The 230,686-nt window shown below is 55.3% G+C and carries 224 protein-coding genes and 3 tRNA genes (1 of these 227 only partly in view); 92 read left to right on the plus strand and 135 right to left on the minus strand.

Annotated features, from left to right (window positions below; all coding sequences use genetic code 11):
• Positions 1-36 precede the first annotated feature (36 nt).
• The 5 genes from ACOSDM_RS09220 to ACOSDM_RS09240 all read right to left on the minus strand — a co-directional run bounded on the left by ACOSDM_RS09220 (position 37) and on the right by ACOSDM_RS09240 (position 3,839).
• The gene (locus ACOSDM_RS09220) at positions 37-1,011 is read right to left on the minus strand and encodes a beta-ketoacyl-ACP synthase III (protein WP_420724219.1); all 975 of its coding nucleotides are present in this window, start codon (positions 1,009-1,011) and stop codon (positions 37-39) included.
• Positions 1,008-2,078, minus strand: a complete 1,071-nt coding sequence (gene plsX / locus ACOSDM_RS09225; protein ID WP_420724220.1) for a phosphate acyltransferase PlsX — start codon at positions 2,076-2,078, stop codon at positions 1,008-1,010. The genes ACOSDM_RS09220 and plsX overlap by 4 nt, the downstream gene beginning before the upstream one ends.
• A gap of 311 nt (positions 2,079-2,389) precedes the next feature.
• Positions 2,390-2,575 (minus strand): 50S ribosomal protein L32, encoded by a 186-nt coding sequence (gene rpmF, locus ACOSDM_RS09230; RefSeq protein ID WP_420724221.1) that lies wholly within the window; start codon positions 2,573-2,575, stop codon positions 2,390-2,392.
• Between the two features lie 86 nt (positions 2,576-2,661).
• The gene (locus ACOSDM_RS09235) at positions 2,662-3,240 is read right to left on the minus strand and encodes a YceD family protein (protein ID WP_420724222.1); all 579 of its coding nucleotides are present in this window, start codon (positions 3,238-3,240) and stop codon (positions 2,662-2,664) included.
• 2 nt (positions 3,241-3,242) lie between these two features.
• On the minus strand, positions 3,243-3,839 hold the full coding sequence (locus ACOSDM_RS09240) for a ubiquinol-cytochrome C chaperone family protein (RefSeq protein ID WP_420724600.1): 597 nt from the start codon (positions 3,837-3,839) through the stop codon (positions 3,243-3,245).
• 177 nt (positions 3,840-4,016) lie between these two features.
• Here ACOSDM_RS09240 and ACOSDM_RS09245 point away from each other — a divergent pair, with 177 nt between their 5' ends.
• The gene (locus ACOSDM_RS09245) at positions 4,017-4,481 is read left to right on the plus strand and encodes an outer membrane protein assembly factor BamE (protein WP_420724223.1); all 465 of its coding nucleotides are present in this window, start codon (positions 4,017-4,019) and stop codon (positions 4,479-4,481) included.
• A gap of 87 nt (positions 4,482-4,568) precedes the next feature.
• On the opposite strand, the gene ACOSDM_RS09250 is transcribed toward ACOSDM_RS09245, so the two are convergent.
• Positions 4,569-6,662, minus strand: a complete 2,094-nt coding sequence (locus tag ACOSDM_RS09250) for a sodium-translocating pyrophosphatase (protein WP_420724224.1) — start codon at positions 6,660-6,662, stop codon at positions 4,569-4,571.
• Positions 6,663-6,955: 293 nt separating this feature from the next.
• Here ACOSDM_RS09250 and ACOSDM_RS09255 point away from each other — a divergent pair, with 293 nt between their 5' ends.
• Both ACOSDM_RS09255 and ACOSDM_RS09260 read left to right on the plus strand, forming a co-directional pair.
• On the plus strand, positions 6,956-7,750 hold the full coding sequence (locus ACOSDM_RS09255; RefSeq protein ID WP_420724225.1) for a hypothetical protein: 795 nt from the start codon (positions 6,956-6,958) through the stop codon (positions 7,748-7,750).
• A gap of 15 nt (positions 7,751-7,765) precedes the next feature.
• On the plus strand, positions 7,766-8,509 hold the full coding sequence (locus tag ACOSDM_RS09260) for an SDR family NAD(P)-dependent oxidoreductase (protein WP_420724226.1): 744 nt from the start codon (positions 7,766-7,768) through the stop codon (positions 8,507-8,509).
• Between the two features lie 24 nt (positions 8,510-8,533).
• On the opposite strand, the gene ACOSDM_RS09265 is transcribed toward ACOSDM_RS09260, so the two are convergent.
• The 7 genes from ACOSDM_RS09265 to ACOSDM_RS09295 form a co-directional block, all read right to left on the minus strand.
• Entirely contained in the window at positions 8,534-9,877 is a 1,344-nt protein-coding gene (locus tag ACOSDM_RS09265; RefSeq protein WP_420724227.1) for an RsmB/NOP family class I SAM-dependent RNA methyltransferase, read from the minus strand.
• Positions 9,874-10,122 (minus strand): SemiSWEET transporter, encoded by a 249-nt coding sequence (locus tag ACOSDM_RS09270; RefSeq protein ID WP_420724228.1) that lies wholly within the window; start codon positions 10,120-10,122, stop codon positions 9,874-9,876. Before ACOSDM_RS09270 ends, ACOSDM_RS09265 begins: the two co-directional genes overlap by 4 nt.
• 10 nt (positions 10,123-10,132) lie before the next feature.
• Positions 10,133-11,596, minus strand: coding sequence for an IMP dehydrogenase (gene guaB / locus ACOSDM_RS09275; RefSeq protein ID WP_420724229.1), 1,464 nt, complete (start codon positions 11,594-11,596; stop codon positions 10,133-10,135).
• A 177-nt stretch (positions 11,597-11,773) separates the two neighbouring features.
• On the minus strand, positions 11,774-13,429 hold the full coding sequence (locus ACOSDM_RS09280; protein ID WP_420724230.1) for a flavin monoamine oxidase family protein: 1,656 nt from the start codon (positions 13,427-13,429) through the stop codon (positions 11,774-11,776).
• A gap of 26 nt (positions 13,430-13,455) precedes the next feature.
• Positions 13,456-14,226, minus strand: a complete 771-nt coding sequence (locus ACOSDM_RS09285) for a carbon-nitrogen hydrolase family protein (RefSeq protein WP_420724231.1) — start codon at positions 14,224-14,226, stop codon at positions 13,456-13,458.
• Between the two features lie 3 nt (positions 14,227-14,229).
• Positions 14,230-14,967, minus strand: coding sequence for a hypothetical protein (locus ACOSDM_RS09290; protein WP_420724232.1), 738 nt, complete (start codon positions 14,965-14,967; stop codon positions 14,230-14,232).
• The gene (locus ACOSDM_RS09295; protein WP_420724233.1) at positions 14,964-15,893 is read right to left on the minus strand and encodes an aminotransferase class IV; all 930 of its coding nucleotides are present in this window, start codon (positions 15,891-15,893) and stop codon (positions 14,964-14,966) included. Before ACOSDM_RS09295 ends, ACOSDM_RS09290 begins: the two co-directional genes overlap by 4 nt.
• A 90-nt stretch (positions 15,894-15,983) precedes the next feature.
• Between ACOSDM_RS09295 and ACOSDM_RS09300 the strand changes: the two genes are divergently transcribed.
• The gene (locus ACOSDM_RS09300) at positions 15,984-17,246 is read left to right on the plus strand and encodes an NAD(P)/FAD-dependent oxidoreductase (protein WP_420724234.1); all 1,263 of its coding nucleotides are present in this window, start codon (positions 15,984-15,986) and stop codon (positions 17,244-17,246) included.
• 127 nt (positions 17,247-17,373) lie between these two features.
• On the plus strand, positions 17,374-19,170 hold the full coding sequence (locus ACOSDM_RS09305) for an EAL domain-containing protein (protein ID WP_420724235.1): 1,797 nt from the start codon (positions 17,374-17,376) through the stop codon (positions 19,168-19,170).
• Here ACOSDM_RS09305 and ACOSDM_RS09310 read toward each other — a convergent pair.
• The 3 genes from ACOSDM_RS09310 to dapA form a co-directional block, all read right to left on the minus strand.
• Positions 19,167-20,030 (minus strand): DMT family transporter, encoded by an 864-nt coding sequence (locus tag ACOSDM_RS09310; protein WP_420724236.1) that lies wholly within the window; start codon positions 20,028-20,030, stop codon positions 19,167-19,169. The two genes, ACOSDM_RS09305 and ACOSDM_RS09310, sit on opposite strands and share 4 nt — an antisense overlap.
• A 62-nt stretch (positions 20,031-20,092) precedes the next feature.
• Positions 20,093-20,584 carry an SsrA-binding protein SmpB gene (gene smpB, locus ACOSDM_RS09315; RefSeq protein ID WP_420724237.1) on the minus strand — a complete coding sequence of 164 codons (492 nt, stop codon included), beginning with the start codon at positions 20,582-20,584 and terminating at the stop codon, positions 20,093-20,095.
• A 76-nt stretch (positions 20,585-20,660) separates the two neighbouring features.
• Positions 20,661-21,539 carry a 4-hydroxy-tetrahydrodipicolinate synthase gene (gene dapA, locus ACOSDM_RS09320; RefSeq protein ID WP_420724601.1) on the minus strand — a complete coding sequence of 293 codons (879 nt, stop codon included), beginning with the start codon at positions 21,537-21,539 and terminating at the stop codon, positions 20,661-20,663.
• Positions 21,540-21,828: 289 nt separating this feature from the next.
• On the opposite strand from dapA, the gene ACOSDM_RS09325 reads away from it, so the two are divergent.
• The 4 genes from ACOSDM_RS09325 (at position 21,829) to ACOSDM_RS09340 (ending at position 25,785) form a co-directional block, all read left to right on the plus strand.
• The gene (locus ACOSDM_RS09325) at positions 21,829-23,814 is read left to right on the plus strand and encodes a lytic transglycosylase domain-containing protein (RefSeq protein ID WP_420724238.1); all 1,986 of its coding nucleotides are present in this window, start codon (positions 21,829-21,831) and stop codon (positions 23,812-23,814) included.
• 5 nt (positions 23,815-23,819) lie between these two features.
• A complete protein-coding gene (locus tag ACOSDM_RS09330; protein ID WP_420724239.1) occupies positions 23,820-24,506 on the plus strand; it encodes a haloacid dehalogenase type II in 687 nt (228 codons plus the stop codon).
• 21 nt (positions 24,507-24,527) lie between these two features.
• Positions 24,528-25,520 carry a threonine ammonia-lyase gene (locus ACOSDM_RS09335; protein WP_420724240.1) on the plus strand — a complete coding sequence of 331 codons (993 nt, stop codon included), beginning with the start codon at positions 24,528-24,530 and terminating at the stop codon, positions 25,518-25,520.
• Between the two features lie 94 nt (positions 25,521-25,614).
• Entirely contained in the window at positions 25,615-25,785 is a 171-nt protein-coding gene (locus ACOSDM_RS09340) for a hypothetical protein (protein WP_420724241.1), read from the plus strand.
• A gap of 63 nt (positions 25,786-25,848) precedes the next feature.
• Here ACOSDM_RS09340 and recO read toward each other — a convergent pair whose 3' ends face one another.
• The 3 genes from recO to ACOSDM_RS09355 form a co-directional block, all read right to left on the minus strand.
• Positions 25,849-26,574, minus strand: a complete 726-nt coding sequence (gene recO, locus ACOSDM_RS09345; RefSeq protein ID WP_420724242.1) for a DNA repair protein RecO — start codon at positions 26,572-26,574, stop codon at positions 25,849-25,851.
• 63 nt (positions 26,575-26,637) lie between these two features.
• The gene (locus tag ACOSDM_RS09350; RefSeq protein ID WP_420724243.1) at positions 26,638-27,897 is read right to left on the minus strand and encodes a hypothetical protein; all 1,260 of its coding nucleotides are present in this window, start codon (positions 27,895-27,897) and stop codon (positions 26,638-26,640) included.
• Positions 27,898-27,939: 42 nt separating this feature from the next.
• Complete coding sequence (locus ACOSDM_RS09355) at positions 27,940-30,243, minus strand: molybdopterin-dependent oxidoreductase (RefSeq protein ID WP_420724244.1); 2,304 nt, start codon at positions 30,241-30,243, stop codon at positions 27,940-27,942.
• Positions 30,244-30,314: 71 nt separating this feature from the next.
• On the opposite strand from ACOSDM_RS09355, the gene ACOSDM_RS09360 reads away from it, so the two are divergent.
• Positions 30,315-31,337, plus strand: a complete 1,023-nt coding sequence (locus ACOSDM_RS09360; protein WP_420724245.1) for a lipid A deacylase LpxR family protein — start codon at positions 30,315-30,317, stop codon at positions 31,335-31,337.
• Here the strand turns inward: ACOSDM_RS09360 and ACOSDM_RS09365 are convergent.
• The 3 genes from ACOSDM_RS09365 to ACOSDM_RS09375 are packed head-to-tail and all read right to left on the minus strand — an operon-like array spanning position 31,315 to position 32,533.
• On the minus strand, positions 31,315-31,701 hold the full coding sequence (locus ACOSDM_RS09365) for a GFA family protein (protein WP_420724246.1): 387 nt from the start codon (positions 31,699-31,701) through the stop codon (positions 31,315-31,317). The two genes, ACOSDM_RS09360 and ACOSDM_RS09365, sit on opposite strands and share 23 nt — an antisense overlap.
• A 25-nt stretch (positions 31,702-31,726) precedes the next feature.
• Entirely contained in the window at positions 31,727-32,401 is a 675-nt protein-coding gene (locus tag ACOSDM_RS09370; RefSeq protein ID WP_420724602.1) for a CmcJ/NvfI family oxidoreductase, read from the minus strand.
• Positions 32,402-32,533, minus strand: a complete 132-nt coding sequence (locus tag ACOSDM_RS09375) for a hypothetical protein (RefSeq protein WP_420724247.1) — start codon at positions 32,531-32,533, stop codon at positions 32,402-32,404.
• Positions 32,534-32,682: 149 nt separating this feature from the next.
• Between ACOSDM_RS09375 and gcvA (ACOSDM_RS09380) the strand changes: the two genes are divergently transcribed.
• Positions 32,683-33,600: a transcriptional regulator GcvA gene (gcvA, locus tag ACOSDM_RS09380; RefSeq protein ID WP_420724248.1), complete on the plus strand. Its 918-nt coding sequence runs from the start codon at positions 32,683-32,685 to the stop codon at positions 33,598-33,600.
• A gap of 11 nt (positions 33,601-33,611) precedes the next feature.
• On the opposite strand, the gene ACOSDM_RS09385 is transcribed toward gcvA (ACOSDM_RS09380), so the two are convergent.
• The 4 genes from ACOSDM_RS09385 to ACOSDM_RS09400 all read right to left on the minus strand — a co-directional run bounded on the left by ACOSDM_RS09385 (position 33,612) and on the right by ACOSDM_RS09400 (position 37,988).
• Complete coding sequence (locus ACOSDM_RS09385; RefSeq protein WP_420724249.1) at positions 33,612-35,123, minus strand: CHAD domain-containing protein; 1,512 nt, start codon at positions 35,121-35,123, stop codon at positions 33,612-33,614.
• Positions 35,124-35,207: 84 nt separating this feature from the next.
• Positions 35,208-35,987, minus strand: coding sequence for an SDR family oxidoreductase (locus ACOSDM_RS09390; RefSeq protein ID WP_420724250.1), 780 nt, complete (start codon positions 35,985-35,987; stop codon positions 35,208-35,210).
• A 25-nt stretch (positions 35,988-36,012) separates the two neighbouring features.
• The gene (locus ACOSDM_RS09395; RefSeq protein ID WP_420724251.1) at positions 36,013-36,711 is read right to left on the minus strand and encodes a DNA replication protein; all 699 of its coding nucleotides are present in this window, start codon (positions 36,709-36,711) and stop codon (positions 36,013-36,015) included.
• Positions 36,708-37,988, minus strand: a complete 1,281-nt coding sequence (locus tag ACOSDM_RS09400; RefSeq protein ID WP_420724252.1) for a DUF2066 domain-containing protein — start codon at positions 37,986-37,988, stop codon at positions 36,708-36,710. The genes ACOSDM_RS09395 and ACOSDM_RS09400 overlap by 4 nt, the downstream gene beginning before the upstream one ends.
• A gap of 23 nt (positions 37,989-38,011) precedes the next feature.
• Here ACOSDM_RS09400 and purM point away from each other — a divergent pair, with 23 nt between their 5' ends.
• The 3 genes from purM (at position 38,012) to ACOSDM_RS09415 (ending at position 40,019) form a co-directional block, all read left to right on the plus strand.
• Positions 38,012-39,115 (plus strand): phosphoribosylformylglycinamidine cyclo-ligase, encoded by a 1,104-nt coding sequence (gene purM / locus ACOSDM_RS09405; RefSeq protein ID WP_420724253.1) that lies wholly within the window; start codon positions 38,012-38,014, stop codon positions 39,113-39,115.
• Positions 39,116-39,118: 3 nt separating this feature from the next.
• On the plus strand, positions 39,119-39,784 hold the full coding sequence (gene purN, locus ACOSDM_RS09410) for a phosphoribosylglycinamide formyltransferase (protein WP_420724254.1): 666 nt from the start codon (positions 39,119-39,121) through the stop codon (positions 39,782-39,784).
• 100 nt (positions 39,785-39,884) lie between these two features.
• Positions 39,885-40,019, plus strand: a complete 135-nt coding sequence (locus tag ACOSDM_RS09415; RefSeq protein WP_420724255.1) for a hypothetical protein — start codon at positions 39,885-39,887, stop codon at positions 40,017-40,019.
• Between the two features lie 89 nt (positions 40,020-40,108).
• Here ACOSDM_RS09415 and ndk read toward each other — a convergent pair whose 3' ends face one another.
• Positions 40,109-40,531 (minus strand): nucleoside-diphosphate kinase, encoded by a 423-nt coding sequence (gene ndk / locus ACOSDM_RS09420; protein WP_420724256.1) that lies wholly within the window; start codon positions 40,529-40,531, stop codon positions 40,109-40,111.
• A gap of 183 nt (positions 40,532-40,714) precedes the next feature.
• Here ndk and ACOSDM_RS09425 point away from each other — a divergent pair, with 183 nt between their 5' ends.
• Both ACOSDM_RS09425 and ACOSDM_RS09430 read left to right on the plus strand, forming a co-directional pair.
• A complete protein-coding gene (locus ACOSDM_RS09425; RefSeq protein ID WP_420724257.1) occupies positions 40,715-42,802 on the plus strand; it encodes an ABC-F family ATP-binding cassette domain-containing protein in 2,088 nt (695 codons plus the stop codon).
• Entirely contained in the window at positions 42,799-43,950 is a 1,152-nt protein-coding gene (locus ACOSDM_RS09430) for a CaiB/BaiF CoA transferase family protein (protein ID WP_420724258.1), read from the plus strand. The genes ACOSDM_RS09425 and ACOSDM_RS09430 overlap by 4 nt, the downstream gene beginning before the upstream one ends.
• Before the next feature lie 284 nt (positions 43,951-44,234).
• Here the strand turns inward: ACOSDM_RS09430 and ACOSDM_RS09435 are convergent, their stop codons facing one another.
• The 7 genes from ACOSDM_RS09435 to ACOSDM_RS09465 all read right to left on the minus strand — a co-directional run bounded on the left by ACOSDM_RS09435 (position 44,235) and on the right by ACOSDM_RS09465 (position 49,845).
• Positions 44,235-44,756: a hypothetical protein gene (locus ACOSDM_RS09435; RefSeq protein ID WP_420724259.1), complete on the minus strand. Its 522-nt coding sequence runs from the start codon at positions 44,754-44,756 to the stop codon at positions 44,235-44,237.
• Positions 44,757-44,768: 12 nt separating this feature from the next.
• Complete coding sequence (locus ACOSDM_RS09440; protein ID WP_420724260.1) at positions 44,769-45,293, minus strand: hypothetical protein; 525 nt, start codon at positions 45,291-45,293, stop codon at positions 44,769-44,771.
• Positions 45,294-45,362: 69 nt separating this feature from the next.
• Positions 45,363-46,085 carry an amino acid ABC transporter ATP-binding protein gene (locus ACOSDM_RS09445; RefSeq protein WP_420724603.1) on the minus strand — a complete coding sequence of 241 codons (723 nt, stop codon included), beginning with the start codon at positions 46,083-46,085 and terminating at the stop codon, positions 45,363-45,365.
• Positions 46,086-46,120: 35 nt separating this feature from the next.
• Positions 46,121-46,990: an amino acid ABC transporter permease gene (locus tag ACOSDM_RS09450; protein WP_420724261.1), complete on the minus strand. Its 870-nt coding sequence runs from the start codon at positions 46,988-46,990 to the stop codon at positions 46,121-46,123.
• Positions 46,987-47,733 (minus strand): amino acid ABC transporter permease, encoded by a 747-nt coding sequence (locus ACOSDM_RS09455; RefSeq protein WP_420724262.1) that lies wholly within the window; start codon positions 47,731-47,733, stop codon positions 46,987-46,989. Before ACOSDM_RS09455 ends, ACOSDM_RS09450 begins: the two co-directional genes overlap by 4 nt.
• Positions 47,734-47,817: 84 nt before the next feature.
• Positions 47,818-48,630 carry a transporter substrate-binding domain-containing protein gene (locus tag ACOSDM_RS09460; RefSeq protein ID WP_420724263.1) on the minus strand — a complete coding sequence of 271 codons (813 nt, stop codon included), beginning with the start codon at positions 48,628-48,630 and terminating at the stop codon, positions 47,818-47,820.
• A 213-nt stretch (positions 48,631-48,843) separates the two neighbouring features.
• Entirely contained in the window at positions 48,844-49,845 is a 1,002-nt protein-coding gene (locus ACOSDM_RS09465; RefSeq protein ID WP_420724264.1) for an NAD-dependent epimerase/dehydratase family protein, read from the minus strand.
• 284 nt (positions 49,846-50,129) lie between these two features.
• Between ACOSDM_RS09465 and ACOSDM_RS09470 the strand changes: the two genes are divergently transcribed.
• On the plus strand, positions 50,130-50,816 hold the full coding sequence (locus tag ACOSDM_RS09470; protein ID WP_420724265.1) for a hypothetical protein: 687 nt from the start codon (positions 50,130-50,132) through the stop codon (positions 50,814-50,816).
• A gap of 73 nt (positions 50,817-50,889) precedes the next feature.
• On the opposite strand, the gene ACOSDM_RS09475 is transcribed toward ACOSDM_RS09470, so the two are convergent.
• From ACOSDM_RS09475 to ACOSDM_RS09490, 4 genes are all read right to left on the minus strand, one after another.
• Complete coding sequence (locus ACOSDM_RS09475) at positions 50,890-53,538, minus strand: valine--tRNA ligase (RefSeq protein ID WP_420724266.1); 2,649 nt, start codon at positions 53,536-53,538, stop codon at positions 50,890-50,892.
• A gap of 138 nt (positions 53,539-53,676) precedes the next feature.
• Entirely contained in the window at positions 53,677-54,348 is a 672-nt protein-coding gene (locus ACOSDM_RS09480) for a DUF2497 domain-containing protein (protein WP_420724267.1), read from the minus strand.
• 176 nt (positions 54,349-54,524) lie between these two features.
• A complete protein-coding gene (locus tag ACOSDM_RS09485) occupies positions 54,525-55,952 on the minus strand; it encodes a TolC family outer membrane protein (protein WP_420724268.1) in 1,428 nt (475 codons plus the stop codon).
• A gap of 137 nt (positions 55,953-56,089) precedes the next feature.
• The gene (locus tag ACOSDM_RS09490) at positions 56,090-56,743 is read right to left on the minus strand and encodes a protein-L-isoaspartate O-methyltransferase family protein (RefSeq protein WP_420724269.1); all 654 of its coding nucleotides are present in this window, start codon (positions 56,741-56,743) and stop codon (positions 56,090-56,092) included.
• Positions 56,744-56,938: 195 nt separating this feature from the next.
• Here ACOSDM_RS09490 and ACOSDM_RS09495 point away from each other — a divergent pair.
• From ACOSDM_RS09495 to ACOSDM_RS09505, 3 genes are all read left to right on the plus strand, one after another.
• Positions 56,939-57,012, plus strand: a tRNA-Cys gene (locus tag ACOSDM_RS09495).
• Positions 57,013-57,104: 92 nt separating this feature from the next.
• Positions 57,105-58,334: a diaminopropionate ammonia-lyase gene (locus ACOSDM_RS09500; RefSeq protein WP_420724270.1), complete on the plus strand. Its 1,230-nt coding sequence runs from the start codon at positions 57,105-57,107 to the stop codon at positions 58,332-58,334.
• Positions 58,327-59,493 (plus strand): M24 family metallopeptidase, encoded by a 1,167-nt coding sequence (locus tag ACOSDM_RS09505; protein ID WP_420724271.1) that lies wholly within the window; start codon positions 58,327-58,329, stop codon positions 59,491-59,493. Before ACOSDM_RS09500 ends, ACOSDM_RS09505 begins: the two co-directional genes overlap by 8 nt.
• 15 nt (positions 59,494-59,508) lie before the next feature.
• On the opposite strand, the gene ACOSDM_RS09510 is transcribed toward ACOSDM_RS09505, so the two are convergent.
• Positions 59,509-60,888, minus strand: coding sequence for a hypothetical protein (locus tag ACOSDM_RS09510; RefSeq protein WP_420724272.1), 1,380 nt, complete (start codon positions 60,886-60,888; stop codon positions 59,509-59,511).
• A gap of 73 nt (positions 60,889-60,961) precedes the next feature.
• On the minus strand, positions 60,962-61,897 hold the full coding sequence (locus ACOSDM_RS09515; protein WP_420724273.1) for a LysR substrate-binding domain-containing protein: 936 nt from the start codon (positions 61,895-61,897) through the stop codon (positions 60,962-60,964).
• Between the two features lie 135 nt (positions 61,898-62,032).
• On the opposite strand from ACOSDM_RS09515, the gene ACOSDM_RS09520 reads away from it, so the two are divergent.
• The 3 genes from ACOSDM_RS09520 to ACOSDM_RS09530 all read left to right on the plus strand — a co-directional run bounded on the left by ACOSDM_RS09520 (position 62,033) and on the right by ACOSDM_RS09530 (position 65,891).
• A complete protein-coding gene (locus tag ACOSDM_RS09520; protein ID WP_420724274.1) occupies positions 62,033-63,514 on the plus strand; it encodes a catalase in 1,482 nt (493 codons plus the stop codon).
• Positions 63,515-63,777: 263 nt separating this feature from the next.
• The gene (locus ACOSDM_RS09525) at positions 63,778-64,926 is read left to right on the plus strand and encodes a DNA cytosine methyltransferase (protein ID WP_420724275.1); all 1,149 of its coding nucleotides are present in this window, start codon (positions 63,778-63,780) and stop codon (positions 64,924-64,926) included.
• 41 nt (positions 64,927-64,967) lie between these two features.
• The gene (locus ACOSDM_RS09530) at positions 64,968-65,891 is read left to right on the plus strand and encodes a NotI family restriction endonuclease (RefSeq protein WP_420724276.1); all 924 of its coding nucleotides are present in this window, start codon (positions 64,968-64,970) and stop codon (positions 65,889-65,891) included.
• A 127-nt stretch (positions 65,892-66,018) separates the two neighbouring features.
• Here ACOSDM_RS09530 and ACOSDM_RS09535 read toward each other — a convergent pair.
• The 5 genes from ACOSDM_RS09535 to ACOSDM_RS09555 all read right to left on the minus strand — a co-directional run bounded on the left by ACOSDM_RS09535 (position 66,019) and on the right by ACOSDM_RS09555 (position 69,308).
• A tRNA-Asn gene (locus ACOSDM_RS09535) sits at positions 66,019-66,093 on the minus strand.
• Between the two features lie 113 nt (positions 66,094-66,206).
• The gene (locus ACOSDM_RS09540) at positions 66,207-66,575 is read right to left on the minus strand and encodes a helix-turn-helix domain-containing protein (RefSeq protein ID WP_420724277.1); all 369 of its coding nucleotides are present in this window, start codon (positions 66,573-66,575) and stop codon (positions 66,207-66,209) included.
• Positions 66,576-66,839: 264 nt separating this feature from the next.
• Positions 66,840-67,514, minus strand: a complete 675-nt coding sequence (locus tag ACOSDM_RS09545; protein WP_420724278.1) for a hypothetical protein — start codon at positions 67,512-67,514, stop codon at positions 66,840-66,842.
• A gap of 150 nt (positions 67,515-67,664) precedes the next feature.
• Complete coding sequence (locus ACOSDM_RS09550; RefSeq protein WP_420724279.1) at positions 67,665-68,138, minus strand: DUF192 domain-containing protein; 474 nt, start codon at positions 68,136-68,138, stop codon at positions 67,665-67,667.
• Between the two features lie 57 nt (positions 68,139-68,195).
• A complete protein-coding gene (locus ACOSDM_RS09555; protein WP_420724280.1) occupies positions 68,196-69,308 on the minus strand; it encodes an acetoin utilization protein AcuC in 1,113 nt (370 codons plus the stop codon).
• A 171-nt stretch (positions 69,309-69,479) separates the two neighbouring features.
• On the opposite strand from ACOSDM_RS09555, the gene trmFO reads away from it, so the two are divergent.
• Positions 69,480-70,823: a methylenetetrahydrofolate--tRNA-(uracil(54)-C(5))-methyltransferase (FADH(2)-oxidizing) TrmFO gene (gene trmFO, locus ACOSDM_RS09560; RefSeq protein ID WP_420724281.1), complete on the plus strand. Its 1,344-nt coding sequence runs from the start codon at positions 69,480-69,482 to the stop codon at positions 70,821-70,823.
• A 98-nt stretch (positions 70,824-70,921) separates the two neighbouring features.
• Here the strand turns inward: trmFO and ACOSDM_RS09565 are convergent, their stop codons facing one another.
• Both ACOSDM_RS09565 and ACOSDM_RS09570 read right to left on the minus strand, forming a co-directional pair.
• Positions 70,922-71,800, minus strand: coding sequence for a phytoene/squalene synthase family protein (locus ACOSDM_RS09565; protein WP_420724282.1), 879 nt, complete (start codon positions 71,798-71,800; stop codon positions 70,922-70,924).
• The gene (locus tag ACOSDM_RS09570) at positions 71,800-72,774 is read right to left on the minus strand and encodes a squalene/phytoene synthase family protein (protein ID WP_420724283.1); all 975 of its coding nucleotides are present in this window, start codon (positions 72,772-72,774) and stop codon (positions 71,800-71,802) included. The genes ACOSDM_RS09565 and ACOSDM_RS09570 overlap by 1 nt, the downstream gene beginning before the upstream one ends.
• A 154-nt stretch (positions 72,775-72,928) precedes the next feature.
• On the opposite strand from ACOSDM_RS09570, the gene ACOSDM_RS09575 reads away from it, so the two are divergent.
• The gene (locus ACOSDM_RS09575) at positions 72,929-74,434 is read left to right on the plus strand and encodes a PAS domain-containing sensor histidine kinase (RefSeq protein ID WP_420724284.1); all 1,506 of its coding nucleotides are present in this window, start codon (positions 72,929-72,931) and stop codon (positions 74,432-74,434) included.
• 11 nt (positions 74,435-74,445) lie between these two features.
• On the opposite strand, the gene ACOSDM_RS09580 is transcribed toward ACOSDM_RS09575, so the two are convergent.
• The 5 genes from ACOSDM_RS09580 to ACOSDM_RS09600 all read right to left on the minus strand — a co-directional run bounded on the left by ACOSDM_RS09580 (position 74,446) and on the right by ACOSDM_RS09600 (position 80,705).
• Positions 74,446-76,695: a TRAP transporter permease gene (locus ACOSDM_RS09580; protein ID WP_420724285.1), complete on the minus strand. Its 2,250-nt coding sequence runs from the start codon at positions 76,693-76,695 to the stop codon at positions 74,446-74,448.
• A gap of 148 nt (positions 76,696-76,843) precedes the next feature.
• Complete coding sequence (locus tag ACOSDM_RS09585; protein WP_420724286.1) at positions 76,844-77,827, minus strand: TAXI family TRAP transporter solute-binding subunit; 984 nt, start codon at positions 77,825-77,827, stop codon at positions 76,844-76,846.
• A 121-nt stretch (positions 77,828-77,948) separates the two neighbouring features.
• A complete protein-coding gene (locus tag ACOSDM_RS09590) occupies positions 77,949-78,599 on the minus strand; it encodes a flavin reductase family protein (protein ID WP_420724287.1) in 651 nt (216 codons plus the stop codon).
• A 26-nt stretch (positions 78,600-78,625) separates the two neighbouring features.
• Positions 78,626-79,549 (minus strand): fumarylacetoacetate hydrolase family protein, encoded by a 924-nt coding sequence (locus tag ACOSDM_RS09595; RefSeq protein ID WP_420724288.1) that lies wholly within the window; start codon positions 79,547-79,549, stop codon positions 78,626-78,628.
• A gap of 31 nt (positions 79,550-79,580) precedes the next feature.
• The gene (locus ACOSDM_RS09600) at positions 79,581-80,705 is read right to left on the minus strand and encodes a cupin domain-containing protein (RefSeq protein ID WP_420724289.1); all 1,125 of its coding nucleotides are present in this window, start codon (positions 80,703-80,705) and stop codon (positions 79,581-79,583) included.
• A gap of 153 nt (positions 80,706-80,858) precedes the next feature.
• Here ACOSDM_RS09600 and ACOSDM_RS09605 point away from each other — a divergent pair, with 153 nt between their 5' ends.
• Positions 80,859-81,539, plus strand: a complete 681-nt coding sequence (locus tag ACOSDM_RS09605) for a GntR family transcriptional regulator (protein WP_420724290.1) — start codon at positions 80,859-80,861, stop codon at positions 81,537-81,539.
• 67 nt (positions 81,540-81,606) lie between these two features.
• On the plus strand, positions 81,607-82,485 hold the full coding sequence (locus ACOSDM_RS09610) for a DUF547 domain-containing protein (protein WP_420724291.1): 879 nt from the start codon (positions 81,607-81,609) through the stop codon (positions 82,483-82,485).
• Between the two features lie 19 nt (positions 82,486-82,504).
• Here the strand turns inward: ACOSDM_RS09610 and mscL are convergent, their stop codons facing one another.
• The gene (mscL, locus tag ACOSDM_RS09615) at positions 82,505-82,939 is read right to left on the minus strand and encodes a large conductance mechanosensitive channel protein MscL (RefSeq protein ID WP_420724604.1); all 435 of its coding nucleotides are present in this window, start codon (positions 82,937-82,939) and stop codon (positions 82,505-82,507) included.
• Between the two features lie 258 nt (positions 82,940-83,197).
• Between mscL and ACOSDM_RS09620 the strand changes: the two genes are divergently transcribed.
• Complete coding sequence (locus tag ACOSDM_RS09620; protein ID WP_420724292.1) at positions 83,198-83,731, plus strand: hypothetical protein; 534 nt, start codon at positions 83,198-83,200, stop codon at positions 83,729-83,731.
• 117 nt (positions 83,732-83,848) lie between these two features.
• Here ACOSDM_RS09620 and ACOSDM_RS09625 read toward each other — a convergent pair.
• Positions 83,849-83,924: transfer RNA gene (locus ACOSDM_RS09625), tRNA-Glu, on the minus strand.
• 218 nt (positions 83,925-84,142) lie between these two features.
• Here ACOSDM_RS09625 and ACOSDM_RS09630 point away from each other — a divergent pair.
• Positions 84,143-85,432 carry a flagellar hook protein FlgE gene (locus ACOSDM_RS09630; protein WP_420724293.1) on the plus strand — a complete coding sequence of 430 codons (1,290 nt, stop codon included), beginning with the start codon at positions 84,143-84,145 and terminating at the stop codon, positions 85,430-85,432.
• A 39-nt stretch (positions 85,433-85,471) separates the two neighbouring features.
• On the opposite strand, the gene recJ is transcribed toward ACOSDM_RS09630, so the two are convergent.
• From recJ to ACOSDM_RS09655, 5 genes are all read right to left on the minus strand, one after another.
• The gene (gene recJ / locus ACOSDM_RS09635) at positions 85,472-87,286 is read right to left on the minus strand and encodes a single-stranded-DNA-specific exonuclease RecJ (RefSeq protein ID WP_420724294.1); all 1,815 of its coding nucleotides are present in this window, start codon (positions 87,284-87,286) and stop codon (positions 85,472-85,474) included.
• 32 nt (positions 87,287-87,318) lie between these two features.
• A complete protein-coding gene (glpX, locus tag ACOSDM_RS09640; protein WP_420724605.1) occupies positions 87,319-88,281 on the minus strand; it encodes a class II fructose-bisphosphatase in 963 nt (320 codons plus the stop codon).
• A 78-nt stretch (positions 88,282-88,359) separates the two neighbouring features.
• Positions 88,360-89,649 (minus strand): homoserine dehydrogenase, encoded by a 1,290-nt coding sequence (locus tag ACOSDM_RS09645; protein WP_420724295.1) that lies wholly within the window; start codon positions 89,647-89,649, stop codon positions 88,360-88,362.
• Positions 89,650-89,696: 47 nt separating this feature from the next.
• On the minus strand, positions 89,697-90,905 hold the full coding sequence (locus ACOSDM_RS09650; RefSeq protein WP_420724296.1) for an LL-diaminopimelate aminotransferase: 1,209 nt from the start codon (positions 90,903-90,905) through the stop codon (positions 89,697-89,699).
• 93 nt (positions 90,906-90,998) lie between these two features.
• Entirely contained in the window at positions 90,999-92,048 is a 1,050-nt protein-coding gene (locus ACOSDM_RS09655; protein ID WP_420724297.1) for an OmpA family protein, read from the minus strand.
• Positions 92,049-92,320: 272 nt separating this feature from the next.
• Between ACOSDM_RS09655 and ACOSDM_RS09660 the strand changes: the two genes are divergently transcribed.
• Complete coding sequence (locus ACOSDM_RS09660) at positions 92,321-94,138, plus strand: PHA/PHB synthase family protein (RefSeq protein WP_420724298.1); 1,818 nt, start codon at positions 92,321-92,323, stop codon at positions 94,136-94,138.
• Between the two features lie 47 nt (positions 94,139-94,185).
• On the opposite strand, the gene ACOSDM_RS09665 is transcribed toward ACOSDM_RS09660, so the two are convergent.
• From ACOSDM_RS09665 to ACOSDM_RS09675, 3 genes are all read right to left on the minus strand, one after another.
• Entirely contained in the window at positions 94,186-94,644 is a 459-nt protein-coding gene (locus ACOSDM_RS09665) for a MarR family winged helix-turn-helix transcriptional regulator (protein ID WP_420724299.1), read from the minus strand.
• A gap of 150 nt (positions 94,645-94,794) precedes the next feature.
• Positions 94,795-95,673, minus strand: a complete 879-nt coding sequence (gene mmsB / locus ACOSDM_RS09670) for a 3-hydroxyisobutyrate dehydrogenase (protein ID WP_420724300.1) — start codon at positions 95,671-95,673, stop codon at positions 94,795-94,797.
• A gap of 84 nt (positions 95,674-95,757) precedes the next feature.
• Entirely contained in the window at positions 95,758-96,822 is a 1,065-nt protein-coding gene (locus ACOSDM_RS09675) for an enoyl-CoA hydratase/isomerase family protein (protein WP_420724301.1), read from the minus strand.
• A gap of 276 nt (positions 96,823-97,098) precedes the next feature.
• Between ACOSDM_RS09675 and ACOSDM_RS09680 the strand changes: the two genes are divergently transcribed.
• Complete coding sequence (locus ACOSDM_RS09680; RefSeq protein ID WP_420724302.1) at positions 97,099-97,761, plus strand: glutathione S-transferase family protein; 663 nt, start codon at positions 97,099-97,101, stop codon at positions 97,759-97,761.
• A 14-nt stretch (positions 97,762-97,775) separates the two neighbouring features.
• Positions 97,776-98,747 (plus strand): DMT family transporter, encoded by a 972-nt coding sequence (locus ACOSDM_RS09685; protein WP_420724303.1) that lies wholly within the window; start codon positions 97,776-97,778, stop codon positions 98,745-98,747.
• On the opposite strand, the gene ACOSDM_RS09690 is transcribed toward ACOSDM_RS09685, so the two are convergent.
• A complete protein-coding gene (locus ACOSDM_RS09690; RefSeq protein WP_420724304.1) occupies positions 98,734-99,717 on the minus strand; it encodes a DMT family transporter in 984 nt (327 codons plus the stop codon). The two genes, ACOSDM_RS09685 and ACOSDM_RS09690, sit on opposite strands and share 14 nt — an antisense overlap.
• A 56-nt stretch (positions 99,718-99,773) precedes the next feature.
• Here ACOSDM_RS09690 and ACOSDM_RS09695 point away from each other — a divergent pair, with 56 nt between their 5' ends.
• Complete coding sequence (locus ACOSDM_RS09695) at positions 99,774-100,664, plus strand: LysR family transcriptional regulator (protein WP_420724305.1); 891 nt, start codon at positions 99,774-99,776, stop codon at positions 100,662-100,664.
• Between the two features lie 10 nt (positions 100,665-100,674).
• Here the strand turns inward: ACOSDM_RS09695 and ACOSDM_RS09700 are convergent, their stop codons facing one another.
• From ACOSDM_RS09700 to ACOSDM_RS09710, 3 genes are all read right to left on the minus strand, one after another.
• Positions 100,675-101,130: a GNAT family N-acetyltransferase gene (locus ACOSDM_RS09700; RefSeq protein WP_420724306.1), complete on the minus strand. Its 456-nt coding sequence runs from the start codon at positions 101,128-101,130 to the stop codon at positions 100,675-100,677.
• A gap of 9 nt (positions 101,131-101,139) precedes the next feature.
• Positions 101,140-102,363 carry an NADP-dependent isocitrate dehydrogenase gene (locus tag ACOSDM_RS09705; RefSeq protein ID WP_420724307.1) on the minus strand — a complete coding sequence of 408 codons (1,224 nt, stop codon included), beginning with the start codon at positions 102,361-102,363 and terminating at the stop codon, positions 101,140-101,142.
• Positions 102,364-102,656: 293 nt separating this feature from the next.
• Positions 102,657-103,400 carry an AraC family transcriptional regulator gene (locus ACOSDM_RS09710; RefSeq protein WP_420724308.1) on the minus strand — a complete coding sequence of 248 codons (744 nt, stop codon included), beginning with the start codon at positions 103,398-103,400 and terminating at the stop codon, positions 102,657-102,659.
• Positions 103,401-103,491: 91 nt separating this feature from the next.
• Here ACOSDM_RS09710 and ACOSDM_RS09715 point away from each other — a divergent pair, with 91 nt between their 5' ends.
• Both ACOSDM_RS09715 and yghU read left to right on the plus strand, forming a co-directional pair.
• A complete protein-coding gene (locus ACOSDM_RS09715) occupies positions 103,492-104,028 on the plus strand; it encodes a peroxiredoxin-like family protein (RefSeq protein WP_420724309.1) in 537 nt (178 codons plus the stop codon).
• A gap of 18 nt (positions 104,029-104,046) precedes the next feature.
• Positions 104,047-104,925, plus strand: coding sequence for a glutathione-dependent disulfide-bond oxidoreductase (yghU, locus tag ACOSDM_RS09720; RefSeq protein WP_420724310.1), 879 nt, complete (start codon positions 104,047-104,049; stop codon positions 104,923-104,925).
• Between the two features lie 30 nt (positions 104,926-104,955).
• On the opposite strand, the gene ACOSDM_RS09725 is transcribed toward yghU, so the two are convergent.
• Positions 104,956-105,549: a TIGR00730 family Rossman fold protein gene (locus ACOSDM_RS09725; RefSeq protein WP_420724311.1), complete on the minus strand. Its 594-nt coding sequence runs from the start codon at positions 105,547-105,549 to the stop codon at positions 104,956-104,958.
• A 205-nt stretch (positions 105,550-105,754) separates the two neighbouring features.
• Between ACOSDM_RS09725 and ACOSDM_RS09730 the strand changes: the two genes are divergently transcribed.
• The 3 genes from ACOSDM_RS09730 to ACOSDM_RS09740 all read left to right on the plus strand — a co-directional run bounded on the left by ACOSDM_RS09730 (position 105,755) and on the right by ACOSDM_RS09740 (position 108,645).
• Positions 105,755-106,915 carry a LysM peptidoglycan-binding domain-containing protein gene (locus ACOSDM_RS09730; protein ID WP_420724312.1) on the plus strand — a complete coding sequence of 387 codons (1,161 nt, stop codon included), beginning with the start codon at positions 105,755-105,757 and terminating at the stop codon, positions 106,913-106,915.
• Positions 106,916-107,045: 130 nt separating this feature from the next.
• Positions 107,046-107,753: a phosphatidylserine decarboxylase gene (locus ACOSDM_RS09735; protein ID WP_420724313.1), complete on the plus strand. Its 708-nt coding sequence runs from the start codon at positions 107,046-107,048 to the stop codon at positions 107,751-107,753.
• 40 nt (positions 107,754-107,793) lie between these two features.
• Entirely contained in the window at positions 107,794-108,645 is an 852-nt protein-coding gene (locus tag ACOSDM_RS09740; RefSeq protein WP_420724314.1) for a CDP-alcohol phosphatidyltransferase family protein, read from the plus strand.
• A gap of 15 nt (positions 108,646-108,660) precedes the next feature.
• Here the strand turns inward: ACOSDM_RS09740 and ACOSDM_RS09745 are convergent, their stop codons facing one another.
• Entirely contained in the window at positions 108,661-109,014 is a 354-nt protein-coding gene (locus ACOSDM_RS09745) for a hypothetical protein (RefSeq protein ID WP_420724315.1), read from the minus strand.
• A 4-nt stretch (positions 109,015-109,018) separates the two neighbouring features.
• A complete protein-coding gene (locus ACOSDM_RS09750; RefSeq protein WP_420724316.1) occupies positions 109,019-110,194 on the minus strand; it encodes a vWA domain-containing protein in 1,176 nt (391 codons plus the stop codon).
• Between the two features lie 281 nt (positions 110,195-110,475).
• Here ACOSDM_RS09750 and ACOSDM_RS09755 point away from each other — a divergent pair, with 281 nt between their 5' ends.
• Positions 110,476-111,582, plus strand: coding sequence for a DUF2336 domain-containing protein (locus ACOSDM_RS09755; RefSeq protein WP_420724317.1), 1,107 nt, complete (start codon positions 110,476-110,478; stop codon positions 111,580-111,582).
• A 121-nt stretch (positions 111,583-111,703) separates the two neighbouring features.
• Here ACOSDM_RS09755 and ACOSDM_RS09760 read toward each other — a convergent pair whose 3' ends face one another.
• The 3 genes from ACOSDM_RS09760 to gcvA (ACOSDM_RS09770) all read right to left on the minus strand — a co-directional run bounded on the left by ACOSDM_RS09760 (position 111,704) and on the right by gcvA (ACOSDM_RS09770) (position 115,341).
• Positions 111,704-112,171 carry a bactofilin family protein gene (locus ACOSDM_RS09760; protein ID WP_420724318.1) on the minus strand — a complete coding sequence of 156 codons (468 nt, stop codon included), beginning with the start codon at positions 112,169-112,171 and terminating at the stop codon, positions 111,704-111,706.
• Positions 112,172-112,184: 13 nt separating this feature from the next.
• Complete coding sequence (locus tag ACOSDM_RS09765) at positions 112,185-114,215, minus strand: peptidoglycan DD-metalloendopeptidase family protein (protein ID WP_420724319.1); 2,031 nt, start codon at positions 114,213-114,215, stop codon at positions 112,185-112,187.
• A gap of 178 nt (positions 114,216-114,393) precedes the next feature.
• Positions 114,394-115,341 (minus strand): transcriptional regulator GcvA, encoded by a 948-nt coding sequence (gene gcvA / locus ACOSDM_RS09770; RefSeq protein WP_420724320.1) that lies wholly within the window; start codon positions 115,339-115,341, stop codon positions 114,394-114,396.
• A gap of 263 nt (positions 115,342-115,604) precedes the next feature.
• Here gcvA (ACOSDM_RS09770) and ACOSDM_RS09775 point away from each other — a divergent pair, with 263 nt between their 5' ends.
• Together ACOSDM_RS09775 and ACOSDM_RS09780 are read left to right on the plus strand one after the other, a co-directional pair.
• Complete coding sequence (locus ACOSDM_RS09775) at positions 115,605-116,078, plus strand: GNAT family N-acetyltransferase (RefSeq protein ID WP_420724321.1); 474 nt, start codon at positions 115,605-115,607, stop codon at positions 116,076-116,078.
• 10 nt (positions 116,079-116,088) lie between these two features.
• Positions 116,089-116,781 carry a DUF1045 domain-containing protein gene (locus ACOSDM_RS09780; RefSeq protein ID WP_420724322.1) on the plus strand — a complete coding sequence of 231 codons (693 nt, stop codon included), beginning with the start codon at positions 116,089-116,091 and terminating at the stop codon, positions 116,779-116,781.
• Here the strand turns inward: ACOSDM_RS09780 and phnN are convergent.
• The 8 genes from phnN to phnG are packed head-to-tail and all read right to left on the minus strand — an operon-like array spanning position 116,773 to position 123,167.
• Positions 116,773-117,330 (minus strand): phosphonate metabolism protein/1,5-bisphosphokinase (PRPP-forming) PhnN, encoded by a 558-nt coding sequence (gene phnN, locus ACOSDM_RS09785; protein WP_420724323.1) that lies wholly within the window; start codon positions 117,328-117,330, stop codon positions 116,773-116,775. The two genes, ACOSDM_RS09780 and phnN, sit on opposite strands and share 9 nt — an antisense overlap.
• A gap of 3 nt (positions 117,331-117,333) precedes the next feature.
• Complete coding sequence (locus ACOSDM_RS09790) at positions 117,334-118,539, minus strand: alpha-D-ribose 1-methylphosphonate 5-triphosphate diphosphatase (RefSeq protein ID WP_420724324.1); 1,206 nt, start codon at positions 118,537-118,539, stop codon at positions 117,334-117,336.
• 21 nt (positions 118,540-118,560) lie between these two features.
• Entirely contained in the window at positions 118,561-119,259 is a 699-nt protein-coding gene (gene phnL, locus ACOSDM_RS09795) for a phosphonate C-P lyase system protein PhnL (RefSeq protein ID WP_420724325.1), read from the minus strand.
• An 18-nt stretch (positions 119,260-119,277) separates the two neighbouring features.
• The gene (gene phnK / locus ACOSDM_RS09800) at positions 119,278-120,069 is read right to left on the minus strand and encodes a phosphonate C-P lyase system protein PhnK (RefSeq protein ID WP_420724326.1); all 792 of its coding nucleotides are present in this window, start codon (positions 120,067-120,069) and stop codon (positions 119,278-119,280) included.
• A complete protein-coding gene (locus ACOSDM_RS09805) occupies positions 120,066-120,950 on the minus strand; it encodes an alpha-D-ribose 1-methylphosphonate 5-phosphate C-P-lyase PhnJ (RefSeq protein WP_420724327.1) in 885 nt (294 codons plus the stop codon). Before ACOSDM_RS09805 ends, phnK begins: the two co-directional genes overlap by 4 nt.
• Entirely contained in the window at positions 120,947-122,050 is a 1,104-nt protein-coding gene (locus tag ACOSDM_RS09810; protein WP_420724328.1) for a carbon-phosphorus lyase complex subunit PhnI, read from the minus strand. Before ACOSDM_RS09810 ends, ACOSDM_RS09805 begins: the two co-directional genes overlap by 4 nt.
• A gap of 4 nt (positions 122,051-122,054) precedes the next feature.
• Complete coding sequence (gene phnH, locus ACOSDM_RS09815) at positions 122,055-122,657, minus strand: phosphonate C-P lyase system protein PhnH (RefSeq protein WP_420724329.1); 603 nt, start codon at positions 122,655-122,657, stop codon at positions 122,055-122,057.
• A gap of 3 nt (positions 122,658-122,660) precedes the next feature.
• Positions 122,661-123,167 carry a phosphonate C-P lyase system protein PhnG gene (gene phnG / locus ACOSDM_RS09820; protein ID WP_420724330.1) on the minus strand — a complete coding sequence of 169 codons (507 nt, stop codon included), beginning with the start codon at positions 123,165-123,167 and terminating at the stop codon, positions 122,661-122,663.
• A gap of 191 nt (positions 123,168-123,358) precedes the next feature.
• Between phnG and phnF the strand changes: the two genes are divergently transcribed.
• The 5 genes from phnF to ACOSDM_RS09845 all read left to right on the plus strand — a co-directional run bounded on the left by phnF (position 123,359) and on the right by ACOSDM_RS09845 (position 126,825).
• Positions 123,359-124,114 (plus strand): phosphonate metabolism transcriptional regulator PhnF, encoded by a 756-nt coding sequence (phnF, locus tag ACOSDM_RS09825; protein WP_420724331.1) that lies wholly within the window; start codon positions 123,359-123,361, stop codon positions 124,112-124,114.
• 66 nt (positions 124,115-124,180) lie between these two features.
• Positions 124,181-124,735 carry a hypothetical protein gene (locus ACOSDM_RS09830; RefSeq protein WP_420724332.1) on the plus strand — a complete coding sequence of 185 codons (555 nt, stop codon included), beginning with the start codon at positions 124,181-124,183 and terminating at the stop codon, positions 124,733-124,735.
• 73 nt (positions 124,736-124,808) lie between these two features.
• Positions 124,809-125,660: an AAA family ATPase gene (locus ACOSDM_RS09835; protein WP_420724333.1), complete on the plus strand. Its 852-nt coding sequence runs from the start codon at positions 124,809-124,811 to the stop codon at positions 125,658-125,660.
• A gap of 173 nt (positions 125,661-125,833) precedes the next feature.
• Positions 125,834-126,037: a hypothetical protein gene (locus ACOSDM_RS09840; RefSeq protein WP_420724334.1), complete on the plus strand. Its 204-nt coding sequence runs from the start codon at positions 125,834-125,836 to the stop codon at positions 126,035-126,037.
• A 26-nt stretch (positions 126,038-126,063) separates the two neighbouring features.
• Positions 126,064-126,825, plus strand: coding sequence for an SDR family oxidoreductase (locus tag ACOSDM_RS09845; protein ID WP_420724335.1), 762 nt, complete (start codon positions 126,064-126,066; stop codon positions 126,823-126,825).
• On the opposite strand, the gene ruvX is transcribed toward ACOSDM_RS09845, so the two are convergent.
• Positions 126,820-127,287 carry a Holliday junction resolvase RuvX gene (ruvX, locus tag ACOSDM_RS09850; protein WP_420724336.1) on the minus strand — a complete coding sequence of 156 codons (468 nt, stop codon included), beginning with the start codon at positions 127,285-127,287 and terminating at the stop codon, positions 126,820-126,822. The genes ACOSDM_RS09845 and ruvX overlap by 6 nt on opposite strands.
• Positions 127,288-127,403: 116 nt before the next feature.
• Between ruvX and gatC the strand changes: the two genes are divergently transcribed.
• Positions 127,404-127,691, plus strand: coding sequence for an Asp-tRNA(Asn)/Glu-tRNA(Gln) amidotransferase subunit GatC (gene gatC, locus ACOSDM_RS09855; protein WP_420724337.1), 288 nt, complete (start codon positions 127,404-127,406; stop codon positions 127,689-127,691).
• A gap of 12 nt (positions 127,692-127,703) precedes the next feature.
• A complete protein-coding gene (gene gatA / locus ACOSDM_RS09860; RefSeq protein ID WP_420724338.1) occupies positions 127,704-129,179 on the plus strand; it encodes an Asp-tRNA(Asn)/Glu-tRNA(Gln) amidotransferase subunit GatA in 1,476 nt (491 codons plus the stop codon).
• Positions 129,180-129,244: 65 nt separating this feature from the next.
• Here gatA and ACOSDM_RS09865 read toward each other — a convergent pair whose 3' ends face one another.
• On the minus strand, positions 129,245-130,537 hold the full coding sequence (locus tag ACOSDM_RS09865) for an MFS transporter (protein ID WP_420724339.1): 1,293 nt from the start codon (positions 130,535-130,537) through the stop codon (positions 129,245-129,247).
• 167 nt (positions 130,538-130,704) lie between these two features.
• Here ACOSDM_RS09865 and ACOSDM_RS09870 point away from each other — a divergent pair, with 167 nt between their 5' ends.
• The 3 genes from ACOSDM_RS09870 to ACOSDM_RS09880 are packed head-to-tail and all read left to right on the plus strand — an operon-like array spanning position 130,705 to position 132,238.
• Positions 130,705-131,127 carry a hypothetical protein gene (locus ACOSDM_RS09870; RefSeq protein WP_420724340.1) on the plus strand — a complete coding sequence of 141 codons (423 nt, stop codon included), beginning with the start codon at positions 130,705-130,707 and terminating at the stop codon, positions 131,125-131,127.
• A 15-nt stretch (positions 131,128-131,142) separates the two neighbouring features.
• On the plus strand, positions 131,143-131,661 hold the full coding sequence (locus ACOSDM_RS09875) for a hypothetical protein (RefSeq protein WP_420724341.1): 519 nt from the start codon (positions 131,143-131,145) through the stop codon (positions 131,659-131,661).
• Positions 131,648-132,238, plus strand: coding sequence for an SCO family protein (locus ACOSDM_RS09880; RefSeq protein ID WP_420724342.1), 591 nt, complete (start codon positions 131,648-131,650; stop codon positions 132,236-132,238). The genes ACOSDM_RS09875 and ACOSDM_RS09880 overlap by 14 nt, the downstream gene beginning before the upstream one ends.
• Before the next feature lie 31 nt (positions 132,239-132,269).
• Here the strand turns inward: ACOSDM_RS09880 and rfaE1 are convergent, their stop codons facing one another.
• The 3 genes from rfaE1 to ACOSDM_RS09895 form a co-directional block, all read right to left on the minus strand.
• Positions 132,270-133,745 carry a D-glycero-beta-D-manno-heptose-7-phosphate kinase gene (gene rfaE1 / locus ACOSDM_RS09885; protein ID WP_420724343.1) on the minus strand — a complete coding sequence of 492 codons (1,476 nt, stop codon included), beginning with the start codon at positions 133,743-133,745 and terminating at the stop codon, positions 132,270-132,272.
• On the minus strand, positions 133,742-134,455 hold the full coding sequence (locus tag ACOSDM_RS09890) for a metallophosphoesterase family protein (RefSeq protein ID WP_420724344.1): 714 nt from the start codon (positions 134,453-134,455) through the stop codon (positions 133,742-133,744). Before ACOSDM_RS09890 ends, rfaE1 begins: the two co-directional genes overlap by 4 nt.
• A gap of 63 nt (positions 134,456-134,518) precedes the next feature.
• Positions 134,519-136,651: an HD domain-containing phosphohydrolase gene (locus tag ACOSDM_RS09895; protein WP_420724345.1), complete on the minus strand. Its 2,133-nt coding sequence runs from the start codon at positions 136,649-136,651 to the stop codon at positions 134,519-134,521.
• A gap of 238 nt (positions 136,652-136,889) precedes the next feature.
• Between ACOSDM_RS09895 and ACOSDM_RS09900 the strand changes: the two genes are divergently transcribed.
• A complete protein-coding gene (locus ACOSDM_RS09900) occupies positions 136,890-137,546 on the plus strand; it encodes a transglutaminase-like cysteine peptidase (RefSeq protein ID WP_420724346.1) in 657 nt (218 codons plus the stop codon).
• A 23-nt stretch (positions 137,547-137,569) separates the two neighbouring features.
• On the opposite strand, the gene ACOSDM_RS09905 is transcribed toward ACOSDM_RS09900, so the two are convergent.
• Complete coding sequence (locus ACOSDM_RS09905; protein WP_420724347.1) at positions 137,570-138,358, minus strand: AraC family transcriptional regulator; 789 nt, start codon at positions 138,356-138,358, stop codon at positions 137,570-137,572.
• A gap of 110 nt (positions 138,359-138,468) precedes the next feature.
• On the opposite strand from ACOSDM_RS09905, the gene ACOSDM_RS09910 reads away from it, so the two are divergent.
• The 4 genes from ACOSDM_RS09910 (at position 138,469) to ACOSDM_RS09925 (ending at position 142,087) form a co-directional block, all read left to right on the plus strand.
• Positions 138,469-139,419, plus strand: coding sequence for a GNAT family N-acetyltransferase (locus ACOSDM_RS09910; protein ID WP_420724348.1), 951 nt, complete (start codon positions 138,469-138,471; stop codon positions 139,417-139,419).
• A 99-nt stretch (positions 139,420-139,518) separates the two neighbouring features.
• Positions 139,519-140,778 carry an MFS transporter gene (locus ACOSDM_RS09915; protein WP_420724349.1) on the plus strand — a complete coding sequence of 420 codons (1,260 nt, stop codon included), beginning with the start codon at positions 139,519-139,521 and terminating at the stop codon, positions 140,776-140,778.
• A 172-nt stretch (positions 140,779-140,950) separates the two neighbouring features.
• Complete coding sequence (locus ACOSDM_RS09920) at positions 140,951-141,529, plus strand: hypothetical protein (RefSeq protein ID WP_420724350.1); 579 nt, start codon at positions 140,951-140,953, stop codon at positions 141,527-141,529.
• Between the two features lie 12 nt (positions 141,530-141,541).
• A complete protein-coding gene (locus ACOSDM_RS09925; protein WP_420724351.1) occupies positions 141,542-142,087 on the plus strand; it encodes a hypothetical protein in 546 nt (181 codons plus the stop codon).
• A gap of 5 nt (positions 142,088-142,092) precedes the next feature.
• Here ACOSDM_RS09925 and ACOSDM_RS09930 read toward each other — a convergent pair whose 3' ends face one another.
• The 10 genes from ACOSDM_RS09930 to ACOSDM_RS09975 form a co-directional block, all read right to left on the minus strand.
• On the minus strand, positions 142,093-142,461 hold the full coding sequence (locus tag ACOSDM_RS09930) for a histidine triad nucleotide-binding protein (RefSeq protein WP_420724352.1): 369 nt from the start codon (positions 142,459-142,461) through the stop codon (positions 142,093-142,095).
• Positions 142,462-142,490: 29 nt separating this feature from the next.
• Positions 142,491-142,820, minus strand: coding sequence for a phosphoribosyl-ATP diphosphatase (locus tag ACOSDM_RS09935; protein ID WP_420724606.1), 330 nt, complete (start codon positions 142,818-142,820; stop codon positions 142,491-142,493).
• Between the two features lie 10 nt (positions 142,821-142,830).
• Positions 142,831-143,625 carry an imidazole glycerol phosphate synthase subunit HisF gene (gene hisF / locus ACOSDM_RS09940; protein ID WP_420724353.1) on the minus strand — a complete coding sequence of 265 codons (795 nt, stop codon included), beginning with the start codon at positions 143,623-143,625 and terminating at the stop codon, positions 142,831-142,833.
• A 5-nt stretch (positions 143,626-143,630) separates the two neighbouring features.
• Positions 143,631-144,365, minus strand: a complete 735-nt coding sequence (gene hisA / locus ACOSDM_RS09945) for a 1-(5-phosphoribosyl)-5-[(5-phosphoribosylamino)methylideneamino]imidazole-4-carboxamide isomerase (RefSeq protein ID WP_420724354.1) — start codon at positions 144,363-144,365, stop codon at positions 143,631-143,633.
• Positions 144,366-144,384: 19 nt separating this feature from the next.
• Positions 144,385-145,017 carry an imidazole glycerol phosphate synthase subunit HisH gene (hisH, locus tag ACOSDM_RS09950; RefSeq protein ID WP_420724355.1) on the minus strand — a complete coding sequence of 211 codons (633 nt, stop codon included), beginning with the start codon at positions 145,015-145,017 and terminating at the stop codon, positions 144,385-144,387.
• Positions 145,018-145,020: 3 nt separating this feature from the next.
• Positions 145,021-145,620 (minus strand): imidazoleglycerol-phosphate dehydratase HisB, encoded by a 600-nt coding sequence (hisB, locus tag ACOSDM_RS09955; protein ID WP_420724356.1) that lies wholly within the window; start codon positions 145,618-145,620, stop codon positions 145,021-145,023.
• A 156-nt stretch (positions 145,621-145,776) separates the two neighbouring features.
• Positions 145,777-147,024: a type III PLP-dependent enzyme gene (locus ACOSDM_RS09960; protein ID WP_420724357.1), complete on the minus strand. Its 1,248-nt coding sequence runs from the start codon at positions 147,022-147,024 to the stop codon at positions 145,777-145,779.
• Between the two features lie 368 nt (positions 147,025-147,392).
• Complete coding sequence (locus ACOSDM_RS09965; protein WP_420724358.1) at positions 147,393-147,710, minus strand: DMT family transporter; 318 nt, start codon at positions 147,708-147,710, stop codon at positions 147,393-147,395.
• Between the two features lie 153 nt (positions 147,711-147,863).
• Complete coding sequence (locus ACOSDM_RS09970; RefSeq protein ID WP_420724359.1) at positions 147,864-149,258, minus strand: hypothetical protein; 1,395 nt, start codon at positions 149,256-149,258, stop codon at positions 147,864-147,866.
• Positions 149,255-150,397 carry a hypothetical protein gene (locus tag ACOSDM_RS09975; RefSeq protein ID WP_420724360.1) on the minus strand — a complete coding sequence of 381 codons (1,143 nt, stop codon included), beginning with the start codon at positions 150,395-150,397 and terminating at the stop codon, positions 149,255-149,257. Before ACOSDM_RS09975 ends, ACOSDM_RS09970 begins: the two co-directional genes overlap by 4 nt.
• A gap of 218 nt (positions 150,398-150,615) precedes the next feature.
• On the opposite strand from ACOSDM_RS09975, the gene ACOSDM_RS09980 reads away from it, so the two are divergent.
• The 6 genes from ACOSDM_RS09980 (at position 150,616) to ACOSDM_RS10005 (ending at position 156,236) form a co-directional block, all read left to right on the plus strand.
• Positions 150,616-151,200, plus strand: a complete 585-nt coding sequence (locus ACOSDM_RS09980) for a GNAT family N-acetyltransferase (RefSeq protein WP_420724361.1) — start codon at positions 150,616-150,618, stop codon at positions 151,198-151,200.
• A gap of 114 nt (positions 151,201-151,314) precedes the next feature.
• Complete coding sequence (locus tag ACOSDM_RS09985) at positions 151,315-151,767, plus strand: hypothetical protein (RefSeq protein WP_420724362.1); 453 nt, start codon at positions 151,315-151,317, stop codon at positions 151,765-151,767.
• Between the two features lie 11 nt (positions 151,768-151,778).
• A complete protein-coding gene (gene meaB / locus ACOSDM_RS09990) occupies positions 151,779-152,801 on the plus strand; it encodes a methylmalonyl Co-A mutase-associated GTPase MeaB (RefSeq protein WP_420724363.1) in 1,023 nt (340 codons plus the stop codon).
• A 70-nt stretch (positions 152,802-152,871) separates the two neighbouring features.
• A complete protein-coding gene (locus ACOSDM_RS09995; RefSeq protein WP_420724364.1) occupies positions 152,872-154,029 on the plus strand; it encodes an aromatic ring-hydroxylating oxygenase subunit alpha in 1,158 nt (385 codons plus the stop codon).
• Between the two features lie 24 nt (positions 154,030-154,053).
• Positions 154,054-154,767, plus strand: coding sequence for a ribonuclease activity regulator RraA (locus ACOSDM_RS10000; protein ID WP_420724365.1), 714 nt, complete (start codon positions 154,054-154,056; stop codon positions 154,765-154,767).
• Positions 154,764-156,236 (plus strand): class I adenylate-forming enzyme family protein, encoded by a 1,473-nt coding sequence (locus tag ACOSDM_RS10005; protein WP_420724366.1) that lies wholly within the window; start codon positions 154,764-154,766, stop codon positions 156,234-156,236. The genes ACOSDM_RS10000 and ACOSDM_RS10005 overlap by 4 nt, the downstream gene beginning before the upstream one ends.
• Positions 156,237-156,245: 9 nt before the next feature.
• On the opposite strand, the gene gmk is transcribed toward ACOSDM_RS10005, so the two are convergent.
• Together gmk and ACOSDM_RS10015 are read right to left on the minus strand one after the other, a co-directional pair.
• Positions 156,246-156,896 carry a guanylate kinase gene (gmk, locus tag ACOSDM_RS10010; RefSeq protein WP_420724367.1) on the minus strand — a complete coding sequence of 217 codons (651 nt, stop codon included), beginning with the start codon at positions 156,894-156,896 and terminating at the stop codon, positions 156,246-156,248.
• Positions 156,897-156,909: 13 nt separating this feature from the next.
• Entirely contained in the window at positions 156,910-157,785 is an 876-nt protein-coding gene (locus ACOSDM_RS10015; protein ID WP_420724368.1) for a YicC/YloC family endoribonuclease, read from the minus strand.
• Between the two features lie 106 nt (positions 157,786-157,891).
• On the opposite strand from ACOSDM_RS10015, the gene ACOSDM_RS10020 reads away from it, so the two are divergent.
• Positions 157,892-158,641 carry an SDR family NAD(P)-dependent oxidoreductase gene (locus ACOSDM_RS10020; RefSeq protein WP_420724369.1) on the plus strand — a complete coding sequence of 250 codons (750 nt, stop codon included), beginning with the start codon at positions 157,892-157,894 and terminating at the stop codon, positions 158,639-158,641.
• Between the two features lie 24 nt (positions 158,642-158,665).
• Here ACOSDM_RS10020 and ACOSDM_RS10025 read toward each other — a convergent pair whose 3' ends face one another.
• The 9 genes from ACOSDM_RS10025 to ACOSDM_RS10065 form a co-directional block, all read right to left on the minus strand.
• Positions 158,666-159,361, minus strand: a complete 696-nt coding sequence (locus ACOSDM_RS10025) for a GNAT family N-acetyltransferase (RefSeq protein ID WP_420724370.1) — start codon at positions 159,359-159,361, stop codon at positions 158,666-158,668.
• The gene (locus ACOSDM_RS10030; RefSeq protein ID WP_420724371.1) at positions 159,358-160,215 is read right to left on the minus strand and encodes a class I SAM-dependent methyltransferase; all 858 of its coding nucleotides are present in this window, start codon (positions 160,213-160,215) and stop codon (positions 159,358-159,360) included. The genes ACOSDM_RS10025 and ACOSDM_RS10030 overlap by 4 nt, the downstream gene beginning before the upstream one ends.
• A complete protein-coding gene (locus ACOSDM_RS10035) occupies positions 160,212-160,940 on the minus strand; it encodes a hypothetical protein (protein ID WP_420724372.1) in 729 nt (242 codons plus the stop codon). The genes ACOSDM_RS10030 and ACOSDM_RS10035 overlap by 4 nt, the downstream gene beginning before the upstream one ends.
• A gap of 28 nt (positions 160,941-160,968) precedes the next feature.
• Complete coding sequence (locus ACOSDM_RS10040) at positions 160,969-162,087, minus strand: N-acetyl sugar amidotransferase (protein ID WP_420724373.1); 1,119 nt, start codon at positions 162,085-162,087, stop codon at positions 160,969-160,971.
• 4 nt (positions 162,088-162,091) lie between these two features.
• Complete coding sequence (asnB, locus tag ACOSDM_RS10045) at positions 162,092-163,930, minus strand: asparagine synthase (glutamine-hydrolyzing) (protein WP_420724374.1); 1,839 nt, start codon at positions 163,928-163,930, stop codon at positions 162,092-162,094.
• Between the two features lie 6 nt (positions 163,931-163,936).
• Complete coding sequence (locus tag ACOSDM_RS10050) at positions 163,937-164,953, minus strand: N-acetylneuraminate synthase family protein (protein WP_420724375.1); 1,017 nt, start codon at positions 164,951-164,953, stop codon at positions 163,937-163,939.
• A gap of 21 nt (positions 164,954-164,974) precedes the next feature.
• Entirely contained in the window at positions 164,975-166,999 is a 2,025-nt protein-coding gene (locus ACOSDM_RS10055; RefSeq protein ID WP_420724376.1) for a 6-hydroxymethylpterin diphosphokinase MptE-like protein, read from the minus strand.
• On the minus strand, positions 166,996-168,969 hold the full coding sequence (locus tag ACOSDM_RS10060) for a hypothetical protein (protein WP_420724377.1): 1,974 nt from the start codon (positions 168,967-168,969) through the stop codon (positions 166,996-166,998). Before ACOSDM_RS10060 ends, ACOSDM_RS10055 begins: the two co-directional genes overlap by 4 nt.
• 204 nt (positions 168,970-169,173) lie before the next feature.
• A complete protein-coding gene (locus ACOSDM_RS10065) occupies positions 169,174-170,133 on the minus strand; it encodes a flagellin (RefSeq protein WP_420724378.1) in 960 nt (319 codons plus the stop codon).
• Between the two features lie 270 nt (positions 170,134-170,403).
• Here ACOSDM_RS10065 and ACOSDM_RS10070 point away from each other — a divergent pair, with 270 nt between their 5' ends.
• The 3 genes from ACOSDM_RS10070 to ACOSDM_RS10080 all read left to right on the plus strand — a co-directional run bounded on the left by ACOSDM_RS10070 (position 170,404) and on the right by ACOSDM_RS10080 (position 172,780).
• Positions 170,404-171,438: a hypothetical protein gene (locus tag ACOSDM_RS10070; RefSeq protein WP_420724379.1), complete on the plus strand. Its 1,035-nt coding sequence runs from the start codon at positions 170,404-170,406 to the stop codon at positions 171,436-171,438.
• Between the two features lie 140 nt (positions 171,439-171,578).
• A complete protein-coding gene (locus ACOSDM_RS10075; RefSeq protein ID WP_420724380.1) occupies positions 171,579-172,085 on the plus strand; it encodes a flagellar biosynthesis regulator FlaF in 507 nt (168 codons plus the stop codon).
• Positions 172,082-172,780 carry a formyltransferase family protein gene (locus tag ACOSDM_RS10080; RefSeq protein WP_420724381.1) on the plus strand — a complete coding sequence of 233 codons (699 nt, stop codon included), beginning with the start codon at positions 172,082-172,084 and terminating at the stop codon, positions 172,778-172,780. Before ACOSDM_RS10075 ends, ACOSDM_RS10080 begins: the two co-directional genes overlap by 4 nt.
• A gap of 99 nt (positions 172,781-172,879) precedes the next feature.
• Here the strand turns inward: ACOSDM_RS10080 and ACOSDM_RS10085 are convergent, their stop codons facing one another.
• The 3 genes from ACOSDM_RS10085 to ACOSDM_RS10095 form a co-directional block, all read right to left on the minus strand.
• Positions 172,880-173,347, minus strand: a complete 468-nt coding sequence (locus ACOSDM_RS10085; protein WP_420724382.1) for an SRPBCC family protein — start codon at positions 173,345-173,347, stop codon at positions 172,880-172,882.
• On the minus strand, positions 173,344-173,685 hold the full coding sequence (locus ACOSDM_RS10090) for an ArsR/SmtB family transcription factor (RefSeq protein WP_420724383.1): 342 nt from the start codon (positions 173,683-173,685) through the stop codon (positions 173,344-173,346). The genes ACOSDM_RS10085 and ACOSDM_RS10090 overlap by 4 nt, the downstream gene beginning before the upstream one ends.
• A 179-nt stretch (positions 173,686-173,864) precedes the next feature.
• Positions 173,865-174,308 (minus strand): flagellar biosynthesis repressor FlbT, encoded by a 444-nt coding sequence (locus ACOSDM_RS10095; RefSeq protein ID WP_420724384.1) that lies wholly within the window; start codon positions 174,306-174,308, stop codon positions 173,865-173,867.
• Positions 174,309-174,526: 218 nt separating this feature from the next.
• Between ACOSDM_RS10095 and ACOSDM_RS10100 the strand changes: the two genes are divergently transcribed.
• From ACOSDM_RS10100 to ACOSDM_RS10175, 16 genes are all read left to right on the plus strand, one after another.
• Entirely contained in the window at positions 174,527-174,952 is a 426-nt protein-coding gene (locus ACOSDM_RS10100) for a hypothetical protein (RefSeq protein WP_420724385.1), read from the plus strand.
• Positions 174,953-175,261: 309 nt separating this feature from the next.
• Positions 175,262-176,797 (plus strand): flagellar hook-length control protein FliK, encoded by a 1,536-nt coding sequence (locus ACOSDM_RS10105; RefSeq protein WP_420724386.1) that lies wholly within the window; start codon positions 175,262-175,264, stop codon positions 176,795-176,797.
• A gap of 76 nt (positions 176,798-176,873) precedes the next feature.
• Entirely contained in the window at positions 176,874-177,560 is a 687-nt protein-coding gene (locus ACOSDM_RS10110) for a flagellar hook assembly protein FlgD (RefSeq protein ID WP_420724387.1), read from the plus strand.
• A 67-nt stretch (positions 177,561-177,627) separates the two neighbouring features.
• Positions 177,628-179,097, plus strand: a complete 1,470-nt coding sequence (locus ACOSDM_RS10115) for a flagellar hook protein FlgE (protein WP_420724388.1) — start codon at positions 177,628-177,630, stop codon at positions 179,095-179,097.
• Positions 179,098-179,288: 191 nt separating this feature from the next.
• Positions 179,289-179,543: a DUF1153 domain-containing protein gene (locus tag ACOSDM_RS10120; protein ID WP_420724389.1), complete on the plus strand. Its 255-nt coding sequence runs from the start codon at positions 179,289-179,291 to the stop codon at positions 179,541-179,543.
• A 570-nt stretch (positions 179,544-180,113) separates the two neighbouring features.
• On the plus strand, positions 180,114-181,745 hold the full coding sequence (gene fliF, locus ACOSDM_RS10125; protein ID WP_420724390.1) for a flagellar basal-body MS-ring/collar protein FliF: 1,632 nt from the start codon (positions 180,114-180,116) through the stop codon (positions 181,743-181,745).
• Positions 181,746-181,928: 183 nt separating this feature from the next.
• Entirely contained in the window at positions 181,929-182,945 is a 1,017-nt protein-coding gene (fliG, locus tag ACOSDM_RS10130; protein ID WP_420724391.1) for a flagellar motor switch protein FliG, read from the plus strand.
• A gap of 28 nt (positions 182,946-182,973) precedes the next feature.
• Positions 182,974-183,786, plus strand: a complete 813-nt coding sequence (locus ACOSDM_RS10135; protein ID WP_420724392.1) for a hypothetical protein — start codon at positions 182,974-182,976, stop codon at positions 183,784-183,786.
• 83 nt (positions 183,787-183,869) lie between these two features.
• On the plus strand, positions 183,870-184,214 hold the full coding sequence (gene fliN, locus ACOSDM_RS10140; RefSeq protein ID WP_420724607.1) for a flagellar motor switch protein FliN: 345 nt from the start codon (positions 183,870-183,872) through the stop codon (positions 184,212-184,214).
• Between the two features lie 17 nt (positions 184,215-184,231).
• The gene (locus ACOSDM_RS10145) at positions 184,232-185,068 is read left to right on the plus strand and encodes a motility protein A (protein WP_420724393.1); all 837 of its coding nucleotides are present in this window, start codon (positions 184,232-184,234) and stop codon (positions 185,066-185,068) included.
• 6 nt (positions 185,069-185,074) lie between these two features.
• On the plus strand, positions 185,075-186,514 hold the full coding sequence (locus ACOSDM_RS10150) for a sigma-54 interaction domain-containing protein (RefSeq protein ID WP_420724394.1): 1,440 nt from the start codon (positions 185,075-185,077) through the stop codon (positions 186,512-186,514).
• A gap of 147 nt (positions 186,515-186,661) precedes the next feature.
• Positions 186,662-188,710, plus strand: coding sequence for a flagellar biosynthesis protein FlhA (gene flhA / locus ACOSDM_RS10155; RefSeq protein WP_420724608.1), 2,049 nt, complete (start codon positions 186,662-186,664; stop codon positions 188,708-188,710).
• A gap of 21 nt (positions 188,711-188,731) precedes the next feature.
• Positions 188,732-189,715: a GTPase gene (locus ACOSDM_RS10160; RefSeq protein WP_420724395.1), complete on the plus strand. Its 984-nt coding sequence runs from the start codon at positions 188,732-188,734 to the stop codon at positions 189,713-189,715.
• On the plus strand, positions 189,712-190,464 hold the full coding sequence (locus ACOSDM_RS10165; RefSeq protein ID WP_420724396.1) for a MinD/ParA family protein: 753 nt from the start codon (positions 189,712-189,714) through the stop codon (positions 190,462-190,464). Before ACOSDM_RS10160 ends, ACOSDM_RS10165 begins: the two co-directional genes overlap by 4 nt.
• A gap of 156 nt (positions 190,465-190,620) precedes the next feature.
• A complete protein-coding gene (locus ACOSDM_RS10170; RefSeq protein WP_420724397.1) occupies positions 190,621-192,117 on the plus strand; it encodes a hypothetical protein in 1,497 nt (498 codons plus the stop codon).
• Positions 192,114-192,557, plus strand: a complete 444-nt coding sequence (locus ACOSDM_RS10175) for a hypothetical protein (protein ID WP_420724398.1) — start codon at positions 192,114-192,116, stop codon at positions 192,555-192,557. Before ACOSDM_RS10170 ends, ACOSDM_RS10175 begins: the two co-directional genes overlap by 4 nt.
• Here ACOSDM_RS10175 and ACOSDM_RS10180 read toward each other — a convergent pair.
• From ACOSDM_RS10180 to fliI, 3 genes are all read right to left on the minus strand, one after another.
• Entirely contained in the window at positions 192,554-192,940 is a 387-nt protein-coding gene (locus ACOSDM_RS10180; protein ID WP_420724399.1) for a hypothetical protein, read from the minus strand. The two genes, ACOSDM_RS10175 and ACOSDM_RS10180, sit on opposite strands and share 4 nt — an antisense overlap.
• 191 nt (positions 192,941-193,131) lie before the next feature.
• The gene (gene fliJ, locus ACOSDM_RS10185; protein ID WP_420724400.1) at positions 193,132-193,551 is read right to left on the minus strand and encodes a flagellar export protein FliJ; all 420 of its coding nucleotides are present in this window, start codon (positions 193,549-193,551) and stop codon (positions 193,132-193,134) included.
• A complete protein-coding gene (gene fliI, locus ACOSDM_RS10190; protein ID WP_420724401.1) occupies positions 193,551-194,891 on the minus strand; it encodes a flagellar protein export ATPase FliI in 1,341 nt (446 codons plus the stop codon). Before fliI ends, fliJ begins: the two co-directional genes overlap by 1 nt.
• A gap of 159 nt (positions 194,892-195,050) precedes the next feature.
• On the opposite strand from fliI, the gene ctrA reads away from it, so the two are divergent.
• Positions 195,051-195,749 (plus strand): response regulator transcription factor CtrA, encoded by a 699-nt coding sequence (gene ctrA / locus ACOSDM_RS10195; RefSeq protein WP_420724402.1) that lies wholly within the window; start codon positions 195,051-195,053, stop codon positions 195,747-195,749.
• A gap of 19 nt (positions 195,750-195,768) precedes the next feature.
• On the opposite strand, the gene ACOSDM_RS10200 is transcribed toward ctrA, so the two are convergent.
• Together ACOSDM_RS10200 and ACOSDM_RS10205 are read right to left on the minus strand one after the other, a co-directional pair.
• On the minus strand, positions 195,769-196,908 hold the full coding sequence (locus tag ACOSDM_RS10200; RefSeq protein ID WP_420724404.1) for a succinylglutamate desuccinylase/aspartoacylase family protein: 1,140 nt from the start codon (positions 196,906-196,908) through the stop codon (positions 195,769-195,771).
• Between the two features lie 65 nt (positions 196,909-196,973).
• Positions 196,974-197,591 carry a hypothetical protein gene (locus ACOSDM_RS10205; RefSeq protein ID WP_420724405.1) on the minus strand — a complete coding sequence of 206 codons (618 nt, stop codon included), beginning with the start codon at positions 197,589-197,591 and terminating at the stop codon, positions 196,974-196,976.
• Positions 197,592-197,713: 122 nt separating this feature from the next.
• On the opposite strand from ACOSDM_RS10205, the gene ACOSDM_RS10210 reads away from it, so the two are divergent.
• A complete protein-coding gene (locus tag ACOSDM_RS10210; protein WP_420724406.1) occupies positions 197,714-198,118 on the plus strand; it encodes a hemerythrin domain-containing protein in 405 nt (134 codons plus the stop codon).
• Positions 198,119-198,280: 162 nt separating this feature from the next.
• On the plus strand, positions 198,281-200,281 hold the full coding sequence (locus tag ACOSDM_RS10215) for a hydantoinase/oxoprolinase family protein (protein ID WP_420724407.1): 2,001 nt from the start codon (positions 198,281-198,283) through the stop codon (positions 200,279-200,281).
• Between the two features lie 15 nt (positions 200,282-200,296).
• On the opposite strand, the gene ACOSDM_RS10220 is transcribed toward ACOSDM_RS10215, so the two are convergent.
• Positions 200,297-200,908, minus strand: coding sequence for a phenylacetic acid degradation protein PaaY (locus ACOSDM_RS10220; protein WP_420724408.1), 612 nt, complete (start codon positions 200,906-200,908; stop codon positions 200,297-200,299).
• A gap of 240 nt (positions 200,909-201,148) precedes the next feature.
• Here ACOSDM_RS10220 and ACOSDM_RS10225 point away from each other — a divergent pair, with 240 nt between their 5' ends.
• Positions 201,149-202,108 carry a ribonucleotide-diphosphate reductase subunit beta gene (locus ACOSDM_RS10225; protein WP_420724409.1) on the plus strand — a complete coding sequence of 320 codons (960 nt, stop codon included), beginning with the start codon at positions 201,149-201,151 and terminating at the stop codon, positions 202,106-202,108.
• 301 nt (positions 202,109-202,409) lie between these two features.
• Here ACOSDM_RS10225 and ACOSDM_RS10230 read toward each other — a convergent pair whose 3' ends face one another.
• The gene (locus ACOSDM_RS10230) at positions 202,410-202,598 is read right to left on the minus strand and encodes a hypothetical protein (protein ID WP_420724410.1); all 189 of its coding nucleotides are present in this window, start codon (positions 202,596-202,598) and stop codon (positions 202,410-202,412) included.
• A gap of 67 nt (positions 202,599-202,665) precedes the next feature.
• A complete protein-coding gene (locus ACOSDM_RS10235) occupies positions 202,666-203,148 on the minus strand; it encodes a hypothetical protein (RefSeq protein WP_420724411.1) in 483 nt (160 codons plus the stop codon).
• An 80-nt stretch (positions 203,149-203,228) separates the two neighbouring features.
• Here ACOSDM_RS10235 and ACOSDM_RS10240 point away from each other — a divergent pair, with 80 nt between their 5' ends.
• Together ACOSDM_RS10240 and ACOSDM_RS10245 are read left to right on the plus strand one after the other, a co-directional pair.
• Entirely contained in the window at positions 203,229-204,143 is a 915-nt protein-coding gene (locus tag ACOSDM_RS10240) for an aminotransferase class IV (RefSeq protein WP_420724412.1), read from the plus strand.
• Entirely contained in the window at positions 204,133-204,582 is a 450-nt protein-coding gene (locus tag ACOSDM_RS10245; protein ID WP_420724413.1) for a GNAT family N-acetyltransferase, read from the plus strand. The genes ACOSDM_RS10240 and ACOSDM_RS10245 overlap by 11 nt, the downstream gene beginning before the upstream one ends.
• 7 nt (positions 204,583-204,589) lie before the next feature.
• On the opposite strand, the gene ACOSDM_RS10250 is transcribed toward ACOSDM_RS10245, so the two are convergent.
• The 11 genes from ACOSDM_RS10250 to ACOSDM_RS10300 all read right to left on the minus strand — a co-directional run bounded on the left by ACOSDM_RS10250 (position 204,590) and on the right by ACOSDM_RS10300 (position 220,045).
• Entirely contained in the window at positions 204,590-209,017 is a 4,428-nt protein-coding gene (locus tag ACOSDM_RS10250) for a translocation/assembly module TamB domain-containing protein (protein ID WP_420724414.1), read from the minus strand.
• Complete coding sequence (locus ACOSDM_RS10255; RefSeq protein ID WP_420724415.1) at positions 209,018-210,886, minus strand: autotransporter assembly complex protein TamA; 1,869 nt, start codon at positions 210,884-210,886, stop codon at positions 209,018-209,020.
• A 98-nt stretch (positions 210,887-210,984) separates the two neighbouring features.
• The gene (locus ACOSDM_RS10260) at positions 210,985-211,800 is read right to left on the minus strand and encodes a ferritin family protein (RefSeq protein WP_420724416.1); all 816 of its coding nucleotides are present in this window, start codon (positions 211,798-211,800) and stop codon (positions 210,985-210,987) included.
• Positions 211,801-211,953: 153 nt separating this feature from the next.
• Complete coding sequence (locus tag ACOSDM_RS10265) at positions 211,954-213,147, minus strand: ABC transporter substrate-binding protein (protein WP_420724417.1); 1,194 nt, start codon at positions 213,145-213,147, stop codon at positions 211,954-211,956.
• Between the two features lie 91 nt (positions 213,148-213,238).
• Positions 213,239-214,612, minus strand: coding sequence for a branched-chain amino acid ABC transporter permease (locus ACOSDM_RS10270; RefSeq protein WP_420724418.1), 1,374 nt, complete (start codon positions 214,610-214,612; stop codon positions 213,239-213,241).
• A complete protein-coding gene (locus tag ACOSDM_RS10275) occupies positions 214,609-215,619 on the minus strand; it encodes a branched-chain amino acid ABC transporter permease (RefSeq protein WP_420724419.1) in 1,011 nt (336 codons plus the stop codon). Before ACOSDM_RS10275 ends, ACOSDM_RS10270 begins: the two co-directional genes overlap by 4 nt.
• Before the next feature lie 5 nt (positions 215,620-215,624).
• A complete protein-coding gene (locus ACOSDM_RS10280) occupies positions 215,625-216,329 on the minus strand; it encodes an ABC transporter ATP-binding protein (protein ID WP_420724420.1) in 705 nt (234 codons plus the stop codon).
• A complete protein-coding gene (locus ACOSDM_RS10285; protein ID WP_420724421.1) occupies positions 216,326-217,111 on the minus strand; it encodes an ABC transporter ATP-binding protein in 786 nt (261 codons plus the stop codon). The genes ACOSDM_RS10280 and ACOSDM_RS10285 overlap by 4 nt, the downstream gene beginning before the upstream one ends.
• 117 nt (positions 217,112-217,228) lie before the next feature.
• The gene (locus ACOSDM_RS10290; RefSeq protein ID WP_420724422.1) at positions 217,229-219,151 is read right to left on the minus strand and encodes an LTA synthase family protein; all 1,923 of its coding nucleotides are present in this window, start codon (positions 219,149-219,151) and stop codon (positions 217,229-217,231) included.
• 39 nt (positions 219,152-219,190) lie between these two features.
• Positions 219,191-219,760, minus strand: a complete 570-nt coding sequence (locus tag ACOSDM_RS10295; protein WP_420724424.1) for a cytochrome b/b6 domain-containing protein — start codon at positions 219,758-219,760, stop codon at positions 219,191-219,193.
• Positions 219,761-219,763: 3 nt separating this feature from the next.
• Positions 219,764-220,045, minus strand: coding sequence for a PepSY domain-containing protein (locus tag ACOSDM_RS10300; protein WP_420724425.1), 282 nt, complete (start codon positions 220,043-220,045; stop codon positions 219,764-219,766).
• Positions 220,046-220,192: 147 nt separating this feature from the next.
• Here ACOSDM_RS10300 and ACOSDM_RS10305 point away from each other — a divergent pair, with 147 nt between their 5' ends.
• Both ACOSDM_RS10305 and ACOSDM_RS10310 read left to right on the plus strand, forming a co-directional pair.
• Positions 220,193-220,849 carry a response regulator gene (locus ACOSDM_RS10305; RefSeq protein ID WP_420724426.1) on the plus strand — a complete coding sequence of 219 codons (657 nt, stop codon included), beginning with the start codon at positions 220,193-220,195 and terminating at the stop codon, positions 220,847-220,849.
• Positions 220,850-220,854: 5 nt separating this feature from the next.
• On the plus strand, positions 220,855-222,234 hold the full coding sequence (locus tag ACOSDM_RS10310) for an ATP-binding protein (RefSeq protein ID WP_420724427.1): 1,380 nt from the start codon (positions 220,855-220,857) through the stop codon (positions 222,232-222,234).
• A gap of 28 nt (positions 222,235-222,262) precedes the next feature.
• Here the strand turns inward: ACOSDM_RS10310 and infC are convergent, their stop codons facing one another.
• The 4 genes from infC to ACOSDM_RS10330 all read right to left on the minus strand — a co-directional run bounded on the left by infC (position 222,263) and on the right by ACOSDM_RS10330 (position 227,176).
• Complete coding sequence (infC, locus tag ACOSDM_RS10315) at positions 222,263-222,751, minus strand: translation initiation factor IF-3 (RefSeq protein ID WP_420724428.1); 489 nt, start codon at positions 222,749-222,751, stop codon at positions 222,263-222,265.
• A gap of 141 nt (positions 222,752-222,892) precedes the next feature.
• Positions 222,893-224,845: a threonine--tRNA ligase gene (thrS, locus tag ACOSDM_RS10320; protein ID WP_420724429.1), complete on the minus strand. Its 1,953-nt coding sequence runs from the start codon at positions 224,843-224,845 to the stop codon at positions 222,893-222,895.
• Between the two features lie 188 nt (positions 224,846-225,033).
• Positions 225,034-225,993, minus strand: a complete 960-nt coding sequence (locus ACOSDM_RS10325; RefSeq protein WP_420724430.1) for a glycosyltransferase family 9 protein — start codon at positions 225,991-225,993, stop codon at positions 225,034-225,036.
• Complete coding sequence (locus ACOSDM_RS10330) at positions 225,983-227,176, minus strand: glycosyltransferase family 4 protein (RefSeq protein ID WP_420724431.1); 1,194 nt, start codon at positions 227,174-227,176, stop codon at positions 225,983-225,985. The genes ACOSDM_RS10325 and ACOSDM_RS10330 overlap by 11 nt, the downstream gene beginning before the upstream one ends.
• A 50-nt stretch (positions 227,177-227,226) precedes the next feature.
• On the opposite strand from ACOSDM_RS10330, the gene ACOSDM_RS10335 reads away from it, so the two are divergent.
• On the plus strand, positions 227,227-228,036 hold the full coding sequence (locus tag ACOSDM_RS10335; RefSeq protein ID WP_420724432.1) for an alpha/beta hydrolase: 810 nt from the start codon (positions 227,227-227,229) through the stop codon (positions 228,034-228,036).
• Here ACOSDM_RS10335 and ACOSDM_RS10340 read toward each other — a convergent pair.
• The gene (locus tag ACOSDM_RS10340; protein ID WP_420724433.1) at positions 228,020-229,021 is read right to left on the minus strand and encodes a hypothetical protein; all 1,002 of its coding nucleotides are present in this window, start codon (positions 229,019-229,021) and stop codon (positions 228,020-228,022) included. The genes ACOSDM_RS10335 and ACOSDM_RS10340 overlap by 17 nt on opposite strands.
• Before the next feature lie 82 nt (positions 229,022-229,103).
• On the minus strand, positions 229,104-229,982 hold the full coding sequence (locus ACOSDM_RS10345) for an SDR family oxidoreductase (protein ID WP_420724434.1): 879 nt from the start codon (positions 229,980-229,982) through the stop codon (positions 229,104-229,106).
• A gap of 102 nt (positions 229,983-230,084) precedes the next feature.
• On the opposite strand from ACOSDM_RS10345, the gene ACOSDM_RS10350 reads away from it, so the two are divergent.
• Positions 230,085-230,686: the 5' portion of a tetratricopeptide repeat protein gene (locus tag ACOSDM_RS10350; RefSeq protein ID WP_420724435.1), read on the plus strand. Its footprint extends 205 nt past the window's final position; 602 of the gene's 807 nt are visible here — the first part of the coding sequence; its start codon is at positions 230,085-230,087; its stop codon lies off the right edge, out of view.

Here is a 230,686-nt window from a genome sequence, read left to right on the forward strand (position 1 = left end):
ACAAACCAAGTTACAGAATCTGATTTCAGGGTCACATCACCAACGAAGCAATGCCGCCCCAAAGGTGAATCCCCCCCCCATCGCGGTCAAACCGATCAGATCACCTGGCTTAAACAACTGTCGTTCCATGGCCTGATTCATAGCCAGGGGAATCGTCGCTGCAGACGTATTGGCATGCTCTTCAAGGGAGACAATCACCTTCTCATCTGAAAGATCAAGACGTTCCCCTACTTTATTGATAATACGTATATTTGCTTGGTGCGGGACCAGCCAATCCAGATCAGATGTGGTCAATCCTTCCGCCTTTAGCAGCCCCAGCACCAGCGAGGACATATGCTCCACTGCATGCTTGAACACCTCTTTTCCCTGCATGCGGACATAACCTGCTGTGCCGGTTGTGGCCGGTCCACCATCCACATATAGGCTGTCATAAAATCGCCCGTCCGCACCCAGTTTTGTGGAAATGATACCGCGATCACGCTCCACCCCATTCGTGGTTTCCGCCCGCAGCACCACGGCACCGGCACCGTCGCCAAACAAAACACAGGTTCCCCGGTCTTCCCAATCCAGGATGCGGCTGTAAATCTCTGCCCCAATAACCAGCGCACAGGTCGCCTGGCCCAGCCGTATCATGTTATCCGCCTGGGTCAGGGCATAAACAAAACCGGTGCAGACAGCCTGAATATCAAACGCGGCGCCGGATCGAATGCCCAATTTCGCCTGAACGCGGGTTGCCGTTGCTGGGAATGTATTGTCGGGCGTGGTCGTCGCCAGGATCACCAGATCCACATCTTCCGCCGTAACGCCAGCATTCTGCATTGCCCGCCTGGCCGCCACACAGGCCAAGTCCGACGTCAGCTCACCCGGTGCTGCAATGTGGCGCCGGGCAATCCCAGTGCGCTGTTTTATCCATTCATCCGTCGTATCGATCGTCTTGGACAGATCATCGTTTGAAAGGACCTTGCTGGGCAAATAGGCCCCGACACCCCGTATTACGCTTCTAGTCTTCACGATGCTTTGACTTCGGCTTCGACTTCAACACTCACCGGAACCTCCGCCCCTTCCTGATTAAGGGTTTCAAAATCGGCCTTCATCTTATCGATGAAACCATGCGCGCACATATCCGCCGCCACACCAATCGCATTGGCAAAGCCAATCTCGTCCGTGCCACCGTGGCTTTTTACCGTGATTCCATTCAGGCCTAGCAAGACCGCGCCGTTGTAACGACGCGGATCGACCCGATAGCGCAATTTGCCCATCGCGCGTTTGGCGATCAGATATCCGATTTTGGCCAGGGTGCTGGATTGAAATGCTTCCCGAAGGAAGGCACTGATCAGACGGGATGTGCCTTCCGCTGTTTTCAGGGCGACATTCCCAGTAAACCCGTCTGTCACGACAACATCCACAGTGCCGCCTGCAATGTCGTCCCCTTCAACGAACCCAGCAAAATGCATGGGCAGGGCGCTAGCGCGCAACAGGGCTGCGGCCTGGCGAATTTCATCGCGACCTTTCAGGTCTTCCGTCCCGATATTCAACAGACCCACGCTGGGTTTGGAAATTCCCATAACAGTGCGGGCAAAGACCTCCCCCATCACGGCGAATTGTACAAGATGCTGGGCGCTGCATTCCACATTCGCGCCCAAATCCAGCATACAGGTCTCCCCCTTCTGGGTCGGGAAGAAAGAACAGATCGCAGGGCGGCTGACGCCCTTGAGAGTGCGAAGCCCAAACATCGCCAGCGCCATCAGGGCGCCGGTATTGCCCGCAGATACACAGCAATCAGCCTCCCCCGCCTGAACGGCATCAATGGCTTTGCGCATGCTTGAATCTTTGAGATGCCGCAGCGCATAGCTGGGCTTGTCCGTGCTGGCCACAACCTGTTCGGTGTGGCGAATTTCGACATAATCTTTCAGCAGGGCTTCTTTTTCGACAAGCGGTGCAAGAATGGCCTGATTGCCAAAAATCAGAAACCGCGCGTCGCCCAGGCGCTCCCGTGCAAGCGCGGCGCCGCGCACCACGATATCAGGAGCGCCATCGCCCCCCATTCCATCCAATGCGATCACCAGAGGCTTCGCCACGGGCAGTGTCCCCTTAACGCGGATAACCCGACCTTAGTACCTTTGAACACGCCGCGCCTGCGGAGCATCTAGTCGAGTATATTATTCTATACCCTGCATCGGAACACCTCCCCGGGTGTCCGACAACCCCCTGCCAGATAAATTTGCTATCTGACATTCAACATTGCCCAACAAATACAGCGTTAAACACGTCACGTGTTTAATGAACTCAGTGTCCGGCAACACCAATCGGGCCCGCAAGGGCCCGATTCTGTTTACTCTGATACCAACTGGTCACTCGACCCCTTAAAAGGATCCCAAGTGCCGTTAGTTTAGAATCCGCTTTTCGGCTCTACAACCTGGCGACCACGATACATGCCGGTCTTCAGGTCAACATGGTGCGGACGCACCATTTCGCCGGTGGTCTGATCTTCACGATAAGACGGATTGCCCAGCGCATCGTGCGACCGACGCATGCCACGGCGGGATTTGGTGATCTTGCTCTTTGGAACTGCCATTTGTTTGACCTTCGTAAGCTTGAGGTGTCTTGCAAAACGGCGGCCTACATAGCCCTTTTGTAAGGCTACGGCAACCCGGTTTGCGTCTATTCGTCATCCTTGCTGGTAGAATTTGATAATCCAGCCAGCGCGGCGAATGGATTTTTAGGTTCTGTGCGATCCAATAGCGCCTTACGCCCCTCGGGTAAAGCATCCAGTACCTGGTCCAGGTTAACGCCATCCTGGCGGGGATACGGATCCAGCGCCAATGCCAGTTGCTGGGCGACGGCTTCTCCCACATCAATCTTACCCTCCAGAATGACATCGGGCGGATCTGCGTCTTCCAGGGTCAGTTCAACATTTTCCTCCACCATCGATGCGGGGGCAAATTCCAGGCTGAAGGGAACCCTCATGGATTGTTTAAGGGGCGCTTGCGTGACGACACAGTTTTGCTGGACCACAGCCAGGATTGTGCCCTTCACCTGCACCATAGGCCCGCCGGCCAGCAGCGTCAGGCGACACTCAGCAGACAGGCTGTCCACCCTCAGAATATCAAAACGCCGCGCCAGGGCCTCACGCTGTGTCGCATCCGCCTTCAATTGCATCTGCAGGCCCTTGGAGGGGATTTCATCGACCTCTATCACAGTGCTGAATTCTGGCGCGTCCTGATCTAACTCTTTCGTCATGACTATGCCGGCTCCTCAACATCGGTACTCAATCGAACAGGAGGCAAGGCAGCAAAAACAGGATCCGGGGACGTGAATGTCACACGGCCGACCAGAATATTCTTCTCTGTCTGGGTAAACAGATGCGCCGATTGTTTGTCGAAATACTCACCCATTGCGGAAAGCCGCGCCGAATCGATATCCTGTCCTTGAAACACGCCCCATTTCAGCACCGTTTCCAGGTCGTCGGCCCCGTCCGAACCATTGATCGCACCCCAATAGGCGTCAAAACGCCCAAAGAACAATTGCGCAAGCTTCTTGACCTTTTTGCCAATCGACATGTCCCCCACGCCCATCTCTCTGAGGGAGCGATCAAAGTCGGCGACAATTTCATCAGACAAGGCACCGCCGATAACATCCCAGTCAGGACGACCCGTCATGCGGCGGAACAACAGGAAGGTGTGCAAGGCAATACTCTCCACACGCCCTTCCAATGTGTCTGGAATACCGGCCTTGGCATATAATACAGGCTGGCGCGCGGCGGTCACGATCTGCTCGTACAGCACCAGTGCGATTTTCTGCTCGCGCGTTAATCTGGTTCGAAAGAAGCTTCTAAACATATCAAACACGGTGACCAACCCCGGGTATCGTTCAGACGCATCCTTGCGCCCCTTGCCATATCTTCAGCCGGGACTTAGCGTTCCCCGGCCCATTCGGCAAGATGGCTTGAAAAAAAGCCCGGCGCGGCCCACACTAAAACAGTTGGTAAAACCCTGATAAAGAGCAAGGTTGCGTTGATGAAATTTGCCGCCTCGACCCAAAAAGCCCTGCGGCGCAGCCTGAAAACCGGCGCGTCTGTGAGTATTCTGTTGCTGGCCCTGACTGCGTGCGACCCGAAAGTCGCCCTGCGCGGAAATGCCCCGCTGGAAAGCCGGTTGGAACAGATATCCGTCGGACAATCGACCAAGCGCGATGTGGTCGCGGCCATTGGAACCCCCTCAACCATTGGCACGTTTGACGATAATGTCTGGTATTATATGAGCCAGCGTCGGGAAACCTGGGCTTTCTATCCAACGGAAGTCACCGAAAATCAGGTTCTGGCCTTTCATTTTGACGAAGGTGGTACGCTGCAGACCATCGATACCTATGACAAGGATGCGCTGACAGAGGTTAACCTGGAAGAGAAAGAGACCCCGACATCCGGTCGCACCATGTCAATTATGGAACAGTTGTTTGGTAACCTTGGGAAATTCGGGACCTAACCGACCGGTTCACAAGTCACTTTAAACAAAAAACCCCGGAGCCTGCGCCCCGGGGTTTTTCATGGTCTAGACCCGACAGATGTCAGATCAATGGGCCAAGGCCGCCAACAGCAGCAACGCCACAATATTGGTGATCTTGATCATTGGGTTCACAGCAGGACCAGCGGTATCCTTATAGGGATCCCCAACCGTGTCACCGGTCACAGCAGCCTTGTGAGCTTCCGAGCCTTTGCCACCATGATTGCCGTCTTCGATATACTTCTTCGCATTATCCCAGGCACCACCGCCGGCGGTCATGGAAATTGCAACGAAGACACCGGTCACGATCACACCCAACAACATCGCGCCAACAGCGGCGAAGGCATTGCCCTGGGTCGAAACCGCATTGATGACGAAATAGAGCACGATCGGGCTCAATACCGGCAGCAAGGACGGTACAATCATTTCACCGATTGCGCGTTTGGTCAGCATGTCGACACAGCGGCCATATTGTGGCTTGCCCGTGCCTTCCATGATGCCAGGGATTTCCTTGAACTGACGACGCACTTCAACCACAACTGCGGCCCCTGCCCGTCCAACAGCCGTCATACCCATTGCGGCAAACAGATACGGCAGCAGGCCACCGATCAACAAGCCAACAACGACATACGGGTTAGACAGCGAGAAATCGACATTGGTGGCAGAGAAGTACCGGGTCAGATCCGCCGTATAAGCCGAAAACAGAACCAGTGCGCCCAAACCGGCAGAACCAATCGCATAACCCTTGGTTACAGCCTTTGTCGTGTTCCCAACAGCATCCAGGGCATCCGTGGTTTTGCGAACGCTGTCATCCAGCTCCGCCATTTCCGCGATACCACCGGCATTATCAGTCACGGGACCATAAGCATCCAGAGCCACAACCATACCGGCCAAGGCCAGCATCGTGGTCACAGCGATGGCGATCCCGAACAGGCCTGCAATCTGGAATGTCACGATGATCGCAACACAGATTAGAATTGCTGGAATGGCGGTTGCTTCCATCGAAATCGCCAAACCCTGGATCACATTCGTGCCATGGCCGGTTTCCGATGCTTTCGCGATGGACCGCACCGGGCGATATTCTGTTGAAGTATAATATTCTGTCACCCAGACGATCAGACCGGTCAGAACCAGACCGACAATCCCGCACAGGAACAGATCCATACCGCTGAAAGTGACGCTGTTCACGGTCATTTGCAGATCCATGCCAATCACATGATCGGTCACGAAATACAGGGCCACCGCAGACAATACAGCCGATGCAATCAAGCCCTTATACAAGGCCCCCATGATGTTGGTTCCGCCGCCCAAGCGCACGAAATACGTGCCGATGATTGAGGCGACCAGGCAAACCGCACAGATCATCATCGGATACATCAGGAACTGGCTCATCTCCAGACCGGTGATGCCGTAAATCAGGGCCAGTACCATGGTGGCCCCAACCGTCACGACATAGGTTTCGAACAAGTCAGCCGCCATGCCCGCACAGTCGCCGACATTATCGCCAACGTTATCGGCAATAACAGCCGGGTTGCGGGGATCATCTTCCGGAATGCCGGCTTCGACCTTGCCAACCAAGTCAGCGCCGACATCGGCCCCCTTGGTGAAAATGCCGCCGCCGAGACGGGCGAAGATGGAAATCAGTGACGCACCAAAGGCCAGACCGACCAGGCCTGCAATGATGTTCTTGGCCTGATTGGCATCGTTCACATCATACTGACCAATCAGCACAAAATAGTAGCCAGCGATCGCCAACAGCGCCAAACCGGCAACCAGCATACCGGTCACAGCGCCGGATTTGAAGGAAACCGAAAGACCCGCGGCCAGGCTTTCGCGAGAGGCTTCAGTCGTGCGAACATTGGCGCGCACGGAGATGACCATCCCGATGTAACCAGCAGCGCCCGATAAAACGGCACCGATGACAAAGCCAATGGCGCTGGTCCAGCTCAACGCCAACCCCAGAATAATGGCAACCACAACACCGACCAATGAAATGGTCATATACTGACGGTTCAGATAGGCCGTAGCACCTTCTTGAATGGCTGCGGCGATTTCCTGCATGCGTTCATTGCCCGCACTCAGGCTCAGGATGCTTTTGGACGTGACGGCACCATACAGCACTGCCAAAATTCCGCATCCAATGATAATATATTCGTATTCCATTGGCGTTTCGTTTCCCTTCTTGGCATCCCCACCCTGATTGCTCTTTGTGCTGATGCGTTGGGAGGCCCCTGCACCGACATGGCATGTTTTTTTTAAAGCGGGGATTCTTTGTTAGATCAGTTGCAACCGCTATTGCTTCAGAATGAGTATCATCCCGAAAACCAGCGCAAAGTTAGGCGAACAGTCCCATTCTGTAAACCGATTCGACGGATCGAAGAAAATCTGCATTAAAACCTGTTTTTCATTGATCCGGGGCTTGGCATGTCGCCTTCCTGTGGCGCAATAAGGATGGCATGAACAGTTTCGACCACTATCACCAGAAGGGGTGGTGCCTCTTCCCAACCGATCCTGTGCTGCGGCACTGGTTGGACGCCACCCTGCCCGCTGTCTGGACCAGCATCGCCGCCCCGGAAAATGCCCACTGGCTGCGCTATGGCGGAACCTGGTTTGCCGGGGTGAATGTGCTGTCCAACGATGCGACTGGGGCCGTATCCGGCGGACCAGCCCTATCTGGAACCGCTGTTGACTTCATCCATGATCGCCTTAATTACAAAGACTTACCGTGGGATCGGGCGCAGGTATCGGTTTGCCATCCCGGATATCCGCAGCCAATGGCGGGAGAGACGGACGCAATGCATGCCTTTCGCCGGGATCGCGATGCCGCCCATATCGATGGATTGTTAAAAGAAGGACCCCAGCGGCGGCGGTATCTGAGGGAATATCACGGGTTTCTATTGGGTATTCCAGCGACCGACTACTCGACAGGGGCATCCCCCTTCGTGATCTGGGAGGGATCTCACAGGATTATTCAGGCCTGGTTACAGGAAACCTTTGCCGGGATCGCGCCAACGAAATGGCGGAATCTTGATATTACAGAGTCCTATCAGGCCGTGCGGCGAAAGGTATTTAAGAACTGCGCGCGCATTACACTGGCACCGCAACCGGGACAGTCATTCGTAATGCATCGGCACTGCCTGCATGGCATGGCCAAATGGCAAGCAGATGCCAGTGCCGGGCCGCAGGGTCGTGTCATCCTGTATTTCCGCCCCCCGGTCACAGACCTGACAGGATGGCTAAACAATGCGTAAGGAGAGTGTATCCCTATGATGACATCCTTTCCCGACAGATCGGAAGCCGTCGTGATCGGCGCATCTGGTGGAATTGGCGCGGCTGTGACGGCTCTGCTGGCCGCTGATCCGCATTTCGAGACCGTGCATGCCTTTGCACGCCGGGAACTGGTCGCAACGGCTGATGGCGTTCGGGTTGGACAGATCGATATCGCGGATGAAGCCTCGATCAAGGCCGCCGCCACCAGGGTCACTGCGCCACGTCTGGTATTTGTGGCAACCGGCATCCTGCATCAGCAAGATCACGGGGATCAGAAACTTGGGCCAGAAAAATCATGGCGCAATCTGGACCCCGACTGGCTGGATCAGGTCATGCGCGTCAATGCGACCGGTCCAGCGCTGGTTGCGAAACACTTCCTGCCAAAGCTGCCAAAGGAAGAAAAAGCAGTCTTTGCCGCCCTATCGGCACGGGTCGGAAGCATTTCGGACAATGCGCTGGGCGGTTGGTATGGCTATCGTGCGTCCAAGGCTGCATTGAACATGCTGTTGAAAACGCTGTCGATTGAACTGGCGCGCAGCCACAAGGATGCCATTGTCCTGGGTCTGCATCCTGGCACCGTCGCGACGAATCTGTCAGCCCCGTTTCAAAAGGGCGTCCCGGAAGGCAAGCTGTTCAGCGCCACTTATGCTGCGGAACGCCTGCTAAGCGTCATCAATGACGCAACCGCCCCCCAGACAGGCAGCCTGATCGCCTGGGATGGAAAAACCATCCTGTTCTGAAGCGACGCGCGATAATCTGGACCATCAACCGGCAGTCAGCTTGCGTCCCAAAATGGAGATGAAGAATCCATCCATACCGTGATCGGCCGGGGTCAGGCGCAGGTTTGGACTGTCCGCTGCCCCTGGATAGGCCAGGTTCGGGAAAAGTGTTGTCCAGACTTCCGCCACCGGATGCTGATAGAAATCAGGATGATCGGCCAGAAAAGCTGCGACGCGATCTTCATTTTCCTGTGGCAGGATTGAACAGGTCACATAGATCATGCGGCCCCCCGGCGCGACAAGCCTGGCGGCGCTGTCCATCACTACCGATTGCTTGTGCATCACCTCTTCCAGGCCTTCCGGTGTCAGCTTCCATTTCTGATCGGGATTGCGTCGCCAGGTGCCCGATCCCGTGCAGGGGGCATCAATCAAGACGCGGTCAAAGCCACCATCGAACCGATTGGCGCGGCGCTTCACCCATTTGTCCCGTTCCGACGACAACAGGCGACGCTCCACCATAAATGCCCCTGCCCGCTTCAACCGCTGGGCGGCGCGCTTCAGGCGGGGTTCGGAAACATCACAGGCGATGATCCGACCGGTATTCTCCATCGTGGCCGCCATAGCCAGCGTCTTACCGCCAGCGCCCGCACAGAAATCCACAACCTTCATGCCCGGCTTGGCCTCAACCAACAGCGCGGCGAATTGTGATCCCTCGTCCTGGGGTTCGACCAGGCCTTCCTTGAAGACCTTAGTCCCGCTCAACGGCTTACGGTCCGCCAGGCGCAGACCGATTGGCGACAATGGGGTCGGCTTTGTGACAATACCCTCTTCCGCCAGGGCTGCCTGGGCCGACTCCCGATCTGTCTTCAGCGTATTCACCCGAAGATCGACCGAAGCCTCGTCCAGATGCGCGGCCAATTGCCGCTTGGTATCCGAGCCATATAATTGTGCAAAAATCGGCTGTAGAAATTCCGGCATGTTTCCGGCGGTGACATCCGGCTGGCATTCCAGTTCAAACCCGCGCTGTGCGCCCAATTCGACCATCACGCGCTTTTCCATGCCACTCAGCGGGGCTGGATCAAATCGCTCCCCGGTGATGACGGTTTCCCAATCGGTCAGGCGCATGCCTTCACCCAGTTGCAGCCAGACCAGCAGACGCGAACGACCATCCGGCGGGCCGCTCTTGGCGCGATCCAACCACCAATCAATCTGGCCCCGCCGACGCAGAGTGCCATAGACCATGCCCGCAATGGCAGCCTTGTCCTTGGACCCGGCATAGCGATTACCGCGTGCCCAATCCGACATCATCTTATCCGCAGGGGGTGCGCCAGGGGTGTCCAGGCGGTCCAACAGTTCAATCGCAGCGGAAATCCGCGCACCAGGGGTCATCCAAATCGTACCTTCATCCACAGGATCGACAGTACCAGCGCCAGGGTTACCCCATTGGCCAGTATCAGCGGCAAATCTTCACGCACGATCCCATAGGCCAGCCAAAGGCAAACCCCAAGCGCAAAGATCAGAAACATCGACAGAGAGATATCTGCTGTCGACCGGGAACGCCAACATTTCAACGCCTGCGGCACAAATGCCACCGTCGTACACAAGGCGGCCATCAGGCCAATCAGGCTGATCATTTACGGATACTCACCGATCAATCTGATAATTGGGGGACTCTTTCGTCACCGTGATATCATGAACATGGCTTTCGCGCAGGCCCGCATTGGTAATCCGGCGGAAGGTTGCGCGTTCCTGCATGTCCTCGATTGAGCGGCTTCCGGTATAGCCCATTGCGGCACGCAAGCCGCCCACCAATTGGTGCACCACGCCAGAAACCGGTCCTTTATAGGGAACGCGACCTTCAACGCCTTCCGGCACGAATTTGTGACTTTCCGACACTTCTTCCTGGAAATAGCGATCGGCAGACCCGCGCGACATTGCCCCCGCAGAGCCCATGCCGCGATAGGATTTGTAAGACCGCCCCTGATACAGGAAGACTTCACCCGGCGCTTCTTCTGTCCCGGCCAGCAAGGACCCGATCATTACGGCATTCGCCCCCGCTGCAATGGCTTTTGCCAGATCGCCGGAGAATTTAATGCCACCATCGCCAATGGCTGGAACGCCCAGTTCACGACAGACTTCCGATGCTTCCAGGATCGCGGTTAATTGCGGCACACCTACGCCAGCAACAATGCGGGTGGTGCAAATCGACCCCGGCCCTATCCCGATTTTCACCGCATCGGCGCCATGATCGATCAAGGCCCGCGCGCCTTCTGCCGTGGCGACGTTGCCTGCAATCACCTGGGCATAATTTGACAGCTTCTTAACGCTGGCAACCTGATTAAGGACACCCTGGGAATGACCATGGGCGGTGTCGACGACGATAACATCCACGCCCGCATCCAATAGCTGTTCTGCCCGGGCCAGACCATCCTTGCCCGTTCCGGTCGCAGCAGCGACCCGCAGGCGCCCCCGCTCGTCCTTACAGGCATTAGGGAAGTTTTGTGCCTTTTCGATATCCTTTACGGTGATCAAGCCGACGCAATGCTTTTCCGAATCCAGAACCAGCAGCTTTTCGATGCGGTATTGGTGCAACAGGCGCTTCGCCTCTTCACGGCTGGCCCCTTCCGGCACCGTGATCAATCCCCGCTTGGTCATCAATTCCTTGACCGGCGTATCCAGATCTTCGGCAAAACGGACATCACGGTTGGTCAGGATGCCAACCAGTTTCTTGGATCGCTTGGAGACAACGGGAATCCCGCTGATCCGATTGCGCCGCATCAGTTCCAGCGCCTCGGCCAATGTGCGCTCTGGCGTGATCGTGATCGGGTTCACGACCATGCCGCTTTCAAAGCGCTTTACCATATGCACTTCATGCGCCTGTTCTTCGGCTGTCATATTCTTGTGGATAACGCCGATGCCGCCCTGCTGTGCCATGGCAATCGCCAGCGGGCCTTCGGTCACCGTATCCATGGCCGCAGAGATCAAGGGAATTCCCAAACGGATAGTCTTGGTGAGCTGCGCGCCCGTATCGGTCTGCGCCGGGAGGATTTCAGAGTGACCAGGCTGGAGAAGGACATCATCAAAAGTCAGGGCTTCAGCAAAACGCATGGTGGCACACTCCTTATCTCAGCTTTCGGTGCCGCACTATACGCAAATTCACTCTTAATCCAAGCTTCAATCAGGCAAGCGTTGCAGAAATAGGCCAAAAACACATGTTCCGTGGTGGCACGGATGCAATTTTTGCCAATTTAAGACAAAAAATCAGGGTGCCTTTGTCAAATAACCCTAATCATCCAGTCGAATCGGACCCCATTGGGGATATAAATCCCCCGGCCCTGGATTATCCGGCGCAGTTCGACCCCCCAAATGGGTCATGACACCCCAAACCGCATTTAGGGCTGTCTGCACCGCGCCTTCCGCCCAGGCTGGCGTCCAGCTGATATCATCGCCTGCCAGAAACAATCCGCGTTCCTGGGGTGGCAGGGCATCCTGCATAAAGTGGCGATACATGCGGTGGTTATAGCGATAATGCCCCGGCAGCGCGCCTTTAAATGCCCCCAGGAAATTTGGATCCGCTTCCCAACTGACAGTGATCGGGTCGCCGATGATATGGGACTGGATATTCATATCCGGATAGATCTTCTGCAAGGCAGACAATGCCAGTTCGACCCGGCGTTCCACGGGCAGCGGCAGCATCTTTAGGGCATCAGACATCCAGGAATAGGTCAGGCAGATCACACCGGGCTGATCCGGTCCATTATCGAACAGATAAGTTCCGCGCGTCAGCCTGTCGGTCAGGGTCATCGATAACGGATACCGCCCAGACTTTGGATCCCGGTCCTTCCAGAAAGGACGATCAACCATGACAAAGGTTTTTGAGGATTGCATGTAGCGGGTGCGGTCCAGGGCCATCCAAAGCTTCTGGCTGAACAGCGCCTCCTCCGTATCAATCGCGGTGGTCAGCAGCCAGCTTTGACAGGTCGCGATTACTGCATCGAATTCCTCAGTCCGTCCCCAGCGATCGGTCACTGCGATCCGCCCCCCTTCGGCGCGATGAATGCGGGTCGCGCCGGGCCGCGTCGCGCCGCTGTTCAGCGATTGCAGGCTGGTCCCTGCGGGCCAGTATCCTTTGCCATCAGCAGGACGCCGCCACAGGCCTTGCGGTAACCGTTCCACCCCCCCGACGAAAAACCGTTGGTTGCTGTCGCAATCGGTGACATTGACCCGCAGAATTTCCAGCATGGAATTCGGGAAGTCGGAATCCCATCCCCCGGTGCCAAAGCCAACCTGTCCAAAAACCTCCCGGTGGCGAAAGCTCAAGCGCTGAAAGGCGGGGGATGTGGTGATGAAGTCATAGAAGGTCCGTTCATCCCAATCACGCACCAGCGGATTCCAGATTTCCTTGATGCGCGCCCGGTCTTTGGCGCGGATTGCCGCCTTCAGGTCACTAAAGCGTGCCCCTTCCTCCAGGGCCTGGTCATAAGCGGCGGCGACTTCATGAAACAAGGGCGGCAGGTCGGCCATCGTCTCTGCATAGTGCGTTTCGCCTTCCAGATCGATTACCGTGGACCCGGCAGCGGGTGTCATCGGGTTTGGAAAGGGCTTTGTTTCCAGGCCCAGCATGTCGGCATAGTGATAGAATCCGGTGCCGGAGACCGGGAAGCGCATGCCGCCCAGTTCAGCAACAATATCGGTTGCCCCTTCAAAGGGTTGAGAGCGCAGCCGCCCGCCCAGTTGCCCGGATTCAAACAGGATGGGATGCGCGCCCAGTCGCATCAGCTCATATCCAGCGATCACGCCAGACAGTCCCGCCCCGATCACGGCAACCTTCGCACCATGACTGTCCGCAGGCAGACTGCCAAGGCGGCTGGGATGGGCCAGCCAATCATCATAGGCGAAGGGAAAATCGGGCCCAAACACGGTAATCGGTGCGTCTGTCATGGACGTGCTTTCACAGTGACGGTTCGTCAATAAAGATCGGTGCGACGATCCGATAGATGGGTGACATCCTCTTGCGTCGCCCGCAAAACCGGATGCGACAAATCGGCATACAGGGTTTCCTCCCCCTCCCCATCGGCCCGGACAACATCCGCACCGGTCGGGTCACACAGGCAGGACAGACCGCAATAATCGAAGGGCGCTTCCCGCCCGACATAATTTACATAGGCGACATAAACGCCATTTTCCTGTGCCCGCGCAGGCACAAGGCGGGTACAGACCGTATCATAGGGGCGCATATTGGCGGTTGGCACCAGGATAACCTGTGCGCCTTTCACGGTCAGGGCGCGTGTCACTTCTGGGAATTCCACATCATAGCAAATCGCGACGCCCAGGTTCCAACCGTCCAGCGTCACAATCTCCGACAGGGCCTCCCCCGTTGTGAACTGGCTGCGATCCACGTCCCCGTATAAATGAGTCTTGTGATAAGTGCTGCGCACACTACCGCCCGCATCAATCAGAAACGCCGCGTTATATATGGCACTGGAAACACGATCCGGGCCGCCAACCAGAAGGGCGATGCCATGCTGTCTGGCAATATCGCAGACGCGTTCAAGGTCCATCTCTGACACCGCCGCCTCAATCGCCGCAGCCCCAATATTATAGCCAGACAGAAACATCTCAGGCGTGACAAGCAGGTTCGCGCCATTCTGACCGGCACGATGCGCCTCTTCCGCCAGCCGTGTCAGAGCTTTTGTCATAGACGTCATTGGGCGTGACTGCATTAGGGCAAGGCGCATGATCTAATCCTGTATCAATCGATGGGCGGCCATTCGGTCATAATAGGGTCGACATTCATCCGCAATTGCCTGCAAGGCGAGCGACAGGCTGACGGGTTTGGGCTGATAGGGCAGGAAGCCTGTCGATTGTTCCACCGACTGATACCAGACGGGGGCCCAGATCCCATCACTGTCACGGCGCCCCGGCGGCCAGGATAGCATGGCGGGATCAAAAGCGATGCCAATCGCTTTACAAAGGGCGGTCAAATTTCGTTTCGGATCGGACAGGACATCCTTCGCATCCAGAACCGGTGGCACATTGCCAGATCGGCTGGATACCTGTTCGAAAAGCTGCCACAGCCGTTCAAAACCGAAATCCGCAACACTCGGTGTTTCACGCTTCTGAGTATAAGAGGCGACCATTGCGTCAGGATCGCGGATCAAAAAGCAGTGGACCATATCATCCGACCAGGACAGATCATCCCCAGGTAACATATGCAGGCTCATATGCTTCTGGTACCAGATTGCTGCGCCTCCTGGGACAGGTCCCGCCAGTGTCCGGGCGATGCGGGCGAAATCACAGTCCATATCGGCCATCACGTCTGCCGCCATGGGATGATCAATCCCCGTGCGCGACAGGTAACAGCCATAAAAGGGCTCGTCCGTGACCGTGCAATCCGCGCGGTTTTCAAAGCTGCGCATCATGGCCGTAGAGATGTTGCGCGGCCCGGACCACATGGCGATGCGCAACCCCTGGCTCATACCGAAATCTCTCCTGACGGGCATTCCCGCTCGATAAGGGCATAATAGCCCTGTCTGAGGCGCTGGGTAACCGGCCCCAAACCGCCAGACCCGATTTTCCGGCCGTCCACTTCCCGCACGGGGATCAGACCAGCAAAAGTACCGGTCACAAAGGCCTCGTCAGAGGAATAAACTTTGGTCAGAGGGAATGTCGTCTCCCGCGCTGGAATGCCCAATTCTGTTGCGACGCGCAGAACATTGCCACGTGTGATTCCCGCCAGACAATACTGGCCCGACGAAGTCCAGACCTCCCCGTCCCGCACGATAAAGAAATGCGTTGAATTGCAGGTTGCGACAAAGCCCTGGGGGTCCAGCATCAGGGCCTCGTCCGCGCCAGCCTTTTCCGCCTGAATGCAGGCCGCGATACAGTTCAGCTTGCTGAGGGAGTTCCATGACGGATCCTGCACGTCGGGCGCACCGCGATGGATATGAACCGTATGCAGCCGCAACCCGGTCTTCAGAACATCAGGGTTTGGGGATTTGTATTCTGGAATAATGACGATGGTCGCCGGACCGATATTCGCACGCGGGCTTTGAAACGGGGTGGTCTTCATGCCGCGCGAGACGACAAGGCGGATATGAACGCCGGTCACCATATCATTAACGCGGCAGGTTTCCAGAATGGCACTGTGCAAGGCATCGGGGCTCATCCCGATATCCATATCGATCGCCTTCGCACCTTCATACAAACGCGCCAGATGTCGGTCGATGAAGGCCAGGCGGCCATTATGCAGGCGTATCCCCTCCCACACTCCATCGCCCAGCAGGAACCCTGAATCAAAAACCGAAACAGTGGCTTCTGCGCGGGGCACGATCTTGCCCCTAACATAGATCTTTACCGTTTCATTTCGCGGATCCGCGCCATGGGCATGACTTCCGGTTTCCATCGATGATCTCTTTTCCAGTTGATTTTGTTTCTGCTAGGCTCCGTATTCCTACACCTAATCCTCGTACCACCCTGACAAAGCGACCGCAATATGACCGACGATCCGACAGCCCGCCCCGGTGAAAGCCTTCTGATATTAGGTGCCGGCGCGGTTGGCTGCACCTCTGCCCTGGCCTTTGCGCGGCGCGGGTTCAAGGTCACGGTGATTGATCGGACCGGTCCTGGATCCGGGGCCAGTTATGGCAATGCGGGTGGAATTGTTCCCTCCGCCTCCCCCCTTGCCCAGCCTGGCCTGCCCTGGCAGGTGCCGGGCATGCTGGTTGACCCGACCGGCCCGCTTAGTATCCACCCCGCAGAATTGATCAAGTCCCTGCCCTGGTTTCTGCGCTTTGTGATGGAATGCAGCGCCAGCCGGGCCGAGGCAAATTCCAAGGCCCTGTATGCGCTCAGCGGCTCCGCTGCCCCGGCCTGGAAAGATTTGATACGCGGCACGCCCGCCGAAACGCTGTTGCGCGATGTTGGCTGGCTGAAAGTCTATTCCAGCGAAGACGGCTTTAAGAATCACGCCCCGGAACGTGATTTTCTTCGGCGGCGCGGTGCGCCGGTGGAAATACTCAGTCAGGATGAAGTTCGCCAGTTAGAACCCAATCTGGCCCCGATCTTTGTGCGCGGCATGCTACAGCCCGACGGGCTGTTTGCTGTGAACCCCCAGCGGCTGGTTGAGGCCGTCGCGACAGAGGCGATGGCGCAAGGTGCAAAATTCCTGCGTGAAACCATCGAAGACCTGACCGTCGATCCGGATGGGCGCATTACGGTTAAAACCAATGTGACCCAACACAAGCCAGACCGGGTGATGATTTGTGCCGGGGCCTTTTCAAAACGGTTTGCACAGGCCCTGGGGGCAGCCCCCTTGCTGGTGGCGGAACGCGGCTATCACGCAATGTTCGACAGGCCGGAAAAATGCACGACCCGCCCGGCCTTCTGGGTGGAAAACAGCATGGTCCTGTGTCCCATGGAACAGGGGGTCAGACTGACAACGCAGTCTGAATTCAACGGGTTGACGGCGGAACCTAGCTATCGGCGCCTGAACCGGTTGATACCCAAGGCGATGGAAATGATGCCCCAACTGAATTCAACCGTTCGGGATCGATGGATGGGACATCGTCCCGCAACCCCGGATTCCTTACCTGTGCTGGGTGTTGCCCCGGCAACGCCGCGCGGCTTCTTCAATTTCGGTCACAACCATCTTGGCCTGACCCTATCTGCAATTTCAGCCCAGGTCGCCGTGGATTTGTGGACGCAGGCGGGTTTGTCAGAAAATATCCCCATTAGCGCCTATCGCCCACTTCGATAAAGGCGATCTTCTTCAAAACACCCATCCGCTTGTTACAGTTTTATAACACCAAGTTTTGGTAATAAATTGTTTAGACTTTCCCGATACGGTCTTGCATCAAGGATTTTTTGCGATCGGGTGCTTCAAGATGTCAGAACTGGACCTAAAAAGCCGAGAAGACGCGTTTCTAAGTGCCACGGCTCAAACTGTGACATTTGCCTTTCAGCCAATCGTCAATATTCACACCGGGCGTTGCATCGGGTTTGAGGCATTACTCAGGAACATCGACAGGCTTGGCTATAAAACCATATCCAGCTTATTTGATCATGCCTGGAACAAGGGTTTGCTGAACCGCCTTGATATCATTCTACGGCGCATGGCCATTGCCCAATTCTCGCAAACGGAAGCCTGTCACGGCAGCAAGCTGTTCTTTAACATCGATAACCGCTGTTTGGACAGCCGGGATTACCAACCGCACGAAACGTCAAAACTATTAGAACAATACAGTCTTGCGCCTGAAAACTTTGTGATGGAATTGTCAGAATCCAATGACTTTCTGGCAGTCAGGCATTTGGAGGATTCGCTGCAGCTTTGTACCGAATATGGTTTCAAGCTGGCGATTGATGATTTCGGGCGTGGCTTTTCGGAAGTGCAAATGCTGTTTGGCTATCAGCCGGATTTCATCAAAATTGATCGGTTTTTCATTTCCGGCCTGGCGGATGATTCCAAAAAGCGGCTATTTGTCTCCTCCATCGTCAATTTGGCCCATGTTCTGGGCGTCATTGTCCTGGCCGAAGGCGTTGAGACCGAACGTGAGTTCCTGGCCTGCAAGAGCATTGGATGTGATCTGGTTCAGGGATATTTTATTGCGCGGCCGACGACAGAACACGATACCCTGAAAGCCGCCTATCCGATTGTGGCAGAGACAAATGCGCGTGACCGCCGACAAAGGGGAACGGATGAATTTCTGATCCGGGATTTCATAAAACCGTTGCAGGCGCTTTCAATCCACAATGACATGACAACGGTTTTTGAAGAATTCCGGCAAAACAAAACCCAGTCCGTCTTTCCGGTATTGGGGGACGGTCAATCGCCCCTGGGAATTGTGCGCGAGGGCGACCTGAAAGACTTCATATACCTTCAATACGGGCGCGAACTTTTACAGAATCGCGCCCTTGGCCGTGGCCTGAAGGATTTTCTGACCCGCTGTCCGATTGTGGATATCAATACCGAAGTCGAAAAGATCCTGGAAATCTATGCCACGGGCGAAGACAAGGATGGGATCATCATCACTGAAGATTTCTGCTATGTCGGGTTCCTGACGGCAGATGCATTGTTGCGTATCGTTAATGAAAAAAACATGACGATGGCGAGGGATCAAAACCCACTGACCAAGCTTCCTGGAAACAATTCAGTCGTAGACTATCTGACCAAAGGACTGGACCACCCGGAATCAGACTGGGCCTTTGTTTATTTTGATTTCAATGACTTCAAACCTTTTAACGATAGCTATGGTTTCCGCCAGGGCGACCGCGCGATCACGCTGTTTGCCGATATCTTGCAGGCTGAAAGCATGACCCTTCCTGGATTTCTGGGGCATGTGGGGGGGGATGACTTTTTTGCTGGATTCAAGGATCTGCCTCAGGATGACGTCCAGAGGTTTGTTAAACATGTATTGGAAAAATTCAAAGCAGATGCTGAGGGGTTGTATCTGCCCGAACATCGCACTGCGGGTAAATTGGAAGCAAAAGACCGACACGGACAGATGCGGAGTTTTGGCCTGTTGAGCTGTGCCGCTGCGATTGTCCACTTGACCCGGGGGGCGCACCGGATTGAGCCGGATCAACTGTTTGATGTCATTGCCAAAGGAAAGAAGGCAGCAAAACAAATGGAAACCGCCATATCCCTGGATATTGTCGACCGCAGCGCCGAAGAGGACCGCTAATCCGGCAGAACATCCTCTGCACTGCGCGCGCTGGCCAGGACCAGAGAAATCAATACGGCCGCGCCACCAACATATTGAATGGTGGTCATGACGTCGCCTAACAACAGCGCCGACAGGACGATAATCGTCAGAGGCTCAAAATTATACAACATCGCCGCTTTTACCGACCCCGTCCGCGCCAGGGCCGGATAGGTCAAGGCCATGCCAATCGCGTATACGGTCGCAGCAGCCCAAAACGCCGACCATCCCCCGATCTGCTGCGGAAAGCCGCCATCCAACAGCAACATGCCTGGGATGAACAGCAGGCCAACCAGGGCATTCGACCACCCCATCAGCAATAAGGAAGAGACCCGTTTCGTCAAAGGGGGAACGACGAAGAAATACACCGCCGCCCCAACAGCTGCCAACAGGCCCAGCCCCACACCGATTGGATCAAGATCCTGCAAGGTCGGTCCGAACACCAGGGCAAGCCCTGCAAAGGCCAGTGTAAAAATACCCAAGCGACGAATTCCCGGAAGCTCCCGCGCGTGAATGGCGGCAATCACAAGCACGATCAGGGGATACAGATAGAACAGAAGAGCCGTCAAACTGGCCGGGATACGCCCCAGCGCGCCCAGATATCCATAGGAAATCGCCGTTGTAGCGCCAGCAATGGTCAATAGACCGGGCCAGGCATCTCTGGGAACCGCCAGGGATATCCCCTTCACCTTCGCCCAGATCAGGAAGGGCAGCGCCGCACCAATGCAGCGCAACATCGCCAGGGCGATGGGATCAGCCCCATCCATGTAAGATAATTTAGCAAGTGGAATCTGGATTCCCAACAGCCCTGCGGAAAGCAGGCACAGCGCGACACCCGACATAGACGCAATCACTCCCCCCAGCCACGTAACACGGCCAACTGCCTTCCCCGAAGGAGCCGTCCCTAGCCTTCATTGCGCAGGATCGTCGCCTTGCGGCGGTTCCAGTCCCGCTGTTTTATATCCTGGCGCTTATCATATTCACGCTTACCGCGCCCAAGGCCCAGCGCAATTTTCGCCAATCCCCGATTGTTGAAATACATACGCAGGGGGATCAAGGTCAGCCCTTCCCGCTGCACCGACCCCATCAATTTTGACATCTCTTTACGATGCAATAACAGGGTGCGAATGCGCTTTGGCTCATGCTGTGCGCGCATCGGGGCGTGCGAATATTCGCCAATATGCAGATTGTGCAGATAAACACCGCCGCCCTTGGGCGCGGCATAGGCATCTGACAGGTTCACAGTCCCCAACCGCAACGATTTCACTTCGGTTCCGGTCAGGACGATCCCTGCCTCATATTCTTCTTCAATGGCATAATCATGGCGTGCGCGACGGTTCACGGCGATTGTCCCCGTGGCCATCATATGCTTTTTCTTTTTATCCTTCCCAGCCATGATCTCATCATTGCACCCTCTATGGTCTTCCCTTCGGGGGATGCAATTTTCCTTTCATCCATCAAGTCAAACACGCCTAAATCAAACCAGCGCTTTTCATCGCTGCGGTCACAATCGCTTTCGTTTCCGTCGTTGCCGAAACCAGCGGCAGACGAACCGTTTCCCCCGACAGGCCCAACAGATGGGCCCCAAACTTGGCCGGTGCCGGGGACGACTGACAGAACATCGCGCCATGGATCGGCATCAGCGTGTCGCGTGCCCGTTCAAAGCTGTCCCAGTCCTTCTGCTGCCAGCTGTCATGCAACTGTGCACACAGCTTGGGGGCGACATTGGAAGACACCGAAATGCATCCATGTCCACCCTGGGCCAGGAATGCCCCAATCGTTGCGTCTTCACCAGACAATTGCGCAAAGTCAGGACCAATTGCCAGCCGCGTCGCCAGGGGGCGCGCCAAATCGTTGGACGCATCCTTAACGCCGATGATGGTGTCAAAATCCTGCGCCAGGCGGGCCATTGTCGCAACCGACATATCAATCACGCTGCGACCCGGTATATTGTAAATGATGATCGGGATATCAACCGCAGAGGCAATCGCTGCGTAATGCGCATACAGGCCGTCTTGCGTGGGCTTATTGTAATAGGGCGTTACCACCAGCGCCGCATCGGCACCAGCCTCTTTCGCATGATGCGTCAGGCTGATTGCTTCGCGCGTATTGTTTGATCCCGTCCCAGCAATCACCGGCACCTTACCGCCGGCCACTTCAATGGCGATATCGATCACGCGGCGGTGTTCTTCATGGGACAGTGTTGGCGACTCCCCGGTCGTGCCGACGGGTATCACGCCATCGGTGCCCTCATCGATCTGCCATTGCACGAATTTCGCGAAGGCGGCTTCATCAACCGACCCATCCTCGTGCATCGGCGTGATCAGCGCCGTCATCGATCCGCGAAACATCGCAGGCATGTCCCATACTCCTTGGTCTTGTAAAAACCGGTCGCCGAAGACTCCGGCGCCGAAAGTGACCGGGTTGTTACCATAAGGTTGCCCGCAGCAACAAGCCAGAAACCAGATCACATCCTGGCGAGTGTTCCAGAAAACCAAGTTTCGCCTGTTGCACGCGCGCGCGAAGCAACCGATACTCTTTCCATGGCAAGACCATGCGGGCTTTTAAGAAAGTGTGCCGCCAGTGAGGCAACAATCCGCTAACGCCAAAAACACCTGATTGACCGGAGCGCTTAACAGAATGCTCTTAATACGCCTTTCCTGCCGACTGTCGCGCCCCTTGGTTGCCGCCCTTTGTGGCACGGTAATGGTGCTGATTTCCTTATCATCGACCAGTCATGCTGACCTGTTAAACCCCAGCGATAAAAAACAATATGAAATTGCGTTCCGGGCGTTGGATGCAGGGCGCTGGGATGTCGCCCTGAACCATGCCGGGCGCGCGATGGAGAAACTGCCTGCGAAAGCCATCGAATGGCTGTATCTGCAAAGCAGCGATTCAAAGGCCGACTTTAACGAAATCACAAAATTCATTGCCGACAATCCATCCTGGCCGCGCCTGGACAGATTAAACAGTCTGGCGGAACGCGCCATGACCAACACCCTGCCCGATCCGGTTATCATCGCTTGGTTTCGGGAAAACCCACCCTCCACAGGGGATGGCTTTTTCCTGTATATCAATGCGCTGGAACGCACAGGCACTCCGGCCATGGTTCAGAATGAGGTTAAGCGCGCCTGGCGGGATCTGGATATGTCCGGCAGCGACGAGCATGAATTTCGCCAGCGATTCCGCAAACTGGTCCCCATGGAAGACGAGATTTACCGGCTGGACCGTCAGATATGGGACGGCAATTTTGGGGCCGCGGGGCGCCAGATGCGGCGAGTTCCCGATGGTTATCGCCAATTGGCAGACGCCCGGATGCGCCTGGCCCGAATGGCAGGCGGTGTGGATGCCGCTGTTGGACGGGTCCCCCCAAATTTAGCAAATGACCCCGGCCTTACTTTTGAGCGCCTGCGCTGGCGCCGCCGCAAAGGACGGGACGCCGATGCGATAGAGCTTCTGGCTTGGCCCGATATGCAGACCAGCCACCCTGAAATGTGGTGGACCGAACGCGCGATCCTATCCCGCGATATGCTGGAAGCCGGAAACGCCGAACTGGCCTATACAATCGCCAGCCAACACCGTGTCCCCGACGGAGCAGATTTTGCGGAGGCGGAATGGTTTTCGGGCTGGGTAGCGTTGCGTTTTCTGAATGATCCGGAAAAGGCCTTCCCACATTTTCGCGATATGTATAACAATGTTGGATATCCCGTCAGCCGATCCCGGGCAGCCTATTGGGCGGGCCGCGCGGCTGAAGCGGCTGGAAAAGCTGAAATATCGCAACAATGGTACAGTGTCGCGGCCCAGCACCCGACCAGTTTCTACGGCCAGGTCGCCGCGATGAAACTGCCCCCCGCAATGCAGACCGTCATTGCAACCGACCCGCATATCACGCCCGATCATCGCCGCGTCTATGAAGAAGCGGAACTGACCCGGTTGGTGCGGATGCTGGGGGAATTGGGCGCAGATGATACCGTGCGCACCTTAATCGCGCATCTGTCCCGCCAGTATAATGATCCAGCCTATTTGACCCTGACATCCGAACTGGCCGCTGATATGGACCGTCTGGACCTTGCTGTCTTTGCCTCTCGCCAGGCGATCAAGACAGAGGTTGTGACACTGGCCGGCTATCCGATCCTGCCGTTCAAAGCCAGCCAACTTTCCGACCTGACAATCGTGCATGGCCTGATCCGCCAGGAAAGCGGCTTTGATATCGATGCCGTCAGCAGTGCGGGCGCATTGGGCCTGATGCAATTAATGCCGGGCACGGCTAAGGTCGTCTCCGGATGGGAAAAATTGCGCTATGACAAAGCCGCCCTGACCGGAGATATGGATTACAATGTCCGCCTGGGCAGTGCATATCTAAAGGACCTGTTGCAAAAGTTTGATGGCATGCTGCCAATGGCCTTTGCTGGCTATAATGCCGGACCAAGCCGGGTCGTGGAATGGTCCAGACGCTTTGGCGACCCCCGCAGCATGGATTTTGAGGAAATCATCGACTGGATGGAATCCATCCCCTTCCCTGAAACCCGCAACTATGTCCAGCGGGTTTTGGAAAACATCAATGTGTATCGCCAACGGGCGGCGGGACGGTCTGTTCCCATCAGCATGACAGCCGAAACAGGATAACAGCCATGACACACTTAACCGGTATAAAAGCCTGTGTTTTTGATGCCTATGGCACACTGTTTGATGTGCACGCAGCCGCCGCGACCTTAAAGCAGGAAATTGGTCCCAAGGCAGATCAGCTTTCCGCGACATGGCGGACCAAGCAATTGGAATATACCTGGCTGCGCAGCCTGATGCCCGCGTATAAGCCGTTCTGGGAAATCACTCAAAACGGCCTGGACTATGCGATGGAGGAAACGGGACTGTCCGATCGGGCGGACCTGCGCCAGAGGCTGTTGGATCTATACTTCAATCTTGCCGCCTATCCAGAAGTGCCTGCGATGCTGGGACAGTTAAAGCAAATGGGGTTGAAAACCGCGATCCTATCCAATGGGTCTATGGATATGTTGGAGGGCGCGGTTGGGTCTGCGGGTATTGGGGACCGACTGGACGCTGTTTTATCCGTCGAAAGCGTTGGCGTTTTCAAGCCCGACCCAAGCGTTTATAAATTGGTAACAGATCATTTTCGCTTATCGGATCGATCCTCTGTTGCGTTCATGTCCTCTAATGGATGGGATGCGGCAGCGGCGGCGCATTACGGTTTTCAGGTTGTCTGGATCAACCGGTTCGGAAAGCCCTGGGAACGGCTGGAAGGCGCGCCTAAGGCCGTGCTGACAAGCCTTGAAACCTTGCCGGATTTGATTTCTCTTTGACCCCTGATTAGGAAGCCCGGAATGCCAGACATCTTTACCCCTGAATTGCCTGTCTTTGCAGATATCACAGCAGCGGTAGAGCGACTGAAGGGGCGCACCATTCGGACCCCCCTGCTGGAATCCCCCCTGTTGAACCAGCGCATGGGTCGGCGCATTCTGGTAAAGCCGGAATGCCTGCAGCGCACCGGGTCGTTCAAATTTCGCGGCGCCAGCAATAAGATTCTGGCGCTGGGTGACAGCGTAAAGACCGGTGGCGTTGTCGCCTATTCCAGCGGCAATCATGCCCAGGGCGTCGCCGCTGCTGCGCATTATGCGGGCATTCCGGCCCTGATTGTCATGCCGTCGGATGCACCCGCGATCAAACGCGCCAATACGGCGGCCTGGGGGGCAGAAATTCAACTATACGACCGGTTCACAGAAAACCGGGAAGCCTTGGCCCAATCCATCGCTAAATCTCGCGGCGCCGCGATTGTGCCCCCCTATGACGACCCTCTTGTCATCGCCGGACAAGGTACGGTGGGGGTAGAGATTGCCGAACAATTGGACGCAATTGGTGTCAAACCTTGCGCCGTGGTGCTGCCCTGTGGCGGTGGCGGCCTGATTTCCGGGGCGGCACTGGCCCTGTCAAATCTGTGTCCGGATGTTCCGGTCTACAGCGCGGAACCGTCAGATTTCGACGATACAGCGCGCTCTCTGGCCAGCGGCGAGCGACAAAGCGTGTCGCCCAATGCCCGATCCATTTGTGATGCCCTGCTGACGCCAACACCGGGTGTCATTACCTTTGCCCTGAACCAAGCCCTATTGAGCGGGGGGCTGAGTGTTACGGATGCAGAAGCCCAGGCCGCGATGCGCACCGCCTTCCTGGACCTGAAACTGGTGGTGGAACCGGGCGGGGCCGTGGCGCTGGCATCTATTCTGTCTGGCAAGCTGCCGCCGGGTGATGAACCGGTTGTGGCTGTTCTGTCCGGCGGCAATGTCGACCCCGCAACCTTCCAGGCCGCCCTGGAAGCCTAAGACGCTGGAAATAACCCTACTTTATGTCCCTTGAACCCGTTTCAATTCGGTGTACTATTTTTAACAGGTTCAATTAGCGAAAGGAGGTGATCCCGTGTCTAAAAGCATGAAAACTCTAGCGGTGGCTTCGATCCTTATGTTCGGATCGGCGATTTCGGGTGCGGCCCTGGCCGAATGCTCGACATCCCATCAGGCGAAGAAGGGTGACACGACGGTTATGGAAACCGGTGGTACCTCAACCCCCGCAACACAAGGTAAAAGCTGACCCGCAATGGGTTTCCGCTTTGGGAAAGCCGCCCTGCATCAGGGCGGCTTTTTCCATTTTAGATCAAGACTTTCCAGCCGAAAACCGGGCAAGCAAACGGGTTCTCATATCAGGGGCAGGCTTTCCCAGAACATCAAAGACATGTCTATTCAGAAAATATCCCGTTGTCTTCATGGCCGACGCCAAGGCATCCGGCCCCGCATTGCCAAGCCCGGTCATAAAACTGGGCAAGGCCAGCAGTTTATCATGATAGGGCTCCCCCGCCTGGGCAGAGACAGCGCGACCGGTTTTCGGGCTGACATAGCGCAAATCTTCTGTATCACCGGTTGCGGCACAACTGGATAAATCCAATCCAAATCCCAATTCAGACAGGAAGCCGACTTCCCACCTAATATATGTCTCCGCCCAATTGGCGCTGTCCAGGGCGACCATCAGGGCATCCAGGCTGTGAAACAGGCCCGGATGCGGCTCCCGCTCCGGCAGGGCGGATTCCACCATCGAAAGAGCCGACCCCATCGCCAGCAAGCGCCCGGAATCCTGCATCAACAGCGCGGAATAGCCGTGCACCGGCTCCACTGTCAGGGTGCCCAGATGTTCCTCAAGCCGTGCGCGCCAGGACACGGCCAGGCGATTGCCCGGCTGTAATACGCCCTTCAATTTGCGGGACTGTCCGCCCCGCACCAGGCCGGCATGGCGGCCGTGATGTTCGGTCAATACGGACAGGACAAGCGCGTTCTCCCCGTGGCGACGGGCCGAAAGTAGAATCGCCTCATCCTGCCACTCAATCATTCCCGGCGCTCACTTGTCTGTTGATCCGGCTATAGAACTATACGGAAAAGGCAGGCATGCAGCCTAATCCTTTGTGGTGGCGATTGCCTGTTTCACCGCCTGTGTAACATCTCGCGCGCCCAGACCCGCCTTCTTTCCCGATGTCACATCCGACCGCCCCTGTATCACGCGGCGATAAATTTCCTGGTCCAGCTTATCATCCATCCAGGAATGCATTTCCTTCACGACGCGTCCGCGCATCGTCATCAGATTTTCTGAGCCAAATCGGCGCTCGACAAAATCATCCAATTCCTGCGGCGGGGCGGGCATTTGACGCAGGATAAAGGTCAGCACCGCATTTCGGGCGGGAATATCATCCTCCGCCACGCTGAGCCAGCGCGTGGCATGCCCCGCCCAACCATCCAGGGCGAAGGAGATCTTGATCCGTTCTTCGCGGATCAACGCCAGCAAACTTTCGTATTTCTTATCATTCAGATAGTAATCATCGTCCAGAACAGCCGATTTGATCGCCTGGGCCCGATCCAGACTGTATTGGATGAAGGTATTCAGATTGAAATCAATAATCCGCGCCGCTTCCATAACTTCATCGGGACGCTGGGTGCTGCAATACGCAGCAACGCCTTGGTGCAACTGCTCCAGCAGGGTCATTTGACGGCTCAGAAAACCCACCGCGCGTGTCTGGTCATTGGTGACCAGGGAACAGATCGGGGCAGCATAATCGCTGAGCGTATCCAGCCGCTTCTGCAATTCCTCCCGCGAAATCGATGCACCATTGACGACCGACCCGACAATAATGCGAACCAGACGTACCATATCCTTGGGGTTATCATCACTCAGGGACATCAGAACGGGGCGGTTCACATTGCGCAAATCCGTCTGCCCGTTCGTTTCCGCATATTTCCGGCCAAACATCGCCAGAATTTCCAGAAACGCGCTTTGTGAATCAGTCCGGCTGATCGCGATTTCATTTTCCGCCAGTCGTTTGTCCCGCTCATCCCCGGCTTCCAGGTCCGCCTCCAGGCGCATATCGCGCACCGTGATCGGGTCCAAATGCCCTTCCCGCTCAAAATAAGATTGGGCCACACGTTCATGCAGCAAGGCGTCGCGCCCGACCAGATCAGTCCATCCCGGAACATCGCCGAAAGGCATCACCAGATCATTGGAAACACGCCCTAAATCAACGCCGCCGAAATTGGGAACGATGGCTTCAAAATCATCCAGCATGGGATCACGCGGGGCCCGACAGCGCAGCATCTCTATGGTGCGCCCGTGAAACCCGACATATACGCCGCGATCCTTGAAACTTTTGTACTGAACGGCCATGACCGCTTAGACCCCATCTTTGGTCAAAAATCCAACGACATATCAGCCCGAAGCGAATGCAGGTTGGTCAAAGGCCTTCATCTCAGGCGTGTCGCCCAGGACGGCCTCCACCTGTACCAAACATGTATGAGCGCTGGGGCCCTGAGACAAGCGGGATGTTCCCCGGTCCGCCGTCAGGACATTTGGATTGCCATGGCGATCCAGGCTCCCATCCCGCTCCGGCGCTTCCGGGTCATACCACGCCCCGGTCGCCAGTTGGACCACGCCTGGCATGATGGCTTCATCCAGGAATATCCCGGCCAGACAGGACCCACGGGCATTAAACACCCGCACCAAGGCACCGTCCTGCAAACCGCGCGCCTTCGCATCCCGCGGATTCATCCGCATCGGTTCCCGCCCCTGAATCTTGGTTTTAACGCTGCCCCGGCCTGGATCCAACTGGCTATGCAGGCGTGATTTTGGCTGGTTGGATATCAGATGCAGCGGGGTTTGTTCAATCGCGGCGCCCCCCAGCCATTCATACGGTTCGGTCCAGGTTGGATGCCCGGCAATCTCCGCATACCCGAAATCAGCGATTGTCTTAGAGAATATCTCAATCTTACCCGTCGGGGTCTTCAATCGATTGGCAATCGGGTCCTTGCGAAACTCCCCCAGGAAACAGCGCGTTTCGGGCCCGCCTTCCAGATGCAGATGTCCCGCCTTCCAGAAATCATCAAAGGAGGGCAATTCGCGCCCGACCCGACCGGCCTCCTGGCGGCTGCGATCCCAGATATCGCGCAACCAGTCCATTTCGCTGCGATCCTCAGTAAATTGTGCCTTAAAGCCCAGTCGATCCGCGACATCGGCCATGATGTCATGATCATTGCGCGCCTGACCAACAGGCGCCACCAGCTTCTTCATGGCAACCGCCCAGCCATCCAATTGCGCAACAGCGATGTCATTGCGCTCCATCACGGTGGTTACGGGCAAAACAATGTCGGCATGACGGGCCGCAGGTGTCCAGAAAATCTCCTGCACTACGACGGTTTCGGGCTTGGCCCAGGCTTTGCGCAGACGATTTAGGTCCTGGTGATGATGGAACGGATTGCCCCCTGCCCAATGAACCATACGGATATCAGGATAGGTCAGGCGCTTGCCATTGTAGTCGAATTCTGCCCCTGGATTCAGCAGCATGTCGGAAATGCGCGCCACGGGGATAAAACTATCGATCGGATTGCGGCCAGTAGGCACCGCAGCCCAGCGCAATTGCGGGTCAGGATTACCATTGCCATGTTCTCCCGCCAGGCCAATGGCGATGCCGCCGCCCGGTAGGCCGATCTGGCCCAACATCGCCGCTAGAACAACGCCCATCCAATAGGATTGTTCCCCATGATCCGCACGCTGTAAGGACCAGGACAGCGATATCAGGACACGCCCCCGGGTCATTCGATCCGCCAGCGCGGTAATGTCTGCTTCAGGAATACCCGTGATCTGTGCCGCCCATGCCGGGGTCTTAGGCACACCGTCGTTTTCCCCCAGCAAATAGGGGCGAAATGCGTCATATCCTGTTGTATAGCGTGCCAGAAAGGCTGTATCGACCTTACCGGCCTGATCCAGGCAATAGGCCAACGCCATCATCAATGCCGTGTCGGTATTGGGGCGAATGGGCATCCATTCAGCCTGTAATTCCGGTGTCATATCATCGCGGATCGGGCTGATGCCGATGAATTGCCCCTTCCCCGCGCCCAGTTTCGCCATCCAGTCCCGCGCGGTATGCTGGCCCAATCCACCATTTTGAATCTGGGTGTTTTTCAGGGCCAAACCACCGAAGGCCAGCATCAGATCCGTATGTTCCGCGATTTCATACCAGCTGGGCGCATCATACATAGTGCTGCGCAAATCCGTCAGAATATGCGGCAGAATGACCTCCCCCGCAGCGAAAGAATAGGCATTGACCGATTTCGTGTACCCGCCCGCCATATTATAGAATCGATGGATCTGACTTTGCGCATGGTGGAACCGCCCGGCGCTGGCCCAGCCATAAGACCCTGCATAGATCGCCTGATTGCCATGAGTGCCGCGTATCCGTGTGATTTCACCGGCCAACAGGTCCAGCGCTTGGTCCCATTCAACCTCTATAAATCGGTCTGCGCCGCGCAGATGACCGTCCGTGCCGGGCCCCCCTTTCAGCCAGCTTTCCCGAATCGCCGGTCGCCGAATGCGGGATTTTCCATCCAATGTATCCAGAATGGAGGCTGACATATCGGACACGTCATCGCCCGAAACCAACGGAGAAAGAGAGTCGACTTGACCCTGCCGCAACTCCGCCACATAGCTGCCCCAATGATTAGCTGTTGTTAGTTTCATCGTATCAATGCACTTTCTGATGTGTTGGACTTCCAATGTAGGGGCCCCTGAGGGTTTGGGAAAAGAGATTTATGCGAACTGCGCTAAAATACTGGGCTGTTGCCGGTACAATTATGGCTGTTTCCTTGTGCGACGGGCCATCGGCGGTGGCGCAGGATATGCCCGATGACAAGGGCACATTAAGCCTGATGCTGGAAAACGATCTGTTTGGCGCCGGCACGGATCGCCATTTCACCAATGGCATCAAGATCACCTATACGACCAAGGAATATGTCCCACTGGAAAATGAACCCGTGTCCTTTATGGCGCGGCTGATTCCATTTTGGCCCAATGGTGCGCGGGCGCGCGCGACCTACAGCCTGGGTCAGAACATGTATACACCAGATGATATTTCGGACCCGAATCTCAGACCCAACGACCGCCCCTATGCGGGCTGGCTGTATGTCAGCGGCGGCCTGATCGCGGTTTCCCCAAATGCAGACCGCAGCGACGCCATGGTGTTGGAACTGGGCGTGGTTGGTCCGTCCTCTGGCGCGGAATATACCCAGACCCATTGGCATGCCGCATTCGACTTTCAGGAACCGCGTGGGTGGGATAACCAAATCAAGGACGAGCCCGGATTCAGTCTGGTCTATGAACATCAACGCAAATGGTGGGAAAGCGGTGTCGGGCTGGGCATGAATGTGGATGTCGTGCCCAATGCGGGATTTGCCCTGGGTAACATCGCGACATATCTGTCCAGCGGCATCACCTTCCGCCTGGGTAAGGATCTGACAACCGACCTTGGACCGCCCAGAATCCGCCCCAGCCTGCCCGGCAGTGCCTATGTGCGGGAAGCGGACGGTTTCAACTGGTACACATTTGCCAGCATTGGCGGGCGCGCGGTCGCACGCAACATCTTCCTGGATGGAAACACATTCAAGGACAGCCCCAGGGTGGATAAGAAAATTCTGGTTGGTGATATGCAGGCCGGATTGGCGATGCAGTATGATGATTGGCGCCTGACCTACACCTATATTATCCGGTCCAAGGAGTACAAAACCCAGGAAAGTATCGACAAATTCGGTGCGATCAGCGTTTCATATCGGTTCTGATATCGTAATAATCCCCCGCATCTTCGGTAAAGATGTGATGCGTCAGGCGCAGCCCGGTTGGCATATCCAGGCTTCCGGCCGTGATCGACATGCGCTCTTCGCCCTGCGGCTGCCAGAACACATTCCCACCACAGCGGGAACAGAATCCCCGTCTGGCCTTGGGTGAGGAGTCGAACCAGGTCAGGCTTTCATCGGACAGGATCGTCAGGCTGTCATGCGAAGCCGATGTCATCGCGGCGAAATGACCGGATGTCTTACGGCATTGCGTGCAATGGCAGGCGACAACGGGCCGCAGCGGCCCGTCCACCCTGTAGCGGACGGCACCGCACAGACATCCCCCGAAATGAACCTGTTTCTCACTCATATGCATTCCCCCTGTTTAAGAGTGATCAATCGAAGCGCAGAAACGCCCGGACCTCGATACTGTGCCGCGTCGCAGATCCGTCTGGCGTCGACGGATCAACAAACGCCGTATGCGGGGTGAATCTGGCCCGGCCAGACGTGTCAGAGTCATATCCTTTAATCAGGATCGCTTCCTCTGTCGACATGTTCGGAAAATAGGTCCAACGCTGACCGGTACTGTAACTGACATGGTAAATCTGCCCGGTGCGGTCCTTAAAGATCAGCGCGGATGGCCGCAGGTCGACCGGCCCCAAAGTCTGAGAATCCAGCAAAGCCAAAGGCAGCGCCTTCACAGGGCCCACCAGAGGTCGCCACAGGTTCACCTGTGCCACACGGGTCGATAACCAGCGCTGTGCCTCTTGCGCGCCCAGCAGATCCTGTACCCGCTTTGGGGCGGATGTTTCCGTATAGTCATTATGGGCGCTTTGCACCGGAAGGCGTCCATTGGCATTGCCCGTGATGCGGATCGTATGGTCAAAGATCAGAACATCCCGCGCGCCGGTCTTCTGTTTCAGGATATCGGTCACTTCCGGATAATAGACAGATTTGATGGTCGGGTCCGCATCCTCCGTGACCGGGCCAAGCTGCGTTGGCTGATGCACCAGTTCAAAGCCGTTCTGATCCAGCGTATATCGATCTTGCTGTAAGCGGCCATTAACGATCTAAACCTCTCTCATTTCCGGTTCATAGTTTCTGACAGCTTCTCCCGTATCGCCGTGATAGGTGGCTGTTGGCGCCCGAATACCGGCGGGAACAAAACTGATTTTCGCTGTTGTAAAAGGATATTGGGTCATTTCTTACTCCTCTATGTGCCAAACCAGTCTGAGTTCTGGTACCGGCTAAATGGAACGATCCCCTTCTGTGTTTGAATATCGGATCAAATGCGCAGAGTTTAAAACGATGATTTGTTGAAAGATTATTAAGTTCAGGTTTAAGATACACTATGAGCGATATTCTACCCCCCATCGCGTCCCTGCGCGGATTTGAGGCGGCGGCCCGACATTTGAACTTTTCTCGGGCGGCAGCGGAGCTTTTCGTGACTCCGGCGGCAATCAGCCAGCAAATTCGGGGGTTGGAGGACTATTATGGAACGCCGCTATTCATCCGAACGACGCGCAGCCTGACCCTGACCAGTGCTGGTGCGGCGATCCTGCCGTCGGTGCGCGAGGGTTTTGCCGCCTTTCGGGAGGTACACCGGCGTCTGATGGCTGAGCGGGAAAGCGGCCTGCTGACGGTCAGTGTCTATCCCACAATGGCGGAGAAATGGTTAATCCCCCGGTTGGAACGCTTCGTGAAGGCGCATCCCGATATTGACCTGCGGTTCGATGCAACGGACACATTCACGGATTTTCACCGCGATGGGGTGGACATCGCCATTCGTTATGGGACCGGACATTATCCGGACCTGACGGTGATTCCCTTTCTGGATGAAAATGCTGTCCCGGTCTGCAGCCCCGCCCTTGCTAGGCATTTGACCACACCGGCGGATCTGGTCGGCCAAACCCTGCTGCATGCAGAATGGCGAATGGAACGGGAAGCGGCGGCGAACTGGCGGCTTTGGTTGAAGGCCGCCCATATCAAAACCATTGATCCCAATCGAGGGCTGCGCTTCAGTTCCGAGGCCATGCTGGTTCAGGCTGCGATTGACGGGCTGGGCGTTGCACTGACGCAATCGACCCTGGTGGAAGGAGACATCGCAGCCGGGCGATTGGTGCTGCCCTTTGGGAATGACCTGAATATGCCAACGGAATTCGGGCATTTCATCGTCTATCCAAAAAGTTCGGAGACCGTTCCGAAAGTCATCGCTTTCAGGGATTGGGCCCTGGCCGAGGCAGTCAGACCGGACTCAGCGTCTGGCTAAGCCCGTTTTCGTCAGGCCCAAAATGGTGTCAGGACCCGAAACTCTGACCACCGGGCATCAAACTCTGCCTTACCGGTCTCAATCTTTGCAGTATTGCCTTTTTCAATCGCACGACGGATGGATTTTGGAACCGGCATGTCCGGTGCTTCCATCGCATCCAACAAGGCGGCATGAACCACAGCATCATTCAGCCCGCCCAGACATTCCTGCAAAGCCTTGGACGCGCCCTTCCAGGGTTTTATCTCATTGGGATTGTAAAGACTTGCAAAAAAATCAATGGCATAACGCAGTTTCTTAACGTCAATACGCAAGGCATGAAGGGCGACATCATCCAACTGCTTTGGATCCGGCCCCGCCGCAGCCAGAACCGCAGACAATCGCTGATCCAGAAGCTCTTTCGCCACAGTTTCCGTTGATATATGCCGGGCATGCTGCGGTTCCGGTTGATAGGGAAACCGGATCAGCGCCATCTTCAACTGGTCATAGCGCGCAGAGCGCAGTGCCTTATGGGCCTTCTTATAGGCCCGTGTGCGCGCGACTTGAACCCGCTTCTGAAATGCCTTGAAAGACTTCGTACTGCCATGATCGGATTCCAGCGGCGCCAAAGTTTCCGTCAGAAAGACATCCCAGTCCCGCGCGGGACCCAGCGCCAGTTGATGCCGCCGCAACATCTTGTTCAAAGGCTTGCGCAAGTCATCCGGAATGCTGTCACGAAAGGCAGATAAGGCGGCCCTCAACCGGCGCACGGCAACCCGCGCTTGATGCACCCCCTCTATATCTGTTCCGGCAAGCACCGCGGCTTCGTTGCCCAACAGTTGCGCGGTGCCTTCCTCAATAATCCCGGTCACCGCCCGCCAGGCGGGTTCCTGCGGCTCCAGTTTCAGCTTATTTGCCTTCTGAATGGTCGGTTCGGATCGTTGAAACAGCGCGTAGCCGCGCTGGGCTTTGCTTTCGATGGCAACCGACATGCCATACCGCGCGCCCAGGTCCGCCGCGACATCCAACAGGTCCTGCGGCGTGCCCCCCTTCAGTTCCAGTTCGACCTCGCAGACCGGATCAACGCGCCCCTGGCTTTCGATCTGACCCAAATCCAGCGCCAGTTCCACAGGCCCCCCCGGCAGATCCAACAGCCATATCGTCCGTCGAATATCTGTGGTGAAGACAGGAACCAGCGGATCATCGCCGATCATCGCCATCAGCGCCTCGCGCATCACTGGATCATCGATCAGGGATGAATCCGGTTCCTGTGCCATGGTTGGGGCATTGTATTCGGTGCGATGCTGAAGCCCAGCGCCCTTGCCGGATACTTTCAGGGTCTGAATGCGATCTGCACCTTCCTGGCGGATGCGCAATGCCGCTTTATGGGCGCGCAAAGACAGGTCCGGCGTATCAAAATACACCGCCAACAGTGATCGGGATACCGCCCGTGCCCGTTTCATACGGTGCAGAGCAGTATCCCGTCGGAATCGACTGACCTCCGTTTGGGCCAAACTCAGTTTTAATTCAATCTCGCTTTCAGCCATGCTCCGTATTGAATATAACTCGACCTTTGTTTCAAACAGATATTGCTTTGTAACAAAAGTTTAACAATACGGCGCTGTAATGCGCTACAGCACACCGGGGAAATTCCCGCCATCCAACAGCAGGTTCTGACCGGTGATAAAGCCAGCCCCGGCGCTGCACAGGAAGGCACAGGCCTGGCCGAATTCGTCGGGTTCCCCGACCCGCCCAGCCGGATTGGCTTCCCCGATGCGGCGCACGGCTTCTTCAACGGAAACACCCTCCCGCTGGGCCCGGGCACTGGCTGTGCCCTTCAAACGATCCGTATTGAATGGGCCTGGCAGCAATCCATTGATCGTCACATTATGGCGCACGGTTTCGCGCGCAATCCCGGCAACAAATCCGGTCAAACCAGCCCGTGCACCATTGGACAGGCCCAGAATGGCAATTGGCGCCTTCACCGCAGAAGAGGTGATATTCACGATACGGCCGAATTTCCGTTCCATCATGCCATCCACCGTGGCCTTTATCAGGAAAATGCCGGTCAGCATGTTGCCATCGACGGCCTTGATCCAGTCATCCCGATCCCAGTCCCGAAAATCTCCAGGAGGTGGCCCCCCGGCATTGTTAATCAGAATATCAGGCTCAGGACAGGCCGCCAAAAGGGCCGCGCGGCCATCATCGGTGGTGACATCGACGGCAACAGGCGTGACAGTGACTCCGGTCGCGGCGCGAATTTCCTCAGCAGTCGCATTCAGGGCATCGGCATTCCGACCATTGATGACCAGATCCACGCCCTCTTTCGCCAAGGCCAAGGCACAGGCGCGCCCCAATCCTTTGGAAGAGGCGCATACAATCGCTTTTCGGCCTTTTAGTCCCAAATCCATCCTGAATTCTCCCTCTGGTTACCCACTATTCTTCTGGGGTGGTCTCTAGATATCCCAAGTCAATTAAAACCTTGCGCGCCAATGGCTTAGTCGGCCTCTTGCGCTCTGCAAGGCTTAGCTGATCCATACGTGTTGCAATGGCCCTGGCTGCATCAAAGGTCCTTGGCATGCGATCTGTCAAGAAACGCAGAACATCGGCATCCGGCAACAGCTGTCGATCATCGAACTGCTTCAACAGCACCGATTGCAAGACCATATCGTCCGGTGGCCCCAATTCCAGTAAAGGGGCGGCAGCCAGACGGGATCGCATATCCGCCGTGCCAAAGGTCCATCGGGCGGGCGGGTCCTGAACAGCGACCAACAGATGCCCATTGCGATCTCGAACCATATTGACCAGGTGAAACAGGCAATCGGGTTCCTTGACCAAATCCGCCGCATCAACGGCGATGGCCTGGGCGTGTCCTATGACATCATTCAGCGTTGCCACCTGTAAGTCAGGCCCCTGCACGATAAGCGCCCCCGCCGCGTGGCCCCAGACCGCCAGAAGATGGGATTTACCGCTTCCAGTCGGACCGCATAGGACTGTTACCGGTCCGGGCCAAGCGGGATAGCGGTCCAGCCAATCCACCGCGACCTGATTGCAGGACCCGACAACAAAGTCATCCCGCCCATTGGCCGGACGAAACGAAAGATCCAATGGTAATTGAGACGGTCGTTGCCTCATCGTCGCGTCAAAATCCAGGAGCCTGGCGTCTCTGAATCCTCCGACAGGCCCAAGGATACGCGCCGCAAGGCCTGATCCAGCCGTGCCTGATCCCCGATATAATCTATATCGACAATGGCATGATCCGTTGCCAGCACCGCCAGACGCCATGCTTTGATAGGGGCAACGCTGTTTAAGGCCTTCTGTACACCCAACCAATCCTGCAAACCACTGACGAGTATTCGGGTCGTCAGGCTGGTGGATTCCTGATCAAATCGCAGGATATTTGCGGTTTTCCAACGATCTTCCAGAGCGTCCAGTGTCAAAGAAGCTGCCGCTGCAAACTGGGCCATATCGGTCGACGGGTCCGCATTTTCCCCAGCACGTTCGGTTGCCCGCGCAAGCAGCGCCTCTGGGTTCAGACGCAACAGTTCCGGCGCACCAGGCCATCCGGGCCCAAAACTGGAAATCTCCACCAGGATTGAACCGTCATCCGTCTGGGTTGCGACGGGGATTATGACCGCCCCAGCGCTGTAACGGGCAGCAATGGCATTAATAGACGCCGCATCAACCTTCATCGCCCGGTCCACATCAATGGCGCTGATATCCGACAAATCCCCTAATGGCACAGTATAAGGCACCACAGTGCCAGCCCCGTCCAATTGCCACCAGCCATCCAGCCAGGGGTTGGCATCGCTCCACAACAAATCCCCTGACGCGGACTTATAGACGGGCAGGATCACGGCAAGCGGACTGCTGGATCCAAGATAAGCAACGCCGCTGCGCTGAAGAAACTGATTAATCGCATCGGCGTGGAAGCGGATGGTTAGGTTCGCCAGATATCGGCCCCCCCCAAACTTTTCATCCTGATAGGCAATATCACGGATCAGATATTCCAATCGTTCATCATCAGGCACTGTCAAAGGTCGGGCCGCACCAGATGGGTCGGAAGGCGCAATCGCAACCCCGGACGGGGACACGGGCACACCGGCTTCCGGTGCGGGGGTTTCCGGTGCGGGGGTCGCCGCATCCGGGGCCGTTCCCTGCGCCGCCGCTCCATCCAAAGTCAGCCGCTCCATCAGGGTCTCGAACGCTGCGCGCTTCGCCTGCGCGACACCGATTCGCTTGGCCTCGACTTCACTGGCAGCGCGTTCGTCCACCTTGACATTGGTAATGGCGTAAAGTTCTTGTGCGAAACCTTGGCCTGTAATGCTAAAAAAGGCTAAGATAACAGCGAAATAGGGTCCAATCACGCGGTGCGCGCGACAGGATTTGAGGGGTGTGGGCCGTTCGGCCATTGCAAAAGGCTCCCTTTCGGATAATGTCCCGCCCGTTATACCCGCCGAGACAGGAGGGCGCCATAGCCCAGGACAGCAAAAAAAACGGTCTGACCTATGCGGATGCAGGGGTCAGTATTGATGCAGGGAACTCTCTGGTCGACCGTATCAAACCCTTAGCCAAATCAACCGCCCGGATTGGATCCGATGCTGGCATCGGTGGATTCGGTGCCTTGTTCGACCTGAAAGCAGCCGGATATACTGATCCACTGCTGGTTTCCGGTACCGATGGTGTTGGTACCAAACTGAAGATCGCCATCGATTCCGGTATCCATCATACAGTTGGCATTGACCTTGTTGCCATGTGTGTAAACGATTTGGTTGTTCAAGGGGCAGAGCCGCTTTTCTTTCTGGATTACTTTGCCTGCGGTCGCTTATCCGTCGATGTCGCAGAACAGGTTATCCAGGGCATTGCAGAAGGTTGCAGACAGGCCGGATGCGCCCTGATTGGCGGCGAAACAGCCGAAATGCCTGGTATGTATGGCGAAGGCGACTATGACCTGGCCGGGTTCGCCGTTGGCGCGGTTGAGCGCGCAGACGTTCTGACCGGTGAAAATGTTGCTGAAGGCGATGTGCTGATCGGCCTGGCCTCCAGCGGTGTGCATTCCAATGGGTTCAGTCTGGTACGCAAGGTCCTGACCTTGGAAGGTCTGGGCTTTGATGCCCCCTCCCCGTGGTCGGTAAACCAGACTGTGGGCGAAGCGCTGTTGAACCCGACCCGTATTTACACAACAGCCGCGCTGGCTGCGATCAAGGCCGGGGGCGTTCATGGTATCTGCCACATTACAGGTGGCGGTTTCTATGAAAACCTGCCCCGCATCGTACCTAAATCCCTGGCGGTTCGGATTGATCCCAATTGCTGGGTTCGCCCCACAGTCTTTGATTGGATTGCTGACGCGGGCGGCATTCACCCCAGTGAAATGTACCGGACCTTCAACTGTGGTATAGGCATGGTCCTGTCCGTTGCACCGGAACAGGCCGATACCATCCTGCAAGTGCTTCAGGACAATGGCGAAGCCGCCTATCGCATCGGATCGGTTGGAACGCTGGCTGAAATTGGGCGTTCTGTGCAAGTGGAAACCCGCTAGGCGATGGTTCAGAAGACACGCCGACCGCGCACGGCCGTATTGGCCTCTGGTGGTGGTACGAATCTGCAAGCGTTGATTGATGCGGCACAAGACACTGATTTCCCAACAGAGATCTGTCTTGTCTTGAGCAACAATCCTGGTGCCTATTGCCTGCAACGCGCCGCGAAAGCCGGAATTCCTGGCGCTGTCGTAAACCATCGCGATTATCCAGACCGCCCCGCTTTCGAGGCCGCCATCCAGGCGGTATTGCAGGAGTATCACAGTGATTATGTGTGTCTGGCCGGGTTCCTGCGCATTCTGACCGCAGATTTTGTCGAATACTGGCGCGACCGCATGTTGAATGTGCACCCGTCCCTGTTGCCCGATTTCAAGGGTCTGCACACACACAGTCGTGCCCTACAGGCTGGTCACAGTAAACATGGCTGCACGGTGCATCTGGTGCGGGTAGAATTGGATGACGGCCCCCTGATTCTTCAAGCGGAAGTCCCGATCCTGCCGGATGATACTGAAGAGACATTGCAACAGCGTGTTTTAACGCGCGAACATCTGATCTATCCGCAGGCCCTGGCTTTGGTGACCAGCGGCCGGGTTCAGGTAGATGGCGCGAAAGCCATAATTGATGGCCAACCTGGTCCCCTGCGATTGACCTGGGACGCCTTGGAAAAATGACGGCAGTGTCTACTTGAGAATGGTCTTAAGATGAGTACACTGGTATCAGGAAACACTTTAGGAACCGCAGGACATGCGGGTTCGGGGAAAGGGCTTTAAAATGGAAGACTTGGATTTTGTGAAGGCACCGCGCGAAAACCTGGGCACCTGGGACGGCATGAAAAAGCTGATCGTCATTGTTGGGGGCGCGGCAATTGTCATTCTTGCCCTTATGGCGCTGACGCTGACCAGCTAATTCCACACCAAACAGTCAAAGAAAAAGGGTGCCCCGCAAGGCACCCTTTTTTTACTTTTGTCAGGCTGATCTTTCAGGAAACCCGGCGATTAGCCGACGATTTCTGTGCCTGCAAAGAAATACGCGATTTCAATCGCGGCATTTTCCGGTGAATCGGAACCATGCGCAGAATTCGCTTCGACAGATTCGCCATACAGCTTGCGAATGGTGCCTTCGTCGGCGTTGGCCGGGTTGGTGGCACCCATTACTTCGCGATTCTTCAGGACGGCATTTTCGCCTTCCAGAACCTGCACCACAACCGGGCCAGAGGTCATGAACTTAACCAGATCCGGGAAGAACGCGCGTTCCTTGTGAACGCCATAGAACTGTTCTGCCTGTTGGGTTGTCATGTGAATGCGTTTCTGTGCCACGATCCGCAGACCTGCATCTTCCAGCATCGCATTGATTTTGCCGGTCAAATTGCGACGGGTCGCATCCGGTTTGATAATCGAAAATGTTTGTTCCAGAGCCATGGTGTCTCTTTGCCCCTCTCTTGGAAACCGCGTCAGGCGGTTCCCTGTGTGTTTGAAACTCGATAAATCTCTGCTGTGCGACCGTCCGCCTTTCACTGTGGGGCTCATGTTGCACTGCGCGCGCCTTATAGACGGCATGCCATGGCCCTTCAAGCCTCGCGTTTTTTCTTCTAGCAGGCGGAAATGCGCGATGCTGTGATTTCCTATTTGTTCGGACCATGCTATGCGACTGTCGCTATGTTGAAGATCGAAGACCTTACCTACCGCGTTGGCGGTCGAACCTTGCTGGACGGGGCCTCTGCGACGGTACCCGATGGACACCGTATTGGCCTTGTCGGAGCGAATGGAACCGGCAAGACAACCCTGTTACGCCTGATCACCGGCGATATTCCAGTCGATGGTGGATCCATCGAAACTGGCAACCGGGACAGTATCGGCACCGTTGCCCAGGAAGAACCGGACGGCAGCAAGACCCCCCTGCAAACCGTCATCGCGTCCCATGTCGAACTGGCGGAATTGATGCATGCGGCGGAAAACGAACCGGACCACCCGGACATTGGCGAAATCCATGCGCGCCTGATTGACCTGGATGGCCACCGCGCAGAAGCCCGCGCGGCCCGCATTCTGGCAGGCCTTGGCTTTGACGAGGATATGCAGAACCGCACGCTGGACACATTCTCCGGCGGCTGGCGGATGCGCATCGCCCTGGCATCCGCGCTGTTTCGCGAACCCGATATCCTGCTGTTGGATGAGCCGACCAACCATTTGGATCTGGAAGCGTCGCTTTGGCTGGAAAGCTATCTGTCCCGCTATCCGCGCACCCTGGTCATCGTCAGCCATGACCGTGCCTTCCTGAACCGCATTCCGACCGCGATCCTGCATCTGAACAATGGCAAGCTGACGCTGTATAGCGGCGGCTATGATCGGTTTGAGCGCACCCGCGCGGAACAACAGGCGCACCAATCGGCCCTGTTTGCCAAACAGCAGGAGCAGCGCCGCCACATCCAGTCTTTCGTGGATCGCTTTCGCTATAAAGCTTCAAAAGCCCGCCAGGCCCAATCGCGGCTTAAAATGCTGGAGCGGATGGAGCCTATTGCCAGCGTCACCGACGATCCCAGTATCCAATTCGTGCTGCCCAAGCCTGATATCCTGCCCCCACCGATGATCACGCTGGAAGATGTCACGGCGGGCTATACACCGGAAAAACCGATCCTGCGCAAATTAAACCTGCGCATTGATATGGATGACCGCATTGGCCTGTTGGGGGCGAATGGCAACGGGAAAACCACCTTGTTGCGCTTGTTGTCAGACAGATTGAAGGTTGCATCAGGCAGTTTGCGGCGATCCTCAAAGCTGGAAGTTGGCTATTTCGCCCAGAACCAGATGGAAGAGCTGAATTCAGACCATACGCCGGTCGAGGAATTGCAGGCCCTGGAACCCATGGTCACGGATTTAAAGCTGCGCACTCATCTTGGCCGCTTCGGCTTTACCAAGACCAAGGCAGATACCAAGATCGGCAAATTATCCGGTGGCGAAAAGGCCCGTGTGGCCCTGGCGGTGATTTGTCGTCGCCGCCCGCAATTGCTGTTGCTGGATGAGCCGACCAACCATTTGGACATTGATTCCAGACAGGCCCTGATTCAGGCCTTGGCCGATTACGAAGGGGCGGTCATCGTGGTCAGCCACGATATGCACCTGATCGAAGCGACTGCGGACCGGCTGTTGCTGGTGGATGCAGGCACTGTCACTCCCTTTGATGGGGATGTCAGCGATTACCGTAAGTTCCTGCTGGACCAGCGGCGTGAAGACAGCAAGAAGCCCGCCAAGGCTGCCAAGAAGAGCCCTGATCCCATCCCTGTTGATCCGCCTGGAAATGATCTGGACGAGAATGCTGTACCGATTCAGCAGGACGCGCCAAAGCCGCTGCCCCCCGTTAAGCAGCCCCCGCCAACGAAGCAAACACAGGGCGTCGCGATGATGGAGGAACGCAAGGCAGACCGCCGCAGCAAGGCAGATGCCCGCGCAAAATTGGCCCCCCTGAAGAAGGCTGCGGAAGGTCTGGAAGCGCAGATGGAAAAGCTGACCCGGGCGCGCGCCGATATCGATATCAAATTGGCGGACCCTGCTTTGTATCATGGCAATGCCGCGAAACTGGGGGATCTGACACGCATGGCATCAGACCTGGACCGCGCCATTGCCAAGACGGAAGATGCCTGGCTGCAGGCACAAGACGCCCTGGAACAGGCGAAAGCACGGTCTGACGCGGCATGACCCACGCCACCCCAAATGCCCTGGACGGACTTCTGGTCGTCGCTATTGAACAGGCCGTCGCCGCCCCATACTGCACCTCTCGTCTGGCCGATGCCGGGGCGCGGGTGATCAAGGTAGAGCGCCCCGAAGGGGATTTCGCCCGCAACTATGATCATTTGGCCAAGGGACACAGCAGCTATTTCGTCTGGCTGAACCGGGGCAAAGAATCCGTTGCGCTGAATCTCAAGGATGACGATGACCTTGCCCTCTTGAAGGCCATGATCGCACAGGCGGATATCGTGATCCAGAATCTGGCCCCCGGCGCGACCGACCGGTTGGGGATCGGGTCCAAGACCTTGTGCGCGCAGCGCCCTGAACTGATATCTGTCGATATCTCCGGCTATGGCGAGACCGGCCCCTATCGCGACATGAAAGCATATGACCTGTTGGTACAGGCGGAAACCGGCCTGTGTTCCGTGACGGGTACGCCTGAGTCGCCCGGTCGGGTTGGCGTATCGGTCTGCGATATTGCCTGTGGCATGTATGCCTATCAGGCAATCCTGGAAGCCCTGATCCTGCGCGGACGCACAGGGGTCGGACGCAGGATTGAGGTTTCCCTGTTCGGCGGCATGGCCGATTGGATGACGGTCCCCTATCTTCAGCATGTCTATGGGGGAATAACCCCCGGCCGGGTTGGATTGAATCACCCGACCATTGCGCCCTATGGGGCCTATCCATGCGGGGATGGCATCCCAATCCTGTTCTCTATCCAAAATGAGCGCGAATGGCAGCGCCTATGCGCACAGGTCCTGCTAAAGCCTGAACTGGCTCAGGATGAACGGTTTTCTGCGAATGACGCCCGCGTTGCCAACCGAGTCGCCTTGAACGCTGAAATTGGCGCGGTTTTCACTGCCGCCCCGGCGGTTGACATTGCGCAACGCCTGACCCAGGCCGCTATTGCCTATGGCATGCTGAATGACATGGCAGGCCTGGCCGCCCACCCACAATTGCGCCATCGCCCAGTCCCCCTGCCCGATGGAAACAACCTGGACCTGATCGCACCACCCGCAGCCTGGCCGGGCCAGGCCGACCGGTTCGGCGCTGTGCCAGGGATCGGACAACATACGGACGCGCTGAAAACAGAATTCCTGACCAACCGCCAGTCCTGACGCCCCCGGCACCAATCGCGCCTGCCGCCCTGGACCCCGGATCACGTCCGGGGTGACGATGTGTCAGATAAATGCACCCTCACCCTGAGGAGCGTAGCGTCTCGAAGGGCGAGCCCACAGTAAGCACCGGTTTTACAGCGCCTCATCAGGATGAGAACGTGACATATAGTCCCGTCACACCCGCGCAAGCGGGTGTCCAGGGCAGCACGCACCAATCACGCCCGCCGCCCTGGCTCCCGGATCATGTCCAGGAGGGCGACAGGGTGGGAATGCGCAATTGACGGTTAATAGTGCCCTAGCCGAATGTCGGTATCTGCGATTTCGTCATAGTCATCGCCGTTCTTGACCACCGCATAGACGTCAGCGGTATACATATGGGACCGCCCGCCGGAACAGGGGGGCAAATAGCCTTCGGTGTACCAGTTGCCCGTGGCGCGGTTCTTCTTTTCGACCCAGACACCCTCGGGCATGTCATCTGTGCCGCCTGGAACACTGGGCAGGGTCACTTCCGCCTGCCCGGGGGTGATCATAAAGCCAATCTTGCCGTGACCACCGTCATAGGACAGCTTGTTGAAATCCTGATCATTGAATTCGACAATAATCGCATTGGCTTCCGCTGGGATACCAGACACGATCAGGGCTGGCGTGGCGCCCTTGCCACCATCCTTCGCACAGTGTTGTCCAGCCGGGATCTTGCTTCCCGTCCAGGTGGAATCCGCGAAACGCACCGATAGATCATCCGCGAAAGCCGCCCCCGCACACAGGACAAACGCAGCTGCAACCGCAACAATCTTTGGAATTTGCATCCTCTCTCTCCCTTAATAGCGGCCCAATTGAAGATAGGTTTCAGCCAGAACTTTATAGCCTTCACTATCATAGTCTACTGCAAACACCTTGGCGGAATACAAATTACCCTCGCCACCGGAACAGGGGGGCAGATATCCAACAACACCGATATCATCCCGGTTTTCCTCTTCAATCCACACGCCATTGGGCAGGGTTGTCGTGTCACCGGGGACGGACAGCAATGTGGCGCTTCCCTTGCCGACAACGATATCAAAGCCAACAATGCCATGCCCCCCATCGGTCGACAGCGGCTCATAACTTTCATCGTTAAATTCAACCAGAATCACATTGGCTCCTTCGGGAATGCCCTGCACCGTCATCAGGGGGGTGGAGCCATTGCCGCCATATTCTGCACATTGTTGGCCATCTGGAATGGTGTTTCCATCCCAGGCGGCATCTTCAAGCACCACGGTCATATCCTGCGCCTGCGCAGTGCCGATCCAAGTGCTCAATCCCAAAAAGACAGCCATTGAAAGGGCATAGGTCTTAGTCTTCACATCAAATCTCCTGATAGTAAGTCTCAGCGACAATAATCCCGCCCTCTGATACTCATTATAGGGTAAAGACTAAAGAATTTGACTCAGGAATTGCCGTGTCCGGGGATCTTTTGCATTTTCAAAGAAGGTAGCCGGTGGGCCATGTTCAACGATCAAGCCCTGATCGGTGAAATAAACCTGATCCGCCACTTCCCGGGCAAAACCCATTTCATGGGTCACCAGAATGCACGTCATGCCCTCTTCGGCCAGTTCCTTGATTGTGACCAGCACTTCGCCCACTGTTTCGGGGTCCAGGGCGGCTGTAACCTCGTCAAACAACATCACATCCGGCTTCATCGCAAGCGAACGGGCGATGGCGACACGCTGTTGCTGACCGCCGGACAGTTCACCGGGATAGGCATTCTCTTTGCCTTCCAAACGGACCTTTTTGATCAAGGCGCGGGCGCGGGTTTCAACTTCCTTTTTGTCTTCTTTTAGGACCCGGATCGGGGCCATCATGACATTTTCCAGGGCGGTCTTGTGGGGGAACAGATTGTATTGCTGAAAGACCATGCCGACCTTTTTGCGCAATTCCAATTTGTTCAGCTTGGGATCATTCACTTCCAGCCCTTCAACCAGAATAGACCCTTCATTGATGTCGTTGAGGGCATTGATACAGCGGATCAAAGTTGATTTCCCTGACCCGGACGGGCCGATGATGCAGATCACCTCCCCCTTCATCACATCGAAGGATACGCCTTTCAACACCTCAAAATCACCAAAGGATTTATGGACGTTACGCACAGAGATCATCGGCTCTTTGTCAGACCAGCTCATCACAATACCTCTTAGCCTTTCACGGCAAATTTGCTTTCCAGATACACGGTCCATCGCGCAATCGGATAGCAGTATACGAAAAACAGAAACAGGACGAAGGAATACAAAGGCGCAAGCAGATCCGTTCGCCCATCTTCCGCCGCGAGCACACGACCCGCCAGGGTCATCACTTCTGACACACCGACAATTGAGGCCAACACAGTTGCCATGGTCAAAATGGAATACAGGTTCATCCAGGGCGGCAGCATACGCTTCACACATTGTGGCAGAATGATCAGCCAGAGCGTCTGGCGACGGGTATAGGCCAGGCTTTCCGCGGCTTCCCATTGACCACTGGGCAGGGATAGAACCGCTCCCCGGACAATTTCAGAAACATTTGCCATTACCGGCAGGGACAGGCCGATAATCGCCTTGATCCAGTCAGGGAAAGGAATCGTGGCCCCCGCGATCGTGAATTCAAACGGCAGCAGGTACATGGCAAAAAACAACAAGACCAGCCAGGGGGCATTCCGGAAAAACTGGGTCACAAACCACGAACTGTGGCGGATAGGCGGCATCAACGATATCTGGGCCAGGCCCAGTATCGTGCCAACAGCTGTGCCAACCGCCATGGACAGAATGGAAATCAATATGTTGAACAGGAACCCTTCCAGCAACAGCGGCATCCATCGCAGCATGACCGTGCGAATAGAATCAACTTCAGGTGCCGTGGTCGCATAGCCGTATGAGGTCGTGAAAATGCAGACCAGGGCCAGAAACACGCCATGCCAGGGTGTCAGTTTCAGCCGGAACGGATCATGCGCTTTCCGCTTTACCGGCAACATAACCGCCATGTCCGTTTTCTTAGGTGGCGCGTCGTGGGATCGTGAGCGCTGGGTCATGAGCCAAATCCTGGAATTTTAAGGGCGCGTTCCCAACGGTTCATGCCCCACACCAATATTCCAACCAACACAAAATAGGCGATCAGCAGAAAAATCATCATTTCCGGTACATTCACATTATCCGACCATATTTGGGCTGATTCATAGAGCATTTCCGGGACGGCAATCGCATAGGCCAAAGTCGTCGTCTTCACCAGATTGACCAGATTGTTGTTCAGCGATGGCAGAACCACACGAATGGCAAGCGGCAGGGTGACATCGCGATAAATCTGGAACCGCGAAAATCCCAATGATTCCGCCGCCTCTACTGTGGACTTCGGCACGGCTTCAATGCCCGACCGAAAGATCTCGACATTAAAAGCGCCGGCGAAAAAGGATAAAGAAATCACGGCCCAGGCAAAACTGCCCAGCATCGGGGCCTGTCCACCCCAGTCGGTTTCAACACGGGGCAGCATGGACCCAATTGCGAAATAAAAGAAATAAAGCTGAACCAAAGGGGGGGTATTTCGGAACAGCTGGATATAGCCATTCACGATGCGACGGGTCCAGGTGAAGGAGGATCCCTGCAACCACGCCCCGATAATCCCAATCACGATTGAGAAAAACAGACAAATGAATGACAATTCAACCGTCGTCAGAAAACCGTCGATCAGACGGCCCCGGTCATAACTGTCGTATATAAAAGGAAGATTTATTCCAGTGGTCTGATAAAGCTCACGAAACCACTCGTAAATTATATCCATGCATCCCCCTCCGACGCCTGACTATATATGCGAAAAGGGCGGAAGATGCCATTGGCAAATCCCGCCCTTCATCACACAAGTCGCTTACTTGTACTTATCGTGCATGGCCTTCGCGAAGGGCGTATTGGCAACCCCCCACTTGGTTTCAAGTTCCAGGATTTTCCCGGTCTTGTGCCAATCGATAATGGTCTTGCTCATGAAATCCGCAAACGCTGTCTCTCCCTTTTGGACGGCCAATCCCCAGGGGGCATCGTCAATCGTCGGCAGAGGCATTTCATAATCTGCGAATTCCGGTTCATTGGTTTTCGCAACGATGGCGGAGTCATCATAGACAAACGCGACGCAATTGCCCTGCTGCAAGGCAGCATAGGCTTCCGCCGTGCCCTTAAAGGCAATAATGTCGGCACCATATTCCTGGCCGGTCTTCTTGTTATAGAAGGCGCCCTGAATCCCGCAGACAGGTTTGCCACGCAGGTCTTCCCATGTCTTCAGGCCGAATTTCTTGTTCGCAAGAACGTTCGTGCCGGAAGAATAATAGTTCGGATCAGGGATCAGAACGACTTCACGACGATCAGGACGATCGGTCATGGTGGCGATCATCAGATCAATTTTACCCTGTTCCAGGAACTGCATGCGGTTGGAACTGACGACCGGTACGAATTCCACTTTCACGCCCAGGCGGTCAGCAACATCTTGTGCCAGATCGGGTTCAAGCCCAATGATCGCACCCGAGGAATCCAAGTAGCCATAAGGCTTATAGTCAGCCTTCACGCCGACCTTAATAACACCAGCGGCCTTGATATCATCCAAAGCATCGGCTTGCGCCAATGAGGCCGTGAAAGCCATGGCGCCCAGCGCGGCCGCGCCGATTACGCCTTTAATCATCCTGTTCATCATTTGATATTCCCTCCATAGAACTCGAAAAGATCACTCAGAAAAGCCATAAAAAGGGCCCTGATCTGTGTGATCACATTACAGACGGCACCGTGCGTTCTGTCAAATCAGGATAATGTATCCGCCGTAAGGGGATCGCCGGTTTACGTCAAAAGGCGACCCATTCTCGCCATTATGACAGTTTGTGTCACATTCAGGACACACTCAGACCTGTCATTAGGTCCGCAACCAATCGCGATAGTCCGACAGAGCCTCAGATAGGGGCATTGGCTTCCACCCCGTATCCCCGGTCAATCGGGCGATATCATAAGCATTCCACCGCCCACCGGTCTTCATAGGATCTACAATGATATCGGCTTGATCTTCCGGGACCACATCAGCACCAAACCCCGGCACGATATCCGCCACGGCATCCACCAACTGCGCCATGGTCAATCGCTGTCCATAGGCAACATTATAGACGTTGTGCGACAGGTGCGGCGCATCGAACAGGGCCAGGATCGCCCGTGCGACATCTCCGGCATGGATGTAATCCCCGGCCCCGCCCCTATTGGAAATCCGCACCCGTTCCCCGGTCAGGGCCCGGCGCATCAGGACCGCAGGGGGCAGGCTAACCGCACGATGCGCGGTTTCACGGTCCATCGGTCCATAGACACTGGACAGGCGGATTGCCGCCACTGGCAAACCAAATTGCCGCGCCCATTGCCCGGCCAATTGCTCCCCAGTGTATTTGGTGATGCCATAGAAACCATCGGGATCAATATACCCGTCTTCGGGCAGCGGTTGAGACTCGTCCGGTTCCGGCCCCGTCGTGCCATAGACCGACCCGGTGGAGACATGAACCATGCGCGCCAGTTTCGGACATCCTGCGGCAAAGGCCAGTGCCCGGGCTGGCCCCATCATATTGGTCTCCAGGGCAGGCAGGCCCCCCGCCGGAGCCCCCTCAAACAAGCGATTGATTGATGTCACCGCTGCGGCATGAACGATATGGGTGATCTTGTCTTGCGGCAGCTTCGCCCATAGCGCCGGGTCACTGACCGACCCCTGCACAAAGGTCAGGCGATTTTCCAATCCCCAGAACCAGCGCCGTGCCACGGCATCCAAAGGCGCATTATCCACAACAATCGCCAGAGTATCGGGCGCCCGCTCCAACCATTGCCGCACCAAATGGCTAAGGACGAAGCCACCACCACCAGTTACAAGCAGCGTTCCAGCCATGGCATTTTATCCAACGGTTGAGGAATATCTGCATATAGTAGATACTACCATATATATTACAGCGGCGGCATCAATACACTATTGACAGGGTGGCACGAATCACAAACGATGATTCGTTGAGCGATTTTGTGGGGGAGTGCCAACCACGACTCCTCCCCCACGAGGTCCAAACCGAAACGGAGAACGTTTTTGGCAAGATTAACCTCATGGGGAATATTGTATGCCTCAGAGTCGGTTAACGCGTCAAGCGTTTCTCTGTTTCTATAGAAACGGAGATACACACCATGTTGTTAGTACGCCGACACCTAGATACCACATTTGCCGACCTAGCGGCATCGAACAAAATCCAAAAAAATAGAATGCGCCGCGAGTACAATAGACATTATGTCTATGACGGTGACTCAAAAGGTGGACAGCCGCCGACCACACTGTTGCGCCACTATTTAAATCAAGTGCTACTCAAAGGACGCGATGTAAATGAATTGCATGCCTACCTGCACAGCAAACCCAAATGGCACTCCGGCCCTTACCTAAGCCAGTACATTTATAGAACTCTTGAATTTCTGGCAAAACATGAAGCAAAAGTTCTACCATCTGAGTACATAGGGACTTTTGAGCTTCCAATTGGGCCATTTCATATACAATTTTTTCCCCATGTCACATTCCTAAAGGGTGGCGTGGTTAACCACCTGGTTCTTTACAGCACCAAAGAAGTTGAAATCCACCGCCGGTACTACGGCGCATTTAATGCTCTAGCCGAACATCTATTGATGAAAGCGGATCGCAGGAATGAACAAGTGGTAATTTTTGATGCTACGAAAAACCTTTGGATGCGCAGCGCTTCTGATGTCGTGCACTTAAACCATCTTCTGGAAGGTAGGTTTAAAACCTGGAAGAATGTTGTAGCAGACCATCAGGGCATTAAAATGCCCTTTGATGATAACGCGGAAGGTCCCATGATATCTACCTGAAGATGAGACTTCGGTACATAAAAACATTGAGAAGCCAAACTTCTCAGTGTTTTTATGGTACCGACTCCAAACTCTATCCAGCCGCCGCGATCCGCTCCAGCGCCTCTTTCAGTTTATCGCGCTGGGCCTCTTCGTCGGCCAAGCGGGCACGGTTTTCTGCGACCACGGCTTCGGGAGCATTGGCGACGAATTTCTCATTGCCCAACTTCCCGGTCAGCTTGGCGATCTCCCCGTCTGCCTTGGCAATGGCTTTTTCCAGTCGCTGGCGTTCGGCGTCCAGATCGATGACACCTGCCAACGGAATGGCAATCGTGGCCTCGTCGACGACCAGTTGAATGGCCCCTTCGGGGATGTCGGTGACATGCTCGAAAGAAGCAACGCGCGCCAGGCCGGCAATCAGGCTATCATGCTTTGCCAGCCAGGCTTTCGCCTCGTCCCGCATGCCCTGAATAGCCAGCGGCACTTTAGTCCCTGGCGGTACATTCATTTCCGACCGTGTGGAGCGGATTTCCGTAATCAGGCGCACGACCCAGCCCATTTCCGTCTCAACCGCCGCATCAACTGGCGGCGCTGCAGGCCAGGCGGCCTCGATCAGGGGCTCCGCGCCCTCCCCCTTCACATGATCCCACAATTCAGCGGTAATGAAGGGAGAGATCGGATGCATCAGGCGCAAAATACGCTCCAGCACGAAAGCCGCCGTCGCGCGGGTCTCCGCCTGGGCTGCAGCATCCTCTCCCGCAAACAAGGGCTTGGCGAATTCCAGATACCAATCGCAGAAGGTGCCCCAGACGAATTGATACAAAGCACCCGCCGCCTCATTAAAGCGATAGGTTTCAATCGCTGTGGTCACCGCATCGCGAGTCCGTCCCAATTCGCCCAGTATCCAGCGATTGACGGTTTCTTTGGCTAAAGCAGGATCATAGCTTTCATCCAGAACACATTGGTTCATTTCGCAAAACCGCGCTGCGTTCCATAGCTTGGTCATAAAGTTGCGATAGCCCTCAACCCGTGCAGGGCTGAGCTTGATATCGCGACCAGCCGCCGCCAGAGCGATCAGCGTGAAGCGCAACGAGTCCGCGCCATATTCATCAATCAACTGCAGTGGGTCGATGACATTGCCCTTGGACTTGGACATCTTCTGTCCATGTTCATCGCGCACCAGAGCATGGACATAGACCGTGTGGAACGGCTCCGTCTTCATGAAATGCAACGTCATCATCATCATCCGGGCAACCCAGAAGAAGATGATATCAAACCCGGTCACCAGCACGTCGGTTGGGTGAAAGCGGTCCAGTTCCGGCGTCTTGTCAGGCCATCCCAGGGTGGAAAATGTCCACAGTGCCGAGGAGAACCAGGTATCCAACACGTCCTCGTCGCGCTTCAGTGCGGTTGGCTTGCCATAATGGGCGTCTGCTGCGGCCTGGGCCTCTTCTTCGGACAGTTCAACGAAGATTTCACCATCCGGCCCATACCAGGCAGGGATCTGGTGGCCCCACCATAATTGGCGCGACACGCACCAGGGCTGGATATTGCGCATCCATTCGTAATAGGTCTTGGTCCAGTTTTCCGGCACGAATTTCGTGCGGCCCTGCTCTACCGACTCGATGGCGGGCTTTGCCAGGGTTTTGGCATCCACATACCATTGATCAGTAAGATAAGGCTCAATCGGTACCCCGCCCCGATCGCCATAAGGAACCATGTGATCGATTTCTTCGATCTTTTCCAACAGGCCCAGCGCATCGATATCGGCGATGACCTGCTTGCGGCACTCAAACCGATCCATCCCGCGATATTGTTCCGGCACATCATCATTCATTTTGGCTTGAGGCGTCATGACATTGATGACCTCAAGCCCGGCGCGACGACCAACTTCAAAGTCATTGAAATCATGAGCCGGTGTAATCTTCACCGCCCCGGATCCCTGTTCCGGATCGGCATAGCTGTCCGCGACAATCGGGATGCGGCGCCCAACCAGTGGCAGGATACAGAATTTCCCGATCAGATGCTGATAGCGCTCGTCATCGGGATGAACCGCAATGCCGGTATCGCCCAGCATGGTTTCCGGCCGCGTGGTGCCGACCGTCAGGGTGACGCCCTCTTCCCCCTCAACGGGATAGCGGAAGAACCACATCTTACCCTTGGTTTCGACCTGCTGCACTTCCAGGTCGGAAATCGCGGTTTCCAGCGCCGGGTCCCAGTTCACCAAGCGCTTGTCGCGATAGATCAGGCCTTCCTTGTGCAGGTCGACAAAAACCTTCAGCACGGCCTTGCTGAGGCCCTCATCCATGGTGAAGCGCTCACGGCTCCAGTCACAAGACGCGCCCAGGCGCTTCAACTGCCCCTTGATGGTGCCGCCGCTTTCCGCCTTCCAGTCCCAAACACGCTGAATGAAAGCCTCACGGCCCAATTCCCGGCGCGACTGGTTGCCCTTGGCTGCCAGTTGTCGTTCGACCACCATTTGTGTGGCGATGCCGGCATGATCCATGCCCGGCTGCCACAGGGCATCGCGCCCGGCCATGCGGTGATAGCGGATCAGCACATCCTGAATGGTGTTGTTCAGGGCATGGCCCATATGCAGGCTGCCGGTGACATTGGGCGGTGGAATGACAATGGTGAACGGATCAGCGTCGGGCCGACGCCCGCCTTCAAAATATCCGCCCTGTTCCCATTTCTGATAATGGGCCCCTTCTGCCTGTTCCGGCTGATAGGTCTTCTCCAGCATACCACACCTTCATTCTCAAAGATTTCAAACCGCGTCGGTTATACGACTTGCATCCCACAGGTCAAACCGGATGCGCATCAACCATCCAAGAAAAAGGCCCCAAAGCGGGGCCCTTTCCATGGAAGATTTATGTTTGGACTAGTTCTCATCATCCCAGCGTTTGCGGGCGCGATGGGACATGCGTTGGATTTCTTCCTGGACCAGCCGTTCGACCAGGCCCGGCAGATTTTCATCCAGCCAACCGCGCAGCATCGGCTTCAACAGGCCTTTGACCACATCTTCCAGCGTCTCACCGGCTTGTCCCATGCGAATTTTCCGCTCAAGGGACGCAAATTGTGAAATTCCATACCCTTCCACGTCGTCAGAGAGAATGCGGTCATCGTCACTCATCACCGGCGGCGCAGGCCTGGACGGTGGTGGGGGCGGAGGCACATATTCCTCCTCCTCTTCCTCTTCCGGTTCGGGCTCAGGTGGTGCTGGAGGGGGCGGCGGTGGCACATATTCCTCTTCCTCGTCGTCTTCCATATCGACGAGTTCCAGGTCGGGCAATTCCTCCTCGACCTCATCCTCAAGCTCTAAGGGTTCTTCCTCAACCTCTTCTTCCAGTTCCATAGGTTCCGGCTCAGGCTCAGGCTCCGGTTCCGGCTCGGGTTCGGGCTCTGGCTCCGGTTCTGGTTCGGGCTCCGGCTCAGGTTGTGGCTCCGGTGCGGGCTCTTCCTTCTTTGGGGGCTCATCCTCACCATCCTCGGAAATAATCTTCCGAATGGATGCCAGAATCTCTTCCATCGAAGGTTCTTGGTTATCGCTCATAGTTCCGTCACCATATCCACATGTCCTACCCTGACCCTCATTCGGGACAGCATAGGCTGATTCCCGCCGCGTCACCTTAAAATACAGGGACGCGATTTGTCACAGACTGCCTGAGTCTCTACAGATTCCGCAAGTCTTCAATGGCATAGGGGAAAGCGCAATCAAGCGAAACAGTCTTACGGTTCCACCTGCATGGCGTCAGCATCGCTGGGAATGCGTTCCACGTCCTCACCAACGCCCCAGAATGCATCCTTCACGTCATCGTAATGGCTGCTGGGGTCATAAACAGGAACATCCAGGCCCAGATCCTGCGCTGTCAGGGCGCCAATTGCTGCGATCAATTCAAAACGGGCGACCGTTTCATCACGCTGAGCCCGTTCCAGACTGACCTTCGCATCCAGAACTTCCTGCTCCGCGTCCAAAACGTCCAGCACCGTGCGCTGCCCGACCAGTTCTTCCTGTTGCACACCATCCAGGGCGATTTCCGCTGCCCGCACTTCTTCGCGAATCGCGACAATCGTGGAAACGACGGACTGATAGGTTTCCCAGGCGCTGATGGCTTGTTCCGATACGTCGCGACGGGCTTCCTCAATCTGCATAAGGGTCTGTCCTGCCGTCATCTTGGACTGACGCACCTGGCTGGTCGCGAAACCCTGCTGATAGATTGGCACCGTTAAGCGGGCGGTAAGTTGCGCTGTCGTCGCGCGGGACCCATCGGAGGCCTTGTCCCAATCCTTGCCTGCTGCACCGATGATATCAACGGATGGCAGAAGATCGGCATATTCCTGATCGATGCTGTGCAAGGCTGCGCGCCGATTATACAGCGCCGTCAATACAGCCGGATTATTTGATATCGCCATATTCTTTGCCGCATCACGCCCTTCGGGCAAATCGGGCATCAGGATCGGGCGGAACAGGTTCGTTGGGGCAATTCCGATCACTTCTTCGAAAACAGACCGGCTGACTTCCAAATCCCCCCGGGCGGCGGACAGATCAGACCGGGACCGCGCCAGACGCGATTCCGCCTGCGCTGAATCCGTCAGCGTGGCGACACCGGCATCATATCGATCCTGCGTTGCTTCCAACTGACGTTCCAACCGCGACACGTTCTGATTGTTCAACTCAACGACGGCCTCATCCCGCAAAACGTTCATATAGGCGGTAACACCTTGCAACAGAACCGATTGTTCGACCGCAAAAAGATCGGCCCGCTGGGCTAATACATCCGCCTTGGCCCCTTCGACGGCCGCCTTGGTCCCGCCACCATTATAAACGTTCTGGGTTACCTGCAATTCAATGCCCGACGTGAAACGCGAAGAATCTGTAGAGGTCACACGCGACGTGCTTTTGGTCCGCAGCGCGTTGATATCGCCAATTAATTCAACCGTGGGCCGCCATCCGGCCTTTGCCTGTGGGACCGATTCATCCGTCGCCCGCAATTGAGCACGCCGCGCCTGAAGCGTGGGATTTGATCGGTAGGCTTCCTCCAAAGCATCTTCCAGCGACTGCGCCATCGCGATTTGTGGACCTGCCAGGGTTCCAAATGTCATGACCGACGCAGCAACCGCCGACATCAAAACACGCTTCAGGGAAATCATTGTCATGCCCATGGGCCTCTCTAAAACACGTATACCTATACTTGGGGATTCGATCCGCTGGCTTAATTTAGGGTTCCTTCTAGAAAAAACACCCTAAAAAATCAGGAAAAAACACCACCACCCAAAAGTCCTACGGGAGTCGTTCAAAAAACAAAAGCGGGAGTTCGCGCAAAACCCGGTAAAGGCTTTATTGTCGCATCAAACAGCACCCGTGTGGAGGTCATGCCGTTCTTCTTGCCAAACAAGGTTGCGCGCCCGATATCGCCCGGTGCCCCGACAACCGCCATCAGACGCCCGCCTTCGTTCAACTGATCCAGCAAAATCTGGGGCGCATATTCAATCATGCCCGTCATCAGAATGATGTCATAGGGACCTTCCTTTGGATATCCATCCGCCAAAGAGGCCTCGACAGCGACAACATTATCCAACGCCAAATCCGTCAGCGCGCCGCCCATTTCTTCGACCAGATCAGGATCGTTTTCCACCGCAAAAACCGACCGGGTAAGCGCCCCATACAAGGCAGATGAATACCCCATGCCCGCACCGATCACCATGACATTGTCGGTATCCTGCGGATAGGATTCCTGGATAAGACGCGCCAGGGGCATCGGCGGCATCAGCCAGCGATTCTTTGCGACTTCGATGCTTTCATCGAAATACGACCGATGACGTTTGGCGATCGGAACAAACCGTTCCCGTGGGATTCGATGCAGCGCCTGTATAAGTTTGGTCCCGGTCACCTTGTTGGTGCGCAATTGGGATTCAACCATATTCCGGCGCGCGAGGGCGAAATCCATAGCAATTCCCCGATCCTGATAGTGCTGATGGCTTAAGCGTTCCTTATAAAAGCCAAACGCATTATTGGCAACGGCCCCAGGGGCATGAAAATGGAAGATGCGACCACTTTGCTCACCGCCGATATTGACCAGCTATCCCGGTAGGGTTATAGACCCGCTCAGATCTTGCCTGCGGATGTCGTGCAAGATCGATGAGGCGCGGTGGTAGAGTGGTGATACACCGGATTGCAAATCCGTTTACAGCGGTTCGATTCCGCTCCGCGCCTCCAAATCTTCCAAATAAATCAGCCCCTTTGCCTTGACAGGGCCGTCCTGTGCGTATCACGGTACCCACCACGCAATCAGTTGGGGTCCGAAGTGTATGCAAAATTCAGATATTGTTGTGGACCATTTTGGGCGTGAGACACAGTCAGGCCCCTACCCGGAAACCCTGAACGAGATTCTGTCACCCGCCATGGCAAAGGCGGCTTATGCCGAAATATCATCCTGGCCCGCCTATCAACCAACCCCACTGCGTAATTTAGACACTTTGGCGACATCCCTGTCCATTGGGGCGCTGTATTATAAAGACGAAAGCACGCGGCTTGGCCTGGGCAGTTTCAAGGCGCTGGGCGGGGCCTATACCGTTTTACGGTTGGCTGCGACACAGATTGAGGCGAAAACCGGGAAAAAAGTCACACTGTCTGAAATCCGCGCCGGTCAACACAGGTCCGCTCTATCAGAATTAACGGTTGTCACCGCGACAGATGGAAATCACGGGCGCTCCGTCGCATGGGGTGCCCAAATGGCCGGATGTGCCTGTCGCATCTATATCCATGCAGGCGTCAGCGAGGGACGAAAACAGGCTATGGAAGCCTTTGGCGCTGAGGTTATCCGCATTTCCGGCGATTATGACGAGTCGTTGAAGGTGTGCGCCGAAGAAGCGAAATCCAATCATTGGTTCATCGTGTCTGACACATCTTATCCCGGCTATATGAATTTACCGCGCCACGTTATGGCGGGCTACAGCGTTATGGCGACTGAAATTCTTCAGCAATTGGAGGATACGCGGCCCAGCCATGTTTTTCTGCAGGCAGGCGTTGGCGGGCTGGCCGCAGCGATCTGCGCCCGGTTCTGGCAAAGCATGGGGGCAGATAAGCCCAAAGTCATCATTGTAGAACCAACCCGCGCTGCCTGTGTCCTGGAAAGCGCGCGACAGGACAAACCCATGACCGTTGAGATCACGGAAGAAACGATCATGGCGGGATTGTCTTGCGGCGAGGTTTCGCTGTTGGCCTGGGATATCCTGTCGCAAGGGGCCAGTGATTTCATCACCATCGGAGAGGACGGCATTGGCCCGGCCATGCGCCTGTTGGCATCGGGTGCGGCAGGCGGGGGCGAAATCATTGCAGGCGAATCGGCTGTCCCCGGGCTGCTGGGCGCAATCGGCATGGCCAGCCGAAAAGATCTGCGCGACCGGCTGGCTTTAGGACCAGACAGTACTGTTCTGGTGTTTGGCTGTGAAGGTGCAACGGACCCTGCGATCTATAAAACCATTATAGACAAGCATTCCGACAGTGATAATGCCTTGATGGAGCCCTGGCATGGCTGAGGCGCCAGCGCGCGGTTTCCCGGCCCAGGAATTCGAACAGCGCACCAGACGCGCACAGGATCGCATGGCCGATGCTGGCATTGACGCGCTGTTACTGACGACGGAAGTCGAGTTGCGCTATTTCAGTGGCTATTTAACGCAATTCTGGCAAAGCCCGACCCGCCCCTGGTTCATGGTCGTTCCGGCCAGCGGGAAACCCATCGCGGTGATCCCGACCATCGGGGCGGCCTGTATGGGGCGCACCTGGATTGAAGACATCCGCACATGGTCGTCCCCACAACCCCATGATGAAGGCATCAGCCTGCTGGTGGAAACATTGCAAGACGTCCTGGGTACAGGCGGCGTATTGGGTATTTCTGAAGGGCCAGAAACATATCTGCGCATGCCGGTTTCAGACTATCGCCGCATGATGACGCTGTTGCCCGGCATCGCCACACGCGATTGCAGTGCGATTCTGCGCGACCTGCGCATGGTGAAATCGGACGCTGAGATCACCAAGATCACCCATATCTGTGATCTGGTGTCAGATGTGTTTGAAGACTTGCCCACCTTTATCCATACGGGGATGAGCGAGATTGAGGTCTTCCGTGCCTTCAAGATCAAATGCCTGGAACGGGGCGTGGATGATGTATCCTATCTGGTCGGCGGCGCAGGCCAGGGTGGTTATGGCGACATTATCTCCCCGCCGCGTGAACGGCGCATTACACAAGGCGATGTCCTGATCCTGGATACCGGCTGCCTGTTTGACGGCTATTTCTGTGACTTTGACCGAAATTATGCCTTTGGTCATGCCAGCGATGACGCAAAGCGGGCTTATGAAACCGTTTATGCCGCAACAGAAGCCGGTTTTGCCGCAGCAAAGGTCGGGGCAACCTGCGCTGATTTATTTCACGCCATGCAGGATGTGATGACAAAGGCCGGGGCCCTGGGCAACGATGTTGGACGCCTGGGCCATGGATTGGGCATGCAACTGACCGAATGGCCGTCAAACACGCCTCAGGATCAGACGGTGCTGAAACCCAATATGGTGATGACCCTGGAACCCGGCATGACCTTTGCGCCGGGATTGGTCATGGTGCATGAGGAGAACATCGTTATCCGCGACTCCGGTACGGAATTCCTGACCCGCCGCGCCAGCCCGACACTGCCAATCCTGTAGCCGTCCTCGGCCCCCTTACAGTCCCCAACCGCTATCTAGCAACACGATCATCGTCCCTGCCAGTAACAGGGTCGATGAAACGACAAAGGGCAGGTTCCAGCGCCACGCCGTGACCCAGGCACTTTGCCCCGTCACCCGCGCCATATACAGATTGGTCGCAGAGAATGGGGAAACATTCGTGCCCTGCCCCCACATCACCATCAAGGACAGTGCCAACAAGGCGGGCGGAACACCAATCACTGTTGGCGTCAGGATCGTTGTTACCAGCACCACTGTGACCACCGGATGCAGGCCGACCGCGCTGGCAACCGCATACCCCACCATAATCGCCAGCAGGATGATTTCAGAAGGAATGGCCCAATCGGCCATGACGGAACCGGCGGATCCGTCGGGTATCAAGGCCGCCACGCCGACCCCCAACAGATTGGCACCGGTAAACAGGATGGTTTCCCCGCGCAAGCCGGGCAATCCCCGAAACACATGCCGGGCCGTACCCAACAGGCCTGACCCAGTGCCGCTGCGCCCGATAAAGAAGGCCCAGATCATCGCATAAAGCGGCGCAGTAACCGCCAATGCGATGGGAATGGACCATCCCAATCCTTCAACCAATCCAATGATGCAGCCAAACAGCGTGATCAGAATCATCGCCAGTTTGAACCAAACCAGGCCGGTCATGGGATGATCCGGCGGATCCAGGGCAATCGGGGTCGGGACTAATTGCGGTTGTTTCGGGCGTGAAAACAGTCGATCCACGATCCAACTCCACACCAGCATGGCCATGGCGATTGCAAATCCAGTTGGTCCCACCTCCAGCCAGTTAACCCCAGGAACAGAAGCAATGATAACCGCCGTTCCGACATATAAGGGCGACCAGCATGTGCCTGCAGCGAAACCCTGAATCATCGCCCGGCTTAATCGCTTTTGCAGGCGCGCCGCTGCCCCTTTGGAAACCATGGGCGTCAACAGCGACAATCCGGCCAAATTAAAGGCGACACCCAGAAAATGCGCGACCACCATTACCCAGGCAAACCGCTTACCTGGACCCTGACGCATGACCATTTCGCGCACAGCCAACAGGGACGGACTTTGGGAAGACGGTTCCTGCAACCATGCAACAGAGGCGAATAACAGCAGGAAAGGCAAGGCCCGCACAATTCCCGTATAGAGCGTGCCCAGCATGTCATCGGTATATGCGGCAGTGATTAAACCGCCCAGAATCAACACGACCCCAACACTTTTCTGTATCAAGGGGATGCGTGTAAATTCCAGAATCAGAAGCAACAGCACAGATGCAACAGCCGTATCCCGGAACCAGCCAATTTCTGTCAGTTCACCCATCACCGTGAAAACGGCAATGCCTAAGAATAGAAAGGTCGATACCCGGTCTCGCATCATGCCTTAAAATTGCTGACTTTGCCGCAATGCGAAAGCCTAGAATTCGCCTTGCTTAAGAATCTGTGTCACAGGTCTATTCTTCTTTTGGCACCGCATGAACAAGGGGCGACATGTCGTCTGTGATCGCATCGGATAAGGCATGCATAAGCTGCAGGCGGGGGCTTGTGCGCCGAAACACCAGACGAACCCGGCGCGATGCCCCTTCCCCGCCTCTGGTCTTCGAAAAGGGGCGCGCCAACACACCTGTTTCTGCAAGGCGTCCCCCCTGCGTGGCCAGGGCGGGTATCAGGGTGACGCCTGCGCCAGCCGCAACAAGATTCAGGATCGTTTCCATACTTGTGGCGCGCGTATCGGCCTGCGCCGCATTCTGCGACACGGCATGCCTGCAAACGCTAAGCGCTTGATCGCGAAAACAATGCCCCTCACTTAACAACAGCAATTCCTGCGGGTCGATATCCACCGCTACCAGTTCCGACTTTTGCTCCAGGCGATGCCCTTTTGGGAAAGCCGCCCAGAATGGTTCATCATACAGCGGAATATCCACAAGCGTGGAATGCATCGGATCGGTTGCCAGAATGGCCGCATCCAATGCGCCGGACCTCAGCATATCTTCCAGGGGGTCTGTCATATCCTCCACAAAGGACAGGTGCAGTGCCGGGAATTTGCGGCCCGTCATCGCCAACAGGCTGGGGATGATCATCGGGGCAATGGTGGGAATGATCCCCAGTTTGATCTTGCCAGCCAGCGGGTCACTATGTGCCATAGCAGTCCTGCGTATATCTGCAGCCCCTTCCTGAACACGATGCGCGATCAACAGGATTTCCTGTCCAACTGCAGTTAATCGCACGGATTTGTTGCTGCGTTCAAACAATGTAACCCCCAGCTCATCCTCCAGTTTCTTGATCTGCGAGGACAATGTCGGCTGGCTGATGTGACAGTGCTCGGCGGCCCTGCCAAAATGGCGGGTCTCCGCAACGGCGCAAAAATATGTCAGGTCTCGAAGATTCATTGATTTTCCAATAATAGATTTTATCTATCGATATCATAAAAACAATCAATTTAACAGATGGTTTTATTTCCCGTATCGTCCCCATATCGGATAGAGGCAAACGCTATCCCAAACCAATAAAAGGAGACTGCGACAATGACGAACAAGGCGAGTAAAGGACAATGCCCGGTCATGACAACGACCGCTGGCAATCCGATCGCGGATAATCAGAACAGTCAGACGGCAGGGCCACGCGGACCGGTTCTGATGCAAGACTATCAGTTGATTGAAAAGCTGGCGCACCAGAACCGCGAGCGCATTCCTGAGCGGACTGTCCACGCCAAAGGCTGGGGCGCGCATGGAACCTTCACCGTGACCCATGACATCACGCGCTATACCCGCGCAAAGCTGTTTTCTGAGATCGGCAAGCAAACCGGAATTATCTCTCGCTTCTCTACCGTTGCAGGGGAAGCTGGTGCCGCGGATGCGGAACGCGATGTGCGCGGCTTCTCGCTGAAATTCTATACAGAAGAGGGCAACTGGGACATGGTCGGCAATAACACGCCGGTCTTCTTCATCCGCGACCCATACAAGTTCCCGGACTTCATCCATACGCAAAAGCGCCACCCCAAGACCAATCTGCGCTCTGCCACGGCGATGTGGGATTACTGGTCACAAAGCCCCGAATCCCTGCACCAGGTCACCATCCTGATGTCGGATCGGGGGATTCCAAAGGCACCGATGTTCATGAATGGCTATGGCAGCCATACCTATTCCATGATCAATGCTCAGGGGGAACGGTTCTGGGTGAAGTTCCACTTCAAGACCCAGCAGGGCCATAAGCATTTCACGGATGCGGAATCCACCGCTGAGATTGGTCGCAGCCGAGAGACTTATCAGGAAGCCCTGTATGGGACGATTGAAAAAGGCGACTTCCCACAGTGGAAACTGTATATTCAGGTGATGCCGGAGATGGATGCGGAAAAGACCCCGTTTAATCCGTTCGACCTGACGAAAGTCTGGCCACATGGCGACTTCCCCTTGATCGAAGTTGGCGTTCTGGAATTGAACCGCAATCCTGAAAATTACTTCCAGGAAATTGAAAACGCGGCCTATTCTCCGTCCAACATCGTTCCGGGCATCGGTTTCTCCCCCGATAAGGTTCTACAGGCACGCATCTTTTCCTATGCGGATGCGCACCGGTATCGTTTGGGAACGCACTATGAATCCCTGCCGGTGAATCGCCCGAAATGTCCGGTTCACACCTATCACAAGGATGGCACGATGAATTTCAATCCGCCCTCCCCTAACCCGGATGCTTATTACGAGCCCAACAGCTTCAACGGGCCGAAACAGGAGGAAGGATATCGTGAACCCCCTTTGAAAATATCGGGCGATGCGGATCGATTTAATCACCGCGAAGGCAATGACGACTATAGCCAGGTCCGCGCCCTGTATAATCTGTTTGATGCCGGTCAGAAGGACCGCCTGTATCAGGCAATGGGCGGATCCATGGCCGGTGTGCCAGAAGCCATCGTGCAAAGGGCCCTGGGGCATCTGGCAAAGATCGATCCCAGCTATGCCGAAGGTGTCGGTAAGGTTGCCGGTGTCGCAGTACCCCGCATGGCCGCAGAATAAGCCACCGCTAAGCCTGAAAAAGGAAAGGGCCGCTTCCGAAGAAGCGGCCCTTTTTATTGCAGTATTTATTAGAATCGAGATTATTCTTAACAGTAAATGCGATACGAGAAACAGCCTGAATAAGGCAATTTTGCTCAACCCTACGAATTTAATCAAAAGACGGTACTGCGTATGGCTCTTGCAAATAGTTCATTTTATGTTCTATTGTTTGGCATTAAGGACTACGATATCTAATTCAAAATTTCCGAGCCATGGAGAAACATATGAAAAAAACTGCCATCGACCTTTTCTGCGGTGCGGGTGGTCTTTCCGAAGGTTTTCGGCAAGCTGGTTTTCATATTCTTGCAGGCAATGACATTGATGAAAATGCTGGAAAAACTTATTCCATCACCCATTCTGATGCAAAGTTCTTGCTGGGTCCCATACAATCGATATCCGCCCAAGCTTTAATGAATGCTGCAGGTCTTTCTCCAGGGGAGCTTGATGTATTGATTGGTGGGCCGCCATGCCAGGCCTACTCAGTCTACAATCACCAAAGAGGCATGCACGATGAACGAGCAAATCTTTTCCGTGAATATCTTCGCATTGTTGAAGGCACTCAACCAAACTGGGTCGTGATGGAGAATGTTACAGGGATATCATCAATCGCCAATGGTGCCATAGTAGAAACTATAAAATCAGAATTTAATCGACTTGGTTATACCATGAACCACGCGGTCCTTAAGGCAGAAGAGTATGGGGTACCGCAAGAACGACGACGCATCTTTTTTATTGGAACTAAGACAGGAATGCCTATTAATTTTCCAATCAAAACACATGGATTAGAATTAATTCCCTTCACAAATATTTGGGATGCCATCGGGGATTTACCTTTCGTTGAGAATGGTAATATACCCGATAATGTCAATTATGCTTGCGATTCTAAATCATGGTATCAACGTTATCTTCGTGGCGATTGCTCCAAGGTATATAACCATGTTGCGCCAAAACTCGGCTCAATTAATCTAGAACGCATACGTCATATTCCCCAAGGTGGTTCATGGCGTGACATACCTTTTGAGCTCTTGCCGAATGGAATGAAAAGAGCAAAGCGTAGCGATCACACCAAGCGATACGGAAGAATGAAGACTGATGGGCTTTCATGCACCATTTTAACAAAGTGTGACATACATTGGGGTGCATATATACACCCCATTCAAAATCGCGCGATCACAGTAAGAGAAGCTGCGAGGCTCCAAAGTTTTCCTGACTGGTTTGAGTTTCAAGGTTCCAGGACAGATCAGTATGTTCAAGTTGGCAATGCCGTTCCCCCGCTCTTAGGAAGACGAGTTGCTGAAGCTTTGTTGGCGACCAACAGTGACGTTATCAAAGTTACGCGTCAGAATCATCATCTTGGTAATGCGGCAGCATAATCGGATTGAATCGTTCCTCTGTTTAAACGGTATAAGTGATAATGAAATCTAAAGTAAAGACAGGCTCTTCATATGGTATCGCAGAACTATATGGAGAAAGTTTTGTCACTGTATCAAATGAGCGCCGCAAACAATTATTAGGTCTTACTGAGCAACCCGATTGCCCACACCTTAAAAGTTACCAGGAACTTGCGCCAATACGTAAGGGGAAACCCTCAATACTATGCGGAAAAAAAGGAGGGGTTTGCTCGATAAGAAGTTTCACCCAAAAAATGGATAAACAAAGCTTTGGAGCAATTACCGCGACATGTCCGATTAGATTTTACCAAAATGGATTAGTTTTCAGGAAAATAGGTGAAGTCTTGTTGGGAAATGAAAATGCTAAAATTGCAAAAGAAATTCCATTCCTTATTCGTCCGTCAGAATCTAATAGTGACAACGAATTATCTCAAAGTGAGGACGTTGGTAGAATAGATATGGTACTTGTTGACAGTACGGATCATCATTTCAACTGGTGCGCCGTTGAGCTGCAAGCTGTGTATTTCTCTGGCGGCGCAATAAGCAAAGATTTTAAGAACATACAATCGCACCAAGGTTCTGATGTTCCAATGCCAGGGACCAATCGAAGACCAGATTTCCGGAGTTCTGGCCCCAAACGACTAATGCCACAACTTCAAATAAAAGTTCCCACTCTTCGTCGCTGGGGAAAAAAGATGGCTGTAGTGGTTGATCGCCCATTTTTTAACTCTCTGGGCGAAATGGATCATGCTCAACATGTAACAAACAGTGACATAATCTGGTTTATAGTCTCGTTCTCAGAAACGGATGGTTCCATTTATCCAAATATCGTTGTGGAAGAAGTTCGGTTCACCACACTGGAACGGGCTGTAGAGGGTTTAACTGCGGGCATCCCGACAACTCTTCCAACATTTGAAGAAAAAATACGAGAAAAGCTAGGGCGGTAGTTCTTCTGAATGGGACAACCTTTTGGCCGTTCAGATTTTTAACGGGCCGATAAAGATAGTGAATCCTGAAAATTTCTTACAGCACAAAAAAGGAAAGGGCCGCTTCCGAAGAAGCGGCCCTTTTTATTGGCTCCCGAGGTTCGATTCGAACGAACGACCGATCGGTTAACAGCCGATTGCTCTACCACTGAGCTACTCGGGATCAGCGATGCCGGTTGATAAAACCGCGCATCATATAAGTCAATTTCTTTTCACCATTTTTTTCAATCAGAATGATTTCATCTGACCGCGACGCCGCCAGATGGCGGAATTGCCTTACAGTTGATCCAGTTGCGCCTCGATATCAGAGACCAATTGAGACAATTCGTTAATTTTCATGCGAACGGATTGCAGTTGCGCCCGCGCCGCCGCAGCCGGATTTGTAGAATCGTCTGGTGCGAATTCCGCACTGCCATCCAACAGCCAATGGGCGCTGACACCCAGAATACCCGCCAATGTGATAATACGGTTGGATCGGGGATCCCGTTCTTCGGATTCCCATCCGGTGATGGTTTCAACTGTGACCCCCATGCGATGGGCCAAATCCTCCTGGGACCAGCCCAGGGAATTCCTTGCGTCCGTAATACGCCGGCCTATTCCCAAATCAGTATCATTTCCGACAGGAACAGAGTCATACGCGTTCATTATACCCTCTCAATCTCAGTTGTTTTTTTCTTGGGGCGCGAAAAGTCAGCGCCACGACCGTACGTCTGGATTATACGACAGGAACCCTATGGGTATCATTTCCCCTTGAGCTTTCTAAAAAGCCCAGTTCGCAGTGACGTCAGACAGTGAATTAAGTCTGTGTTGCCCCAAAGCAACAGATCGCCCCTGACCATACCGGGCGCAAACCGATCCGTCCAGTGCAGGGCGCAAGAAATGATTTATTTCACAGAATTGTAGGAAAAATCAGCTCATGACTTCGAAGGCGGCCTGAGAATCGGTGCGCAACATGTTAACGATGCCTTCCCGATCATTGCTGGGCGATACGACATCCCCCAGGCTTTCACAGGTATACCCCAAACGCACAACATCGCGGATATAAATTACATCCGTCCGCCGGTTCCCTTCCTGCTCAACCCGGTTCATAAAACGACGAACATACAAATCTGTCGAAACGGGGCGACCAAGATCGAGCAGGCTGTCGATATAGACCTGGATTTCTGGCGGAATGTCACCCTTGGTTGTGTCCAGGCAGAACACTTGCGCATTATAGCTGCTGCGAGACAATTTCACCAAAGTGCCCGAGGATTCCTCAAAACTGTCATCGCGCGTCAATAGATGAATGGCAAGGAACTGTTCCGGCATTTCCGCAGAGCGTTCTTCGTACCACCAGACCGGCCCTGAAAACATACCCGGCGCGTCGATATAGCTATCGCCATCCTCAGATTGGGTAAATTCGTAGGAGATGTTGATCCGTTCCGCCTCAGGCAACACAATGCCCAGCTCGTTCTGCAGTTCATACGTATTGCCTGCGATTTTTGGATAATACCGGGCCTCTTTGGGATTAACCTTGCATCCCGCCAGCCCCAGCGCGCCGACCATTATCGTCGCAAAAGTAATCGCCTTGCTGTATTTCACCATTTCATGCCCTCATGCCCAGACGCATCCCATCAAAACCGCTATCTATGTCTTATTACCCGTATTCGCGCCCAACATCTAGTGTTTCTATCGAAATCACCCTCAAATTACAGCAGTCAGACAATATGCAAGGGTCGGTGCATGAATTGACTGTCAGGGGGTGCTAAAAATGGGATGTAAAACCCGATCCCCTGGTTTTATGCCCAATCGCGATACAGTGCCGCCCGGCAGTTCCAAAACGCCCCGAACAAAACCTTTCGCGGATATCGGATCCAGGGAATGCGGTCTGGCGCGTTCTTTCAGGTTTTTCACAATGCCAGTTCGATCAATAAACAGCATATCCAGGGGAATAAGCGTGTTCTTCATCCACATGCTGGCCTGGATATCGCGTTTGTAATCAAACAGCATACCGTGATCTGCGGCCAGTTTATCGCGAAACATCAGGCCCCGGGCCCGCTGTGCATGATCTGACGCAACCTCAACCGTAAATTCATGTTTTGCGCCATCTGACGTCACAATCGTCAGGGGACTGACCGGAAACGTCATATCCTGCGCGGGGGCGACACCCGGTATCGCGCCCAAAAGGCCAAGGCTCAGCGCCGCGTATAGAAAAAATCTTCGAAACATGATGCATTTCAATTACCGCGAAATGCATCACGGGGAAAGAGCTAGATCCGCTGCGTGTCAGCCTGTCGCATTCAGAACCGCCCGAACAGTTTCCCGAATGCTGTCACGAATGGATCCTGTATTTGGCGGGTCGATCAATTGATCAAACCATCTGGCCGGTGGTGATTTAGCCAGGCTGTGCCGCCAGTGCACACCCTTCAGGACATTCCGTGCTGCTTGGGGAAGCTCCATTTCCGTCCCGTCCCGCCCATCGATTGCTGCCCAGATCAGGGTCCAGGCCCGCGCGACGGCAAAGGGATTGTAGCCACCGCCGCCCAGCACAATGTGCCGTGGGGCCAATCGCATCAATGCGGAAACCGCTACCGGATAGACATTATTGGACAATGACAATTTGGACATGGGGTCATCCGCCAACCCATCAACGCCACATTGGATAACAATCGCCGCGGGCTCAACATTCTGGACGATCGGCAGGATGGCTGTTTCCAGAATGTAATAGAATTCGTCATCCTGAAAGCCGGGTTCTACGGGAAAATTGATCACCGTTGGCCCCAGATCGTGATGCAGCCCGCCGGTGCGCGGCCAACGCCCCGCCTCGTGGATCGATAGGGTGGTGACCCTTGGATCATGCTGGAATGCGATTTCCACCCCATCACCATGATGGGCGTCCAGATCGACATAAACCACAGGCGCAATACCAGCATCCAGTAAGGTCAGGATTCCCAGAACCGGATCATTTAAGAAGCAAAAGCCGCTGGCGCGATCCCGGCGGCCATGATGGGTGCCGCCTGCCGGACTGTGGACCGTCCCCCCGTCGCGAACCATCTGCGCCGCCAGAATGGAGGATCCGGCCGCTGTTGCAGGCCTGTGAAAAACTTCCGGATAGATCGGGTTACCATTGCGCCCGATGTTCCAGCGATCCTTTTCCGCCTCCGTCAGATTCCCCTCTTCAGCCCGCAGCAACGCCGCGACATAATCCGGATCATGAAATCGATGTAACTGCTCCGGCGTTGCGATTGGCCCTTCAACAAAGCGATCCTCCGGGAACCATCCCATTGCCTTGATAAGATCAACCGCCAGTGAAACCCTTGGTATCGACAAAGGATGCTTCGCCCCATAGCGGGACGCGCGATAGATTTCGGAGGAAATGAGATGCGGGTATTGCAGCATAAAGCATGAAGCTAGTCACACGTCAGGCGACGTCAATCTTCCTGATCAGGCGGGCCCGAACAAATCGTTTCCGCAAAGACGGTTTTCGCAGGCGAAATTTTCTGACATTACAGGGGCAATCAGGCCCGTTGAGCCTATGAGACTCGAAACTCTGACATTTGGATCGCCGCTATGACGTCAACACTTCGCCCGGTTCTTGTAATTGGTGGTGGCCTTGCTGGCAGCGAGGCCGCCTGGCAATTAGCCCAACGCGGGGTCCCTGTCACGCTGCAGGAAATGCGCCCGACCGCCAAGACCGCCGCGCATCAAACCGATGGCCTGGCGGAACTGGTCTGTTCAAACTCCTTCCGCTCTGATGACCCGGAAGGCAATGCCGTCGGTCTATTGCATGAGGAAATGCGTCGGGCCGGATCTTTGATCCTGCAAATGGGCGATCTGGCAAAGGTTCCTGCCGGGGGCGCGCTGGCGGTAGACCGCGATGATTTTTCCAGACGCGTCACCCAGGCTCTGGAAAACCATCCCCTAGTCACCATCGCGCGGGGAGAGATAAATGCCCTGCCCGATTCAAGTGACTATGACAGCGTGATTGCAGCCACGGGTCCGCTGACCTCCTCTGCCCTGACGCAATCAATCCTGTCAGTCACGGGAGAGGAACAATTGGCATTTTTCGATGCGATTGCGCCCATCATTCACCGCGACAGCATCGATTTTGACAAGGCCTGGTTCCAGTCCCGCTATGACAAAGGCGACGGACAGGATTACATCAACTGTCCGATGACAGAAGATCAATACAATGACTTCATCGATAGGCTGCTGGCGGGCGACAAGACCGAGTTCAAGGAATGGGAGAAGGATACGCCGTATTTCGAGGCCTGCCTGCCCATCGAAGTGATGGCGGAACGCGGTCGTGAAACGCTGAGATTTGGCCCGATGAAACCCGTCGGGCTGACCAATCCAAAGACCGGAACCCGCGCCCATGCGGTGGTTCAGCTGCGCCAGGACAACAAGCTGGGCACGCTGTACAATATGGTCGGATTCCAGACAAAACTGAAATATGGTGCTCAGGCGGATATCTTTCGGGCTATTCCGGGGTTGGAAAATGCCGAATTCGCCAGATTGGGCGGCATTCATCGCAATACCTTCTTAAACAGCCCCAGACTGTTGGACCCGCTGTTGCGGCTAAAGGCGCGCCCGACGATCCGGTTTGCCGGTCAAATCACCGGGGTGGAAGGATATGTTGAATCCGCCAGTATTGGCCTTTTGGCCGGTCGGTTCGCGGCAGAGGAACGATTGGGCCAAACCGTAACCCCACCCCCTGTCACAACGGCACTGGGGGCATTGCTGTCGCATATTACAGGCGGCGCGCAGGCAGAGACGTTCCAGCCGATGAATGTCAATTTCGGTCTGTTCCCCGGCCTGGACGGGGACGATCACCGCAAGACACGCAAACGCGGTCGGGATCGCAAGGCCGCTATTTCCGTCCGTGCCTTACAGGATCTGGTGGGTTGGTTATAGCAAATCCCGAGCAAACCGAACCGTTTGCGACGATCTATGTGCTGAAAATAAAAGTGGTTTAGAGCATCTTGTGTGTGCTCATGCGAGCGCATGATGCTCTAAACCACCCGACCGAACAGGCTGGTGCCTAGCAAAGACCATGCGCGCCGCGCCGGGCCCAGCGTATTAATTTCCAGATGATACGGATCATATCCGCCCTTCTGCAGCCGTTTGGCATACACGGCTGCCAGTCGCGCCGGGGCCAGGGCGGCCTGGCCTGATTTATCGGTTCTGGCCGCCCCTTTACGGACAGTTGGGAATTCCGCGCGGGCCTGATTGACCAGCCATTCCGTCCAGGCCCTGGACGCCGCCCCGACTTGTGCCACCGCCACCTCTTTCGATAGGTCTGGATGGCGCGCCAGCCATGTTGCGGGAATGGTATGGCGGCCCATCACGGAATGAACATGCAGACCGCGCGCCAGACCGATCCAGGCCCAGGCCCGACCAGCGGCCCGCCCCGCCTGAAGCCCAATTGGCGTCAAATCGTCTTCGGGCACGGCACAGCGATAGGCCAATTCCCCAAGCGCGCCGCCTGATCCCTCGATATAGGCATTCAGTTTTTCCTCATCCACCGGGGGGAAGTCGTCCAGATCCCGGGCCCGTGCGTCGATCACTTCCAGAAAACAGGCTTCGGGCAGGTTACTATCCAACATTGCCGTGGCCAGTGGATGGACAACCTGATGGCGCCTTGGATTGCCTGCCCGGCATTCCGCAACAGCATCGCGCCACCATTGCAGTCGGATTTCACCAATCATCGGTTCCCGCACTGCTTCGCGGGTTTTGGAGACTTCGATGTTAAAGGCATAAAGGGCAAGCAGCCGCCACCGACCCGGCGTCGGACACAGCATCGCCGTGGCAAATCGATCAGCATCCGCATCGCGCACCAGATCCGCACAATAGGTCAAATCCGACACGCTGTCTGGTGGACCATCCTGCATCAGCCAACAATCCCCAATTTCTGTATCAATTTATCCCTAAGGCGCGCCGTCAGGCCCGTCCTGTCGACCAGGGGCGACGGATCCCGCAACAAACTGTCATGCAGATGTTCATAGATGGATAACAGCGACTCCAGAATACGGGCCTCAACACCGCCCAATGTGGTCTTCAGATTGTCAGCCATTCTGCGTGCAGCGACCCGATGTTCCTGCGCCCGAGCGGCCAAATCCTGTAACAGCGGCAGGGCAGCCATTGGATCTGCAGACACCTGCTGGCGTGTCAGATTATGGGCGACAAAGCATTCCTGGGGTATCGTGACCAATTGCCCGCCCCTGGCAAAATCCTTCGCAAAATCCCTTAAGATGTGAACCAGATAACAAAAGATCGCCATGTCTCGCGCTTGCGCAGCCAGCACATCGGCAGGGATGCCCGCCTGAATGGTATCATCAGCCCCTATCCGTGCTTGCAGGACATACAGAAAAACAGCGGCAGGCGCGACAGTCGCCCCTTCGCAATAGGTCTTAAAATCCTGCCAGGAGTCTAAGGCCCTTTCGTCCACATCGAACTGCATCGCTGCCGCCAGATTATGCCAGGGATCTGAGGGTAAATCTCCGCCTCGTGCGGCCTGTCGCAGGGCCCGGCATAGCTGTGCCTCAATTGCAGGAATGCCCGATGTTTCCGGTGCACCGGAAATCGCCGCTTCGGAGGCCGTTAACCAGGCTGCAACCCGATCCCTGGCCGCAGAGCGCGTCCGGATTCTTTCTTCTTCAGACCGCGCCAGAAAATCATCATCGACAAAATCATCAATCACCCGCATGGTCGCATAAGCAGCCTCAAACAGCATTCGCTTTTCAGAAACCAGGGCGCGCCCGACAAACCACAGATTTGACGCACTGCGGCGTGTTACAGACGCCGCCAAGACATCGGGGGCTGGCAATGCATGTTCATTATTCAGATTGGGGATATCTGTGCTCATAGCGGCACTGAACGCGATCAATGCTGGCTTGGCAAGACTGCCGATTGCCGATCATCCCATAGTCCATTAGTTTGCTACGAAAGTTTACTGGGCCTGTAACATTATGACGGATTCAGATAAAGGCGCTCTCCTGCCGCAAGGCCGGGAGTCGGTGATGTTCAAAACCCTCCGTCAGATGATTGATCTTGCGGGGGTAGGCCTGTTTGAAACCACCGTTGATGGGCAATATCGTTTTGTAAATCTGTCTTTGGCTAAAATGCTGGGCTATGAATCCGCCATCCAGTTGATGACTGGAAACCGCACTTCCGGCAGTTACTATGCAGACCCAAAAGATCGAAGCCGGTTCATGCGCCAGATTGAAAAGCATGGCGAAGTTCGGGGATTTTTGAGCGCCGCTAAACGTGTCGATGGATCTGTTATCTGGATAACGGAAAACGCGACCGCGTTACAAGACGCCAAGGGTGAAGTTACCGGTTATGTTGGGTCAATATCCGATGTGACCGAACTGGTGGAAACCCAGGCACGGTTGATCGAAACCGAGGCTGATTATCGCCGTATTTTTGAGCGTGTATCGGAAGGTATTTATCGCTCTTCCCTTGATGGCAAACAACTGCGCGCCAATCCCGCGTTGCAACGCTTGAACGGGTATGACAGCGAAGAAGAAACCTTGAAAAAGGTGCATGATATCGCGTCGGAATGGTATGTCGATCCAAACCGTCGGGAAGAATTCAAACGCCTGCTGGACGAAAATGACAGTGTTGAAAATTTCGAATCGGAAATCTATCGACACAAAACCCGCGAGCGTATCTGGATAACGGAAAATGCCTATGTGGTTCGCGACGAGGGTGGAAATCCCCTGTTCTATGAGGGGACCGTACAGGAAATAACCGCCCGCAAAGAGCATGAAAAACTACTGAAGGCCGCCAAGGAATCCGCAGAAGACGCCAATCGCGCCAAATCCCGGTTTCTGGCGAATATGAGCCATGAACTGCGCACGCCGCTGAACAGCATCATTGGATTTAGCGAACTGATCCAAATGCAGCCACATGGTCCGATCGGATCCCCAAAATATTCGGAATATCTGGGGGATGTGCAAAAAAGCGCCCTGATGCTGTTACAATTGATCGATGACATCTTGGACATCGCCAAGTTGGATGCGGGAAAGATGCAAATCCAACATGAGCTATTAAATGTCGATGATCTGGTTCAGGATGCTATCACCATTCTGGCCCCCAAGGCCCGAAGTGGCGGACTGACTCTGCAAAAAGACGTTCCTGGCGATATTCCAGACCTTCTTGGCGACAGCCGACGCATCTGTCAGGTATTGGTAAACCTATTGTCCAATTCCGTGAAATATACGGATCCGGGCGGCACGGTAACCGTGGCCGCACGGCTGGACAGACCATGGCTAAGCCTGATTGTCGAAGATACCGGTGTCGGCATTCCCAAGGAAGATTTGGCGCGGGTTTTCATTCCCTTTGAGCAGTCAAGCTATGCCATAGGCAAGGCCAAAGACGGGACCGGATTGGGCCTGCCTCTGGCGCGGGAGCTTGTGGAACAGCATGGCGGTCAGATCACGCTGGAAAGCACTGTCGATGTCGGAACGACTGTGACGGTGCGCCTTCCAATGTTGCCCCCACTGGAAGATCCCGCGCCTTAGAAAGGTGGGTCCTAATCCGATCCGCGGACCGCAATCGTTGCGCCTGGCTTTGGTCGAAAGACCCGCTGCACAAAAATGACAGCAGCGGCAATGCCAATCCCAACCAAATCAGTATACAGCCCCCCTTCGATCATCGACAAAGCTGCAATGACCAACGCGATGCGCAGGAACCAGACGGCACGGCTGCCAAAGAACCAGCCCTGCACCCCTGCCGACAGCAGATAGACCCCAACAATCGCAGTCACGGCTGCCCGCAAAATCTCCAGTGTTTCCCCCTCCATCAGAATGGCGGAGTTATAGAAGAACATGAACGGCACGATGAAGGCAGATATCCCGATCTTGAAGGACGCAACCGATGTCTCCATCGGATTGGCACCCGATATTCCCGCCGCCGCATAGGATGCCAGCGCAACCGGTGGGGTGATTGCAGAGACCACGGCAAAGTAGAAAACAAAGAAATGCGCCGTCAGCATCGGGATTCCCAATTCAACCAGACCCGGTGCCACCACGGAGGCCGCCACAGCATAGGCCGCCGTGGTTGGCATGCCCATGCCTAACAGAATGGCAATACACATGGCAAAGAACAGGGCGAGCAATTGCGATGCTTCCGCAAGACCCAGCAGAAGGTTGGAGAATCGCGCCCCAACGCCGGTCAGGGAAATCACGCCAACAATGATCCCGGCACAGGCACAGACCGCGATAATCTGAATGGACATCAGTCCGGCCAGATTAAAGGCCTTCACAATGGCCTTTGGTCCCATTCTGTAGGGTGTTAGCCAACTTACCACTGCTGCCGCCGCAATCGCCAATGTTCCGGCGCGGATCACGGAATAGCCCTGAAACAGGGCATAAATCAGAATAATGATCGGTATGAACAGGAAAACCTGCCGCATCATCTTGGCCAGCTTTGGCAATTCCTCTGAGCGCATACCGCGCATGCCCAACTTTGCGGCCTCAAAGTCGACCATGAAATAGATAGAAACGAAATACAGGATGGACGGAATAATCGCGGCAATCGCGATCTCAGTATAAGGAATACCGGTGATTTCCGCCATGATGAAGGCCCCTGCCCCCATGATCGGCGGCATGATCTGACCGCCTGTGGAGGCTGCGGCTTCGATCGCGCCGGCGGTCTTTTTGTGATACCCGACCTTCTTCATCAGGGGAATTGTCAGGGACCCTGTTGCCACAACATTACCGGCCGATGTGCCGTTGATCATCCCCATCAGGCCGGAGGCGAAGATCGCAACCTTTGCCGGTCCGCCGCGCGCACGCCCGGCCAATGCAAAAGCGAAATTGACGAAATAATCGCCGACTTTCGAGGCCTGCAAAAACGCCGCAAAGATGATGAACAGGATGATATAGGTCGATGAAACCGCCGTCGTCGGCCCCAGAATACCCGCATCCGTATAGACCTGGCTGAAGAACCGCTCCCACGCGATGGGGGGAGAATTCAGGAATCCTGGCAGATACTGACCAACGAAGACATAAATCAGGAAAATCACCGAAATCACAACCAGGGCCAATCCGGCAACCCGGCGCGTCAATTCCATGATCAACAGCACACCGGCAACTGCAGAAATGGATATCCCGATCGGCGCGAACGGTGTGCCGGTGGAATTGCGCATCAGTGTGTCATAGATCGTGATCAGATAAAATGCGACGGCAATCCCGCAGACCGTCAATACAATATCAGGCAGTGTATAGCCGCTGCGCACGCGGCGATGAAACCAGGAAATGACAATCGAGCCGACTGTCGCGATCATCAGGGGCAGTCCGAACAACCAGGTTTCATTGAACTTGATCGTTGCATCCATACCGTTCCACATGACGTCATTTGATATCTGGAAGGCGAAATACGCTACCATCCCGGTCGCCATTAAGGAAAGCGCCAGCAACAGATAAGTCACATAACCAAGCGTCTTTGTTTCCTCTGATGGATCTTCGGCAAATTTGGCCCCTGAAAACAAAAGAAATCCCAAAGCCAATGCTCCGGCGACGTGAACGATCCGGAAATTCCAGGTTTCCATAGGGAATGTCGGTAAAAACGGCAGATTGATTAGGTCCGATGTCATGCCGGATACGGAAAAACCATTTAGCGCCAGAATATGAAACAACGAGTAGAGAACCGTCAGGCTGCTCATCAACAACAGGCCGCGCCCTTCGAACAGGCGGCGATTGCCCTCAACCGGTTCCTCATCCACACCATCGGCGTGAATTGGCATGATTTCATCGGTGTCGTCGGATTTATCGTTGCTCATTATCTGCCCCTTTAGCCTTTATGGCGCAGTTCATAGCGCCATCCCTGTTTTTTTATAGTGCCATAGTCTCAGAACGATTGCACAAAATGAAGGCCGCACCCGATCAATCGGATGCGGCCAATCATCATTTCAAACCACAGGCGTCGTCTTACATGCTGCCGTGGATCATGTCTTTGGGAATGGATGCGCCATTCTCATTGAACCACTTTGCTGCACCCGGATGCCAGGGCAGGAAGGTGTTCTTGTCCCAGTTTTCAACAACGGTTGACCGGGCTGCCTTGTGAATATTGACCATGCGGGCATTGTCCGACATGACAACCTTGGTTGCCTCGTAAACAAAGGATTCCGGCAGGTCGCAATTGGCAACGGCAAAGTTCCACATGGACACCGAACGCGCCGGCTCCTTCAGCGTGGTATAGGTATCAGCCTTGATTTGGAAATTGGAAACCGGATAGGCCTCCATGATTTTGGCCTGTTCTTCTTCCGTGAACTCGATGATGTTCACTTCGGTCTGAACTTCCAACTGGCTGACCGCAGGAACAGGCACACCGGCTGCAAAGGCAATCACGTCCAACAGGCCATCCTGAAGTTGCCCGCCCAGATCAGACCAGCCCCCATTGCGGCGTTCAAATTTCACGCCCAGGGTTTCCAGCATTTTCGGGAAATAGGTATCAGAGGTCGATCCAGCCGGACCAAACCCGATTTTCGCACCCTCTGGAATATCAGCAACAGAGGTGATACCCGATGATTTCAGCGTCGTGATTGAAAACGGCGTTTGATACATGGGGAACATCGCGCAGGCATTGGTCATTTTCAGACCAGGCGCAATCGGGTTCGTGCCGTCCAGGGATTCCCGCGCCGGACCCATTGTGGTCATGCCGAAAGCGGCATCGCCGGTATGGACCAGTGCCATATTCTGCATCGGCCCACCGGTGACTTCGCCACCGCCAGAAATGCCCAGCTCATCGGCCACCAGATTTGCCCAGCCAGAGCCATAGGCAAAGTAAGTTCCACCCTGAGACGCTGTGCCTACGGTAAAGCTGTCAGGCCAGCCGGTGCGATCTTGTGCAAAGGCACCCGTTGCGGAAAGGGCAACAATGGTTGCCGCGCCGATAATCTTTGAAATTTTCATGAATGACTCTCCCTGTTTCGTTTGGTTGGGGCTAATTTTGCCATAACCCCTTTGGTTACCCAACCTCGTACATAAATCAAAACGAGAGAGATTCAAGCGATTCCGCGCATTGCAGATCAAATTACTCTTTTTTGTCCAAGCCTGATTTTTTGATCCAATCGGCATAGCTGGGACGGTCTAATTGAAAACTGTCCTGCGTTCGGGTGTACCAGCCACTGCCATGCAGCCGCCCGATCATTCCCAAGGCAGGCGTGTCGATATACCCCTTATCAGCATCCAGAATATAGGCATCATCGATGCGTATGCCCAGAACCCGCCCGATGGCAATGACCTGCCCCGGTCCAGTCACGACCGTTGTGTGGGTTACGCATTCGAATGAAACCGGCGATTCAGCAATTTGGGGGGGCGTCACATGCAGGGATGGGCGTGCTGTCAGGCCTGCTGCAGAAAGCTCGCTAACGTCACTTGGCGCATCCATTGAGGTGATGTTCATCTGTTTCGCCAAGGATTCAGGCACCAGATTGACCACGAATTCCCCCCTGCTCATTATATTCGCCGCCGTATCTTTGAACCCCTTCTTTGGGTCCCGAAGAAGCCCGACCACCACCGTTGCAGGATTGCTGCCCATGGCATTAAAGAAGCTGTAGGGGGCGGCGTTCACCACCCCCTGCTCCGACAAAGAGGTCACCCAGGCAATAGGCCTTGGCGTGATGGTCGATGTCATCAGCTTATAGGCGATCTGTGGATCGATCTGTGCGACATCGAAATCCATGCTGATTGCTCCCCTTGCCTTGAACCCTAGTCTTCCGCGCTGATCGCAACGACCGGATGGCGGATCTTGCCGATCCCTTCGACGCAGGCAACAACGACATCGCCCGGCCACAGCCATTCCTGTGGTGTCCGCCCTGCCCCGACGCCTTCCGGCGTGCCTGTTGCGATGATATCGCCTGGCTCCAGCGTCATGCCCATGGAAATGTCAGAAATCAGGGTCGGGATTTTAAACAGCATGTGGCGGGTGTTGGACCGTTGCTTTTCCACCCCATTGACGGTCAGCCACAGATCCAGCCCTTGCGGATCGTCGACTTCATCCGCGGTGACAATGCAGGGCCCGAACGGCGCGAAGGTGTCCTGACCCTTGGAATAGATCCACTGACCCGCACGACGGTTATCCCGCGCGCTGATATCGATCATGACGCTGTACCCGAACACATGGGACATGGCGGTATCCTCGCCAACCTTGCGGGCGGTGCGCCCGATGATGACGGCCAGTTCAACCTCCCAATCCAATTGCTGGGTTAGGGCCTTGTTGTGCTCAATGGCGGCACCGGGACCGATCACGGTCGTCGGCGGTTTGGAAAAGATCACTGGCTGGGTCGGCAGGTCCTTGGACGTATCCAGGGATTTACTGGATTCCGCAACATGTTCGACATAATTCAGACCGATGCCAAAAATATTCTTTCGCGGGCGGGGAATGGGGGCCAACAGGGTCACATTCTCAATTGGCAATGCGCTTCCAATCGGCCAGCGTCCATCGGCTTCCACCAGGGCATCTTCAACCGCAGCCAGACCAGCCGGCCCTAAATCAATCAGGTCCAGCATGGATGTCGGGAATTCCTCCCCAAATGCTGCGCCCAACAGGCCGACATCAATCACCTGATCGGATTTCACAACACCCAAACGGGCCGATGCTTCAACCGAAGCACGGAAGGTAACAAGTTTCATAACACACCCTTTTCGTCAGATTATCTGGGGATCAGGCGGATAGCGGCTGGTTGCCGCCATTATCGCCAAACGCTTCTTCGCGATACAGGCCCAGGGCCTTCATCACGGGTAAATCGTTGAAACAGAACAGACAGGCATCCTCTCTGTCCGATGCATTGGCATGTTCATGCCAGGCCCAGGAGGGGACACAAAAGATGTCGCGCTCCTGCCAATCAAATCGCTGACCGTTTATGATCGAATGCCCGCTGCCCTTGGCCACTTGATACAGATAGCTGCCGGTATGGCGATGTGCCTTCGTCGCCTCGCCAGGTCGCAGCATCTGCATACTGGCCCCAATGGTTTGCATGACCGGGCCAGCAGTCACAGGGTTGATATAGTTCATCATCACGCCATCGAACGGGGACCCATCCGTCGTCGCCGCATATCGGCTCAACGCCTCATAGGTTGGTTCCCATTCGTATTTGAACATCGGGGAATAGGCCTTTTCCCAAGCGCCGCCTACCGGGGTCAGGCCGGGATTGCCCCAGGTCTTGGTCATATCATCCACGGCATAGCCCACAGCTTGACCTAGATCCGGATGCACCTGATAGAAATTTGCTTCCATCGCATTCACGAAGGGGATATCCAAACCATCCTGCCAGATACAGGGGCTGCCCCCTTCGTCCACGCCATGTTCGTGCCAGGTGCCATTGGGCGTCAGGACAAAATCATTGCGCCCCAGGGTCATCTTGTGCCCATCAACGATGGTATAGGCCCCGCTGCCTTCCATGATGAAACGCAGGGCAGAGGCGGAATGGCGATGCGCAGAGGCCCGTTCGCCCGGATGCATGACTTGCAGACCGGAATACAGCCACCCTACCGCCGCAGCAACATCGGTGCGGCCCGGATTATTCAGATAGATCACGCGACGCCCAGCCTTTTCCGGTGTCACCAGATCAACCGACCGCATCACATGGTCGCGCAGGTCATTATACCGCCACAGCATGGGAACAGAGGAGGACTGCGGCTCCCACGGTTCAATCTTGTTGGCGACCGTCCACAAGGCCCCAGCATTCAGGTCATCCAATTCATCGTAATAGGCCAATAGCTCCGGCGTATCATCGACATTGGCGCGTCCGGCCACATCTTCCTGATAGTTCTGACGGGTTGCTGGCATCACACACATCCTTCCTGCACAAGCGGGGTGGCACTCAATGACCCGTAGTGTGGCCTGTCATATTTTCGATGTAAATAAAGATTTTCGAAAATATTGCCATAACGAAAAAATCAGGCTAGAAGAAAGTACTGAGAAACAACAGTAATCGAAGTCATGACACTGGCAGAACAAGCCTATCAGCAGGTCCGATGGGATATCATCAGCGGTGCCCTGCCCCCCAATCAACCGCTGCGGCTTGAGCAGTTGAAACAGCGCTATGGCGTTGGGTTCTCCCCGATACGGGAGGCCTTGAACCGGCTGCAAAGCGACCGGTTGGTGGTCAATGTCGCGCTGCGCGGTTTCACCGTTGCCCCGATATCCATTGCCGAAATGTGGGACGCCATCGAAACCCGCTGCCTGATTGAAAGCGATGCCCTGCGCCGGTCCATCGACAAAGGCGACGATGCCTGGGAGGCGCAAGTTGTTGCCGCCTATCATGCCCTGATGCTGAAGGCGAAAAGCGTCTCAACCCTGCCGCGCCCGGTAAGCGATGCGGATCTGCGCGCCCTGGAAGAGCGCCACCATGCCTTTCATCGCGCCTTGATCGCGGGGTGTCAGTCCCAGTGGCTGCTGGATTTTGCCGATAAGTTATATGTCGAGACAGAGCGCTATCGCTTCCCGAACCTGCGGGATTCAAGCCCACTGCCGGACCGGGATATCGGCAATGAACACCAGGTCCTGATGACCACGGTCCTGGCGCGGGATGCCGATAAGGCAACAGAGCTGTTACAGGCGCATTATCGCAGCACCGGGCGAATTCTGGCAGACTTGATCGGCCCCCTCACCGCAGTGTGATTTGCCCCCCAGGCCAATCGCCCCATATCCGCCCCCAACAGCAATCTGTTTCAGGGTCGGAACTCCAATGGTGCAACTGTCGCGCAGAATTCAGTCTGGCAAGCATGACGTGACGCGCCGCCTGTTCAACGGGCTGGCGCTGGGTTGCGGCGTCACTTTCATGGCGGGATTTGGCGGCCTTGCCCGCGCATTAGCCCCCAGCGCCAAGCGTTGGGACCGATGGCAGGCGCACGCCCCCGCATCGACACGCGCGATTGATCACAGCGCATGGAGTGACCTTCTGAACAGGTTTGTGGTCGTGCAGCCCGGCGTTAATCTGGTGCGCTATGGCGATTTTGACGAGGCCGCCACGCAACAATTGGATGACTATCTGACCCTGTTGCAGGCGGTGCCGGTCAGCAGCCTGAACCGGGACCAGCAATTTACCTTCTGGGTCAATCTGTATAATGCCCAGACCGTGCGGACGGTGCTGGATCACATGCCGGTATCGTCTATTCAGGACATCAACATCTCGCCAAGCCTGTTCGCCACCGGCCCCTGGGGTGCGGACCTGATGCGTGTTGAGGACCAGGACCTTTCTCTAAATGATATCGAACACCGCATCCTGCGGCCCATCTGGCAGGACCCCCGCATTCATTATGCCGTCAATTGCGCCTCCATCGGCTGCCCGGATTTACAGCCACGGGCCTTTACGGCCGATACCCTGGAACAGCAACTGAATGGGGCCGCAGAAGCCTTCGTGAATTCAGAAAGAGCCATTCAGATCGACGGTGATCGCCTGATCCTGTCCAGCCTGTATGATTGGTTCTACGAAGATTTCGGCGGGACCGACGCATCCTTGCTGGACCATCTCAAGCTCTACGCCGCCCCCACCCTGAAAGCCCGCCTGGACGGGTTCAGTGCCATCTCAGACGACCGGTATGACTGGTCCCTGAACGCCGCCTGAACCCTGTCCAGAGGCACTTTTAGAGATTAGATGTGCAATGCGCGCATTTGGTTGCCTTGATTGGCACGCTGGACAAGCACAGCGGACAATCCTTGGTCGTCGGATCTGCCGGTGGCGGGGCCTTTTTCAGCCGGTTCATCTGTTTGACCACAATGAAGATCGCGAAGGCGACGATGATGAAGTTCAAGACATTGTTCAGGAACAGCCCAACATTAATCGTCGCCGCCCCGGCTTCCTGAGCCAGCGCCAGGGTGGCATAGGTCTGGTCGGACAGGTTGATAAAGATTTCGCTGAAATCCACGCCGCCCAACAGCATGCCCAGCGGCGGCATAACGACATCCTGCACCAGGGATGCGACGATCTTGCCGAACGCCGCCCCCAGGATCACGCCGACAGCCAGGTCAATGACATTACCCCGCATCGCAAATTCTTTAAATTCCTTCAGCATTGCTATTCTTCCCTTTCAAGCAACACGCTGCGCCCCCAGACTCGCCCTGAGCGCCAGACACATAGGAAAAACCCTATAAAAAACTCTCCCCCAATTCGCTGAATCGGGCAATTGTTTTGGCATCCCTTATTCTCTGCACCCAACTGACACTCAGATTCGTTTTTGACAGGATTGAAACCATACTTTATTTGTGGATTTGTATCTTCGTCTATCCATTTGCTGATGCAAACAGATTCGGCGTCACGATCCGCAAAAGGCGCGTGTATGAACACAATCGTTAAGAATACGCTGAAACACTATCACCAATCCGCCTGCGGTAATCTTCTGGTCGGGCACTTGCATAATTCCGGGTCCAGTTTCTACGCGATCCGTACCGAATACAGAGATCAGGACCGATTCCCCGGCGCCTATCTATTAATGCTCAGCACAGAACTGGACGACATTGACCCCCCTTACCTGTTCAAGCCGGCCTATGAATTTCCAATGGTGATTGATCTGGGCAAGGACTGGACCTTTGACATTCAGGTCAATGAACAATTGCCCTTTCTGCCGGTCACCCATCGCCCGCCGCTTGTGCTGAAGGATGGATGCTTCTACCTGCCCCTGCATAATGATGATGTGTCGTATAACTGCGCCACGGGCCAGATCGAAATCGGCACCCTGACCCAGACCCCGGAAGATGCCAGCTACATGGTATCGCGCAGCCTCTACAGCATCTCCATCCCAAATCCCCAGACGCCCAGCAAACGAACCCCGGTCTTCCACTGGCCCGAAACCAAACTGGAACCGGTTTCTTAGCGGGACGGGCGAGGTTTAGATACTCGACGCCACAGCACATTTTGTGTCACACAAATGTGCCGCACATTTGCCCGATGGGTCTGGAAAAAGTCCCGGTTTTCTGCGGTTTTTAGGAATTGGCGACCCCTACGGGATTCGAACCCGTGTTGCCGCCGTGAAAGGGCGGTGTCCTAGGCCTCTAGACGAAGGGGTCGCGATCGAGGCGCGGCGGTGACGCCGCTTCGTATGCGCAGGGATTTACCGAGACCCGGGGGCTAGGTCAAGCGCCAGTTTTCATTCTATCGACTTTTCTGAAAAATCTGTGAAATCGCCCCCTAAACTTGGGGCAATGACTAAAACGGCATGGGGATTGCATACAAATCTGTGGGCCCGTCTGTTTGCGGTCCACTTATTAACGGTAAGAGGCTTGCCATGGTTGCTTATTCTATGTTCTCCCCAGCCGTGAGCGCGATGAACGCGCAATCGCTGGCCTTTCAGAACATCAGTGACAACATCGCAAACAGCACGACCACCGGCTATAAGGCCGGACAGGTCCGCTTTCAGGAGATGGTCGCCTCTAAATCCAAAGGCAGCACATTCAGCAATTTTCTGGGCACACAGGCCAATCAGCAGATTTTCCGGGACAAGGAAGGCGTCATTTATGGCACCCAGCGACGCCTGGATGCGGCGCTCTCCGGATCAGGGTTTTTTATCACCTCGCCCAGCCTGACGCCGTCCGATGATACGCTGGAACTGACCGATGCAGGCATATTCGGCGAATCCGTCGTTTCCAATGGTGGGGCCGAAGAGGTCTATCTGACCGACCTTAAGGGCAATTACCTTATGGGCTGGCCGTATGATGTGGCGACAGAGACATATTCCGTCGACACAAACTCTACCGCCGGGCTTCAGCCAATCCGTATCGATCCGGAAGGCAATGTTTATGAGGCCGTGGCAACCACGGAAGGCGGCCTGAAGGTCAACCTGCCCGGCACCGCTGCAACCGGAGAAACCTATAGTTTTGACCTGCCGGTTTATGATGGCACGGGCGACGATGACGGTTTCAGTGACGAACAGCAACTGATCGCGACTTTCGTCAAAAATGCTGCTGCAAATACCTGGGATATGACAATCAGCGGGACAGGCGGTACCGTCGCCACCCCGGCCGTTCAGCCTGTCGCCGTGACATTTGATGCCTCTGGCAATCTGACGACCGTAAACGGTGTCGCCAATACCCCCCTGGACATCTCTGTTTCCTGGGCCGATTCCGGCGCGACGAATACCATGACGCTGGATCTGTCCGGCACCACGCAATATGGCGGCAGCGTCACCCAGGAAAGCTTGTCGTCGAATGGCAGCGTTCAGGGTCAATTAAGCTCTGTCACATTTGGCAAGGATGGCAATGTCATTGGTAACTTCACCAATGGTCTTCAGCGTCCCATCGGGCGGATCGCGGTGGGCGATGTTGTCGAGCCAAACCGATTGGTGCGGACAGGCGATACTCATTTCAAACTGGGCGCGAATTCAGGCACGCTGCAACTGGTTGATCTGGCAAATACCAGCCGCGTCACCTTCTCTGCCAACTCATTGGAACAATCGACAACCGACCTGGCCCTGGAATTCAGCACCATGATCATGACGCAACGGGCCTATTCCTCCGCCGCGACAAGCTTGAAGACGGTGGATGAAATGGTGCGCACGGCAACCGAGCTTAAGAGCTAGTTTTTTAGCAAATACGTCGTCACAAACGAGTCCGTTTGTTCAGGATTTGCTCTGGCGGGCCTCGGCCACATCATCGACCATGATCTGAACTCGGTCGACGCCCTGCCAGCTGTCTTTGCGAAGGCGACCGACCAGATGCACGGCACGATCGCCCCTTGCGCGCAGCAAGGCTTGCCCCATCGGGGTATCGGCACAGCGAAAGGCGATGCCTTTCAGGCGTCCACCCATCGCATCCCCGATCAACAGCTTCACATGATCCTCCCCGACGATATCGGCCTGATACAGGCGTGCATCGGGTATGACAAATCGCGGCTCGGCATTGCCCTGACCAAAGGGTTGCAGGCGTTCCAGCGCCTCGACCAGCGCCAGAGACGCCCCCCCGACACTGACCGTGCCATCCAGGCGCAGCACAGGCACCAGACCGCCCTGCCCGGCTTCCCTGTGCACCCTGTCCTGCAGAAAGGCTTGAAGGTCAGCCAGACTGGTGGCAGCGACGGTGAAACCCGCCGCCATCTTATGCCCCCCGCCATTGATCAACAGATCGCTTTGGCGTGCGGCGATGATGGCCGATCCCAGATCAATGCCCGGGACAGAACGTCCAGATCCTTTCCCCATGCCGTTTTCATCCAGCGCAACGACACAGGCGGGGCGGTTATAGCGTTCTTTCAGACGGCCCGCGACGATGCCAATCACGCCTGGATGCCAGCCCTGGGCGGCGACCAGAATCAAGGGCGCGTCCGTATCTCCGGCGGCTTCAACCTGGGCGATGGCTTCATCCAGGCAGATTTTCTCAATTTCACGGCGTTCTTCGTTATAGGCATCCAGACGCTGGGCGATCACCTGGGCGCGGGTCGCATCATGGGTCGACAGCAATTCTGTGCCCAAGGCAGCCTCTCCCACGCGCCCACCGGCATTGACCCTGGGCCCCATCAGGAAACCGGCATGATAGGTGCCGGGCGCCTCATTCATCCGTGCAACATCTGCCAGGGCATTCAGGCCAATATTACCCCGCAATCCCATGACCTTCAGGCCCTGGGATACCAGGGCGCGATTGACCCCGACCAGCGGCACGACATCACAGACAGTGCCCAATGCGACCAGGTCCAGATAGGACATCAAATCCGGGGCAGGTCGGGATTTGAACCAGCCATCCTCTTTCAGCAGGCGATTGACCGCGACGATCAACAGAAAAGTAACCCCGACAGCGGCCATATGACCATGAGGGCTGTCTTCATCCAATCGGTTCGGATTGACCACGGCCAGAGCGTCTGGCAGGCGGGGTTCAGCCACATGGTGATCGATGACGATGGTTTGCACGCCCTGTTGTGCCGCCGCACTCAACACGTCAAAGGCGGTGATGCCGCAATCAACCGTGATCACGACCGAAGCCCCCTTTTCCTTCAGGGAGACCAGGGCGGGCAGGTTCGGGCCATAGCCTTCTGCAATGCGATCTGGAATATGACTGATGATCCTGCCGCCCACCGCCTGGACAAAGCGGATCAGCAAGGCGGACGAGGTTGCGCCATCGACATCATAATCACCAAAGACAGCAACCAGTTCCCCCGCCTTGATCGCATCGGCAATCCGGCGGGCCGCCTTGTCCATATCCAGCAAATGCATGGGGTCTGGCAGATCCCGGGACAGTTTCGGGTCCAGAAAGGCCTCCGCCCCCTCCAGAGCAATACCACGGGCCGCCAGGGCGCGGGCAACAGGTTCTGGCAGGTCGAACCGCTGTGCCAAGGCAGCGGTCAGCCGGGGTTCATCCGCGCGCGCCTCCCAGCGCTTGCCGGAAGCAGAAAGGGAGACACCCAGATAACCAGACTGTTGATCTGTCGGCAGTGCTTCGGCCTGCATCGGGTGTCTTCATCCTTTTCTGCGAAACGCGGTTAAATCTTGATCCAGTCTTTACGAGAGAAATCATGCACCGTTTCGATCTTGCGAACGGTTCCGGTGGAGGAGCGCATAACCAAAGACTGGGTGCGGGCACCGCCATCGGTCATCTTGACCCCATGCAAAAGATTCCCATCGGTAACGCCAGTCGCAGCAAAGATAACATCGCCTGCGGCCAGTTCCATCATATCATATTTACGGTTCAGGTCCTTGATCCCGATACGATCAGCGCGGCCCTTTTCTTCATCATTGCGGAACATCAGGCGACCCTGGAATTGCCCCCCGATACAGCGCAGGGCGGCGCAGGCCAGAACCCCTTCCGGCGCACCGCCAGAGCCCATATAGACATCAATGCCGCTGCTGGCCTGGCTGGTCGCCATCACGCCATAAACATCGCCATCGCCAATCAGATTGATGCCGGCCCCGGCCTCCCGCACGGCCTTGATCAGGTCGGCGTGGCGGGACCGGTCCAGAATGCAGACCATCAGGTCGGAAACTTTACAATTCTTTGCTTCGGCAACGCGGCGCAAGTTTTCCGCAGGAGTGTCATCCAGATCGACAATCCCTTGGGGCAGACCGCCACCAACAGCAATCTTATCCATGTAAACATCTGGCGCATGCAACAATTTGCCATCTTCAGCAAAGGCAAGGACCGCCAGGGCATTGGGCTCCCCTTTTGCCGTAATCGACGTGCCTTCCAGTGGATCCAGCGCGATATCGACACGCGGACCATTGCCGGTGCCGACCTCTTCACCAATAAACAGCATCGGGGCCTCGTCACGCTCCCCTTCGCCAATCACGACACGACCACGAATATCCAGCCGGTTCAGCGCGGTCCGCATTGCGTCCACCGCTGCCTGATCGGCTGCCATATTGTCGCCGCGCCCGCACCATTTCCAAGAGGCAATTGCCGCCGCTTCTGTCACGCGGGCTGCATCCAGCACCAAATTCCGATCCATATTCACCATTTATCGCTTCCTCTTATCACATGTATTGTTCGGGCCGCTTGGCGACACCGAATGTTTATCAGGCCCCGGTTATCGTTCGATCCGGATCACATGCGGCGGTTCTATCACCGCCGACAGTTCTTCGATCCGGCCCAGCGCCCGCTTCATTGCCGCTTCCGTCGTCTCATGCAGCGTCAAGACGACATCCACAGGTTCATTCGGATCACGGCCCCGTTGTATAATCGATTCCATCGAAACATGCTCGTCCCTCAGCGCGGCTGTCACGCCCGCGATCACACCTGGCTTGTCGATCACGCGCAGGCGCACGTAATAGGCCCCTTCCCGCCGTTCAATTGGATGGCTGGCAGAGGGCAATAAATGCGAGACAGGAACACCAAAAATCGGTCCGAAACGCCCTGCGGCAATGTCCATGATATCACTGACAACCGCAGATGCCGTTGGCCCCGCCCCTGCGCCGCGTCCTTCCAGAACCGTCGTGCCCACCGGATCGGCCTGTGTCACCACGGCGTTGAACACGCCTTCAACACGGGCAATCGGCGAATTTGCTGGCACCAGAACCGGATGGACACGCTGCATCACACCCTCACTGTCAGCGGAAGCCATTCCCAACAGTTTGACGCGAAAGCCCAGTTCTTCTGCGAAATCAATATCAACGGCGGCGATGCGGCTGATGCCTTCAATATAGACACCGTCAAAATCAACCGCCCGTCCGAACGCCAATGTCGCCAGAATGGCAAGCTTATGGGCGGCATCGATCCCCTCAACATCAAAGGTCGGATCAGATTCGGCATAACCCAGCTCCTGAGCCTCCTGCAGCACCTCTTCATAAGCACGACCCGTATCACGCATCGTCGACAGGATGTAATTACAGGTGCCGTTCAGAATGCCCTGAACACTTTCGATCTGATTGCCAGCAAGGCCTTCCCGCATGGCCTTGATAATAGGGATACCCCCGGCAACCGCCGCTTCAAAGCTCAGCGCAGCCCCTTGCTCTTCTGCCAGTTTTGCCAGTTCCGTGCCGTGGATTGCAATCAGGGCCTTGTTTGCGGTCACCACATGACGCCCGGCCTTTAGGGCTGCCTCGCAGACCGCCTTCGCGGTCCCTTCACTGCCACCGATCAGTTCAACGACCACATCACAATCGGCCTGCGACGCCATTGTCACAGCATCGTCAAACCAGGCGATCGAGCCGATATCACAGGCGCGCGTGCGATCACGATCCCGCGCCGAAACAGCGGTCACCAGAATGGGGCGACCGCTGCGGTGCGCCACTAATTCCGCCTGTCGTGCCAACAAGGACACAACACCGGCACCAACGGTACCAAGCCCTGCCACCGCAACTTTCAATACCTCGGCCATAGCCGTTTACTACCCCCTATGCGAAGACCAATTCGGCGCCTGCACGGTCATGCATCCGCCCCGCCAAGAAAACTGCGGATGTTGCGCAGCGATTGGCGTATGCGCTGGGTATTCTCCACGAGCCCAAAACGCAAGTACCCCTCGCCATATTCTCCAAATCCAACGCCCGGCGCGACGGCCACTTCCGCCTTTTCCAATAACAGTTTTGAAAACTCCAATGATCCCATATTCGAAAACCGGGGTGGTAAGGGTGCCCAGACAAACATGGTGGCTTCCGGCGATGGAACGACCCACCCAGCGCGGGCCAGCCCCTCAACCAACACATCGCGGCGTTCCTTATACAGGGCGCGAACCTCGGCGACACACTCCTGTGGCCCGTTCAGCGCCGCGGTTGCTGCGACCTGGATGGGGGTGAACGCCCCGTAATCAACATAGGACTTAATCCGCGCCAGGGCCGCGATCAGCCGCTTATTGCCCGCCGCAAAGCCGATACGCCAACCCGGCATGGAATATGTCTTGCTCAGGGACGAAAACTCCACGGCGATGTCTCTGGCATTCGGAACCTCCAAAATCGACGGTGGCGGTACGTCGCCAAAATAAATCTCAGAATAGGCTATGTCGGACAGGACGAAGATTTCGTGATGACGACAGAAATCAACGACCTCCGCATAGAAATCCAAATCAACGCATTGCGCGGTTGGATTCTGAGGGAAGTTCAAAACCACCGCCAGGGGTTTGGGGATGGAATGCGCCACAGCGCGGGCCAGCGATTCCATGAAGCTGCGGCGAAAGACGTCCAGCGGCTGATCCATCTCGCCCCCCGCTGGCATACTGCGCACAGCCCCGCCAGCCATTATGAAGCCAAAGCTGTGGATGGGATAACAGGGGTTTGGAACCAGCACAACATCGCCCGGGCTGGTAATCGCCTGAGCCAGATTCGCCAACCCCTCTTTAGAGCCCAGCGTCACGATCACTTCGCTTTCAGGGTCCAGCGACACGTTAAAGCGTCGCTCGTAATACCCGCTCAATGCCTTGCGCAGACCGGGTATGCCGCGGCTGGTGGAATAGCGATGCGTGCGGGGGTCTTTCACCGCCTCAATCATCTTGTCGACAATGTGTTGGGGGGTCGCGGAATCCGGATTGCCCATACCGAAATCGACCACATCAACACCCGCCTGACGCAGCTTGGCCTTTGCCGCATTGACTTCTGCAAAGACATAGGGGGGAAGGCGTTTTATTCTGTGAAAATCGGACATTACAACCGCATCCTCATGCTACAACTGAACACCAGTCTCTCTGTCTAGGTCCCTACAATGAGGCCAAGACGGTCATACTGAAATTCTCTGCTTTTAATATTGCAGGAAGATTTCGGCGCGGCGATTTCCAGCCTCTCCCGCCTCGGTTTCCTCTGAATATTTCAATTCCGTGGAGCCCCTGGCATCAACGACGATATCATCCAGGGGAATGCCCGCATCGACCAATGCCTGGCCAACAGAGGCGGCGCGGTCCAGCGATACCTTATAGTTCACAAGCGCTTGTTGAGATTGCGAACCCTGCGCGCCGGACTGGCTGGAATGGCCCACAACAACGACCCGCTTGCCGCCATCACGCTGATAAATCTGCGCGACCTGCCTCAGAATTCCACGGTCCCGTTCGGTCAGAGCCTCCCCACCAGACGGAAAGTAAATTGTTGCAATCATCTGTGTTGCCGTGGGGGCAGCGGCCACGCTGGCTGTCTGCTGGGCGATTGGCGCAGCAGAAGGCGGCGGAGCAGAAGGCTGCACCGGAGCCGTCCCGGCAGAAGATGATGTCAAAGGCTGGGGGGTTGGCGCAGGCTTTGGCGCAGGGCTGGCCGTTGCGCTGGCCGATGCGCTGGGGGCTGGCGCCGGGGTTGGTGCTGGGGTTGGGGCTGTCGCCAAAGGTGCTGGCGCTGGCGCCGGTTTAGGGGCCGGTGCTGGCGCTGAACTTTCCGGCGGTGGTGTGATAGAAGACGCCGTTGGCGGTTCTTCAGGAACCGCGCTTGGTAATGGGGCGGCTGAAATGCGCACCGGAGGTGCTTCGCGGCGAATAACTTCGTCCGTATAAAGTGCGTTTTCACGATCTGCGGCCAAAACATCCGACAGCTTCATATATTCCCGCTTTATCGACGGTTCTTCCGGCGCTTCGGGCACCGCCCCTAACTGCGGATAGGGCCCGTTGGCTCCTGGAACCGGCTTGGGTTCGGTGTTTTCAGCCGCCTTATCCGCGTCACTGCCTTCAAACCATTTGACGGGGTTGACGGCATCCACAACGTCCTTGCTGGATTCACAGGCCGTCAACAGGACCGGCACGGCTGCCACCAATAGAATATGCATCGATCGCCGCATCACCGTGTCACCCATCGCTCTTAGAACCAACATCAGACCTGTCACCCTTTTTAAATCCCGCCCTTTTCCCAAGCGGCGCATCATAGAAGCCATAGGCGCCAGCGGCAACCGAGCGATTACAAACCAATACCCCTAAATTCGACGTATCAGGATTCACTGGCCTTGGGTTTTACGTTGCAGTTCAGTATAACCAGCATAGCCTTTTATCGGAGAGTCGACGCACGCCGTCCAGCCTTTCGCATTCGGGCGCTATTGGACGATGTGCCGACCCTGAAACGAGTGGTCATAGTGGGAGATCGTGTAGCATGAGCCAGCAAACGCCAGAACCCGACGATCCACAAAACTGGGGTGATCCGGTAGAGTGGTCGCACAATATGGTCGCCATTGCGGAACGCAGCCAGCGACTGGTTCAGGATTTTCTGCAACGCCAGGCAAAAGATACAGAAAGCCCCTTTGGTCACGGCGACCCAATGCATATCGGTCACACCTTCCTGGAAATGACCCAGGCAATGATGCGGAATCCATCGGCTGTCTTGCAGGCGAATTTGAATCTGTGGACGGACTATATGAACCTGTGGACCGCAACGACGCGGAAAATGCTGGGGCAGGAATCCGAAGAAACGATTACACCTGAGAATGACGACCGCCGTTTTAAAGACGCCACCTGGACCGAAAACACCCTGTTTGACTATATCAAGCAATCCTATCTGTTGACCGCCCGCTATATGCAGTCAACGGTGCATGATGTGGAAGGCCTGGACGAGAAGGCGATGAAAAAGATCGATTTCTATACCCGCCAATTCGCCGATGCCATGGCCCCGACCAATTTTGTCCTGACAAATCCGGAAGTTCTGCGTGAAACCCTGGATACCAAAGGGGAAAACCTGGTTCGTGGCCTGGAAAACATGCTGGACGATATTGAGCGCGGCAAAGGCAAGCTGAAAATTTCCATGACCGACGCCGACGCGTTTGAGGTAGGGGGTAATCTGGCCGTTTCTCCGGGGGAAGTTGTCTATCAGAATGACCTGATACAGTTAATTCAGTATGCCCCGACGACGGAAACCGTCCATAAAGTGCCCTTGTTGATCGTCCCCCCCTGGATCAACAAGTTCTATATCCTGGACCTGCGGGAAAAGAATAGCTTCGTCAAATGGGCTGTCTCTCAGGGATTGACGGTCTTTGTCGTCTCCTGGGTCAACCCGGATGCATCCCTGGCCCAGAAGAACTTTACCGACTATATGCTGGAAGGCCCGGTCACCGCGATTGACAAGATTACGGAACTGACTGGCGAACCTGCGGTGAATATGATCGGCTATTGCCTGGGGGGCACGCTGACCGCCGCGACCCTGGCCTATCTAAAGGCGAAAGGGCAGGAAAAGAAGGTCAAATCTGTCACCTATTTCACCACCATGATCGATTTTGCGGAAGCCGGAGAGCTAGAAGTCTTCATCGACGAGGAACAATTGGCGTCCCTGGAAGCGAAGATGAATGAGCGCGGTTATCTAGAAGGGTCGGAAATGGCGACCACGTTCAACATGCTGCGCGCCAATGACCTGATCTGGTCCTTTGTGGTGAACAACTACCTGATGGGCAAAGACCCCTTCCCGTTCGACCTGTTATACTGGAACAGCGATTCAACCCGCATGCCCGCTGCAATGCATTCCTTCTATCTGCGCAAGATGTATCTGGAAAACAAACTGATCGAACCGGGTGGCATTGAATTGGATGGTGTGCCGATAGATCTGTCGACCATCAAGACGCCGACCTTTGTTCTGTCAACGCGTGAAGATCATATTGCGCCGTGGAAATCGACCTACGCCGCCGTGAATACCTATTCCGGACCCGTGAAGTTCTGTCTGGCCGGATCAGGGCATATTGCAGGCGTGATCAATCCGCCCAATCCCGACAAGCAGAAATATGGCTATTGGCTGTATAACCGCAAGGTGAAGGATCCAGAGGCCTGGCTGGAAAAAGCCACGCATCATGAAGGCTCGTGGTGGCCGGAATGGAAAAACTGGCTGGATAAATTCGACGGTGCCCAGATCGACGCTCGCCCGCCCGGCTGTGGCAAAAAGACAATAGAGCCAGCGCCAGGGTCTTACGTGAAGGCCAAGATCGGCTAATTTGCCTGGCGCTGCTTATCCAGTGGCATCCATGGGCAACATTTGCGTCAGCGAACCGGGCCGTATCCGTAGGTATGCAGCAGGAAGCGTTCGATACGATTCAGCACGGTTGCGGTGAACTGCAACTGTTCAGCGTTGATACCGCTTTCGCTGAGCTTCACCTGTTGTTCATCAATGACGTCATTGACCTTGTTTCGAACATTCAGGCCTTTTTCAGACAACCGCACCCGGATCGACCGACGGTCATGGGTTGAACGCTCCTGAATTAGATAGCCGTTCTCAACCATTTTCCGCACATTATAGGATACGTTGGAGCCAAGGTAATAGCCACGGTGCGTCAACTCACCCACGGTCAGTTCATCCTCTCCAATATTATAGAGAATCAACGCCTGAATGTTGTTGATGTCGCGAATGCCAAGCCGATCAATTTCACCTTTGACCACTTCGAGAAACTGTCGATGCAGCCGTTCAATCAATCGGATGACGCTAAGATACTCCTCCTTCACCGGCACATCTCTTTTATCGTTTTAGCATTGCCTCAGCGTATCCGACCAACCGAACCGCCAACGACAATTGTGTTACACCCATTTGCTCCCATCGCATAGCGGCAACCTTAATCGACGGGCTAAAGCTTTGTCTAGCCTCGATTTATGGGCCTAGCTGTCGCGCACCATTTTTATGATAGCAGAGAAATCCATACCCTCATTTCCCGAATCGGTAAATCGCTCATACATTTCCAATGCGCGCGCACCCAATTCAGTCTGTGCCTGAAAGCTTTTCGACGCCCCCTGGCTCAACCGCAGGTCCTTAACCATCATGGCCGCCGCAAAGCCAGGCTTATAGTCCCGGTTGGCAGGAGAGGTCGGTACCGGCCCTGGAACCGGGCAATAGGTTGTCAGCGACCAGCACTGGCCAGAAGCCTTGGATGAAACATCGTACAGCTTCTGATGATCGAGACCCAATTTCTCTGCTAAAACAAATGCTTCAGCAACAGAAATCATCTGAATACCCAGCATCATATTGTTACAGATCTTCGCAGCCTGACCGTTTCCGGCACCACCGCAATGCACGATGGTTTTGCCCATCTTTTCCAGCACGGGTTTGGCGCTGGCAAAATCCGCATCGCTGCCCCCCACCATGAAGGTCAAAGTGCCGGCCTCTGCCCCACCAACACCGCCAGAAACTGGCGCATCGACCATGGGATAGCCCTTATCGGCCGCCATCTTCGCCACGATGCGGCTGGTTTCCACATCAATGGTCGAACAATCGATCAACAAAGCGCCCGCCGGCGCGGACCCCAGAATAGTGCCTTCATAGACATTCAGAACATGCGGCCCGGCAGGCAGCATGGTGATGACTACATCGACCCCGCTTACCGCCGTACGGGCGCTTCCAGCGCCTGTCGCCCCGGCATTGACCAGGGATGCGACATGATCTTCCGATAAATCAAAAACAGTCACATCATGGCCCGCCGCAATAAGATTGCGAGCCATGGGTCCCCCCATATTCCCAATACCGATAAATCCAATTTTCATGGCACTTCTCCCTAACAAGTGGCGCGCCCTATCCTAGCGCGTCCATTTCTTCATTTTACTGTTCCGAAACGCCGACGCAAACACTCAGAATTGCAAGTCCCCTTCCGGCGGCCGCTGAAAGAATGCCTCAACATCTGCGTCTTGGACCGCCTCCACTGTATCTGGCGCCCAATGCGGCGATTTATCCTTATCAATCAACAATGCGCGGACTCCTTCATGAAAATCGGACCCCGGTCGCAGGGCATGGCGAACCATCCTGTATTCCATCTGCATATTCGCATCAAAATCCTGCTGTGCGCCCCGTCGCAGTTGGACCAGTGTGACCTTCAACAAGGTTGGCGACTTTGTCGACAGATGTTTCAGAATGGTTTGCGCGATATCGCCACTATCCGCCCGCAAGCGGGCCAAAATATCTTCCATCGATCCATCAGAAAATATCTCGTCAATCTGACCCCGCAAGGCATCCAGGGCGGATGCTTCCGCCTTTGCGACATGCTGGGCGGCACAGGCACGAACAATGTCCCCCGGCGATCCGGCGGACCAGTCCACCGCTTCCAGCGCTGAAAAAAACGATTCTCGCGCCGATGCGGGCATGTAGTGATCGGCCAATCCGATAGACAGCATATCAGCCGCCCCCAGACGCGCGCCGGTTAAACCCAGATATAGCCCAACCTGGCCGGGACAGCGTGACAGGAAATGACTGCCGCCCACATCCGGAAACAGGCCGATCCCGGTTTCCGGCATGGCGAAAACAGTTCGTTCCGTGACGATACGACAATTGCCATGCACCGACAGGCCAACGCCACCGCCCATGGTGATTCCATCCAGAAAGGCGATATAGGGCTTTGAATACAGGTGAATGGCCCGGTTCAATCGATACTCCGCCTGAAAAAACTCCCGGCTTAAAGGATCCTGTGCCTGACCGGCCTTACTGACCGCAATAACATCGCCGCCGGCACAAAAGGCCCGGTCCCCTGCCCCTTCAATAACCACGGCCTTGATACCTGGATCAGCCTCCCATTTGGTCAATGCGGATTGTATGCAGGTCACCATATCAAACGTGATCGAATTTAGGGCCTTTGGCCTGTTCAACACGATGAACCCGACGCTGCCGCGTTGCGACAGCAAAACATCTTCAAAATCTTCCATCGAAAACCCTACACCAGACCATCGAGAATGAGCTTGTGCGCAGGATACGGGAAGGCAATCGTTAGTCAACAAACTCAGCAACAACAGACCGGTCAGGAACCAGTCCGCGCTTAAGTCTGTCCAGCACCACAGTTGTTCACAAATGGACACAACGCAGGGTCGCCAGACGTGACCATGCAGGATAAGGTTCGCCCAATACGCTTTCGGACTGTCTTACGTCAGCGGATAAAAAACGAATGATACCGCTGTGTTCCTTTCACTATTCGGGCCCCTACTATGTCACTGACCTTGTATTACGCACCTGACAATGCCTCTCTAGCCCCGCATATTGCGCTGCGCAGAATTGGCGTCCCGTTTGATTTGGTGATGATTGATAAATCCAGAAGTGACCAGAACAGCGATTGGTACAAGGCGCTAAACCCCCATCAACGCGTTCCAACGCTGGTACATCGAAACCCTGCAACCGGGGACACTGTTGTGCGGGAAGCCGCTGCTATCTGCCTGTATCTGGATGACCAGTTTCCCGCAGCCGGATTGATGCCCCCCACCAAAAGCCGGGATCGAGGCGTTGCGCTGGATTGGCTGATATACCTGACCAACACGGTGCAGGCCGACCTGATGGTCTGGAACTACAATTTTCGATACGCACAAACAGACGCGCAAAAAGCGACCTTGCGCGAACTGACCGGCGCCCGACTTGTCGAGATGTTCAAGACCGCAGATCAGCATTTGGCAACGTCGGGGCCCTGGATCAGCGGTATCGCGCCCAGTTGCGCCGACTATTTTCTATTGATGTTGGCGGGTTGGGGGGAACAGTTTGGTATCTCACCCCTGCCCTCCACCAATGTCAGTATCCGACGCCATGCGCTGGCCTGTCAGGCCCTGCCGGAGGTTCAGGCCGCTTTTGAGGCGGAGCAGATCTCCGTGTTTTTCCAATAGAGGCTTGATGGTTCGTGGCATTTAAACTCAAAGGTCCCAACACACTGGGCATAGTATGTGTCCTGCTGGCGGTGATGTTCTTTTCCGCCTCCGACATGCTGATCAAATGGTTGGGCGGCACCTATCCGTTGCATGAAATCATCTTTGTGCGGGCCTTCGTCGCACTGTGTATTATCGCAGGTCTTTTCGTGCCGTTGGAAGGCGGCTATCGCAATCTGCTCACCAAGCGCATGCCGCTGCATATTCTGCGCGGCTGCAGTGTCATTATCGCCAATATGGCGTTTTTTACCGGTGTTGCATCCTTGCCCATTGCCGATGCAACGGCGATCTTCTTTGTCGCCCCCCTGTTCATCACGGCCTTATCCGTGCCCTTTCTGGGTGAAAAAGTGGGGTTTCGTCGCTGGGCAGCGGTCAGTGTCGGTTTGATGGGCGTCATCATCATCATCCGACCGGGCACCGATGCCTTCAAATGGGCCGCGCTTGCGCCAATTCTGGCCGCTTTGGCCTATGCGACGATGCAGATCACGGCACGACGATTGGGGGTCACCGAAAAGGCTTCGGTCATGGCCTTCTATATTCAGCTAACCTTCTTATGTTTTTGCACGCTGGCCGGGCTTACCGTTGGGGATGGCCGCCTCGCAGAAGGGTTGGAAGACCCAAGTTTACTGGCCCTTTTAAGGGCCTGGCGCATGCCCAGCACCGATGATCTGTTGGTGATGCTTGGTGTTGGCGCATTATCAGCCTGTGGCGCCTATCTGATTTCACAGGGTTACAGATCCGTCGAAGCCACCATCGCCGCCCCCTTCGAATACATCGCCATGCCCATGGCCGTGATGTGGGGTGTGGTCGTATTCGGCGAGCTTCCAGACAAAGTCGCCATCGGTGGCATTTTGTTGATCGTCGCCAGTGGCCTGTATTCCTTCTGGCGCGAAAACATCCGAGGAACCCCAGTTTCTGCAAAGGCACAAATCATCAAGGGGCGATAACAGGGGCCCGATCCAGCGGCCGTGTGAAGAGAACAATTATGCCCGCGCACGCAATGAACACCATTCCAACCAGTGTGGCCGCATCTGGAATTTCTCCAAAGAAAACGTATCCCCAGAAACCAGCAAAGATCAAAAAGGCATAGTCGAAGGTTGCTATCACTTGCGGATGGGGTGACTGATATGCTTTTGCCAGACCGATGCTAATCCCGACCATCAACACGGCTAAAATCCCAATCACCTGCCAGTTTTGCGCCGTCATAAAGCTCCATGCGCCCAATAGGAATGGATAATTCACCGACCAGAATACGTCGCCAATGAAGCTCATTAGCAAGCTGACCACGGATCCAACGGTGAACAGCGTCATATTGAGCCACAGTGCAAGTATTGGTGCCGAGACGTGACTGCACTTTGCCCGCGTTAGAATGGCCGCAATGGCATACATGAAGGCCGCGAAAACCGGAACTAAGGCCAACAGTGAAAAATCACTGGTCGTGGGTTTTACAATAATCAACACACCGGCAAAACCGGTCAGAATAGCGATCCAATGCCTGCTGGTGATACGCTCCTTCATAACAAATGCAGACAATCCCGTAATAAAGAGTGGGGCCGTATAAAGTGCTGCGGCAATCACTGACAGGTCCAGGACAGGAAGCACACCATAGATACTGAGATACATCAGGGCGAGTGCGATGCTGCGCAAAAACACCCAGCCAAACCCGGCTACATAAACCTTTCTTTTGGTGATCAAAAAGAGGATTGGGACGACGATCACAGATCGTAGAACATATATCTGCCAAAGCGTCATGTCGGAGCTGGATTTTTTAACGAACGCATCCGCCAGCGCCATTGCGAAAACCGTCGCGAGAATTGTCGCGATACCAATGGCAAGCGGTATAACAGTCTGTTTAGAAACAGAAATAGAATGGGGCATGGCCGATCTCCTAAAGGCTTGCCCACTGTCTATCAGCATTAGATAATAGCGAATAGTAAGCTCAAAATTACTTTAATGTTTGGTAAAATCGAACAATGAACCGATCTGATCTTCACGCCCTGCAAACGTTTTTAGCCATTGCGGATCAAGGGTCCCTAAGGGCGGCGGCGCGTGTTCTTGGCGTCAATCCACCGGCCATATCGCATCAATTAAAGAACTTTGAAGATCGCCTTGGAACGCCGCTATTTGTTAGAACGACACGGTCTGTCACACTCACCGATGCCGGGCAGACTTTGTATGATGGTAGTCGCTATCTGTTGGGAGCGATTCAAGATACAGTCGATAACACCAGAAATGCCGCGCAGGCTAAGACAGGCCAGCTTCGCATAACGCTGCCATTCCGCGCCTGGCAGCTGATCGTGGCGCCAAAACTCGCCGGTTTCCAAGATACCTATCCAGGTATTGAACTGGACTTAACAATCGAAGAATCACTAACAGATATCATTCAAGGCGGATTTCACGCAGGAATTCGTCTGGGCGACCATCTGCAAGAGAACATGATTGCGACACGACTCTCCGCAACTGAGGAGGCCGCTTATATCGCGTCACCCCGCTACCTCGAAAAACACGGAACACCAAACAGACCCCAGGACCTGCTGACCCATCATTGCATACGGCATCGATGGCAGAGTTCTGGACGCATTGCGACTTGGCAGTTTACGGGCACGAAAGAAAACTACACGGTATCCCCACAAGGTGGACTTATTTTCAATGATTTAAGGTCTGTTGTCGATGCTGCATCTCGTGGGTTTGGTATTGGCTGGTCCCTTAAACGAGGCGTCCAGGAAGACCTTGATACAGACCGACTGGTCCAAGTCTTAGCGGATTATACGCCGATGCGCCCCGGCTTCTTCCTATATTTTTCCAAGCCACTCAGGTCGCTTCGTTTACTCCGCGTTTTCATCGAACATTTTCGGGCGACCTAAATGCCCGCCTCTATAGCATCAATTTCATGCCATGGTGGCTGGCGACGAAGCCCACCTGTTCGTAAAAGCGCTTGGCGTCCTGACGAGCGGTGTTGGTGGTCAACTGTACCAACCCACAATTCGCCGCCTTCGCCTGATCAATCGCCCACAGCATCATTTCCTGGCCGATCCCCTGGCCGCGCAAATCACTGCGAACGCGCACGGCTTCTATCTGCAGCCGTTTTTTGGCTTGCTGGCTGATGCTGGGAATAAGGGTCAATTGAAACGTACCGACGGCCTCCCCATCGCGCTCCACCAACAGGACACGGTTGTTGGGGTCTGCGTCGATTTCAGCGAGGGCTTTCAGATATAGCGGATCAGCCGGATCACGGTTTTCCCGGATCCGGCCTAAATCATCATCCGCAAGCAAGGCAATGACCGTGGTCAGGTCGGCGGGACCGATATCGCGATAGGTCAGTCCCGCCATGATGCGCCCTTACCAGGTATCCATTTCCTTTTTCAGGTTGCCATCAATGGCATCCAGGAATTGGGTTGTGGTCAGCCATTTCTGGTTCTCACCGATCAACAGCGCCAGATCCTTGGTCATGTGGCCGCTTTCGACGGTTTCAACGCAAACGCGCTCAACCGTTTCAGCGAATTTAATGACATCGGGCGTATCGTCGAATGTACCACGGGCTTTCAGACCGCGTGTCCAGGCAAAGATGGACGCGATCGGGTTGGTGGAGGTTTCCTTGCCAGCCTGGTGTTGGCGATAATGCCGCGTCACCGTGCCATGGGCCGCTTCCGCCTCAACCGTTTTGCCATCTGGTGTCATCAGGACAGAGGTCATCAGACCCAAGGAGCCAAAGCCCTGGGCCACAGAATCTGACTGAACATCGCCGTCATAGTTCTTCGCGGCCCAGACAAAATCGCCAGAGCTCTTCATCGCAAAGGCAACCATGTCATCAATCAGACGGTGCTCGTACCAGATGCCAGCCTCTTTGAAGATCGATTCGAATTCCTGTTCATAGACTTCCTGGAAGAGGTCTTTGAAGCGGCCATCATAGGCTTTCAGAATGGTATTCTTGGTCGACAAATAGACCGGGAATTTTCGATCCAGACCATAGGTCATGCAGGCCCGAGCGAAACCGCGGATCGATTCATCCAGGTTATACATGCCCATGGCGATGCCAGAGCCTTCAAATTTGAAGACCTGGTGGCGAATGGTCTCCCCATCCGGGTCTTCCGGGGTGAAGGTGATCGATAGCAGGCCAGCACCTGGGATCAGGAAGTCGGTTGCCTTGTACTGATCCCCGAAGGCATGACGCGCGACAATAATGGGCTTGGACCAGCTGGTTACCAGACGCGGCACATTCTGACAGACGATCGGCTCGCGAAAGACGGTGCCATCCAGAATGTTACGGATCGTACCATTGGGAGAGCGCCACATCTTCTTGAGTTTGAATTCCTCCACCCGCTGTTCATCGGGGGTGATCGTCGCGCATTTCACGCCAACGCCATACTGTTTGATCGCATTCGCGGAATCGATGGTGATCTGATCATCCGTCTCGTCGCGCTTTTCAATGCTAAGATCATAGTATTTCAGATCGATATCAAGATAGGGCAGGATCAGTTTGGACTTAATAAAGTGCCAGATGATCCGGGTCATTTCATCGCCATCAAGTTCTACAACCGGTTTAGCGACCTTAATCTTTGACATGCGTGGGGCTCCCCTCAACGTCAGTGATAGGAGGGACCGCAGACCAAGCCGCATCGCGCGCCCGGCATCGGCCCCAATGACTTTCGGCGCGGACCATACAAGACCGCCCCGGAACCCGCAATCATCCCGCACATGATTGTGGATATGTCATATAATTTTGCCCACGCATCATGCGCCCGCATGAGCGCAACAAAACCATCATGCGCCCGCATGAGCGCGATAAAAAGCCATCATGCGCCCGCATGAGCGCAACAAAAACCATCATGCGCCCGCATGCACGGCTGGAAAGACCCCTACCGGACGAATTGGCCACGCAGGGCGATTGGGTTCTGTCCGAAGCGATGCCTGAACGCACGGGTGAAGCCTTCCGATGATTTATAGCCATAGCGCCGTGCGATGGTATCGACCCGATCGCCTTTGGCGACATCCTGCTGCGCCAGGGTCAGGCGCCAACTGCGCAGATAGGCACTGGGAGGCTGGCCGACTGTCAGAGCGAAAATCTCGGTAAAACGACTGAGCGATAGACCGGCGATTTCCGCCAGTTCCTGATTGCGCCAATCACGCCCTGGCCTGTCATGCATCGCGACCAGTGCGCGACTCAACCGGGGATCTGACAGACCGGCCAGCAAGCCAGACCGATCTGACCCCCGCTCAATCTGCATCCGCATCAAGCGAATGATCAGCACTTCACACAGGCGACTGATCACCGGATCTCCGCCACAGCGTTTCCCCGTTAGCTCACTTTGGATCAGGGCGGCAAGGCTGGCACTTTCCAAATCCTGCTTCAGGTCCAGCGTGACACAATCCGGTAAAGCCGCGATCAAGGGGTTGGACAGGCCGCTCCACTCTATCGCGGCACAGAACAAAAGGGCCGCCTCGTCAATATCACACCAGTCTTTGTCCAGACGATAGTGGACCATTCTGGGCAGACCATCCGGACCGGCCAGCAATACCAGTGTCGCCTGCGCCAAGGGTGCCGGGCGGACATCCAGACTGAACCGTTTCAAAAAGGTCGCAAGGCGATCGTAAGGGCACATTTCGGGTAAACCATCGATTATTTCGGATTTTTCTGACTTTGATATTGTTATACTCATCCCCATATCAACGCAAATACAGATTGGAACGACGATGCTGCTGCCCCGACAAAAGACCCCGTCCCTGACCCTTGAGACCCTGAAAGATGGTGAATTCGATCTGGCCAGCGATGGGGGTGAACGCGGTACTGTGATTTGCTTTTATCGCGGGCTGCATTGTCCGATCTGCGCCAACTATCTGGCAGAGTTTGAAAAGCGCGTTCCTGATTTCGCGGAACGTGGCGTGAAAACCATCGCGATCAGTTCCGATACCAGGGAGCGCAGCCAGGCAATGGCTGATAAGATCGGCGCCCAGGCCCTGCGCTTCGCCTATGACCTGCCCTTGGCAAAGGCACGAGAATGGGGGCTTTACATCTCTACCTCTCGCGGCACCACCTCAATAGGGATTGAAGAGCCTGCATTGTTCTCTGAACCAGGCCTGTTTATGGTGACCCCAGAGCAAACCCTGTATTACGGATCCGTGCAGACCATGCCCTTCGTGCGGCCACATTTTTCCGAACTGGTTGGCGCCCTGGATTTTGCCATCAAGAACAACTATCCGGCGCGCGGAGAATATAACGGCGCCGTCTAACCAACCCGAAAGGTGATCATGACTGATACTTCGACCTATACACCCCCGAAAGTCTGGAAATGGGAAAAAGAAAATGGTGGTGCCTTTGCCAGCACCAACCGACCCATTGCCGGGCCGACCCATGATAAGGACCTGCCGGTTGGGGAACACCCCTTCCAATTGTATTCCCTGGCGACGCCCAACGGGCAAAAAGTCACGATCATGCTGGAAGAACTGCTGGCCCAAGGCTATAGCGGCGCGGAATATGACGCATGGCTGATCAAGATTGGCGATGGCGATCAATTCGGCAGTGGCTTTGTCGACGTTAATCCCAATTCCAAGATTCCAGCCCTGATGGATCACAGCACGAATCCACCGGTTCGGGTCTTTGAATCCGGTGCGATTCTGCTGTATCTGGCGGAAAAGTTTGACGCGTTTCTGCCGTCTGATCCTGCCGCCCGTACCGAATGTCTGAACTGGTTGTTCTGGCAAATGGGCAGCGCCCCGTATCTGGGGGGCGGCTTTGGACATTTCTATCACTATGCCCCCATCAAGATTGAATATGCCATTGATCGGTTCGCCATGGAGACGAAACGTCAATTAGACGTCCTGGACCGTCATCTGGCGGAAAACGAATACATGGCCGGTAAAGACTATACGATTGCTGATATCGCGATCTGGCCCTGGTACGGAAATCTGGTGGCTGGAAAGCAATATGGTGACGCCGCCACCTTCCTGGAAGCCGACAGCTACACACATGTCGGTCGCTGGCAAAAGGCAATTGCCGCGCGTACCGCAGTTCAGCGTGGGCGTATGGTCAACCGGATGTCCGGAGATCCATCAGAGCAACTGCACGAACGTCACAATGCCAGTGATTTTGACACCAAGACCCAGGATAAACTGAACGCGGCAGAATAACCCCGCCGCATTTTTCGAACTGAAGCCGGCTCAGGCGCGATCCAGACGGTCTTGACCCGTCCGCGCCTGAGCCGCGCCTTCCATCAGGGTCGGCAAGACATCGTCGACATGATCAACGACGCGAAACAGCCGCAAATATTGTTCGCGCACAAATCCTTCGCGAACCTGATGTTCGACCAAATGCACAAAATGGTCCCAATAGCCCTCGCTGTTTAACAGAACGATGGGTTTGGTGTGCAGGTTCAACTGCTTCCAGGTCAGAATTTCAAAAGTCTCGTCCAGGGTTCCCAATCCACCGGGCAATACCACGAAACCATCGGAAATTTCCGCCATGCGAGCCTTGCGATCATGCATGGTTTCCGTGCGAATCAGCTCTGTCACATTCATCTTACCGACTTCGGCCTGATCCAGAAAATGCGGAATAATCCCCGTCACACGCCCGCCTGCATCCAGAACGGCCTGGGACACGACCCCCATCAGGCCAACCGCGCCGCCGCCATAGACCAGCCGGATATCCGACTGCGCCAACAAGGTTCCCAAATGTCTGGCCGCTTCTGTAAAGGCCGGTCTTCCGCCGAAACTGGAACCGCAATAAACACAAACCGATCCGATTGAAGAATGCACTGGTTCAATATCCTTTTGCCGCACGGGGCGTCTGATTGATAACGCTGGCAGTGTACCGCCCCTGACCAGACGGGTAAAAGCCGAATTTTCCGTGATCCTGTCAGGGACAGCGTTGGAATTGCACGAAACGGCGTGGCGCATTATGCTGCGGCACGAAACAGGCACTCACGATAGATGTGAGTGTGGAATGAAAGTGGGGGCTAGCGTGAACCGAACAGTATTGATCGGCGTGATCGGGGGCGTGTTGGTTTTGCTCGCCCTGCTTCTGACATGGCTCAGCACGGACAGCACACCGCCGCCCATAGACGCTACCCCGACGGAGCAATCTGAGGGGACGGATACTGGCACGGCGGCGTCAGACAGCAATGCGGCCAGCACTGAGGCACCCCCCAAGGCGGACTCTAGCGCTGCTGACGCGTCGGCTGCCAGTGAAACTGTGACGGACACTCAGCAAACATCCACTGAGACTCCCAACGCAGCGCAACCCGCTGAACCCGCTGCGGTTAGCCCGCCCAGCTTCGACGTTGTTCGCATTGATCCCAATGGGGATACGGTCATTGCTGGTCGTGCTCAGCCTGGGTCCAAAGTCACCATTATCGACAATGAAAAGGATCTGGGGGTAGTTGATGCGGACAGTCGCGGGGAATGGGTCTTCTTACCCGGCAGCCCGTTGGACCCTGGCCCACATGAACTAACCCTGCGATCGAAAATGCCAGAAAATGAGCCTGTTACCGGTGACGGCAAGGTGGTTCTGGTGGTTCCTGCACCGGGCAAAGATATCGCCGGGCGCGACACAGACAGCGAAACACCGCAAGCGCCCGTCGTCGTGCTGGTCCCCGACAAGAACAAGCCGGGCGCGGAATTGTTGCAGGCCCCGCCAAGAAGCAGCGGCCTGTCAGAACCGGGCGGCGTGCAGAATGCAGATGGCACGTTAAGTGTTGAAACCATCGACTATGACTCGGCCGGGAACATTTCTGTTGCGGGCAAAGGCCCCTTGGAATCGGTCATTTTAGGCTATCTGGACAATCGGTTGATTGGCAGCGGCCATGTCAATGAAAGCAGCAAATGGCGCATCAATCCAAGCCAGGAAATCAGCCCTGGCATTTACACGATGCGGTTTGACGCGGTGCGCGGCAATTCAGTGATTGCCCGCTTGGAAATTCCATTCAGCCGCGCGGCCCCGCTGACGGATCTGCAAGGCGATGCGTTCATCATCGTGCAACCCGGCAACAGCCTGTGGCGGATCGCCCGACGGGCCCTGGGCAGCGGTTATAACTATACGGTGATCTATGAGGCCAACAGTGACCAGATCATCGACCCGGATCTGATTTATCCAGGACAGGTTTTCGAGGTTCCAAAGAACTGAAGCAAGGTCACCGGGAGCATTCAACCGCCTGGAATTCAATTTGATTTTCCAGGCAGAGCGCCCATTTTAAGGCGGGTGAACCTTTTGTTCCTGACAACACCGTCGCAGCAATCGACTGGCAAGGATTGAAATGATGAAGAGTGCATTGGAAACAGTTATGGTGCCCATTCACCGTGAAGGGTATCCGTTCATCCTGCTCTTTGCCGTATTCGGATTAGGGATCGGCATGCTGTGGGCCCCGCTATGGGGTGTGGGCATCGTCCTGACAGCCTGGTGTGTCTATTTCTTTCGCGACCCGAACCGCGTTACCCCAACGCGGCAAGGCCTGGTCATCAGCCCGGCCGATGGCGTTGTGCAAAGCGTCGGCAAGGCGGTTCCCCCTGCTGAACTGGACATGCCCGACAAGGCCGTCTGGCGCGTCTGTGTCTTCATGAATGTATTTGATGTCCATGTGAACCGGTCGCCGGTCGATGGGACAATCACCAAAATGGACTATCGCCCTGGCAAATTTCTCAATGCCTCCCTGGATAAGGCCAGCGTCGACAATGAACGTCAGTCCTATCGCATTGAAACACCGACGAACAAGGAACTGGCGGTTATTCAGATCGCAGGGCTGGTCGCGCGGCGCATCCTGGCCGATGTCGAAACCGGGGATGATGTTCAGGCCGGGCAGCGCATCGGCATGATCCGCTTCGGCAGTCGCGTCGACGTCTATCTGCCGCCCAATGTGGTCCCAATGGTCTGTGAAGGCCAACGCGCCGTCGCTGGAGAAACCGTGCTGGCGGATATGGGCGGGGTAAAGGGGAAGGAAGGCGTTCGGGAAGGCGCCATCCGATGATATCGTCATTTCATTCCAAGGCCACTAAAGAGGCTTATTCATGTTAAGGAAACGCCCGTCCGATAAGGATCGCCCGGCCCGGTTCAAGGGCACAACGGTAGCGCGCATGATTCCCAACATGATTACGGTGGCGTCGACTTGTGCCGGCCTAACGGGCATCCGATATGCACTGGAGGCACGATGGGAATTTGCCGTCGCCGCCATTCTGGTTGCCGCCCTGCTGGATGCCCTGGATGGGCGCATGGCGCGGTTGTTGCGCGCCACCAGTGACTTTGGCGCCCAGTTGGATTCTTTGAGCGACTTCGTTGCTTTTGGCGTTTCGCCCGCCTTGATCGTCTGGCTGTGGGGCCTGTCAGAACTGGGCGGTATTGGATGGGGCATTGCCTTGTTCTATGCGGTCTGTGGCGGATTGCGATTGGCGCGCTTCAACAGCCGGTTGGATAAATTGCCCCCCTATGCTTTCAACTATTTTCAGGGGGTTCCCGCCCCGGCGGGGGCAGCGATTGCTCTGTTGCCGTTGGCGATTGGCTTCACGCTGGGTGACCCCAGCACCATTCCGGCCTGGGCCGCCGGCATTTGGATGGTCTGTGCGGCCCTGTTGATGGTCAGCGAAGTCCCGACCTATTCTTTCAAGAAATTCAAACTGGCCCCCAAATTTGTCCTGCCCTTCATGGTATTGATCGGTTTGCTGATTGCAGGTCTTGCCAGTGCCCCCTGGGAGGTTCTCAGCCTGGTCGGCCTTGCCTATCTGGCCACGATCCCTCTATCACTTGCCAGTTATCGACGCCTAAAAAGCGAAGCAGAGCGCCTGCAGGCCGATGCCCCGGTTAACCAGACAGACTCCGCATCTGATCAGAATGGTGCTGCCATTCACCCGCTGAGGAAATCCTAAACCACAACCGTCCTATCACTTGAGACAGCGATAGGTGACGCGGTTTTTTTTGTTGATGGGACAATCATTGAAAAATGTGTCGTGGTCCCAGACCTCAACCCGCCGCGTTTCATCCGGGCAAGCCTCCAGCGCCAGTTCCGCCAATGCTTCCCGTGTTGTGTTGCTGGCGGAATAGCACAGGGCGACACGCGGGTCCTTGGATAAAGGTGTCGCCAATGTCCCGGTTGTCGTTGGCGGTTCCGCACAGGCCGACAGCACACCCGCGCACAGCGCGACGGCGATCAGCAGCTTACCGGGGGCAATTGTCACGATCATTTTCATATCGCGGTTATGGCATGATTTTTCCAAACGAACCAAGTCTGTTTTCATCAAATCAAACCAAAGCCCTCATAGCGTCATCCAGACCTTGCACCGTCATTGGAAACATCCGACCTTCGATCTGCTGCTGAATCAATTTGATGGACTGGTGATAGCCCCAGCGCGCCTGTGGTTGCGGGTTGATCCAAACAGACCGGTCAAAATGATCCAGAATGCGCTGCATCCACACCTGACCTGCCTCCTCGTTCCAATGTTCAACACTGCCACCTGGATAGACGATCTCATAGGGTGACATGGTCGCATCCCCTACGAAGACGACCTTATAGTCCTTTGGATAGGTGCGCAGGAACTCCCAAGTCGAGATCCGACTGCGATGGCGATTGCGCATATCAGAAAATAGATATTCATATGTATAGTTATGAAAATACAGCGATATCAGATGCTTAAATTCCGTTCCCATGGCATCGAACAGCTTTTTGCTGTCCAGGATATGATCATCCATGCTGCCCCCCACGTCATACAGGGCGATGATCTTCACCGCATTACGTTTTTCGCGCTGCCATTGAATATCAACATAGCCGCCATTGTCAGCCGTGCGGCGAATGGTGCCATCCATATCCAATTCCATGCCCGACCCCGTGCGGGCAAAGCGCCGCAACCGGCGCAAAGCCACTTTCATATTGCGATTGGATAGGGGTTCATTAGTGTCCAGGTTTCTGAACTCGCGCTTATCCCATACCTTCACCGCCTTGCGATGGCGGCTCTCATCCTGACCAATTCTGACACCTTCGGGATTATAACCATAAGCGCCAAACGGGCTGGTGCCCGCCGTGCCGATCCATTTGCTGCCGCCCTGATGACGTTTCTTCTGTTCCTCCAGGCGTTGCTTCAGGGTTTCCATCAAATTGTCAAAGCCCCCCAGGGCCTCAACCATCGCCTTTTCCTCGTCGGTCAGGTGCTTTTCTGCCAGTTTCATCAGCCATTCGGTAGGAAGCGCCATGGCTTCGGGACCACCTTCTGATAAGACACCCTGAAAGACCTCTGAAAAGACACGGTCGAACCGATCCAGATAGCGTTCGTCCTTCACCAGGGCCGCGCGCGCAAAATAGTAAAACTGCTCTGTCTCACGCCCACAAATATCCTGAGACAGCCCTTCTAGAACGCTGAGATACTCCCGCAGGCTAACCGGCACACCAGCAGATTTAAGCTTGTAGAATAGCGTGGGAAACATGGACTGCCTCTATGATGTTACACAGGAATACTAACGGTCAAAAGGACATGATCCAAGGATCAAAAGCATTTATGAAAAAATCCAAATAATCGAAACGCTTCAGAATATTTCAAATGAAGCACGAAATAATCAGACTTGCTCCCAGAATCACATTATCTTATTCTCATATGTGGTCTTAAGAAGAAATAAATCTGGACCTTTTAGCGATTGGATATGCGCTTGGATTCGGGATTTTTTCAAATGCATCCAGGTGAAAAGCTATCCAATATTAGGAACGCGGGATGAGAAACATTCCGGTGGAAAATCTGGTGGATGTCGCACGCAGTGGGCGGCGGGAAGATCGTTCTGCTCTGGCGGAAGCGATTGGTGAATTGTGCCTTAAGACCGGGCGCAACCTGTCCAACAAAGAAAAGGCGCTGGCTTATGACATCATATCGGCCCTGATACGAGACGTTGAATCGCAGGTCCGGGCCGCGCTGTCGCATCAGTTGGCAGACCAGAAAGACGCGCCGCATTCCCTGATCGTGACATTGGCAAATGACATTATAGAAGTCGCCCGCCCCGTCATTATGCGCAGTGTTGTTTTGCAGGATAATGACCTGATCGATATGATCGTCAGCAAGGCGGAATCCCATCAGGTAGCCGTGGCGCAACGGGAAAGCCTGCCGCAAAATGTTACTGAATCCCTGGTCCGGACAGAAAATTCTTCGGTGATCGCCGCCGCGCTTTCCAACACAGGGGCGCAATTTTCCGAACGTGTACTTGAAGATGTTGTCGGTCTGTCGCGCGAACATGAAGGGCTGCAAGGTCTATTGATTCAGCGCCAGGAACTATCGACCGCCCAGGCCCGGAAGATGTACGAATTCGTCGGGCAGGCCATGCGCAAAGGCTTAGAAGAGAAAATCGTCGCCAGCGGCAGCGATGTCGAAATGGACATAGAACAGGTTGTTGATCAGGCAATCGCCGAAGCCCTGGAACAGGAAGATTTTCTATCGCATCTGGATCAACCCGATGGGCATAATGAAACGGCGGGATCCGGCCTGCGACCGCATCCCCGGCAATTGGTGGGCGCGCTACAGCAGAATGACCTGTTCCGGTTTGAGGAACTGTTTCAGGAGCTGACCGACCTGACCGAACAAGGCGCCACACGTGTCCTGTATGATTCCGGTCCGGAAGCGATCGCCATTGCCTGCAAGGCCTGTGGTTTTGATCGACGAAATTTTGGGGATCTGCTGGCTCTGTTGCAGGGTGGTGGGGAGCCTGACAAGTTCCGTCAAACATCTGCCTATACAAAGATCATCGATTATTTTGAACGCATCGATGCTTCAGGGGCGGGGCGTGTTCTGGCCGCATGGCGTCGCGCACCCGATGACAGCTGGGTTCGCTGACGGCGCCAGGGTCAGCCAAAATTAAATGACGCCAGAACATCATGTTATCACACAGGGTGCCCTTACCACATTTTTCAGATAATACGACATTGCCAACGGGTCTGTTTGCGCAGGCGTTGCTTTAAGAAAGCGCTGTTACCGTTGCAGTAGTCGATGCCGGCTCTGAGCCTGATTTTTCAGGCTGATGCGTCACCAGATTCGGGGAATTCCCTGGCGCATCTGGCGCATCTGCGACCATCCGCTTGCACAACCCCTGAAGGAACGCCCCGGCGTCAATAGACAGGCTTTTGTGATGGATGTCCCCTATCACCTTTGCCGTCGATGTCAGGATGACTGTGCCGCCCCGGACCTCCCCATTCACGGTGCCAGAAATCTTGATCGTATCACCACAAATGGAGCCGTTTATTGTCGCGCCCTGCCCGATCGTGACCGTGCGGGTCCGTAAATCACCATCGATGCGGCCATCAATCTGAGCATCGCCTTCGGTTTCCAGATCACCCACAATCCGCATATCTGCGGCCACAATAGAGGGCGGCCCAGGACGCTGCGGCTTTCCGGTGTTTGCTGTGTGAGAGGGTTGCTTTGACATAGTACTGTTACGCTTAGATTTTGTGAACATGACGCCCTGCTTCAATAAAGCCGACCGGGTCCATGGCTGCGCCGTCAACGCGAATTTCATAATGGACATGCGGTCCCGTGCTACGCCCCGTGCTGCCCAGTGTACCGATTACGGTGCGATGTTCCAAGACCTCACCCACCTTGACCTTAATGCGCCGCAAATGCGCATAGACGGTTTTGATGCCACAGCCGTGGTCGACTTCAACCATATAGCCATATCCGGCATTGCGCCCTGCGAAAATCACCTTGCCTGGCGCAGAGACATGAACCGGAATACCGGCCCATCCGCCAATATCAATGCCACTGTGCATCGCAAGTTTTCCATTAATCGGATCTTTCCGCTGACCAAAGGGCGATGTCAGTTGGTAGTTATCGACCGGAGAGATCAAAGGCACACAACGCATCAGGTCATTCAAGGCTGACATACGCGCCAGGCGACTTTGCAGGATATCAACATCCGCTGCCAATTCGGCACCTGGGTTACCAATCGCCTCCCCAGCGTCGGCGCTGGCCACCTGAACACCATGATCCGGCAGCGCCCCATTCGTCTCAGGGATAATTTCCAACGGCCCACCCGTCCCGGCCTCGAAACCCGCACTGCGCAACAGCCGATCAACATCCAAACCGGCCATTTCCAACACGGCCTCATTGCGCGAAATGCCAAGCTCTGCCTCGTCCGTCAGGCGAGAGATCAGAACGGCCTGATTCTGCTGCACACTGGTCACTTCATCCAACAATTCACGGGTCAGTGAAACCTTTTGCTCCGGAGCATTCAGCGAATCCAAACGGGCGGGAGAATCGCCCGCAACCTGCGCCAACCCGACGACGACCTCACCAATCGCGGTTTCCATATCCACCGCATTATTGCGCGCCGTGCGGAGTTCCGCTGACAAATCCCCGATCTGGGATTCAAGTGCCTGTAATGCACTGACATCCCCCGCATCCTTTGGTCCGGTATAGGTGTCATTGGTCAGTTCCGCCAACCGCGCGACAACCACTTCCAGGCGGTGGCGGGTCTTATCCGTTGCGGCCTGATGCAGGTTCAATTCCGCCTCTACAACTGAAAGATCCGATGTCAACGCCTCCCGCTCCCCAGCCATGGCAACACGTTCGGTTTCCAGTTCCTTCAAACTCTCAGTTAAATTCGCGACATTGTTTGTCAGGCGCTCGCCTCGGGCCTCTGCCGCCGACAGCCCTGATTGCAGGGTTTCAACCTGTTGCGCCAAACGGGCGCGAATGTCATCCAGCCCTTCAACGCGGGATCGTTCCTCCGACAAGGCAGCCGTTGTGATTTGAAGCCGGGTCTCCAGCGTATCAATCTTACCATTTGCCTGAATCAATGAATGATCCAGCGCCGCCACCTTATCGCGCAATACCTCGCCCGTATCGGTCAGGGATACGATTTTCTGTCGTTCCCTGGTCAGAACATCATCGCGCTCGGATACGGTTTGCTCCAGACTGGCGACGGCATTCTGGCTGCCCTTCAGCGCATCTTCCAATTCTGCAATCCGGGCATGCAGTGCATCCCGGCTTTGGATAATACGATCCCGATCCGCCTGTGTCAGATCCAGGTCACGATTGATCTGATCGAATGCGCTTTCAATACCAGTCGTGACACTTGCCAGTTCCTGCAATTCGACGGCCCCCTGAGGCGCCGCGCTGTTATTCTGGCTCAAGATACCCTGCGCCAGACCCGCAATCTGGCTCTGATAATTCTGCAAGTCACCACGCAATTGCTCATAGGCAACACGGGCCTCCAGAATTTCCATCTGCTTTTTATCCAGATGTCGGTTCTGCAGCCAGACAAAACCATTGGCACCGGCAAGCCACAGAAATGTGCCACAAACCGCTGCCGTCATAACCATCTGGGGAACGGGCCTCAGCCGCAAATAGCGGACTTGCCCTTCAGACCGCAAAAGCAGTTCACGCTCCCGAAAAAGCCGCGCCAGCTTCGCTTTAATAGATTTGCCTGTTCCCGAACCTGTCTGGCCCGCCCGTGTCTGGAAATCCGTCATACCTGCCCATTACTGAATACCAGTGACTCAGATTGTGGCGCATCTGCCGGTTCTTGGCTCAGCGATGCGCCGTCAATCGACTCAGTGCGTTGATGGCTTTTAAGTCCCCTAACACCCTTCTGGGCCATCAATACATACCCGATGAAAGCGCGTCATGCGAGTCTAGATTTAACCACGTTCAATCAAGCCCGGCTCCTTCGGCCGATGTCTTCAGACAAGCCTGTAACCAATCCTTGAATTTCAGGATACGCGGTTCGTTCCGACGCTCTTTCGGACATACGAAATACCAGGGTGCGCGGCTTTCGACGGAAAATTCAAAGGGCTTTACCAGGCGACCACGATCCAGATCATCCGCCACAAAAGCCTGGGTCGCCAGGGACACGCCCTCGCCAGCGGCGGCTTCTTCTAAGGCCAGAAGGTAACTGTCGAAGCGCGATCCTTTCGGGGATGGGCTAAGGTCGGATATACCCGCTGCATTCAACCAATCAGGCCAGTCATTTTTTGCCGGATAGACTTCCAGCAATCGGTGATGACGCAAATCTTCAGGCCGCTTCAAGGGCGGGCCGGATTCCAACAGGCTGGGCGCGCAAACCGGAAACAGCTTTGCCTTTCCCAGGGATGTATAGTCCAGGTCTGCGTGTTTTGTCTCAACGAACAAGATTGCCGCATCCACCTCTCCGCGCGCAAAATCCCAATCGGTATAAGATGTCGCCAGGGCTATTTGAACATCGGGATGTTCCTTCGAAAACGCATGAAGGCGCGGCAGCAGCCACTTCACGGCCAGGGTGACATAAACCTGTATCGTCAACGGGCCGGAACTGTGCTGACGGCGCAGCATTTCCGTCCCAGCAATGATGTTATCAAACGCCTCCCGCAGGATGGGAAACAGGATTCGTCCTTCTTCCGTCAGATGCACAGCACGCCCCCCGCGCGAAAACAGGGGAACGGATAAATGATCCTCCAATGCCTTGACCTGATGACTGATGGCGGAATGCGTCACATTCAATTCATCCGCAGCCATCCGAAAGCTGCTATGGCGGGCCGCCGCCTCGAACGCCCGCAAGGCGCTTAAAGATGGCAGACGCCGATGACGGCTGATTGGCGTGTTTGTGTTAGTTTCTGTCACCTTGTGCATCCCCGAAAACATAACGGATCAAGGAAATCCCTGACTGTCAGAGAGTCCTATCAATGAATTCAATTTACCGATATTTGAAATGAAACCCATTGTCGAGCCACAGAATGACCACACGACTGTATGTGAATTTAATTCCTGCTCAACACCGATGTAAGCACCGACTGGATTAGTCGAGAAATTCAAGAGATCATATAGGGCGCGATGCGCAAATTGAACAGTTTGACCTTATTACAAAGTCTTCCTAAAACAGTTCCATGAGCAAAACAGACACCCTTCCCCTGCGCGATGCGACCGAACAGGATGGTCCCGCGCTTCAGTCGCTGTATTCCGCCTTTTACGCGGAAGAAGGCATTGTGCTGGACCCAGATCGCCAATGGCAAAACCTGCTGGCCATGATCCGGGCGCCTGGATCCAAAATGCTGGTGGCAGTCGCCCCCGATGGCAGCCTTATCGGGCTTGTTACCGCCACAATTACCTGGGGCGTGGAATTTGGCGCCTGCGCAGAGGTGGAAGATCTTTTTGTCCTGCCTGCCCATCGTGGGAAAGGTCTGGCAAAGCACCTGATGCGAACGGTCATTGATTTCTGTCAGGATCAGGGGGCAGAAATGGTCAGTGTGGTTGTAACCCCCGATGGATTGGAACAAAATCTAAAGAAATTCTACACGACGTTGGACTTTGTTGAGAGTGATCGGACCGTTTTCTATAAGTCCCTAAAAAGAACTGGCTAGGATCCACCCTATGGGCTTCAAGCGCTATGCCGTCTATTTTGGGCCAAGGCCGAATGAACCTTTACATGATTTTGGGAAATTCTGGTTTGGGATCGATCCCGAAACCGGCGCGTCCCTGCCAACCAGTCCTTTGCCCGGACATTCCGAGGATATGCATTCAGCGATCATCAAGGCACCCAGGCACTATGCCCTGCACGGAACATTGAAGCCGCCTTTTGTCTTAACTGATGGCACAGAGTATGGCGCCCTGAAAGAGGCGGTATCAGACCTTGCCGCAACACTAAGCCCAGTAACGCTGTCGCCCTTATATCTGAAAGATTTAAACGGGTTCCTGGCCCTGTGTCCCATGGAACCATCGGCTTCTTTGCGCGCTCTGGCAGGACGCTGTGTCACAGAACTGGATACCTTTCGACGCCCCGCATCGGAAGGTGAAATTGAAAAGCGACGCGCTGCCGGACTGACGCCCAATCAGGACTCAAACCTGCTGCGCTGGGGCTATCCCTATGTGCTGGATGACTTCCGCTTCCACATCACCCTAACCAGCCGGTTACAAGACAAGGAGAGACAGACAGTCGCTGCGGCCTTGTCGCCCAGAGTGAGCCCAATACTGACAGCGCCTACTGTGTTACAGGATTTGTGCCTTTATGGGGAACCGGAAGACGGCAGCCCGTTCCGCATAGTCGCGCGCATCCCCTTAGGGTGACGCCCGCTGATTCAAGGCGGCGATGAATGCTGCTTCTGCGTCCGCTAAAGACCCATTATTCTGGATGGTGACGACGTCGGGGCCATGGGGGAACAGCGGGGGCGCCCGACGCAATCTGGCTTCTATATCAGCCGCAGACTCTCTGCCGCGCACACTCAGCCGCTGTGCCAGAATGTTGGGGCTGGCGGTGACAACCAGAATCAGGCGGTTGGGAAATCGCGTGCGGATATCATCGATAACACTGCGCGACAGATTAACTAGGACAGAGCGGCCAAGAGCCAGAGTCTCTTCGATATCAATCGGGATACCATAAGACAAACCGTGCGCCTGCCAATGCAGGGTAAACCCTCCAGCGGCGGCTCTGGCCTGAAACTCAGCTTCAGAAAGGGCTTCATGGGCCTCTCCGCCCGCATCTTGGGGTCGGGTAATCGCCCGTGTGACGAAGCGGACCGGGCCATGCTCCCCGAAATGGCGACGGGCGGCATCAATCAGGCTGTCCTTGCCAGCGCCACTAGGGCCGACCACGCCAATAAAACGCCCCCGCGTCATGGGTCAGGAAACCCGAATGCCGTCGCGCCAGACCCCGCGCAGGATAGGATGGTGCCGATGGTCATGAACCCGCACCAGGTCCCCTTTCAACCCCACCGCAATTTCTCCACGATCTGTCAGTTTGGCGGCCCGCGCAGGATTGCGGGTCACTGTCGCCACAGCCGCTGGCAAGTCCATAGTGTCGGCCTGATCGACAAGCAGGAAGGCAGAATGGACCAGGCTGGCCGGGACATAATCGCTGGAGACAATATCCAGAAGTCCCAGTCTGGCCAATTCAATCGCAGCCACATTCCCCGAATGCGACCCGCCACGCACCAGATTCGGCGCGCCCATCAGAACGGCCAGACCCGCCGCGTGGGATGCTTCCGCCGCTGCGACTGTGGTGGGAAATTCCGCAATCGTCATGCGGTCGGATACGGCCTCGGCAACATGGTCTACGGTCGCGTCGTCATGGCTGGCCAGGGCATGCCCGTGCTGATGGGCCAGATCGACGGCATAGCGACGGTTTTTTTCGCCATACAGGCCCTGTTCCACCCGGCGCTCATCCATATAGACCTTCATCTGTTCGTCGTTGAAGCCCTTTTTGTGTTTGTAATACTGGACATATTTGCTCTCATCGACAAATTGGCGCTGTCCGGGTGTGTGGTCCATGATCGACACAAGTCCGGTCAAGGGGCGGTTGATCAATGGCTGTAGTAAATTTTCCAGATCCGGGAAGCATATTTCACAGCGCAGATGCACCAGATGGCGCGCCTTGAACAGGCCGTCCCTTTCGCCCGTCTCCAGCGCATCACAAATATCCTGCAACGCCTTCAGGCGAATATCGCCTTCGTCAAAGGCCCCAACTGAAACGCTGTCATAAACCGTCGTGATGCCCGCAGATATGATTTGCGTGTCATGGGCGATAGAGGCCGCAACAGACGGCCACACCGCACCGGGGCGGGGCATGATGTGCTTTTCGATATTATCGGTATGAAGCTCGATCATGCCAGGCATCAGATAATCACCCGCACAATCAATGACCTGCGCACCCGGCAGGGACGGAACCGCGTCTCCTTCTTCAATGGCCGTGATCAGACCATCTGTCACGGTCACACGCCCGGCCCCCATCACGCGATCGGCCAGAATTACCCGCGCATTGGCAAAAATGGTTGTCCCGATTGCATCGTGCAGATTGGCGTTCCTGGTGGTGCTTCGAATATCGTTCATGTCCCATTCCATATCTTTTGTTCAGGCGGATACCTTGAAATCGCCAATCGAGAATTCCCGATCACAGACCGCCGCTCGTGTATCGGCATCATGAAAGATGCCAACCAAAGCCCGTCCTGCCGCTTTTGACGATCTGATCAAATCCAGTACCGCCTCGCGATTGGCCTGATCCAGCGATGCGGTTGGTTCATCCAGCAGCATTACCGGATAATCTGCAACAAATCCCCGTGCAATATTCACACGCTGTTGTTCCCCGCCGGAAAATGTCGCGGGGGCAAGGTGCCACAGGGATTCCGGCAAATTGACCCGGGTCAGCATCACGGCGGCCTGATCCCGAGCCGTTGCGCCATCAACGCCGCGCATTATCAATGGTTCTGCAACGACATTCAGGGTCGAAACCCGGGGCACGACCCGCAGAAACTGGCTGATATAGCCCAATGTCCAGCGCCGCACCTGTAAGATGTCCCGTGCATTGGCTTTTGCGATATCGACCCAGCCCCCCTTATGCAAAACCTCTACCTGTCCCCCCTGGCACAGATAATTGCCATAGATCATGCGCATCAGTGTGGATTTCCCCATGCCCGATGGGCCTGCCAAGGCAACACATTCCCCGGCACGGGCCTGCATGGTCAATCCCTTGAAAACCGGCAATGTGATCCCATCCTGATTGTGCAGAGTGAAGGATTTTTCAACATTGGTCAGGCGCAGTAAATCAGTCATAAAAGCTCCCTCCCCGTCTCATGGATGCAAGACAGAGGATACAAGTAGCTGGGTATAGGCATCTTGCGGATCATCCAGGACCTGATCGGTTAGTCCCGTTTCAACGATCAGGCCACGCCGCATCACCACCAGTCGATGGGACAGCAACCGGGCCACGGCCAGATCATGGGTGACGATGATCGCACTGAGCCCCATTTCCGAGACCAGCCCCCGCAACAGATCCAGCAATCGGGCCTGAACTGAAACATCCAGCCCCCCTGTCGGCTCATCCATGAAGACCAGACGCGGACCGGTCACAAGATTTCGTGCGATCTGCAATCGTTGCTGCATGCCGCCGGAGAATGTGTCCGGGCGGTCATCGATGCGGCTGACATCCACTTCGGTCTTTTCCAGCCAATCCAGTGCCTGTTCGCGAATATTGCCATAGTGGCGGGCACCGCCTGCCATCAGCCGTTCGCCCACATTGCCGCCAGCGCTGACTGTCATGCGCAATCCGTCCCGCGCATGTTGATGCACAAAGGCCCAGTCGGTGCGCATCAACATACGGCGTTGAGGCTCTGATACGGTATGCACATTCAATGCGGAGCCGAGGCGATCTGTATACAGAATCTCCCCTGAATCCGGCGTCAGTCGACCGGCCAGACAATTCAACAGCGTTGTCTTACCCGACCCGGATTCTCCGACGATGCCGATCACTTCCCCTGGATACAGATCAAAGCTGATATCAGAACAGCCAAGATGCGGCCCATATGTCTTGGTAACGGATTGGACCGATAGTAAAGGCGTTTGGGCGTTTTCGGTCTCAGTCATTCTGCGGCCTCCTGCCCTGGGCCTTGATAGCCCTGCTGCTGACGTGTCGAACAATGATCCGTATCAGAACAGACGAACATCCGCGTGCCCTGATCATCCATGATCACCTCATCTAGGAAGCTGTTGGTTTCCCCACATAAAGAGCACGGTTCATCCCAGGCCTGAATCTCAAAGGGGTGATCCTCAAAATCCAGGCTGACCACATCGGTATAGGGCGGTACTGCATAGATCCGCTTTTCCCGACCCGCGCCGAACAATTGCAGGGCGGCACAGCGATTCATTTTCGGATTATCGAATTTCGGCGTCGGCGATGGGTCCATGATATAGCGATCATTCACCTTCACCGGATAGGCATAGGTCGTCGCGATATGACCGTGGCGCGCAATATCCTCATACAGTTTCACATGCATCAGGCCGTATTCTTCCAGCGCATGCATTTTACGGGTCTCGGTCTCACGCGGTTCCAGAAAACGCAGCGGTTCCGGGATCGGCACCTGATAGACCAAAATCTGCCCTTCATGCAGCGGCATTTCGGGGATGCGGTGACGGGTTTGGATCAGGGTTGCATCCTCGGTCTTTTCTGTCGTCGCGACTCCGGCGACACGCTGAAAGAATTTACGGATAGAAACCGCATTGGTCGTGTCATCGGCCCCCTGGTCGATCACCTTCAAAACATCGTCAGGTTCTAGAATTGAGGCCGTGACCTGGATACCGCCCGTGCCCCAACCATAGGGCATGGGCATTTCACGCCCGGCAAAAGGAACCTGATAACCCGGCACGGCAACGGCCTTCAGCAAGGCGCGGCGGATCATCCGCTTGGTCTGTTCATCCAGATAGGCGAAATTGTATTCCAGCTCATCGTCTTGTGTTTCCGTACTCATTCTGCGGCCTCCTTTGCTTCGAAGGCTGTACCCTCTTCCACGTGTTTGCGCATTTTCCGCACCAGATTTAGCTCCGACTGGAAGTCCACATAGTGGGGTAACTTCAAATGCTCCACGAAGCCCGTTGCCTGAACGTTGTCACAATGGGACAGGACGAATTCCTCATCTTGGGAAGGCGCTGTGCGCTCCTCTCCCAGTTCCCCTGCCCGCAGTGATCGGTCCACCAGCGCCATGGCCATGGCCTTGCGCTCCCCATGTCCCAGCGCGACGCCATAACCCCGCGTGAATTGCGGCGGCGCAGTCTTGGAGCCCTTGAACTGGTTGATCATATTGCACTCGGTCATTTCCATCTCGCCGATCTGGATGGGAAATCCCAGCTCTTCTGGCTGAAATTCAACCGCTACCCGCCCGACACGAATTTCACCGGCAAAAGGATGGTTCTTGGCATAGCCACGTTGGGTGGAATATCCCAAGGCCAGCAGGAACCCTTCATCCCCCCGCGCCAGGCTTTGCAGCCGGGTTGATCGGTCCATCGGGTATTCGACCGGGGTACGGGTAATATCCCCAGGCTGTGCCTGATCCTTGGATGCTTCAGGTGTCTCCACCAGCCCTTCGCCTGCCAGCAGGTCCAGCACGTGCCGCGCCTGAGGCATCGCTTCATCCATGGAAATCGCTTCCTCTGCACTGCCGCCATCTGCCGCCAGTTTGAAGTCAATCAGCCGATGCGTGTAATCGAAGGTCGGGCCCAGAATTTGACCGCCCGGCACATCCTTGAATGCAGCAGAGATACGGCGATCAATTTTCATTGCGCCAGTTTCGACCGGCAAACTATTGCCGAAACGAGCCAATGTCGTGCGATAGGCACGCACCAGAAAAATCGCTTCAATCATATCTCCGCGCGCCTGCTTCAGCGCCAGGGCCGCCAGATCTGGATCATAAACGGACCCTTCGGTCATCACACGCCCCACGGCCAGCTTCATCTGTTCGCGGATCTGATCCACCGTTAAGTCCGGGGTGGACGTCTTCCCGCGCCGATCTTCGGCCAGCAAGCGATGGGCATTATCAATCGCGCGCTCACCGCCTTTTACAGCAACATACATGGGTCTAAGCCTCCAATCGGGTTAGGCGTGTGCTGCGGGGGATCGCGGCAAGACTGTCTGGTCCCGCGAAAATGGTATCCACCCCCAATGGAAATAGCATCGCATTGCGCTCAAGGGCGTCCCAGGCGTCCGCGGTCATTCCACCAGGTGCAAAATCACACGTTGTTTCAATGCCTGGCCCGGCCAAACGCGCGCCCCCGACCACATCGAATCCGGGCACCAATGCTATGGCTGTCGCAGACCGGTCTGGGTATTCATCCGTGCCAATCGCTAAATCCAGCATAACTTGCGGCAGATCCGCGACCGGGAAAAAAGCGAACTGTGCCTTTGCAATATCCGCATCAAAGGGGGCACCGGTATGGAAGCTGAAATGTCCAATGATACGGTCATTGCGCAGATCTGGCGCCAACCAATAGGGCGTATCTGGATCCATCAGGCTTAAGGCAATGCAGACCGCCGCCCCATTCAAGGGGGCAGGAACCGGGGCCTTCACAGGCAGTAATTTCAATTCACCCGGCCGGGCCATCGCATCCAGAATGGTGCGAAAACTGACTGCAGCATCGCGAACCGGATCTGCAAAGCCGGGGGCCAAATCGGTAAGGGTCATCGTTTAATCCTCCCCCCGCACAAGGGTGAAAAAATCAACCTTCGTCGCCGCAACCTTTTTAGCGCGCGCCATATCCCGCGCCGCCTGTTCGGCCTTTAACGGCTCTATAATTGATTTCATGATTTCCGCCTGGCGATCAGGCTGTTGCAGCATCGCGTCCAACAGGGCACAGCAGCGCGCCTTTTTCTTGTCACGGCCCGCCTGATAAGCATGCCCGACTGTCCCATCAGACAATTTCACACTGCAGCGTGTCACCGTCATTTCGCCCATGTTAAAGGCTCCACCGGCCCCACCGATTCGGCCCTGGGTCATGATCAACCCGCTTTCCGGCTTCCGAAGAAATTCATAATCCGGTTTTTCAGGTACCGCTTCGAACAAGTCTGACAAACGGGCGGAAGGGGCCATGGACAAGACCCCTATCCAGGCTTGCCGGGCGCGCTGGTCATCAGACAAAGGCGCCCGCCAGGACCGATCATCCTCTATATCTGGGTTGGAATTTTCATTCCTCACAAACCGCCTCCTGTTAAGACAAAGATGCCACGACACTCAACAAACCAGTCAAAGGTCTAGACAGTCGTCAATTTTTCGTATAGACGTCTAGACAAATATAAGATGCCTAAGCTTAGACCCAATTGCAAGATCGAAGCATGGCATTGATGATGAAATTCTTGTGACGGGTGGCATAACCAAAGGGGCAAGTCGTGTATCTTTCTGATGGAGAACCAATTTGGCGACAGATTGCCGGCTCATTAGAGGCCGAAATCGACCAGGGCGTCTATGAGCCGGGGGACCGTCTTCCCACAGAAGCCGACCTGTCGCGTCGTTTTGCTGTCAATCGCCACACCGTTCGCCGCGCAATGAGTTACCTTCAGGAAATTGGCAAGGTCCGAATTGAACAAGGACGCGGCACATTTGTCCAAAGTGACCTGATCGAATATCCCATTGGGGAGCGTACCCGCTTCACCCAAAACATCACCAGTGGCAACCGCATGCCCAGCAAGACGCTGCTGCGGACCGAACAGGTCCGTGCCGACGCGGTCATTGCCCGAAATCTGGATCTGCGGAAGGGTGCCCCCGTCGTGCTGTTGGAAGCGGTCAGTGAAGTTGATGGTCGCCCGATCAGTGTTGCCACTCATTACTTCCCCGCAAAACGATTTGCGGGAATGATTGCAGCCTTTCGTGACACTTTATCGATCACCGCCGCCCTGGATGCCTGTGGCGTGCACGATTACAAAAGGTTTTCCACACGCATCACCGCCACAATGCCAACGCGCCAACTGGCGATTCATTTACAGCAACCGCCAACACGCCCCGTCCTGCAGACAGAAAGCATCAATGTTGATCTGGACGGGCGGGCAATTGAGTACGGCCTGTCCTATTATGCAAGTGACCGCACGCAATTGATTGTAGAAAGCGAACCCCTGCGAGAGCACTCGGCCATTAAAAAGCCCAGCTGATCCGCGCGCCATTGGCATAACGCTTGCATAAATACCCTCAATGCAAACCGATTGAGGATTTGGGTTATGCTGGAAGCCGCAGCGTTTAGCCTTTTCAGTGCTGGAGCCTCCCTATTAACGGGAACAGAAAAGCGTCCGGAAAAGGAGGACGTTGCCGATTCTAACGCAAACTCTTTTATCGCCAACCTCTTCAATTCAAATGACAAAGAGATAAAGTCAACCAGCCTGTCCTTTGCCGACATCGCAAAAATGTTCGATGTCACCGGCATATCTCCAACCGAGATTGACCAACTGGCAGGCGCGTTGAAAGACAGCGGTGCTGCCAGTGATCAGGATATCCTGCAGTTACAGACCAAGGGCGCAGAGTTCCTGTCAAATCTGCCGGGCAATTATTACTCTGGCGGAAAACTTGACGAAAAGACCGACCTGCTCGGATTCATGCAATCGGCCCTGTCACAGGCACAGGCGGCTGGAGAGCCAACAGAATCCCTGGCGTCCCAGGTTTCCCTACTCTCCAATCTGGCAGCAGCAAATTCCGCAGGAACCGCGCAAATCAATGCAGGGTTTTCCTCAAATCTGGCTTCTGGAACATTGCGGACTTTGATCGCGCTTCAAGGCTAGAGTCTTGATTGCGCAAGGGGGGCACACTAGGGTCAGTGACCATCCGTAACCCTTGCCCTCAGGATTATCCTCAATGCGCTTTACCAGCACGTCCAGCTATGTCGCCTCCGAAGATCTTGCCGTCGCCGTGAATGCCGCTGTCACACTGCAACGCCCCTTGCTGGTCAAGGGAGAGCCCGGTACCGGAAAGACGCAATTGGCGCGGGAAATCGCAACCGCCCTGGATCGCCCCTTTATCGAATGGCATGTGAAATCCACCACCAAGGCGCAGCAGGGTCTGTATGAATATGATGCCGTCAGTCGCCTGCGCGACAGCCAGTTGGGCGACGAACGGGTCCACGATATCCGCAACTACATCATCAAAGGAAAACTATGGGAGGCGTTCACGACTGATCCGGCCCCTGTCCTGTTGATTGACGAGGTGGACAAGGCCGATATCGAATTCCCCAATGATCTGTTGCTGGAACTGGACCGCATGGAATTCCATGTCTATGAGACAAAGGAAGTGATCCGGGCGGAAAAGCGCCCCATCGTGATCATCACGTCGAATAATGAGAAAGAATTGCCCGACGCCTTCCTGCGACGCTGTTTTTTCCATTTCATCCGCTTCCCTGACCCTGAAACCATGGAACAGATCGTTCAGGTTCACTTTCCCGATATCAAGAAGCGGCTGTTGAGTGAGGCCCTGGCCCTGTTCTTCCAGGTGCGCGAGGTTCAAGGCCTGAAAAAGCGCCCCTCAACCTCTGAATTGCTGGATTGGATCAAGCTGCTGATGGTGGAAGATATCTCCCCCGAAACATTGCGTGAAACAGACCCCAGCAAGGCCATCCCCCCGCTGCATGGCGCATTATTGAAGAATGAACAGGACGTGCATCTGTTTGAGCGTCTGGCCTTCCTGTCCCGCCGGGAAGGATCAAGAGGTTAGGGATTTGGGCTGGTCGTCAAAGCGGGTTTGATCAAGCCAAAGAACGTTTCAGGCCCACTGAATTCCCACCCGATATGGGTTCCGCATTCAACACACAGCGCAACCCGCCATGCGAGTCCCGGAAACCAGGAAAATTGTGTGCTGGGCCGGCCCAACATACCCGCGCCTGGTGCGTGAATAAAACACTGTACCGTGAAGACGTGGCCTGCCGGATTGAAGACCGTGTGTTGATGTGCGCCGCGCCTATGAATGGCGAAACATTGCCGCGTCACTGTGGCATGGCATTTCGCACAGAAAAGACGATCATCGCCCTGCCCTTCCTGCACTTCATTCTTGTCGCTTTGTTCCGTGTCCAGCATGGTGCGCAAACAGTGTGAGTCCCCACCCTATGAGGCAAGCAAAAATGAGCAGATTTAATGGACAACGCGCCATCGTGACCGCCGCTGGGGGCGGCATCGCACGGACCATCGCGGAACAATTACATCGCGAGGGCGCTGCGGTCTTTGCTGGCGATGTTGATATCAAGGGCCTGTCCAGTCTGCCCGATGGGATATCCTATCAACGCTGTGACGTTTCAAACCGCATAGAAGTTGATGCGTTCTTTGATGCCGCCCTAGCCCATCTGGGCGGTGTGGATATCCTGATCAATGCTGCGGGAATAAAGGGACCAACCGGCGTCATTGAAGATACCGATCCCTCCGCCTGGGCTGCCTGCATCGATGTCAATCTGACCGGTGCCTATCATTGCCTCAGGCGGGTATTGGGCCCAATGAAGGCGCAGGGCTCCGGCTCGATCATCAATTTCTCCTCAACAGGCGGCCTGTATGGCTATCCGGAACGCAGCCCCTATTGTGCGGCGAAATGGGCAATTATCGGCCTGACCAAAACGGCAGCTGCAGAGGCTGGCCCATCCGGTGTGCGGGTCAATGCCCTGTGCCCCGGCTCCGTCGAAGGCGACCGCATGGACAGGGTAATTGCGGACGAAGCCTTAACGACCGGAAAAAGTGTTGAGCAGATCCGTGCGGATTATGTGAAAGATACCAGCATGCGCTGTTTCGTGACCGCAGAAGACATATCCGAAATGGCACTGTTCCTGTGCTCAAAGGCAGGTGCACGGGTTTCCGGCCAGGCCATCAGCGTGGACGGCCATACCAGCATGCTATAAGGGCCGCAGCCGCCGTGCGTCCAATGCGCCCTGCAGAATAAAGCTGGCTGCCATTTTGTCGACCACCTGACCGCGCCGTGCGCGGGTCATATCGGCCTGTTCGATCAGTACCCGTTCCACCGCGCTGGTCGACAGGCGCTCGTCCCAGAAGGCGATGGGCATGTCCCATTTCGCGACGGAAATCAGATTGCGGGCGAATTGGCGTGACGACTGACAGCGCTTACCTTCCGTTCCATCCATATTGACCGGCAGGCCGATGACCAGGCCGCCAATACGGCGATCCGCCACGATTTCAGCCAGCCGCGCGACATCCTGCGTGAACTTTGCGCGCCGGATGGTTTCCAGGGGCGACGCAATGCTGCCGGCGGGATCCCCAATGGCGATCCCGATGGTTTTTTCCCCCAGATCAAGGCCTAAAAGGCTAACGCCTGCGGGCAGGTCATAGACGGTTTCTAAGATCATGACTGTGCATAGGGCGCGATCAGCCTTTGGGCAAGCCTGACGACTTGCCGCGCTGGAAGGCGGGTGATAGTTTCCGCGCACAAATTCATCCCGATATTCAACGCAGAGAGCCGCACATGGCCATTGATACCAAAACCGTCGCCCGCGTTGCCCATCTGGCGCGCATCGCATTGCCAGAAGACCGTCAGAACTCGCTGGCGGCAGAACTGGATACGATCGTCGCCTGGGTCGAGCAATTGTCCGAAGTGGATACGGACGGTGTGCAACCCATGTCATCGGCCGTTGAGATGACCGCCCAATGGCGGGAGGATAAAGTGACAGATGGTGGCTATCCGGAAAAGATTGTCGCCAATGCACCAGACCCGGTCGGTGATTTCTTCTCCGTCCCCAAAGTTGTTGAATAGGAGCTGGGGGCGATGAGCGACCTTCTGGATTTAAGCCTGGCAGATGCCCGAGACGGCCTGCGTAAGAAAGCATTCACCGCTGTTGAACTGACTGAGGCCTATCTGGCCGCCATGGATAAGACCAGGGCGCTGAATGCCTATATCACCGAAACACCGGACCAGGCCCGCGCCATGGCTGAAGACAGCGACAGGCGATTGGCTGCAGGTACGGCGGGGCCATTGGAAGGCATCCCCTTGGGTGTGAAGGATCTGTATTGTACCGAAGGTGTGCTGACGACAGCCGCCTCTCACATTCTAGACGGGTTTAAGCCCCCGTATGAATCGACGGTCAGCGGCAAGCTGTGGGCGGCAGGTGCAGTGATGTTGGGTAAGACCAATCTGGACGAATTTGCCATGGGGTCGTCCAACACAACCAGTTTCTATGGGCCCGTCCGCAATCCCTGGCAGGATAAGACCGATCCGAATAAGGCCCTGGTGCCCGGAGGGTCGTCCGGCGGGTCGGCGGCTGTCGTTGCCGCACGTTCCGCCCTGGCCAGCATTGGTACAGATACCGGCGGATCGATCCGCCAGCCTGCGGCCCTAACCGGTACTGTGGGCCTGAAACCGACTTATGGCCGGTGCAGCCGATGGGGTGTCGTCGCCTTTGCCAGTTCACTGGATCAGGCTGGGCCGTTCACACGAACGGTTCGCGATGGTGCGATTATGCTGGGCGCGATGGCCGGACATGACGCGAAGGATTCAACCAGCGCCAATATCGCTGTCCCTGATTTCGAAGCGGCCCTAAAACGAGGCGTTAAAGGGCTGCGTATCGGCATTCCAAAGGAATACCGCCTGAAAAGCCTAGCCGATGAAATCGACGATCTGTGGCAACGCGGCATTGATTGGCTGCGGGCGGCTGGTGCGGAAATTGTGGATATCTCCCTGCCCCATACGAAATATGCACTGCCCGCCTATTACATCATCGCCCCGGCGGAGGCCTCATCCAATCTGGCGCGGTATGACGGCGTACGCTATGGCCTGCGCAGCGAGGGCAAGACCCTGGACGAGATGTACGCGAACACCCGTCGCGATGGTTTTGGCAATGAGGTACAGCGCCGGGTTCTGATTGGCACCTATGTTCTGTCTGCCGGGTATTACGATGCCTATTATCTGAAAGCGCAGAAGGTGCGTGCGCGCATTGCAGAAGACTTCCGCAATGCCTGGTCTCAATGCGACGTCATGCTGACGCCTGCAACACCATCTGCCGCCTTTGGCATAGATGACAAGCAGGACGACCCAATCCAGATGTACCTGAACGATGTCTTTACAGTGACCGTCAATCTGGCGGGGCTGCCAGGAATTGCCGTCCCTGCCGGATTGGACCACAAGGGCCTGCCGCTGGGCCTGCAATTGATCGGCAAACCGTTTGATGAGGAAACCCTGCTACAGACGGCCCAGGCCCTGGAAGACTCGGCACAGTTTTCCGCCGTCGCAGGATTGCGCGCCTAACACCAGCATCACGCGGGCGCATGATGCTGCGGTTTTGCATTAAGCTCACGCGTCCGCGTGATGCTTTAGCGGGGAACCTCCTGGTCTATTTCTTCTGCGATAGCCGGGGCGGCTAAATCCGGGGCATAGGCGGCCTGGGCAGCGCGGGGTTCATAGGCTTCCTGATCCTCCTCCGGCACCGGCTCTTTGCGCATAATACGATAGGCGACAAACAGCCCATAGCTAAAGGCGATCACCACTGCCACATACATATAGGCCGTAACGCCCAGAAAACTGGTCAGTACTGTTGTCGCGCCAGGCAGAACAAAGGCCGATGCGGACCAGGCGAACAACATCGTCATGGACAGTGACACATAATATTGCGGCTCTGCCCGGTCATTGGCATGGGCAGTAGCGACAGCATAAATCGTTTCCGTTGCCCCGGCCCAGATCCCAAACAAGGCAATCATCAGCCAAAGGTTCATTCCTTCCAGCCGCGTACAGATCAATGCGAAAACCACGATGATCACACAGGCAATGATCAGAACGATCCGGCGATCCATTCGGTCCGACAGGGCACCCAACGGCATCTGCACCGCAATCATGCCAAACTGCATCAGGAAAACCAGCAGCCCGATATCAGACTGGGAATACCCTGTTTCCTGGGCATAAATTGGGGCGAAGCCTTGCACCATCATGGTCAACCCACCAACGGCGAGCAACCCAACCAGACCCACAGGGGATATGCGCCACACCGCGCGCAGTGCGACCTTAACGGCCTCTGGCGGCGGCGGGGTGGGTAAATTGGTCAACCCCACCGGCAAAATAGCCAAAGTCCCAAACAGCACCGCGATCATCGGGCCAATCGGTGTTTCAAGGTCAATCCACGCGATCAGATACCCACCAAGTCCGATGCACAGCACATAGGACATATAGAAAATTGCCATAACGCGGCCGCGCCACTCATTGGGGCAGGAATCATTCATCCAGCTTTGCGCGATGATGAACAGGCCCGTCACAGCAAATCCATAGGCAAACCGCGCCCCGATCCACAGGATTGGATCAAGGGTCATGCCGATCAATAGATGGGTCAGCAACATGACCGACGCCAATGTCATGAAGGCCCGCGCATGCCCTACCCGCTTCACAAGGCGCCCAACGGCCAGACATCCCAGGAATCCCCCTGCCGCCATACCTGTCAGTATCCATCCCGCCATCGAGGGGGGATAGCCCAATCCTCCCAACCGGGTCGGCACATAGGCGAATATCAGACCATTCCCAACCGCCACCAGTGCCATGGACAAGATCAAGCCCGCAACGGCAAAGGGCGGTGGGGTAATGACGCGCTGTGACGCCGACAGTCGGGATGTTTGGGTCATACGGCCTCAGCTAAAAAGAATGGTCATCCTCTTTCGGACGATCTGGCCCTGGGGTCAATCCGTTCCATGCGGTCACCTTGTGATAAACCGACTGTGATTTGTGCGGATCAAGAACCCGGCCCTATTCTAACGGCGGTTCAACACACCAAGAGATAAGGTAAGGTTTGATGAAGAAACTGACATTTGCACTGTGTTTCGCCCTATCCAGCTTCGCCCTATCCTCAACCCACGCAGCCGAAGGGCAGCGCGTCACCCTGACAGGGGAGTTGATTGATACCTGGTGCTACACGTCTGAAATCATGTATGCGCTGGGCACCGCCCATCACAAATGCGCTGTGTGGTGTGCCGTGGGCGGCATCCCCGTCAGCATTCGCACCGACGATGATCAGGTTTATGTGATCCTGAAGGTGGAAGAAGATGACACCAGCGTCGCCAATCCTCGGCTGGTGCAGATTCAAACCCATCAGGTCACCGTGAACGCCGACTTATATGCCCGTGACGGTGTGAATTACCTGATTGTCGATCAGGTCGCCGATGATCATGGCATCGTCCATGTAAATCATGAAGACTTTGGCATTCAGCCGTTCTGAGGAGGAGAATAAGTGATGATGAAGCGGTTCCTTCCTTTCCTGATGCTCAGCCTTACAGGTTTTTCCACCCCCATTCAGGCCGCCGATTCGTGGGGCATTAATGGTGAGGAAAAGGCCCGCATTCAAGTCACCGTGGTCGACCTGTTATGTGAGCTGACAGGAAACTGCGCTGATAATTGCGGTGACGGCACACGTCAACTTGGCCTGTTGCAGGATGATGGAACCCTGCTGCTGCCAGCCAAGAATAATGATATTTTCGCAGGCGCAACGGCGGATTTGATCCCCTTCTGTGGCAAGAAGATCGAAGCAGACGGCCTACTGATCAAAAAAGATCAGATCACCATGTTCGCGCTGCAGTTCAAACGGGAATTGCCTGATGGAAAATGGAGCCGCGCCAATTGGTTCACCAAAGACTGGGCCGAACGCAATGGTCAGGATGCGGATCGCTGGTTTGAAAAAGATCCAACGATTAAGGCCGAATTAGAAAGAACCGGTATTCTGGGTCTGCCGGGCGTACCTTATGTCCCGCAATAAGGCCTTTCTGACAGCAGTTCTAATCTTTATCGGGATTGGAACGGCCCGGGCAGATACCGTGTTTCCCCCCAATCTGTTTGGCGGTCCCTTCAGCCTGACAGATGAAAGGGGAAACACGGTCACGAATGCGGATTTTCGCGGTCAATTCATGCTGATCTATTTCGGCTATACATTTTGCCCGGATATCTGTCCCGGCGATTTATCCAGACTGGCAACGGCGTTGGACAGCATGCCACCAGAAAATGCTGATCGGGTGCAGCCGATCTTCATCACCGTCGACCCGGAACGCGACACACCGGACATTACGGGCCCTTATGCCGCCGCCTTTCATCCAAGATTTCTGGGCCTGTCGGGCGCCCCGGACGCTGTGAAGCAGGCAGTTATCGCCTATCGCATCCATCGGGCAAAGGTTTTCCCGGAAGGGGCCGCGCCCGATGATTATCTTGTCAGCCATTCCCCAAATGCCTATCTGATGGGGCCGGATGGTGGGTTCCTGACCCTGTTCCCCCATGACAGCGATCCTTCAGCGATCGCAGCCGCCATCACGGCTTATGTGCAGGATGCCAGTGGCAGCTAGAGCAAACTCAAATCATTCATGGTTGCTCTGGTCACTTCCCTGACAGACGGGCGATGGTGTTGGTGGTGGATTGCCCCTCCACCAATTGGGCCAGAACGATCCGCCCGCCCCAGGATTCTACCTCTTTCGCGCCGACCACGGTTTCCTTGGTATAGTCCGCCCCCTTGATCAGAACATCGGGTTCCAGCGCCTTGATCAGGGTCATGGGGGTGTCTTCACCAAAGATCACGACCATATCGACATCGGCCAGCGCGGCCAGGACACTGGCCCTGGCGACCTCTGCCTGAACCGGGCGGCTGGGGCCCTTCAGGCGCGCGACAGAGGCATCACTGTTCAAGCCCAGCACAAGGCGGTCACACGCCGCCCGCGCCTGAGAAATCAGGGAGATATGGCCTGGATGCAGCAGATCGAAACAGCCATTGGTAAAGCCAACGGATTTCCCCGCCCGTCGCCAGGCGGCAACCCGATCCTGTGCCTCCGCCAGGGTCAGAACCTTGGCCTCCCCCCGTGCGAAACTTTCTTCATGGCTGTCATTTAAGATTTCGCCGGGATAGGCAACGGCGGTGCCGGTTTTCGCAACGACAATCCCCGCCGCCCGATTGGCAAGCGTTGCCGCGTCTTTCTGTGACAGGCCTGCGGCCAATCCCGCCGCCAGGGCCGCAACCACCGTGTCACCGGCCCCCGCCACATCAAACACTTCCCGTGCGCGGGCTGGCAGATGGTCCACGGAAACCGTTCCTGATGGATCCTGCCGATACAGGGTCATGCCCTGTTCGGACCGGGTCGCCAACACGCCCTTCACCCCACTGATGCGAACAACGCTTTCACACGCCGCGATGACAGCCGGATCACTGTCGGTTGGTGCATCACTTGCCAATGCCAGTTCCGCCCTGTTGGGGGTCACCAGATCCGCGCCGCGATATTTAGAAAAATCACGCCCCTTCGGATCCACGATAACCGGACATCCCTGGGCCGTCGCTGCCGCAATCAAATCCTGAATCAGGCGGTCAGACAGCACCCCCTTGCCATAATCAGACAAAATCAGGGCACCGACAGAAGGCAGGGCGGACAAGGCCGCATTGCGCACCGCATCCGCCGTCGGGATTTCCAAGGGGCTGCGTCGTTCCTGGTCGGCACGCAACAATTGCGCGCGCCCGGCCATAAACCGCGTCTTGACTGCTGTCGGGCGGTCGCTGGCAGGAATCAAATGGGCCGTCGCCCCCACGACACCATCAATCAGCCCCTGCACCTCTTGCGCAGCACTGTCATCCCCTACCACACCGACAAGAACACAGCGTGTGCCCAGGGCACAGACATTTCGAGCCACATTGGCAGCCCCACCCAGAGCGGCGCGCTCGCGCGTTACACTCAAGACCGGGATCGGGGCTTCAGGCGAAATTCGCTCAACTTGCCCTTCAACGAACCGGTCCAGCATCACATCGCCGACACACAGCACAGCCGCTGCGCTTATCTGCTCCAGAATGGCCGCAAGATCGGTATCTCTCATTGGTGTTTAATCCTGTCTGGATAGGCATGAAGGAAGGATCCCTCGGTACTCCAGAACAGTCCCGCCGTCAAATATCCCCCCTTCCCGCTGCCGGTATCCAAACCGATCCGGTTGGGGTGAATATCCGGCTTGGGGCTGGGCGAATGACCATGAACGACACATCCCCCAAAATCAGCATCAGAGTGAAGAAAGCGGTCCCGAATCCAGATCATGTCCTCATCGCGTTGATCCGCAAAGGGAATGCCGGGCCGTAAACCTGCATGCACAAAGATATAATCCCCAGCCCGATAGGAAACCTGCAAGCCTTCCAGAAACCGCCAGTGCGCGTCGGGCACCACGGTGGCCAAGACACTGCGGAATTCAATCAGTGCATTGGTGTCATCAAGATCATTTGGTGTCTCAACGCCATAGCTTGCTGATGTCATGTCACCGCCATTACGCAGCCAATGATACCCCTTGGTCAAATCCCCGGCTTGCAGGAATGCCACCATCATTTCTTCATGATTGCCTTTCAGGAAGACTGCGGTGGGATCATCCTGTTGCACACGACACAGGCGATCAATGACCTGAGCGGAATTCGGGCCGCGATCCACATAATCCCCCAGAAAGATCAAACGATCCGTCCTGCCCTGTCTCCTTCGATCAGGGCGATCAGAAATCTGGCACAGCAGATCATTCAATAGGTCCAAATGACCATGAACATCACCCACCGCGATCAGGCATTCACCCTGCGGTGCATAATATTTCGACGCATGGTCCGGGTCCGGAATGCCTTAAGCTCCTGTTTCCGTGGGGGCCTCGCCATAGCTGGCCCATTCTTCGCGACCGCCGCGGTTATCAAGATAATTGGCCAGCGCCACCACAACGGCGCGGTCATACTTCTTGTTCCCATCGGCCAGCAGGATATCCAGTGCCTTATCGACACTCATGCCCGACCGCCAGGCCCGTGCGCTGACCATGCCGACAAAGGCATTGGCGACGGCTGCAATGCGCGCCGTAATGACAATATCCTTGCCCGCCAGACCATCAGGTGTGCCCGTGCCGTCATAGTGTTCCTGCAAGTGGCGCAAGGTATCATAAACCGGCCCATCAAAGTCGATCTTGGACACCAGTTCAGCGCTGGTCAGCACCGATTCCTGGATCATCCTGACCTCTTCATCGGTCAGCTTACCCTGTTTGGTCAACAGTTCTTCGGGTACCGTGATCTTGCCCAAATTCATCAAGCTGCCCGCGATCGCAGCGGTTTCCATCATCACCCGCTCGGCCTGCATTTCCTGCGCAACGGCGCGCGATACTTCACCCACACGAACCGAGTGATTGGCAGAGAATGGATCGCGGCGATCCACGACTGACACCAATGTACCGACCAACTGTCGCATAACGGTTTCGCGCTTTTCGCGTTCCAGCACGCTTTCAGTGATGTCCTGGCTGACCATCAGAACGCCCGGCGGGAAATCTTCCCGTGCGGGAAGTGGCTGGAAATCCGTCCGATAGACCTTGGGCCCATCATTCCCCAATTCCATTTCATGGGTGACGGTCAGACGCTCGTTCTTCGCCAATGCCTCTTTGACCCAGGCATGAATACGCTTGCCCTCAATTGGCCCCAGAATGGCGGAGACGTGCTTGTCAAACATGTCAGACCGATCCATGCGGGACAATTGCAGCGCGGTTTTGTTAAACCAGCGGTAATGACCATTTTCATCCAGGATCACGATGCTGTTGGGCTGGCTGTCGGTCACGGTGTGCATAAAGTTCCGCTGACCCTGGAAACGGTTTGCCAGTTCTTCAAACTTGGCCGCCGCTTCCGTCGCACGCTGGGACGTTCCATAATACCACAGCGCCAGCATCCCGATCAGAACCAGGATGATGATCACCCCGAAAACGATCATCAGCAATTGCAGTCGGTCTTCCGATTCCTTCAGGGCTTCTGCGGTATCCACCTTATAGACCAGCGTCCACGGTACCTGATTGAAGGCCCGGGAGATTGCCAGCACCTCGTTCCCGGCATAGTCGGTAACGGTCGCAAAGCCCCCCACGGTGCGCACCGCCCAGGCCGACGCCAGATTGGGCGTATCAGCCGCCAGACTTTTCTGCAGCGGGGCCGTCCCATCGGCGCGCGGTGTCAGATATTCGATCTTGTTGCCATTCTGACGCACGATCATGGTCTCAGCGGTTTCTTCGGTCGCGCCTGGCTGTTCCAACAGGGGATACAGTTCGTCGGCAATTTCCTTAACGCCAACCACATACCCCAATTGGGATTCCGCTGACTCATCGGCCTGTACCGCATAAACCGGCACAAGGAAGGCCATGGCAGAATTTCCGCGCTCGTTAATGAATACATCGGAAACTGAGGTCACACCCCGTTCCGCCTGTTCCAAAAAGGCCCGGACAGGCCCTTGCAAAGGGGGGAAACCTGAACTGGAAACGATGATGAAATTGTCCATGTCAATCAGGGCCAAGCCAGCGACGCCCGCCTTTTGTACATTGGCATTCACCTGAGGGCCCTGAACATCGCTTTTAAAACCCGCGCGCTCTCCAACCACTTCCAACAAATTGCCCAGATATCCTAATTCTGGCGGGGCATCATCTGCACTGGCGCTGGTGCCGGATTCATGGAAAACGGTCAGATACAACTGCACAGACGCATTATCCGCAATCCCGCGCAAATCTGCCAATTGCCGGTCAATCCAACGATTAATGTCCGTATAACGGCTGTCGATGACGATAGACATACGGCTTTGCCACTGACGCATTTCGCGATCCCGTTCAGACGTCGCGAACTGCATCATCAGAAAGACGCCAACGGCGATGAAAATCGCAACGCCGCCCCCCGTCAGAGCCATTTTCAGGCCGGCGCTCATGCTTGCCTTGCCTGCTTTACTATCGTCTTTGGTCGTGCTGCTCACAAAACCTTCCCCCCGGTCAAATACCTTAAAGCCTGAAACGTTTCTCACCAACGGCGCTCAGACCAATTCGCGTTTTTTCGCGGACCGATAATGCCCAAAAACCGAACGCTCGTACACCCTTTACAGTAAAAATTAAAAGGTCCCTGACATTCGAGCAATTTTTCATGCAAAATTTTTGCAGGCCCGACGGATTGATCCTATAGTCGCGCCGTTGTCGGTTCGACTTTAAGAGGCCTCTATGGCACAAAACAGATCAAATTGGATGTGCATAATAGGGTTGCTGGTCGCCCAACTGACGCTGTCGCTTATCTGGACAAGCGGCGCATCGGCCGCTGTTAATTTGTTTGGCAGCAAAGAACTCAGTTCCACAAAACTGGAAAAGTTTGAAAAGTGGACCGGCGTGCTGGAACGTTATGCCAAGGACGAACCCAATGAACTGGCAAAATGCCAGATCACCGCATCGGAACCCTGTCATATCGCCAAATGGCGAATATTCCTGAATAAATTGAAGGGCTTGGCGCCCCTGGATCAATTGGAATACGTCAATAAGTACCTGAACCAATACGCCTATCTTCTGGATCCCATCAACTATGGCAAAAAAGATTACTGGGCGACCCCAAAGGAATTCATGTATCGCACCGGTGATTGTGAAGACTATGCCATCAGCAAATATGTATCCCTGGTTCATCTGGGATGGCCCAAGGAAAATATGCGCATTGTCGTCTTGCAGGATCAGAACCTGAATGTCGCCCATGCCATCCTGGTTGTGTATATTAACGATCAGGCCCTTGTGCTGGACAACCAGATTCCACAGGTCATCGATTCAACCCGCATCAAACATTACAAGCCCATTTTCTCAATCACCGACGGACGCTGGTGGCTGCATCGCAGCTAACCGTCTTTGGTCGTTTCGGATTTTCAATGATAGCCTGCCTGCAAATAGCGTGTGGGCGTGTCCCCCAAAGTCCGACGGAACATGGCGATAAAAGCAGACGGACTTTCATACCCCAAATCCAGTGCAACCGTTGTCACAGGCGTTCCGGCAGACAGGCGCTCCAACGCCGATAACAACACCCGCTGTCGGCGCCATGCCCCGAAGGTCATTCCCGTTTCCTGCTGAAACAATCGCGCCAAGGTTCGGCCCGCCGCACCAACGCTGTGGGCTATTTCCTCTAGCGGGCGACGATCCGACGGATCGGCAAGCAATGCATCTGTTGCCGCCTTAAGCCGGGGATCGTTGGGCAATGGCAGATGCAGGAATGCGGGCAGTGCTGCGCGAATGCGGTCCAACAGGCACGCCATCAGACGACCATCTGCCCCCTCTTCATCCCAATCACGGGGCAGCGCCGCCGCCGCCAGGATCAGATTCCTCAGCAGCGGGTCAACGGACAGAACCGTGCAGGTTTCCGGCATTCCCCCAATCCGATCCGCTGCAATATACAGGCTGCGAAACTTTGCGAAACTGACGGTTTCAATCGTATGCATGACGCCGGGCGGCAGCCAGACCGCCATGGCGGGTGGGGCCAGAAACCGCCCCTGATCCGTCACGACAGTCAAAACCCCTTCGGCAGAATAGGTAAATTGCGCCCAGTCATGGGCATGGATGTTAAACTGTTCCTCTCGTGCCATATCAAAGGCACGGACTTCTACGGAGCGGGCCAGTGCCGTGGGAACCGGCGAACGTGGACTTTGTCTCTTTTGCGTCATAATTTAATTATATATCGTAAAACCGCCCAGAAAGCGATATTTCTTTTCAGCGACAGGCTGCTACTGTCCGATACATGTCCGCATAAAGACAACAAGGTTCAGCCGCGCCCATGATATCGATTATGATCTGCAAAACATTGGGGGATATGGCGAAATGGCAATCATGCTTCGCCCAAGCTCGCCGCGCCAACCTGTTGCAAAGCATCGAATACGGCCTGTCCTATGGCCAGTTCATGGGTCAGAAGCCGCGTCAGGCCTTCATCCAGATCGATGGACAACCCGCTGGTATATGCCAGTTAATGGAGGCCGGTGTGCTGAACAATGCGATACATGCCATCATCGTGGATCGGGGGCCGCTGTGGCTGGACGGATTTGGTACAAAGGACCACCAGGTCGCATTCTGGCAGGAATTTGATCGCCTGTATAAACGCCGATTGGGGCGCAAACGACGCATTTTTCCGGAATTGACCATGCGGGAAGCATCAGTGGCAGATATGGAGGGGCTGGGATTCAAGCGCCTTGCCGGTCCAGGCTATCAAACCATCTGGCTGGATTTGCGCCCAAGCCTTGACGTATTGCGCGGGAACCTCAAGAGCAAATGGCGCGGCCCTCTATCCAAGGCAGAACGATCCGATCTGGAGGTTCAGTGGGACAGTGATGGCACGTCCTTCCCAATGCTTTTAAACGGCTATGTCGCCGATAAAGGAAACCGGGGGTATCAGGGTCCTTCGTCAAAGCTGCTGCAAATCCTGGCCCGATATTTCAGTGTCAAACAGAACCTTCTTATCGGGCGGGCCCTGCAAGGAGCGACAACCGTCGCGGCCATCATGATCCTGTGTCATGGGCGCAGTGCTACCTATCAGACCGGCTGGACAACACCCGCAGGCCGCGCCTGCAATGCGCATAACCTATTGTTATGGAATGCCCTGCAAGTGTTGCAGGATCGTAATATACAAGATTTTGACCTGGGGGGCGTCAGCGACGGGGCCGCCCGTGCCGTAAAAAAATTCAAAGAAGGCATGGGGGGAGAGACCGTCGAATTGCTCGGGATATTTAATTAGATCATCTGGCTGTTTCTAAATATCGAATGTCATTATATCGCAAGCAAGCCGATCCAGTGGGGCGTATATCTGTCTCCACACTTTTCTTTGGAGCCCCCTATGTCTCGTTACGTTCCCAAATTCCTGCAAGGCCCACGCGGCATGCTAATCCTGATGGCCTTTGCCATGGCGGTCAGCATGAATGCCTGGTTCGCGCTGCTGAACAATTTCGTGGTGGAACGGGCTGCTTTTACCGGGCGAGAGATTGGCTTCTTACAGTCTATTCGAGAAATTCCAGGCTTTCTGTCCTTTGCAGCCGTGCTGCTGCTGCCCTTCATTCGGGAACAGAACCTAGCCTTTCTGTCACTGGCTTTGCTGGGCATCGGGACCGCGCTTACTGGCTATTTCCCCACTGAATTTGGGCTGTATGCCACGACGCTGCTGATGTCGACAGGATTTCACTATTACGAAACCATGAACCAGTCGCTCACACTGCAGTTAATCGACAAGAAAAATGCGGCTGTTCATCTGGCAACTCAGTTGAAAGCCGCCTCTTTGGGCACCTTGGCAATCTTCATCGTGATCATGATCTGCTTTGATGAAAAGCTTATGCTGTTGGTGCAGGATTTCTTTGGTGTCGAAAACCCCTTTCCCGGGTTCAATCTGGGCTATGTGCCGCTGTATGTTGGGGCTGGTATTTTCACGTTGGCTGTCGCCGTTTTCTGCAAGGCTTATTATCCCTTTTATGAAGGGCCAGAGATCCAGACAAAAACCCTGTTTCTGCGCAGCCGGTACTGGCTGTATTACGCGCTGACTTTCATGGGCGGTGCGCGTCGCCAGATCTTCATGGTCTTTGCCGCCTTCCTGATGGTGGAGAAATTCGGCTATGACGTCACCGCGATCACGCTTCTGTATATGATTAACCTGATTGCCAATATTTTCATCGCGCCGACTTTGGGGCGGCTGATCCGCCGTTTTGGGGAGCGCAACACACTGATCTTTGAGTATATCGGTCTAATTTGCGTCTTCACAGGGTATGCTTTCGTAGACGATCATATCATCGCCGCAGCCCTATATGTCATAGATCACCTGTTCTTTGCCTTCGCGATCTCCATCAAGACCTATTTCCAGAAGATCGCCGCGCCCAAGGACATCGCATCGACCGCGGGGGTCAGTTTCACAATCAACCATATCGCCGCTGTAGGCCTGCCTGCTGTCTTTGGATTTATCTGGTTGGGAAATCCATCGATGGTCTTTTTCATTGGCGCTGGGATGGCTGTGATTTCACTGCTGCTGGCCCTGCTGATCCCAAGGGATCCGCATGAAGGGAATGAAACCACCTTGTCTGCCTCTCGCCCCCTAGCGCAACCAGCGGAATAGCAGCAGATCGAGTGGACCGATCTATTATCTTTACAAGGCATCCCAGGAGTATCTGTGTCTGTGCGCATAGCCAGCCGCCAGGGCTGGCCACAGAAATCCCGCCACAACTGCCAATTGCTGATTGCATTTCTCTGCGCTATACTTCCAACGAATCGTTTTGGGAGACGCAGATATGAAACAGACGGTGCAAATACTTGTCTTCACGGCACTAATCGCCGGGTTTATGCCGCCTCAATTCGCAGTTGCGCAAGAAACTTCATCCCAATCCACCGGCGCGAACGACGTCGCCGTTGATGCAAGCGATGACACTGATTTAACGTTATGCCTGTGCTCCTTTAGTTATAGCGACGAACCCTGCGTCACCCGCTGTGAACGGACGGGCGGTCCGGGCGCTTTTGCGTCCCTGCCGCAAATTTGGCAGGCTGTAGGCTTAACAACAGATATCGATGTCACAGCGGCCATAGCCGAAAATCCTAATATTCTGGCTAAGGTTTTCAACATCGACATTCCCGAAGAGGCTTCTCAGGCGGAACTGGAAAACTATCGGGAAGGCCTTGAATCCCTGCGTGTTGAGGTTGTTGAAAATTACCGGGAAAAGCTGGATCAACTGTTTGCCACCGGCGATATCGACCTGCAGAAATACAATGAAAATCTGGGCAACTACTTTGTAGGAATTGAAAAATATCGGGAGGGGATTGATGTCTATAGAGACATGACGAACCAACTGAACAGACAAGAATTCCGCGGGTAGGACTCGTCAGCCATGGCAACAAATCCAAACGCCTTTGATCCCTGGCAAACATTGGCTTCTGTTGGCGGCGATATAATGGCTCCCTTGCTTGTCGCAGTCCTGATCTCCTCTGTCGTCGGTCTCCTCCCATTCCTTAAATTCGTGACGGGGGCTTCAACTGCCTTTCTACTGGCTATTGCGTTTGGTCTGGTCGGTGGGACCATCGGTTTGTTTACCGGCGCAAGCCAATCACCCGTCGTGGGTGCTGTCTTACCAGCATTGCTTACCTTGGTTGGCGGCTTTGTGACTTATATCATTGGAAAGGATACGATAAAGGCCTCAGACAATGCCCCAGCGCCTGATCCGAATACCAAAAAGTTTGGCATCACGATCCTGATCGCATTGTCATTGTCCAGCGTATGGATGGGCTTTTATGGCAACGCAATTCGAAGCACCGTTGTGCGCAATATAGAGACCGCAGCCTTTGAACGTGCAACCACCGAAAAACTGGTCACCCATTGCCTTGCGAATCCAAGGGACAGCTTCTGCAAGCCTGTCTTTGAGGGGATCTTCAAATAAACCCCTTACTGATTTGCCTTTGGCACCATGCCCTTCATCGGACGTCCGCCGAAAATATGGACATGCAGATGCGGGACTTCCTGGAAGGCTGCGGCGCCATGATTGGCAATCAGGCGATAGCCAGGTTCATCCAGGTCTAACTGACGCGCCACAGTGCCAACGGCGCGATAGAAACCAGCGATTTCGGCATCGCTGGCTTTCTCTGAAAAATCCGCATGGGAAATATAAGGCCCTTTCGGGATCACCAGAACATGGACCGGGGCCTGAGGCGCGATGTCATGAAAGGCCAGTGCATAATCGTCTTCATAGACCTTGTTGCACGGAATCTCGCCCCGCAAAATCTTCGCAAATATATTCTGATCATTATAGGCCATTATCGTGATCCTATTCCCATCTCTAACCGCTATTCCTTCAGCCTTGCGGCTTTCTCCGCCAGGCCGGATGTGCCCTGACGCGCGGCAAGCTTCGCCCAAACATCGTCAGGCTTCAAGCCTGCATCGGCCCATAGGACCAAAAGATGATACAGCAGATCAGCACTTTCCGAGGCCAGCGCATCCTTGTCCCCGCCCAGCGCCTCAATGACAGTTTCCACCGCCTCCTCCCCCACCTTCTGGGCGATCTTTGGGCGGCCTTTGGAAAACAGTTTGGCGGTGTAAGACGTCGTTGGGTCCGCCCCCTTGCGACTTGCCACACGCTGATACAGCCGGTCCAGAATTGTCGAATCTGCGGGCATCGGCATTGTATTACTTCCTTTCTGTAACAGCGGCGCTGCCGCCATCCACGGGGCGCACCAGAATGCCACTCTTCGCCATATGCGCCTTGGCCTGGGCAATGGAGAACTCACCGAAATGGAAGATGGAAGCAGCCAGAACCGCAGAGGCATGCCCATCGCGCACGCCTTCCACCAAATGATCCAAGGTGCCAACGCCGCCTGATGCAATGACGGGCACGGATACAGCATCGGAAATAGCGCGGGTTAGCGGAATGTTAAAACCACTCTTGGTTCCGTCTTTATCCATCGACGTCAACAGGATTTCCCCGGCACCCAGGTCGACGACCTGTTGTGCGAAGGCAATAGCATCAATGCCCGTTGCCTCTCGCCCGCCATGGGTGAAAATCTCCCATCGATCCGGGGCCACGGCCTTGGCATCAATCGCCACGACAACACATTGCGACCCGAACCGCTCCGCCGCCTCGGCCACAAATTCGGGGCGCTTCACAGCCGCGGTATTGATCGATACCTTATCGGCCCCGGCCAACAACAATTTGCGGATATCTTCGACGACACGCACCCCACCGCCCACGGTCAGGGGCATGAAGGCAACCTCTGCCGTGCGGGAAACGACATCATAGATGGTTTCGCGATTGTCAGAACTGGCCGTGATATCCAGGAAGGTTAGCTCATCCGCGCCAGCCGCATCATAAATCCGGGCCTGTTCCACCGGGTCGCCCGCATCGCGCAAATCAACGAAATTCACACCCTTGACCACGCGGCCGTCTTTCACATCCAGACAAGGTATCACGCGGGTGGTCAGCATCGCGCCTAATCCTTCTTCTGTTTCAAGACGGCCAGGGCTTCGGCAAGATCCATGCGCCCGTCATACAAAGCCCGCCCGGAAATCGCCCCAGCGATACCCCCGACTGCCTTCAAGGCCATCAAATCATCCAATGAAGACAACCCGCCTGATGCGATAACCGGCGTCGACAGGGCATCTGCCAAAGTTTTGGTTGCGGTGACATTGACGCCCTGCAAGGCCCCGTCGCGATCAATATCGGTATAGATGATTGCAGCGACCCCTTCGTCCTCAAACTTCTGGGCCAGATCCAGGGCTTCAATCTCTGTCGACTCTGCCCAGCCTTCAACAGCGACCTTGCCGTCGCGCGCGTCGATGCCAACCGCGACACAGCCGGGAAAAGCCGCGCAGGCGGCGCGGACGGTACTGGGGTCCTTGACAGCAACTGTTCCCAAAATAACCCGCGACACGCCCCGGTCCAACCAGGCGGATACATGCCCAACCGACCGGATGCCACCGCCCAGTTGAACCCTTGCCCGACTGCCAACGGCCTTAAGGATGGACGACACGGCATCCGCGTTTTCTGATTTTCCGGAAAATGCACCATTCAGGTCCACGACATGGATCCAACTTGCCCCAGCTTCTACAAAAGCCATGGCCTGGGCTGCAGGGTCTTCATTAAAAACCGTTGCCGCCTGCATATCGCCGCGCAACAAGCGCACGCAATGGCCGTCTTTCAGATCAATCGCTGGGTACAGAATCATTGATAACTCACTTTGCCACTCAGGGCGTCCAGGTTAGGAAATTTGAAATCAGTCGCAATCCAGGGGCCTGGCTTTTCTCTGGATGGAATTGGACACCGACCATATTGTCGCGCCCCACCATCGCCGTCAGCCTTTCACCATAGTCGACCTGTGCCAGGCAGTCTGTGGCCTTGTCCGTCTTCAAATGAAAGCTGTGCACAAAATAACAGTAAGCCGACGCTGATATGCCGTCCAAAACAGGATGCGGCGCGCAATTCACCAGATTATTCCACCCCATATGCGGAACCTTCAGCGCAGGATCATCCGGCCGGATCGGGGTCACCGTGCCTGATATCCATCCGAAGCCATCATGTGTTCCGTGCTCTTCCCCCACGGTGGCCATCAACTGCATCCCGACACAGATACCCATAAAGGGGCGGGCCTGGTCAATCACGGCTGTCTGTAGGGTTTCGTAAAGTCCCTCAACCTTCATCAGGCCTGCACGACAGTCACCAAAAGCCCCCACTCCGGGCAATACGATGCGGTCTGCCGTGGCGATTACAGAAACATCGTCCGTGACACAAATCCGATCAGACGGCCCCGCCATGCGTTCAAACGCCTTTGCGGCGGAATGCAGGTTCCCTGACCCATAATCAACGATTGTGGTCAGCATCAATTACAGGGTCCCGCCCAATGTGCCTTTGGTCGAGGGGATCTGATCCGCCTTGCGCGGGTCCAGCGTCACCGCGGCCTTCAAGGCGCGGGCCAACCCTTTGAAGCAGCTTTCCGCGATATGATGATTGTTTTCCCCATACAGGTTTTCGACATGCAGCGTCGCCCCCGCCGATTGCGCGAAGGCGGCGAACCATTCCTTGAAAAGCTCTGTATCGAAATCCCCCAACTTCGGGCGGGTGAAATTCACCTTCCACACCAGATAGGGGCGGCCGGACAGATCAATGGAGACGCGTGTGAGCGTTTCATCCATAGGGATATAGGCATGCCCATACCGCTCAATCCCTTTGCGATCGCCCAGGGCCTTGATCAGGGCTTCGCCAACCACATAGCCGGAATCTTCCGTCGTGTGGTGATAATCAATATGCAAATCCCCGTCGGCGCGCAACGTTAGATCAATCAGGCTATGCTTGGACAGTTGCTCCAGCATATGATCCAGAAAGCCAATACCCGTGGCGACGTCATATCGCCCTTCCCCGTCGATTCCAACGGTGCCGGATATCTTGGTTTCCTTTGTATTTCGCTCAACCGATGCCTGCCGCATTTTGCTGTTCCTTCCGCGCTGGCGTGACTGCGGACTAGCAGATAGCAGGCGTTGGCGAAAAATACCAGAATTAGAGCAAATTTAACGCTCTATCTCAAAATGCAGCCCGTCCCCATCGGCAAGCACCGTATAGGGACGGGTTAACAATCACCTTGATTACAGGCAGACGGCATCCAACGGAGGGAACCCATTGAACCCAACGGAGCTGTAGGTGGTGGTATAAGCACCGGTCGCCAGGATCAGAACCCGGTCGCCTTCCTGCAGGCTGATCGGCAAGCTATAGGCGTTCTTTTCATACATTACGTCTGCGCTGTCACAGCTAGGGCCTGCGATGACAACCGGGCCTTCTGGGCCACCATTGTCAGGGGTTTCAAAGCGATAACGGATCGCTTCGTCCATGGTTTCTGCCAGACCGGAGAATTTACCGATATCCAGATAGACCCAACGACGGTCGTCGCCATCGCCTTTTTCAGAGACCAGAACAACTTCGCTGACGATACAGCCTGCATCCGCTACCAGGCCGCGGCCAGGTTCGGCAATCATGTGAACATTCAGATCACCAAAATGACGCAGCGCATGGGCACGAACGGTTTCTGCATACTGGCGAGGTTCCTGAGCTTTGGACCGGGTCATGGTGGACGGGAAACCGCCGCCCAGGTTGATCAGGCCGATTTCAACGCCACGTGCGGCCAAACGGTCGATCAAGGCACGGGCACGGCCAAAGCAGCGATCCCAGGCCCCTAGATCGGTCTGCTGAGAACCAACATGGAAGCTGATCCCGGGGCGCTGGAAGCCAAGTTCCACTGCACGAATCAGCAGGTCTTCGGCCATTTGATCGGCACAACCGAATTTCTTACCCAAAGGCCATTCAGCGCCGGTGCCATCCACTAAAACGCGGCAATAAACCGTCGTGTTCGGGGCGACATCAGCTAATTTGGTCAATTCCGCTTCTGAGTCGAACGCGAACATGGTCACGCCAGCAGCCGCAGCAAAGGCGATATCGGCGCGACGCTTGATCGTATTGCCATAGGACAAACGAGAGGCCGGGATACCAAGCGCCAAACACTGTTCGATTTCACCACGGCTGGCGACATCAAAATTTGAGCCTTCAGCAGCCAAGCGGGCTAGCAATTGCGGGGCCGGGTTCGCCTTAACAGCATAGTGAATATGGGCAGGGCTCAAAGCCGCAGCCAACACACGATAGCGTTCGGCGACCGCATCCAGGTCCATCACCAGGGTCGGGCGGTCAAAGCGCGCATTGGCGACGAAATCCGCCAAACGCCCGGACAGCGCGGTTGGAGCCGGTGTACCAGCATCCACCAGATGCAAACCATGGGCATGCACATTGTCGATAGAAATAGCAGAGGTTTCAGCGACCGCTAGGCCGCCGTGTACGATAGTCATATCCCGGCACTCCCTTAAGGATGGGGTAGGACGATCCCACTATTGGAACCGCTTTACCCAAACTGTCCAAAAAGGACGCCTCCGTCGTTACATACACCCATCCTCAAACGGCTTTCGCCGAGGGGGGACAGGATCGGTGGGGCCGGGATATCCAATTTCTTGGGAGGCCTTTCCCGATCGCAGGGGCCAGTGGCACGTGCTTCGAGCGTCTGTCTTCTGAATTTCGATATATAGCCAAGTGACGCTGACGAGTAATCTTCATTACGCAGGGGAGCTATGCGTAAAATGCACGACTTGCCCCTTAAAAATTAAATGGCAAACCCGGCAGGTGTTTCAGCGGCGGACCACCAGGAAACAAGCATGAAAGATCAGTCGCTCGATACCTTCAACAGCACCAACCCTGAAACAATAAGGGTAATAGCAACCAGTCTCAATGCACTAACAGGTTCAGCCAGAAAGACTATCCCGACGAGAAAGGCCCCTACCGCGCCTATTCCAGTCCAGATCGCGTAGGCCGTTCCAAGCGGAATGGTTTGCATGGCAAGGGCCAACAGCCAGAAGCTGGCCACCATCGTAGACACTGTGATGAGAGATGGTATGAGCCGACTGAAGCCAAGAGATTGCTTCATTGTGTACGCCCAAACAATTTCGAGAATGCCGGCAACAAGAAGGTAGAACCAGGCCATTGACCCCTCCCAAGTCTAAAGGGTCCAGGTCGTCCTGGTCATTACTGCCCAATATGGGGGAGGTCGTCCTCCAAGGAAGAGGCGCATACTAGCCCGCACGAAACTGTCGATCCACCAGATATTCCAGATACCTAAAACACCACGAAAAGGAATTTAATTCAATGTCTTGCCCGTAAGTGCGGCATTGCCGCGTCGCCGCAGCAAATCCGCCGTATCAGAATTGGTAATCAGTTCAACCAATCGCACGGTCGTTGCCAGATGCGCACTAGCCTCTGGCTTGTTATCAGGGCCAACCTTTGGCAGCTTTTCAATGATTTTGGCCGCATATTGCTCAAGGTCCTTTCGCAGTTGATTGACCTTGCTTTGACAGGCGGATTGCAGCCCGATCTGTTCTGCCATGCGGGAAGCCTCTCCTAAGGCCCGCGCCCGCCGCTCTGCCATTTCGAATTTCGCTTCATCAGGGAAATCTGAAAAGTCCGGAATGCCCTTCCCTTTATTGGGCAGCATATTCAGGATCACGTCCTGCGCATTTGACAGAACAAGGTTTTCGATGGCGTGACTGACTTTGCCGCGGCATCCATACATGCGCTTACCCCAATCGCCATCCCGGCGGATGCCGATATCAGCCGTAATGCCTTTGAACGCCAACGAAAATCGTTTGGCCTTGGCGATCACATCGGTTTCCGTAGCATTGGGGGCGTCGGCGGCTTCGGCAACAGCATCAGCGTCGCGCTCTAACGCCTCTATAACAATGTTTCCCGCAATGCCCAAATCCGTGCTGCTGGTCAGCGTATCATCCAGCTTGCGCGATAAGGCCCGGAACACTTTCAAGATTGGAAAGGGCTGCAGCAACCGGCCCATCAGGGCCAATAACAGATAGACCTCGTGGTCTGCCGCCTGATCACCCACCATGTCATAATGGCGCTTCACAATTGTCACATGTTCGGGGGTGAAATTCAGGATCGGTTTCCGGGGCAGCTTTTCTTTCAGGGATTCGACAATATCAGCGATGGCCAGAATCGCCATCATTTCCCGCAAATCTTCCAGCCGCTTGGTGCCGCCGATCTTTTTGGCCGCCGCGCGAATTTCACCGGCATCGGTGCCAAGTTCTGTATCCCATTCCTTCAACGTTTGCGCGGCCAATGCCCACAAAGCCGATGCGGTTTGGTTCTTCGTGGTCTCATCGCCTTTTTTTTGCGCCGCGATAAAGGCGTCTGCAATCGGGTCCCATTTTGGCTTAACGCGGTCCATCAACAGGTTCCACATCGGACCAATGGCAGCACGCGCTATTTTTCCAGGCTGTTTTGGATCCGGGTCCTTAAAGATCAGCATATCTTCAAACGGCAGACACAAGACCCGTTGCGGTGTAAAAATGCGCGGCGCCCGCATTTCAGCAAGGCGGGGGCGCAACAGCGCCATTATTGCATCATGGGGAATGCCGAACCTGTTTTCGCCGCGATCCAGTTCAATCTTTGCCGCCAGAATCTTCAACTCCTTCTCAGGAAGTTGATTCAGAAACCCCTGTAATTGCTCTCCCGCGTTGCTCATACCGGTTCCTTTCGGAACTTGGACAATTTGGTCTTTGTCTCCTGGTCCATTCCGGCATCAATACTGTGTTCGCTGGTCCTGCTCCATCTGTTTTGGCTTTCCCGCAGGTTTTCCCACAACTCTACGTTCTCCCCGACAGCCTCCACTGGCAGGATCGGCAGATACTGCGCAAAACCCTCCAATGTATCGCGTTGGAAGAAACGGTCCCCATCGCGACCCATTTCCCACAGATCGATGACCCGTTGCCACCCGTCCAGCATCAAGGAAATCCGCTCGATATGCTGTGTGATCTTATTCTCCGATTCATCGAAGCTGCGCAGCGGTTCCGCCATGTCCTGTTCCAGCTCCGCAATCGCATTCAAGTGATCCCGGGCCCTTTGCGCCGCTGCTCGGGCGGCGGTGACGGTGCGCTGTGCCATTTCTGCAGTATCTGGAGGTTCCTGAATCAGCCATTTTGACAGTTCCACCGTCAAGTCTTCCAGCGTCGTCAAAAGGATCATCAACGGCCCCTTGATCGACCCATCCGACAAGCCAAGGGGCGCCAGCGCATTTGCCCAGCGTTCCAGGCGCGCATATATCTTGTTCCCGCTTTCGCCAATGGTTTGACCATAACCACTCAAGGCGTCACGGGCCAAATTCAACCCTTCAGGCGTCGCAATTTTTCGGCCATCCAGTTCGGCAACACCGGGATGACTGGCGGCCAACTGGCTGATTGCATTACGGATTAAGCTAAACAGGATCAATGTCGGCAATTCCAGTTCCGACTGTTTGTCCTGCTTTGCACGTTTCGCAAGGGCCGGACCACCCAATCCGGTCATCGCAATCAGGTTGGCGGACTGACGCACCCGGCCCGGTGAAATCTTGCGCAGATTCAGCAATTCCTCATGCAAGGCGCGATCATGTACCAGCAGATTAAGGACATCGGGCAGAACCTTATATGGAATAATATAGGTTTCAGATCCCCCCGCCAGACCGGGAATCAGCACTTCCAGCGACCCACCGATCGGGCGGCGCAACCGTGCATAGGCCAGAATGGGCGTGGTAAAGGGAACGTAAACCCCTCGTTGCTCGAATGTCTCCGGAAGCAACGGATTATTGGCTTTTCTGTTCGTCACACCTTTTTCTGGCGGGGTAGACATGCGTAACAAACCCTCACAATGATAATAACTTATCAAAAAACATGGCCCGTCATTCTAAAGACGACCCACATTATCACAATGACTGCCCCGCCCTAGGTAAAGTATATTTTTACCAGACCGCAAGTCACTTGTTTACCATAATCATCTCTTGGGTAGAAATAACAGATTGTTCTATAATTGCCGGCACCCGGCTTTCTTCGCGATAAGGCAGATGCCATTTGACACAATCCTCCCCCTCCAGTTTACCGGCCTCCATGACCCTGCGGGAAGCCCAGCCACAGGACAGCGCGCAATTATTGTTGCTTGGCCAATCATTACTCTCGGAAACAGATTACTACACCAGATTACCCGAAGAACGCGCCATTAATGCTCAGGGCATGGCGGAAATTGCCGCCACCTACAAGGAACGACGGGGATGGCACATGATCAATATCTGGCACGGCAATCAGGCCATAGCTGAAGGCATTCTTGTGCCCGGGCCCCTGTATCGTACCGCCCATATCGGAATTCTGGGAATTGGTGTGTTGCGCCGCCATTGGGGCCAAAGGTTAGGCCAGATTCTAATGGCGGATCTGGAAGACCGCGCCCGCAAAGATTCCCTGGAACGGCTGGAATTCACTGTCTTGTCGCATAATCGACGTGCACGGGACTTCTATAAGAGACTCGGCTATTATGAAGAAGGTCGTCGTCGACGTTCAGTACGGTATGGGCCGGAATCGTCATCCGCGCGGATCCGTTATGGTGATGAAATCCATATGGCGAAATGGATTGGGCCCAAAGATTGCATTGACCCGGAATGCTAAAGTAAATCCGCGGGTACGAAGACATTTGCGATGACGCATTAGCAGAAAGAGTGAATGGCGAGAGTATCCTGTGTAAATGCATGATGCTTTGCATCAATTCTGTTGGAGGGACCAATGGCGTGGAACTTATTTGGTGGCAAGAAAAAATCCGAAAAGTCCGCTAAAATACAGGCAAAGGCTGCAATGCCGCCCATCATGGCCCCCGATGAAAGCGTCGAAGCCCCCCCGCGCGGCAAGTCAACCGGGCGATCAAACGAGCCCAGCAAGGATCAAATGGATGCGCTGACCGTGTTGGCCGCCATTGAGACGGCCAAGAAAGAATTAGCCGACCGGGAGGAACGATTACAGCAATCCGCCCGCGCACAGGCTAAAGCCAGATCCAACAGCAGCGGCATATCGGAAGATCCCGCCGCCGCGGTTGAACGCAAACGCCATCTGATCCATGCTGCACTGAGTGTTCATCGTTTCAAACAAAATGCCTTAAGTGACTTGAGCCCCGCAGAACGGGACCGTTTGCGCCAGATGGCCGAAACCTCGCTTGGCGTCTCCTCTAAGCCCAAGAAGTGATCCGTACCATTGTGAGTAAACCTGCTGTCTCCTCCCCACGATCCAAACTTCCCAGCGACCTTGTTGCCAATAGCCTGGCCCCGAAACTATTGGCCGGGGATCGGCGTGCGCTTGCGAAAGCCGTCACCCTGGTTGAATCATCCCGCACCGACCATCGCATCCAGGCGGAAAACCTGATCGCGGAGATCATGCCCCATACGGGCACCGCCATGCGTATCGGGATTTCTGGGGTGCCCGGCGTTGGGAAATCCACCTTCATTGAAGCCTTTGGCGCGCATGTCACCAATCTGGGCCATCGCCTGGCGGTACTGGCCGTCGATCCCAGCTCAAAGCGCGGTGGCGGGTCTATTCTGGGTGACAAGACACGAATGGAAGACCTGTCGCGCAACCCAAATGCCTTCATTCGCCCCTCTCCCGCCGGGCAGACACTGGGCGGCGTCGCCAGACGCAGCCGGGAGAGCATCCTTTTATGCGAGGCAGCCGGGTTTGATATCATCCTGGTGGAAACCGTTGGCGTCGGGCAAAGCGAAACCGCCGTGGCGGATATGACTGACATGTTCCTATTGATGCTGTTGCCCGCCGGCGGGGATGAACTGCAAGGATTGAAGAAAGGCATCGTTGAACTGGCCGATATGATCCTGGTCAACAAGGCGGATGGTGAATTGATCGATCAGGCCAAGCGCACAGCAGCAGATTATCATGGTGCGCTGCGCCTATTGAGCAAGGGTGGAAATAGTTGGAGCGTGCCAGTTCTGTCCTGTTCCGCACTGACCGGCCAAGGCATTCCAGAAGCATGGGAAAAGATCGGCACCTTCCACGAATCCTTAGCCAAGGCAGGCACCCTGGCCGAACGGCGGGCACATCAGGCCAAAACCTGGCTATGGGATGAACTGATAGCGGAATTTGCCCATCGCCTGCGTCAGGACCCGAAACTGCGCGACCTATTGCCTGCCGTACAAGAGGCTGTTGCGGCCGGTGAAACCCCTGCCCCGGTTGGGGCACGAAAATTGATTCATGCCTTTTTGAAGGACTAAACACATCGATAAAAGGGGTTGCACACCCCATCCTTTCCCGTGGCAAACTGATGCGTGAAAGGAGAGTTTCATGCGCATCCTTACCGGTGAAGAAGATTTTGATGGTTTGACCCAAACCGTGGCCACCCTGCCTGGCGCTGCCTATTGGGACGACGGTTGGTACAAGCGCGAATTGGATCAGATTTTCTATACCAGTTGGCTGTATCTGTGCCACGCCAGCAGCCTCAGCGAGCCCCGCGCCTTTCGCAGCTTCACCATCGGGACGCAGGGAATTTTTCTGGTCCGGGACGAAGACGGCACCCTGCGGGGATTCCACAATTCCTGCCGCCATCGTGGCTCGATCCTGTGTCAGGAGGCACAGGGAAAGCTGAAAACCCGCAGCATTCGCTGTCCCTATCACCAATGGGCCTATGGGCTGGACGGGCGCCTGTTGGCGACCACATCCCTGGCCGAGGCACCGGATTTCAACAAGGCGGATTATCCCCTGCACCCGGTCGCGGTTCGGGAATGGCGCGGATGTGTCTTTGTCTGTCTGGCCGATGATCCCCCGAAACTGGAAGACAGCTTTGACCGGGGCAGCGACCGCATCGACAATTGGCCCTTGGAATCCCTGAAGGTTGGGCATACCTGGCGCAAGAAAATGCAGTGCAATTGGAAGGTCTTCTGGGAAAACTTCAATGAATGTCTTCACTGCCCGAATATTCATCCGGAATTGTGTGATCTGGTACCGATCTATAAACGGCGTATCTCCGGCCCTCGGGATGATCCTGATTGGTCCCAGCATCAATCGGACCCCGATGCGCGCTATCGCGGTGGCTTGCGACCGGGCGCGGAAAGCTGGTCTTGCGATGGCACCGCCCTGCCCGATGGGTTTAAGACCCTGACTCAGGCGGAAAAAGACCGTGGGCAGGTTTATTTCATCAGCCTGCCATCGGTCTTCATTGCCGGGCATCGCGACTATATGCGCACTGTGCGTGTCCTGCCCACAGGACCGGAAGAGACGGAGATTGAGGTGGAATGGCTGTTCCTGCCGGAAACCCTGGAACGACCGGATTTCAGATTGGAGAATATCACCGATTTCGCGATCATGGTGATGGATCAGGATGCCAAAGCGTCGGAACTGAACCAGAAGGGATTGCGGTCTATGCGCTATGATCACGGTGTCCTGATGCCGGAAGAACAGTATGTGAAGAGCTTCCACGATTGGATCCGCGCCACCCTATCCTAATGCTTAATCCAGAAAGCAGACATTATGTCCATATATTCGCCTGACCTGCTGGCCCAATTCCGGGAAATTACGACAGCGACCCTGACCACCGTTCTGTTGAAAAAGGGATTGCGAAATGTCTGGATCAGGGGCGCATTTCCCCTGACACCGGGGCAGCAGCGCGTCGCAGGGCCAGCCTTCACCCTGCGCTTTATTCCGGCGCGAGAGGATTTGGCGACACCTGCATCCTGGTCCTCCCCCATTTCCACCCGCAGCGCGATTGAGGCGATGCCGGATGGATGTATCGCCGTCATCGCTGCCGATGGCTGTCAGGATGCCGGTGTGTTTGGCGATATTCTGTGCCAGCGCATGCAGGTCCGGTCCGTTGCCGCCATGATCACCGATGGCGTTGTGCGGGATTTGGAGGGGGTTTTGGGAACTGGGCTGCCGGTCTGGTCCTCTGGGGCGGCCGCCCCGCCTTCTGTTGCAGGCCTGACTTTTGTGAACTGGCAGGAACCGATTGGCTGTGGCGGTGTAGCGATTTATCCGGACGATCTGATCGTGGCCGACAAGGATGGTGCCGTCATCATTCCCCAGGCGATGGTCAACGAGGTTTTGCCCCTGGCCCAGGAACAGGAAACTCTTGAAGCCTGGATTTTAGGCGAAGTGAAAAACGGCGCAAAGCTGCCCGGCCTGTATCCTGCCAATGAGGAAAACAAACGACGCTATGAAGCGCATAAAGCCGGACAGGTGACGTGAGCCCCAAAACGCCCTATACACCGCCCCCCGCCAGCACAATCGATATCCTGGCCTATTATGCGGTCACCCGCCCGGAGCATGTTGCAGTTCTGGAAGATGGCGTCGCCTATCGCTATGCCCAGCTTTACCTGGATGTGTGTAAATCAGTCACCTACCTGCGCAGTCTGAACCTGGGCGAAAACCCAAAGGCGGCGGTGGAGGTAAAGAACCTGTATATGCACCTGGTCCTGACCCTGGGGCTGGAAGCATTGGGCATTTGTTCAATGTCATTTGCTGCCAATGAAGCGGCCAGCATTGAACCAATTGTTCAAGATTTCGATCTTGTTTTATGCACCGCCCAGGACGCACCGACGCAATCAAAGAACACGGTAATCCTGGATCAGGCTTGGGCAACCATGTTGAGCGAACAATCGCCAGAACAGCCCCTGATCCAGACCCGATTTGCCCCTGACGCCCCGTACCGCATTATCAAGACATCAGGCACCACTGGTAGCCTGAAAACCCTGACACTAACCTGGGACATGCAGAATCGTCGCCTGCGCCAATTCCAGTTTCTGGCCGGCATGAACGATGCCACGCGCTATGCCGTCGCTTTGGGTTTTTCCATTCAGGCCTATCACACCCATTGCACGGCCTGTTTGCGTGCGGGCGGCACCTGCATAGCAGACAGCCGCCAACCCCTTGCCCATGTGATCCAGCAGCACGATGCCAGCCATGTCACGCTGATCCCCCATGCGCTGATCGATATTCTGGATCGCCTGCCAGCGGCGTATCAGAAGCCGACCAATCTGCGCATCTTCACGATCGGTGCCCAGGTATCCGCGTCAATCCGCCAGCGGGTACAGGACAGGCTGGCGACCAGCCTGATTGAAAGCTACGCAACCAACGAGGCCGCCTATATCTGCACGATGCAGGCCGATGGCATTGGTGCAATCCTGCCCGGTGTCGACCTGGAAGTCGTCAATGATGCGGAAGACCCCATTTACAACCAACCGGGCGTGATCCGGATGCGCAGCGAGACCCTAATTCAGGGGTATCGCGATGACCCCGCCACCACAAAACGGATGTTCAAGCAGGGTTGGTTCTATCCCGGTGATCTGGGAATCCTGAACCAAAGTCGCATCCTGAAACTGATCGGGCGCGCCGATGATCAGCTAAACATACGCGGCATAAAGGTTGCCCCTCAACCCATTGAAGAAGCAATCCTGAATGCCTTTGACTTCCAGGATGTCGGGCTGTGTATGGTGCCGGATGCTGACAAGGGAGATAAGGTCTGGCTGGCTATCGTAACCGGCGGCAAGGATAAGATGACCGAAGCGGAAATCAGCGCCATAACCCCCAAACTAACGCCCCTGCTGCCGTCGGCATTTGGGGCGACACAACTGGTTTTCCTGGACAGAATCCCCCGCACAGCGACAGGAAAGATCCAGCGGGACGTTCTTAGAAAGGCGCTGCGCGATCTTTCATAAGCAGAGGCTTCACCCGGCACGTAAACCCTTCACAAACTCACCCAAGCCGACTTGTCGCTTACGCTTCAGGCGCTCACTGCACAGGATGGCGCGGACCTGTTCAACGCTTTCTTCAATATCATGATTGACGATAACCCAGTCATATTCGGCATAATGGCTCATCTCATCTGATGCCTTGGCCATGCGCGCGGCGATGACGGCCTGGGAATCCTGGGCGCGGGTGTTCAGGCGACGCTCCAGCTCCCGAGAGTTTGGTGGCAGGATGAAGACGCGCACCAAATCATCAATGGCACTTTCTGCCAATTGCTGTGTGCCCTGCCAGTCAATATCAAACAGCGCGTCACGGCCTTCGGCCAGGGCGTCCATCACCGCTGCTCTTGGTGTGCCATAGTAATTGTCGAAAACCTTTGCATGTTCCAGCAATTGACCGCGATTGACCATCAGGTCGAATTCCGTGCGATCAATAAAGATATAATCGCGGCCTTCCACTTCACCTGGGCGCTTCGGGCGGGTGGTAACAGACACCGACATATCGATTTCCGGATCGCTGTCCAGGATGGCCCTGGCAATCGTCGATTTCCCTGCCCCGGACGGGGAGGACAGCACCAGCATCAGGCCGCGCCGCTTTATGGGGAAAAGGTCGTGCGATGGTTCGGCCATAGGCTTGGCACCCTTATTCAAGATTTTGGACCTGCTCGCGCAGGCGGTCGATAACGGCTTTGAGGTTTAGTCCGATTCGGGTGAGGTCCAGAGAGGCGGATTTCGACGCCAGGGTATTGGCCTCGCGGTTAAATTCCTGACATAAAAAGTCAAATCGACGCCCAATGCCGACCCCATCGCGCAACAAGTCACGCGCCGCATCCACATGTGCCTTCAGGCGGTCAATCTCTTCGCGCACGTCTGCCTTTGTCGCCAGAATGGCTGCCTCTTGCGCCAGCCGCTCTGAAGGGATCGCGCCGTCCTGGGGCAACAGGTCTGATATCTGGGCCCATAGTCGATCCCGAATGGCCTGAGGTGTTGCCTCTTCCGACCGTTCGGCATCTTCGACCAGGGTCTCAATCTCCCCCAAGTGATCCCTCAGGACCGCGGCGATCCGCGCGCCCTCTTCCGCACGGGCGTCCGACAGGCGGGCCAGAACATCGTCCAGACCGCCCTGAACCGCCGACAGGCGATCTGGATCACTGGCCAGATCACCAGGATCCTGCTCCGAAGCCTCTACGACGCCCCGCACGGTAAACAGCATATCCAGACGCGGGCGTTCCCCAAATGCCTCGCACCGCTGAATCAGATCATCCAACAAGGCGTCGTTAATGCGCACCGTGGATTTTCCAAGGACTGGCTTTACTTCCAGATTGATCGTTAGATTGCCGCGCTTAAACCGCTCCTGAACTGCCTTGCGGATCACAGGGTCGAACCGTTCCCAGCCGGACGGCACCCGGATGCGCGCATCCAGCGATTTTCCATTCACACTGCGTGCTTCCCAGACCCAGCGGATCAGGTCGTCTTCCCCCTCCGTCCGGGCAAAACCAGTCATGCTGGATACGGTCATATCGGGCATCCTTTCTGTAATTCAGGGTCTTTTGTCATGATCCGCATGATTATGGAAGCATGATGGGACGCTTGCAGCCCCTGCCTGCCATCGCCACACTACAACTATGATATCGATCCTGATCACCGGCGCGTCCAGCGGCATTGGCGCAGCTGTCGCCCTGGCCTATGCCCAACGCTATGGTCAGGGGGGCTGCACGCTTGCGCTTTCCGGGCGCGATTCGGATCGTTTGCAGGCTGTCGCAACAGCCTGCCGGGATCAGGGTGCCACCGTATCCGCCACGGTTGTTGATGTCACGGACCAGACTGCGATGCGTGAATGGATCATTGATGCAGACATTGCTGCACCGCTGGATATCGTGCTGGCAAATGCAGGCATTTCAGGGGGCGAGGATGAAGCCACCATTCGCCGTATATTCGATGTCAATCTGACCGGTGTCCTGAACACGGTCCATCCGGCCCTGGACTGTATGAGGACGCGGGGGCGCGGTACGATTGGGATGGTCAGTTCCATTGCAGGCAATCGCGGCTTGCCCAGCGCACCGGCCTATAGCGCAGCCAAAGCCGCTGTCTTGGCCTATGGCGAAGGATTGCGGGGGCGTTACGCGCATCACGGCGTGACGATATGCGTGATCTGTCCAGGCTTCGTGCGCAGCCGCATCACGGATCAGAACACATTCAGCATGCCCTTTTTCATGGAAGCGGACCGTGCCGCACAGATCATACTGGCAGGGTTGAGCGCGGGAACGGCAAAGATATCCTTCCCCTGGCAAATGCGCTGTATCGGCTGGATATTGCGGGCCTTACCCAGCGGGCTTGGCACGCGCCTGCTCTCGCGCCTGCCACAGAAGGAATGAAGGGGCTGATCATTGCCCCTTTGTTCATGAAGGTGTCCAGTGCCAGGTATCGGCACGCCTGATCTCTTGCAGTCCATGTTTCTGATACAGACGTAATGACGCAGTATTCGCGGACTGAGTGCCAACCTGCAGGGTCTTAAAGCGCCCTGCCCCATATGCGATTGCGGCTGTAACGAGACGGCTGCCATTTCCATGTCCCTGATGATCCGGTGCAACGGCGATCAGGTCGACAACCAGCGCATCGTCGCGAAACAACAAGGCGTTGAACCCCGTGATTTCCCCAGCAGCATTCAGGGTAACCAGCGTGACACCCGCACGGCCCAAAACATCATTATGGGCCCAGGCCGCCTTATAGGCATCCGCGCGATCATCTGGAATTTCAGGATCACTGTGCCAGCGGTCACTGCGAAAGGCCCTTGCCGCAAGATCCGCGATTGCATCTGCATCCGTGGCCTGCGCGATACCGATCCCAGTTGGAAGCCTTTGCTTCTGACCCGGCAGCGCACAGCCAAGCGTTATCAATGTCTCAATCTTACGAAAACCAAGGGGTTCCAGAATTCCCCCTTCAGAGGCGTCCCCCCGCCGGAACATCAGGCCGATAGACTCTCGTTGGGCATCGGTCACCGCATTTTTTGCCTGCGCGACATCGTCAAGGCACCATACCGGTCTGCCCAGGATAGACGCATCGAAAGGGCGTTCGGAAAAGCCCACAGGGGTCATTGGGGGGTCTCCTCAGGCATCATATACCCCCGCAAAGTAAGTTTGCCGCTGGGTTCTATCACCCGGTCCAATCGTTGCACTCTAAAGCCAGCTTTTCGGGCCAGCATGGCATATGACAGGGCCGAGAAGGCGCAGTGATGCTCCACGAAAAATTCTTCCCGGTCTGGTCCAACGGCGGCCAGGGCCCCCTCCCCATCTGGCAGTTCAACATAAACTCCGCCACCAGGCAGCAGGATCGGGCGGGCGCGGCGCAACATGGCGACCGGGTCTGGCACATGTTCCAGGACTTTATTGAATGTCACCAGCGCAAAACGACGAGAGACCGTGTCCGTCATGAAATCTGCGACCATACCCTCTACGCCGGCCTTTTCCATTGCGTGTTGGGCGGAACGGGGATCCGGGTCCAGGGCTGTTGCGGTCCACCCGGCCTGGGCCATTGCCGATGGAAAGACTGCCAGGCCGGACCCGACATCCAGCACGGTGCGATCCCCTCCCCTGGGCCCATAGGTGGACCAAACCGATTGCACATAGGCAACGCGCTGACGGTTGTCGGATTGCTCAGGGGGCAGCGCCATGATCTTGTCATAGGTCTGGGCCATACGACCACCGCCATAGGTGCGATCCCAATAGTCGCCGCTGTACAGACCGGACAGATCAAAATGGTGATGGTTCAGAACATGCCCCGTTGACGGGCTGCGTAACAGATCGCGCCGATAGGGCGTGATGCCAAAGTCCGTTTCACCATCGGGCGGAGCCGTATAGGATTTAACCACTTCCCAATCCATCGCGCCGGTCACCGGGCAATTAATGTCGGTTAAACAGGCGGGATCGAATTGCGGGGGTTCCTGGGTCACAGCGTTGCCGTGAATTCCGCGAATTGTTTGATACAGCGATCCTTCAGCACGGCGGGCATGAAGGAATAATGCCGCCCGATATACAATTGTGGCTGGCTGATAAACTGCCCATAGGTCGCCATCATGTCCAGACCGCGATGCGAGATATCCAAACAGACTTCCGTATTCACCTTGCGCAGTTGATACAGTTGCATATCGCGGGTCAACGGCAGGGGCATTTTCATGATAACGCCGCCCCGATCCAGATTCGGACTGACCTTGTGCAAGGTGGTGATCAGCCCCCGATAGTCACGGTGATAAACCGCCCATAACTGCGTATCCAGCCCGCGATAATGTTCTGGATCTGCGCCATGCAGATTAACAATCCGATCCGGGGTGATGTCTATAACCGATTGTTCCAGGCGACCGGTGCCAAATGCCAGATGCACATCGCAATGGGCATCGCGCATTGCATCCAGCGCGTCCGGATCGTTCAAATCAGCGAATGTCTGTACGTCCGCGACATCAGACAAGCCCCGCGATTTTCCCTCAAACCAACACTCAATTTCGTATTGCGCGCCTTGTTCTTCCAACTGGTGATTGGTTTCAAACGTCGCGCTGGTCGTTCGCTTTTCTTCAAAAACGCGGACGATGTTCCAATTCTTGGACAGGGCCTCGACGAAATGCGTATGATGGGGAGTATCTGTTGTCAGTATCCCCACACGCAGGTTTTTAGGCTCCATCATCGCAAAATATCCAACCAATCAAATCTGTTTAAGTCCATTGCCAGTCTGGTATCAGAAAGTCCGGGATATACCAAACGCCAGCCCTTTTCGTCCAAATATCCGTGTTCCTGAAGCCTTCACATACAGACCAGAACCAGGATTCCGGTTTCCCCTGAAACCGGCAGAAAGCGGCAATATCTTGTTCAGGTGCCTGCCACCCCTTTTCCCTGATTTGGGCAATTGCTTCCCCCCTGTCAATCATGCCATAGCGGATTTGCACAGAAAGGTTATCAAAGTCACGCGTAAATCCAAATTTGTACCATTTTAAAAAATGATGCAATGAAATGAAGTCACAATCAATATCGGCAAAGTCCCAGGTTCCAATTTTCAAATCCTGTTTACCATATTCAAATCCCGAATCTTGCGCGATACGGGCATTCTGGTAACTGTTCCATTTAAAGAATGCTCCCAAAAAGACAGACCGGACTGTAAAATCGGTATCCTTTGGCACCTGATACGCCAGCAGGTCACTTTTCGTCAGCCCTTCTTTGCCACACCAGTAATCCGCATCTGTCGATTCCAGGCAGCCATGCCGCGCCAGCCAATCCGAATCCAGCGTATCCGACAGCCGCTCAAGCTCATTGCCGCCATATTCCAATTGTGGGTTTTCACCCCACAAAATCAACGGGATACGCAGTTGCACCGCCAGTCGAATGGGGATCGCAAACAGGGCCATATGCATCGGCAGCCCTGTCGTCCCGCGCTCTTCAAACGCGGCCTTCATAAAGCGGCGCTCTACATCAGGCGACACAGTATAGTCGATGTGATCGACGCCCAGATTCTGGATCATTCCTTCCAGATTTTTCTGACCAATCTCGGTTCGGGCCGGGGTCCGCCAGGTCACCGCCAGCACCGATAGACCATACTTATTTGCCATGATCACCTGATACCAGCTATCCTTGCCGCCAGAGACCGGCACGATGCAATCATAGCCTTGGGAACGCGCCTTGGTTTGCTCCACCAGGGTCTGGAACGCCGCCTCGCGCGCCGTCCAATCAATCCTGGTTTCCTTATCCCTGTGGCCGTGACAGGCCGTACAGACACCATTCGCATCCAGGCTTATGCCAGGGCGCGTATCGGGCAAAATACACTGGGTGCAATAGCGCATCGGCTTACTCCTTCAACCGTGAATGATGATCCACAAACAAGCGCGCAGCCAGCAATGAAAACAGGAACTTACTGTCACTATTGCGCGCAATGTCAGACCCCAGAAATGCCGCAAATCGATCCCGGTCCACATAGTCAAAAAACGGACTGTCAGCCAACAACGTTTCTTTTATCTGAGGGTCCGTGAAATCGACAAAAGATGTCACCGGCGCATTGATTCCCTGTTTGCGCGGATTGTTCAGAATGACGTCTGGCACCATTCCCCGTCCCGCCTGACGCAACAGATACTTTGGCAAATTCTGTTGGATCAAATGCTGGCTGGGAATGGAAAACAGACACTCAACCAGATCCTTATCCAGATAGGGTGCGCGGTTTTCGACAGACCAGCGCATCCCGGCCAGATCATCATCGTGCAGCATGACCGGAACGGTTTCCCGCGCCAATTCATTCATCATGCGGTTTCGCAGGATTGCCGCACAGAGGTCATCTTCCTGATGCGGTTCCGAAAAGGGCTGTGTCAGGAATTCCGAAAAATCCTCCGCGCCCAGAAAGATATGGTCACGATTATCGGGATGCTGAATAAACGCCCGTGGGTTTTGCAGGAATGGGTTACGCACGAATTGCCCATAGCTGCCGCGCCACCCGGCTATTAGATCCCCAAAATCCGGTTCATCCTGCATTTCTGCCAGCCAGAACAGGTAATGATCATAATAGCCGCTGAACACTTCATCCGCGCCGGTCCCGCCCAGGGACAGCTTGAACCCTTCGTCATGAATTTTCTGGCTGACCAGATAGTGCAGATAATAGGAAATCGTCAAAGGCGGCCCATCGAAATAGGCGATCATGTCCTGCAATCGATCCAGAAATCCCTCCCGTGGAATGGATATCTGGTGATTGGGCACGCCCAACCCTTTCAGGCCTTCGGCGATCATCGCGGATTCATCATAGCGCCAGTCTTCTTCGATAATCGAAAAGCAGGTTATATCCTGACCAAGCCGATGGTGCGCCATGCCCGCAATCACATTGGAATCAATGCCGCCCGACAGCCGGACAGCCACGGGGACATCGGCCCGAAGAGTTCGGAAAATCGCATTCTCCAGCGCGGCATCCACAGCCTCTTGCGCCTGTTTCGCGCTGATATCCTGTGGCTGATAGGTCAGTTGCCAATAGCGCTGCAAAACCGGGGCTTCGCCGGCCTCGACCACCAGGGCATGGGCGGCGGGCACTTCCCGAACATCAGCAAAAAATGTCCGATGGTCTTTCATCAGACCCTTATAGCCATTCACCAGATAGCGTTGCATATGCAGGCTATCAATGGCGGGTACAGCCCCGGCCAGCGCGGTCAGAACCTTGATCTCTGATGCGAAAAACAGCCCCTCTGATCCCCGATCCCAAAGGTATAGGGGTTTTTCCCCGAACCGGTCCCGGGCCAGGGTCAGGGTCCCGCTGTCTTCCTGATAAATCGCAAAGGCAAACATGCCAACCAAACGGTCCAGCGCGCCTAAGCCCCAGGCGCGCCACGCCTCCAACAAAACCTCTGTATCGCCGCTGGTTTGAAATCTGTGACCCTTCTGCTGCAATTGCGCCCGCAGTTCCTGGTAATTGTATATTTCGCCATTATAGATCAGAACCCAGCCATCCTTGCGAAAGGGCTGATCGGATCTGGTGTTCAAATCGATGATCGATAGGCGACTGTGCAGCAGATCCAGGAATTGACCATCCGGGCGTTGCACATCGAATACACCATTGCCGTCCGGTCCCCGCTGGGTCATGCGTGACATGGCAACAGCGCGCCGATCTGGGGACAGCGGCGATGTGGCAAGGCGCCCGGCAATGCCGCACATAATGCCCTATCCCGAAATGGCGGTTCGGCGCAAGGAATGCCCCTTGGCCACCGCTTCTGTCACGGTTTTACCCAATACGTCGTGATAGCAGGACGCCGGAAATTCCGTCGCAGGCCGGGCGAAGAAGATATCAGCACCCGTGATAACATGCCCCACGGGCAGATCTCTTGCCGCGACCAGCCCTTTGCGGATGGCAGGCCCAACCCCGTCTTCACAGGGCTGTGGTCGCTTCACGCCGTCGCCCCGGCTTGCCGCCACGCCCGGCAGGATACGGGCCAGATAGGCCAGATCCGTTGCGTCACAAGATAGGCTGTGATCGCGGAATGCCCTTCCCTCCTTCTGATCCGTGAAATGCACCTCGACAATCTGTGCGCCCAGGGCGACTGCGGCAATCGGGGCCTCTGGTCCCATGACGTGATTGGAATAGCCGATAGTGACATCCGGAAATACTGCCTTCAGTGTCGAAATCGCCAACAAATTCGCCTGTTCCAGGGGTGTTGGATAGGCAGAAACACAATGCAACAGGGCCAGTCGCGCCGACGCTGCCTCCATCCCCATTTCGGAAATGACCCAATCCACCGCTGCCTGGACCTCTTCCAATGTCGCCGTACCGGTCGACAGAATAACCGGCAATCCTGTGGCCGCAGACGCACGGATGACCGGTTCAAAATCCACATCCCCGCTGGCGATCTTTATCGCGGCACAATGCTGTGCCAGAAAGGGCACCCAATCCTCGCTGATTGCAGAGGAGAAGAACGCGACGCCGTGCTGTTGTGCCTCCGCCTTCAAACGCAGATGCGCTGCTTCATCCAGACCAAAGCGCGTGACACGGGCCAGGCGATCTGGATCCGCCGCGCCGATAAAGCGCTCTGGCGTATAGCTTTGAAACTTTACGGCATCGGCCCCTGCCGTCGCGGCCAGGCGCACCAATTCAACCGCTTTATCGACATCGCCTTCATGATTGACGCCAATTTCCGCAATCAGGGCCGGTCGTTCCGCCAGATCAATTCCAAACAGGTGCATTTTAAATCCCGCTCTCCGTGCCTAAGCACTTTTGACCTTCTCTGCCGCTACGGCCTCGACCTCGCCAATCAACTCATCTAGGACGCTCAACAGGATAACTTCCATATCGTTCAGGAACCCCTTCAGCTCATCCAGAAAAAGCTGATAAATGGCGGGTGCTTCCTCTTCCGTCACCCGACGGTGCATTCGGAAATACACATTAAAAAGGGTCATCAAAGTCCCGTAATTGTTCTGCCAGATCACAGCCATGATAGGGTCAAACCCTTCGCCGGGCTTTGGTTGAAACAGGCTCCATAAAGTTCCATAGGATGCGAATGGATCCGGTTTGGTCACGGTCTTCATCTCAGCGATGGCTGCGTAAATGTCCTGATACCAATTGACCGTCTTCTGCCGCAGATCATAGAACCGATCCAGGGGAACGCCTTCACCCTTGGCAAATTTTTCCACTTCACGATCCGCATACATTAAGGCGGTTTCCCGGTCCTTGGGCGTAGATGTCAGTTTAATCGTCTGGGGCAGTTTTGGAATGGCACCCGGAATCTCGACACCATCCGAACAGTTGTAAACCGTGTAACTGCTGAACATTTTTGTCAGTTTCTGCATGAACAGGCGGCTCAGCAGGAACCCATCATGGGTGGTTACTGTGCCGCCAAAATTCCCGTCCATCGTCAGGTTCATTTCGGTCGACTCTTTCGTGCCATGGAAAGAGAACATGAAGTCTTTATCCGTGTAATACCCAGACGACTTGGAATGGTGATAATCTGGTATCCGGCTGCCCAAATCGACGCCGAACAGATAAACCTCCTTAAACGCCATCCCCAAGGCAAAACGGGCGCCCCCATTGGAAACCGTTGGCACCGCCAGATACATCGGTTCTTCGTTCATTTCATAAAAACGAGACGAGCAGACCGTGTCGCGATGAAAGAATATTGCCTTGTCAAAAACAGCGGCGGTGCGCGGGTTAACCGTCGCGGCCCCAACAAAGGTTATGCCCGACAGGTCATATTGGGACGCAACACGCTCTAAGATTTCCGCCTGACCGAAGGTGTTTTCGACCTCGATATGATAATCTGGCCGGATCCCCTGAGACAGCAGAACCTTAAGGCCGGACCCACAGGAAATCAGGACCACCTGATCCTTGTATTTGCGGATCGTATCCAGCGCCATATCGACCGATGGCCCCGCCGCCACAACAAAGGCCGGACATAATTTTTCCCGTCTTGGCCGGGTTCGCCACACAGCATAATCGCGCGCCAGGAAATTGCGCGTTGCGTTCATGATCATGATGTTTTCGTCTTCAAAGAATCCACGATTGGACCCGATATAGGATATCTGATCCGACAGGCCCTTGTGAATTTCCCGCACCAGATGCGACCGGTAATGGGTGTAAACCAGCGTTCCATCCAGCGTGCCGCCATTGTCTGATCGCAAGGCGGTTGTCAGTTCCGAAGACACGGAAACGGCATTGTCATCCAGAATAAAGAAAACCTGACCCTTACGGCGTTCAACCAGTTCAATCCATTCATCCCAGGGGTTCAGATATAAGGAATGCCACAGGAATTCGATGAACTGTTCCACGGCGATCAGGGATTGCGCCTCATAATCATTCAGCATGCGGCCGATATGATCCCCAATACCAACACCGATAGAGACGGCAAATCCAGTTATGCCCTGCTGCTTGTTTTCTTTCTGCTTTTCGATGCCCAGCGCCGTTGCGCCATAGGTCAGGCGCTTAATCGCCATTTTGGTCATCAATTGCGGGGGGAAGTTATCCCGAACAGGCCAGCCAATTTCAATGCGGTAGGGATCGGCGGCATAGGCTGAATACTGTTCATCCACGAATTGTCGGACGCCGGTGTCATAAAATAACGTATGACCGATATCCAGATTAAGATCGTCGCCGACTTCTACGATCTTTGAAACAGGCGTATCAATCGCGCGCAATTGCTGTGCCAGGTCCGGATCATGCCGCGCCAGGGCAGCAAGATTGCGTTCAAATCTTTCGCACGCTTCGGGGTCCTTGGTCAGATCCAGTATCTTAATCATGCTTGCTCCGCCGCCTGTGCCAGAAGTTTATCGAACAGGGCCGCAAATTCCCGGCCACGCTGATTGATCGTCAAAACTGTCCCTGCATCCAGCACACTTTTTGCCAGATCCTGCCGTGTAGATCTTAAGGATTGCGGATCAGCTGATAGATTTGCCAGCTCTTTTGCCAGGCCGGCCGCATCCGATTGAACCCATCTGTCCAGTTTCAGACTGCGCAGCAGACTGACCACCGCCGCATTTTCGGGCCGATCCGGCTGTAGGGTCAATACAGGCACCCCATGGCGCAGCGCTGTCAACGCGACCTCAACACTGGGAAGTGGAAATGTATCCAGCACCAAATCAACGCCATCAATCACTTCATCCAACGGGCTCTGTCTTGAAACACGCTCAACCGTATTCAGATTCAGACCAGCATTTGCAAAACGCTCCCGCAGTATCTCCTGCGTAATCTCGTCATTATCGCCCTCTCCATAGAGGACCAGCGTGCCATGAAAGCCCTGGCGCACGGAATCCGCCACGCATTGCAAGAATGACTCGGACAGTCGACCAACCGGGGCATCGATTAAAACACGCATCGCGCCCGTCACCTTGGAGTCTGGAATATCCTCTTCCATATCCTCGTATAGGGGCCAGGTCGACAGACCGGTGGGGATATCAACCGCCTGTTTTGCGTCGGTATATAGCGGGAAATCTGGTTCCCCTAATGCCAAAGCGCCCCTGTCTGCCCCGGGAATACAGCCCGGCGCGCCAAAGGCGGACAGAACCACCGGGGCCGGCATGCGTTGAACAATTCCAGGGCGCCCCGTCCAATCGAACCCATCCAGATCAATCAGCACCTGAATTTCATCATTGCGCATCATGGTCGCGACAGTTTCATCATCCACGCGATAGATATTGCGCCACGCGGCCGCCCCCCGTCGCAGGCGACGGCATATGGCATCTTCCACCTGATTATTTGCATAGAAGTAAATATGCGCGGTGCGTGACAGGCATTCCTCAATCGTCGACAGGAACGGCGCACGTTCTGAGCGGATATGCATCGACCCACTGAGGATACCGACGCGGAACAATTCATCATCGGAATTCCGTGTGGTGATTTTCAATGGCTCTCTGGGAAGATCAGCAAGGGTATTCCAGGACCGCGCCAGTTCCAAGGCTCGATCTGGCGAAACTGTTTCATCATAGCGCACCAGCCCCGGCAGACATTTTGCGATAGAAACGGGATCTTCCTGCTCAGCCTGCAGTGCCCGCTGCGCGGCGGTCCAGGCATTCCCTGTCATACCGGCATTTACCAAACAACGTGCGTATAGCAACAAATCATCCGCATTATGATCATCTAATTCAACCAGGGCTTCGGCTGCCTTAAGGCTGTGACCGACCTGACCATTTCGCTGTTTTGCTTCGATCAATCCGCGCCAGGCCGACGCGTTCTGGTGATCCAGTTCAATTGCATCCAGGAAACAGGCCGTCGCCTTTGTGACATCGCCATTCGACAGATAGCCATGGCCATAATCCACGAGGGGATTTTCCTCTGTCGCCAATAACGCAGTCCCAGCAGACGTCATCCAGGACGGAACCAATTGATATTGTGGATAATACGGCTTCAATGCGGTAGAGAGTTTCGCGTAAAAAACGCCATCACTGTGCTTTCCAACAGAGGAGTAAAGCACAGACAATATTTCGGCATGCTCATAGGCATCGGGCAAATCTTCATGGGCAGCCCGCATCACTTTCAAAGCAGGAAGCAAACGGCCCAGCCTGAAGATCGTCAAAGCCAGCAAGTGGCGCATGAGAGGGGTCGCGCCAACAACAGACCGATAGGCATCAACCTTATCCAACGCTTCGGCTGTCTTATCCTCTTCCAACAGCGTCAGAATCTCTTGCACGGGATCAGACGTGCTTCCCAATCCCGATGGGGTCGAAAAATCTATGTCAAAGTCAGAAATATTTAGATGGAAATCATCAGACATCGGGCCAAGGCTTTCTGAATGGAGGACGCGCCGAGTGACGGTACAGGACCGCTACCGTGAAAGTCTTATGATTCGATGACTTTCGACAGCTTTTCTTGCAGAGATCCGATAACAGGCACACCCCATGATGGCTGAAACGAAAATGGGGACCCGATAAAAACCGGGCCCCCAAAATCAATAGTCCGTCACAACCCTAAGGCTGTTTTAGTTCAAGAGCGCCAGAATGGCCTGCTGCTGCTGACCGGCGATTGACAGAGACTGAATGCCCAACTGCTGGCGGGTCTGCAAGGCGACCAGGTTGGCCCCTTCTTCGTTCAGATCCGCGAGGGTCAACTTGTCCGAACCACCCTGCAGGGTATTCACATATTCATTCGTGAAGTCCAAGCGGGTCTGCAGAATAGCAACGTTGGTCCCCAATTCAGCCGATGTCGCACGAACGCGGCTAATGGCGGAGTCCAAGTTGGTGATGATCTGATCAACAGCGCCGATATAGGAGTTGTTGGTCCCGATCTGGTTAAAGTTCGAGAAGGTCATTGCGTCGGTAGAGGCCAAGCCGGTACCCGACAAAGCCGAAATACCAACGAAATCAAGCGAAGCGTCAAAACCACCGGCAGCATTGACCGTGTTGATCCCGGTAAACAAAGACCGGGTTCCGGTCGCCGTCACGGATGTCGCGTTCAAGTCAAAACCATCAACCTGCAGGCGGGATGATGTCCGCGTTGAGAAGGCAACATCCAGCTGAGACCCGGTATTGTTCAACAGGTTCAAGCCCTGATAGCTGGCGTCTTCGATCAGCAGGGAAATCTGGTTGCCCAATTCCTGGAACTGAGTGGTTGCAGAAGCACGTTCCGTCGTTGTCTGAGTTTTCGATGCTTCCGCGACACCTTTCATCTGCTTGAGCAACTGATCCAGCTGCTCCAGACCACCAAGAGCGGCGGTAATGGATGAAATGCCCTGATCAATGCCGTCTTTGCGGTCGGTAAAGTCAGCCGCGCGGTCATTCAGGGATTTGGACTGGAAGAACGCCACAGCGTTATCGACAACCGAGTTTACTTTCTTACCGGTCGTCAAACGGTTCTGTGTGCGGTCAGACAAATCAGCAACGTTCTGCAGTGTGAGCAGAGCGCTACGTTGTGCACCTGTGAGGGTAATATCTGAAGACATGGCTATGGTCCTTTCTGGATTGCCAAATATAACGTCACGCTTCTGCGAGACGGACCGAGTTGTTCGGTAACCCGGACGATAAGGGCGGACCCACAACCCTGTCAAGAGCCTTTTTCAAAAAAATATTTCATCGCCTGACGGAAAAAATACCCCGCCCATGTCGTTCACGCCATATTCTGGCACATAGTTTGCTTAAACCCTATCAGGCTAAACAGTTGTACCCGCAGAAGCGGACCTTCAGGAAACCAGCCAGAACAAGGAACGGACGTCATGGTATCAAGAGTCAGCGCGACAGGCACGCTCAGCCAGAATCTCTTCTTGATCAACAGTGGTCAATCGAAGCTCAATCAGTTGAACTATTCGCTTGGCACCGGGAATAAATTTGAAGAGCTGAAGTTCTATGGCAAGGATTCAACGCGAATTGTTGACCTGCGCAAAGATATAGAGGCGCGAAAAGCCTACACAAACTCGATCGATATCACGGAAAGCACGACGGATTCCTATGACGCGATCCTGGAGCGGCTTGTCCAGGTGGCAACGGATGCGCTGAATGCCGCCGAGCCGCTGTCGACCAATGATGTGGACTTTCCGAACACGACAACGGTTCTGGCCAACAACTTCATGCTGGAAGTAGAGGCCAACCTGAATATCAAACTGGGTGACCGGTTTATTTTTGCTGGCACCAATTTCAGCGATGCGCCTGTACGCGACCTTCGTACCCTGTCGCTTTACAACGCCACCGACCTGGGCTCTGCCCCAGCAGCGGCGAATGCAATTGAAACCGCGGATACGCTGCCGGAGCATGTGGTTGATGCGGGCGGCGCCGCCACGACAGAATCCTATCACACCGGCTTCACAGCGGCAGGCACGGTCGATTCAAAAGCCTATGAGGCGATGAAGGTCACAATCGCCGACTCGCAACCAATCGTCTATAATATCACGGCCAATGAACCCGCCTTCCAGAATTTGATTGAGGGGCTCCTGCGCTTGAAGTCCGCCGCGCAAACTGGTCTGACAGAGCCTGAACGCGAAGAATTCCTGGGGGAAGCCCGCAACACCCTGGATAACGCGCGCGTTGAACTGCGGCAATTACAGGCGCGCAACGGCACAGTTATCAATGAACTGTCGCGCACCAAGGAAATACACACCAGCTTCATCAACATCTCACAATCTGCACTGACCGACCTGACTGTCGCCAATGATGCAGAAGTCGCGACGCGAATTGCCGCATTGCGTACACAGTTGGAAGCGTCTTATTCAACAATCGCCGATACAAACCGTCTATCACTCGTAAATTACTTATAATTTTGTCCCAGGTTACGTTAACGCTCGCTTTACGAATGTATTCTATACTGACAAAGTATAAGGTGGAGAACATCGGAGCAATTCAGCATCTTTAGAGTGATCCCTTTGCCGATAGATTATCAACAAGAGAACGGGTAGGCATGTCCAATCCATATGCAAGTCAACAACGTGCAGCACTTGAAAAAGCGCCTCCTCAAGCAGCGGAAGGATATGCGCTGGTTGAATTAGCACGCCGCATGGATGAGGCTGCACGAAACCCAGACGACGGCGCGGCTATCCGCGATGTCGTGCGATTGAACTGGCGTGTCTGGACAATCTTTCAGGCAGAACTGGTTGATCCAGAATGCCAGACGCCCCGTGAAATCCGGGAAAACCTGATCAACCTGTCAAATTTTATCGACAAGAAATCTGCTGAGTTAATCGGGACTCCAGATGCCTCCAAGCTGCCCGTGCTGATCAACATTAACCGGCAGATCGGCGCTGGCCTTCTGGGCAGCCCTTCGGATGACCCGCAAGAGGCAGAACGGCTGCGAAAAGAATATGCTGAGCTGCATGGACTGACGCCCCCGGCCGACGCGGCAGAGGCCCCGGCAAACATTCCGGCAGACAGTCAGATCAGCGCCGACAAAACCGATCGAGAGGCGTGAGAGAAGACGCGGAAAAACCAGCGTCTTCGCTACCGCCCGACCCTTTATCGGCGCGCATCCCAATCGATATCGTCCTGCTTATGAATGAACCGGAAGCCGCCTTTCAGGCTGCGGCCTTTTCACGGATCGATACCAGCCTCAGCCTGGCACATGCCAGCACCCTTGAAATGTTAGACCAAGCCCTACCGAAGCTGTCGCCGCGCGCCAGACTGATCGGTTTTTCGACATCCATTATCGCCCCCGCCTATGCTCTGGCCGCCTTTTCCAACGGCGGCTACAATTTTCATCCAGGCCCCCCCAGTTATCCGGGCAATCGCCCGTCTGCTTTTGCCTGCTATGCGGGTGAACAGGAATACGGCGTCACATTCCATCGCATGGTGCCGCGTGTCGATGAAGGGGAAATATTGGATTGTGAGATCTTCTCAATTGCCAACTGCGACACAGCTCACGCGATTGCAATCCTGGCCTATCAGCGGTTGGCCCGCTTGTTCCTGATGAACGCAACCGCGCTTGCACAACTGGACCGGGACATTCCTGGGAACGGCGTCCAGTGGTCGGGACAGAAAACGACACAGGCCCAATACAATGCCATGCGTGTTGTCCCGGGAAATGTGGATCCGGTGGAACTGGACCGCCGAATTCGTGCATTCAACTGGATCTACACACCCATCAGCACGTTCGGACGACCGCGATAGGTTCATCAGGAATCGGAACCGCTAGCCGCCCCTTGCGGCGGCCGACGCTAACAACTGCAATTCAAACAAACCATAGTTTGATAGCGCCGTGCCACCATCTTACCCGAGGCGGTTCGCGTATTCTTCAAGTTGGGCTGCGACCGTCCCCCATCCCTCGAAGAACCCCATTTCTTCATGCGTATGGCGGGCTTCCGGCGAGCGATGCCAAACTGTCGCTGTGTAGGTTGTTCCGCCCTTGTCGTCGTCTTCGAATTCAATAATGGCGGTCATGAATGGATCAGCCGCAGGTTTCCATCCTTCGCTGTACGTATCTGTGAACACCAGACGCCGACCATCCACGATCTCAAGAAATACTCCTTCGTTGGGTATTTGATTACCATCGATATTCATGACGGTATTGAACCTGCCCCCCACCCGCAGCTCAATCTCACAGCTATCAATAGAATGTGGTTTGGGCATGAAGAAATGTTTGATGTGTTCCGGTGTCGTCCAGCATTCCCATAGCAAAGAACGAGGGGCATTGAGCCTGCGGGTAAATGTAAGGTCGGTATTTGGGTCGAGATTCATGTGTTTGGTTCTTTCATCAAGGTGTTGATGTAATTATCAAAACCATCAAGACGCGCTTCCCATACAGCGCTTTGCTCGCTCAACCAGTTTTTTGCTGGTGTAAAAGCGGTCGGGGACAATTCGCATGTCCTGGTGCGTCCTTGCTTTCTGGTCGTTACTAAACCCGCCGCTTCAAGTTTTCTCAGATGTTCCATAAAGGACGGCAACGCCATGTCATGCGGTTTGGCAAGTTCGCTGACACTTGCCTCCCCTTGGGCAAGACGCTGCAGGATCATACGTCTTGTTGGGTCACCAAGAGCCGAGAAGCAGAGGTCTAGATTTGATTCATAGTTAGCCATATCCCTAAGTAACATTACGAAACTGGGATTGTCAACAAAACTTAGGGATATCCCTCACTATGCAATAACTGGGTATTAATTGAAATGCGGTCCGTTACAACGCAAACGCCGACAACGCCGTTCACCGAAGCCTTAAATCGACTTTATGCCTGTAAAAAATCTGTCTAGCTGACGCGGTATCAGGCGTCCTGGTCTTCATCGTAAAATTCAGATTCCTCTTCAAGGCCTGGCCAAAGACCAAGACTTTTGAAGCGTTCTGTTTCGTGCTCGATCAAGGAATGTGACGCCCGCAACGCGTTGTACAGACGCCCTGCACCGATCTCCGTTTGAATTTTTGTAATAATATCTGCACTGCTGGGCGCAGCGGAGCTGTATTGATTGAGCAACTCCTGCGCCATTTGTTGATAGCGTGGACGCTCATCTTCAAACATATAAGCACATTGCAGAGCATAATAGACCCGACGCGCCGGACTTTGCGCGTCGGCCTCACTCATCACTTCCTTGCGGCGCAAGATGTCGGCGTGATTGTGCAGGATGATCGTTGTCGCCTCCCCCGCATTTTCAAGGACGGCCCCATTTATAATGATACGTTCTTTCGATGGTAGTTTAATGCGCAGGGGCATGACCGGTTCCTCTAATAACATCTGCAGCGGGACTAGACCTGACTATAAGCCGTGTCGCCCACAACGCCAACCCGTGCGGCGAATCGACACCTCTTGCAATTTTGCACAAAATCAGCCATATTATGCACTATGGATTAGAGTTTTTAGGAACTTTTGCCGGTTTTTGAATGCTCTAAGGACCATAAGAACGATAGCAGAAGCTGTCGAGGAGGTTTAAAATGGAAATCAACGTTACACCCCCTGTGCCGCTGTCGCAGAATAGCCAGACTCAGCAGGCACCAAACGCAACCACACAAGCCGGGGCCACCACCACGGTTCAGAACGTGCCAGATAATGTCGTCACCGCGACGACTGATTCTGCGCAACCCAATACCCGTGAGGATGATGCCCTGCGTCGTCAGGAACGCTCCGTTCGGGAACAGGGTGTCTCTGCTCTGCCAGAACTGCAGATTCAGGGCCTGAAGACTCGTGTGGGTATTGATGCGGAAACCGATGTGGTTTTCCTGGAAGTTTTGTTGCCCAACACGGAAGAAGTGTTGCGCCGCATTCCATCGGAAAACCTGATTGAATTTCTGCAGTCTCAGGTAGACCGTATCAGCACTCGCGGGGACTCGGCGTCTCGCGCCTTTGATACCTCAATCTGACGCACCGAATTATTCGGCGTAGGACGTTTCAATAACAGACAGCGCTTGTTTCGGGGCGCTGAAAGGTGCCCTGTATCCAGGGCATTTTTGCTTTTTGGGGATGGGCGATGATGCCGACTGCCCCACGGCAGAAGATTCCCGCTTGCACTAAATCTGCTCGGATGAAACTGCCCACATGGACGCTTCGATGCTCCCCCTCATTCTGTTCCGACGTTAAAAATCATATATAATTCATATGTTTAAGCATGCCATTTGAAACTGGCCCGGAGATTGCTGTTAACCAGGCAGGAATGACCCCGGAGACACATTATGTCCGTAAACACTGTGAACGACAAAACCCAAGACCTGTTTGGCGCGACGGACACCAGCCGCTCGCAACAGGATCGCGCGAACACCGCAGACAAGGAGACTGCGCCTTCTGCCGAAGCGCGATTTGCCCAGATTCTGAAGGGTCGCCTTGAAACCAATGTCAGTTTCACCCGTGCGGACCAACAGCTTAAAATGCCGGAAAAGGCTAGCGCCGACAAGAACCCGACACCGATATACAATCGCCGCGACGACCGTGCGCGCGACCAATCCATTGACGATGCGCCCCGGGATGATCGGGACCAGGATGATCGCACAACGCCAGTCGCCCACGCCCCAGTGGAGCCGTCCCAGCGGCGTGATTTACAGAATGGACCCGCGGATCGCAGTTCCGTCGCGCAGACTGGCACAGGCGCTAACGAGAACACCGCCCCGGCTTCTTCTGAAAAAGGCACCACACAGGCGGGCGACGGGAAAGCCAATTCAGCCGCCACGCAATCCAACGGTTCAGCAAAAGAAGCGCAACAGGCTGCTGCAGCCCAGGTTGCGAAGGGAGAAAGCGTCTCCCCCGAGATTCTGGAGCAGGCTAAGAAGACCGTCCAGAATTCGGGACCAAAAATGACGGCAACGGTTACGGATGACGCGGCACAGATTTCGTCGCAACCACAAAACACCCTATCAGCAAAGGCCGCAGTGGCCGCCGACACCGCAGCCAAAAAGGGCGATGCCGCCGCCTTGTCTCAGGCCGAGGCGGAAGGCGATGCCACAGCAGAGGCAGACTCTGCGGTCAATAATATCTTTAACCGGGTTAAAGGCGACTCCAAGAAGGCAAATGCGCAAGGCGCAAATGCCGCGCAAAATGGCGCGGATCCTTCGAAGGTTGGAGCGGCCGCACAACAGGCCGCCGCCGCTGCTAATCCGACCGTTAATACACAACAGGTCGCGACCAGTATGGGCACACAAGCTTCCAGCCTGACCGGATCAACGCAAAGCGGCACCACCGTCGACGCCGCCACTGGTACGACAGCCAGCCTGGGCGCGAATAACAGCATTCAACAGCGCGGTACGCCCGCCCCCACAGCCAACGCCTCACGCCCGCCGCCCGTTCCTGCACATGTCGTGGCAGATCAAGTGGCTGTAAATATCAGTCGTGGTTTGGCCCAGGGCAATGATCGCATCACCATACAGTTGCGTCCGGCTGAATTAGGGCGCGTCGAGGTCAAAATGGAAATGACCCATGAAGGCAAGATGACTGCGATTGTTTCAGCAGAACGTCCGGAAACTCTGGATATGCTGCGCCAGGATGCGCGCACCCTTCTGCAATCATTAAACAATGCCGGTCTTCAGGCAGACCAGAACAGTCTGAGCTTCACGCTTCAGAATCAAAATTCGGGCAATGGATCACAGCAGAACCATGCCCAGGGGAATAATGTGTCAGGCCAAACCGCAGATGGATTGGATGACTTGATCAATACAGGTTTCATTTTTGAACAAACCGGTGGTTTCGATGGAGATGGGCGACTGGATGTTAAAATCTAAGCGCCCAATTCCGGATAGAACCATGCCCGATGTGGCGGACATATCCGTTGCGACATCGGCATAAGGAGAGCAAACCATGGCCAATGATATCAATTCGTTGTTATCGACGCAGACCAATGTGCCAACGCAATCCCAGAAGCAAACGGAGGCGTTGAACAGTCTTGCAAATAACTTCGACAATTTCCTGACCATTCTGACGACCCAGTTGCAGAATCAGGACCCCTTGTCCCCTATGGACACGACCGAATTTACCAATCAGCTGGTCATGTTTGCGGATGTCGAACAATCCGTGCGGCAAAGCGGTCAATTGGAAGACCTGATCACCCTGAACCGTCAGAACGAGGCTACGGCCGCCGTCGGTTACATTGGGCAGGAAATCAAGGCTGACTATAACGAAGTCAACTTCCAGGGTGATCCCGTTACCCTGTCCTATGCCCTTCCTGAAGAAGCGAAGCGCGCGACAATGGAAATTTATAATGGCGCGGGGGAACTGGTGCGACTGGTTCAGAACATGCCAACCACATATGGGGATCATGACGTCTCATGGGACGGTACAGATCAGAACGGCAACCCCGTCCCGCCCGGGGCATACAGCTTCCAGGTTGGCGCCGTGACGGAAGACGATGAACCAATTGATCCAACTTACAAAACCGGCGGAACCGTAACAGGTGTCGAATTTGACGGCGGGACAACAACGCTGTTGATGGGCCCTGTCAAAATTCCGCTGAGTAAAGTGCTTCGTGTTGAGGATCCAACGGCCTAGCAATGGCCCCGCGCAGTATCAGGATATGATCCCAGATTGCGCCTTTGAGGAAAAGAGGAGTTAGGCAATGAGTATTTTCGGTGGTCTGCGCTCAGGCGTGTCGGGCTTGTTCGCCCAAAGCCAATCCATGGCGATGATTTCAGATAATATCGCCAATGTGAATACCGTTGGCTATAAGGTGAACCGCGCCCGGTTTTCGACTCTGGTTACGACGCAAGGGTCTGAATCAGCCTTTGCTTCTGGGGGTGTTCAGTCCAGTGTGGGTCGGGAAATCAATGCTCAAGGTCTGCTGGCCGCCTCAACGGCATCGACGGATATCGCGATTTCCGGAAACGGCTTTTTTGCTGTGACCGATGGGCTGACCTTCAACACGACAACCGGTGTTTACGAGCCCACCGGTGACATTTTCTATACACGGGCTGGGGAATTTCGCGCTGACAAAGACGGAAACCTTGTCAATACTGCCGGGTTCTATCTGATGGGCTTTCCGCGCAATGCAACGGATACCGGTTTTGATGTGACAAACGTGCTCAGCGCCATGAATGGCGTCAATGTGGCGGGTCAATCCGCAGCACCAGTCTCGACATCCTCTGTATCGCTCAGCGCGAACTTGCAGGACGCGACGGCGACCGGCGGAACCTATGATACCTCCGTCCAGATTTTCGACCGCAAGGGGGCGGAACGGACCCTGACCCTGACATTCACGAAGTCAGGCGCAGCTGCAAATACCTGGACCATCACCGGTGCGACCAGCGCCGGCACATCCCTGGTTGATATCGACGCCAACGATGATGGCACAATCACAATCGATGATGGGACACCCGCTGCAAGCGGTGGTACTGCCGGCGATGGCATTCTCTCCGATGGGGATGAAGAAACTGACAGCGTCGCCGATACAGCCTTGATTGCGAACGGCGCCGTGCTGGGCACGATTACCTTCAATCCGAACGGTACCTTGGCCTCGGTCGGATCGAACCTTGCCGGGGGGGATATCACTGCGGCAGGGAATTCGGCGCTGGGTGTCCTGGATCTGGTAATAGATTATGACGGCAATGGTGCCACCTCTGAGGACCGTGAAACAATCGCAATCGACTTCGGGACAATTGGCGGCACGAATGGTGTGACACAGTTTGACGGTACCAGCGTGCTGAATGATGTGGATCAGAATGGGAAGCAATTTGGCTCCCTCTCTTCTGTCTCAGTCAACGAGTTGGGTGTCGTAACAGCCCTGTTCGATAATGGCGAATCCCGCCAGTTGTTCCAGGTTCCGCTGGTCACCTTTAACAATGCCGATGGCCTGAAACCGGTATCGGGGAACGTCTACAGCCAGACCGACAATTCGGGTCAGGCCGTGGTCAAAGTTGCCAATACGGGCGGGGCTGGGTTGATTGCCCCCTCCTCCCTGGAACAATCCACCGTCGATCTGGCTGACGAGTTCACAAAACTGATCGTAACCCAGCGCGCCTTTGCGGCGAATACAAGGGTTATCACCACTGCAGATGAGATGTTGGACGAACTTATCAGAGCCAAACGCTAACTCTGTAAACTCATTGAATTCAATTACTTGGGCGCGTCCTCTGGGCGCGCCCATTATTTTTTGGGATTTTACTTGCGAATTTCATAAAATTTTATATAAATTTGTTTCTAATTGCTGGTCTTCACAAAACCATAATCGACCGGCAGCGGACGCAACGTCCCATAAATTCTTTAACTGGAGCAACGGCCCGGATGACAGGACAGCAAAGCAAGATAGAGCACAGAGAGCCCAAGCAGGATAACGCCCTGCCCCCGGCAGATACCGAACGATGGGTGATCTCACGAAAAGCACAGGTTGTCAGAGCGATTGATACGGGCGTCCTGACCGAAGACGAAGCCTGCAAACGCTATGACCTGACCAGGGAAGAGTTGAATGGATGGCGTATCCTGATTTCCCAGCATGGTGTTCGGGGTCTACGCGTCACACGCTTGCGCCAGTATCGATAAGTTAAAAGCGAATCGTAAACACTTGAAAAGACTCACACACTGCAGAAACGCGTCGTGACGAGTTCTTGCAATGCGTTACTGAATGCTGCGAATTACATTGTATTTTCTTCAATATGTTGTGTTTTTATCATTGCGCTGGTGCGAATATCGGCTATCTTTGCCGAGAGATAGGCAAAATTTGCCGCGCGAATTCCTAATTTTACTTTGGGCAAGAATGCTTGAAGATATGCTTACAAACTATCGAATCGATGAGTCGTTGTAAGTAATTCGCCAGGAAGCAGAATCGAGTCGTACTGGTGTGAATTTTGCGGGAGTTGCATTTTTTACGAAAGTTACGAGGCAGAATGCCTTTTTTGACGAGCCAGACTGGTTGTCCTCCGCGAGGGACGCCATGCGTGTTAAGAAGGATCTGGCAGATCATGGCGCAGAAGCGCTCAGGCGCCCGGTAAGTGCGTAATCTGTTGCAGTGACGTTGAGTACCAAGTGTGATCTGACACAAGGGGATCCGACAAGAGAATTGGCCAATAGGGCGTGTTCTCGCTGGCGGTCGGAAATACGAGGAGCGGTTTTGTGGGCAATCTAATTGATCTGATTCGGAGTTTCGGGATGGCGCGCCTGACGGCGGGCGTTGCTGGCACGGCCGTCATGCTGGGCCTGTTAATTTTCCTGCTGATCTCTGGCACGAAACCGGAAATGGCCCTGCTCTATTCAAACCTGGATCCCCAGGCCACCAACCAGATCGCGGATCAACTTGCCAGCCGCCAGATCGATTTCAGCATGTCGACGGATCAATCCCAAATTTCCGTGCCGCGTGATCAGGTTGGCCCCTTGCGGTTGGAATTTGCCCAGCAAGGCCTCAGCGGCACAGTCCCCGGTTATGATATCTTTGACCGGGATCAAAGTCTCGGCCAATCCAGCTTTACTCAGGAAATCAACAAGCTGCGCGCAATGGAAGGGGAGTTATCCCGCACCATTGCCTCCATCGATAATGTCCGTGGCGCCCGCGTGCATATCGTGCTGCCGCGGCGGGAACTGTTTACCCGTGAACCGATGGAAGCAACAGCATCCGTTGTCATTAAAATGCAGGGCGCCAATCGGCTTGATCGGTCCCAGACATCCGCCATTCAGCAATTGATCTCCACCGCTGTGCCGAACCTGGATCCAAACCGTATCACGATCGTCGATGATCGCGGTACCCTGCTGCATGGCGGCGGTGACAAGGGTGATGGCACGCTGAATCCTGATAATGTTGCGGATATGCGGTCCGGCTTTGAGGGTCGCCTTTCCGGCAAGGTCACTGAGATGTTAGAACGGGTCGTCGGCGTGGGCAAAGCCCGCGTGGAAGTATCCGCGGAAATGGATTTCTCGCAGGAAACGTCCAGCATTCAGTCCTATGACCCCGAACAGCAGGTTCTAGTGTCATCGCGAGAGATTGAAGATACGTCATCGTCTCAGGAAGCCAATCAGGATACCGTGACTGTTGGGAACAATCTGCCGGATGCAGGTGCCCTGGATGGTGGCGCGGTGGGCAATACCGAAACGAGCGCCCGCACCGATTCAATCCAGAATTTCCAGACCGGCAACACCAAGACAGAGCGCATTGTGCCCCCGGGACGCGTGGATCGCCTCTCTGTCGCCGTTGTTGTGGATGGTATCCGCCAGCCGGATGGCACCTATGAGCCGCGCAGCGAGGACGAGATGAATGTCCTGCGGGAACTGGTCGAGTCCGCCGCAGGCGTGAACTTGTCGCGCGGGGATCAGGTGACGATCCACAATCTGCGCTTCGAAGATGTTCCGGTCTATACGCTGGATGAAGAAGAAATGTTCGGTCTGCCCAAGAGCCGGATCTGGTCACTGGTTCAAACCGGTGTCATCGGGCTTGTGGTTCTGCTGATCGCGTTGATCATTGTCCGACCGCTGATTACCAAGCTGTTTGATATGCAGCACCAGACCGCCGCCGGTCGCGCGGGTGACTCCCCCACCATGCTGACCGATCAAAGCGGCAATGCGATTGCAACAGCCGGTGGTCAGGGCATGATGCCGCAAGAAGGTACGGAAGAATTCGAACATATGATTGATATCGCCAATATTGAAGGGCGCGTGAAGGCGTCTTCGCTTAAGAAAATTGGCGAAATTATCGAAAAGCATCCCGAAGAAGCTGTATCGATCCTGCGCACATGGATGTATCAAGGATCTGATTAAGCCGCGTGCCGGTACCGTCTTGCCTTCTGGAATGCTTGATTGGACACGGCATGTAGGTTTCTCATGTTGGTTTATGCGGACTCGCTTTATAAAGGGGATGACTGATATACGGGAAGTCGCATCGGCTGGACGCAGCGATGATGATTCCTGGGGCGCAACAGAGAACTTGGTACGACCAGCACCATGAGAATACGCGACGATTATAGGGGCCTGACCGGGCCAGACAAAGCCGCGATGATGATCCTCGCCATTGGTGAAGAAAACGCGGTGAAGCTCTTTACCTATATGGATGACGAGGAGATCAAGGAAATCTCTTCTTCAATGGCCAATCTGGGCACAATCAGCTCAAATCTGGTGGAGCGGCTTTTCTCGGAATTCGCCGAACAGATTTCGTCTACAGGATCACTGGTCGGGTCTTATGAATCTACAGAGCGCTTGCTCAGCAAGGCCCTGGATCCTGACAAAGTATCCCAGATCATGGAAGAAATCCGGGGTCCTGCCGGGCGCACCATGTGGGACAAGCTGGCAAATGTGAACGAAGTCGTGCTGGCCAACTATCTGAAGAACGAATACCCCCAGACCGTTGCGGTTGTTTTGTCCAAGATCAAGTCCGACCATGCCAGTCGTGTACTGGGTGCCCTGCCGGAAAGTTTCGCGATGGAAGTCATCATGCGGATGCTGCGCATGGAAGCCGTACAGAAGGAAGTGCTGGACGATGTGGAGCGCACATTGCGGAACGAATTCATGACCAACCTGGCGCGCACGGCCCGGCGTGACAGCCATGAAATGATGGCGGAAATCTTCAATGCCCTGGATCGGAATACTGAAAACCGCTTCATGACCTTGCTGGAAGAACGCAATCGCGACAGTGCCGAGAAGATCAAGTCCCTGATGTTCACCTTCGAGGATCTGCAAAAACTGGATCCGGGCGGTGTTCAAACGCTGTTGCGCAATGTCGATAAGGACAAACTGGGCACAGCCTTGAAGGGCTCGTCAGAGCAGATCAAGGAACTGTTCTTCTCGAACATGTCCGAGCGCGCGGCGAAAATTCTGCGTGAAGATATGAATGCCCTTGGACCTGTCCGATTGAAGGATGTGGATGAAGCGCAGATGGAAATGGTCAATCTGGCCAAAGACCTTGCCGCGAAAGGAGAGATCATTATCTCCGAAGGTGGCGCTGAAGATGAGTTGATTTACTAATGTCGGTGCAGGGTGAGGCCCAATTGTGATGGCGAAAGTGGCGAAAACAGAGGAAATGAAACCGTTCATGTTTGAGCGGTCTTTCGATGAATTCGACCAGGAAAAGAAAAAGCCGGCCGCCAATGCCGAGCCCGCGCCGGAGGATATCCCGGAGCCGGAACCAGAAATCAGCTTCAGCGAAGAGGAAATGAACGCCCAGAAGCAACAATCCTATATGGATGGTCATGCGGACGGGTTTCGCGAGGGCCATGCCGAAGCGATGGATACGCTGGAGCGGCAATTGAATGACCTGTTGGAGCGACTGGCCCCGATGGTGTCCAAACTTGGCGAAGAACAGCGCAAGGCAAATGAGCGGGCACAGGCCAATATGGCACGCATGGTGCAGGAATTGATGAACAAGTTGATGCCGATCTATGTCAAAAACCACGGCGCAGAGGAAGCAATGGCCGTGGTTACGGAATGTTTGGCCGAGCTTCAGGATCCCGGGCGGCTGTCAATTCACCTGTCTGAGGAAACGGCGGACCTGTTGGGAGATCGCCTGAACAAAGCTGCGGAGCGGGCCGGATTTCAGGGTGTGATCCGCTTGCGCCCAGAAGAAGATATGGGGGCTTCTGATGTGCGGGTTGATTGGGGTGCTGGCGGGGCAGAACGACGCTATGAAACGATCAAGGCTGATGTCGATGCCGCAATTGAGCGCGCCGTGACACGCACATTGGAATCAATAGAAGCCGACAGTGAGACGGAAACGCCGCCTGCGATGGACGATGACAACACTACAGACGACCAGGGCGCACTGGAAACCGATGCGCCGGATGCAGGCGATGTACAAGATAAGGAGTAAATTTTATGGCCGATGATACTGACGACGATACCCCAACGACCGACGCGGCAAGTGGCGACGCGCCAGAAAAGAAATCCGGGTCCATGGCGGATTTTGATCTACAGGAATTGGGAGAAGGCGCGGGCGAGGAAGATTATCTGGACGCACGTGCGGCCGAACTGATGGCCCCAACCGGTGCGCGCGACCTGGAAGCGGTTTATGAAATTCCAGTACAGGTCGCCGCCGTTCTGGGCAAGGCATCCATGCAGGTCAGCCAATTGTTGAAGCTGGGACGCGGGGCGGTCGTTGAACTGGATCGCAAGGTCGGCGAAGCAATTGATATCTACGTCAACAATCGCCTTGTGGCGCGGGGCGAAGTGGTGCTTGTGGATGACAAACTTGGTGTCACCATGACGGAAATCATCAAATCCGATAAATCACCGAACTGATTGGATACACGGCGGGAATGGCAACCGATACCCAACCGGGCTCTGGCGGAGACCGCCCCCTCACCCAACCTTCCACGCGGGGGTCGGTGGATATTGCGACAATTTTTGGGATTATTGGCGCGGCGATCCTTATTGGGGCGGCGATTGTGCTGGGCGGCAGTCCAGGATCCTTTGTCGACTGGCCCTCAATCCTGATTGTCATTGGGGGAACCTTTGGGGTCGTTACCGCCTGTTTTTCGATACTGGATATGATGGCCCTGTTCCCGACATTGGGCCGGACCGTCTTTCGCAGTGGCCTGAATGCGGGAGAGGCTGCGATGCAGCTGCTGCAATTGGCCCAGATCGCGCGGTATCGCGGAGTTCTAGCCATTCAGAACTACATGCCTGCCGTTGAAGACCGCGAAATGCTGCGCGCTGGCCTTGCCATGGTCATCGATGGCACGCCGGGGGAGGATGTAGAGCGGATCATGCGCCGCGAAGTTCAGGCAATTGCGCAACGCCAGACACGTTCTGTATCGATCCTGAAAAAGGCTGCAGAGATCGCGCCCGCTATGGGATTGATTGGAACCCTAGTTGGTCTGGTACAAATGCTGGCCAATCTGGATGATCCAAATTCCATAGGACCCTCCATGGCTGTGGCGCTGTTGACCACCTTTTACGGGGCGCTGTTGGCAAATGTGGTGTTCACGCCGCTTGCGTCCAAGATGGAACGAAATGCGACGGAGGATATGTTACTCAATCAGCTTTATGTCATGGCGGCGTCGTCTATCGGTCGTCAGGAAAACCCGCGCCGCCTGGAAATGCTGTTCAACACCGTACTGCCCCCGTCCGAACGGGTGGATTACTTCGGATAAGAGGCCATGAAACTACTCATCATCGGAACCCTTGAAGGGCACATGACAGGCGCCAGCCAAATTGCCATCCAACGCGGCGCGAAAGTGGCGGCGGTCGATGCGATTGACCAGGGGCTGGAGCATTTACGCAATGGCAAAGGGGCTGATGTCGTCCTGATCGACGTGCGCCTGAATATAGAGCGCCTGTGTAAGGCCCTGCTGGCGGAGCGGATCAATACACCCGTCGTTGCCTGCGGCATGGACGGTACTGACGCGCAGACCGCCGCTGCTGCCATCCGCGCCGGGGCCAAGGAATACATTCCCCTGCCGCCGGATCCGGAACTGATTGCTGCGGTTCTGGAAGCCGTCGCCGAAGAAAGCACCAGCATCATTCACAGCGATCCCGCAACCAAGCGGGTGATCAAGCTGGCCGACCAGATCGCACCCTCCGACGCGTCCGTCCTGATCACCGGACAATCCGGGACCGGTAAAGAGGTTATGGCCCGCTATATCCATGCCAAATCCAGACGGGCCACAGGAACCTTCGTCGCCGTCAACTGTGCCGCCATTCCCGAAAACCTGCTGGAAAGCGAGTTGTTTGGGCACGAAAAAGGCGCTTTTTCCGGTGCCATCGCGCGCCGCGTTGGCAAGTTTGAAGAAGCCAATGGCGGCACGTTGCTGCTGGATGAAGTCAGCGAAATGGATCCGCGTCTTCAGGCCAAGCTGTTGCGCGCCTTGCAGGAGCGTGAAATCGATCGAGTCGGCGGCAGCAAGCCGGTCAAGGTTGATGTCCGAATCCTGGCAACTTCGAACCGCAATTTGCAGGAGTCTGTGAAGGCTGGGGAATTCCGGGAAGATTTGTATTACCGCCTGAACGTGGTCAATCTGGACCTGCCGTCGCTGGCGGAACGCCCGATGGATATCCCCCTGTTGGCAAGCTATTTCGTCAAAAAATACACTGAGGCGAACGGCGCGCCCGCGCGCACCCTGTCAGCAGAGGCAAGTGCGATGCTGCAAGCCTATCACTGGCCAGGCAATGTGCGGGAATTAGAAAACACCATGCATCGCGCCGTGTTGTTGGCATCCGGGGAAGAAATCGACACGGATGCGATCCTGCTGACAGAAAAGCCCAAGGCCCCTGCTACCGATCCTGCGCCCGCTATGTCGCCTGCCCCGTCTTCTCCTGCCCCAGCCCCTGCGGCCCCGATGTCACCGCTGCCTTCTGGGGCAGAGGATCAAAGCCATGCCAGCAAGGACCAAGCAGGCAAGGAACAAGCGGGAGGCGCAATGGTTGGGCGCACCGTCGCGGACGTGGAGCGGGACCTGATCATCGATACGCTGGGCCATTATCTTGGCAACCGCACCCATGCGGCCAATATCCTGGGCATTTCAATCCGGACATTGCGCAATAAGCTGAAACAATATTCCGAAGAAGGATACGCCGTCCCCGCGCCCGGCGAATCGTGACAGACGTGGTGAATGCGTGGCGGTTTCCGCCACCGGGTGTGACGTCATAAGGAGTGGCTAATAGCCATGTCGCAGACGGAAGGGACAGAAAAGACGCCCGGAACAACGGGATTTAACAGCGTCACCGGGCGCCGCATTCGTGCGGGTATGACCAGCCCGGAACTGTTCCTGCCCATCGGCATCATGGCCATTCTGGTGCTGTTGCTGATCCCCTTACCAACGTGGTTGTTGGATCTGTCCCTGACGATTTCAATTACTCTGGCCGTGGTCATCCTGATGACCGTTGTCTTTATTCAAAGCCCGCTGGAACTGACCAGTTTTCCAACAATCCTGTTGATTTCCACGATGTTGAGACTGGGGCTGAACGTCGCCTCCACGCGTTTGATCCTGTCGGAAGGGCATACCGGCACCAATGCCGCCGGTCAGGTGATCGAAGCATTTGGCGGCTTTGTCGCTGGCGGTAACTATGTCATCGGGGTAATCGTCTTCTCCATCCTGGTTTTGATCAACTTCATCGTTATCACCAAGGGTGCCGGGCGTATCGCGGAAGTCGCCGCCCGCTTCACCCTGGACGCCATGCCCGGCAAACAAATGGCGATTGATGCCGATTTATCTGCTGGCCTGGTGAATGAAGATCAGGCGCGCCAACGGCGTAAAGACCTGGAAAGCGAAAGTTCCTTCTTTGGGGCGATGGATGGTGCGTCCAAATTTGTGCGCGGCGATGCCATTGCCGGGATCCTGATCACATTTATCAATATTATCGGCGGGATCATTATTGGTGTGGTCCAGCGCGACATGTCCATGGCTGATGCTGCGGAAAATTATACGCTGCTGACCATCGGTGATGGTCTGGTCAGCCAGATCCCCGCCCTGATCGTATCCGTGGCCGCCGGTATGCTGGTCACCAAGGCGGGCGTCACCGGCGCAACCGACAAGGCCTTATTTGGTCAGTTATCCGGCTATCCCAGCGCGCTGGGGATCGCGGCGGCGCTGCTGACATTGATGGCGATGATCCCTGGTATCCCCGCCTGGCCCTTCCTGACGATGGCCGCACTGGCAGGGACCGCCGCCTTCATGGTTTCCCAAGCCAATGCGAAGAAGAAACTGGACGAAGAATCCCGCATCCTGGATGAAGAAGCCGCATCGGAAGCCGTGCCCAAGGACGAGCCGATCTCTTCAGCCCTGCAAATCGATTTGATACGGCTTGAATTGGGTTATGGCCTGCTGCCCCTGATCAATGCGTCGCAGGAACATAAACTGACGGACCAGATCAAGGCGCTGCGCCGTCAACTGGCGTCAGACCTTGGATTCGTCATGCCCGCTGTTCGCATACAGGATAACCTGCAACTGCCGGCCAACACTTATATCATCCGGGTTAAAGAGATTGAGGCTGGACGCGGTGACCTGCGCCCCGCGATGCAGCTATGTATGGATCCGCGCGGGGAGAAGATTTCCCTGCCCGGTGAAGCAACCGTGGAACCAACCTTTGGCCTGCCCGCCGTTTGGATTCAGGACAATCAGCGGGAAGAAGCGATGTTCCGCGGCTATACTGTCGTCGACAGCGCGACCGTCATCACCACGCATCTGACGGAGATCATCAAGGACCATATGTCCGAACTGTTGTCCTATGCAGAGACACAGAAGCTGTTGGACGAACTGCCGCAGGGCCAGCAGAAACTGGTATCCGACCTGATCCCCACCGCCATCAGCATGGGGGCTGTACAGCGCGTGCTGCAAAACCTGTTGACGGAACGGGTCTCCATCCGCGACCTGCCAACAATTCTGGAAGGCGTTGCAGAGGCCGTTGGCTATACCCGCAACCTGACGCAGATCACGGAACATGTGCGATCACGGCTGGCGCGCCAGATATCAGACAACAACACCAACAGCTCCGGCTTTGTCGCTCTGGTCACCCTGTCGCCCGCCTGGGAACAGAGCTTTCAGGAGAGCATCGTCGGACAGGGCGAAGAGCGCCAGTTGGCAATGGCACCATCAAAACTGCAGGACTTTATCAATCAAGTCCGAACCGTTTTTGAGCGCCAGGCCATGCAGGGCGAAACCCCTGCCCTGTTGGTCAGCCCGCCCATTCGGCCCTTTGTCCGATCCGTTATTGAACGGTTCCGTCCGGTTACGGTTGTGATCAGCCAAAACGAAATCCACCCCAAGGCCAAGATCAAGACGGTGGACCAAATTTAAGTGAAACGGTATGTGTAGTCTATGAGACTTAAGACCTTTCACGCAGAGACACTTGCTGGCGCATTGGAACTTGTGCGCCAGACATTGGGGTCCCATGCCATTATTGTGGCAACCCACGAGGATGACGCCAGTCGGGGCGCAAGGGTTACCGCGGCGATTGATCCCGACGAACAGAATTTTGACTTTTTCAGTGATGGTGCCTCAGAAGAAACCCTGGAATATCTGACCAAAGCCCTGGAACAGCACGGGGTGCCTAACCCCCTGATTGATCGGCTGATCGACGCCGCGACCGATGGTACAGACAGCAGCCCGACCGACGTTCTGGCAAACGCCCTGGCGCGGGTTTTCACCTTCGCCGCCCTGCCGCAACGCCCAGGGGATGCGCCCATCATGCTGATCGGGCCGCCTGGGGTTGGCAAAACGGTCAGTTGCGCCAAAATCGCCGCCCGCGCCGCGCTGGCAGAGGGGTTCGACATCAACCTTGTGGCGGCGGATCCCGTGCGCGTCACCGCAATCGACCAATTGCGTGCCTATGCGGAACGGCTGGATGCGACCTTTTATGAAGCACCGAACGCAGAGGCGCTGGGATCGATCCTGACACATATAAAGCGCAAGGAAATGGTCGTGATCGACACACCGGGAACCAACCCATACAATATGAAGGATCTGGCCCATCTGGTGGAATTGGCAGAGGCTGGCAAGCCCCTGACCGTGCTGGTTCTGACCGCCGGTCGCGATGCGCAGGAAGCCGCCGACCTGGCAGAAGCATTTCGCCCGGTTGGCCCCACCACTTTGTTAACAACCGGTCTGGATATGGCAAAGAAATTAGGGTCAGTTCTATCGGCCGCAGATGCCGCCGGGATAAGCCTGACCGATGTATCCATGGCGCCGGAAATCGGGGCCGGGCTAACCCCTTTGGATCCAACCATGCTGGCGCGCCTTTTGTTACCGAACGAGGCTAAGGAGAAAGTGGATGTCCGCGACAAAGGAGTGCGCGCATCATGACGGCTGAAGGGCCCACCAACAATCTGATCGCTATCGCATCCGGCAAAGGTGGGGTAGGAAAGACCTGGTTTGCCATCACCCTGGCCCATGCCCTGGCCCGCGCTGGCCGTAAGGTTCTGTTATTCGATGGCGATCTTGGCCTCGCTAATATTGATATCCAACTGGGCCTGATGCCGAAACATGACCTTGGCCAGGCCATCGCCGGCAAGGCCCGGATGAGCCAATGCGTGGAACGATTCCCGGAAGGCAATTTTGATGTTCTGGCCGGGCGCAGCGGCAGCGGCAGCCTGGCGACCCTGCCCCCGCCCCGCATTGAACGGGTCGGGCGTGAACTGACTGCGCTGGCCGGCAGTTATCAACATGTCCTGATTGATCTGGGGGCAGGCGTGGATAAGACCGTACAGATGTTGGCCGCACAGGCGTCCCGGGTGATGCTGTTGGTGAATGATGAACCAACCTCCCTGACGGATGGCTATGCCTTTATAAAGCTGGGCTGGGCCAGCCATCCAGGCATGGATATCCAGGTTGTCGTAAATGCCGCAGAAAGCGTCAATCGGGGGCGCAAGACGTATGACACGCTTGCGAAATCCTGTCAGGGCTTCCTGAAGCGCACGCCAGGTCTGGCCGGAATTGTCCGTCGGGACCCCCGCGTGCGAGAGGCCATTCGTGCTCAGCAACCGCTGATCACGCGGTCCCCGACATCAGAGGCGGCAACAGATGTAGAGGCAATCGCCCGCAATCTATACTGATTCCGCTTTTCTGTTCCTTTATGAAGGGCCAAATGGCCTGAATATTGCGTGTTGCATTCTATCAAATCTGGGGGTTTTGGGTCAGAACGGACACAACCCGGATCCTGTGATACACTTGACATCAGAAGGGCGGCCGGAGAACCGGCTGGACGAAAGATGCAGACACCGACAACGCCTCCTGCGGGATCCGTCCCTGTCAGCACGGCTGGCGCCGCCCCTGCGACGCCACTTCCGTCAGGTACGGCCACGATACCAAGCATCCCCCCGGCCTTGCTGCAAAGCTTGCAGAATGGCGGCAGCATTGCAGCACAAGTCACGGCCAGACCTGAACCGGGTCAGTTGACCCTGACAACACAATCGGGACAAACCCTGACGGTGCAAAGCAGCCTTGCCCTGCCAACGGGGACTAGTCTTGCCATGGCCTTGCAATCCCTGGGCACGCCGGCAACCTTAACCCTGCAGCCACAGTCCGGAAGCGCCACCGCCACGGCCGGCGGGCAACAACAGACTGCCACGTCCCAGGCGGGCACTACCCCCGCACAGACCGTTCCACAACCCGCCGTCGTAACCAGCCTGACACAAGGGTCCGTACTGACAGGAACTATTGTGCCATCCGCGATAAGTGGGCAATCAACGGTGCAGGCAACCGCGGCGTCCGGACAAACACCCGGCCCAGCCCCCGCACCACAAGGAGCACCCGCGCCAGTCACACCCGCCTTACCCAACGGGACCGTTGTTCAATTGCGGGTTCTGGGCATTGCCCCCCAGGGACAGGCACTGACGGGTACCGCAACAACGACAAGCTTCACCGGCACTGTTACCGGACAATCCAGCGGCGGCACCACCCTGGTTCAAAGCCCCGCTGGTACAGTTTCCATATCGCTGCCCAATTCTCCCCCCGCTGGAACACAGTTGATGCTGGATATGGTGGGCGCACCCAGACTGCCTGCCCCCGGACTTGCCAGCATCGACCAGGGCGGAATGCGGTTTCAGGCCCTACAGGATGCCATCACTTTGTTGCGCAGCACCGATCCCACCGCCGCCCAACGCCTGACGCAATCCCTGATACCACAGCCCAACGGACAATTAGGCCTGGCGGTTGCCTTTCTGGCGGGCACTTTGCGACAGGGCGGGGCGGATAAATGGCTGGGCAGTGATATCGCCCGCAGCCTGAAAGCCGCTGACAGCGGTAAGTCCGGCACGCTGTCCCGGTTGGATCGTGATATGGCGCAAAGCCAGGGCCGCGCCAGCGATTCCGCAGGACAGGATTGGCGCGTCAGCACATTACCCTTCATGAGCAATGGTCAGGTTGAACAGATCCGCCTGTATATCCGCGACAGACCCGACAAAGACAGTGATGAGGGCAATACGGGAGACGGCAAGCAACCTAAACGATTTGTGATTGAAGCCGATTTCAGCCGCCTGGGACCCATTCAATTGGATGGTCTGGCGCGGGAAGGTCAGGTAGACCTGATGGTGCGCACCCAACGCCCCCTGCCCCCGGAAGGGCGAGAGGATATTCGTGATCTATTCGCGGATACTATAACCGCATTAGGACTGACAGGGCGGGTGGATTTCATGGTGACGCCCAAATTTGATTTGGTTCCAGATCGTGATAGTCATGGAACAGGCGCAGGAGGGCTGACCGTATGACAGAAACCGGAAAAGATGTTTCCCAGACCGCCGCAGATGCCCTGGCCCAGGATGCCGCAATTGTAAAGGCGCGGCTGGAACGCCAGGCGCGTATAGAAACGACCCGCAATCCCCTGCCCCGGGTCGACTATCTATGTAAAGTTGTCGGCAAGAGCAGCGACGATGCCGCTACGGTGTGCTTACGGTATGTACCGGATAAGCTCCTGATTCAGGAAGATGCGTTTGGCATTTATCTAGCGGCCTTGCCAGAGACGGAAACGCTGGAATCCCTGGCGGCAATGGTCTTGGACGATCTGAACAACGAATTGGTGCCGCGATTCCTGCAAATCTGCGTCACGGCCTCGCGGGATGGGCTGGATGCCGGCCATGCGGTTTTAATAGAAGACCGGCGCCCGCGCTGGGACAATCCGGCCTTGTTGTCCCGCCTTCCAGGATTTTAGATCAGGTCCGTCAAATGACGACTGGTTTGTAGAACCAATCGGTCAAAGTCGTTAAATGTACTGATCCGAACGCCCAGTTTCTTGGCAATCATAACCGAAACATCCACCAACGGTGCAACACGAGCTTCATTCCCGACAAAGATCGCAACAAATACTTTCTCGAACGGTTTCAGCGCCTCTCCCACACGGTGCCCAAAGGCATGCGCTTCTTCCGTAGTACCAACAATTTCGGCTGTGCTGTGATCAATATGAACAACAGAAACAGGCGCTGCTCTTAATATTTCAACAACGGACGATAGAATCTCATTCTGCTCGTCAAAACCTAATCGTCCCGACGTCTGTATTTCAAGCGTGGGCCAAGTTGATGACATAGTGTGGGGCATTGACTATCCTTAACAAATCCAGCCCCCAAACGCGCGCACCATATCTGGGTAGACAAGAAAGTCCAGATTGAAAGTGATGGTTTAAAAAAAACACAACAAAGTATCGTTCTATAAAAATTTACCGAACAATTATGCGTAAAATATAAAATATGACGTTCTAATGTATCCTTCAGGGGTAAGGTGAGCCGTTCCTATTGCGAGCGTCGAAACGCATTCAATCCCAATTCATCCATGACCAGACCTTCCTTGCGCTTACCCTCTGCGTCTGCAGCATCCTTACGGTTCTGTTTCGCGATCTCATACTTCTTCTGATTGGCGAACGCCTCCGCCAGTGCATCGCGGGCTGCTTCGACTTTTGGCTTGATGGCATCCAGCTGCACATTCAGCTTTTGCCGTTTCCGTTTCACATGATCAATAAAAACGCCATATTGCCGCGCAAGATCAGGATCTTTCGCTGCCAAACCGGTTTCATGTTCCACCTGGACTGCGAGTTCGTTCAACTTCTCCCGGACAGCGTCTTCCTCTGCCAGAACCTTTTGCAGGGCCAGCCGCGCGGTATCGATCTCCGCATCGGCCAAGCGTATCAGGGTGTCCAGTGTATCCCGCGCCATCAGCCTGCAGCCTCATAGGGTTCATTCAGTACCTCGGCCAGGTCGATATAGCCTTGCTCCAAGGACGTCAGTTCGTTCTTTCCCTGACCGATGAATCCTTCCAGCGGCTGATTATACGCAATGGCCTCATCAACCAACTGATCCGACCCTTTGCGATAGGCGCCCAGCCGGATCAATTCTGCCATATCGTCATAGGATGCCAGCAATTGCCGTGCCCTGTTGACCAGCTTTGTCTGCTCTTGCGTGTTACAGTCGGGCATCGTTCGCGAGACCGAGCGCAGAACATTGACTGCGGGAAAGCGATTGCGATGGGCGATGGTGCGGTCCAGAACGATATGACCATCCAGAATGCCGCGCACGGCGTCTGAAATCGGTTCGTTGTGGTCATCCCCCTCAACCAAAACCGTAAAAAGGCCGGTAATCGTTCCGATATCTGGTCCGGGACCAGCCCGTTCCAAGAGGCGTGGCAATTCGGAAAAGACTGTTGGAGTATAGCCCTTGGTTGCAGGTGGCTCCCCAGCCGACAGCCCAATTTCACGCTGCGCCATCGCAAAGCGGGTGACACTGTCCATCAGACACAGGACGTCCTTTCCCTGATCGCGGAAATATTCCGCCACCGTCAATGTCACATGCGCCGCCTCACGCCGCATAAGGGCCGACTCATCAGAGGTCGCGACCACAACAACGCTACGGGCCAGCCCCTCTTCACCCAATTCATCCTGAATGAATTCCTGAACCTCACGTCCCCGTTCCCCAATCAGGCCGATGACAATGACTTCAGCCTCGGAAAAGCGCGCCATCATCGCCATCAATACAGATTTCCCGACGCCGGACCCGGCAAAAATGCCCATCCGTTGACCGCGACAACAGGTGGTGAAGGTATTTAAACACCGCACGCCCAGATCGATTTTGCCCCCAAGCCGCCGCCTGGTATGAGCCGCAGGGGGAGCGCTTCGGATAGGATAGGGCGTTTCCCCCATTTCCAATGGATCTTTGCCATCAACGGGTTCTGCGAAGGCATTGATAACACGCCCCAACCAATCCTCCGTGGGGTGCAATACCGGTTCAGAATTCAGCACCTCCGCCCGCGCGCCCAACGCAACCCCTTCCAAGGCCCCATAGGGCATCGCCAGCGCACGGTGGTCCCTGAATCCAATGACTTCGCAGATGATCTGTTTGTTGCGCCGGGCGGACAGGACACATCGATCCCCGATTGAAAGATGCCCTTCGACGCCTTCAATCTCTACCAACATCCCTTGAACAGCCGCGACCCGCCCAAAAATTCGACGATCGGGGATCCGGGACAGGTCCGTAATCAGATGGTCCAACAAAGTCGACACGCTATTCCTTTCATGACTGCATAGTGGAAATCTATGGCAGATTCCGGTGTTTCAACAGCCCCTTTGCACAACTGTCACAGCAATGGCTATTTTTATTGGTGTGGCATCGTGATACCTTACAGCCCTATATCAAACGCAGGCGAAATACTGGATATCGACATGCGCATACTACTTGTGGAGGATGATCGGCCAACAGCACAAAGCATTGAACTGATGCTGAAATCTGAAGGCTATATCGTTGATCATTCAGAACTGGGTGAAGATGGTCTGGAAATCGGGAAATTGTATGACTATGACATGATTATCCTGGACATCATGTTACCCGATATTGATGGATACGAAGTTCTGCGTCGTCTTCGCGATTCCCGTATCGACACACCGGTCCTTATCCTGTCCGGGCTCGGAAAAATGGAAAACAAAATCAAGGGCTTGGGCTATGGCGCCGATGATTATCTGACGAAACCGTTTGATAAGCGCGAACTGATGGCGCGCATTCAGGCCATCGTGCGCCGGTCCCATGGTCATTCCCAGCCTGTCATCACGATGGGCGATTTAAAGATCAACCTGGAATCCCGCACGATAGAGATTGAAGGACGCCCCATTCATCTGACCGGAAAAGAATTCGCGATCATGGAGCTTCTGGCGCTGCGCAAAGGGGCAACTTTGACTAAGGAAATGTTCCTGAACCACCTGTATGGGGGCATGGACGAACCGGAAGCAAAGATCATCGACGTCTTTGTGTGCAAACTGCGCAAAAAGATATCAAATGCCGCAAATGGTCAGAACTTTATCGAAACCGTATGGGGCCGCGGATATGTTCTTCGAGACCCGAATGAGATGGCCAAAAAAGCAAAATAACGCTGCACGGCGGCGGTATTCAGGCTTCCAGCAGAGCGCCTTTCTTTCGATGCTCCAGGAGCTTGCGGCCAGCGACTTTGGCGACCCCCTCGCCCGCTGAAATCAACCGCAAATCAATCCGGGCAAAAAACAGTCCCGCTGTTCTGGACACCAATTGTGTGCGCGCGGTCAGGGGGTCTGATGCGGTGATATCAATCACCTCTGCAATCAACTGACCTTCTTGGACATATTCTCCAATTTCCGCCTTATAGGCGATTAAACCACCGGTTTCGGCATAAATCACGTCCACTTCATCCAGACGATACGGCTCGGGCCCTTCCAGGTTCGATGTATCCCCCTGAATGACCCTTTCAGCGATCATGAACTGCATCAAGCCGGCCGCATCCTTTTGGCCAAAGACATCATTGACATCGTCTTTGCCGCGCAGTTCCAGCGTGCAGCCATAACAGGCCATCGGCAGGCTTTCGGCCTGATCTACCAGTCCGGTCATGCGCCGCCAAACACCCGCATTACAGTCATCAAAGCTGAAGCCACCGGCTTCCTCCTCCAGCAGGACAACCGGAATATCCCCGGCGGCAGCCATACGTTTCGCAATATCAGCATGGGAAATATGACAATACAGATGCGCCTGGCTTTCCTGGTCGCAATGCACATCGATTACATAATCCGCATCGATACTCAGCCCCAATAGCTGCGCGCGCCAATGATCAATTTCCGTCCGGGTCGACAGGTCCGCCACGGCCTGTAACAGGGCCGCACGCAATGTGGCGGTATCCTGGCCTGTATTGCCGGTAAACCCTTGGGGAATATGCGCGGCGGCAGCGGCGGATAAATCAGGCCAATTGCGGTTGAAATTACCCGCCCCATCAAAGGAATAGCGCCCTGGCATTGCGCCACCCAGCCGTTGATCCAACCCAATTGGATTGGCATAGGGCAACAAAATGATCTCCCCCACTATGCGGCCGGCTTTGTCAGCGTGATCCAACATTGGAATCAGATGATTCAGCGCCATCAGGCCCGGCCATTCATCCGCATGCAGCGCGGCCTGCAAATACACTTTTGGCCTGGCCCCGATCGTGCCGAAGCGGTGAATTGTCAGGAATCTCTCGGTTCCAGGCGCAGGGGATTTCAAGGCGATTTTTTCAACGGTATGGCTCATGACCGACGCTTTCTTGGATAGGGATTAGGGTGACCCTAAAGTGCGGCGCAATGCCGGGCAAGCACCTATCCGCGAAACGTCGGAAAGTCCGAATACCAGTCGCCATGATCACCGGAATGGTTATCCATACCCGGTTTGGTCAGACAGCCTTTCGGACTGATATAGCTATCGATCCGCCCTTCTGGCTGTTCCCGCCAATTCAGGTTCAGCGCCGCGCGCTTTGGAAAAAAGTATTGCGTATGATACGGCATATGGTCGTGAATATACCACGCCAAGGCCCGCCAGTCCGCGCCATCGTGATACCGTTTTGCAAACCACGGAACCACGATACAGGCCGTGGCCCCCAGACGCCCCTGTGCGTCCCGCTTATCCCAGATATGATGCGCATAGTTTGCTTCGTTCCGGGCACAGTTCAAATTGTTCTCATTGCCATATTTGTTCACTGTGGGGGATCGATAGCTTGATCGGATGGCGATCCGCCCGAAGGTTTCCTGCAACGGTTCCAGCAGTGTCTCACACAGCATTTTCCCAGCCGCAATCGCGACATCGGGCTCTTCCGGTGCATTGGATAACCCATGCATCGCCGCGATCTCACTGAACAGGAAATCACGCATAAAAAAGTTTTCGCTTAGTTGAACGCGCCCCAAGGCCTCAAGCGAGGCGACACTAGCGGGTTGCTTCATCTCATTCTTCCTATCCTACAACAATACCGTGAAATAGTAGTTTAAGTATCCCAAGAATGGTGAAACCGTAACGATCTATAAAGATAAAAAACAGTGTCCTGGATGAAAGATAGGGGGATGAAATGAAGAATCTTCAGTTCTTCGTGCCCAGATCAGGCAAGATAAATGTCGATAAGATTGATCACGATCATGACACAATTGTCGCTGCATTGGATGATGTTCGCAAGAACATCGATAATCCAGAATATAGAACAGTCAAAAAGGCACGGGAAGTAGGAAATCTGTTATTGGCCCATTTCAAAGATGAAGAGCGCCTGATGTCAGACTATAATTATCCATATCTGCATCAGCATATGGTCCATCATGATCAATCACTGGGAACCGTATATCGCATACTTGGAGAATGTGAATTGCGCGATCAGATCGGCATTGAGGAATTGCGAGACCTTTTCCGGATTCTGATCGACGATATTTTCTCCGCCGATATGGCGTTCAGCAATTATGTCCTGGACAGAAAGCGCAGCTGAGAGGCGGTTTTCAGGGTGCTGAAGTCCGCACTCTACCACGACACCATTCGCGATGTCGCAATCCGGGCTTTTTTAGGTAAAACCAAGATTGACGCTTTTCCGGTCCAATGCGAATAGGCTAACCATCCAGTGTATTCTTTTACCAAAGATGGGTTCTAAGCGATGGCGGTTCTGTTGGGCATTGATACTGGGGGAACCTATACCGATGCCGTGTTATTTGATGACGAAACACGCCAGGTCCTGTCATCGGCAAAATCCCTGACCACCAAGCATGATCTGTCGCTGTGCGTCAGCGATGCCACCGCTCAGGCCTTAGCAGGCCTTCCGGATTTTGACCCATCCACTATCGGCCTTGTTTCCCTGTCGACCACGCTGGCGACCAATGCAATTGTTGAACAACATGGCTTCCCTGTCGGCCTGATATTGATTGGACAGGACGATAAGGCCCTGGATCGTGCCGGACTGCGCCAGGCAATGGGATCTGATCCAGTGCTGTTCCTCGCAGGCGGACATAACCCGGATGGCCGAGAGCGCGAGCCGTTGAACCTGGATGCAGCGCGCCCGCAGATTAAGGCCTTGGCGCAAAAGGTCTCCGCCGTGGCGATCTGCGGCTATTTCGGCACCCGAAACCCCAGTCATGAAGCCACCATTCGCGATCTGGTCCGTACGGAGACCGCCCTGCCTGTTACCTGCGCCCATGAACTGGCCAATGCGCTGGATGCGCCCCGCCGCGCCTTAACCGCCCTGTTGAATGCCCGTCTGGTGCCGTTGATCCAGCAATTGATCCTGGCGGTCGGGGGGATGCTGGACACACATGGCATCACCGCACCTTTGATGGTGGTGAAGGGCGATGGCTCCCTAATCTCCGCTGATACCGCCCTGACCCGGCCTGTTGAGACAATCCTCAGCGGTCCTGCAGCCAGTGTTGTTGGCGCGAACTTCCTGAGCCAACGAGAAGATTGCGTGATTTCAGATATCGGCGGCACTACCACCGATATCGCAGTTTTAAAGAACGGAAAACCCGTATTGGCCGCGGATGGGGCCTATGTCGGTGGCTATCGCACGATGGTAGAGGCGATTGCCGTTCACACAGTCGGGCTGGGTGGTGACAGCGAAATCGGCCTGGATGAGGAAAAATGCCTGAAGGTCGGTCCCCGTCGCCGCGTGCCCATCAGCCTGCTGGCCCGTGACCACGCAACCGTTATACCGACCCTGCAAACCCAGATGGACCGTGTGTGGCCGAAGCCCAATGATGGGATATTCGCCCTGAAACTGCGGGACATGAAAAGTGGTACGCTGAGCAAGGGCGAGCAGCGGATTTGGGACATGCTGCAGGAGGGTCCGAAATCCATGGAACAATTGCTGGCGGGTCGCGCACCGGAACAACCGTTGCTGCGGCTGGTGGATCGGGGTCTGGTCATCCTGTCAGGCTTTACCCCGTCCGATGCATCCCATGTTCTGGGCCTGCAAAGCAATTGGAATACAGCGGCTGCAGAATTATGCGCTAAACTGACCGCGCGGACCGAACGCAGGCCAGGCATGCCCCTTGCCGAAGATGCACGCGCACTGGCCCTGGCCGTGATCGATCAACTGACAGTGCAATCCTGTGCGGCTGTGGTTGAAGCCGTGATGACGGACATGCCACTGCGCAGTGCGACCCCGTTCTTCAAAGCCGCCTTCAGCAGCAATACCACCAAGGAAAAGTCAGAAAATCTGGTGGAATTTGATATCACGTTGAAATCCCCCTTGATTGGCATCGGGGCACCGGCGGAAACCTATTATCCCGAAATCGCCCATCGCTTGCGGACAGAATTTGACGTGCCGCGCTATGCCGATGTCTGCAATGCGGTCGGTGCTGTTGCCGGGGGCGTCAGTCAACGGGTGCAAATCCTAATCACCTCCCCCGCGGAAGGGCTGTTCCGGGTTCATGGACCAGCTGGGATTGAAGATTTCAACAATCTGGAAAATGCTGCCAGCACTGCACTGACACTGGCCCAAACAGAAGCCCGCAGCCGCGCCGATGAAGCCGGAGCCCTGGAGGTGAAGGTCGAAACCAGTCGGGATGACCGAATTGCAACCGTCGCTGGATCCTTTGCGGTCTTTATCGAAAGCACAATTTCCGCCACCGCCTTTGGTCGCCCCCGGATTTCCACCTCTGCATAAGTGTTTAATCTCTGATCACTTCCGTTTCGTCTGAAACAGCGGGATGGACTCTCCGGCGCTGAGCTTTGGGCGGTTTTGTTCCACTTCAGCCAAGGGATCGCACAATGTCAGAGTCGCGTGACAACGCTCAGATAGGCGTTGATAATCCTTGGTGCCTTCTTCTTTCCAGGCGATTTCCTTTTCAGACAGGGCGCGCAGAATCTTCGCAGGCGTGCCCGCCGCCAGCATACCGTCTGGCACCTCAAACCCGGCCTTAACGAAAGCCATGGCGGCAACCATGGCGCTGTCGCCAATAATTGCGCCATCCATCACCACGGAATTCATCCCTACCAGCGCATTCCGCTTCACGCGGCAGCCATGCAGGATTGCGCCATGGCCAATATGACCATCCACCTCGATCACGCAATCCATACCGGGAAAGGCATGCATGATACAGTTATCCTGCAGATTAGACCCTTCCTCCATCACAACACGACCGAAATCTCCCCGCATGACCGCACCAGGTCCAACATAGCATCGCGGCCCGACAATCGCGTCCCCGATCAGAACAGCGGTTGGATGCACATAGGCGGTAGGATCAATGACCGGGCGGACGCCCTCCAAAGAATAAGTCCTAGGCTTCTCCATCTTTTCTCACTCCCGACAAATGTTGCTGTTTTCTTGAAGGAGAGTTCCCGATGCCACGAGAGAAGACAAGTCCAAGACGCTTTGCAGCACCACTGAATCCATTGTCACGATTTTTTCGGTGGACAAGTCTGGGGAAAAGCTGGGGATAAACCACAATATATAGATTATCCTCTTGCCATCCACACCATATATACTATCCTTGGGAGAGAATAAACCTCCAGCATTATATAAAGGCCGACCATGACCCTTCTCAATGCAAGCCCCGTTTACAAACCCTTCAATTATCCATGGGCTTACGAGGCATGGTTGACGCAACAGCGTATTCACTGGCTGCCGGAAGAAGTGCCCCTGGCTGATGATGTGAAGGATTGGCATCGCACCTTGAGCGAGGGGGAGCGCAATCTTCTGACCCAGATTTTCCGCTTCTTCACGCAGGCGGATGTTGAAGTTAACAATTGCTACATGAAGCATTATTCCCAGGTATTCCAGCCCACCGAAATCCAGATGATGCTGTCGGCATTTTCTAACATCGAAACCGTGCATGTTGCCGCCTACAGCCATTTGCTGGACACGATCGGCATGCCGGAGGTCGAATACACTGCCTTCCTTAAATACAAGGAAATGAAGGATAAATACGACTATATGCAGGTCTGGGGCGTCAGCACCAAGGAAGACATTGCAAAGACACTGGCGGTGTTCGGGGCCTTCACAGAGGGGCTGCAACTATTCGCCAGTTTCGCAATGCTGATGAATTTCCCGCGCCACAACAAAATGAAAGGCATGGGCCAGATTGTCAGTTGGTCCGTGCGCGATGAGTCGCTGCATACCGCGTCGATCATCAAACTGTTTAAAACATTCGTGTCGGAAAATCCGGAAGTCTGGAACGAACAACTTCAGAAAGACCTGTACACGGCCTGCGACACCATTGTCAGCCACGAAGATTCCTTCATCGATCTGGCCTTTGAAATGGGCGCGGTTGAGGGATTGAGCGGGTCGGAAGTGAAGGAATATATCCGCTATATCGCCGACCGTCGCTTAACCCAACTGGGCCTGCAGCCAATGTATAATTCAGCAAAAAACCCGCTGCGCTGGATGGATGAAATGCTCAATGGCGTCGAACACGCAAACTTCTTCGAAAACCGGGCGACCGAATATTCAAAAGCCTCCACCCAAGGCACCTGGGAAGACGCGTTCGCATAAGAAAATTTAGCTAGTGAATTGATTTATAATAAAGAAGTGCTGCCGCGACCAGCATAACAATTCCGACAATCCCACAAAATGTGGACCATTTTCCTGAAGTTAAAACCTGCTCTGTCAGGTTATCTCTCAACGCGCGCCGGATGGCGTCAGGTTCCGATTGAGCGTCTTTGATTTTCCGTGACCGATCTAATTTGCCCAATAGGTCTGTGACAAAGGGAACGGCCAACAGAATTGACCCGATTATGCTCAGAGCCGAAGAGAATATCGCTAGATCATCCGAAGAATAATCCACTGTGACGTATTATCCCGCAATAAGACGTTGCGCTGCGGATACACCCAGGCGGTCCTTCAAACGAGCGTCAACATCGCTAGAGTCTAGACAATCACTGAGGTCAACGCGCACGATAGGCAGCGGATCATTCTTTCGAGCCGCAACGGCGTCATCATCAATTTTATCGATGACTTTCAAAGATTTTTCAAACGACAGCACGACTGATACTCCTTCTCATTCACACACTATATAATAATTCCGCGAAAAATTCCAAACCAATGGTTGGTTAAAAAACAAGCACCCATCCTGACCGGTTAAGATATCGCCGTAACCGATCCAGTGCTATGACCCGTGATGCAGCGCTAAGTCCCCAAAAAACCTGATAGCTCACCAGCGCTTGCGCCTCATTGCCAGCAGCGCGAGAGGGATCTAGCTCAACCGGGCCAAATGACAGCAGAACCATCTTTACCGTGTCTTGGTCACTGGCATCTTCCAAACAGGTAAAATACGCTTCGACATCGCCAACGGAAGCCCTATACAACTCCGCCCGGTGCGGCTTTCCGGTCAAATCTGCAAACCGAACGGATGAGCACTTCCATTCGTAGCGCCGATTGAGGGAAATCTCTGCCAATTTTTTCAACGCATCAAAAAGTGCGGCGGCATCGACACCGTCGATATGAGGCGGATCAATCGGAGACAAGGCGTTTGCAACCTCCTCCACAAGGTTTACCGTCCCTGTTAGATCTGTAAAATGCAGGTACTTCAGCACGCGACAGTTCCCCAAATGCCCGATTTCACGACGAAAAGAATGACGTCACCCTCACAATTATTCAACCATAAGATATCAATATGACCGAGAAACAGATTCTTAATCCTGCGGACGGCATTGCCTGGATGGAGGGGGATTTTATTCCCCTCAGCGAGGCCAAAATCGGTGTGGGGGATTGGGGGCTGGTCCGGTCGGATGCCACCTATGATGTGGTTTCCGTCTGGGATGGGGCGTTCTTTCGGTTGGAAGATCACCTGGACCGCTTTGCCGCCTCCATGAAGGCTTTGCGTATGTCCGTGCCACAATCACGCGATGACATGCGCCAGATCCTGATTGATTGTGTTCGGCGATCCGGACTGCGGACGTCCTATGTTGCGATGGTCTGCCTGCGCGGAACGCCCGTGCGCCCGACCCGCCTGCCCAGCGCATGCGAAAACAAATTTATTGCCTATGCCAGGCCGTGGGTCTGGGTTTTCCCGGAACCTGTTATTCAGCGCGGCGCCCATCTAATCATCCCTAAATCCATTCGCATTCCGCCGGAATCCGTTGACCCGACGGTGAAGAATTATCACTGGGGCGACATGACCTATGGCCTGTTTGAGGCTGAAGATGCGGGTGCGGACAATGCCCTGCTGGCCGATGCGGATGGCTATATCTGCGAAGGGCCTGGCTTCAATGTCTTTGCGATCCTCAATGACACCGTCGTTACGCCCAATCGCGGCGCGTTGGAGGGAATAACCCGCAGGACGGTTTTGGAACTGTGCGAGGCGCTTAATCTTCCCAGTGAAATCAGGCCCATCTCCATCGAAGAATTCAAGCAAGCCGACGAAGCTTTTGCCTGCACAACGGCCGGTGGGATTATGCCCATCCGTCGGCTGGACGACCGGATTTATGGCAATGACGCACCTGGCCCTGTGACGTTAAAGATCAAAAGCCTGTTCTGGGACTGGCATGCCCGCCCGGACCTGCGCCTGGAGGTGACTTATGACGATTGAAGTATCCCCGGTTCAACAGTCCGATTGGACAGACTGGAATGCCCTATGGGCAGGCTATTGTGCCTTCTATAAAGCGCCCGTTTCGGATTCTCAGACCGCATTGACGTGGCGGCGTATCCTGGATCCCGATCATACGATTAACAGTTTTATCGCCCGCCAGGCCGATGGCACGGCGCTTGGCATTGTGACGTATCTGAGGCATCCCAGCACCTGGATTGATGTCGGGGATTGTTATCTGGAAGACTTGTTTGTTCTGGACACTGCACGGGGAAAAGGTGTCGGGCGTGCCTTGATCATGGCTGTAAAAGAGGCTGCGAAATCAGCCGGATGCGAGCGTCTTTACTGGAACACCAATATTGGCAACACAACTGCCCGCGCGCTGTATGATAAACTGACGGGCGGCGAAGACGGCCATGTACGCTATCGCATGGCGCTGTAACAGCGGGTTAGTAATCCCATTTAAATTGAACGCCAACGCTGCTGTCGGTTTGACCGCTTTCGGTATTCACGGAGATGTTTGGGGTCACTTCGACCTCAACCTCCACACTGCTGGAGCCAGGGGCTGACCCCTGCTTGGCGCCGACATAGACACCATCGGCGATATACTTCCCGGCCTTCACCTGCGCACCGCTCTCTCCGGCACCCACTTCCAGCACATCAACCCCGGCGAACCGACGCAGGCTGCCCAGAATATCCAGACCGGACCCGCCTCCCGAAAGCTCGGATACGGACGCGGCCAATTGTACGGCCTCCGCAGCATTCAGCCGTCCCTTGGTTTTGCCAAACAGGACACGGCTTAGAATCTCATCTTCTGGTAGGGATGGCTGGGATTCCAGGATGACATCTGGCTTGCTGGCTGGGCCGGCCAGGCGTGCGATTACGGTCAGGTCTTCGGCCTGATAGACACCGCGGATTCCTAAAACAGGATCAATGCGATCCCCGGCCAGAAAACGAATGGTGGAGTCCTCAAGAGTGAAACTCTTGCCAATTACGTCAAACTTACCGCGCTTTGCGCTCAGCAAGCCGGAGATTCTTGGAGCTGCCGTTGTGCCCTCAACTTTCAGATTTCCCTGCCATTCAGAATCCAGACCACGGCCGCGCACAAAAACCTGACCTGGCAGATTGATTTGAATATCCAGGCCAATCGCCGGTCCCGCAGTGCCATCTTTGTCGGTTGATGTGACGCGCCCATCTTCCTGCACATCCAGGGTGGGTATACTGGGCGGCAAGGCGGCGGCTAGATTAATCTCTCCCTTGCGAACCGTTACCGTGCCTGAAATCAAGGAGTCTGGATCTGCCAGTTTTATTGCCAGATCAATATCTGACCATACTTTCATCGAATCATTCTGGATGACCTGAAAATTCTGTGCCTTAACCGTTGCGGACAGTTGCGCAGCATCCGCTGCCAGTTCCCCCTGCCCCGCCACAGCAAATTTTGAACCGGCAGGATCTTCCCCCGTCAAAGACTCTACAACAATCCGGCGATCCTCGAAGCGAACCTTGCCTGTTACATGCCGTACGATGGTGCCGAATTCGATATTTTCATAGGCGATATCCGCAAGACTGGCCGTTCCCGTTATGCGGGGGCTATCCATGGTTCCCGCGATCTGGGCATTCACGCCAACATCCCCTGTTACGACATGCTCCGGCAGGGGCAGCAACGCCCAGACCTTGCCCATATCCGCCAGAAGGTCTGCCTCAACAGATATCGGCGCGTCCGTCTGCATACGGAAACCCGGTTGTGCCAAAGAAACGGTCAGTGGAATCTCCCCCGATATATCCGCCTTTTCCAGTCCGGCGCCTTGCCCGGTCAGTTTGGCGGATAGACGACCGGCCTTCAGATCCAAAGTGATCTGAGTGGCCATTCCCTGTGCCTGTTCCAGATCGGCCAATTTGATATCAGACAGATCAATCGATCCGCTGCCCGATACCTGCCCTGAAACTTCTTCCGCCTTAAGGGTCGCGTCCAGGGTTCCCGATACATCAGACATGCCTTGCAAGGCCAGGAACGGGCTGATCGGCAATTTGGATATCTGCACCGTCGCCGTGGCGGCATCGGCGGCGCTGCGCGTATATGCGATATCCGCTTGACCGTCCGCCAGGGCCAGGGAGGCGCCAACCTCCTTCAATCCAGCCGGATCCAATAAAATCCGACCGGGTTTCACCAGACTGACGGGAATACCCCCATATCCCCCGGACAGACTGGCCAGTGTAATCTGCGTCGTTTCACCCTGTGTGGAGAACGCGGCTTGGGCTTTCACAGAAATCGGTTTTGCCTGATTGGGGTCAGATGTGTCTTTACCCACCAGGGACAGGGTCACCTCTCCGGCCTCAACCCCACCTGAGAATGTCGCATCCACCTGATCCAGGGTGACTGTTGCAGCCATAATCCGCTGTCCTGTTACCGTGGCACGAAGGCCGGACAACTCCACCAGGTCGTCGATGCTACCGTCCAGAGTAAGGGAGCGGGCGGTAATACCAGCAGCGATGCTGTCATCGTCCCCCCCAAATCGATCCAAAGATGCCTTGACCCGTGCCGCTTGAGCCGTCGGATTATCTTTTCTGGCAGAAAGAGTCAGAGTGGCAGACAATGCGCCCTCCAGCCCGGAAAGGCGCGCAAAACCAGCCGCCTGTCGAATGGATTTGGCTGTGACAGTCAGCCCACCGATTGCGGGCAAAGCATAATCAGGCAGAGTGATATCGCCGGTCACCGTGGCGTCCAGCCCATTAATTGCGACATCATTCAGAATGAGGTGTGACTCCTCCGCCTCCAATTGCAGGCTTGCCGTGACAGGCGCTCCATTTACCACTGCCCTGGTGTCAACATCGACAACAGGCACCGTCTCCCGCCAGGTGAGGTCCGCTGATATTTGTGACTTCACGATGCTGTAGGCCTGATATCGCAGATCAATAGGATCAGTTTTCAGGGTTGCCTGTGGCGCAGCGACGGAACCGTTTACAGCCAGCGTAAAAGGCAAAGTGTCCGATTGAAAAATAAGATCTGGGACGGGCGGGATCGCCTGTGTGGATACCTCTCCTTTCAGTGTTCCCTGAACCGTTTCCATATCCGAAGACAGGGCGATATTGCCCGAAACAAGACCCGGTCGCGCCCGCAGGGAGTCCAGAGCGATGGTCATCGCGCCATCGGATGCACGGCGGACAGATGCGGCCAGTGTTGCCGTTGGACCGATGCGACCCGTTGTTTCTGGATCCAGGACGAATAGATCCTGCAGTGCTATGTTAATCTGTGTCGAAACTCCACCATCAGAGGCCACAGCTAAGCCGGCCAGATCAACCTCCGCCGCGCCTTTCAAGTCAATCCCGGCAAGGCCTGATAACTTCGCAAGGTCCCCCAGGCGGATGCGCAAATGCTCCCCGTCTACCGCCCCATCAGATGCCAGGGTCAGTGTACCCGATGCTTCCACATCAAGGGGATCAATGGTCAGTTCAAATGGCCCTATAGTCTGAAAATCCTGGGCGATGCTGCCGGATGACCGCAGCGAGAGTTCCGACCCTGCCAGTGCCTGAATATCCGGATTGGGCCACGAAACCCCCGTGCCTTTAATATCCGTTTCATAATCCAGGGAACCATCGTCGTCCCCACGCACCGCCAGATTTGCGACAAGCTCCTCAAAAGTCATGTCATAGCCGGAAAGCCCGCCAACAGTCACCTGCCCTGTCAGGGACGGCTCAGACAGTGTCCCGGACACCTGCGCCGACACCGTTGCGGATTGATAGGACAGATCAGGATCCAGGATTGATGCCGCTTGCGACGACAGGGACACCCCAAGGGAGGCATCAATTGCATCAGTCTGCAGGGAAAGCGAACCGCTTCCTTGTGCATCCAACAGGTCTTTCTGGCTGACCTGAAAATGCGTCACTGCCAGTGTCTGATCTGGATCCCATTGCAGGGCGATACTTAAATCCTTGGGGCCGTTCAGTGTTGCAGGCAGGCCCAGCGCATCACCCGACATCAAATCAACAACGCCCTGAAGGCTGACCCGTTTGCTGTCAGAGGCCAGATCGCCCGTAATTTTCGCATCCAATGTCGCCATATCCCGGGTCATGATCGAGACAGACCCGGACATATCGCCAACTGTGCCGGAAACATCCAGGGCGATGTCCATTTGGCGCCGCATGGCGGGCTCTAGTCCCGTCAGGCTCCATACCAGTCCATCCGGTGGCAATTTCCCGGTTAGGGAAATCGTGAAAGGCGCCTCTGATCCGGTTCCAATCTGTGCGGTTCCGGTCAGATTATCTGCAGGCACACCATCTTTCTGGGCTGCGACCCTCAAATCCGCATGCAGCGTCCCATCCTGCTGACTTTCCAGGGCGCTTTGCACGCTGGCCTGATAGGTTGTCTTGTCATCCAGGGATACGCTAACGACCGGAAAATCTATTTTTCTGATGTCCAGTTGAATGGGCAGCCTGGGTACCGCAAAAGGGCCAGTCTCTTCTTCGACAGGCGGCGCCGATGTTGTGGGCGATAGCGTAACAGTGACATCAGATGCCCCCAGTTCATCAATCCGAACAATCCCGCCGACAAGTTTAGTCGGGCGCCAGTGCAGGCGAAATGCCTTAGCAGATACAGCAAGCCCCGAATCCGGCATAGAAAGATCAAAGGACTGAACCGTCAGTTCATCCCATAAAGAACCCGAAACACCCGAGATCTGCACCGATCCGCCCAATGCTGCTTCAAGCGGCGCCTGCCCCCAGTTGATCAGCGTCTTAAGACCAGACTCTGTTGCCGTAAGCCAGGCACCCGCCGCGCCCAGACACAACAAAGTGCCCGCAAACACGCCCAATACTGACTTGAGGAGACGTCGTTTCGGTCGAAGGCCTTCGGACTCTGGCTCACGCGTATTGGTCTGCATTCAGAAGGCTTGTCCTAAACTCACATAAAGCTGATAGGAATCGTCCACATTTGCACGTTTGCGGAACGGTGTGGCGATATCAAGGCGAACTGGGCCAATTGCTGTGAAATATCTAAGGCCCAGCCCCCCGCTCCACCGGATATCATTGGCTGACAGGTCGGGCATGATGGATTCATAAACATTCCCGGCCTCGATAAACGGAACCAGACCAATGGTCTCGGTCAGGCGGGTACGCAATTCAATGCCAAATTCAACAACCGATCGGCCACCAATCGGATCCAGTTCCGCATCCACCGGACCCAGCATCTGATACCCAAAGCCCCGCACGGAGCCACCACCACCGGCATACAAACGCTTGCCTGCGGGAATGCTTTCCCGCTCCGCACCAAAAATGGATCCCAATCGCACGCGACCGGCAAGAATGAAGTCCCCGCTGTTATCGATTTTCAGATATTGCGATGCCGTAATCGTGGAACTGACAAAATTCGTACTGTTTCCCAAATCCGTATAGGGGGACAATCCCAAATCCATCCTGTTACCCTGGCTGGGGTTCAAGGGATCATCCGTGCTGTCACGCCGCAGATTGCCGCGCATGCCCAGCAGGGTAAAATGCTTGTTCTGGTTGCTGACGGATACTCCCTCATCCGTCTGTTGAATGATATCCAGTGTCGGCCCGACCGTTGCCGTCCAGGTTGGGGATAAACGACGCTCCAAGCCAACAAAGCTGGAAGATCGCAATTCATCATAAGCATCGCTGGTGATGTCTTTTAACTCAGCTTCCGCGACCAATGCCTGATCAACGCGCTTATACATAGGCTTGCGAAAGGTGCTATCTAGGCCTCGTTCTACAGGAGAGGCGGATGCTGTTACCCGAAAACGCTCCCCATTCGAAAACAAATTGCGATGTTCCCAAAAAGCGCTGATCCCAGGGCCGATACTGGTTGAATAGCTGGTTCCAAACCCGATAGAGCGATGGTCACGCTCCGCTGCTGTCAATTGAATATCAACGGGAACCGGGTCGCCATTATCACCGCTATCGGAAACCGGTAGAGGATTTAGAGTGATCGTGTTGAACAGCCCTGTTCGAGAAAGATTGCGCTGTGTTTCTTCCAGTTCCCGAATGTCATACAGGGCGCCTGGCTGCCATGTGATGCTTCGGCGAACGAATTCCTCTTCGACATCGACCAGACCCTCAATTTTCATCTCGCCAAAAGTGGCCTTCGGGCCGGGCTGCATCCCGAATTGTACCGCCATGGTGTAGGAGTCACGATTGATCGTTGTGCGCCGCTTATCTGCCGCTGCTGTTGGATATCCTGTCGTCCGGTAATGGCGCACCAGCCGGTCTTCTGCCCCGATAATAGCCTCTGCAGTCGCATTTTGCCCCAATTCCAGCCCCATTACAGTCAATAGCGCATCATCGGCTTCCTGTGCCTTCCCAGCACCGGCGTCCTGAATTGTTATTGTTTCCAGCAGATAGACGTTTCCAGGTTCTATGGTGAACACAACATCCGGTTTTGCGTCACTTTCCTGGGCCTCGATCACCTCAAACCGGACAACACCGTCATAGAAACCATAGGATCGAAGGACTTTTTCAAAAACGCCGATATCCCGCTCCGCCCGACGACGCAAAGCAGCCAGACTGCGCGGCTTCTCTTCCTGCAATTGAACCAGCAGACTGCTGGCGCGCATCGCGTCTTCAATATTGTCCTGATCTTTGGTAAGGCCCTTGAAGGACAATTCATAGGCTTTGTCGGTCAGCGAGAAGGATTGGGCATAAGAATCCTGCACGCTGGTGGAGACGCCAACCAGCGCAATGAAAATGCCAAACGCCACGCTTGTCGCGCGACCAATCGATAAGAACCGCGTCACATAAGCCTCAAAACACTGACCCGAAAGCGATGTCGGCCTATCCCTATCGCTAACGAGGGGGGATAACCAGCCCCTTCACCTTAAAGAGACATATGCCCTTAGGCGGCTTCAGCCAGCTGATGTGCGCGATAGCTGACGAAACGATAGGCACCAGCGGTCAATACAGAGTTTAACCGTCCATGGGGCGTCAGGCCCACAGCCTTTAATATCATCGCATTGCTGCGACGAATGATATCTGGATCATAATGCGGATAAATCCGCCCCAGATAGGCATTACTGCACGCGGTGCGGTCATAGGGAACGGATTCAGGAACGTTCGAAGCATAATAGGCATAGGCCAGTTCATCATCCGCCAATTCCCGAATGCGACTGACCGCCGCTTTGGCGCGACCCAAACGTCCAATCTGTTCCTTCTGCAAATACGATTTCAGCGTATCGTAGAACAATTTGTAATGCCGGAATTCATCCGCCGCGATCAAGTGGGCTATTTCCGCCAGAACCGGTTCCTTACTGGCCTTGCTCATCGCGGTATAGAATGAAGACGTGCCGGTTTCGACCATGCACCGGGCAATCAACTCCCCGGATCGGCTGCCACGGACAGAGGCCTCGACATCAACCGGGACGGAATAGCCTGACGTAAATCGCTCAAAGGCATGCTGAAAATCAAAATCCGGATCGGCCAGCTTGGCCCATTCCGCCAGCGCCTGACCATGTTGGACTTCTTCCTGGCCCCACTCTTTTGCCTTGGCCTGAAAATCCGCATCCCCGGCAAAAACATTGCACAGGTAATCTGTATAGGTGGCCCCATTATACTCAACCAAAGCCGCAGCCTTGACGAGCCGGACCAGCACAGGATCCACCAGGCTTTTATCAAACCGGGACCAGTTAATTGACTCTATCGACCAAGCTGTCACGGAACCCCAACACCTTTATTACAATATCTAGCCAATGGATCATATGAGTTCTTTTCGTGAGAATACAACTGATTACCCCAAAAATGAAAGAGCCCGATATGCGGTTTGCACATCGGGCTCTCCAAAATTCAGGCGTTTAAACTGACTGGCGCCTTAGCGAATTTGAACGGTGGTGAACTTACCACCATCGACCAGCAATTCTTTATAGGAACCAGCTGCTTCACCCGGACCGATCAGTTCAACACCGGTGGCACCGACATAGTCGACATCCCCACCCTTGGCGATGATTTCAAGGGCCTTGCCCAATTCACCCGGCAGAATTGGCTCCCCCGGACCATTGGCAACATCCAGCACCTTGGCCTGGATCGCGGCGCGGTCAGTTGACCCTGCGGCTTCCATTGCCAACATCAGCAGGGCTGCAGCGTCATAGCTCTCAGGTGCGAATGCACCGCTGCCATCAACGCCTTGGGCTTTTGCCAGTTCAAGGAACTTCGTCGCGCCTTCGCCATCATTCCCCGGCAAGGTGCCGATGGTGCCGTTCAGGGATGCCCCGAACGCATCCAGCAGGCTGTCGCCGATCATGCCGTCGCACAATACGAATTTATCAAAGGCACCGGTATCCAATGCGCTTTGGATAATGCCACGACCACCCTGGTCGACATAGCCAAACACGGCCAGTTCCTTGGAGCCCGTTGCTGCCAATGTGGCAACTTCGGCAGAATAATCACCCTTACCGTCTTCATGCGGGACAGAGATGGAAACTTTGCCACCGGCTGCTTCAAATGCCGCCTGGAACGAATCCGCCAGACCCTTGCCATAGTCATTGTTGGTGTAGGTAACGGCGATTTCGGTAATGCCCTGATCTTTCATCATATCAGCCAGAACCTGACCTTGACGGGCATCAGACGGGGCCGTGCGGAAGAAATAACCATTGTCTTCAATGGTCGACAAGGCAGGCGATGTTGCGGATGGGGAAATCATCACAACGCCCTTTGGCACGGCGACGTTGTTTGCAATCGCCCCTGTCACGCCAGAGCAATCGGCACCAACGATGGCAGCGACGTTGTCTGACGTCACCAGACGTTCAGCAGCCGCGGTCGCCGCAGCAGAGTCGATGCACGTGGAGTCGGCGCGAACAGAGGTCACTGTCTCGCCGCCCAACAGCTTGCCGCTGTCGTTGACTTCGGTCATCGCCATTTCTGCGGCTGCAGCCATGGTTGGCGTGATCGATTCAATCGGACCGGTGAAGCCCAAAATTACCCCAAGTTTCACTTCGGCCTGGGCCGAGCCGGCAAGACCGGTCGCGCTCAGTGCCAGGACGCTGGTCGCAAGCAAAAGTTTTTTCATGTCTACCACTCCCATAATGCACTACCCCCCAATGAGGCAGCGTTCCATTATCTCGTTCCGGGGGTCAGAATACCCCCGCTGACCAGACCCGTTACCGCGTTGTTCGGATCGGCTCTGGCAATATTCCCTTAGGACTGAACCGCATCGCAAGCAACAGCACAAGCCCCATCAGCAGCGGGCGCATTTGTGCCGCCGCATCCAACAGATGCAACCGTACCGGATTGTCCGGGGCCATGAAAAAGGTCAGCCCGTCCATCAGCAATATGCCCGCCGGTTCCGCCTGCACCCAGGCAAACCAGATCAGGAAGCCCCCGATCACAGAACCATGATTGTTGCCAGATCCACCAACAATCACCATCACCCAGACCAAAAAGGTAAAGCGCAACGGGTTATAAGTGCCCGGCGTGAATTGCCCGTCCAGGGTGGTCAGCATCGCACCAGCAATCCCAACCACGGCGGACCCCAGAATAAAGGTCTGTAAATGTCGTTTGGTGACATTCTTGCCCATGGCTTCGGCTGCGACCTCATTATCCCGGATCGCGCGCATCATCCGGCCCCAGGGTGAATTCAGCGCCCGCTGCGCCAGCGCGAACAGGATCAACAGCACAACGGTAAACAACAGCATGTAAATCAGCTTCACGAATATCCCGGCATCCTGCTGCGCAAAATCCCTTAGCATTTGGATACGTTCATCACCGGTTACCGTGCTTAGCGCGCCTGAATGCAGCCATTCAATCCAGCCGATGAATTCCGGGGATTCCTGTAATGCGATCTCCTTTGGCATGGGGCGGGCCAAGCCACTGACATTCTTAACGCCGCGTGCCAGCCAATCTTCATTCTTGATCACCGCAATCACGATTTCCGCAATGCCCAGTGTTGCAATGGCCAGATAGTCGGACCGCAATCCCAACGCAACCTTGCCAATACCCCAGGCGACCAGGGCCGCCAACAGCCCCCCGACCGGCCAGGACAGAAGGATCGGAAGACCCAGCCCCCCCAGAAACCCCTGCGCCGCCGGATTAACCCCTTCAATCGCCTCTGTCGCCGGATCAAAGAAAAACCGGACAGCGAAGTATCCGCCCAGAATGACAAGTGTCATAACAATACGCCGCGCCAGTCCCGGTTTCATAACCGCCATAACGATAAATATTGCCGCAATCAACGCCGCCAAAGCAGCGATGGTATAGACCAGCCCGGCCCCCCCGACATCCCAGGCTTCCGGCACGGGCGCTTCAGAGATCAAAACCCCAGCAAGGCCGCCCAGCGCGACGAAGCCAACGGTTCCCGCACTGAACAGGCCCGCATATCCCCATTGGATGTTCACCCCCAATGCCATGACAGCGGAAATCAGGCACAGATTGATCATAACCAGCGCCACCGACCAGGATTGAAAAATCCCGATCAACAGCAGTAAAACGATAATACCCAAATACGCCAGACGGGTTCTTGTCAGGATCGCGCTCATATCACCTTCCCCCGAAATATCCCTGTCGGTCGCACCAGGAGAACAAAGACCAGAATCAGGAAGGATATCGCAAATTTATATTCGGTCGACAGGATCTGCATAAGGCCCTCAGGTCCCCATCCTTCCGGCCCGATATACATCAGCGCCCGCTTATAGGCATATGTCAGCATGACCTCGGAAAATGCGACCACATAGGCACCGATGATCGCCCCGATGGGCTGCCCGATACCGCCCACAATGGCTGCGGCGAACATGGGCAGGATCAACTGAAAATACACAAAAGGCTTAAAGCTTTTATCCAGACCATACAGCGTCCCGGCAACGGTCGCCAGAACAGCCGCAATGATCCATGTCACAGCGACAACCCGGTCCGGGCTGATGCCGGACAACAGGGCCAGGTCCTCATTATCGGAATAGGCCCGCATGGCTTTTCCTGTGCGGGTTTTTTGCAGGAACCAGAACAGGGCGGCCACCATCAGAACCGCAACAACGACCGTTAAGGCCTGGGTCAATTTGATCGTGATCCCCTCTTCCAGCCCGGTCAGACGCTTGAAATCGCCCGCTGAAATCAGAAACCGTGCGCCATCAAAGAACCGCTGGTCCTCTGCCCCGATGACAAAGCGCGTCAATCCGTTCAGGACATACATCACACCGACAGATGCCACGACCAGAATAACCGGCGCAGCGCGTCGCTTTCGATAGAAACGATAGACAGTTCGGTCAATCAGCAAACTGGCCCCAACCGCCAGAGCAATGCCAAAGGGCAGCGCCAACAAGGCCGTTGGCAGCGGATCAATGCCAATCCCGTGCGCCTGCAGCCAATAGGTGATCAACACGACTCCCATTGTCCCAAACGCCATCAGGTCGCCATGGGCGAAATTGGCAAATCGCAATACACCAAAGACCAGCGTGATCCCCAAAGCCCCCAGCGCCAGCTGCGACCCATAGGTCAGGGCCGGGACGAATACATAATTCGACATCAGGGCGAGCATGTTCAGGATTTCCATCGCCCCTATCCCCCCAGAAAGGATTTGCGGACTTCAGGATCCGCCATCAACGCCTCACCCGTATCGGTGAAACGGTTCTCCCCCGATACCAGAACATAGCCGATATCCGCTATTTCCAGCGCCTGGCGCGCATTCTGTTCCACAATCAAGACGGCAATACCGGTTTTCTTGATCGCGATGACACGATCAAACAATTCGTCCATCACGATCGGCGAAACCCCCGCCGTGGGTTCATCCAGCATCAGCACACTGGGCTGGGTCATAAGGGCGCGCCCGACCGCGACCTGTTGGCGTTGGCCACCCGACAATTCTCCCGCAAATTGTCGCCGCTTTTCCTTCAGGATGGGAAACAGATCAAACACTTCCGCCATCGTGTCGGAAAAATCATCCCGGCGCAGATAGGCCCCCATTTCCAGGTTTTCTTCCACCGTCATGCCCGCAAAGACATTATTGGTCTGGGGCACAAAGGCCATATCACAGGCCACCCGGTCTTGCGGTGACATGGATGTGATATCCTGACCATCCAGGGTCACACTGCCAGCCCGCAGATTCAACATACCAAAAAGAGCCTTCATGGCCGTGGATTTTCCAGCCCCGTTGGGCCCAACGACAACGGCAATCTGACCCTTTTCCACGCCGATGGTACAGCCGTTCAGGATATCCGCCCCGCCATAACCACCGCGCATATCCTTACCGATAAGATAGCTCATGCCTGGGCCCTTTCCGCCGCGCGGTCCCGTCCAGCGCCCAGATAGGCCTCAATCACTGTCTCATTCGATTTGATTTCTTCAACGGTGCCAGATGCCAATAACCGGCCTTCTGCCATCACGATCACCGGGTCACACAATCGACCGATAAAATCCATGTCGTGTTCAATCATACAGAAAGTATAGCCCCGCTCCTTGTTCAAGCGCACAATCGCATCCCCGATCTCGTTCAATAAGGTGCGATTGACCCCGGCCCCAACCTCATCCAGCAGGACGACTTTTGCATCGACCATCATGGTGCGGCCCAGTTCCAGCAGCTTCTTTTGACCACCAGACAGATTTCCCGCCAATTCATCCGCGATATGGGTCAGGTTCAGGAACTCGATCACCTCATCGGCGCGGGCGGACACTTCCTTTTCCTGGCGGCGCACTTCGCCCGGAAGAAACCAGGCTTTCCATAAGGTCTCACCGGCCTGATCCGGGGGCACCGCCATCAGGTTTTCCCGAACGGTCAGATGGGTGAATTCATGGGCAATCTGGAAGGTCCGCAACAAGCCCTTCCCGAAAAGGTCGTGCGGCGCCAGCCCGGTGACGTCCTCCCCATCCAGAAAGATTTTGCCCGATGAGGGGGGAAACCGTCCCGCGATCAGATTGAAAAAAGTTGTCTTCCCCGCGCCATTTGGCCCGACCAACCCGGTAATGCTGCCCTTCTCAATCGACAGGCTGACATCATCGACGGCGGTAATCCCGCCAAATCGCTTAACGACGTGCTCCGTCCTAATCATATAGCCAACCTGTATCGGGCGGATTTGCTGCCGCCTCTATTGCCCCTAATCAATAGACGACAATGTGACCGTTTCGGGACGAGTCTTCAATCCGAAGTTTTCAGAATAAACGCGGAATTAATGTCGGGTAATGCGCTCAATCTCCTCTGAGGCGGATTGATAAAAGCTGATCGCTTCCCGAATCAGATTATGCGCGATGGGTTCATTTACATCCACGGGCGTGCCATCGTCAGACCGTTGCACACGAATGCGCTGGTTTGGACCCAATGATACGACCAATCCATCCTCCATATATCCAACAGTCAGATAATTTGCCATAAAGGCCCGTTGATGGGATCGACCACTAACCAGGATGTCCTGCCCGAAGAAGCTGGAATCATAGGGAATATTCAAAAGGCCCAACACTGTTGGTGCGACATCAATCTGCGATGCGATCCAATCAATCCGGCCGGGCGCGACAAAGCCTGGGGCATAAATCCACACAGGAATACGATAATTCTCCGGGGGCAGATCCGTTCTCCCCCGTCCATGGCTGGTATGATCCGCCAGTAAAACAAACACGGTATCCTTGAACCAGGGACGAGTCCGGGCTTTTGCCAGAAAATCTCCAATCGCCCAATCGGTATATTTTACCGCACCATCCCGACCCGTCTTGGATGGAATATCGATGCGACCCTCTGGATACGTATAGGGACGATGATTGCTGGTGGTCATGATATGCCCAAAGAACGGAGTGCCCGTCTTAGCCCGGTCATCGAAACGGGTCAGAGCGAAATCAAACAAATCTTCATCTGATACGCCCCAGATGGTTTCATGGTGGATATGATCACTGTCGATATCGGTCCGGTCCAGAACCTCATAACCGGCCCCGGTGAAAAAATCCTTCATATTGTCAAAAAAGCTATATCCACCATAAAGATACATCGTATTGTAACCATTTGACTTTAAGACTGATCCTAGGGATATCATCCCTTTGTTGCGCTCCCGGATCGGGACGGCGCGCCCAGGGGTCGGGGGGATTGAAAGGGTTATCGCCTCCAATCCGCGCACCGTCCGCAACCCGGTCGCATAGACATTTTGAAAGGTCAGGCTGTCGCGTGTCAGGGCCGTCAGATTCGGGGTAAGACCTTCCCGCCCCCCAAAGGATTCGACGTAATCGGACCCCAGACTTTCAATCGATACCAGAACCACATTTTTCCGAATCGCTGTACCGACCGGAACAACCTTATGGGCAAATCCGTTTGGTCCCGCTTCAGACGTATCCCCCAGATTCGCCTCGTCCAATTCCGCCTTCAGGACGCCACCGATATCGCCTTGCGAAAGCGTGGCATAGAATTGATCGTAATTCAGATCGTTGTTCCGAAACGCCCGAAACAGGGAATAGGGCCCATTGGATGCCAATTCCCGTTCCAAGGGACTGCCCAACACGTGATGGGGCGCCTCATTCACAAGAAAAAAGCAGGCAATAGGTAAACAGGCATACCCAATGATGATCAGCCCCCGACGCTTACAGGGCGGTGCTTCCCGTCTTGCCAGACGCCAGACAGGCGGCACAAGGATCAGGATCATAATCACGGAAATCACGGCCAATCCGCTGAAAATCCATCCCAAAGGATAAGACTGTTCAATATTGCCAACGACTTCACGCGTATAGACCAGATAATCAACGGCAATGAAATTGAAACGGGCGGAAAACTCGTTCCAGAACAAAACTTCAGCGACCAGCCCGAACAAAACCGCCCCCAGGCCTGCTGCCAGCAGGATGGACGTGGACCAGGCATGCCCCCTGCGACCACGATCCGATGCTGGCCAGACCAGAGAGTTCAGCATAAAGGGAATCAGCATCCAACTGACCGCCGCCAGATCATACAGCAATCCGATCAGCATAATTTCGATACTTACCGGTAGCGTCAGTAACTGGGAATTGCCCTCAAAAACCATCAGTCCAATGCGCAACGCCCCGGATAGTCCCAGATAGACAATCAGGATTACAGGGATGATCGCATAACGGGACTGGCGCAAGGCTTTGAAGAAAATCATTCTATACCCATCCTTGGATTTAACAGTATCGATGGTGTTCTATGCATTGATATCGCTTGGCGACGGTGCCCTTTTGCGTCCTGTCACCATGGCGCGCACCAGATTTTCTTTGTGGGAAAGGCTGGAGATCAAAACACCGCAGACATGCAGAGCCACCAGACCAACCATCATATTGGCGAAGGTCGCATGCACCGCTTCCACCCATTCGACGCCCCAGAACCGGTCCAGCGTGAACATCCAGCCCGTCACGCTGACAACCGCCAAAGACAAGATCAATGCCAGGATCATCGCGCCCCCCAAGGGATTGTGCCCCAGGTAACGCGGCGCATCCCCGGTCAAAATCTGTTTGGCATAGGCGACAACATTTCCAGGGCTTGTGACAAAGCTGATAAAGCGGGCGTGACGCGGCCCAAACAGGCCCCACACCAAACGAAAGACGATCAATCCAGCCGCCATATAGCCAGCCCAGATATGCAGATCATCCCATTCTTCGGCGCTGATAAAGGCGACAGTAAAGCTGAGTACCAGGCTCCAATGAAAAATCCGTACAAACGGGTCCCAGACTTTAACCTCTGTGTCCGCTGCAGCGCCGTACTGATCCCCTTGCATGCCTTAATCCTCCCGCTTGCTGTGGACAGGCATCAAAGTCGCCGGATCGAAATACGCTTCCATGCGCTCTCCTTTTTCGGTGATCCCGTATACTTCATAGCACCCGTCCTCATCCTTTATCTGACGGACCTCCCAACCCTGACCGATCAGCTTTTCCTTCAGCGCATCCTGGGACTGCCAGCTGGCCCTGTCCGCCGAACAGGAATGCTGGTCATCATCTGCCAGAACAGGCGATGACATTGCAGCCGCGACGATAAGCAGTGACCCGAACAAAACTTTCTTCATCAGATTATCCTTTTCTCTGTCTGTTGATGGTTCCACCCTAGGCCCCACTCCTGAAGGGAACCTGACAACGAACGAAAACTTCGTTCAGGCAATTGTAAGCTTCCTGTGATTGGATGATCTTTTGCGTCGGAAAGAGGGCCGGACCCAATGCGTATCTTACTGGTTGAAGACGATGACATCCTGGGGGCCGCCGTTCGGGATCAAATTGCCGCAGACGGTCATGCCGTGGATTGGTTTCAGCGACTGGACGATTCGGATGATGCGGTAAGCACGACGCAATACGATCTGATCCTGCTGGACCTTCACTTACCAGATGGTCTGGGCCTGACCTTCTTAACCAGATTGCGACAGCGCGGCAGTGCCGTGCCGGTTATCATTCTAACCGCCCGCGATCAGCTATCTGACCGATTGTCCGGCCTGAATGCAGGCGCGGATGATTACCTGGTAAAGCCCTTTGACCTGTCAGAATTATCAGCGCGCATTTCTGCGGTTTCCAGGCGCTATTCCGGCAACCCGAATCCGTTAATGGAATTTGGAGATCTGGCCGTCGATACCGCCACAAAGCAAATACTGAAACAAGGCCGGCCGATTGACCTGACAGCACAAGAATGGGCGGTTCTGAGTTGTCTTTTGCACAGCCCGAATGCCACCTTATCCAAGGCACGCCTGGAAGATGCGCTGTATGCTTTTGGTGCGGAAGTTGAAAGCAATGCGGTCGAAGTCTATGTCAGCCGCCTGCGCAAGAAACTTGGCCATGACATCATTCAAACGATCCGTGGCCTTGGCTATCGGATAAAGGGGTAAGCGCCATGCGATTGGGCCTGCCGACCAGACTGGTTTTCGTCCTGACCGGCGCCATGTTCGCGATTTGGATACTGGCCGCCGGATCCGCTTTCTATGTAATCTCTCATGAATTGGACGAGGTTTTTGACAGCGCCTTACAGGAAACCGCTCAGCAACTGCTGCCTCTGGCGCTGGAAGGCTTGGAAGAACGCGATGACGATGATGCACAGCAGGTCAAGACCGACACAATCGCCCCTCATGAAGAATATCTGATCTATCAATTGCGAACATCTTCCGGGGCGATCCTGCTCAGATCCCATGACGCACCGGAAACGCCCTTCCCGACCGACTTATCGCCCGGATTTGATAATGTGGGGGGCTACCGCTTTTATACGGAAGCGGCATTTCAAAATACATACTTCCTTCAGGTGGCGGAAAAGACCGGACACCGGCGAAAGGCTGCGGTTGAAGCAACCCTGGGGCTGCTGCCGCCACTGTTGATCGTCATGCCGTTAAGCGCGATCCTGATCTGGTGGATTGTTCAGCAAATGTTAAAGCCCATTGGTCGGCTACAGCGTTTAATTGGCAGCCGGGATGGTGCCAATCTCAGCCCATTGGGCCTGACTGACCTGCCCCCGGATCTGGCCCCGATCGCCAGCTCTGTCGACCGGTTGCTGGATCGCGTTCGACGGACCTTGGAAGCTGAGAAAAACTTCACCGCAAACAGCGCCCATGAACTGCGCACCCCGATTGCAGGGGCCCTGGCCCAGACCCAGCGTTTGATTTCCGAACTGTCTGATGGCCCGAACAAAATCCGGGCACACCAGATCGAAACGGCATTGAACCGTCTGGGCAGTATTTCAGAAAAACTGTTACAGCTTGCCCGCGCTGAGGCCCCTGCCCCCAATACACGGGAAGTTAGTGATATTGCCGTCATCCTAAAGGCGGTACTGGATGATTTGGCGGGCACGCAATCGGGTTACCACCGCCTGTCTTTGAAGATATCAGCCAAAGACACGCCTTTCTGGCCTGTGGATGCGGATACTTTAGGCATCGTTCTGCGCAACCTTATCGAAAATGCCCTTCGACATGGTGACCCAAACGAACCCGTCACCGTCGTGCTGGATGAAACAGGGGCCGTCCGCATCGTCAATCAGGGCCCAATCGTGCCGCCGGACCGTTTCAACGATCTTGCGCGACCCTTTGCGCGCGGCGACAGCGGCGCTTCCGGGACCGGTCTGGGCCTTGCCATCGTCCGGGCCCTGGTGGATCGAAGTGCCCTTCGCCTGGCTTTCTTTTCCCCGGCCGGTGGCCAGAAATCTGGCGTCGAAGCCGTGCTGACCCTTGATCCGCTGAAAAGCAAAGAGGCGGCCCCCCTATTGGGTGGGCCGCCTCTAAAGTCCTAGACTGCACAACCTGTGACGGGTCGGCGCCTTAACGTGGTGCCAGCACCATCACCATCTGGCGTCCTTCCAGATTGGGGTGCATTTCCACCTTGGTCTTTTCTTCCATTTCCGCCTTAACGCGGTTCAGAACATCCAGACCCAGATTCTGGTGCGCCATTTCACGCCCGCGGAAACGCAGTGTGACTTTGACCTTATCACCCTCATCGATGAACTTATTCAGGGAGCGCATTTTGACTTCATAGTCATGCTGCTCAATATTGGGGCGGAACTTGATTTCCTTGACCTCAATAACCTTCTGCTTTTTACGGGCCTCATTCTTTCGCTTCTGAGACTCGTATTTAAATTTTCCGTAATCCAGAAATTTGCAGACGGGCGGTTCAGCATTTGGGGAAATTTCCACCAAGTCCAAACCTGCCTCAGCAGCCAAGCGGATGCCTTCTTCCGGTGTGATAACACCGATCTGTTCGCCTTCTGCGCCGATTGCGCGTATTTCCCGCGCTGTGATTTCCTCATTCACGCGGGGGCCCTCCTTAGTTCCGGGGGGGGCGTAGTGGGGTCTGCGTATTGGAGCCTCCTCGACCTGTCTATCGGTCGCTGTTGTTACAAAAATCTCAGCCTAAGGCTGAACAAGCCACGAATGCTTAACCGATACTGCCCTTCAAGCTGCACCAGTCGGCATCCGCGCTTCTTCCTCTAGGATATGGATTGCCTCGTCAAGCGCAAGGATTTCCTGATCCTTTCCGCCAAGACGCCGCAAGGCAACCGTTCCCTCTTCCTGTTCCCGCTTGCCAACCACCAGCACGGCTGGGATTTTCTGCATCGATAATTCACGGATCTTCAGGTTGATTTTCTCATTGCGCGTATCGGCCTGCGCCCGCAATCCTGCGGCTTTCAGCTTTGCCAGCACCGACTGGGCATAGTCATCGGCATCATTGGTAATGGTTGCGACCGAGACCTGCACCGGGGCCAGCCAGATCGGAAACTTGCCAGAATATTGTTCAATCAATATCCCGATGAACCGTTCAAACGACCCCAGAATCGCCCGATGCAGCATGACGGGGCGATAGCGATTGCCGTCTTCTGCCATATAGGTGGCATCCAGACGCTCGGGCAGCACGAAATCAACCTGCAGCGTGCCGCATTGCCAGTCGCGCCCGATGGCGTCGCGCAGCACGAATTCCAGCTTCGGGCCATAGAACGCGCCCTCCCCTGGATTGAGCGTATAGGTCGCCCCTGCCGCCTCCGTTGCGGATTTCAGGGCGGCCTCTGCCTTATCCCAGGTTTCATCGGATCCGGCGCGAACCTCAGGGCGATCCGAGAATTTGATCGTGAACTCTTCAAACCCGAAATCGCGATAAATCGATGACAGCAAATCAATGAATTCGCGCGTTTCCGATTCGATCTGATCTTCGGTACAGAAGATATGCGCATCGTCCTGCGTAAAGGCGCGCACCCGCATGATGCCGTGCAAGGCACCCGACGGCTCATACCGGTGGCAAGACCCAAATTCCGCCATGCGCAGCGGTAACTCGCGATAGGATTTGATGCCCTGTTTGAAAATCTGAACATGGCCGGGGCAATTCATGGGCTTCAGCGCCAGCATCCGGCGGTTCTGGCCCGTATCGCTGTCATGGTCTACCTCGTCCACCTCTGCGATGAACATATGCTCGCGGAATTTCTCCCAGTGACCGGATTTTTCCCACAGGACACGGTCCACCAATTGCGGCGTCTTTACTTCGACATAGTCGGCCGCTTCCAACCGGGCGCGCATATAGCGTTCACAAGCGCGATATACTGCCCAACCTTTGGGATGCCAGAATATAGAGCCGCGTGCTTCTTCCTGCAGATGGAACAGGTCCAGTTCCCGGCCCAGTTTGCGGTGATCGCGCTTTTCCGCTTCCTCAATCCGCGTCAGATGGGCTTTCAGTTCCTTCTCATCGCGCCAGGCCGTACCATAGATGCGCTGAAGCTGGGGATTATTCGCATCGCCGCGCCAATAGGCCCCCGCCAGGCGCAACAGCTTGAAGGCCTTGCCCAGGCGGCCCGTGGAGGGCAGATGCGGGCCACGGCACAAATCGATCCAGTCGCCCTGGCGGTACATGCTGATTTCCTCATGTTCCGGCAGTTCATAAACCCATTCGGCCTTAAAGCTCTCACCCTTTTCCTTAAAGAATTGGGCAACCTGCTCGCGCGTCCAGACTTCGCGCACAATGGGAATATCGCGATCCACGATATCCTGCATGCGCGCTTCAATAGCCGCAAAGTCTTCAGTTGAGAACGGCTCTTCACGATGGAAATCGTAGTAAAAACCATCTTCCGTGGACGGGCCAAAGGTGATCTGCGTGCCGGGGAAAAGCTCCTGCACCGCCATTGCCAGCACATGGGCGGCATCGTGGCGGATCAGTTCCAGGGCCTCTGGGTCCTGACGCCGGATCAGTTCCAGCTTCGCATCTTTTTCAATGGGGCGGTTCAGGTCCCATTCCACCCCATCTACGCGGGCCAGCATGGCGGCCTTGGCGAGGCCAGGTCCAATATCTGTTGCCACATCCAGCGCCGTAATTGCGCCAGGATAAGACTTCACACTGCCATCGGGGAGGGTTACAGCAACCATATCAATTCTCCTTCCAGGTCCCGTCCACTAAACGGGGCACCGCTTCCGGATCGTGGGTATATCGGCGCCCGAAGGAGCCGGTCCCACAACCTGTCACGCATTGGTTTCAACTGTCGCCTCGCCCCAACAACGGGCGGCGGGTCGACAATCGCTCAAACTCTTCAAGGGTCGGGGGTTTACCGCAAGTTCTATGGGGTGGCAAGGGTGCCTGACAGGCGATCCATTACACTGGCGACAGACAGGTCCCCCAGATCATCCACCTGCAACAGGCGCACAGACGGTCCTTTCTGGGCACAAAGTGCAGGATCGGAGGCCTTGGAATACAGCACCAGACAGGGACATCCTGCCACAGCGGCCAGATGCATGGGGCCTGTATCATTGCCCACCGCAATCTCCGCCCGGCGACACAGGCTGGCCAGTTGAAAAAGCTCCGTTCGGCCGGTCAGGTCTATCGCTTGTGGACAAGCCTGGGCAACGACACTTGTCCAGTCTGAATCTGCCCTGGTCCCGATAATTACTGGCGTCAGCCCCGCCTGCGTCCAGCTTTGGGCCAGGCTGGCGAAACGGTCTGCCGGCCAACGCTTGTCCGGGCGATGTGCCGACCCGCCCGGCACGATCAGGCCAAACCTGTCAGGTATGTTCAGGCCCTGGATATCGCCTTGCATCCAATCGACTCTGGGGGCTGGAACCGTAGCGATGCCCGCCATAGCCAGTTGATCACGTTGTCGTTCCAGGGTGTGCATATGATTGCGATCGGGATTGGCATGGGGATGGGACGCGCCCTTCACAATACCGGAAATCAAAGGCCGGTGGGGCCATAACATACGCCAGTAATTGCCGGAACGGTCCGAGGTTTGCAGATCAAAGATCATATCAAACCGCCCCGCCAGCAATTGCCGTCGCAAGGCCCAATAGCCTGGAATCGACCGGGGCCGCTGATCGGTCCAAACCTGATCAAACCAGCCGGACCGTGTTGCCAATTCAACGAAGGGGCGCGTCGTCAACAGGGTGATCTGTGCCTGCGGCAGGGCCGCACGAATGGCCTGGAAAGGGCCCATCGCCTGAACGAAGTCGCCCAACGCGCCCAGCTTGATGACCAAAACCCGATCAAGGTTCTGCGGCAGGGACACCATGTGATCAGGCCGCACTGGCCGCCGGGGCCTTCAGCAGTTCACAATAAACATCCAGCGTTGCCGCGCACATTCCCAGCTTCGTGAATTTCTGGCGTGCATTTTCGATGCCCGCAGCGCCGATTTCCTGACGCCGGGACGCCCCGATCTCCAGCGCGTAATCCAGCTTGTTTGCCAGATCGAAGGCATCGCCAGGACGGAACAGAAATCCATTTTGTCCGTCTTCAATCTGCTCAACCGCCGCACCATGACGCGGGGCGACAACCACACGCCCCATGGCCTGGCCTTCTACGGCCACCCGCCCGAATCCTTCCGGGTCTGTGGAGGCTGACACGACGATATCCGCCAGTTTCAAGGCTGCGGGCATATCATCACACCCTCCCACGGCATGGACAACACCATCCACGCCCAGGCGTTTTGCCAGATGTTCAACCTCCCGCACGAATCCGTCGCGCCCCTGGGCATCGCCAACCAGCAGGCAGCGCACCGTGCGGACTGACATTTGCGACAAGGCGCGCAACAACAAGGTCTGCCCTTTCCAGCGCGTCATCCGCCCTGGCAACATGATGACCGGAACACCATCGGGCAGCCGCCACCGTTCAGACAACCGGATCAGACGCTCCGCGGAAACGTTTTCGCCAGAGTACAGATCGATATCAATGCCGCGATGGATCACCCGGATTTTGGTGCCGTCTATCCGGTAATGTTCCTGAATATGGCGGCGAATGAATTCGCTGATCGCAATCACCCTATCCGCCTTGGTCATCACGGAATTATAATAGCGCTTTAAGGGATTGCTGAAATTATAGGTCCCGTGAAAGGTGGTAACGAAATGGGCCTTGGTTTCCTGCGCCGCCCAATAGGCGCTCCAGGCCGGCGCGCGGCTGCGCGCATGAATAATGTCGATCTTTTCTTCCCGGATGATACGGGCCAGATGTTCGGCATTGCGGCGCATCGTAAAATAGCTTTTGGACGCCAGCGGCAATTCAATATGTTCAATACCAGCCCGCGTCAGTTCCCGTGTCATAGGACCGCCCGATGAGGCGACAAGCGCCCGGAAACCAGCCGCTTTCAGGGCAATGGCGACATCAATCGTGCCGCGCTCGACGCCGCCGGTCACCAGGGCGGGCAAGACTTGCAGCACGGTTCCCTGATATGGACCATCGGGTGTTTCCTGCGCTGCATTATCTGTGTTAGTCACAATAACATTCCAATCCAAGGCCCAAACCAGACCCAATATAGGCACGCCCCGTGACACATGCCCTAGACTATCTAGAACAGCCAGATTTTGGAAGCACCGGACCCAGAAAAATCGCATACCGGCATATCGCGCACAAAACAAGGCCAGACCTTCAGTCTCAGTCCTCAGACACCCCGGCAGGTATTCTATTCTGTGGCGGATTTCACTCCAATATGGATGGGGGCAAGGCGGAATTTCTGCATGAAAAATGCGCACAAGCAGGCATGGCATTCACCCGATTCGACTATGGCGGCCATGGGTTAAGCGGCGGAGCCTTCGCAGATGGCACGATTGGCGACTGGTATTGCGACGCCAGGCTGATTTTTGATCAGATCTGCACCGGACCGCAAATTGTCGTCGGCTCTTCGATGGGGGCCTGGATGGCGTTAATGCTGGCGCGTGATCGCGCACCGCGCGTCGCCGGTCTGGTGCTGGTCGCTCCTGCCCCTGATTTCCCACGCAAACTGATGCTGCCGCAATTGCCCAAACAGGCAATGGTGGATTTGCAACGGGATGGCGTCTGGTACCGCCCGTCGGAATTTGAAGACGATCCCTATCCGATCACGGCAAAACTGATTGAAGAAAGCAAAGCCCACGAATTGCTGGACGGCCCATCGGTTTGGGTCGATGGGCCCGTCACCATCCTGCATGGTACCAAAGATGAAGTGGTCCCCCTGTCCCATGCCCAGACGGTTGCCAATTGGGTACAGGGTGACCCTGTGACATTGACCACCATCGAAGGCGGCGATCACCGGCTATCGACCGCGCCTGATCTAGACCGTCTTTGGCAGGCTATAGAAACGACTATTGGGTCGTCGTGACAGGACGGTCCACCGTCGCAGGCTCAGGAGACTTTCCAGATACTGCGCGTGTGAAATTCGTAATGCTGCGGACCGTATCAAACCAGAATGGCGTGCCTAATCCTGCCAAAATACCGGTCAAAAAGCAGCCCAGGAAATAATACAAAAACTGATCACAAATCGTACTTTTGAATGAGGCCGCAATCTCTTGAAGGGTTTTCCCATTCCAGCCCATTGGTATCAGCTCCGCCAGTTGAGCTTTCTGTCGTTCCAGTGTTTCCTTGGTGACAAGACTATTTTCGAGACAGGCATCGAATTCAGCCGCAGGTTTGGCACGACAATCGGCGATTATTGCCTTTTGCGCTTCCAGGACTAGGGATTCAGATTGGGAAATAATGGCTGATCGCGCCTGTGGATCGCCAATATAAACGGTGACCAGGGTGAAGGTGTTGATGTTTAGGGCAAGCGCCACCAGCACCCCGGCGAACATAGAGACCTGCGTCGCATAGCGCCGGGTCGTTTCCCGAAATATCGCCCGAACCCCTTCATATTTATTGAAAAAGCTGTCGAAAACCAGTTCCGCCTGATCGCCAATTTCTGCCACAAGTAATTTTCCAAAGGCGCTTCTCTTGATCAGATTGACCAATTCATTTGCTGGAACGGAAACGATGTCCTCGCCGCGAATGTTTTTGATCTGAATTTCGTTCGTCCCATCGCCCCGCGGGACAGCGGGTGACTGGCCCGAGCTGTTCTTAAGCAGGTTCTGTTGAAGTTCCGTCAAGCTGGCAAGCAGCGCAGATGACGTTATTCCAGGGGCAGATTTCTTCAGCTTTTCGCATTCACGCTGAAAGACATTCAACAACTCGTTTTCCGCGAAATGTCGAACCGCCTGCGCCATGACACGCTTCTTTCGCGGTTTTATGACGAAAATAATCAGGTTATTCACAAAAATCGCGATGGCCAGCATCGACAAGGCAAAGGCCAGAGCCGCATCAATATAGGGCATCGGTTCTCTCCGCGACGATTTACAATCGCATAACATTACATGATATACGTGCAAAATAATATAATTTTTACCGGAGACTGTTTTAGGACGACAGCATCGCCGTCAATGCGTCGCGATAGTTTGGCCAGCGCAGGGTGACGCCCAGTTCTTCCTTGATGCGTTTATTGCTGACCCGTTTGTTGTCGCGATAGAAGCTTTTCGCCATGGGAGACAGATCCGCCTCCTCAAACGGGATTTCCGGCGGCGGCGTGACGCCCAGCAAGTCACAGGCATAGGTGATCACGTCTTGCGGTGGGGCCGCCTCATCGTCACAGCAATTATAGGCCGCCCCTGGATTGGGCCGCGCCGCAGAGGCCAGCAGGATATTGGTGATATCGTCTATATGGATACGGCTGAAGACCTGCCCGGGTTTCACGACCCGCCGCGCACGGCCTTGGCGCACCGTATCCAGGGCGCTGCGTCCCGGTCCATAAATGCCAGCTAACCGGAAACTGTGCACCGGACCGGCCGGTGCCAGCGCGAACCAGGCGGCTTCGGCATCAACGCGACGTTGCCCGCGCGTCCCGGACGGGGCCATGGGGGCCGTTTCATCCACCCAGTCCCCATCACAATCCCCGTAAACACCGGTCGTCGACAGATACCCGATCCAATCAAAGGGCGCCGCCTTCAGAATATCCTGGGCATGCAGGTCCACGACCGGATCGCCCTGATCATCGGGTGGGACGGAAGACAGCAGATGACTCGCCTGATCCAGTGCTGCCCGACCGGCATTATCCAGCGGATGATCCCGATCAAACACATGCGCGTCAATCCCTTGTGCGATCAGGGCCGCCTGCTTTTCAGCACTGCGGCAGGTTGCGCTGATCCGCGTGCCGGATTCCCTGAGCACTGCTGCGAATGCATTGGCGCTGTAGCCCAATCCGAAGACAAACAAATGAGGAATAGCAACAGGGTCAGACATAACAGGCGCTCCACAGGATCGAAATGACGCAGTACAGAATTTTTCTTCAACGGGCCTTTGGAAGGTCTTGCCTTCCCCGACGGCTGGCCCGACCTTAGGCAAATGAAGACATCGCATCAATACAGTCTGCGTTCCCTGCTGCTGCGCGCAACACCGCTGGCATTGTGCCTAGTATGGGCTACGCCAAGCCTGGCCCAGGGGATTGTCACAGAAAAGCAGCAGGACTATCGGGCCTGTATGCAACTGACCCGCATCGATCCCAGCGCGGCCTTTGAGCGGGCGCTGAGCATGCTGGATCTGGGCGGCGGCATTCCCGCGCGTCACTGCGCCGCCGCTGCGCTAATGATGCTTGGTAGCTATGCAGAGGCGGCCCAGCGTTTCGAAGAAATCGCCCGGATGATGCCAGATGATGCCTCTGCCGATACGGTGGCCAGCATTCTTGCCCATGCCGGCATTGCCTGGATGGAGGCGGAGGATCTGGACCGCGCCTATGCAGCGCAAAGCGCCGCCCTGGAACTGAACCCGGAGTCAGCCCCCATTCTGATAGATCGCGCCATGGTTTTGGCGGAGCGAAAGAATTATTGGGACGCCATTGACGACCTGAATCATGCGATTGAAATCAACCCGGATGATCCCGTCGCCTATGTTTATCGGGCCAGCGCCTATCGCTTTGTGGAAGCCAATGATCTGGCAATGGACGACGC

This window comes from Hwanghaeella sp. LZ110 (assembly GCF_048892525.1).
GTDB lineage: Bacteria > Pseudomonadota > Alphaproteobacteria > UBA8366 > Aestuariispiraceae > Pacificispira.

Bases quoted from the DNA above. Each gene is read 5' to 3' on its own strand.
- rpmF (WP_420724221.1), bottom strand. From the start codon at position 2,575: ATGGCAGTTCCAAAGAGCAAGATCACCAAATCCCGCCGTGGCATGCGT.
- ACOSDM_RS09235 (WP_420724222.1), bottom strand. From the start codon at position 3,240: ATGACGAAAGAGTTAGATCAGGACGCGCCAGAATTCAGCACTGTGATA.
- ACOSDM_RS09240 (WP_420724600.1), bottom strand. From the start codon at position 3,839: ATGTTTAGAAGCTTCTTTCGAACCAGATTAACGCGCGAGCAGAAAATC.
- ACOSDM_RS09245 (WP_420724223.1), top strand. From the start codon at position 4,017: ATGAAATTTGCCGCCTCGACCCAAAAAGCCCTGCGGCGCAGCCTGAAA.
- ACOSDM_RS09250 (WP_420724224.1), bottom strand. From the start codon at position 6,662: ATGGAATACGAATATATTATCATTGGATGCGGAATTTTGGCAGTGCTG.
- ACOSDM_RS09255 (WP_420724225.1), top strand. From the start codon at position 6,956: ATGAACAGTTTCGACCACTATCACCAGAAGGGGTGGTGCCTCTTCCCA.
- ACOSDM_RS09260 (WP_420724226.1), top strand. From the start codon at position 7,766: ATGATGACATCCTTTCCCGACAGATCGGAAGCCGTCGTGATCGGCGCA.
- ACOSDM_RS09265 (WP_420724227.1), bottom strand. From the start codon at position 9,877: ATGACCCCTGGTGCGCGGATTTCCGCTGCGATTGAACTGTTGGACCGC.
- ACOSDM_RS09270 (WP_420724228.1), bottom strand. From the start codon at position 10,122: ATGATCAGCCTGATTGGCCTGATGGCCGCCTTGTGTACGACGGTGGCA.
- guaB (WP_420724229.1), bottom strand. From the start codon at position 11,596: ATGCGTTTTGCTGAAGCCCTGACTTTTGATGATGTCCTTCTCCAGCCT.
- ACOSDM_RS09280 (WP_420724230.1), bottom strand. From the start codon at position 13,429: ATGACAGACGCACCGATTACCGTGTTTGGGCCCGATTTTCCCTTCGCC.
- ACOSDM_RS09285 (WP_420724231.1), bottom strand. From the start codon at position 14,226: ATGCGCCTTGCCCTAATGCAGTCACGCCCAATGACGTCTATGACAAAA.
- ACOSDM_RS09290 (WP_420724232.1), bottom strand. From the start codon at position 14,967: ATGAGCCAGGGGTTGCGCATCGCCATGTGGTCCGGGCCGCGCAACATC.
- ACOSDM_RS09295 (WP_420724233.1), bottom strand. From the start codon at position 15,893: ATGGAAACCGGAAGTCATGCCCATGGCGCGGATCCGCGAAATGAAACG.
- ACOSDM_RS09300 (WP_420724234.1), top strand. From the start codon at position 15,984: ATGACCGACGATCCGACAGCCCGCCCCGGTGAAAGCCTTCTGATATTA.
- ACOSDM_RS09305 (WP_420724235.1), top strand. From the start codon at position 17,374: ATGTCAGAACTGGACCTAAAAAGCCGAGAAGACGCGTTTCTAAGTGCC.
- ACOSDM_RS09310 (WP_420724236.1), bottom strand. From the start codon at position 20,030: ATGTCGGGTGTCGCGCTGTGCCTGCTTTCCGCAGGGCTGTTGGGAATC.
- smpB (WP_420724237.1), bottom strand. From the start codon at position 20,584: ATGGCTGGGAAGGATAAAAAGAAAAAGCATATGATGGCCACGGGGACA.
- dapA (WP_420724601.1), bottom strand. From the start codon at position 21,539: ATGTTTCGCGGATCGATGACGGCGCTGATCACGCCGATGCACGAGGAT.
- ACOSDM_RS09325 (WP_420724238.1), top strand. From the start codon at position 21,829: ATGCTCTTAATACGCCTTTCCTGCCGACTGTCGCGCCCCTTGGTTGCC.
- ACOSDM_RS09330 (WP_420724239.1), top strand. From the start codon at position 23,820: ATGACACACTTAACCGGTATAAAAGCCTGTGTTTTTGATGCCTATGGC.
- ACOSDM_RS09335 (WP_420724240.1), top strand. From the start codon at position 24,528: ATGCCAGACATCTTTACCCCTGAATTGCCTGTCTTTGCAGATATCACA.
- recO (WP_420724242.1), bottom strand. From the start codon at position 26,574: ATGATTGAGTGGCAGGATGAGGCGATTCTACTTTCGGCCCGTCGCCAC.
- ACOSDM_RS09350 (WP_420724243.1), bottom strand. From the start codon at position 27,897: ATGGCCGTTCAGTACAAAAGTTTCAAGGATCGCGGCGTATATGTCGGG.
- ACOSDM_RS09355 (WP_420724244.1), bottom strand. From the start codon at position 30,243: ATGAAACTAACAACAGCTAATCATTGGGGCAGCTATGTGGCGGAGTTG.
- ACOSDM_RS09360 (WP_420724245.1), top strand. From the start codon at position 30,315: ATGCGAACTGCGCTAAAATACTGGGCTGTTGCCGGTACAATTATGGCT.
- ACOSDM_RS09365 (WP_420724246.1), bottom strand. From the start codon at position 31,701: ATGAGTGAGAAACAGGTTCATTTCGGGGGATGTCTGTGCGGTGCCGTC.
- ACOSDM_RS09375 (WP_420724247.1), bottom strand. From the start codon at position 32,533: ATGACCCAATATCCTTTTACAACAGCGAAAATCAGTTTTGTTCCCGCC.
- gcvA (WP_420724248.1), top strand. From the start codon at position 32,683: ATGAGCGATATTCTACCCCCCATCGCGTCCCTGCGCGGATTTGAGGCG.
- ACOSDM_RS09385 (WP_420724249.1), bottom strand. From the start codon at position 35,123: ATGGCTGAAAGCGAGATTGAATTAAAACTGAGTTTGGCCCAAACGGAG.
- ACOSDM_RS09390 (WP_420724250.1), bottom strand. From the start codon at position 35,987: ATGGATTTGGGACTAAAAGGCCGAAAAGCGATTGTATGCGCCTCTTCC.
- ACOSDM_RS09395 (WP_420724251.1), bottom strand. From the start codon at position 36,711: ATGAGGCAACGACCGTCTCAATTACCATTGGATCTTTCGTTTCGTCCG.
- ACOSDM_RS09400 (WP_420724252.1), bottom strand. From the start codon at position 37,988: ATGGCCGAACGGCCCACACCCCTCAAATCCTGTCGCGCGCACCGCGTG.
- purM (WP_420724253.1), top strand. From the start codon at position 38,012: ATGTCCCGCCCGTTATACCCGCCGAGACAGGAGGGCGCCATAGCCCAG.
- purN (WP_420724254.1), top strand. From the start codon at position 39,119: ATGGTTCAGAAGACACGCCGACCGCGCACGGCCGTATTGGCCTCTGGT.
- ACOSDM_RS09415 (WP_420724255.1), top strand. From the start codon at position 39,885: ATGGAAGACTTGGATTTTGTGAAGGCACCGCGCGAAAACCTGGGCACC.
- ndk (WP_420724256.1), bottom strand. From the start codon at position 40,531: ATGGCTCTGGAACAAACATTTTCGATTATCAAACCGGATGCGACCCGT.
- ACOSDM_RS09425 (WP_420724257.1), top strand. From the start codon at position 40,715: ATGCGCGATGCTGTGATTTCCTATTTGTTCGGACCATGCTATGCGACT.
- ACOSDM_RS09430 (WP_420724258.1), top strand. From the start codon at position 42,799: ATGACCCACGCCACCCCAAATGCCCTGGACGGACTTCTGGTCGTCGCT.
- ACOSDM_RS09435 (WP_420724259.1), bottom strand. From the start codon at position 44,756: ATGCAAATTCCAAAGATTGTTGCGGTTGCAGCTGCGTTTGTCCTGTGT.
- ACOSDM_RS09445 (WP_420724603.1), bottom strand. From the start codon at position 46,085: ATGATCTCTGTGCGTAACGTCCATAAATCCTTTGGTGATTTTGAGGTG.
- ACOSDM_RS09450 (WP_420724261.1), bottom strand. From the start codon at position 46,990: ATGACCCAGCGCTCACGATCCCACGACGCGCCACCTAAGAAAACGGAC.
- ACOSDM_RS09455 (WP_420724262.1), bottom strand. From the start codon at position 47,733: ATGGATATAATTTACGAGTGGTTTCGTGAGCTTTATCAGACCACTGGA.
- ACOSDM_RS09460 (WP_420724263.1), bottom strand. From the start codon at position 48,630: ATGATGAACAGGATGATTAAAGGCGTAATCGGCGCGGCCGCGCTGGGC.
- ACOSDM_RS09465 (WP_420724264.1), bottom strand. From the start codon at position 49,845: ATGGCTGGAACGCTGCTTGTAACTGGTGGTGGTGGCTTCGTCCTTAGC.
- ACOSDM_RS09470 (WP_420724265.1), top strand. From the start codon at position 50,130: ATGTTGTTAGTACGCCGACACCTAGATACCACATTTGCCGACCTAGCG.
- ACOSDM_RS09475 (WP_420724266.1), bottom strand. From the start codon at position 53,538: ATGCTGGAGAAGACCTATCAGCCGGAACAGGCAGAAGGGGCCCATTAT.
- ACOSDM_RS09480 (WP_420724267.1), bottom strand. From the start codon at position 54,348: ATGAGCGATAACCAAGAACCTTCGATGGAAGAGATTCTGGCATCCATT.
- ACOSDM_RS09485 (WP_420724268.1), bottom strand. From the start codon at position 55,952: ATGACAATGATTTCCCTGAAGCGTGTTTTGATGTCGGCGGTTGCTGCG.
- ACOSDM_RS09490 (WP_420724269.1), bottom strand. From the start codon at position 56,743: ATGGATTTCGCCCTCGCGCGCCGGAATATGGTTGAATCCCAATTGCGC.
- ACOSDM_RS09500 (WP_420724270.1), top strand. From the start codon at position 57,105: ATGCAAAATTCAGATATTGTTGTGGACCATTTTGGGCGTGAGACACAG.
- ACOSDM_RS09505 (WP_420724271.1), top strand. From the start codon at position 58,327: ATGGCTGAGGCGCCAGCGCGCGGTTTCCCGGCCCAGGAATTCGAACAG.
- ACOSDM_RS09510 (WP_420724272.1), bottom strand. From the start codon at position 60,888: ATGATGCGAGACCGGGTATCGACCTTTCTATTCTTAGGCATTGCCGTT.
- ACOSDM_RS09515 (WP_420724273.1), bottom strand. From the start codon at position 61,897: ATGAATCTTCGAGACCTGACATATTTTTGCGCCGTTGCGGAGACCCGC.
- ACOSDM_RS09520 (WP_420724274.1), top strand. From the start codon at position 62,033: ATGACGAACAAGGCGAGTAAAGGACAATGCCCGGTCATGACAACGACC.
- ACOSDM_RS09525 (WP_420724275.1), top strand. From the start codon at position 63,778: ATGAAAAAAACTGCCATCGACCTTTTCTGCGGTGCGGGTGGTCTTTCC.
- ACOSDM_RS09530 (WP_420724276.1), top strand. From the start codon at position 64,968: ATGAAATCTAAAGTAAAGACAGGCTCTTCATATGGTATCGCAGAACTA.
- ACOSDM_RS09540 (WP_420724277.1), bottom strand. From the start codon at position 66,575: ATGAACGCGTATGACTCTGTTCCTGTCGGAAATGATACTGATTTGGGA.
- ACOSDM_RS09545 (WP_420724278.1), bottom strand. From the start codon at position 67,514: ATGGTGAAATACAGCAAGGCGATTACTTTTGCGACGATAATGGTCGGC.
- ACOSDM_RS09550 (WP_420724279.1), bottom strand. From the start codon at position 68,138: ATGTTTCGAAGATTTTTTCTATACGCGGCGCTGAGCCTTGGCCTTTTG.
- ACOSDM_RS09555 (WP_420724280.1), bottom strand. From the start codon at position 69,308: ATGCTGCAATACCCGCATCTCATTTCCTCCGAAATCTATCGCGCGTCC.
- trmFO (WP_420724281.1), top strand. From the start codon at position 69,480: ATGACGTCAACACTTCGCCCGGTTCTTGTAATTGGTGGTGGCCTTGCT.
- ACOSDM_RS09565 (WP_420724282.1), bottom strand. From the start codon at position 71,800: ATGCAGGATGGTCCACCAGACAGCGTGTCGGATTTGACCTATTGTGCG.
- ACOSDM_RS09570 (WP_420724283.1), bottom strand. From the start codon at position 72,774: ATGAGCACAGATATCCCCAATCTGAATAATGAACATGCATTGCCAGCC.
- ACOSDM_RS09575 (WP_420724284.1), top strand. From the start codon at position 72,929: ATGTTCAAAACCCTCCGTCAGATGATTGATCTTGCGGGGGTAGGCCTG.
- ACOSDM_RS09580 (WP_420724285.1), bottom strand. From the start codon at position 76,695: ATGAGCAACGATAAATCCGACGACACCGATGAAATCATGCCAATTCAC.
- ACOSDM_RS09585 (WP_420724286.1), bottom strand. From the start codon at position 77,827: ATGAAAATTTCAAAGATTATCGGCGCGGCAACCATTGTTGCCCTTTCC.
- ACOSDM_RS09590 (WP_420724287.1), bottom strand. From the start codon at position 78,599: ATGGATTTCGATGTCGCACAGATCGATCCACAGATCGCCTATAAGCTG.
- ACOSDM_RS09595 (WP_420724288.1), bottom strand. From the start codon at position 79,549: ATGAAACTTGTTACCTTCCGTGCTTCGGTTGAAGCATCGGCCCGTTTG.
- ACOSDM_RS09600 (WP_420724289.1), bottom strand. From the start codon at position 80,705: ATGCCAGCAACCCGTCAGAACTATCAGGAAGATGTGGCCGGACGCGCC.
- ACOSDM_RS09605 (WP_420724290.1), top strand. From the start codon at position 80,859: ATGACACTGGCAGAACAAGCCTATCAGCAGGTCCGATGGGATATCATC.
- ACOSDM_RS09610 (WP_420724291.1), top strand. From the start codon at position 81,607: ATGGTGCAACTGTCGCGCAGAATTCAGTCTGGCAAGCATGACGTGACG.
- ACOSDM_RS09620 (WP_420724292.1), top strand. From the start codon at position 83,198: ATGAACACAATCGTTAAGAATACGCTGAAACACTATCACCAATCCGCC.
- ACOSDM_RS09630 (WP_420724293.1), top strand. From the start codon at position 84,143: ATGGTTGCTTATTCTATGTTCTCCCCAGCCGTGAGCGCGATGAACGCG.
- recJ (WP_420724294.1), bottom strand. From the start codon at position 87,286: ATGCAGGCCGAAGCACTGCCGACAGATCAACAGTCTGGTTATCTGGGT.
- glpX (WP_420724605.1), bottom strand. From the start codon at position 88,281: ATGGATCGGAATTTGGTGCTGGATGCAGCCCGCGTGACAGAAGCGGCG.
- ACOSDM_RS09645 (WP_420724295.1), bottom strand. From the start codon at position 89,649: ATGGCCGAGGTATTGAAAGTTGCGGTGGCAGGGCTTGGTACCGTTGGT.
- ACOSDM_RS09650 (WP_420724296.1), bottom strand. From the start codon at position 90,905: ATGTCCGATTTTCACAGAATAAAACGCCTTCCCCCCTATGTCTTTGCA.
- ACOSDM_RS09655 (WP_420724297.1), bottom strand. From the start codon at position 92,048: ATGTTGGTTCTAAGAGCGATGGGTGACACGGTGATGCGGCGATCGATG.
- ACOSDM_RS09660 (WP_420724298.1), top strand. From the start codon at position 92,321: ATGAGCCAGCAAACGCCAGAACCCGACGATCCACAAAACTGGGGTGAT.
- mmsB (WP_420724300.1), bottom strand. From the start codon at position 95,673: ATGAAAATTGGATTTATCGGTATTGGGAATATGGGGGGACCCATGGCT.
- ACOSDM_RS09675 (WP_420724301.1), bottom strand. From the start codon at position 96,822: ATGGAAGATTTTGAAGATGTTTTGCTGTCGCAACGCGGCAGCGTCGGG.
- ACOSDM_RS09680 (WP_420724302.1), top strand. From the start codon at position 97,099: ATGTCACTGACCTTGTATTACGCACCTGACAATGCCTCTCTAGCCCCG.
- ACOSDM_RS09690 (WP_420724304.1), bottom strand. From the start codon at position 99,717: ATGCTGATAGACAGTGGGCAAGCCTTTAGGAGATCGGCCATGCCCCAT.
- ACOSDM_RS09695 (WP_420724305.1), top strand. From the start codon at position 99,774: ATGAACCGATCTGATCTTCACGCCCTGCAAACGTTTTTAGCCATTGCG.
- ACOSDM_RS09700 (WP_420724306.1), bottom strand. From the start codon at position 101,130: ATGGCGGGACTGACCTATCGCGATATCGGTCCCGCCGACCTGACCACG.
- ACOSDM_RS09705 (WP_420724307.1), bottom strand. From the start codon at position 102,363: ATGTCAAAGATTAAGGTCGCTAAACCGGTTGTAGAACTTGATGGCGAT.
- ACOSDM_RS09710 (WP_420724308.1), bottom strand. From the start codon at position 103,400: ATGTGCCCTTACGATCGCCTTGCGACCTTTTTGAAACGGTTCAGTCTG.
- ACOSDM_RS09715 (WP_420724309.1), top strand. From the start codon at position 103,492: ATGCTGCTGCCCCGACAAAAGACCCCGTCCCTGACCCTTGAGACCCTG.
- yghU (WP_420724310.1), top strand. From the start codon at position 104,047: ATGACTGATACTTCGACCTATACACCCCCGAAAGTCTGGAAATGGGAA.
- ACOSDM_RS09735 (WP_420724313.1), top strand. From the start codon at position 107,046: ATGATGAAGAGTGCATTGGAAACAGTTATGGTGCCCATTCACCGTGAA.
- ACOSDM_RS09740 (WP_420724314.1), top strand. From the start codon at position 107,794: ATGTTAAGGAAACGCCCGTCCGATAAGGATCGCCCGGCCCGGTTCAAG.
- ACOSDM_RS09745 (WP_420724315.1), bottom strand. From the start codon at position 109,014: ATGAAAACAGACTTGGTTCGTTTGGAAAAATCATGCCATAACCGCGAT.
- ACOSDM_RS09750 (WP_420724316.1), bottom strand. From the start codon at position 110,194: ATGTTTCCCACGCTATTCTACAAGCTTAAATCTGCTGGTGTGCCGGTT.
- ACOSDM_RS09755 (WP_420724317.1), top strand. From the start codon at position 110,476: ATGAGAAACATTCCGGTGGAAAATCTGGTGGATGTCGCACGCAGTGGG.
- ACOSDM_RS09760 (WP_420724318.1), bottom strand. From the start codon at position 112,171: ATGTCAAAGCAACCCTCTCACACAGCAAACACCGGAAAGCCGCAGCGT.
- ACOSDM_RS09765 (WP_420724319.1), bottom strand. From the start codon at position 114,215: ATGACGGATTTCCAGACACGGGCGGGCCAGACAGGTTCGGGAACAGGC.
- ACOSDM_RS09775 (WP_420724321.1), top strand. From the start codon at position 115,605: ATGAGCAAAACAGACACCCTTCCCCTGCGCGATGCGACCGAACAGGAT.
- ACOSDM_RS09780 (WP_420724322.1), top strand. From the start codon at position 116,089: ATGGGCTTCAAGCGCTATGCCGTCTATTTTGGGCCAAGGCCGAATGAA.
- phnN (WP_420724323.1), bottom strand. From the start codon at position 117,330: ATGACGCGGGGGCGTTTTATTGGCGTGGTCGGCCCTAGTGGCGCTGGC.
- ACOSDM_RS09790 (WP_420724324.1), bottom strand. From the start codon at position 118,539: ATGAACGATATTCGAAGCACCACCAGGAACGCCAATCTGCACGATGCA.
- phnL (WP_420724325.1), bottom strand. From the start codon at position 119,259: ATGACTGATTTACTGCGCCTGACCAATGTTGAAAAATCCTTCACTCTG.
- phnK (WP_420724326.1), bottom strand. From the start codon at position 120,069: ATGACTGAGACCGAAAACGCCCAAACGCCTTTACTATCGGTCCAATCC.
- ACOSDM_RS09805 (WP_420724327.1), bottom strand. From the start codon at position 120,950: ATGAGTACGGAAACACAAGACGATGAGCTGGAATACAATTTCGCCTAT.
- ACOSDM_RS09810 (WP_420724328.1), bottom strand. From the start codon at position 122,050: ATGTATGTTGCTGTAAAAGGCGGTGAGCGCGCGATTGATAATGCCCAT.
- phnH (WP_420724329.1), bottom strand. From the start codon at position 122,657: ATGACCCTTACCGATTTGGCCCCCGGCTTTGCAGATCCGGTTCGCGAT.
- ACOSDM_RS09830 (WP_420724332.1), top strand. From the start codon at position 124,181: ATGCTGGAAGCCGCAGCGTTTAGCCTTTTCAGTGCTGGAGCCTCCCTA.
- ACOSDM_RS09835 (WP_420724333.1), top strand. From the start codon at position 124,809: ATGCGCTTTACCAGCACGTCCAGCTATGTCGCCTCCGAAGATCTTGCC.
- ACOSDM_RS09845 (WP_420724335.1), top strand. From the start codon at position 126,064: ATGAGCAGATTTAATGGACAACGCGCCATCGTGACCGCCGCTGGGGGC.
- ruvX (WP_420724336.1), bottom strand. From the start codon at position 127,287: ATGATCTTAGAAACCGTCTATGACCTGCCCGCAGGCGTTAGCCTTTTA.
- gatC (WP_420724337.1), top strand. From the start codon at position 127,404: ATGGCCATTGATACCAAAACCGTCGCCCGCGTTGCCCATCTGGCGCGC.
- gatA (WP_420724338.1), top strand. From the start codon at position 127,704: ATGAGCGACCTTCTGGATTTAAGCCTGGCAGATGCCCGAGACGGCCTG.
- ACOSDM_RS09865 (WP_420724339.1), bottom strand. From the start codon at position 130,537: ATGACCCAAACATCCCGACTGTCGGCGTCACAGCGCGTCATTACCCCA.
- ACOSDM_RS09870 (WP_420724340.1), top strand. From the start codon at position 130,705: ATGAAGAAACTGACATTTGCACTGTGTTTCGCCCTATCCAGCTTCGCC.
- ACOSDM_RS09875 (WP_420724341.1), top strand. From the start codon at position 131,143: ATGATGAAGCGGTTCCTTCCTTTCCTGATGCTCAGCCTTACAGGTTTT.
- ACOSDM_RS09880 (WP_420724342.1), top strand. From the start codon at position 131,648: ATGTCCCGCAATAAGGCCTTTCTGACAGCAGTTCTAATCTTTATCGGG.
- rfaE1 (WP_420724343.1), bottom strand. From the start codon at position 133,745: ATGAGAGATACCGATCTTGCGGCCATTCTGGAGCAGATAAGCGCAGCG.
- ACOSDM_RS09900 (WP_420724346.1), top strand. From the start codon at position 136,890: ATGGCACAAAACAGATCAAATTGGATGTGCATAATAGGGTTGCTGGTC.
- ACOSDM_RS09905 (WP_420724347.1), bottom strand. From the start codon at position 138,358: ATGACGCAAAAGAGACAAAGTCCACGTTCGCCGGTTCCCACGGCACTG.
- ACOSDM_RS09910 (WP_420724348.1), top strand. From the start codon at position 138,469: ATGATATCGATTATGATCTGCAAAACATTGGGGGATATGGCGAAATGG.
- ACOSDM_RS09915 (WP_420724349.1), top strand. From the start codon at position 139,519: ATGTCTCGTTACGTTCCCAAATTCCTGCAAGGCCCACGCGGCATGCTA.
- ACOSDM_RS09920 (WP_420724350.1), top strand. From the start codon at position 140,951: ATGAAACAGACGGTGCAAATACTTGTCTTCACGGCACTAATCGCCGGG.
- ACOSDM_RS09925 (WP_420724351.1), top strand. From the start codon at position 141,542: ATGGCAACAAATCCAAACGCCTTTGATCCCTGGCAAACATTGGCTTCT.
- ACOSDM_RS09930 (WP_420724352.1), bottom strand. From the start codon at position 142,461: ATGGCCTATAATGATCAGAATATATTTGCGAAGATTTTGCGGGGCGAG.
- ACOSDM_RS09935 (WP_420724606.1), bottom strand. From the start codon at position 142,820: ATGCCCGCAGATTCGACAATTCTGGACCGGCTGTATCAGCGTGTGGCA.
- hisF (WP_420724353.1), bottom strand. From the start codon at position 143,625: ATGCTGACCACCCGCGTGATACCTTGTCTGGATGTGAAAGACGGCCGC.
- hisA (WP_420724354.1), bottom strand. From the start codon at position 144,365: ATGATTCTGTACCCAGCGATTGATCTGAAAGACGGCCATTGCGTGCGC.
- hisH (WP_420724355.1), bottom strand. From the start codon at position 145,017: ATGCTGACCACAATCGTTGATTATGGGTCAGGGAACCTGCATTCCGCC.
- hisB (WP_420724356.1), bottom strand. From the start codon at position 145,620: ATGCGGCAGGCATCGGTTGAGCGAAATACAAAGGAAACCAAGATATCC.
- ACOSDM_RS09960 (WP_420724357.1), bottom strand. From the start codon at position 147,024: ATGACTATCGTACACGGCGGCCTAGCGGTCGCTGAAACCTCTGCTATT.
- ACOSDM_RS09965 (WP_420724358.1), bottom strand. From the start codon at position 147,710: ATGGCCTGGTTCTACCTTCTTGTTGCCGGCATTCTCGAAATTGTTTGG.
- ACOSDM_RS09970 (WP_420724359.1), bottom strand. From the start codon at position 149,258: ATGAGCAACGCGGGAGAGCAATTACAGGGGTTTCTGAATCAACTTCCT.
- ACOSDM_RS09975 (WP_420724360.1), bottom strand. From the start codon at position 150,397: ATGTCTACCCCGCCAGAAAAAGGTGTGACGAACAGAAAAGCCAATAAT.
- ACOSDM_RS09985 (WP_420724362.1), top strand. From the start codon at position 151,315: ATGGCGTGGAACTTATTTGGTGGCAAGAAAAAATCCGAAAAGTCCGCT.
- ACOSDM_RS09995 (WP_420724364.1), top strand. From the start codon at position 152,872: ATGCGCATCCTTACCGGTGAAGAAGATTTTGATGGTTTGACCCAAACC.
- ACOSDM_RS10000 (WP_420724365.1), top strand. From the start codon at position 154,054: ATGTCCATATATTCGCCTGACCTGCTGGCCCAATTCCGGGAAATTACG.
- gmk (WP_420724367.1), bottom strand. From the start codon at position 156,896: ATGGCCGAACCATCGCACGACCTTTTCCCCATAAAGCGGCGCGGCCTG.
- ACOSDM_RS10015 (WP_420724368.1), bottom strand. From the start codon at position 157,785: ATGACCGTATCCAGCATGACTGGTTTTGCCCGGACGGAGGGGGAAGAC.
- ACOSDM_RS10020 (WP_420724369.1), top strand. From the start codon at position 157,892: ATGATATCGATCCTGATCACCGGCGCGTCCAGCGGCATTGGCGCAGCT.
- ACOSDM_RS10025 (WP_420724370.1), bottom strand. From the start codon at position 159,361: ATGACCCCTGTGGGCTTTTCCGAACGCCCTTTCGATGCGTCTATCCTG.
- ACOSDM_RS10035 (WP_420724372.1), bottom strand. From the start codon at position 160,940: ATGATGGAGCCTAAAAACCTGCGTGTGGGGATACTGACAACAGATACT.
- ACOSDM_RS10040 (WP_420724373.1), bottom strand. From the start codon at position 162,087: ATGCGCTATTGCACCCAGTGTATTTTGCCCGATACGCGCCCTGGCATA.
- asnB (WP_420724374.1), bottom strand. From the start codon at position 163,930: ATGTGCGGCATTGCCGGGCGCCTTGCCACATCGCCGCTGTCCCCAGAT.
- ACOSDM_RS10050 (WP_420724375.1), bottom strand. From the start codon at position 164,953: ATGCACCTGTTTGGAATTGATCTGGCGGAACGACCGGCCCTGATTGCG.
- ACOSDM_RS10055 (WP_420724376.1), bottom strand. From the start codon at position 166,999: ATGATTAAGATACTGGATCTGACCAAGGACCCCGAAGCGTGCGAAAGA.
- ACOSDM_RS10060 (WP_420724377.1), bottom strand. From the start codon at position 168,969: ATGTCTGATGATTTCCATCTAAATATTTCTGACTTTGACATAGATTTT.
- ACOSDM_RS10065 (WP_420724378.1), bottom strand. From the start codon at position 170,133: ATGTCTTCAGATATTACCCTCACAGGTGCACAACGTAGCGCTCTGCTC.
- ACOSDM_RS10070 (WP_420724379.1), top strand. From the start codon at position 170,404: ATGGTATCAAGAGTCAGCGCGACAGGCACGCTCAGCCAGAATCTCTTC.
- ACOSDM_RS10075 (WP_420724380.1), top strand. From the start codon at position 171,579: ATGTCCAATCCATATGCAAGTCAACAACGTGCAGCACTTGAAAAAGCG.
- ACOSDM_RS10085 (WP_420724382.1), bottom strand. From the start codon at position 173,347: ATGAATCTCGACCCAAATACCGACCTTACATTTACCCGCAGGCTCAAT.
- ACOSDM_RS10090 (WP_420724383.1), bottom strand. From the start codon at position 173,685: ATGGCTAACTATGAATCAAATCTAGACCTCTGCTTCTCGGCTCTTGGT.
- ACOSDM_RS10095 (WP_420724384.1), bottom strand. From the start codon at position 174,308: ATGCCCCTGCGCATTAAACTACCATCGAAAGAACGTATCATTATAAAT.
- ACOSDM_RS10100 (WP_420724385.1), top strand. From the start codon at position 174,527: ATGGAAATCAACGTTACACCCCCTGTGCCGCTGTCGCAGAATAGCCAG.
- ACOSDM_RS10105 (WP_420724386.1), top strand. From the start codon at position 175,262: ATGTCCGTAAACACTGTGAACGACAAAACCCAAGACCTGTTTGGCGCG.
- ACOSDM_RS10110 (WP_420724387.1), top strand. From the start codon at position 176,874: ATGGCCAATGATATCAATTCGTTGTTATCGACGCAGACCAATGTGCCA.
- ACOSDM_RS10115 (WP_420724388.1), top strand. From the start codon at position 177,628: ATGAGTATTTTCGGTGGTCTGCGCTCAGGCGTGTCGGGCTTGTTCGCC.
- ACOSDM_RS10120 (WP_420724389.1), top strand. From the start codon at position 179,289: ATGACAGGACAGCAAAGCAAGATAGAGCACAGAGAGCCCAAGCAGGAT.
- fliG (WP_420724391.1), top strand. From the start codon at position 181,929: ATGAGAATACGCGACGATTATAGGGGCCTGACCGGGCCAGACAAAGCC.
- ACOSDM_RS10135 (WP_420724392.1), top strand. From the start codon at position 182,974: ATGGCGAAAGTGGCGAAAACAGAGGAAATGAAACCGTTCATGTTTGAG.
- fliN (WP_420724607.1), top strand. From the start codon at position 183,870: ATGGCGGATTTTGATCTACAGGAATTGGGAGAAGGCGCGGGCGAGGAA.
- ACOSDM_RS10145 (WP_420724393.1), top strand. From the start codon at position 184,232: ATGGCAACCGATACCCAACCGGGCTCTGGCGGAGACCGCCCCCTCACC.
- ACOSDM_RS10150 (WP_420724394.1), top strand. From the start codon at position 185,075: ATGAAACTACTCATCATCGGAACCCTTGAAGGGCACATGACAGGCGCC.
- flhA (WP_420724608.1), top strand. From the start codon at position 186,662: ATGACCAGCCCGGAACTGTTCCTGCCCATCGGCATCATGGCCATTCTG.
- ACOSDM_RS10160 (WP_420724395.1), top strand. From the start codon at position 188,732: ATGAGACTTAAGACCTTTCACGCAGAGACACTTGCTGGCGCATTGGAA.
- ACOSDM_RS10165 (WP_420724396.1), top strand. From the start codon at position 189,712: ATGACGGCTGAAGGGCCCACCAACAATCTGATCGCTATCGCATCCGGC.
- ACOSDM_RS10170 (WP_420724397.1), top strand. From the start codon at position 190,621: ATGCAGACACCGACAACGCCTCCTGCGGGATCCGTCCCTGTCAGCACG.
- ACOSDM_RS10175 (WP_420724398.1), top strand. From the start codon at position 192,114: ATGACAGAAACCGGAAAAGATGTTTCCCAGACCGCCGCAGATGCCCTG.
- ACOSDM_RS10180 (WP_420724399.1), bottom strand. From the start codon at position 192,940: ATGCCCCACACTATGTCATCAACTTGGCCCACGCTTGAAATACAGACG.
- fliJ (WP_420724400.1), bottom strand. From the start codon at position 193,551: ATGGCGCGGGATACACTGGACACCCTGATACGCTTGGCCGATGCGGAG.
- ctrA (WP_420724402.1), top strand. From the start codon at position 195,051: ATGCGCATACTACTTGTGGAGGATGATCGGCCAACAGCACAAAGCATT.
- ACOSDM_RS10200 (WP_420724404.1), bottom strand. From the start codon at position 196,908: ATGAGCCATACCGTTGAAAAAATCGCCTTGAAATCCCCTGCGCCTGGA.
- ACOSDM_RS10205 (WP_420724405.1), bottom strand. From the start codon at position 197,591: ATGAAGCAACCCGCTAGTGTCGCCTCGCTTGAGGCCTTGGGGCGCGTT.
- ACOSDM_RS10210 (WP_420724406.1), top strand. From the start codon at position 197,714: ATGAAGAATCTTCAGTTCTTCGTGCCCAGATCAGGCAAGATAAATGTC.
- ACOSDM_RS10215 (WP_420724407.1), top strand. From the start codon at position 198,281: ATGGCGGTTCTGTTGGGCATTGATACTGGGGGAACCTATACCGATGCC.
- ACOSDM_RS10220 (WP_420724408.1), bottom strand. From the start codon at position 200,908: ATGGAGAAGCCTAGGACTTATTCTTTGGAGGGCGTCCGCCCGGTCATT.
- ACOSDM_RS10225 (WP_420724409.1), top strand. From the start codon at position 201,149: ATGACCCTTCTCAATGCAAGCCCCGTTTACAAACCCTTCAATTATCCA.
- ACOSDM_RS10240 (WP_420724412.1), top strand. From the start codon at position 203,229: ATGACCGAGAAACAGATTCTTAATCCTGCGGACGGCATTGCCTGGATG.
- ACOSDM_RS10245 (WP_420724413.1), top strand. From the start codon at position 204,133: ATGACGATTGAAGTATCCCCGGTTCAACAGTCCGATTGGACAGACTGG.
- ACOSDM_RS10250 (WP_420724414.1), bottom strand. From the start codon at position 209,017: ATGCAGACCAATACGCGTGAGCCAGAGTCCGAAGGCCTTCGACCGAAA.
- ACOSDM_RS10265 (WP_420724417.1), bottom strand. From the start codon at position 213,147: ATGAAAAAACTTTTGCTTGCGACCAGCGTCCTGGCACTGAGCGCGACC.
- ACOSDM_RS10270 (WP_420724418.1), bottom strand. From the start codon at position 214,612: ATGAGCGCGATCCTGACAAGAACCCGTCTGGCGTATTTGGGTATTATC.
- ACOSDM_RS10275 (WP_420724419.1), bottom strand. From the start codon at position 215,619: ATGGAAATCCTGAACATGCTCGCCCTGATGTCGAATTATGTATTCGTC.
- ACOSDM_RS10280 (WP_420724420.1), bottom strand. From the start codon at position 216,329: ATGAGCTATCTTATCGGTAAGGATATGCGCGGTGGTTATGGCGGGGCG.
- ACOSDM_RS10285 (WP_420724421.1), bottom strand. From the start codon at position 217,111: ATGATTAGGACGGAGCACGTCGTTAAGCGATTTGGCGGGATTACCGCC.
- ACOSDM_RS10290 (WP_420724422.1), bottom strand. From the start codon at position 219,151: ATGATTTTCTTCAAAGCCTTGCGCCAGTCCCGTTATGCGATCATCCCT.
- ACOSDM_RS10295 (WP_420724424.1), bottom strand. From the start codon at position 219,760: ATGCAAGGGGATCAGTACGGCGCTGCAGCGGACACAGAGGTTAAAGTC.
- ACOSDM_RS10300 (WP_420724425.1), bottom strand. From the start codon at position 220,045: ATGAAGAAAGTTTTGTTCGGGTCACTGCTTATCGTCGCGGCTGCAATG.
- ACOSDM_RS10305 (WP_420724426.1), top strand. From the start codon at position 220,193: ATGCGTATCTTACTGGTTGAAGACGATGACATCCTGGGGGCCGCCGTT.
- ACOSDM_RS10310 (WP_420724427.1), top strand. From the start codon at position 220,855: ATGCGATTGGGCCTGCCGACCAGACTGGTTTTCGTCCTGACCGGCGCC.
- thrS (WP_420724429.1), bottom strand. From the start codon at position 224,845: ATGGTTGCTGTAACCCTCCCCGATGGCAGTGTGAAGTCTTATCCTGGC.
- ACOSDM_RS10340 (WP_420724433.1), bottom strand. From the start codon at position 229,021: ATGCCCTATATTGATGCGGCTCTGGCCTTTGCCTTGTCGATGCTGGCC.
- ACOSDM_RS10345 (WP_420724434.1), bottom strand. From the start codon at position 229,982: ATGTCTGACCCTGTTGCTATTCCTCATTTGTTTGTCTTCGGATTGGGC.